The sequence below is a fragment of the Stenotrophomonas nematodicola genome, assembly GCF_009467805.1.
Classification (GTDB): domain Bacteria; phylum Pseudomonadota; class Gammaproteobacteria; order Xanthomonadales; family Xanthomonadaceae; genus Stenotrophomonas; species Stenotrophomonas nematodicola.
Window position 1 is genome coordinate 226,583 of record NZ_WIAY01000003.1, and the last position, 212,947, is coordinate 439,529.

General features: G+C 67.1%; 207 protein-coding genes, 1 rRNA gene and 1 riboswitch (1 of these 209 only partly in view). Of the genes, 91 read left to right on the forward strand and 117 right to left on the reverse strand.

Annotated elements, in window-relative coordinates:
- The 4 genes in view from GDJ08_RS11860 to GDJ08_RS11875 are tightly spaced (at most 29 nt apart) and all read left to right on the forward strand, a layout consistent with a single transcriptional unit that may run on beyond the window.
- Window positions 1-1,063: the 3' portion of an ABC transporter permease gene (locus GDJ08_RS11860; RefSeq protein WP_017354686.1), read on the forward strand. The gene continues 50 nt to the left of window position 1, outside the view; 1,063 of the gene's 1,113 nt are visible here — the last part of the coding sequence; the start codon falls outside the window, past its left edge; it ends in the stop codon at window positions 1,061-1,063.
- Window positions 1,064-1,066: 3 nt separating this feature from the next.
- Window positions 1,067-1,924 carry an ABC transporter ATP-binding protein gene (locus GDJ08_RS11865; RefSeq protein ID WP_017354687.1) on the forward strand — a complete coding sequence of 286 codons (858 nt, stop codon included), beginning with the start codon at window positions 1,067-1,069 and terminating at the stop codon, window positions 1,922-1,924.
- Window positions 1,925-1,953: 29 nt separating this feature from the next.
- On the forward strand, window positions 1,954-2,880 hold the full coding sequence (locus tag GDJ08_RS11870; RefSeq protein ID WP_017354688.1) for an MlaD family protein: 927 nt from the start codon (window positions 1,954-1,956) through the stop codon (window positions 2,878-2,880).
- Window positions 2,877-3,509, forward strand: a complete 633-nt coding sequence (locus tag GDJ08_RS11875) for an ABC-type transport auxiliary lipoprotein family protein (RefSeq protein ID WP_017354689.1) — start codon at window positions 2,877-2,879, stop codon at window positions 3,507-3,509. Before GDJ08_RS11870 ends, GDJ08_RS11875 begins: the two co-directional genes overlap by 4 nt.
- A gap of 36 nt (window positions 3,510-3,545) precedes the next feature.
- Here the strand turns inward: GDJ08_RS11875 and GDJ08_RS11880 are convergent, their stop codons facing one another.
- From GDJ08_RS11880 to rfbB, 7 genes are all read right to left on the reverse strand, one after another.
- The gene (locus GDJ08_RS11880; RefSeq protein WP_026070552.1) at window positions 3,546-4,127 is read right to left on the reverse strand and encodes an alpha-ketoglutarate-dependent dioxygenase AlkB family protein; all 582 of its coding nucleotides are present in this window, start codon (window positions 4,125-4,127) and stop codon (window positions 3,546-3,548) included.
- 61 nt (window positions 4,128-4,188) lie between these two features.
- A complete protein-coding gene (locus GDJ08_RS11885; RefSeq protein WP_017354691.1) occupies window positions 4,189-4,821 on the reverse strand; it encodes a CoA transferase subunit B in 633 nt (210 codons plus the stop codon).
- 1 nt (window position 4,822) lies between these two features.
- Entirely contained in the window at window positions 4,823-5,557 is a 735-nt protein-coding gene (locus GDJ08_RS11890) for a CoA transferase subunit A (protein WP_017354692.1), read from the reverse strand.
- A 76-nt stretch (window positions 5,558-5,633) separates the two neighbouring features.
- On the reverse strand, window positions 5,634-6,533 hold the full coding sequence (rfbD, locus tag GDJ08_RS11895; RefSeq protein ID WP_153164925.1) for a dTDP-4-dehydrorhamnose reductase: 900 nt from the start codon (window positions 6,531-6,533) through the stop codon (window positions 5,634-5,636).
- Window positions 6,530-7,087: a dTDP-4-dehydrorhamnose 3,5-epimerase gene (gene rfbC / locus GDJ08_RS11900; RefSeq protein ID WP_153164926.1), complete on the reverse strand. Its 558-nt coding sequence runs from the start codon at window positions 7,085-7,087 to the stop codon at window positions 6,530-6,532. The genes rfbD and rfbC overlap by 4 nt, the downstream gene beginning before the upstream one ends.
- Window positions 7,084-7,971 carry a glucose-1-phosphate thymidylyltransferase RfbA gene (gene rfbA, locus GDJ08_RS11905; RefSeq protein ID WP_017354695.1) on the reverse strand — a complete coding sequence of 296 codons (888 nt, stop codon included), beginning with the start codon at window positions 7,969-7,971 and terminating at the stop codon, window positions 7,084-7,086. The genes rfbC and rfbA overlap by 4 nt, the downstream gene beginning before the upstream one ends.
- 32 nt (window positions 7,972-8,003) lie before the next feature.
- Window positions 8,004-9,059 (reverse strand): dTDP-glucose 4,6-dehydratase, encoded by a 1,056-nt coding sequence (gene rfbB, locus GDJ08_RS11910; RefSeq protein WP_017354696.1) that lies wholly within the window; start codon window positions 9,057-9,059, stop codon window positions 8,004-8,006.
- A 263-nt stretch (window positions 9,060-9,322) separates the two neighbouring features.
- Here rfbB and GDJ08_RS11915 point away from each other — a divergent pair, with 263 nt between their 5' ends.
- The 10 genes from GDJ08_RS11915 to GDJ08_RS11960 all read left to right on the forward strand — a co-directional run bounded on the left by GDJ08_RS11915 (window position 9,323) and on the right by GDJ08_RS11960 (window position 20,345).
- Window positions 9,323-10,069 (forward strand): electron transfer flavoprotein subunit beta/FixA family protein, encoded by a 747-nt coding sequence (locus tag GDJ08_RS11915; protein ID WP_017354697.1) that lies wholly within the window; start codon window positions 9,323-9,325, stop codon window positions 10,067-10,069.
- On the forward strand, window positions 10,069-11,007 hold the full coding sequence (locus tag GDJ08_RS11920; RefSeq protein WP_017354698.1) for an electron transfer flavoprotein subunit alpha/FixB family protein: 939 nt from the start codon (window positions 10,069-10,071) through the stop codon (window positions 11,005-11,007). The genes GDJ08_RS11915 and GDJ08_RS11920 overlap by 1 nt, the downstream gene beginning before the upstream one ends.
- A 147-nt stretch (window positions 11,008-11,154) precedes the next feature.
- Window positions 11,155-12,513, forward strand: coding sequence for a phosphohexomutase domain-containing protein (locus GDJ08_RS11925; RefSeq protein ID WP_017354699.1), 1,359 nt, complete (start codon window positions 11,155-11,157; stop codon window positions 12,511-12,513).
- Between the two features lie 15 nt (window positions 12,514-12,528).
- On the forward strand, window positions 12,529-13,935 hold the full coding sequence (locus tag GDJ08_RS11930; protein ID WP_017354700.1) for a mannose-1-phosphate guanylyltransferase/mannose-6-phosphate isomerase: 1,407 nt from the start codon (window positions 12,529-12,531) through the stop codon (window positions 13,933-13,935).
- 43 nt (window positions 13,936-13,978) lie between these two features.
- Complete coding sequence (locus tag GDJ08_RS11935; protein WP_153164927.1) at window positions 13,979-15,082, forward strand: DegT/DnrJ/EryC1/StrS family aminotransferase; 1,104 nt, start codon at window positions 13,979-13,981, stop codon at window positions 15,080-15,082.
- The gene (locus GDJ08_RS11940; RefSeq protein ID WP_017354702.1) at window positions 15,067-16,035 is read left to right on the forward strand and encodes a glycosyltransferase family 2 protein; all 969 of its coding nucleotides are present in this window, start codon (window positions 15,067-15,069) and stop codon (window positions 16,033-16,035) included. The genes GDJ08_RS11935 and GDJ08_RS11940 overlap by 16 nt, the downstream gene beginning before the upstream one ends.
- Window positions 16,032-16,964, forward strand: coding sequence for a WxcM-like domain-containing protein (locus GDJ08_RS11945; protein WP_017354703.1), 933 nt, complete (start codon window positions 16,032-16,034; stop codon window positions 16,962-16,964). Before GDJ08_RS11940 ends, GDJ08_RS11945 begins: the two co-directional genes overlap by 4 nt.
- Window positions 16,951-17,379, forward strand: coding sequence for a GtrA family protein (locus tag GDJ08_RS11950; RefSeq protein ID WP_017354704.1), 429 nt, complete (start codon window positions 16,951-16,953; stop codon window positions 17,377-17,379). The genes GDJ08_RS11945 and GDJ08_RS11950 overlap by 14 nt, the downstream gene beginning before the upstream one ends.
- Before the next feature lie 51 nt (window positions 17,380-17,430).
- Complete coding sequence (locus GDJ08_RS11955) at window positions 17,431-19,632, forward strand: hypothetical protein (protein ID WP_165699800.1); 2,202 nt, start codon at window positions 17,431-17,433, stop codon at window positions 19,630-19,632.
- 107 nt (window positions 19,633-19,739) lie between these two features.
- Entirely contained in the window at window positions 19,740-20,345 is a 606-nt protein-coding gene (locus GDJ08_RS11960; protein ID WP_153164928.1) for a hypothetical protein, read from the forward strand.
- A 103-nt stretch (window positions 20,346-20,448) separates the two neighbouring features.
- Here GDJ08_RS11960 and GDJ08_RS11965 read toward each other — a convergent pair whose 3' ends face one another.
- The 16 genes from GDJ08_RS11965 to GDJ08_RS12040 all read right to left on the reverse strand — a co-directional run bounded on the left by GDJ08_RS11965 (window position 20,449) and on the right by GDJ08_RS12040 (window position 37,915).
- Window positions 20,449-21,333: an NAD-dependent epimerase/dehydratase family protein gene (locus GDJ08_RS11965; RefSeq protein ID WP_026070554.1), complete on the reverse strand. Its 885-nt coding sequence runs from the start codon at window positions 21,331-21,333 to the stop codon at window positions 20,449-20,451.
- 105 nt (window positions 21,334-21,438) lie between these two features.
- Entirely contained in the window at window positions 21,439-22,473 is a 1,035-nt protein-coding gene (gene gmd / locus GDJ08_RS11970) for a GDP-mannose 4,6-dehydratase (RefSeq protein ID WP_026070555.1), read from the reverse strand.
- Window positions 22,474-22,520: 47 nt separating this feature from the next.
- Window positions 22,521-23,816: a glycosyltransferase family 4 protein gene (locus tag GDJ08_RS11975; protein ID WP_017354710.1), complete on the reverse strand. Its 1,296-nt coding sequence runs from the start codon at window positions 23,814-23,816 to the stop codon at window positions 22,521-22,523.
- Window positions 23,813-24,850 carry a glycosyltransferase family 4 protein gene (locus GDJ08_RS11980; protein WP_017354711.1) on the reverse strand — a complete coding sequence of 346 codons (1,038 nt, stop codon included), beginning with the start codon at window positions 24,848-24,850 and terminating at the stop codon, window positions 23,813-23,815. The genes GDJ08_RS11975 and GDJ08_RS11980 overlap by 4 nt, the downstream gene beginning before the upstream one ends.
- Complete coding sequence (locus GDJ08_RS11985) at window positions 24,847-25,884, reverse strand: glycosyltransferase family 4 protein (RefSeq protein ID WP_017354712.1); 1,038 nt, start codon at window positions 25,882-25,884, stop codon at window positions 24,847-24,849. The genes GDJ08_RS11980 and GDJ08_RS11985 overlap by 4 nt, the downstream gene beginning before the upstream one ends.
- Before the next feature lie 2 nt (window positions 25,885-25,886).
- Entirely contained in the window at window positions 25,887-27,011 is a 1,125-nt protein-coding gene (locus GDJ08_RS11990; RefSeq protein WP_026070556.1) for a DegT/DnrJ/EryC1/StrS family aminotransferase, read from the reverse strand.
- A gap of 3 nt (window positions 27,012-27,014) precedes the next feature.
- Window positions 27,015-27,647 (reverse strand): acetyltransferase, encoded by a 633-nt coding sequence (locus GDJ08_RS11995; protein WP_017354714.1) that lies wholly within the window; start codon window positions 27,645-27,647, stop codon window positions 27,015-27,017.
- A complete protein-coding gene (locus GDJ08_RS12000) occupies window positions 27,644-30,172 on the reverse strand; it encodes an FkbM family methyltransferase (RefSeq protein WP_165699801.1) in 2,529 nt (842 codons plus the stop codon). The genes GDJ08_RS11995 and GDJ08_RS12000 overlap by 4 nt, the downstream gene beginning before the upstream one ends.
- Window positions 30,153-30,911, reverse strand: a complete 759-nt coding sequence (locus GDJ08_RS12005) for an ABC transporter ATP-binding protein (protein WP_017354716.1) — start codon at window positions 30,909-30,911, stop codon at window positions 30,153-30,155. The genes GDJ08_RS12000 and GDJ08_RS12005 overlap by 20 nt, the downstream gene beginning before the upstream one ends.
- A 1-nt stretch (window position 30,912) precedes the next feature.
- Window positions 30,913-31,701, reverse strand: a complete 789-nt coding sequence (locus GDJ08_RS12010) for an ABC transporter permease (protein WP_017354717.1) — start codon at window positions 31,699-31,701, stop codon at window positions 30,913-30,915.
- Window positions 31,701-33,110, reverse strand: coding sequence for a glycosyltransferase family 4 protein (locus GDJ08_RS12015; protein ID WP_153164930.1), 1,410 nt, complete (start codon window positions 33,108-33,110; stop codon window positions 31,701-31,703). Before GDJ08_RS12015 ends, GDJ08_RS12010 begins: the two co-directional genes overlap by 1 nt.
- A 51-nt stretch (window positions 33,111-33,161) precedes the next feature.
- On the reverse strand, window positions 33,162-34,346 hold the full coding sequence (locus GDJ08_RS12020; RefSeq protein ID WP_017354719.1) for a cystathionine gamma-synthase: 1,185 nt from the start codon (window positions 34,344-34,346) through the stop codon (window positions 33,162-33,164).
- A gap of 127 nt (window positions 34,347-34,473) precedes the next feature.
- Window positions 34,474-35,844, reverse strand: a complete 1,371-nt coding sequence (locus GDJ08_RS12025; protein WP_017354720.1) for a pyridoxal-phosphate dependent enzyme — start codon at window positions 35,842-35,844, stop codon at window positions 34,474-34,476.
- Window positions 35,845-36,084: 240 nt separating this feature from the next.
- A complete protein-coding gene (locus GDJ08_RS12030) occupies window positions 36,085-36,303 on the reverse strand; it encodes an HP1242/YdcH family protein (protein WP_017354721.1) in 219 nt (72 codons plus the stop codon).
- Window positions 36,304-36,647: 344 nt separating this feature from the next.
- Window positions 36,648-37,517, reverse strand: a complete 870-nt coding sequence (locus tag GDJ08_RS12035; RefSeq protein ID WP_037590765.1) for a coiled-coil domain-containing protein — start codon at window positions 37,515-37,517, stop codon at window positions 36,648-36,650.
- Between the two features lie 11 nt (window positions 37,518-37,528).
- Window positions 37,529-37,915 (reverse strand): DUF4398 domain-containing protein, encoded by a 387-nt coding sequence (locus tag GDJ08_RS12040; RefSeq protein ID WP_017354723.1) that lies wholly within the window; start codon window positions 37,913-37,915, stop codon window positions 37,529-37,531.
- A gap of 98 nt (window positions 37,916-38,013) precedes the next feature.
- Here GDJ08_RS12040 and GDJ08_RS12045 point away from each other — a divergent pair, with 98 nt between their 5' ends.
- Window positions 38,014-39,144 (forward strand): PilT/PilU family type 4a pilus ATPase, encoded by a 1,131-nt coding sequence (locus GDJ08_RS12045; RefSeq protein WP_017354724.1) that lies wholly within the window; start codon window positions 38,014-38,016, stop codon window positions 39,142-39,144.
- A 42-nt stretch (window positions 39,145-39,186) separates the two neighbouring features.
- On the opposite strand, the gene maiA is transcribed toward GDJ08_RS12045, so the two are convergent.
- Together maiA and GDJ08_RS12055 are read right to left on the reverse strand one after the other, a co-directional pair.
- The gene (maiA, locus tag GDJ08_RS12050) at window positions 39,187-39,843 is read right to left on the reverse strand and encodes a maleylacetoacetate isomerase (protein WP_017354725.1); all 657 of its coding nucleotides are present in this window, start codon (window positions 39,841-39,843) and stop codon (window positions 39,187-39,189) included.
- A gap of 20 nt (window positions 39,844-39,863) precedes the next feature.
- Entirely contained in the window at window positions 39,864-40,853 is a 990-nt protein-coding gene (locus tag GDJ08_RS12055) for a fumarylacetoacetate hydrolase family protein (RefSeq protein WP_017354726.1), read from the reverse strand.
- 554 nt (window positions 40,854-41,407) lie between these two features.
- On the opposite strand from GDJ08_RS12055, the gene GDJ08_RS12060 reads away from it, so the two are divergent.
- Window positions 41,408-42,793 carry a DEAD/DEAH box helicase gene (locus GDJ08_RS12060; RefSeq protein ID WP_136003557.1) on the forward strand — a complete coding sequence of 462 codons (1,386 nt, stop codon included), beginning with the start codon at window positions 41,408-41,410 and terminating at the stop codon, window positions 42,791-42,793.
- 108 nt (window positions 42,794-42,901) lie between these two features.
- On the opposite strand, the gene GDJ08_RS12065 is transcribed toward GDJ08_RS12060, so the two are convergent.
- Window positions 42,902-45,484, reverse strand: a complete 2,583-nt coding sequence (locus GDJ08_RS12065) for a M14 family zinc carboxypeptidase (protein WP_423669453.1) — start codon at window positions 45,482-45,484, stop codon at window positions 42,902-42,904.
- Between the two features lie 60 nt (window positions 45,485-45,544).
- Window positions 45,545-48,199: a TonB-dependent receptor plug domain-containing protein gene (locus GDJ08_RS12070; protein ID WP_136003765.1), complete on the reverse strand. Its 2,655-nt coding sequence runs from the start codon at window positions 48,197-48,199 to the stop codon at window positions 45,545-45,547.
- Window positions 48,200-48,387: 188 nt separating this feature from the next.
- Here GDJ08_RS12070 and queD point away from each other — a divergent pair, with 188 nt between their 5' ends.
- Window positions 48,388-48,741: a 6-carboxytetrahydropterin synthase QueD gene (gene queD, locus GDJ08_RS12075; protein WP_017356822.1), complete on the forward strand. Its 354-nt coding sequence runs from the start codon at window positions 48,388-48,390 to the stop codon at window positions 48,739-48,741.
- 187 nt (window positions 48,742-48,928) lie between these two features.
- The gene (locus tag GDJ08_RS12080; RefSeq protein ID WP_136003553.1) at window positions 48,929-49,276 is read left to right on the forward strand and encodes a phasin family protein; all 348 of its coding nucleotides are present in this window, start codon (window positions 48,929-48,931) and stop codon (window positions 49,274-49,276) included.
- Between the two features lie 101 nt (window positions 49,277-49,377).
- On the opposite strand, the gene GDJ08_RS12085 is transcribed toward GDJ08_RS12080, so the two are convergent.
- Both GDJ08_RS12085 and GDJ08_RS12090 read right to left on the reverse strand, forming a co-directional pair.
- Complete coding sequence (locus GDJ08_RS12085; RefSeq protein WP_153164932.1) at window positions 49,378-50,850, reverse strand: sensor histidine kinase; 1,473 nt, start codon at window positions 50,848-50,850, stop codon at window positions 49,378-49,380.
- Window positions 50,847-51,569: a response regulator transcription factor gene (locus GDJ08_RS12090; protein ID WP_153165015.1), complete on the reverse strand. Its 723-nt coding sequence runs from the start codon at window positions 51,567-51,569 to the stop codon at window positions 50,847-50,849. Before GDJ08_RS12090 ends, GDJ08_RS12085 begins: the two co-directional genes overlap by 4 nt.
- 147 nt (window positions 51,570-51,716) lie before the next feature.
- Here GDJ08_RS12090 and msrB (GDJ08_RS12095) point away from each other — a divergent pair, with 147 nt between their 5' ends.
- From msrB (GDJ08_RS12095) to GDJ08_RS12110, 4 genes are all read left to right on the forward strand, one after another.
- Window positions 51,717-52,241, forward strand: coding sequence for a peptide-methionine (R)-S-oxide reductase MsrB (gene msrB / locus GDJ08_RS12095; protein ID WP_017356826.1), 525 nt, complete (start codon window positions 51,717-51,719; stop codon window positions 52,239-52,241).
- Between the two features lie 47 nt (window positions 52,242-52,288).
- Complete coding sequence (locus tag GDJ08_RS12100) at window positions 52,289-54,058, forward strand: cytochrome c biogenesis protein DipZ (RefSeq protein WP_153164933.1); 1,770 nt, start codon at window positions 52,289-52,291, stop codon at window positions 54,056-54,058.
- A 15-nt stretch (window positions 54,059-54,073) separates the two neighbouring features.
- Complete coding sequence (gene msrA / locus GDJ08_RS12105; protein ID WP_153164934.1) at window positions 54,074-54,808, forward strand: peptide-methionine (S)-S-oxide reductase MsrA; 735 nt, start codon at window positions 54,074-54,076, stop codon at window positions 54,806-54,808.
- Between the two features lie 178 nt (window positions 54,809-54,986).
- The gene (locus tag GDJ08_RS12110; RefSeq protein WP_136003547.1) at window positions 54,987-56,417 is read left to right on the forward strand and encodes an aminotransferase-like domain-containing protein; all 1,431 of its coding nucleotides are present in this window, start codon (window positions 54,987-54,989) and stop codon (window positions 56,415-56,417) included.
- Here GDJ08_RS12110 and bioD read toward each other — a convergent pair whose 3' ends face one another.
- Entirely contained in the window at window positions 56,418-57,101 is a 684-nt protein-coding gene (bioD, locus tag GDJ08_RS12115; protein ID WP_153164935.1) for a dethiobiotin synthase, read from the reverse strand.
- A gap of 117 nt (window positions 57,102-57,218) precedes the next feature.
- Here bioD and GDJ08_RS12120 point away from each other — a divergent pair, with 117 nt between their 5' ends.
- Both GDJ08_RS12120 and GDJ08_RS12125 read left to right on the forward strand, forming a co-directional pair.
- Window positions 57,219-57,701 carry a GAF domain-containing protein gene (locus tag GDJ08_RS12120; protein ID WP_153164936.1) on the forward strand — a complete coding sequence of 161 codons (483 nt, stop codon included), beginning with the start codon at window positions 57,219-57,221 and terminating at the stop codon, window positions 57,699-57,701.
- Window positions 57,698-58,033, forward strand: coding sequence for a TfoX/Sxy family protein (locus tag GDJ08_RS12125; RefSeq protein WP_017355702.1), 336 nt, complete (start codon window positions 57,698-57,700; stop codon window positions 58,031-58,033). Before GDJ08_RS12120 ends, GDJ08_RS12125 begins: the two co-directional genes overlap by 4 nt.
- Here GDJ08_RS12125 and GDJ08_RS12130 read toward each other — a convergent pair.
- Window positions 58,030-58,608 (reverse strand): histidine phosphatase family protein, encoded by a 579-nt coding sequence (locus GDJ08_RS12130; protein ID WP_026070723.1) that lies wholly within the window; start codon window positions 58,606-58,608, stop codon window positions 58,030-58,032. The genes GDJ08_RS12125 and GDJ08_RS12130 overlap by 4 nt on opposite strands.
- A gap of 153 nt (window positions 58,609-58,761) precedes the next feature.
- Window positions 58,762-58,989: riboswitch (cobalamin riboswitch) on the forward strand.
- 62 nt (window positions 58,990-59,051) lie between these two features.
- On the opposite strand from GDJ08_RS12130, the gene btuB reads away from it, so the two are divergent.
- Entirely contained in the window at window positions 59,052-60,893 is a 1,842-nt protein-coding gene (btuB, locus tag GDJ08_RS12135; RefSeq protein ID WP_153164937.1) for a TonB-dependent vitamin B12 receptor, read from the forward strand.
- A gap of 88 nt (window positions 60,894-60,981) precedes the next feature.
- Here btuB and gph read toward each other — a convergent pair whose 3' ends face one another.
- Both gph and GDJ08_RS12145 read right to left on the reverse strand, forming a co-directional pair.
- Window positions 60,982-61,644, reverse strand: a complete 663-nt coding sequence (gene gph / locus GDJ08_RS12140; protein ID WP_153164938.1) for a phosphoglycolate phosphatase — start codon at window positions 61,642-61,644, stop codon at window positions 60,982-60,984.
- 53 nt (window positions 61,645-61,697) lie between these two features.
- Window positions 61,698-62,600 (reverse strand): LysR family transcriptional regulator, encoded by a 903-nt coding sequence (locus tag GDJ08_RS12145; RefSeq protein ID WP_017355698.1) that lies wholly within the window; start codon window positions 62,598-62,600, stop codon window positions 61,698-61,700.
- A 97-nt stretch (window positions 62,601-62,697) separates the two neighbouring features.
- On the opposite strand from GDJ08_RS12145, the gene GDJ08_RS12150 reads away from it, so the two are divergent.
- Together GDJ08_RS12150 and GDJ08_RS12155 are read left to right on the forward strand one after the other, a co-directional pair.
- The gene (locus GDJ08_RS12150) at window positions 62,698-63,336 is read left to right on the forward strand and encodes an NAD(P)-dependent oxidoreductase (RefSeq protein WP_136003537.1); all 639 of its coding nucleotides are present in this window, start codon (window positions 62,698-62,700) and stop codon (window positions 63,334-63,336) included.
- 75 nt (window positions 63,337-63,411) lie between these two features.
- Window positions 63,412-64,326 carry an MBL fold metallo-hydrolase gene (locus GDJ08_RS12155; protein ID WP_017355696.1) on the forward strand — a complete coding sequence of 305 codons (915 nt, stop codon included), beginning with the start codon at window positions 63,412-63,414 and terminating at the stop codon, window positions 64,324-64,326.
- Between the two features lie 7 nt (window positions 64,327-64,333).
- On the opposite strand, the gene dinB is transcribed toward GDJ08_RS12155, so the two are convergent.
- Complete coding sequence (gene dinB, locus GDJ08_RS12160) at window positions 64,334-65,416, reverse strand: DNA polymerase IV (RefSeq protein WP_017355695.1); 1,083 nt, start codon at window positions 65,414-65,416, stop codon at window positions 64,334-64,336.
- Window positions 65,417-65,643: 227 nt separating this feature from the next.
- Here dinB and fabA point away from each other — a divergent pair, with 227 nt between their 5' ends.
- Window positions 65,644-66,159, forward strand: coding sequence for a 3-hydroxyacyl-[acyl-carrier-protein] dehydratase FabA (fabA, locus tag GDJ08_RS12165; RefSeq protein WP_017355694.1), 516 nt, complete (start codon window positions 65,644-65,646; stop codon window positions 66,157-66,159).
- Window positions 66,159-67,367: a beta-ketoacyl-ACP synthase I gene (gene fabB / locus GDJ08_RS12170; protein ID WP_136003535.1), complete on the forward strand. Its 1,209-nt coding sequence runs from the start codon at window positions 66,159-66,161 to the stop codon at window positions 67,365-67,367. The genes fabA and fabB overlap by 1 nt, the downstream gene beginning before the upstream one ends.
- A 110-nt stretch (window positions 67,368-67,477) precedes the next feature.
- On the opposite strand, the gene GDJ08_RS12175 is transcribed toward fabB, so the two are convergent.
- The 3 genes from GDJ08_RS12175 to GDJ08_RS12185 are packed head-to-tail and all read right to left on the reverse strand — an operon-like array spanning window position 67,478 to window position 69,980.
- Window positions 67,478-68,161: an HAD family hydrolase gene (locus GDJ08_RS12175; protein WP_017355692.1), complete on the reverse strand. Its 684-nt coding sequence runs from the start codon at window positions 68,159-68,161 to the stop codon at window positions 67,478-67,480.
- Complete coding sequence (locus GDJ08_RS12180) at window positions 68,158-68,862, reverse strand: pseudouridine synthase (RefSeq protein ID WP_017355691.1); 705 nt, start codon at window positions 68,860-68,862, stop codon at window positions 68,158-68,160. Before GDJ08_RS12180 ends, GDJ08_RS12175 begins: the two co-directional genes overlap by 4 nt.
- Window positions 68,859-69,980, reverse strand: a complete 1,122-nt coding sequence (locus GDJ08_RS12185; RefSeq protein WP_153164939.1) for a class I SAM-dependent methyltransferase — start codon at window positions 69,978-69,980, stop codon at window positions 68,859-68,861. The genes GDJ08_RS12180 and GDJ08_RS12185 overlap by 4 nt, the downstream gene beginning before the upstream one ends.
- A 144-nt stretch (window positions 69,981-70,124) precedes the next feature.
- Between GDJ08_RS12185 and GDJ08_RS12190 the strand changes: the two genes are divergently transcribed.
- On the forward strand, window positions 70,125-70,388 hold the full coding sequence (locus GDJ08_RS12190; protein ID WP_017356497.1) for a hypothetical protein: 264 nt from the start codon (window positions 70,125-70,127) through the stop codon (window positions 70,386-70,388).
- 38 nt (window positions 70,389-70,426) lie between these two features.
- Here the strand turns inward: GDJ08_RS12190 and GDJ08_RS12195 are convergent, their stop codons facing one another.
- Both GDJ08_RS12195 and GDJ08_RS12200 read right to left on the reverse strand, forming a co-directional pair.
- The gene (locus GDJ08_RS12195) at window positions 70,427-70,717 is read right to left on the reverse strand and encodes a DUF3247 family protein (protein ID WP_017356498.1); all 291 of its coding nucleotides are present in this window, start codon (window positions 70,715-70,717) and stop codon (window positions 70,427-70,429) included.
- Between the two features lie 63 nt (window positions 70,718-70,780).
- Entirely contained in the window at window positions 70,781-72,745 is a 1,965-nt protein-coding gene (locus tag GDJ08_RS12200; RefSeq protein WP_136003530.1) for a hybrid sensor histidine kinase/response regulator, read from the reverse strand.
- Between the two features lie 250 nt (window positions 72,746-72,995).
- On the opposite strand from GDJ08_RS12200, the gene GDJ08_RS12205 reads away from it, so the two are divergent.
- A complete protein-coding gene (locus GDJ08_RS12205; RefSeq protein WP_017356500.1) occupies window positions 72,996-73,565 on the forward strand; it encodes a DUF3016 domain-containing protein in 570 nt (189 codons plus the stop codon).
- A 74-nt stretch (window positions 73,566-73,639) separates the two neighbouring features.
- Here the strand turns inward: GDJ08_RS12205 and alr are convergent, their stop codons facing one another.
- Both alr and GDJ08_RS12215 read right to left on the reverse strand, forming a co-directional pair.
- Entirely contained in the window at window positions 73,640-74,719 is a 1,080-nt protein-coding gene (alr, locus tag GDJ08_RS12210; RefSeq protein WP_017356501.1) for an alanine racemase, read from the reverse strand.
- Complete coding sequence (locus GDJ08_RS12215) at window positions 74,698-76,008, reverse strand: D-amino acid dehydrogenase (RefSeq protein ID WP_153164940.1); 1,311 nt, start codon at window positions 76,006-76,008, stop codon at window positions 74,698-74,700. The genes alr and GDJ08_RS12215 overlap by 22 nt, the downstream gene beginning before the upstream one ends.
- 148 nt (window positions 76,009-76,156) lie before the next feature.
- Between GDJ08_RS12215 and GDJ08_RS12220 the strand changes: the two genes are divergently transcribed.
- The gene (locus tag GDJ08_RS12220; RefSeq protein ID WP_153164941.1) at window positions 76,157-76,636 is read left to right on the forward strand and encodes an Lrp/AsnC ligand binding domain-containing protein; all 480 of its coding nucleotides are present in this window, start codon (window positions 76,157-76,159) and stop codon (window positions 76,634-76,636) included.
- A 57-nt stretch (window positions 76,637-76,693) separates the two neighbouring features.
- On the opposite strand, the gene GDJ08_RS12225 is transcribed toward GDJ08_RS12220, so the two are convergent.
- Together GDJ08_RS12225 and GDJ08_RS12230 are read right to left on the reverse strand one after the other, a co-directional pair.
- Window positions 76,694-76,864, reverse strand: a complete 171-nt coding sequence (locus tag GDJ08_RS12225) for a hypothetical protein (protein ID WP_017356504.1) — start codon at window positions 76,862-76,864, stop codon at window positions 76,694-76,696.
- Window positions 76,865-77,171: 307 nt separating this feature from the next.
- Window positions 77,172-77,594: a classical arabinogalactan protein 4 gene (locus tag GDJ08_RS12230; protein WP_153164942.1), complete on the reverse strand. Its 423-nt coding sequence runs from the start codon at window positions 77,592-77,594 to the stop codon at window positions 77,172-77,174.
- 128 nt (window positions 77,595-77,722) lie between these two features.
- On the opposite strand from GDJ08_RS12230, the gene msrB (GDJ08_RS12235) reads away from it, so the two are divergent.
- From msrB (GDJ08_RS12235) to GDJ08_RS12255, 5 genes are all read left to right on the forward strand, one after another.
- The gene (gene msrB, locus GDJ08_RS12235; protein ID WP_136003524.1) at window positions 77,723-78,190 is read left to right on the forward strand and encodes a peptide-methionine (R)-S-oxide reductase MsrB; all 468 of its coding nucleotides are present in this window, start codon (window positions 77,723-77,725) and stop codon (window positions 78,188-78,190) included.
- 121 nt (window positions 78,191-78,311) lie between these two features.
- Window positions 78,312-79,166 (forward strand): flagellar motor stator protein MotA, encoded by an 855-nt coding sequence (motA, locus tag GDJ08_RS12240; RefSeq protein ID WP_017356507.1) that lies wholly within the window; start codon window positions 78,312-78,314, stop codon window positions 79,164-79,166.
- Between the two features lie 9 nt (window positions 79,167-79,175).
- Window positions 79,176-80,153, forward strand: a complete 978-nt coding sequence (gene motB, locus GDJ08_RS12245) for a flagellar motor protein MotB (RefSeq protein ID WP_017356508.1) — start codon at window positions 79,176-79,178, stop codon at window positions 80,151-80,153.
- 95 nt (window positions 80,154-80,248) lie between these two features.
- Window positions 80,249-80,761 carry a hypothetical protein gene (locus tag GDJ08_RS12250; RefSeq protein WP_136003522.1) on the forward strand — a complete coding sequence of 171 codons (513 nt, stop codon included), beginning with the start codon at window positions 80,249-80,251 and terminating at the stop codon, window positions 80,759-80,761.
- A 12-nt stretch (window positions 80,762-80,773) separates the two neighbouring features.
- Window positions 80,774-81,049 carry a DUF4031 domain-containing protein gene (locus tag GDJ08_RS12255; RefSeq protein WP_017356510.1) on the forward strand — a complete coding sequence of 92 codons (276 nt, stop codon included), beginning with the start codon at window positions 80,774-80,776 and terminating at the stop codon, window positions 81,047-81,049.
- A gap of 60 nt (window positions 81,050-81,109) precedes the next feature.
- Here the strand turns inward: GDJ08_RS12255 and GDJ08_RS12260 are convergent, their stop codons facing one another.
- Entirely contained in the window at window positions 81,110-81,652 is a 543-nt protein-coding gene (locus GDJ08_RS12260; RefSeq protein ID WP_017356511.1) for a DUF6630 family protein, read from the reverse strand.
- Window positions 81,653-81,788: 136 nt separating this feature from the next.
- On the opposite strand from GDJ08_RS12260, the gene GDJ08_RS12265 reads away from it, so the two are divergent.
- Window positions 81,789-82,037 (forward strand): DUF3297 family protein, encoded by a 249-nt coding sequence (locus tag GDJ08_RS12265; protein WP_026070836.1) that lies wholly within the window; start codon window positions 81,789-81,791, stop codon window positions 82,035-82,037.
- Window positions 82,038-82,088: 51 nt separating this feature from the next.
- Here the strand turns inward: GDJ08_RS12265 and GDJ08_RS12270 are convergent, their stop codons facing one another.
- The 3 genes from GDJ08_RS12270 to GDJ08_RS12280 all read right to left on the reverse strand — a co-directional run bounded on the left by GDJ08_RS12270 (window position 82,089) and on the right by GDJ08_RS12280 (window position 85,215).
- Window positions 82,089-83,732, reverse strand: a complete 1,644-nt coding sequence (locus GDJ08_RS12270; protein WP_017356513.1) for a Na+/H+ antiporter — start codon at window positions 83,730-83,732, stop codon at window positions 82,089-82,091.
- Window positions 83,733-83,942: 210 nt separating this feature from the next.
- The gene (locus GDJ08_RS12275; protein WP_136003520.1) at window positions 83,943-84,767 is read right to left on the reverse strand and encodes a dioxygenase family protein; all 825 of its coding nucleotides are present in this window, start codon (window positions 84,765-84,767) and stop codon (window positions 83,943-83,945) included.
- A 37-nt stretch (window positions 84,768-84,804) separates the two neighbouring features.
- Window positions 84,805-85,215, reverse strand: a complete 411-nt coding sequence (locus GDJ08_RS12280) for a DoxX family protein (protein ID WP_136003518.1) — start codon at window positions 85,213-85,215, stop codon at window positions 84,805-84,807.
- A 97-nt stretch (window positions 85,216-85,312) separates the two neighbouring features.
- Between GDJ08_RS12280 and GDJ08_RS12285 the strand changes: the two genes are divergently transcribed.
- Window positions 85,313-86,194, forward strand: a complete 882-nt coding sequence (locus GDJ08_RS12285; RefSeq protein ID WP_017356516.1) for a LysR family transcriptional regulator — start codon at window positions 85,313-85,315, stop codon at window positions 86,192-86,194.
- 25 nt (window positions 86,195-86,219) lie between these two features.
- On the opposite strand, the gene GDJ08_RS12290 is transcribed toward GDJ08_RS12285, so the two are convergent.
- Window positions 86,220-89,153 (reverse strand): bifunctional diguanylate cyclase/phosphodiesterase, encoded by a 2,934-nt coding sequence (locus GDJ08_RS12290; RefSeq protein ID WP_229296515.1) that lies wholly within the window; start codon window positions 89,151-89,153, stop codon window positions 86,220-86,222.
- 303 nt (window positions 89,154-89,456) lie between these two features.
- Here GDJ08_RS12290 and GDJ08_RS12295 point away from each other — a divergent pair, with 303 nt between their 5' ends.
- Window positions 89,457-91,577: a M13 family metallopeptidase gene (locus GDJ08_RS12295; protein ID WP_153164944.1), complete on the forward strand. Its 2,121-nt coding sequence runs from the start codon at window positions 89,457-89,459 to the stop codon at window positions 91,575-91,577.
- A 65-nt stretch (window positions 91,578-91,642) separates the two neighbouring features.
- Here GDJ08_RS12295 and GDJ08_RS12300 read toward each other — a convergent pair whose 3' ends face one another.
- Window positions 91,643-92,557, reverse strand: a complete 915-nt coding sequence (locus GDJ08_RS12300; protein WP_153164945.1) for an oxygenase MpaB family protein — start codon at window positions 92,555-92,557, stop codon at window positions 91,643-91,645.
- A gap of 309 nt (window positions 92,558-92,866) precedes the next feature.
- On the opposite strand from GDJ08_RS12300, the gene GDJ08_RS12305 reads away from it, so the two are divergent.
- Window positions 92,867-93,481, forward strand: a complete 615-nt coding sequence (locus GDJ08_RS12305) for a hypothetical protein (RefSeq protein WP_206147344.1) — start codon at window positions 92,867-92,869, stop codon at window positions 93,479-93,481.
- 40 nt (window positions 93,482-93,521) lie between these two features.
- On the opposite strand, the gene GDJ08_RS12310 is transcribed toward GDJ08_RS12305, so the two are convergent.
- The 8 genes from GDJ08_RS12310 to GDJ08_RS12345 form a co-directional block, all read right to left on the reverse strand.
- Window positions 93,522-93,866, reverse strand: a complete 345-nt coding sequence (locus GDJ08_RS12310; RefSeq protein WP_136003510.1) for a hypothetical protein — start codon at window positions 93,864-93,866, stop codon at window positions 93,522-93,524.
- Window positions 93,867-93,892: 26 nt separating this feature from the next.
- Window positions 93,893-94,666, reverse strand: coding sequence for a LytR/AlgR family response regulator transcription factor (locus tag GDJ08_RS12315; protein WP_017356522.1), 774 nt, complete (start codon window positions 94,664-94,666; stop codon window positions 93,893-93,895).
- Window positions 94,656-95,915: a sensor histidine kinase gene (locus GDJ08_RS12320; RefSeq protein ID WP_136003508.1), complete on the reverse strand. Its 1,260-nt coding sequence runs from the start codon at window positions 95,913-95,915 to the stop codon at window positions 94,656-94,658. The genes GDJ08_RS12315 and GDJ08_RS12320 overlap by 11 nt, the downstream gene beginning before the upstream one ends.
- 196 nt (window positions 95,916-96,111) lie before the next feature.
- A complete protein-coding gene (locus GDJ08_RS12325; RefSeq protein WP_153164946.1) occupies window positions 96,112-97,761 on the reverse strand; it encodes a M28 family metallopeptidase in 1,650 nt (549 codons plus the stop codon).
- Between the two features lie 70 nt (window positions 97,762-97,831).
- A complete protein-coding gene (locus tag GDJ08_RS12330) occupies window positions 97,832-99,085 on the reverse strand; it encodes an RNA polymerase sigma factor (RefSeq protein ID WP_136003505.1) in 1,254 nt (417 codons plus the stop codon).
- 49 nt (window positions 99,086-99,134) lie between these two features.
- On the reverse strand, window positions 99,135-99,542 hold the full coding sequence (locus GDJ08_RS12335) for a VOC family protein (RefSeq protein WP_153164947.1): 408 nt from the start codon (window positions 99,540-99,542) through the stop codon (window positions 99,135-99,137).
- A gap of 22 nt (window positions 99,543-99,564) precedes the next feature.
- Window positions 99,565-99,987 (reverse strand): VOC family protein, encoded by a 423-nt coding sequence (locus GDJ08_RS12340; protein WP_153164948.1) that lies wholly within the window; start codon window positions 99,985-99,987, stop codon window positions 99,565-99,567.
- Between the two features lie 30 nt (window positions 99,988-100,017).
- Window positions 100,018-100,437, reverse strand: coding sequence for a YciI family protein (locus tag GDJ08_RS12345; RefSeq protein ID WP_026070933.1), 420 nt, complete (start codon window positions 100,435-100,437; stop codon window positions 100,018-100,020).
- Between the two features lie 325 nt (window positions 100,438-100,762).
- Here GDJ08_RS12345 and GDJ08_RS12350 point away from each other — a divergent pair, with 325 nt between their 5' ends.
- Window positions 100,763-101,137 carry a YciI family protein gene (locus tag GDJ08_RS12350; protein WP_017357123.1) on the forward strand — a complete coding sequence of 125 codons (375 nt, stop codon included), beginning with the start codon at window positions 100,763-100,765 and terminating at the stop codon, window positions 101,135-101,137.
- A gap of 9 nt (window positions 101,138-101,146) precedes the next feature.
- Here the strand turns inward: GDJ08_RS12350 and GDJ08_RS12355 are convergent, their stop codons facing one another.
- Complete coding sequence (locus GDJ08_RS12355) at window positions 101,147-103,225, reverse strand: NHL repeat-containing protein (protein WP_153164949.1); 2,079 nt, start codon at window positions 103,223-103,225, stop codon at window positions 101,147-101,149.
- A gap of 149 nt (window positions 103,226-103,374) precedes the next feature.
- Here GDJ08_RS12355 and GDJ08_RS12360 point away from each other — a divergent pair, with 149 nt between their 5' ends.
- The gene (locus tag GDJ08_RS12360; RefSeq protein ID WP_136003501.1) at window positions 103,375-104,898 is read left to right on the forward strand and encodes a hypothetical protein; all 1,524 of its coding nucleotides are present in this window, start codon (window positions 103,375-103,377) and stop codon (window positions 104,896-104,898) included.
- A gap of 23 nt (window positions 104,899-104,921) precedes the next feature.
- Here GDJ08_RS12360 and GDJ08_RS12365 read toward each other — a convergent pair whose 3' ends face one another.
- A complete protein-coding gene (locus tag GDJ08_RS12365; protein ID WP_153164950.1) occupies window positions 104,922-105,695 on the reverse strand; it encodes a lytic transglycosylase domain-containing protein in 774 nt (257 codons plus the stop codon).
- A 496-nt stretch (window positions 105,696-106,191) separates the two neighbouring features.
- Here GDJ08_RS12365 and GDJ08_RS12370 point away from each other — a divergent pair, with 496 nt between their 5' ends.
- On the forward strand, window positions 106,192-107,793 hold the full coding sequence (locus tag GDJ08_RS12370) for an EAL domain-containing protein (RefSeq protein WP_017355660.1): 1,602 nt from the start codon (window positions 106,192-106,194) through the stop codon (window positions 107,791-107,793).
- A 13-nt stretch (window positions 107,794-107,806) separates the two neighbouring features.
- Here GDJ08_RS12370 and GDJ08_RS12375 read toward each other — a convergent pair whose 3' ends face one another.
- The 3 genes from GDJ08_RS12375 to GDJ08_RS12385 are packed head-to-tail and all read right to left on the reverse strand — an operon-like array spanning window position 107,807 to window position 111,234.
- On the reverse strand, window positions 107,807-108,787 hold the full coding sequence (locus GDJ08_RS12375; RefSeq protein WP_484600338.1) for a polysaccharide deacetylase family protein: 981 nt from the start codon (window positions 108,785-108,787) through the stop codon (window positions 107,807-107,809).
- Window positions 108,788-108,844: 57 nt separating this feature from the next.
- On the reverse strand, window positions 108,845-110,044 hold the full coding sequence (locus GDJ08_RS12380) for an MFS transporter (protein ID WP_153164951.1): 1,200 nt from the start codon (window positions 110,042-110,044) through the stop codon (window positions 108,845-108,847).
- Entirely contained in the window at window positions 110,041-111,234 is a 1,194-nt protein-coding gene (locus tag GDJ08_RS12385; RefSeq protein WP_153164952.1) for a serine hydrolase domain-containing protein, read from the reverse strand. Before GDJ08_RS12385 ends, GDJ08_RS12380 begins: the two co-directional genes overlap by 4 nt.
- 220 nt (window positions 111,235-111,454) lie before the next feature.
- Between GDJ08_RS12385 and GDJ08_RS12390 the strand changes: the two genes are divergently transcribed.
- Both GDJ08_RS12390 and GDJ08_RS12395 read left to right on the forward strand, forming a co-directional pair.
- A complete protein-coding gene (locus GDJ08_RS12390; protein ID WP_153164953.1) occupies window positions 111,455-112,357 on the forward strand; it encodes a LysR family transcriptional regulator in 903 nt (300 codons plus the stop codon).
- A gap of 175 nt (window positions 112,358-112,532) precedes the next feature.
- Window positions 112,533-114,143: an ATP-binding cassette domain-containing protein gene (locus GDJ08_RS12395; RefSeq protein WP_153164954.1), complete on the forward strand. Its 1,611-nt coding sequence runs from the start codon at window positions 112,533-112,535 to the stop codon at window positions 114,141-114,143.
- Between the two features lie 12 nt (window positions 114,144-114,155).
- Here the strand turns inward: GDJ08_RS12395 and GDJ08_RS12400 are convergent, their stop codons facing one another.
- Window positions 114,156-115,487, reverse strand: a complete 1,332-nt coding sequence (locus tag GDJ08_RS12400; protein ID WP_153164955.1) for a GTP-binding protein — start codon at window positions 115,485-115,487, stop codon at window positions 114,156-114,158.
- A gap of 67 nt (window positions 115,488-115,554) precedes the next feature.
- On the opposite strand from GDJ08_RS12400, the gene GDJ08_RS12405 reads away from it, so the two are divergent.
- Window positions 115,555-115,926 (forward strand): MerC family mercury resistance protein, encoded by a 372-nt coding sequence (locus tag GDJ08_RS12405; protein WP_153164956.1) that lies wholly within the window; start codon window positions 115,555-115,557, stop codon window positions 115,924-115,926.
- Between the two features lie 48 nt (window positions 115,927-115,974).
- On the opposite strand, the gene GDJ08_RS20225 is transcribed toward GDJ08_RS12405, so the two are convergent.
- The gene (locus GDJ08_RS20225) at window positions 115,975-116,298 is read right to left on the reverse strand and encodes a hypothetical protein (RefSeq protein WP_229296516.1); all 324 of its coding nucleotides are present in this window, start codon (window positions 116,296-116,298) and stop codon (window positions 115,975-115,977) included.
- Window positions 116,299-116,437: 139 nt separating this feature from the next.
- Here GDJ08_RS20225 and GDJ08_RS12415 point away from each other — a divergent pair, with 139 nt between their 5' ends.
- Entirely contained in the window at window positions 116,438-116,875 is a 438-nt protein-coding gene (locus GDJ08_RS12415) for a hypothetical protein (protein WP_423669435.1), read from the forward strand.
- 196 nt (window positions 116,876-117,071) lie between these two features.
- On the opposite strand, the gene GDJ08_RS12420 is transcribed toward GDJ08_RS12415, so the two are convergent.
- Entirely contained in the window at window positions 117,072-117,641 is a 570-nt protein-coding gene (locus GDJ08_RS12420; protein WP_136003489.1) for an REP-associated tyrosine transposase, read from the reverse strand.
- 127 nt (window positions 117,642-117,768) lie between these two features.
- Between GDJ08_RS12420 and GDJ08_RS12425 the strand changes: the two genes are divergently transcribed.
- Window positions 117,769-118,221 carry a hypothetical protein gene (locus GDJ08_RS12425; protein ID WP_136003487.1) on the forward strand — a complete coding sequence of 151 codons (453 nt, stop codon included), beginning with the start codon at window positions 117,769-117,771 and terminating at the stop codon, window positions 118,219-118,221.
- Here GDJ08_RS12425 and GDJ08_RS12430 read toward each other — a convergent pair.
- Window positions 118,209-119,069, reverse strand: coding sequence for a hypothetical protein (locus tag GDJ08_RS12430; protein WP_136003485.1), 861 nt, complete (start codon window positions 119,067-119,069; stop codon window positions 118,209-118,211). The genes GDJ08_RS12425 and GDJ08_RS12430 overlap by 13 nt on opposite strands.
- Before the next feature lie 129 nt (window positions 119,070-119,198).
- Between GDJ08_RS12430 and GDJ08_RS12435 the strand changes: the two genes are divergently transcribed.
- Complete coding sequence (locus tag GDJ08_RS12435; protein WP_153164958.1) at window positions 119,199-120,071, forward strand: class I SAM-dependent methyltransferase; 873 nt, start codon at window positions 119,199-119,201, stop codon at window positions 120,069-120,071.
- Window positions 120,072-120,083: 12 nt separating this feature from the next.
- On the opposite strand, the gene GDJ08_RS12440 is transcribed toward GDJ08_RS12435, so the two are convergent.
- Window positions 120,084-120,602 (reverse strand): hypothetical protein, encoded by a 519-nt coding sequence (locus tag GDJ08_RS12440; RefSeq protein WP_165699802.1) that lies wholly within the window; start codon window positions 120,600-120,602, stop codon window positions 120,084-120,086.
- A gap of 212 nt (window positions 120,603-120,814) precedes the next feature.
- Here GDJ08_RS12440 and GDJ08_RS12445 point away from each other — a divergent pair, with 212 nt between their 5' ends.
- The 4 genes from GDJ08_RS12445 to GDJ08_RS12460 all read left to right on the forward strand — a co-directional run bounded on the left by GDJ08_RS12445 (window position 120,815) and on the right by GDJ08_RS12460 (window position 122,547).
- Window positions 120,815-121,006: a hypothetical protein gene (locus tag GDJ08_RS12445; protein ID WP_136003482.1), complete on the forward strand. Its 192-nt coding sequence runs from the start codon at window positions 120,815-120,817 to the stop codon at window positions 121,004-121,006.
- A 170-nt stretch (window positions 121,007-121,176) separates the two neighbouring features.
- A complete protein-coding gene (locus tag GDJ08_RS12450; RefSeq protein ID WP_229296518.1) occupies window positions 121,177-121,578 on the forward strand; it encodes a PAAR domain-containing protein in 402 nt (133 codons plus the stop codon).
- Entirely contained in the window at window positions 121,575-122,006 is a 432-nt protein-coding gene (locus tag GDJ08_RS12455; protein ID WP_153164959.1) for a DUF4123 domain-containing protein, read from the forward strand. The genes GDJ08_RS12450 and GDJ08_RS12455 overlap by 4 nt, the downstream gene beginning before the upstream one ends.
- A gap of 67 nt (window positions 122,007-122,073) precedes the next feature.
- Window positions 122,074-122,547, forward strand: coding sequence for a hypothetical protein (locus tag GDJ08_RS12460; RefSeq protein ID WP_153164960.1), 474 nt, complete (start codon window positions 122,074-122,076; stop codon window positions 122,545-122,547).
- Window positions 122,548-122,593: 46 nt separating this feature from the next.
- On the opposite strand, the gene GDJ08_RS12465 is transcribed toward GDJ08_RS12460, so the two are convergent.
- Entirely contained in the window at window positions 122,594-123,736 is a 1,143-nt protein-coding gene (locus tag GDJ08_RS12465; protein ID WP_153164961.1) for a YncE family protein, read from the reverse strand.
- A 291-nt stretch (window positions 123,737-124,027) separates the two neighbouring features.
- Here GDJ08_RS12465 and GDJ08_RS12470 point away from each other — a divergent pair, with 291 nt between their 5' ends.
- Complete coding sequence (locus GDJ08_RS12470; protein ID WP_153164962.1) at window positions 124,028-125,551, forward strand: KAP family P-loop NTPase fold protein; 1,524 nt, start codon at window positions 124,028-124,030, stop codon at window positions 125,549-125,551.
- A gap of 111 nt (window positions 125,552-125,662) precedes the next feature.
- Here the strand turns inward: GDJ08_RS12470 and GDJ08_RS12475 are convergent, their stop codons facing one another.
- The 9 genes from GDJ08_RS12475 to GDJ08_RS12515 all read right to left on the reverse strand — a co-directional run bounded on the left by GDJ08_RS12475 (window position 125,663) and on the right by GDJ08_RS12515 (window position 131,459).
- Complete coding sequence (locus tag GDJ08_RS12475) at window positions 125,663-126,394, reverse strand: Imm52 family immunity protein (protein ID WP_153164963.1); 732 nt, start codon at window positions 126,392-126,394, stop codon at window positions 125,663-125,665.
- A 13-nt stretch (window positions 126,395-126,407) separates the two neighbouring features.
- Entirely contained in the window at window positions 126,408-127,139 is a 732-nt protein-coding gene (locus tag GDJ08_RS12480; RefSeq protein WP_153164964.1) for an Imm52 family immunity protein, read from the reverse strand.
- Between the two features lie 3 nt (window positions 127,140-127,142).
- On the reverse strand, window positions 127,143-127,655 hold the full coding sequence (locus tag GDJ08_RS12485) for an Imm52 family immunity protein (RefSeq protein ID WP_165699803.1): 513 nt from the start codon (window positions 127,653-127,655) through the stop codon (window positions 127,143-127,145).
- 229 nt (window positions 127,656-127,884) lie between these two features.
- Window positions 127,885-128,586: an Imm52 family immunity protein gene (locus GDJ08_RS12490; RefSeq protein ID WP_165699804.1), complete on the reverse strand. Its 702-nt coding sequence runs from the start codon at window positions 128,584-128,586 to the stop codon at window positions 127,885-127,887.
- Window positions 128,587-128,615: 29 nt separating this feature from the next.
- Window positions 128,616-129,173 carry an Imm52 family immunity protein gene (locus tag GDJ08_RS12495; RefSeq protein ID WP_165699805.1) on the reverse strand — a complete coding sequence of 186 codons (558 nt, stop codon included), beginning with the start codon at window positions 129,171-129,173 and terminating at the stop codon, window positions 128,616-128,618.
- A 173-nt stretch (window positions 129,174-129,346) separates the two neighbouring features.
- Window positions 129,347-130,048, reverse strand: a complete 702-nt coding sequence (locus GDJ08_RS12500; protein ID WP_153164968.1) for a Tox-REase-5 domain-containing protein — start codon at window positions 130,046-130,048, stop codon at window positions 129,347-129,349.
- A complete protein-coding gene (locus GDJ08_RS12505) occupies window positions 130,048-130,413 on the reverse strand; it encodes a hypothetical protein (protein WP_153164969.1) in 366 nt (121 codons plus the stop codon). The genes GDJ08_RS12500 and GDJ08_RS12505 overlap by 1 nt, the downstream gene beginning before the upstream one ends.
- Window positions 130,414-130,618: 205 nt before the next feature.
- On the reverse strand, window positions 130,619-130,945 hold the full coding sequence (locus GDJ08_RS12510; RefSeq protein ID WP_153164970.1) for a hypothetical protein: 327 nt from the start codon (window positions 130,943-130,945) through the stop codon (window positions 130,619-130,621).
- Between the two features lie 199 nt (window positions 130,946-131,144).
- Window positions 131,145-131,459: a SymE family type I addiction module toxin gene (locus GDJ08_RS12515; protein WP_153164971.1), complete on the reverse strand. Its 315-nt coding sequence runs from the start codon at window positions 131,457-131,459 to the stop codon at window positions 131,145-131,147.
- Window positions 131,460-131,792: 333 nt separating this feature from the next.
- On the opposite strand from GDJ08_RS12515, the gene GDJ08_RS12520 reads away from it, so the two are divergent.
- From GDJ08_RS12520 to GDJ08_RS12550, 7 genes are all read left to right on the forward strand, one after another.
- Window positions 131,793-131,999, forward strand: a complete 207-nt coding sequence (locus tag GDJ08_RS12520) for a hypothetical protein (RefSeq protein ID WP_153164972.1) — start codon at window positions 131,793-131,795, stop codon at window positions 131,997-131,999.
- 251 nt (window positions 132,000-132,250) lie between these two features.
- Window positions 132,251-132,868, forward strand: a complete 618-nt coding sequence (locus GDJ08_RS12525; RefSeq protein WP_206147346.1) for an HNH endonuclease — start codon at window positions 132,251-132,253, stop codon at window positions 132,866-132,868.
- Between the two features lie 156 nt (window positions 132,869-133,024).
- Entirely contained in the window at window positions 133,025-133,273 is a 249-nt protein-coding gene (locus GDJ08_RS12530) for an XRE family transcriptional regulator (protein WP_153164974.1), read from the forward strand.
- Window positions 133,274-133,322: 49 nt separating this feature from the next.
- Window positions 133,323-134,537, forward strand: coding sequence for a DNA cytosine methyltransferase (locus GDJ08_RS12535; RefSeq protein ID WP_153164975.1), 1,215 nt, complete (start codon window positions 133,323-133,325; stop codon window positions 134,535-134,537).
- A complete protein-coding gene (locus GDJ08_RS12540; RefSeq protein ID WP_153164976.1) occupies window positions 134,534-135,184 on the forward strand; it encodes an Eco29kI family restriction endonuclease in 651 nt (216 codons plus the stop codon). The genes GDJ08_RS12535 and GDJ08_RS12540 overlap by 4 nt, the downstream gene beginning before the upstream one ends.
- 121 nt (window positions 135,185-135,305) lie before the next feature.
- The gene (locus tag GDJ08_RS12545; protein ID WP_153164977.1) at window positions 135,306-136,160 is read left to right on the forward strand and encodes an FRG domain-containing protein; all 855 of its coding nucleotides are present in this window, start codon (window positions 135,306-135,308) and stop codon (window positions 136,158-136,160) included.
- A complete protein-coding gene (locus tag GDJ08_RS12550; protein ID WP_153164978.1) occupies window positions 136,157-137,251 on the forward strand; it encodes a DUF262 domain-containing protein in 1,095 nt (364 codons plus the stop codon). Before GDJ08_RS12545 ends, GDJ08_RS12550 begins: the two co-directional genes overlap by 4 nt.
- 282 nt (window positions 137,252-137,533) lie before the next feature.
- On the opposite strand, the gene GDJ08_RS20450 is transcribed toward GDJ08_RS12550, so the two are convergent.
- From GDJ08_RS20450 to aceE, 3 genes are all read right to left on the reverse strand, one after another.
- On the reverse strand, window positions 137,534-138,097 hold the full coding sequence (locus GDJ08_RS20450) for a dCTP deaminase (RefSeq protein ID WP_423669423.1): 564 nt from the start codon (window positions 138,095-138,097) through the stop codon (window positions 137,534-137,536).
- 718 nt (window positions 138,098-138,815) lie between these two features.
- Window positions 138,816-140,579 carry an NUDIX hydrolase gene (locus GDJ08_RS12555; RefSeq protein ID WP_153164979.1) on the reverse strand — a complete coding sequence of 588 codons (1,764 nt, stop codon included), beginning with the start codon at window positions 140,577-140,579 and terminating at the stop codon, window positions 138,816-138,818.
- 158 nt (window positions 140,580-140,737) lie between these two features.
- Window positions 140,738-143,425, reverse strand: coding sequence for a pyruvate dehydrogenase (acetyl-transferring), homodimeric type (aceE, locus tag GDJ08_RS12560; protein WP_017357403.1), 2,688 nt, complete (start codon window positions 143,423-143,425; stop codon window positions 140,738-140,740).
- Window positions 143,426-143,906: 481 nt separating this feature from the next.
- On the opposite strand from aceE, the gene GDJ08_RS12565 reads away from it, so the two are divergent.
- The 3 genes from GDJ08_RS12565 (at window position 143,907) to GDJ08_RS12575 (ending at window position 145,790) form a co-directional block, all read left to right on the forward strand.
- Entirely contained in the window at window positions 143,907-144,410 is a 504-nt protein-coding gene (locus GDJ08_RS12565) for a helix-turn-helix transcriptional regulator (RefSeq protein WP_136003451.1), read from the forward strand.
- 93 nt (window positions 144,411-144,503) lie between these two features.
- The gene (locus GDJ08_RS12570) at window positions 144,504-145,301 is read left to right on the forward strand and encodes a siderophore-interacting protein (protein WP_153164980.1); all 798 of its coding nucleotides are present in this window, start codon (window positions 144,504-144,506) and stop codon (window positions 145,299-145,301) included.
- 57 nt (window positions 145,302-145,358) lie between these two features.
- Window positions 145,359-145,790, forward strand: a complete 432-nt coding sequence (locus GDJ08_RS12575; RefSeq protein WP_136003447.1) for a hypothetical protein — start codon at window positions 145,359-145,361, stop codon at window positions 145,788-145,790.
- 828 nt (window positions 145,791-146,618) lie between these two features.
- Here GDJ08_RS12575 and GDJ08_RS12580 read toward each other — a convergent pair.
- The 3 genes from GDJ08_RS12580 to GDJ08_RS12590 all read right to left on the reverse strand — a co-directional run bounded on the left by GDJ08_RS12580 (window position 146,619) and on the right by GDJ08_RS12590 (window position 149,139).
- Window positions 146,619-147,404, reverse strand: a complete 786-nt coding sequence (locus GDJ08_RS12580) for a hypothetical protein (RefSeq protein ID WP_153164981.1) — start codon at window positions 147,402-147,404, stop codon at window positions 146,619-146,621.
- 352 nt (window positions 147,405-147,756) lie between these two features.
- A complete protein-coding gene (locus GDJ08_RS12585; RefSeq protein ID WP_017356632.1) occupies window positions 147,757-148,467 on the reverse strand; it encodes a YceI family protein in 711 nt (236 codons plus the stop codon).
- Window positions 148,468-148,548: 81 nt separating this feature from the next.
- Window positions 148,549-149,139 (reverse strand): malonic semialdehyde reductase, encoded by a 591-nt coding sequence (locus tag GDJ08_RS12590; RefSeq protein ID WP_153164982.1) that lies wholly within the window; start codon window positions 149,137-149,139, stop codon window positions 148,549-148,551.
- Window positions 149,140-149,235: 96 nt separating this feature from the next.
- Here GDJ08_RS12590 and GDJ08_RS12595 point away from each other — a divergent pair, with 96 nt between their 5' ends.
- From GDJ08_RS12595 to GDJ08_RS12615, 5 genes are all read left to right on the forward strand, one after another.
- Complete coding sequence (locus GDJ08_RS12595; RefSeq protein ID WP_136007091.1) at window positions 149,236-150,204, forward strand: mitochondrial fission ELM1 family protein; 969 nt, start codon at window positions 149,236-149,238, stop codon at window positions 150,202-150,204.
- 37 nt (window positions 150,205-150,241) lie between these two features.
- Entirely contained in the window at window positions 150,242-151,105 is an 864-nt protein-coding gene (locus GDJ08_RS12600; RefSeq protein WP_153164983.1) for a DUF2145 domain-containing protein, read from the forward strand.
- A 34-nt stretch (window positions 151,106-151,139) separates the two neighbouring features.
- Window positions 151,140-151,646, forward strand: coding sequence for a hypothetical protein (locus GDJ08_RS12605; RefSeq protein ID WP_017356636.1), 507 nt, complete (start codon window positions 151,140-151,142; stop codon window positions 151,644-151,646).
- Window positions 151,647-151,651: 5 nt separating this feature from the next.
- Window positions 151,652-152,173, forward strand: coding sequence for a hypothetical protein (locus GDJ08_RS12610; RefSeq protein ID WP_017356637.1), 522 nt, complete (start codon window positions 151,652-151,654; stop codon window positions 152,171-152,173).
- Window positions 152,174-152,258: 85 nt separating this feature from the next.
- Entirely contained in the window at window positions 152,259-152,813 is a 555-nt protein-coding gene (locus GDJ08_RS12615) for a queuosine precursor transporter (RefSeq protein WP_017356638.1), read from the forward strand.
- A 316-nt stretch (window positions 152,814-153,129) separates the two neighbouring features.
- Here the strand turns inward: GDJ08_RS12615 and glnE are convergent, their stop codons facing one another.
- A complete protein-coding gene (glnE, locus tag GDJ08_RS12620) occupies window positions 153,130-155,958 on the reverse strand; it encodes a bifunctional [glutamate--ammonia ligase]-adenylyl-L-tyrosine phosphorylase/[glutamate--ammonia-ligase] adenylyltransferase (RefSeq protein ID WP_153164984.1) in 2,829 nt (942 codons plus the stop codon).
- Window positions 155,959-156,272: 314 nt separating this feature from the next.
- Here glnE and scpC point away from each other — a divergent pair, with 314 nt between their 5' ends.
- A complete protein-coding gene (scpC, locus tag GDJ08_RS12625) occupies window positions 156,273-157,787 on the forward strand; it encodes a succinyl-CoA:acetate CoA-transferase ScpC (RefSeq protein ID WP_017355906.1) in 1,515 nt (504 codons plus the stop codon).
- A gap of 24 nt (window positions 157,788-157,811) precedes the next feature.
- Here scpC and hglS read toward each other — a convergent pair whose 3' ends face one another.
- From hglS to GDJ08_RS12670, 9 genes are all read right to left on the reverse strand, one after another.
- A complete protein-coding gene (gene hglS / locus GDJ08_RS12630) occupies window positions 157,812-159,179 on the reverse strand; it encodes a 2-oxoadipate dioxygenase/decarboxylase HglS (protein WP_153164985.1) in 1,368 nt (455 codons plus the stop codon).
- Between the two features lie 119 nt (window positions 159,180-159,298).
- The gene (locus GDJ08_RS12635; RefSeq protein WP_153164986.1) at window positions 159,299-159,844 is read right to left on the reverse strand and encodes a hypothetical protein; all 546 of its coding nucleotides are present in this window, start codon (window positions 159,842-159,844) and stop codon (window positions 159,299-159,301) included.
- 31 nt (window positions 159,845-159,875) lie between these two features.
- On the reverse strand, window positions 159,876-160,625 hold the full coding sequence (locus GDJ08_RS12640; protein WP_017355909.1) for an HAD family hydrolase: 750 nt from the start codon (window positions 160,623-160,625) through the stop codon (window positions 159,876-159,878).
- Between the two features lie 137 nt (window positions 160,626-160,762).
- Complete coding sequence (locus GDJ08_RS12645) at window positions 160,763-161,179, reverse strand: EF-hand domain-containing protein (protein ID WP_153164987.1); 417 nt, start codon at window positions 161,177-161,179, stop codon at window positions 160,763-160,765.
- 220 nt (window positions 161,180-161,399) lie between these two features.
- On the reverse strand, window positions 161,400-161,777 hold the full coding sequence (locus GDJ08_RS12650) for a hypothetical protein (RefSeq protein WP_017355911.1): 378 nt from the start codon (window positions 161,775-161,777) through the stop codon (window positions 161,400-161,402).
- Between the two features lie 64 nt (window positions 161,778-161,841).
- Window positions 161,842-162,579 carry a M15 family metallopeptidase gene (locus GDJ08_RS12655; RefSeq protein WP_082316382.1) on the reverse strand — a complete coding sequence of 246 codons (738 nt, stop codon included), beginning with the start codon at window positions 162,577-162,579 and terminating at the stop codon, window positions 161,842-161,844.
- Window positions 162,533-164,062: a serine hydrolase gene (locus GDJ08_RS12660; RefSeq protein WP_136007078.1), complete on the reverse strand. Its 1,530-nt coding sequence runs from the start codon at window positions 164,060-164,062 to the stop codon at window positions 162,533-162,535. Before GDJ08_RS12660 ends, GDJ08_RS12655 begins: the two co-directional genes overlap by 47 nt.
- A gap of 64 nt (window positions 164,063-164,126) precedes the next feature.
- Window positions 164,127-167,129 carry a TonB-dependent receptor gene (locus GDJ08_RS12665; RefSeq protein WP_017355914.1) on the reverse strand — a complete coding sequence of 1,001 codons (3,003 nt, stop codon included), beginning with the start codon at window positions 167,127-167,129 and terminating at the stop codon, window positions 164,127-164,129.
- A gap of 43 nt (window positions 167,130-167,172) precedes the next feature.
- Window positions 167,173-168,660, reverse strand: a complete 1,488-nt coding sequence (locus GDJ08_RS12670; protein ID WP_165699806.1) for a transglutaminase-like domain-containing protein — start codon at window positions 168,658-168,660, stop codon at window positions 167,173-167,175.
- Window positions 168,661-168,792: 132 nt separating this feature from the next.
- Here GDJ08_RS12670 and GDJ08_RS12675 point away from each other — a divergent pair, with 132 nt between their 5' ends.
- The 6 genes from GDJ08_RS12675 to GDJ08_RS12700 all read left to right on the forward strand — a co-directional run bounded on the left by GDJ08_RS12675 (window position 168,793) and on the right by GDJ08_RS12700 (window position 174,834).
- Window positions 168,793-170,241, forward strand: coding sequence for a C40 family peptidase (locus GDJ08_RS12675; RefSeq protein ID WP_153164988.1), 1,449 nt, complete (start codon window positions 168,793-168,795; stop codon window positions 170,239-170,241).
- A complete protein-coding gene (locus tag GDJ08_RS12680) occupies window positions 170,238-171,344 on the forward strand; it encodes a dipeptide epimerase (RefSeq protein WP_017357505.1) in 1,107 nt (368 codons plus the stop codon). Before GDJ08_RS12675 ends, GDJ08_RS12680 begins: the two co-directional genes overlap by 4 nt.
- 72 nt (window positions 171,345-171,416) lie before the next feature.
- Entirely contained in the window at window positions 171,417-172,265 is an 849-nt protein-coding gene (locus tag GDJ08_RS12685; RefSeq protein WP_017357504.1) for a MurR/RpiR family transcriptional regulator, read from the forward strand.
- A 27-nt stretch (window positions 172,266-172,292) separates the two neighbouring features.
- The gene (locus tag GDJ08_RS12690) at window positions 172,293-173,069 is read left to right on the forward strand and encodes a L,D-transpeptidase family protein (RefSeq protein ID WP_153164989.1); all 777 of its coding nucleotides are present in this window, start codon (window positions 172,293-172,295) and stop codon (window positions 173,067-173,069) included.
- Window positions 173,066-174,358 carry an APC family permease gene (locus GDJ08_RS12695; protein ID WP_017357502.1) on the forward strand — a complete coding sequence of 431 codons (1,293 nt, stop codon included), beginning with the start codon at window positions 173,066-173,068 and terminating at the stop codon, window positions 174,356-174,358. The genes GDJ08_RS12690 and GDJ08_RS12695 overlap by 4 nt, the downstream gene beginning before the upstream one ends.
- A 128-nt stretch (window positions 174,359-174,486) precedes the next feature.
- Window positions 174,487-174,834, forward strand: a complete 348-nt coding sequence (locus GDJ08_RS12700; RefSeq protein ID WP_017357501.1) for a hypothetical protein — start codon at window positions 174,487-174,489, stop codon at window positions 174,832-174,834.
- A 29-nt stretch (window positions 174,835-174,863) separates the two neighbouring features.
- On the opposite strand, the gene yiaA is transcribed toward GDJ08_RS12700, so the two are convergent.
- A complete protein-coding gene (yiaA, locus tag GDJ08_RS12705; RefSeq protein ID WP_017357500.1) occupies window positions 174,864-175,316 on the reverse strand; it encodes an inner membrane protein YiaA in 453 nt (150 codons plus the stop codon).
- A 173-nt stretch (window positions 175,317-175,489) separates the two neighbouring features.
- On the opposite strand from yiaA, the gene GDJ08_RS12710 reads away from it, so the two are divergent.
- A complete protein-coding gene (locus tag GDJ08_RS12710; protein WP_153164990.1) occupies window positions 175,490-176,638 on the forward strand; it encodes a PQQ-dependent sugar dehydrogenase in 1,149 nt (382 codons plus the stop codon).
- 75 nt (window positions 176,639-176,713) lie between these two features.
- On the opposite strand, the gene GDJ08_RS12715 is transcribed toward GDJ08_RS12710, so the two are convergent.
- The 5 genes from GDJ08_RS12715 to tsaD all read right to left on the reverse strand — a co-directional run bounded on the left by GDJ08_RS12715 (window position 176,714) and on the right by tsaD (window position 182,949).
- Window positions 176,714-177,283 (reverse strand): hypothetical protein, encoded by a 570-nt coding sequence (locus GDJ08_RS12715; RefSeq protein WP_153164991.1) that lies wholly within the window; start codon window positions 177,281-177,283, stop codon window positions 176,714-176,716.
- Between the two features lie 97 nt (window positions 177,284-177,380).
- Window positions 177,381-179,555, reverse strand: coding sequence for a glycoside hydrolase family 3 N-terminal domain-containing protein (locus tag GDJ08_RS12720; RefSeq protein ID WP_136007066.1), 2,175 nt, complete (start codon window positions 179,553-179,555; stop codon window positions 177,381-177,383).
- Window positions 179,556-179,691: 136 nt separating this feature from the next.
- Complete coding sequence (locus GDJ08_RS12725) at window positions 179,692-180,966, reverse strand: mechanosensitive ion channel family protein (protein ID WP_017357565.1); 1,275 nt, start codon at window positions 180,964-180,966, stop codon at window positions 179,692-179,694.
- 375 nt (window positions 180,967-181,341) lie between these two features.
- Window positions 181,342-181,704 (reverse strand): dihydroneopterin aldolase, encoded by a 363-nt coding sequence (gene folB, locus GDJ08_RS12730; protein WP_136007126.1) that lies wholly within the window; start codon window positions 181,702-181,704, stop codon window positions 181,342-181,344.
- A gap of 219 nt (window positions 181,705-181,923) precedes the next feature.
- Window positions 181,924-182,949, reverse strand: coding sequence for a tRNA (adenosine(37)-N6)-threonylcarbamoyltransferase complex transferase subunit TsaD (tsaD, locus tag GDJ08_RS12735; RefSeq protein ID WP_153164992.1), 1,026 nt, complete (start codon window positions 182,947-182,949; stop codon window positions 181,924-181,926).
- 166 nt (window positions 182,950-183,115) lie between these two features.
- Between tsaD and rpsU the strand changes: the two genes are divergently transcribed.
- The 6 genes from rpsU (at window position 183,116) to GDJ08_RS12765 (ending at window position 188,368) form a co-directional block, all read left to right on the forward strand.
- The gene (gene rpsU / locus GDJ08_RS12740; protein WP_002808376.1) at window positions 183,116-183,331 is read left to right on the forward strand and encodes a 30S ribosomal protein S21; all 216 of its coding nucleotides are present in this window, start codon (window positions 183,116-183,118) and stop codon (window positions 183,329-183,331) included.
- A gap of 135 nt (window positions 183,332-183,466) precedes the next feature.
- Window positions 183,467-183,913, forward strand: a complete 447-nt coding sequence (locus GDJ08_RS12745) for a GatB/YqeY domain-containing protein (protein ID WP_136007121.1) — start codon at window positions 183,467-183,469, stop codon at window positions 183,911-183,913.
- A 111-nt stretch (window positions 183,914-184,024) separates the two neighbouring features.
- Window positions 184,025-184,975 carry a YihY/virulence factor BrkB family protein gene (locus tag GDJ08_RS12750; protein ID WP_229296519.1) on the forward strand — a complete coding sequence of 317 codons (951 nt, stop codon included), beginning with the start codon at window positions 184,025-184,027 and terminating at the stop codon, window positions 184,973-184,975.
- 66 nt (window positions 184,976-185,041) lie between these two features.
- Window positions 185,042-186,772, forward strand: a complete 1,731-nt coding sequence (gene dnaG, locus GDJ08_RS12755) for a DNA primase (protein WP_153164993.1) — start codon at window positions 185,042-185,044, stop codon at window positions 186,770-186,772.
- Window positions 186,773-186,819: 47 nt separating this feature from the next.
- Entirely contained in the window at window positions 186,820-187,317 is a 498-nt protein-coding gene (locus tag GDJ08_RS12760; protein ID WP_423669464.1) for a protein tyrosine phosphatase family protein, read from the forward strand.
- A gap of 52 nt (window positions 187,318-187,369) precedes the next feature.
- A complete protein-coding gene (locus GDJ08_RS12765; protein ID WP_153164995.1) occupies window positions 187,370-188,368 on the forward strand; it encodes a bile acid:sodium symporter family protein in 999 nt (332 codons plus the stop codon).
- Between the two features lie 36 nt (window positions 188,369-188,404).
- On the opposite strand, the gene GDJ08_RS12770 is transcribed toward GDJ08_RS12765, so the two are convergent.
- The 5 genes from GDJ08_RS12770 to GDJ08_RS12790 all read right to left on the reverse strand — a co-directional run bounded on the left by GDJ08_RS12770 (window position 188,405) and on the right by GDJ08_RS12790 (window position 192,775).
- Window positions 188,405-189,220, reverse strand: a complete 816-nt coding sequence (locus GDJ08_RS12770; RefSeq protein ID WP_423669406.1) for a TraB/GumN family protein — start codon at window positions 189,218-189,220, stop codon at window positions 188,405-188,407.
- Between the two features lie 81 nt (window positions 189,221-189,301).
- The gene (gene cyoE, locus GDJ08_RS12775) at window positions 189,302-190,195 is read right to left on the reverse strand and encodes a heme o synthase (RefSeq protein ID WP_017356566.1); all 894 of its coding nucleotides are present in this window, start codon (window positions 190,193-190,195) and stop codon (window positions 189,302-189,304) included.
- 4 nt (window positions 190,196-190,199) lie between these two features.
- Window positions 190,200-191,405 (reverse strand): COX15/CtaA family protein, encoded by a 1,206-nt coding sequence (locus tag GDJ08_RS12780; RefSeq protein WP_153164996.1) that lies wholly within the window; start codon window positions 191,403-191,405, stop codon window positions 190,200-190,202.
- A 10-nt stretch (window positions 191,406-191,415) separates the two neighbouring features.
- Window positions 191,416-191,991: a hypothetical protein gene (locus GDJ08_RS12785; RefSeq protein WP_017356564.1), complete on the reverse strand. Its 576-nt coding sequence runs from the start codon at window positions 191,989-191,991 to the stop codon at window positions 191,416-191,418.
- 37 nt (window positions 191,992-192,028) lie between these two features.
- Window positions 192,029-192,775, reverse strand: a complete 747-nt coding sequence (locus GDJ08_RS12790) for an SURF1 family protein (RefSeq protein ID WP_153164997.1) — start codon at window positions 192,773-192,775, stop codon at window positions 192,029-192,031.
- A 57-nt stretch (window positions 192,776-192,832) separates the two neighbouring features.
- Between GDJ08_RS12790 and GDJ08_RS12795 the strand changes: the two genes are divergently transcribed.
- Window positions 192,833-193,051 (forward strand): twin transmembrane helix small protein, encoded by a 219-nt coding sequence (locus GDJ08_RS12795; protein ID WP_017356562.1) that lies wholly within the window; start codon window positions 192,833-192,835, stop codon window positions 193,049-193,051.
- Window positions 193,052-193,090: 39 nt separating this feature from the next.
- Here the strand turns inward: GDJ08_RS12795 and GDJ08_RS12800 are convergent, their stop codons facing one another.
- The 6 genes from GDJ08_RS12800 to GDJ08_RS12820 all read right to left on the reverse strand — a co-directional run bounded on the left by GDJ08_RS12800 (window position 193,091) and on the right by GDJ08_RS12820 (window position 197,812).
- Window positions 193,091-193,966, reverse strand: a complete 876-nt coding sequence (locus GDJ08_RS12800) for a cytochrome c oxidase subunit 3 (protein ID WP_017356561.1) — start codon at window positions 193,964-193,966, stop codon at window positions 193,091-193,093.
- Window positions 193,967-193,987: 21 nt separating this feature from the next.
- The gene (locus GDJ08_RS12805; RefSeq protein ID WP_153164998.1) at window positions 193,988-194,575 is read right to left on the reverse strand and encodes a cytochrome c oxidase assembly protein; all 588 of its coding nucleotides are present in this window, start codon (window positions 194,573-194,575) and stop codon (window positions 193,988-193,990) included.
- Window positions 194,572-194,706 carry a hypothetical protein gene (locus GDJ08_RS20330; protein WP_017356559.1) on the reverse strand — a complete coding sequence of 45 codons (135 nt, stop codon included), beginning with the start codon at window positions 194,704-194,706 and terminating at the stop codon, window positions 194,572-194,574. The genes GDJ08_RS12805 and GDJ08_RS20330 overlap by 4 nt, the downstream gene beginning before the upstream one ends.
- 7 nt (window positions 194,707-194,713) lie before the next feature.
- Entirely contained in the window at window positions 194,714-196,324 is a 1,611-nt protein-coding gene (ctaD, locus tag GDJ08_RS12810) for a cytochrome c oxidase subunit I (RefSeq protein WP_153164999.1), read from the reverse strand.
- A 64-nt stretch (window positions 196,325-196,388) separates the two neighbouring features.
- Window positions 196,389-197,324: a cytochrome c oxidase subunit II gene (gene coxB, locus GDJ08_RS12815; protein ID WP_026070842.1), complete on the reverse strand. Its 936-nt coding sequence runs from the start codon at window positions 197,322-197,324 to the stop codon at window positions 196,389-196,391.
- Between the two features lie 11 nt (window positions 197,325-197,335).
- A complete protein-coding gene (locus tag GDJ08_RS12820; RefSeq protein ID WP_017356556.1) occupies window positions 197,336-197,812 on the reverse strand; it encodes a DUF2244 domain-containing protein in 477 nt (158 codons plus the stop codon).
- 276 nt (window positions 197,813-198,088) lie between these two features.
- Here GDJ08_RS12820 and putA point away from each other — a divergent pair, with 276 nt between their 5' ends.
- Window positions 198,089-201,310: a bifunctional proline dehydrogenase/L-glutamate gamma-semialdehyde dehydrogenase PutA gene (gene putA, locus GDJ08_RS12825; protein WP_017356555.1), complete on the forward strand. Its 3,222-nt coding sequence runs from the start codon at window positions 198,089-198,091 to the stop codon at window positions 201,308-201,310.
- A gap of 55 nt (window positions 201,311-201,365) precedes the next feature.
- Here putA and GDJ08_RS12830 read toward each other — a convergent pair whose 3' ends face one another.
- Window positions 201,366-202,010 carry a hypothetical protein gene (locus tag GDJ08_RS12830; RefSeq protein WP_037591433.1) on the reverse strand — a complete coding sequence of 215 codons (645 nt, stop codon included), beginning with the start codon at window positions 202,008-202,010 and terminating at the stop codon, window positions 201,366-201,368.
- A gap of 129 nt (window positions 202,011-202,139) precedes the next feature.
- Here GDJ08_RS12830 and GDJ08_RS12835 point away from each other — a divergent pair, with 129 nt between their 5' ends.
- On the forward strand, window positions 202,140-202,871 hold the full coding sequence (locus GDJ08_RS12835; protein ID WP_153165000.1) for a ThuA domain-containing protein: 732 nt from the start codon (window positions 202,140-202,142) through the stop codon (window positions 202,869-202,871).
- Here GDJ08_RS12835 and GDJ08_RS12840 read toward each other — a convergent pair.
- The gene (locus tag GDJ08_RS12840; protein ID WP_136007108.1) at window positions 202,857-203,261 is read right to left on the reverse strand and encodes a GFA family protein; all 405 of its coding nucleotides are present in this window, start codon (window positions 203,259-203,261) and stop codon (window positions 202,857-202,859) included. The genes GDJ08_RS12835 and GDJ08_RS12840 overlap by 15 nt on opposite strands.
- Window positions 203,258-203,614: a hypothetical protein gene (locus GDJ08_RS20035; RefSeq protein ID WP_165699807.1), complete on the reverse strand. Its 357-nt coding sequence runs from the start codon at window positions 203,612-203,614 to the stop codon at window positions 203,258-203,260. The genes GDJ08_RS12840 and GDJ08_RS20035 overlap by 4 nt, the downstream gene beginning before the upstream one ends.
- Here GDJ08_RS20035 and GDJ08_RS12845 point away from each other — a divergent pair.
- Window positions 203,614-204,573, forward strand: a complete 960-nt coding sequence (locus GDJ08_RS12845) for a GlxA family transcriptional regulator (RefSeq protein WP_153165002.1) — start codon at window positions 203,614-203,616, stop codon at window positions 204,571-204,573. The two genes, GDJ08_RS20035 and GDJ08_RS12845, sit on opposite strands and share 1 nt — an antisense overlap.
- Window positions 204,574-204,655: 82 nt before the next feature.
- Here the strand turns inward: GDJ08_RS12845 and GDJ08_RS12850 are convergent, their stop codons facing one another.
- On the reverse strand, window positions 204,656-205,999 hold the full coding sequence (locus tag GDJ08_RS12850) for an outer membrane protein transport protein (RefSeq protein WP_017354380.1): 1,344 nt from the start codon (window positions 205,997-205,999) through the stop codon (window positions 204,656-204,658).
- A gap of 228 nt (window positions 206,000-206,227) precedes the next feature.
- On the opposite strand from GDJ08_RS12850, the gene GDJ08_RS12855 reads away from it, so the two are divergent.
- Window positions 206,228-206,920, forward strand: coding sequence for a rhomboid family intramembrane serine protease (locus tag GDJ08_RS12855; protein WP_153165003.1), 693 nt, complete (start codon window positions 206,228-206,230; stop codon window positions 206,918-206,920).
- A gap of 109 nt (window positions 206,921-207,029) precedes the next feature.
- Here the strand turns inward: GDJ08_RS12855 and GDJ08_RS12860 are convergent, their stop codons facing one another.
- Both GDJ08_RS12860 and GDJ08_RS12865 read right to left on the reverse strand, forming a co-directional pair.
- The gene (locus tag GDJ08_RS12860) at window positions 207,030-208,448 is read right to left on the reverse strand and encodes a S41 family peptidase (RefSeq protein WP_136007103.1); all 1,419 of its coding nucleotides are present in this window, start codon (window positions 208,446-208,448) and stop codon (window positions 207,030-207,032) included.
- A gap of 148 nt (window positions 208,449-208,596) precedes the next feature.
- Entirely contained in the window at window positions 208,597-209,847 is a 1,251-nt protein-coding gene (locus tag GDJ08_RS12865) for a murein hydrolase activator EnvC family protein (protein WP_262072382.1), read from the reverse strand.
- Window positions 209,848-210,024: 177 nt separating this feature from the next.
- Here GDJ08_RS12865 and GDJ08_RS12870 point away from each other — a divergent pair, with 177 nt between their 5' ends.
- Together GDJ08_RS12870 and GDJ08_RS12875 are read left to right on the forward strand one after the other, a co-directional pair.
- Entirely contained in the window at window positions 210,025-210,684 is a 660-nt protein-coding gene (locus tag GDJ08_RS12870) for a DUF4097 family beta strand repeat-containing protein (protein ID WP_017354384.1), read from the forward strand.
- 57 nt (window positions 210,685-210,741) lie between these two features.
- Complete coding sequence (locus tag GDJ08_RS12875; RefSeq protein WP_153165004.1) at window positions 210,742-212,457, forward strand: M28 family metallopeptidase; 1,716 nt, start codon at window positions 210,742-210,744, stop codon at window positions 212,455-212,457.
- Window positions 212,458-212,830: 373 nt separating this feature from the next.
- Here GDJ08_RS12875 and rrf read toward each other — a convergent pair.
- Window positions 212,831-212,945, reverse strand: a 5S ribosomal RNA gene (rrf, locus tag GDJ08_RS12880).
- Window positions 212,946-212,947 lie beyond the last annotated feature (2 nt).

Consider the following 212,947-nt stretch of genomic DNA (forward strand, 5'->3'; position numbering starts at 1 on the left):
CCTGATCCGGTTGTCCGGCCAATGGACGTTGCGCACCGCGCTGGCGGCCGCCGAGGTGCTGCGCGACGCGCCGGAGAAGGTGACCGGCATCGATGCCAGCGGCATCACCCAGCTCGATTCAGCCGGCGTGCTGCAGGTGCTGCGCGTGGCGCACCGTGCCGACCTGGCCGAGGAGGCGCTGGTCTTCCGCGATGAACACCAGGCACTGGTGTGCACCATCGAGGAAGTTGCCGACGACCGCCCGCGCGCCAAGCGTGACTTCGGCGTGCTGGCCGCGCTGGAGCGCCTGGGCGTCAGCGTGCATGGCATGGGCCACAACATCGTGGCGCTGGCCAGCTTCCTCGGCGAGAACCTGGTCAAGGGCGCCCGCCTGCTCAAGGAGCCGCGCCGCTTCCGGCTCACGGCGACGGTGGCGCAGATGGAACAGGTCGGGCTGGACGCGGTGCCGCTGGTGGCGCTGCTGTCCTACCTCGTCGGCGCGGTGATCGCTTTCCTCGGGTCGACGATCCTGCGCGACTTCGGCGCGGAGATCTACGTAGTGGAGCTGGTCAGCATCGCCTTCCTGCGCGAATTTGCGGTCCTGCTCACCGCGATCGTACTGGCCGGCCGCACTGCCAGCGCATTCACCGCCCAGATCGGCGCCATGAAAGCGCGCGAGGAGATCGACGCGATGAAGACGCTCGGCCTGGACCCGATCGACCTGCTGGTGCTGCCGCGCCTGGTGGCGCTGCTGGTCACCCTGCCGCTGCTGACCTTCATCGCGATGGCCGCCGGCCTGGCCGGCGGCATTACCGTGGGCGCGTTCGACCTGGATATTCCGCCGCAGATGTACATCGCACGCATGCACGAGACGATGGAAGTGCGCAACATGCTGGTGGGCCTGTCCAAGGCGCCGGTGTTCGCGCTGGTGATTGGCCTGATCGGCTGCCTGGAAGGCCTGAAAGTGGAAGGCACCGCGCAGTCGGTCGGCGAGCGCACCACCTCCAGCGTGGTGCAGGCCATCTCGCTGGTGATCATCCTCGACGCGTTTGCCGCGTTGTGGTTCATGAAGATGGGCTGGTAAGCCGTGCACACCGTCCCTGCCCCCGCCCCGGCCCCCGACGACACCGTCTGCGACGACGCGGGCCTGGCCATCCGCGTGCGCGGGCTCACCAACCGGTTCGGCAGCCAGGTGGTGCACGACGGCCTGGATCTGGACGTGCGCCGCGGCGAGATCCTCGGCGTGGTCGGCGGCTCGGGCACCGGCAAATCGGTGCTGATGCGCAGCATTCTGGGCCTGCGTGCGCCCGACGAAGGCCGTATCGAGGTGCTCGGGGTGGATGCGCGTTCGGGCGATCCGGCCGATCGCCTGCACATCGAACGCAACACCGGCGTGCTGTTCCAGGATGGCGCGCTGTTTTCCTCGCTGACCGTGGGCGAGAACGTGCAGGTGCCGCTGAAGGAGCACCATCGCGAACTGCCCGACCGCTGGCACTACGAACTGGCGCTGCTGAAGGTGAAGCTGGCCGGCCTGCCTGCCGATGCGATCAACAAGCTGCCCTCGCAGCTGTCCGGCGGCATGCGCAAACGTGCCGGCCTGGCCCGTGCGCTGGCGCTGGATCCGCCGCTGCTGTTCCTGGACGAGCCCACCGCCGGTCTGGACCCGATCGGCGCGGCCGCCTTCGACCGCCTGATCAAAACACTGCAGGAAGCACTGGGTCTGACCGTGTTCCTGATCACGCACGACCTGGACACGCTGTATGCCATCTGCGACCGGGTGGCGGTGCTGGCCGACCGCAGAGTAGTGGCCAACGCCCCGCTGCACGAGATCGAACAGCTGGACCATCCGTGGATCCAGGAGTACTTCCACGGTCCACGGGCCCGCGCCGCGCGCGCGGCCGTGCCGCCGCCCTCCGACCGCGACGCGACGGCGACCACCTCCTGATGAACCGCATTTTTCCGGGTACCTGACACATGGAAACCAAAGCCAACTACGTACTGATCGGCGCGTTCACTCTGGTGGTGGGACTGGCGCTGCTGGCGTTCGGCCTGTGGGCCGCCAAGTATTCCTCCGACCGCACCTGGACCGAGTACCGGGTGGTGTTCCGTGAGGCCGTGACCGGCCTGTCGGTCGGCAGCCCGGTGCAGTACAACGGCATCGCGGTCGGCTCGATCACCGAACTGAACCTGGTGCCCGACGACCCGCGCCAGGTGGTGGCACGGATCCGGCTCAACTCCAATACGCCGGTCAAGACCGATACCCGCGCCAAGCTGGCGATCACCAGCCTGACCGGGCCGTCGATCATCCAGCTCAGCGGCGGCACGCCCCAGGCGCAGCCGCTCACGGTGGTCAACAAGGACCCGGCGCCGATCATTCCGACCACCCCCTCGGCGCTGCAGAACATCACCGACGTGGCCAACCGCATCGTCGAGCGCATGGACCAGGTGCTGAGCGACCGCAACGTGGCCAGCATCAACGCCACGCTGGCCAACCTGGAAACCATCAGCGGCGGCCTGGCCGACCGCGACCAGGGCACGCAGGCGCTGCTGCTCAGCGCGCGCGACGCCGCGCGCAGCCTGGACACCACGCTCAAGACCACCAACGGCACCATCCAGCGCCTGGACACCAATCTGGTGCAGCAGCTGCCGCCGATCCTGGACAAGCTGGAAACCACGCTGACCAAGCTGGATTCGGCCGCCGGCAACGCCGATTCGATCCTCGGCGAGAACCGCGCCGCGATCAACAGCTTCGCCAACGACGGCCTGGCCCAGCTTGGCCCGACCCTGACCGAGCTGCGTGGGCTGATCCGCGACCTGCGCCGGGTCAGCGACCGCCTGGACAACAATCCGGCACGCTATCTGCTGGGCCACGACGCGCCCAAGGAGTTCGAACCCAAATGAGCCGCCCGACCCTGCTCCGCACCCTGTTGCCGATCGCTCTGACGACCCTGCTGGGCGGCTGCTCGCTGCTGGGCAGCAGCGAGCGCAGCGCCGTGACCATCTATTCGCCGGTGGTACGCATCCAGCCCGATCCGGCGTGGCCGCGCGTGGACTGGCAGCTGATCCTGGTCAAGCCCACCGCCGCGCGCGTGGTCGACAGCCCGCGCATCAACGTACGCCCCTCGCCCTCCGAGCTGGAGGTGTACAAGGGCGTGAGCTGGGCGCAGCCGGCCACCGACATGGTCGACGACGCGCTGGTACGCGGCTTCGAGGATTCCGGCCGGATCGGCGGCGTGGCGCGCGCCACCACCGGCATCCGCGCCGACTACAAGCTGGCCCTGGACGTGCGCCGCTTCGAGGCCGACTACCGCGGCCAGGCCACCCCGACCGCGCTGCTGGAGATCAACGCCAAACTGATCCATGTGGTGGACCAGCGGGTGGTGGCCGACCGCACCTTCCGCCAGGAACGTCCGGTTGGCAGCACGGCGGTGGCCGATGTCGCCCAGGCCATCGAGCAGAGCCTGCAGGCCTTCACCACCGAGGTCGTCGGGTGGACGTTGACCACCGGCCAGGCCGATCACCAGAAGTGACATCGGGCGGTGCGTCACTGCATCGCCACACCGCTGTCAGGAAGGCGCGATCCAGCGGAAAGTCAGGTTGATGCGCTCGGCCAGCGGCCGCGCGGTCTTGGGCAGCGCATGCTGGTAATGACGCTGCGTCTGCCCCCCCATCAACAGCAGATCGCCGTGGCCCAGCGTCACCTCGGCCTTGCGGGCGTGGTCGTCGCGACGGCGCAGCAGGAAACGCCGCTCGGCCCCCAGGCTGAGTGAGGCGATCAGCGGGGCCGGACCCAGCTCGGCTTCGTTGTCGCTGTGCCAGCCCATGCCGTCGTCGCCATCGCGGTAGCGGTTGAGCAGCACACTGTTGAACGCGGTCCCGCACAGCACGGCCAGCCGCTCGCGCAGCGGCAGCAGCGCCGCATGCCAGGGCACCGGCACGAAGTCCGTGCCGGAATAGCGGTAGCGCGCTGCGGGGTCGCCCATCCAGCAGCTCAGCCGCGGCGAATCAACCTGCCGCCCGAACAGGCGGATGCGGTGTACCTCCCACGGCACGTCCTCGCGCAGCTGCCGCTGCAACGCGTCGGCCTCCGGGGCCGCCAGCCAGTGGCGGTGCCAGTGCACCCGGGCATCGGGAAGGTGGAGATCCATGCACTCCTCAGGGCTGCCGCAGCGCCCGCGGACGGGACGCTGCGATGCGCCTCCGGTCCGCTCAGGCCTGGGCGAACGCCACGCCGGTTTTTTCCTTCAGTTCGTCCATGCCCACGCCAGGGGCGGCTTCCACCAGCACCAGGCCGCTGTCGGTGACGTCGAACACGGCCAGATCGGTGATGATGCGGTCGACCACGCCCACGCCGGTCAGCGGCAGGGTGCAGTCGGGCAGGATTTTGTGCTCGCCGTTCCTGGCGGTGTGCTCCATCAGCACCACCACGCGCTGCACGCCGGCCACCAGGTCCATCGCACCGCCCATGCCCTTGACCATCTTGCCGGGCACCATCCAGTTGGCCAGGTCCCCCTTGTCGGTGACCTGCATCGCGCCCAGGATGGCCAGGTTGATGTGGCCGCCGCGGATCATCGCGAAGCTGTCGTGGCTGCCGAAGTAGCTGGCGCCGGCACGGGCGGTGACGGTCTGCTTGCCGGCATTGATCAGGTCGGCATCGACCTCGCCTTCGGTCGGGAACGGGCCGATGCCGAGCAGGCCGTTTTCGGACTGCAACCAGACATCCACGCCGTCGGGAATATGGTTGGCCACCAGGGTCGGCAGGCCGATGCCCAGATTCACATAGGCGCCGTCGGTCAGTTCGCGGGCGGCGCGTGCCGCCATTTCATCGCGGGTCCATGCCATGTCAGTTGCCCTCCGCACGGATGGTGCGCTGTTCGATACGCTTCTCGGGATGCGGGTTGTGCACGATGCGGTGCACGTAGATGCCGGGCAGGTGGACCTGGTCCGGATCGATGCTGCCCACCGGCACCACCTCCTCCACCTCGACGATGCACAGCCTGCCGGCCATCGCGCAGGCCGGGTTGAAGTTGCGCGCGGTCTTGCGGAACACCAGGTTGCCGGCTTCGTCGGCCTTCCACGCCTTGACCAGCGCCACGTCGGCGCGCAGCGCGGTTTCCATCACGTAGTGCTTGCCGTCGAACTCGCGGGTTTCCTTGCCCTCGGCCACCACGGTGCCGTAGCCGGTGGCGGTGAAGAACGCGGGAATGCCCGCGCCGCCGGCGCGCAGGCGCTCGGCCAGGGTGCCCTGCGGGTTGAACTCCAGTTCCAGCTCACCGGCCAGGAACTGACGCTCGAATTCCTTGTTCTCACCCACGTAGGACGAGATCATTTTCTGGATCTGGCGCGTTTCCAGCAGCTGGCCCAGGCCGAAGCCATCCACGCCGGCATTGTTGGAGATCACCGTCAGGCCCTTGGCCCCGGTGTCGCGCAGCGCTGCGATCAGCGCCTCGGGAATGCCGCACAGGCCGAAACCACCCACCGCCAGGGTCTGGCCATCGGCGATCACGCCCTGCAGTGCCTCGGCGGCGCTGGCGTACTGCTTGCCACGCCGCGTGGCGGTGTCCGGGGACTTGCTCATCTACGCCCTCACCTCGTTGATGTAAGCGCGCATTGTAGCGGCTGGACGCTGTTTTCCCTGCCGCGCTGCAGCGCGTTCAGCGCGCGGGGAACTGCGCCATCACCTGCGCAAGGCCGTCCTGCCAGGTCGGCAGAGCAACGCCGAAGTCGGCCTGCAGGCGCGTCACATCAAGGTGGGAGCAGGCAGGCCGGAGCGCAGGCGTGGGGTACTCGGCGGTGGTGATCGCCTCCACGCGCGGTGCACGCGACAACACGCCTCGGGCCACCGCCGCCGCGAAGATCGCTTCGGCAAATCCATGCCAGCTGGTGTCGCCCGTGGCCGTCAGGTGCCACGTGCCGGACAGGCCACCGGGATGTCGCAGCGCGTGCGCGGTGACATCGGCGATCAGGGCTGCCGGCGTGGGTGTGCCGATCTGGTCGGCGACCACGCGCAACACATCACGCTCGGCGCCCACCCGCAGCATCGTGCGCAGAAAATTGGCGCCGTGCGGGGCATATACCCAGGCGGTGCGGAAGATCAGATGGCGGCCGCCGGCGGCACGGATGGCGTCTTCGCCGTCGCGCTTGGTGGTGCCGTATACGTTGAGCGGCGCGGTGGGCGCGTCCTCCCGATACGGCACGCGTGAGCGCCCATCGAAGACGTAGTCGGTCGAGTAGTGCACAAACGGCACGTCGTGCCGTGCGCACCAGCGTGCGATGGCCGCAGGGGCCTCGGTGTTCGCCCGGCGCGCGGCGTCCGGCTCCTGCTCCGCCCGGTCGACAGCCGTGTACGCGGCCGCATTGACCACCACGGAGGGCCGCAGGCGGTCGAGCATCACCGGCAGCGATGCCGGTCGATCCAGATCAGCCACCTCGCACACCGTGCCGTCGGCGAGCCGGCCGCTGCGGGTGGTGGCGGTCAGCGGTCCGGACGGCGCCAGCGCGCGCAGCAGTTCCTGCCCGAGCTGACCATTGCCGCCCAGCACCAGCGCGGTCATGCCGTGTAGACCGGCAGCCGGTCGGGGTCGATGTCCGCCAGGAACGGGGCCTGCTCATCCTTGGCCGACAGCGACGGGGCGCTGATCGGCCAGTCGACGGCGAGGTCGGCATCATTCCAGCGGATGGCCGCATCGGCCTCTTTGACGTACACGTCGGTGCACAGGTAGTTGAACAGGGCCGTCTCGGACAGCACCGCAAAGCCGTGCGCGAACCCCGGCGGGATCCACAGCTGACGGCGGTTCTCGCCGCTGAGAATGAAGGCTTCCCAGCGGCCGAACGTGGGCGAGCCACGGCGGATGTCGACCGCCACGTCATACACCTCGCCCTGCAGCACCGTCACCAGTTTGCCCTGCGGCCGCGGCCACTGGTAATGCAGGCCACGCAGGACGCCCTTCGACGAGGAGGACACATTGCTCTGGACGAAACCGCCCGGAAGGTCGTGCGCGGCAAAGCGCTCGGCATTCCAGGTCTCGAAGAAGAACCCGCGGTCATCGCCGAACACACTCGGCTCGATTACCTTGCAGCCCGGAAGCAAGGTGTCGATGATTTTCACGGCACCGTTCCTCGCTGCACCAGCTTGTGCAGGTACTGGCCGTAACCGTTCTTGATCAACGGCGCGGCCAGCGCTTCCAGCTGCTCGGCATTGATCCAGCCCTGACCGAACGCGATTTCTTCCGGGCAGCACACCTGCAGGCCCTGTCGGGTCTGGATGGTTTCAATGAAGTTGGACGCCTCCAGCAAGGACTGGTGCGTACCGGTATCCAGCCAGGCATACCCGCGGCCGAGCGCTTCCAGGTGCAACTGGCCTTCGCGCAGGTAGCGCTGGTTGAGATCGGTGATCTCCAGCTCGCCGCGCGGCGACGGCTTGAGGTCGGCGGCATAGTCGCTGGCATTGCCGTCGTAGAAGTACAGGCCGGTGACCGCGTAGTTGGAACGCGGCTGGCTCGGCTTCTCCACCAGATCCACGACCTTGCCGGCGCTGTCGAATTCGGCCACGCCATAGCGCTCCGGGTCATTGACCCAGTAGCCGAACACCGTTGCGCCGTTCTGCCGTTCGTCGGCGTTGCGCAGCATCTGCCGCAGGCCGTGACCGTGGAAAATGTTGTCGCCCAGCACCAGGCAGCTCGGCTTGCCGCCGATGAAGTCGCGGCCGATCAGGTACGCCTGCGCCAGCCCGTCCGGGCTCGGCTGCACGGCGTACTCGATGTTCATGCCCCACTGCGAACCATCCCCCAGCAACGCTTGGAACAACGCCTGCTCGTGCGGGGTGTTGATGATCAGCACATCGCGGATGCCCGTCAGCATCAGCACGCTGAGCGGGTAGTAGATCATCGGCTTGTCGTACACCGGGAGCAGCTGCTTGCTGACGCCCTTGGTGATCGGATAGAGGCGGGTGCCTGAGCCACCGGCGAGAATGATGCCCTTGCGTTGCGTCATGCGGTTGTCCTGTGTCTGGTGGTCGCCGCCGGTCAGGCGGCGGTGCCGATGCGCTGCAGGCGGTAGCTGCCGTCGAGCACGCCGTTGACCCATGCCTGGTTGTCCAGATACCAGTCCACGGTCAAGGCGATGCCCTGCTCGAAGGTGTACTTGGGCTCCCAGCCCAACTGATCCTTCAGCTTGGAGGCATCGATCGCATAACGACGGTCATGGCCGGGGCGGTCGGCCACGTAGGTGACCTGGCTGCTGCGCGGCTGGCCGTCCTCGCGCGGACGACGCGCATCGAGCAGCGCGCAGATCGCATGCACCACCTCGATGTTCTCCTTCTCGGAATTGCCGCCCACGTTGTAGGTCTCGCCGACCTGGCCCTTGGCCAGCACGGTGCGGATCGCTTCGCAGTGGTCGGACACGAACAGCCAGTCCCGCACCTGCCTGCCGTCGCCATACACCGGCAGGGGCTCGCCGGCCAGCGCCTTGGCGATCACCAGCGGGATGAGCTTCTCGGGGAAGTGGTACGGGCCGTAGTTGTTGGAGCAGTTGGTGGTCAGCACCGGCAACCCGTAGGTGTGGTGGAACGCACGCACCAGGTGGTCCGACGCCGCCTTGGACGCCGAGTACGGCGAGTTTGGCGCATACGGGGTGGTTTCGCTGAACTTGCCCGTCTCGCCCAGGGTGCCGTACACCTCATCGGTGGACACGTGCAGGAAACGGAATGCCGCGCCCTGCTCTGGCGGCAGCGCCTTCCAGTAGTCCCGCACCGCTTCCAGCAATCCCAGCGTGCCGACCACGTTGGTCTGGATGAACGCACCCGGACCATCGATGGACCGGTCCACATGGCTTTCGGCCGCGAAGTTCAGCACCGCGTCGGGCCGATGCTCCGCCAGCAGACGGGTCACCAGCGCCCGGTCACCGATGTCGCCCTCGACAAACACGTGGTTGGCATTGCCGTCCAGCGAGGACAGGGTCTTGAGGTTGCCCGCGTAGGTCAGCGCATCGAGATTGATGACGCGCACGCCGTTGGCAACCGCCTCCAGTACAAAATTACCGCCAATGAAGCCGGCTCCGCCAGTTACAAGCCAAGTGGGCACTACCCGTTCTCCTGTTCGGTTACGTCCCGGGCGGGTAGGTGGGCCGCCCCGGCACAGCGGCACAGCATACATCGCACCCGCCTTCACGACTGCCTGCCGGAGGTGAACGCCCCCGGCGCTGGCGCCCGTTTCTGCTGCATTGCGGCATCACCATACGCATTCGCATGGTGCCGCGCAGGCAGTTAGAATCCAGGTCCCACCCCCGAACCGGTTGCTGTTCCAAGGACCGGACGTTCCCCCGTTATTGAAGGATCCCGCACCAGATGAAAATCCTCGTCGCGTACAAGCGCGTGGTGGACTACAACGTCCGCATTCAGGTCAAGCCGGACGGTTCCGGCGTGGTCACCGACGGCGTCAAGCTGTCGCCCAACCCCTTTGACGAGATCGCCCTGGAAGAAGCGCTGCGCCTGCGCGACAAGGGCATCGCCACCGAGGTGGTGGTCGCCACCATCGCACCGGCCGATGCCCAGGCCCACCTGCGCAACGGTCTGGCGATGGGCGCCAACCGGGCCGTCCACGTGGTCACCGACCAGGCCATCCAGCCGCTGACCGCCGCGCGCACCCTGCTCAAGCTGGTCGAGAAGGAACAGCCGGACCTGGTGATCCTCGGCAAGCAGGCGATCGACGACGATGCCAACCAGACCGGCCAGATGCTGGCCACGCTGTGGGGCCGCCCGCAGGCGACCTTCGCCAGCAAGCTGGACATCGCCGACGGCAAGGCCACGGTCACCCGTGAAGTCGACGCCGGTCTGGAGACGCTGGAAGTGGACCTGCCGGCCGTGGTCACCACCGATCTGCGCCTGAACGAGCCGCGCTTCATCAAGCTGCCCGACATCATGAAGGCCAAGGCCAAGCCGCTGGAAACCCTGCAGCTGGCCGATCTGGGCGTGGACGCCGCCGACACCTTCAACACCACCCACTACGCCGCGCCGGTCAAGCGCAGCAAGGGCGTGATGGTCAAGGACGCGGCCGAACTGGTCGCCGCACTCAAGCAGAAGGGGTTGCTGTAATGACCAAGATCCTCGTTGTTGCCGAACACCATGACGGCAAGCTCAACGCCGCCACCGCCAAGACGGTCAGCGCTGCGGCCGCCATCAGCGGCGCCAGCATCGACGTGGTCGTGCTGGCGGCCGACCCGGCGGCTGTGGCCGCCCAGGCCGCCGAACTGGCCGGTGTGGCCAAGGTACTGACCGTGGCCAACGCCGCCAATGCCCAGGCCCTGGCCCAGGTGCTGGCACCGCAGATCGCACAGCTGGCCAAGGGCTACACGCATGTGTTCGGGCCGTCGACCACCTTCGGCAAGGACCTGATGCCCTGCGTGGCCGCCCTGCTCGGCGTCAACCAGGTCTCCGACCTGATGACCGTCGAAGGCAGCCACAGCTTCAAGCGCCCGATCTATGCCGGCAATGCGATCATCACGGTGGACGTGCCGGCCGACCAGATCGTGGTTGCCACCGTGCGCGCCGCGTCCTGGCCGGAAGCGGCCAAGGGCGGCAGCGCCGCCGTTGAAGCGGCCAGCGTGGACGCGGCCCTGCCGACCCACACCCGCTTCATCGGGCTGGCCGCGGGCGCCACCGACCGACCGGACCTGCAGAGCGCCAGGCGCGTGGTCTCCGGCGGCCGCGGCGTCGGTTCGGAAGAGAACTTCAAGGTCATCTTCCAGCTGGCCGACAAGCTCGGCGCCGCCGTCGGCGCATCGCGTGCGGCGGTGGATGCCGGCTATGTCCCCAGCGACCTGCAGGTCGGCCAGACCGGCAAGATCATCTCGCCGGAGCTGTACGTGGCCGTGGGCATCAGCGGCGCCATCCAGCACCTGACCGGCATCAAGGATGCCGGCACCATCGTGGCCATCAACAAGGACCCGGATTCGCCGATCTTCGAGATCGCCGACATCGGTCTGGTCGGGGACCTGTTCACGTTGCTGCCTGAGCTCGAAGCGGCGCTGTAAGCGCTGTGTGACGCCTGGGCCGCGCCACCAGAGGGTGTCGCGGCCCTTTCATTCTCTGGCCCTGGAAGGCCCTCCGCTCGAAAAAGCGACCCGTTCCTCAGAACGCTGTCGCTATAATCGGCGGTCACCCCCGTAAGGACTGCATTGATGACGCTCCCCTGTTTCAAGGCATACGACATCCGCGGCCGCGTTCCGGAAGAACTGGACGTGGCCCTCGCCGAGCGCATTGGCGCCGGCACCGCGTCCCTGCTGGGACCGGGGCCTGTCGTCCTGGGACGCGACATCCGCCTGAGCAGCCCGGAGCTGCAGGCTGCCCTGGAAAAAGGATTCACCGGTGCAGGCCGTGATGTGATCGACATCGGGCTGTGCGGTACCGAGGAGGTCTATTTCCAGACCTTCCACCGCCAGGCCGCCGGCGGCGTGATGGTCACCGCCAGCCACAACCCGATGGGCTACAACGGCATGAAGCTGGTGCGTGAACACGCGCGCCCGATCAGCGGCGACACCGGCCTGTTCGACGTGCGCGACTTTGCCGCCGGTGATGCACCGCTGCCCTCGGGGGAGGGTGTGGTGCGCAGCGATACCGACAAAACCGCCTACATCCAGCACCTGCTGGGCTATGTCGATGTGGCCGCGCTGAAGCCGTTGAAGATCGTGGTCAACGCCGGCAACGGCGGCGCCGGTCTGGTGATCGACGAACTGGCACCGCACCTGCCGTTCGAGTTCATCCGCATCCAGCATGAGCCCGACGGCACGTTCCCCAACGGCATCCCCAACCCGCTGCTGCCGGAAAACCGCGCCGCCACGGCCGATGCGGTGCGCGCCCACGGCGCCGATTTCGGCATTGCCTGGGACGGCGATTTCGACCGTTGCTTCTTCTTCGACAGCACCGGCGCATTCATCGAGGGCTACTACCTGGTCGGCCTGCTGGCCGTGGCACTGCTCAAGCGCCGGCCGGGCGGCAAGATCATCCACGACCCGCGCCTGACCTGGAACACGGTTGAAATGGTCGAACAGGCCGGTGGCGTGCCGATCATGAGCAAAACCGGCCACGCGTTCATCAAGGAGCGCATGCGCGCCGAAGATGCCATCTACGGTGGCGAGATGAGCGCGCACCATTACTTCCGCGACTTCGCCTACTGCGACTCCGGCATGATTCCGTGGCTGCTGATCGCCGAACTGGTCTCGCAGACCGGCACGTCGCTTGGCGACCTGGTCGCCGATCGCATGCAGGCCTTCCCCTGCAGCGGCGAGATCAACTTCCGCGTCGACGACGCCAAGGCCGCGACCGCCCGCGTGCTGGCCCACTATGCGGACCAGGCGCCCGAACTGGATCACACCGATGGGGTCAGCGTCGAATTCGCCACCTGGCGTTTCAACCTGCGCAGCTCCAATACCGAACCGCTTCTGCGGCTGAACGTCGAGACCCGTGGCGATGCCGCGCTGCTGCGCGCCCGGACCGAAGAGCTCACCGCTCTGATCGGCGGACAAGCCCCCCAACACTGATTCAGGACGATCTCCATGTTGCCCATTCTCCCCGTCATCCTTTCCGGTGGCTCCGGTACCCGCCTCTGGCCGCTCTCGCGCGAGGCATACCCGAAACAGTTCCTGCCGCTGGTGGGCGATGTCACGATGCTGCAGGCCACCTGGAACCGCGTGGCCGCCATCGCCGGCAGGGCGCCGATCGTGGTGGCCAACCAGGAACACCGTTTCATGGCCGCCGAACAGCTGCGCGAATGCAGCGTGGTGCCGCAGGCGCTGATTCTCGAACCGATCGGGCGCAACACCGCACCGGCGATCGCCATCGCCGCGCTGCAGGCGCTGGCCGGCGGTGAGGACGCGCTGCTGCTGGTGCTGCCGTCCGACCATGTGGTCCGCAACGATGCCGCCTTCCACGCGGCGGTCAAGCAGGCGGCTGTGGCCGCTGATGCCGGCAAGCTGGTCACCTTCGGCATCGTGCCGACGGCCCCGGAAACCGGCTATGGCTACATCAAGGCCCACGCCGGCGAAGGCGTGCGCGGCGTCGACCGCTTCGTCGAGAAGCCGAACCTGGAGACCGCCCAGCAGTACGTCAGCTCCGGCGAGTACTACTGGAACAGCGGCATGTTCCTGTTTAAGGCATCCCGTTACCTGCAGGAACTGGAGGCGCTGCAGCCGGCCATGCTGGCGGCCTGCCGCGCCGCGCTGGACAAGGCCTCGCGTGACAGCGACTTCATCCGCCTGGATGCCGAAGCCTTCGCGGCCAGCCCCAACGATTCGATCGACTATGCGGTGATGGAGAAGACCGCCGATGCCGCCGTGGTTCCGCTGGATGCCGGCTGGAATGACGTGGGCTCCTGGTCGGCGCTGTGGGACGTGTCAGACAAGGACGCCGACGGCAATGCCTGCCACGGCGACGTCATCGCGCTGGACTGCCGCAACAGCTATGCCTACGGCACCCGCCTGATCGCGATGGTCGGGCTGGAAGATGTGGTGGTCGTGGAGACCGACGACGCCGTATTCGTGGGCCACAAGGACCGCGTACAGGACGTCAAGGAAATCGTCGGCCAGATCAAGCGCGACGGCCGCAGCGAAGCCGCTGCGCACCGCAAGGTCTACCGCCCGTGGGGTGCGTACGACTCCATCGACAACGGCGCCCGTTTCCAGGTCAAGCGCATCACGGTCAAGCCCGGTGCCACGCTGAGCCTGCAGATGCACCACCACCGCGCCGAGCACTGGATCGTGGTCAGCGGCACTGCCGAGGTCACCCGCGGCGACGAGGTGATCCTGCTCACCGAGAACCAGAGCACCTACATCCCGCTCGGCGTGACCCATCGCCTCAAGAATCCGGGCAAGTTGCCGCTGGAGCTGATCGAGGTGCAGTCGGGCAGCTATCTCGGCGAGGACGACATCGTGCGGTTCGAAGACCAGTACGGTCGCGCCCAGTAAGGCCATCGCCCGCCCCTTCCCTCTTTTCTTGCAGCCAACATCCATGACCACCCAGATTCCCGTCAACTCCCTGTCACGGCATATCGCCCCCCTGCAGGAGCAGTTGGGCGCCATCGCGGGACAGATCATCGCGAGCGGTTATTACGTGCTCGGCCCGAACGTCAAGGCCTTCGAGCAGGAGTTCGCCGCGTATTGCGGCGCCGCGCACTGCGTCAGCGTGGCCAACGGTACCGATGCGCTGGAACTGTCCCTGCGTGCCCTTGGCGTGACCGAGGGTGACACGGTCGGCGTGGTCGCCAACGCGGCGATGTACGGCACGTCGGCCGTCCTGGCCTGCGGCGCAACGCCGCTGTTCATCGACACCGAGGCAACCACCGGCGTGATGTCGGTGGCGTGCCTGCAGGCAGCGCTGGACGACGGCGCTGCGCCGAAGGCGGTCATCGTCACCCACCTGTACGGTCAGCTGGCCGATATCGAGGCGATCGTGGCACTGTGCCACGCGCGTGGCATCAAGGTAGTGGAAGACTGCGCCCAGGCACATGGCGCCACGCGCAACCAGACGCGCGCCGGCAGCTTCGGCGACATCGCCAGCTTCAGCTTCTACCCGACCAAGAACCTGGGTGCACTGGGCGACGGCGGCGCGATTGTCAGCAATGACGCTGCACTGGCCCAGACTGCCGCACAGCTGCGCCAGTACGGCTGGTCGGCCAAGTACACCAACAGCCTGCGCGGTGGCCGCAACAGCCGACTGGACGAAATCCAGGCGGCGATGCTGCGCGCGATGCTGCCGCACCTGGATGCGTGGAATGCGCGCCGCCGCGACATCGCCAACCGCTATGCCGCCGGCATCCGCAACCCGCGCATCCAGGTGGCAGCGCCGGTGGGCGAGGACAACGTGGCCCACCTGTACGTGGTGCGCACCGATGATCGCGATGCCCTGCGCAGCCACCTGCAGGCGGCCGGCGTGCAGACCGAGATCCACTATCCGCTGTGCGACCACCGCCAGCCGTGCCATGCCGGCGCGTTCGATGCCGTGCGGCTGCCTGCCACCGAAGCCGATGCCGAGCGCGTGCTCACCCTGCCCTGCTTCCCGGAACTGACCGACGAAGAAGCCGACCAGGTCATCGCCGCATGCAACCGGTTCTGAGCCGCGCGGCGCCATCGCTTGGGCTGGTCGTCCCGATCTACCGCAACGAGGGGTCGATCGACGACCTGCTGCAGGCGGTCGATCACATCTCCCGGTCGGTGGACGGCGACTTCGAAGCCATCTTCGTGGTCGACGGCAGTCCGGATCGCAGCCATGCGCTGCTGCGCGAGAAACTGCCGCAGTGCGCGTTCCGCGCCCAGCTGGTCAACCTGACCCGCAACTTCGGCGCGTTCCCGGCCATCCGTACCGGCCTGCAGCAGAGCCGGGCCGACGTGACCGCAGTGATGGCGGCCGATCTGCAGGAGCCGCCGGATCTGGTGATCAACTTCTGGAAGCGCTACGCCGCCGACCACTACGATGTCGCCTTCGGCATCCGCGAGGCACGGCAGGACCCGATGGGCTCCAAGCTGGCGTCCACCGCCTTCTGGGCGCTGTACCGCCGGTTGGTCATCAAGGATATTCCGAAGGGCGGCGTGGACATCTTCGCGGTAAGCGCGGATTTCCGCGAGCGCCTGCTGCTGCTCAACGAATCGCATTCCAGCCTGCTGGCACAGCTGTTCTGGCTCGGGGGCAAGCGCGAGTTCGTCCCGTATCAGCGCCGCGAACGCCAGCACGGCAAGAGCGCGTGGACGCTGAGCAAGAAGCTGCGCTACCTGTCCGACAGCGTATTCGCCTTTACCGATCTGCCGGTGCGGATGCTCACGGCACTGGGCCTGCTGGCGCTGGTGTTCACCGTGCTGCTCGGCGTACTGGTGGTGGCAGCCAAGCTATCCGGCCTGGTCACCGTGCCCGGCTATGCCGGCACCATCCTGACGGTCCTGTTCTTCGGCGCCCTCAATTCTTTGGGCCTCGGCATTGTCGGCACCTACGCCTGGCATGCGTTTGAGAACACCAAGGCGCGTCCCCTGTCGATCACCCAATCGGTCGAGACCTTCGAGAAGGAAGTCACGTGAGTCATTTCGTTCATCCCAACGCCCTGTGCGAGAGCGACCAGATCGGCGACGGCACCCGGATCTGGGCCTTCGCCCATGTACTGCCGGGCGCGCGCCTGGGCAGCGACTGCAACATCTGCGACGGCGTCTTTGTCGAATCGGACGTGGTGGTCGGCGACCGCGTCACCATCAAGTGCGGTGTCCAGCTGTGGAACGGCGTGCGCCTGGGTGACGACGTGTTCGTCGGCCCCAATGCCACCTTCACCAATGACCTGTTCCCGCGCAGCAAGGTCTACCCCGACCAGTTCCTGGGCACCGTGGTGGAAGCCGGCGCGTCGATTGGTGCCAACGCCACGATCCTGGCGGGCACCACCATCGGCAGCGGCGCAATGATCGGTGCCGGGGCGGTGGTGACCCGTTCGGTCCCCCCGAATGCGATCGTGGTCGGCAATCCCGGGCGCATCGTCGGCTACGTCAGCGACAAGGACGGCGCCGCGCACGCGCCGCAGATCAACGCACCGCAGGGCATCGCCGAAACCGCCGTACCGGGCGTCAAGCTGTACACCATGCCGAGCTACGTGGACATCCGCGGCTCGTTGTCGGTCGGTGATTTCGATTCCTTCCTGCCGTTCGCAGCCAAGCGCTACTTCCTGGTGTACGGCGTGCCCACCCAGGAAACCCGCGGCGAGCACGCGCACAAGCGTTGCCACCAGTTCCTGGTCTGCGTGTCGGGGTCGGTGCGTGTGCTGGCCGATGACGGTACCCGCCGCATCGATGTCGAATTGAATTCGCCCAGCCAGGGCATTCACCTGCCGCCGATGATCTGGGGTACGCAGTACAAGTATTCCAAGGACGCCGTACTGCTGGTGTTCGCGTCCGAACCCTACGATTCGGACGAGTACATCCGCGACTACGCCAGCTTCAAGTCGCTGGCACATGCCGCAGGTTGATACCGGCGCTCCCGGCGGTCTGCCGACCGGACCGCAACGCCCGCCGCTGCACGTGCTGGCGCTGCGTTTCCTGGTCGGTGGCGCCCTCAACACGGGCGCCACCCTGGTGCTGTACTGGGTGCTGCTGCGGTTCATGCATTACCAGGCGGCGTACCTGATCAGCTACTGCGCCGGCATCGTACTCAGCTACGCCTTGAACACGCGCTATGTGTTCAAGGCCCGGCACAGCTGGCTGAAGTTCGCGGCGTTCCCGCTGATCTACGCCGTTGTGTATGTGCTGGGTGCGCTCACGCTCAAGGTGACGGTGGGCTACTTCCACGTCCCGGCCGCACTGGGTCCCATCATTTCCATCGTCGTCACGCTTCCTGTTTCCTTCCTGCTGACCCGTGCGCTTCTGCAGCGTCCGGATCGCTAACCGCATCGCAGCGCGGAGTCATCCTCCGTCTGCCCGGCATCGAGTCCGTCCATGAGCCTGAACACCCCGCCTTCCCCATCCACCGCGCTGTTCCGCCGCTGGAGCTTCCTTGTCCTGCCGTGCGCGATCATGGTCGCGCTGCTGTGGTTGCCCTTTGGCTTCAGCATCACCGGCCTTATCGAAGAATGGGACGTGCTTGCGCTGTTCACGCTGCGCGAACCCTTCATCTGGGTGAGCCCCGACGGCCCGCTGGCCCCGCACCGGCTGCGTCCCCTGACCGTGGCTCCGCATGCGATCGGCTACCTGCTCGATCCCAACTCGTTCGCCTATTGGCACGCGCTGTTGATGGGCTCGCTGCTGCTCAAGGGTATCGGCGCCGGCCTGATGGGTTGGTGGCTGACCCATTCGCGTCGCTGGGCGGCGGTGCTCGGGCTGCTGGTGGTGTTCTACCCCGCCGACACGATGCAGCTCTCGTTCCGCTCCTTCCATATCGACTGGTCGATCTCGCTGTCGCTGCTTGCCGTGGCCCTGTGCGCGTTCGGTTACACCCTGCAGAAGCCCTGGCAGCGTGCCATTGCGATGCTGCTGGCGGTTCCCTGCGCCGTCCTCGCCACGTTCGCCTATGAGGCCGCGCTGACCTTCGTCGTCGTTCCGCTGCTGCTGCTGTACGCGCGCTTCGGTGTGCGCGGCGCTCTGGCCAAGGTCAACGGACACCGCATCGTCAGCGCTGCCTGGATCGCCGGCATTCTGGTCAACGTCGCCTACGTGCTGTACGCCAAGGGCAGCGGTGAAACCTACCAGGCCAGCCTGGTGGGAACCGCCATGCAGATCGACGTGGTGGACCGCCTTCAGCGCGTGGTGGGAATCGGCTTCGGTCGCACCCTCGTCGGCGGTTGGCTGGATGCCCTGGCCATCACCTGGTTCGAGTACCGCACCCACCTCTATCTGGCTCTGTGCGCGGTCCTGGTCGGTTACACCGTCTGGCGCAGCAGCCGGGCCCTGCCGGGCGAGAATGCCCTGGCCGACATCGCCACGCCGTCCACCTCGGTGGTACGCCTGGGGATTACCGGTCTGGTGATGATCGGCCTGGGCTACCTGCCCTTCGCCGCGTCCCTGCCGCACCTGGAGATTTCCCAGCGTACCTTCCTGGGGGCAGCACCCGGTGGCGCCCTTCTGTGCGTCGGCGTGCTGATCGCCCTCACCCGCCGCAGCTGGGGGCTGGGTGTGGTCGTGACGGCGGCTGCCCTGGTGGTCGCCTTTGCCGCCCAGATGTTCCAGTTCGACCATTACCGACGCCTGTCGGCCACGCAGCAGACCCTGCTCGGCGACATCGTCGGGAACGTGCCCCCGCCCCGGCTCGACCAGACCCTGGTCATCATCGACAAGCGCGACCAGCTCAACGACGTCTGGATGGTCCGCGAGGGGATGGTGATGGCACTGACCTATCTGTACGACCGCCCGATCGAGCGGCCGATCATCTGCAGCCCGTCTGGCAACGTCTGGCAGTTCCCCAACGTGGAGGGACGGCTGGGTACCTGCGAAGCAACCGAGGACGGCTGGAACCTGACCGAGGCGCCGCTGGTGAGTGCCCCGGGCACCCCGGCAGCGACCCGCCAGATCAAGCGCAGTGCCGCCGTAGTGGTCACCCTGGAGGCGGACGGCACCACCACGTCCAGCGCCTCCCCGGAGGCGCTGGAGAACTACCGGCGCTTGCTCGAAACCGGCCACTCCAGCGTGGCCGAACGCTACCGCAACATCCTGCGCCGTCAGCCCTGGCCGCTGGCCTTCGAGCAGTTCCGTACCGAGCGCGCCAGCGACCGCTTCCGCTGGGACTTCGGTCGGTGGTGGAGCATGGAGCAGCCGACCCGTGGGTCGGGCTGGATCGCCGGCCGCTGGACGATTGCCAACCACACCCTGCCGGTCTGGCGCTCGGCCGCCTGGAAGACCCTCCCGGAAGCGACCCTGCAGTTCGACCTGCTGCCGGACGCCCGCCCGTATACGCTGACGGCCCGTGTCCTGCAGATCGTGCCGCCGACCACGCCGGAGTCGATCAAGCTGCGTGTCAATGACCATCTGATCGCAGTGACGTGGAAGGACGCCAGCACGCTGAGCGCCGAGGTTCCAGCCGACGCGCTGAAGATCGGCACCAATGTGATCGCCTTCGACAGCCCGGTGACCCGCGACCCCACCCCCCTGAGTTTCCTCATCGACTGGGTGTCTCTGGACCCCGTACCCCCCTCTCCCGCGAACTGATCCGGCGCTGTATCATTCGCCCGGTTGCATGTCCACCATTCCACGCCCTGGAAGGATTGCCGTCGATGGATCCGACCACTTCAATCCAACAGCTCATCGAGCATTTCATGAATACACAGTACCGCAGGTTTGCATTCCCCCTGATTCTTGCCTCCACCTTCGCACTGGCGGCCTGTTCCTCCAACGAAAGCGAAGCGCCGGCGGCGGCTGAACAGGCTGCTGCTCCGGCAGAAGCGCCGGCGGCGGCGGCCAGCCAGAACAAGCCGCTGACCCAGGAAGAAGTCTCGATCGCCATCGAACAGGTGGGTCAGGCCACCTACAACGCGGCTGACGACACCCTGACCGTGGCCTTCAAGGTCACCAACAACGGCAAGGTCGCGCTGCCGGCCAACGGCGGCCAGAATGTGTCCGCCGGCGTGCTGCAGCTGGTGCCGGACCCGGCCAACCCGGAAGGCAAGCGTGGCCAGGACATCGGTCGCGCCGTGCTGAATGGCGATCTGCAGGTCGGCCAGTCGCAGGAACTGAAGGCCTCCGTGCCGGCAGCCCTGCTGGTCGGCAACAAGCTGCAGGTTGAACTGCTGCAGGAAGCCGTTGCATGGTTCGGCTTCAACTTCCAGCAGCCGGTGCTGGTGCTGGGCCCGTTCGCGCGCTGCGCCGACGGCAAGGGCCTGTGCGACGACAAGGGTGCGCCGATCACGGCAGCTACCCCGTAATTTTGCGGTAAACGCTTGAAAAAACGCCCCGGCAGCGCGCTGCGCTCCGGGGCGTTTTCATGTCAGGACCGCGCCATCGGCACCGTCCGGGAGGCCGCCAGGATCAGGCGTCGAGCATCCACTGCAGGGTTTCCCGCAGCGGCCGGAAGGTGATGCCGCCGGTCAGCGCCATGAAGCGCGCATTGGAGCCGGCAAGCCGGTCCACGTCATGGCTGCGGATCAGGCCCGAATCGCTTTCAATGGCGAAATCCAGGCCGGACAGCTCGCTGACGATATCGATGACCGTGCGCAGCGAGGTGGATACGCCGCTGCAGATGTTGACGACATCGCCGCGGCAGCGCTGCTCGATCAGCATGCCGTAGCAACGGACCAGATCGCGGACATCGGTGAAATCCCGCTCCACGTCCAGGTTGCCAAGCCGCAGGTCGGTACTGCCGCGCCGGGCGTGGTCGATCACCTTGGCCACAAAGAACGAGGGCGACTGGCCGACCCCGGTGTAATTGAACGGACGCGTCACCATGATCGGCAATCGGTCCATATACAGGCGCGCCACATGTTCGCTGGCGACCTTGCTGATGGCGTAATCGTTGAAGGGTGCCATCGGCGACTGCTCGGTGAGCAGTTCGCTGGAGGAGGCACCGTACACGTGCGCGCTGCTGGGCAGCACCACGCTGTGCAGGGGCGTATCCAACTCGACCAGCGCATCGAGCAGATTGCGCGTGCCCATGATGTTGGCCTGGTAGATCGCCGAGACGTCACGGTGCGCGACGTGCGAGACGCCCGCCAGGTGGACGACGACCTGGGGCTGGATGCGGGACAGCGCCGCCGCCAGTGCATCGCGGTCCAGGATGTCGGCGATGACGTGCTCACGCCCTGCGATCGGGCTGCGGCTGATTCCCTGCACCTGGTAACCAAGCCGTTCCAGCTCGGCGGCCATGTAAGGGCCCGTGAATCCCTCGATTCCGGTTATCGCTGCGATGGGCTTCATGGGAGAGTTCCGTTGAGGTTCGACTGCCTAGGTGGAACCGCGGTGGACGGACCGGAGTACCGGCCCGTCCCACGCGATTGGACGATTAAGCAACGACTTCGCCGGTCAGAACGATGCGCCGGCCTCATTGCGGCGCAGGTCGGCAGCCACCATCATCTCGCACAGCTCTTCCAGCGTGGTGGACGGTTCCCAGCCCAGCTCGCGCTTGGCCTTTTCCGGGTTGCCGATCAGCAGGTCCACTTCGGCCGGACGGTGGAACTTCGGGTTGATCTTGACCAGGGTCTTGCCCGAGGCGCTGCAGGTGCCCACTTCGTCCAGGCCGGTGCCATTCCAGGCCAGGTCCACGCCGATGGCCTTGAACGCCATCGTCACGAAGTCGCGCACGGTCTCGGTACGGTTGGTGGCCAGCACGTAGGTGTCCGGCTTGTCGGCCTGCAGCATCCGCCACATGCCTTCCACGTATTCCTTGGCAAAGCCCCAGTCACGCTTGGCGTCCAGGTTGCCCAGCTCCAGCACATCCAGCTTGCCCAGCTTGATCTTGGCGACCGAGTCGGTGATCTTGCGGGTCACGAACTCGCGGCCGCGCAGCGGGGACTCGTGGTTGAACAGGATGCCGCTGGACGCGAACATGTCGTAGGACTCGCGGTAGTTCACCGTCATCCAGTGCGCGTAGAGCTTGGCCACGCCGTACGGGCTGCGCGGGTAGAACTGGGTCTGCTCGGTCTGCGGCACCTGCTGTACCAGGCCGAACATCTCCGAGGTCGACGCCTGGTAGAAGCGGATCTTCGGGTTGACCGCACGGATGGCTTCGAGCAGGTTCAGTGCGCCCAGCGCGGTGATCTGCGCGGTCAGCACGGGTTGGTCGAAGGACACGCCCACGAAGCTCTGGGCAGCCAGGTTGTAGACCTCGGTGGCCTCGCTTTCCTGCAGCAGGCGGATCGACGACCCCAGGTCCTGCAGGTCGTGCTCGACCAGGTGCAGATTCGGGTGCTTCTCGATGCCGAGCTCTTCAATACGCCAGAAGTTGACCGAGCTGGTACGGCGGTAGGTGCCGTAGACCTTGTAGCCCTTTTCAAGGAGCAACTGCGCCAGGTAAGCGCCGTCCTGGCCGGAAATACCGGTGATAACTGCAGATTTCATGGTTTTCATTCCTGGGTGATGAGGTGAAGTGAAGGTCGGCGCGACGCTCACAGGGCAAACATGCGGTCCAGCGCGTCAGCGACCCTGCCGGCGGCGGGACTGTTGCCCGGGATGCCCATCCGGCCAAGCTCACGGCCCAGCGCCTTGCTGGTCAGCAGGTACGGCTCGCATGCGATGAACTCGGGGATGAGCTGATCCAGGCCGGTGGCATAGTGTTTGGCGGAGAACTCGCCGTGTGCCCATTCGCGGGCACGTGCGCCCATCTGCCGACCTTCGGCGCGATGGCGGTCGATGTGCTGGAGCTGTGCAAGCAGTTCGTCTTCGCAATCGCCCTGCGGAATCTTGAGCACGTACTCATCGGGCAGATCGGCATAGAAGCCTGCGTTGGAGACAATCACCGGGACGCCGGACTGCATGCCTTCCACCGCCGACGCAGACGCGCCTTCCAGCGCCGGATCGCGCAGGCAGCAGATGGCATCGGCCTCGGCCATGCCTTCGATCAGGCGTTCGTCGCTGACGCGGCCTTCCAGGGTCAGTCCGAGGAAACCGACCTCGGCGCAGATCGCCTCCAGGCGCCGGCGTTCCTGGTCGCCCACACCGCCGAGCACGTGGTACTCGGTGCGTGCCGCCAGTTCGGGGTCGCGCGCCAAGGCGCGCACGACCTTGTCCACGCACTTGTTCGGATTGACCACACCCAGCGTGCACAGGCGCAGGCGCGAGCGGTCCTCCACCGGCGCGCGGCGATCCTGCGGCACGTTCGGCGCGGGGTAGGCAAGCGACAGCTTATGCACCGGCCCCGGGCAGCGGGCCTGGACCTTGGCGCGGTAGAACTCGGAATGGATGATGCAGCCGAGCAGGTCGGAGACCGCCCACTGCGTCATCGGGAAATGCTCGGCAGCCACGGTCATGATGGTTTCGCTGGTCGCTGCCGCGCACAGTTCACCCGCCTCCTGGCCGTAAAGGCCCTGGATCACGCGCGGGGCATCCTGCGGCCGGCCTTCGGCCTTCAGGCGATCCCAGAACAGGTTCAGCACGAACCAGTCATGCATGACACCGACGAACGGGCGCTTGCGTGCCAGCTCGAAGATGCCGCCGTGGAACCCGTAGTGGTCGCCGATGTTGGCAAATACCAGATCGGCCGTCCGCAGCCACTCCTCTTCCATCGCACTGCCCGGCACGAGTACCACCGGATCGGGCAGCGGGGCATTGAGTGCGGCGTCGCCGGTTTCGGTGCGGTAGATCGCCACATCGTGGCCCAGCGCGCGCAGTTCGGCGACGACATGGCTGCTGAAACGTGCGATTGCCGAAGGACCGCAGTAGGGGCCCGCCCAGATAAGCTTCATCGGGTCAGTTTCTCCACCGTTGTGGCCCAGTTGATGTCCAGGCGGGTCCAGCTTTCGTAGGCGTTCTGCCCACGCTCCAGCGTCACCGCCCGGGTGGCGAAGGCCTGCGTCAGTGCCGCGGCGATCTGCGTGGTGTCGTCGGCGCAGACCCAGCCGTTGTCGCCGTCCTTGATCAGCTCGGTCAGGTCGCCCGAATCGTCCACCGTGATCACCGCCTTGCGGGCCTGGCAGGCTTCCATCGTGACGTACCCGAAGGAGTCCTCGGCCATCGGCAGGTAGGCGCAGGCCAGTGCACCGTTGACGTAGTCGGCGATGGTCTGGCGCGGATGGAAGCCGATATCCAGCTTCACCCGGCCCTGCAGACCGTGCGTCTCGACCAGCGCGCGCAGGCGGTCGGCATCTTCCGGCGTGTCGGCCGGCCCGGCCACGATCAGCTTGACCGGCGCCTTGGTCAGCGCCATCGCCTCGATCAGGCGGTGCTGGCGCTTGCCGGCATTGATGCGGCCACCGGCGAAGATGTAATCGCCGTGGGCGCCACCGGTAAACAGCTCGGTATCGTTCAACGGCGCACGCAGCAGCTCGGACGGAATGCCGTTGTAGTGCATCAGGCGATCCTGCACCGTACGGCCGACGGCGTAGACGCCACGGCCCAGGGAGAAGGCATCGTTGTCGGCCTCGGTGATCGCCGAGCGGATCTGCCGGCCCTCCGGGGTGTTGGGAATATTGCTGTGGCCCGAATCCCACATGTCATAGGCCTGGCGATACTGGTGCGCCAGCCAGAACACCTTGTCATCGAAGGGCAGCAGATAGGCCGGGAACTTCATCGCGATCACGCGATCGACGTTGATCAGGCGCATGCTGCGGCACATCAGCATTTCGCCGACGATGCGTTCCGGCGGATGCCAGGTGAACGGAATGCGCAGCAGCTCGGACTGGTGACCGGCCTTGCGCAGGTTCAGCACCAGCTGATCGGCCAGCTCCTCGGCGCCACCGCGCAGCCCGGGCACCATGTTGTTGACGACCAGTACCTTCATGACAGCAACCGCTCCAGCACGTGGTCCCAATTGATCTTCAGTTCCTGCACGCGCGCCTTGGCCGCCTCACCCATGCGACGGGTGTGCTCACGATCGCGCCACAGTGCATCGATCACCTCGGCCAGCGCACGTGGATCCGGCTCGGCGATCATGCCGTTGACGCCATGCTCGACGAACTCGAGCACGCCGCCCGAATCGGTGGTGGTGATGACCGGCTTGGACGATTGTGCCGCCTCCAGCGAGGGATACCCATAGGAATCCTCGTCTTCCGGCAGGTACGCCGCCGCCAGCGCGGTGGACAGCCACTGCGCCTTCTCTTCCTCGGTGATCCAGCGGTCCACGCAGGCCACGCGATCCTGCAGCCCTTCGGCCACGATGAAGGCGCGCAGACCATTGGTGTAGCCCGGCCCGCTGCTGGTGCCGCACAGGCGCAGCTTGACCGGCGTGGTCACGTACTTGAAGGCCTCCAGCAGCAGGTGCTGGCGCTTGTGGTGCTCCATCCGGCAGATGTAGACGATCTCGTCGCCCTGCTGGTCGTTGCGGAAGTGCGACACGTCGAACAGCGGCGGATACAGCACCTCCGCGTTCAGGCCGTTGTAGCGCTTGACCCGGTCGGCGACCACCTGCGAGTTGGTGAACAGACGGTGTGATTCAGCCAGTGCCGTGGTATCGGCCCGCACCAGCGCCCCGCGTAATGCGCGATGACGCGCATCGTCGGGGAAGCCGCGGTAGGAGGTGTCCCACATGTCGTAGTACATGCGGAAATGGTGGATGAACCACGCCACCTTCTTGGGGTGCTGGATCAGATGCGCCGGCGGCCGGGTGGTGATCACCCGGTCCACCGAATCGGACAGATCCATCATCCGGTACGCGGCCATCTGCTGCAGCAGGTCGGTGGGGGTCTCCACCATTGGCAGGTAGATGATCTCGACCTCGTGCCCGTGTTCACGCAGTCGGCTTCCGAGCCAGTCAACGATGAAGCGCGCTCCACCATTGACGAAGGGGACGAACGAGGAGCAGATGGCGATACGCAAGGTCAGCTGCCCACGCGTCGCAGTGCCGACACCAGCGAGGCGACCACGCGCTCGATGTCTTCGGCTTCCAGCTGGGCATGCGTCGGCAGGTTGATGCCACGCGCGGCCTGGTCGTTGGCGACCGGGTAGCGGCTGCCATCCTCCAGGTACGGCGGCAGCACGTGCATCGGATAGAACACCGGGCGGGTTTCGATCCCGTCGGCATCCATCAGGCGCATCACTTCGTCGCGCTGCGCGTCGGTCAGACCGGTCAGCAGCACGGTGTACATCCAGTACACGTGGTGCGCGTAATCGGCCACGACCGGACGCTCGATGATATCGGCATGCGCCGCCAGGGCCTGCTCATACCAGCCAGCCACCTTCTGGCGTGCTGCCAGGGCATCGTCGATACGCTCCATCTGCGCCAGGCCGATGGCGGCGGCGATGTTGGTCATGCGGTAGTTGAAGCCCACCACCGGGAACCAGTAGCGACGCTTCGGGTCCATGCCCTGGCCACGGTACAGGCGCAGGCGCGCGGCCAGTTCGTCGTCATCGGTCGTGACCATGCCGCCTTCACCGGTGGTGACGATCTTGTTGCCGAAGAAGCTGAAGGTCGCGCAGTCGCCGATGCCGCCCACGCGCTTGCCGTTGTACTCGGCACCGTGTGCTTCGGCAGCGTCTTCGATCACCTTGAGGTTGTGCTTGCGCGCCAGTTCCATCACCGGCCCCATGTCGGTCGGGTGACCGTACAGGTGCACCACGATGATGGCCTTGGTGCGCGGGGTGATCCTGGCTTCCAGCTGGGCCGGATCCATGTTCATCGTGCCGGGTTCGGAATCCACCAGCACCGGCTTGGCATTGCAGTACGCCACCGCATTGGCGGTAGCGATGTAGGTCAGGGTCGGGATCAGGACTTCATCGCCTTCGCCGATACCCAGTGCGACCAGTGCCAGATGGATGGCAGTGGTGCCGTTGTTGATGGCTACCGCGTGGCGCACGCCACAGAAGTCGGCGAAGCTCTGCTCGAACTTGCCGATGAACTCACCGGCCGACGAGATCCACGTCGAGTCGAGACACTGTTCCACGTACTTCTTTTCGTTGCCGGTCAGGCTTGGAACAGCAACTGGAATCCGCTTTGACGCCAACATTGATCAGTCCTTGTTTTTAATTTGTCTTGCCGGCACGCCAACCCAGGTTCCGGGCGAGGCAATGTCCCTTACCACGACCGTACCGGCGCCAACGACGGCACCGTCCATGATCTTGACCCCGGGAATCGCACGCGTCCCGGCGCCCATGAATACGGCGGCACCGACCTCGACGCCGCCCGCAAGGGCGCTGCCAGGTGCAACGTGGGAATAAGGCCCGACGACACAGTCATGGTCGATGGAGGCGTTTGTATTGATTATAGCAAACTCACCAATCCGGGCGTCCGCATTCACCACGGCACCCTCCATGATGGCGCAGCCGCGGCCGATCCTGGCACTGGGGGATACGACCGCCGATCGCCCGATTGCGGCGACCATGTGCAACCCGAGCGCGGCGACGGAGGCGGCGACTTTCTGACGCAGGCGATTGTCACCGAGCGCCACGAACGCCGCATCCACGCCCTGCTCCATCAACCGCGGCAGTTCAACACGCTCGTCGCCCAGCACCGGCACGCCATTGACCACCTGCCCCACCCGCCCCGCGTCCAGGCATGCCACCACCTCGTGCCCTCCGCAGCGCAGCAGGTCGATGATCACCTTGGCATGGCCGCCGGCACCGATCACGGCGACCCGGCTCATGCGGCGGCTCCCGTATTCATCGTGGACGGAAGCGTGCTGCCCGGGCGGCACAGCAGGATGTTGGAGCTGACTTCGTCGCGCAGCGCGGCGAACGCCTCCACCGGCAGACAGGCCCCGGTGAGATCGTCGATGCGGTACAGGTCGAAGCCGTGCCGCTCCCGGAATGCCTCCCAGTCGGCCTCGCTGGTCCCGGCCCGGCCGAGGTGCGACACCGCATACTCTGCCACCACGCCAATCTCGGGATTGGCCGCCAGCAGTCCTTCCATACCGGCCAGGACGTCCAGTTCAGCGCCTTCGACGTCGATCTTGACCAGATCGATCCGCCGTTCGCCCAGCAGGCCATCCAGGGTTCGCACGTCCACCCGAACGGTCTCGACCTCTTCATCCAGCGGGTACAGCGAGCTGTGGCCGGCAACAGCGCCGACGTGGAAGGCACGGCCATCCTCGTCCTGGGCGCCCAGCGCCACCGGCAGGACCTTAACCTGCGGCTCAACGCCGCTCAGCCGCAACGATGCCCGCAGGTGTTCAAGGGTGCGCGGCATGGCCTCGATGGCAATCACCTTGCCGCCAGGGCCAACGGCGTGCGCCGCCGCCACGGTGTGCAGGCCGATGTTCGCACCGGCGTCAACGAACACGTCACCGGCCTTCAGCGCATGCTCGATGAACAGGCGCAGACCGCGCTCCACATCGCCGCTGTCGAGCAGGCACATGGCCAGCAGATCGTCGCTTTCGCTGCAGGAGAAGGAACCGAACTCGGTGGCGATGATCCAGCCGTCATGGCGGCGCAGGACGCGGCGCGGAGAGGCGGATGCCCCTTGTACCGCCAGGCTGTCCAGCTGCGCCTGCTGCGCGTCCACGCGCTGCTTGATGCTCAGCAGCAGCTCCAGCATCTGACCGACTTCGATCTCGCCGTTGTCCAGCTTCTGGTGCACCAGCCCGACCAGGTGCAGCGCCTGGATGGCTGCGCTCTCGTTGGTCTGCGGTGCGCCACGGGCGACCACGCCCAGGCCATCCACGCGTTCACGCAGCGCGATCAGGTGCTCATGGATCGCGTCCACGTCCACTTCCGGGCGCGCATCCATCGCCTGGACGCCTTCTTCCAGGGTCTCCTGCAACAGCGTGCGCAGGCGCTCGCGTTCGGCCTCATGCCGCTCCTCCATCTGCTGGAGGGTGGTATGCAGGTGCCGGCGCAGCTCATCACCGTCGGCCCATTGGCGTTCGATCACGCTCTGCAGGCTCGACTCGATGCTGCTCTGGGACTGGGTCGCGCGCTCGTGCTGCTGCTGCAGTGACAGGTGCAGCTGCTCGCGGAGTTCACGGATGCCGGTGATCGCATGGCGCGCGTGTTCCTCGCCCTGCTGCTGCACGCGTCGCAAGGCCTGGTCCATGCCGGCCAGCTTGGTATCCACGCTTTCGAACTCACGCAGCATCCGGACCGACTCGCTCAGGGTCTTGTTCAAGGTATCCAGCACGACCGCCACGTCCCGGCCCAGGCCGTCGGTGGTGGCCACGATGGTCTCCAGATTGTCGGCATGCTCGGTGCGGCTGGCTTCCTGCAGCCGCTCGACCTGCTGCGCCGATTCCTCGATGGCCAGCAGGCGCGCGTGGTTCAGTTCAAGGCGATGGATGATGGCATCCACGTCGGAGCCGGCCTTCTGCCGTTCGCGCTCCTGGACCCGTGCATCGATCTCGATATTGTCCACCCGCTCGGCAAGCTCGCGGGTCTGGCGCGCCGAATCGATGCGGATCTGGTCCAGCTGGTAGCGCATCTCGGACAGGTTGCGGCTGACCCGCCGCATCCAGCGCACCACGCGCACGACCGGATTCTTGTCGAGCAGCACCATGCGCCAGATCGGGCCGCGCTTGGCCAGTTCGCGGATGGTTTCGGTTGGACTCTGCGTCAAACGTTCCATTGTCGAACTCCCGTCATGCGCCGGCGCGGTCGCGTCGGCTGGTTCGTCCAGGGGTATCGTCTGGGCAACGGCGGCCGGAGCGACCACGGCGGCGGGACCGATGTCCATGAACTGCAGCGACCGGACCTTGAAGCCCAACAACCGGTTGTCGTCACCCAGGCTCAACGCAGTGGGCGACATCGGGTTGGCGACCTGGAATTCGATCCGGATCATCGGCACCTTGCCGACCATCCGCACGTCGCAGTCGGCGCTGATGCTCGACCAGCCCGACCCGTTGGCCAGGACCTGGTGCGCAGGTCCGCCATTGATCCCGATCGATACCAGCGCACGGTGGCCGGCCGCTTCGAACGCCAGCGCCCCCATGACCACCCGATAACGCCGATCGGCGCTGACGTCGCGCAGGCGGACATCGATCGAGCTGATCGCCCCGCTGGACCAGATGCCGTCGGTCTCCGGCAGCGCGAAGCCGCGCATGGTCACCGCATCCATGCTGGAGTACGGCGAGCTGCTCAGGACAACTTCTTCGCCTGGCGCCAGGTAGCCATCGCTGGCCCGGGACTGCGCCGCCATGTCGGCGGCGTTGCGGACCGCATTACCCAGCGTGAGATTCAATGCCATATCCTTCTGACTTGAGTTGTGAGACCGAAATTTCCCGCAGCGTGCCGTGATTCAGCACGAACACCCGGTTGCAGTACTCGGCGATCGTCTCCGGCGAGTGCGAGGCCAGACAGAAGATCTGCGAGGACTTGATGAACTCGCGCATGCGCTTGGCCGCGCGTTCCTTGAAGGCTTCGTCGCCGACGTCGAACACCTCGTCGACCAGCAGGATGTCGGGCGTGGTGCAGGTGGCCACGGCGAACATCAGGCGCATCGCCATGCCCGCCGAGTAGGTCCGCACCGCCAGCTGCAGGAAGTCGCCAAGATCGGTGAATTCCTCGATCTCGGGGATGCGTGCGTTGATCTCCTTCAGCGGCAGGCCAAGCATCATGCCCATGCGGCGGATGTTCTCGTAGCCGGACAGTTCGGGATCCATGCCGGCACCGACCTCGAACATGGTGGCGACGCGGCCGACCCGCTCGATGCGGCCTTCCAGCGGCGTGTAGATGCCCGCCATCGTGCGCAGCATGGTGCTCTTGCCGGCGCCGTTGTGACCAACGATGCCAACCGCATCGCCGCTGCGCAGGCTGAAGGAGACGTTCTCCAGCGCGGTGACCTGGGTCACCTGGCCGCTGCCGGCCATCAACCGGCCACCGGTTGCGATGCCGACCAGGTTGCGGCGCAGCGACAGGCTGTGCGAGTTGTAGATCGGGTAACGCAGGGTGACGTTTTCGAAGGTGAGCTTGGCGGTCATGTCAGATCCAGAAAGGCAGGCGCAGCTTGGCTTTGTGCAGGAACCAGAAGGCCAGCAACCAGCCCAGCACCGCCATCGCCACCAGCACCAGGTAGGTATGCAGGCTCGGCACGTGGCCCAGCATCGGCGCGCGCAGCACCTCGATCAGATAGGTGAAGGGGTTGTATTCGAGGATGGCCGAGGAGAAGGGCAGGAATTCCAGGCGGTACATGACCGGGCTGATCAGGAACAGCATCGGCATCACCGAGGCCACACCGTACTCCAGGTCGCGATACCGGGCGCCCATCACGCCGAACACGAACGACAGCCAGAGCAGGTTGGCCACGACCAGCAGCATCCCGGGAATGAACAGCAGCGTATTGAGGTTCACGTCGATGCGCATCACCACCGCGACGATCACGAACACCAGCAGGCTGTGCACGAAGTTGACCAGGTAGCGGGTCACCACGCTCATCGGGTGCACCGACAAGGGCATCACCACGTTGCGGATGATCGAGGCCTGGCGCACGAACAGGCCGCAGCTCTCGATCAGTACGCCGGACAGCATCTGCCAGATGATCAGGCCGGCGGTCAGCGTGGGGATGAACTTCTCACGCTCGATGTTGAGCAGCTGGCTCCAGAGCAGGCCCAGACCGACCACACCGATCGCGGTGGCCAGGGATTGCCAGAAGGGCCCCAGGATGCTGCGACGGTAGCGCGCACGGATGTCGCCCATCGCGATGTAGAAGGAGACCTTGGCACCCTTGATGCCCTCCTGCAGGTCTTTGAAGGTGGTGGAATAGCTGTGCATCAGTGCGGACTTCCCTGAGGTGGCGTCATTGTCGCCGTGGCATTGCGTGACATCTGGGGGGTGCCGTTGATCGCACTCAAGCGTGCGATGAGTGCGGCGGCGGCGCGTTCGGGGGACAGCGTCTGGAGAACCGAGGCGCGCGCACGCGCGCCGATCGCATCGGCCAGCCCGGGCTCGTCGGCCAGCCGGCGCATCCAGTCGGCCGCCTGACCCTCGTCGGCGGCGGCCCAGCGCTGGCCCTCGTGGTGGGCATACTCGCCCTCCTCGACCGGCACCAGCGTGTAGCCGACCAGGGCGCTGTTGTCGGCATCCATGAACTCCATGTTGCCCGACCAGGCCGTGCCGATCACCGGCTTGCCCTGGGCCATGCACTCGGCCAGGCCGAGACCGAAGCCCTCGGCATGGTGCAGCGACACGTACACATCCGCGCAGCGCTGCAGCGCCTGCACGTCGGCCCGGTCCAGCACATGGTCGCGCACGACGATGCGGGCATCGTCGCCGATGCTGTCCAGCAGCAGCTTGAGGCGCTCGGGATTGCGGTGTCCGTTGCTGGTCTTGATCAGCAGCTGCACGTTGCGGTCGCGATCGGGGAACGCGCGCTGGAAGGCACGGATCACCGCGAATGGATTCTTGCGGTGCACGAAGGAGTTGAAGTCGAACGACGTCATGAACACGAACGCACGCGCGTCGATGCCGAAATCGGCCCGCTGCAACCCGCTGTCGCCGACGTCGCTCAACGGCAGCGGCACGCACAGGATCGGCTTGTCGGTAACCCTGGCGAACGCATCGCCAACGTACTGCGACGCCACCAGAATCTCGTCCACCAGTTCAAGTGCCGGCAACCAGGAGGTCGGAATGTTCTCCAGCTCCCAGAACCAGCACGCGATGATGTACTTGCCGGCCAGGCGTGCCTCGCCGATCTGGTCCAGCGATGCCTGCAGGTAGTCCGGATTGATGAAGACCAGGTGCACGCCGTGCGGTGCGTCCTCGCGGATATACGCGTCCAGGCTGCGGTCGTTCCAGTCGTGGGGCAGCTTGATGTCCACGTCGATCAGCGCGGTGGGGTAGCCGGCACCCAGCAGGGCGCGCGCGTACATGCGCGCGCACTCGGCCAGGCCGAACTGCCCGCGCAGGTAAGCAAAGACGTTCACCCCCTGCTCCGGCCCGAAGACCGTGGTCTGGTCGAACAGCCGGACCGGCGCGTCGGTGACGGGCTGCTTCTTGGCGGCCCAGCGCTCGCTGTTGGCGAAGCGGACACCGACCAGTTCCACCGGCGCGTTCAGGCGCGAGGTGACCCGGTCGCGCAGCGACGCCGGGACATGCTGGTACACCGCTTTCAGCCACGGTTGGCGGATCACCCACTGGACCAGGCGGCGGCGGAAGGGGACCTGGAGGGTCGTGTTATGCAACCTGCTTTACCTCGATGAAAAAACGAAGGAACAACCGGCGGATCGGCGGCGTCAGCCCGCCAGCGCCCGCTCCAGATCCACCTGCAGATCCCCCAGGTCTTCCACGCCCACGCTCAGGCGCACCAGGGCATCGCTGATGCCGAGCTGTTCGCGGCGTTCGACCGGGATCGAGGCATGGGTCATGACCGCCGGATGGTTGACCAGGCTTTCCACGCCACCCAGCGATTCGGCCAGGGTGAACAGCGTGGTGCGCTCGCAGAAGCGCTTGGCGGCCTCGTATCCGCCCTTGAGCACGATCGAGACGATGCCGCCGTAGCCGTTCATCTGGCGCGTGGCCAGTTCGTGCTGCGGGTGCGAGGTCAGGCCGGGGTAGATGACCTTCTCCACCGCCGGGTGCTTCTCCAGCCACTGGGCCAGGGCCAGCGCATTGGCGCAGTGGGCCTTCATGCGCAGCGGCAGGGTTTTCAGGCCGCGCAGGGCCAGGAAGCTGTCGAACGGGCCCTGCACGCCCCCGATGGAGTTCTGCAGGAAGGCCATCTGCTCGGCCAGCTCGGGGTTGTCGCCGACCACGACCATTCCACCGACCATGTCCGAATGGCCGTTGAGGTACTTGGTGGCCGAGTGCAGGACCAGGTCCGCGCCCAGTTCCAGCGGACGCTGCAGCATCGGCGAGGCGAAGGTGTTGTCCACCACCACGATCAGGCCGTGGCGCCTGGCGATGGCGGCCACCGCGGCGATGTCCACGATCTTCAGCATCGGGTTGGTCGGGGTCTCGATCCAGACCATCTTCGTCTGCGCGGTGATCGCCGCTTCGAAGGCAGCCAGGTCGGTCAGGTCGACGAAGCCGAACTGCAGCCCGGCGGTGCGGCGGCGCACGCGCTCGAACAGGCGGAAGGTGCCGCCGTAGATGTCGTCCATCGCCACCACGTGGCTGCCGGCATCGAGCAGTTCCATCACGGTGGAGCTGGCCGCCATGCCCGAGGCGAAGGCGTAACCGCGGGTGCCGCCTTCCAGCGAGGCCACGCAGCGCTCATAGGCGAAGCGGGTGGGATTGTGCGTGCGCGAGTACTCGAACCCCTGGTGCTCACCCGGGCTGGACTGTGCATAGGTGGACGTCGCGTAGATCGGCGGCATCACCGCACCGGTGCTCGGGTCCGGCGACTGGCCGCCGTGGATGGCCAGGGTGGCCAGGGCGAGCGCGCGGGCGTCGTGCGCGGAGGAAGCGTGATCGGACATGTTGTTTCCCAGCCAGAGGGGCCCCGGAGGGCCCCCGCAAAAGGAGCGGAAGTCTATCAGCGGCAGCTTAATCAGCCATTGACGCGGATAAACGGGAGTTCAGAGCAGCGCGCGCGGCCTGCCGCGGTTACTGGACCCGCCGGCGCAGGTAGTTCAGCAGGTCGATGCGGGTGATCAGGCCCAGGAAGCTGGCACCGTCCATCACAATGGCCACCTGGCCGCGGTCGAATACCGGCAGCAACGCCTCGATCGGGGACTTCACGTCCAGCCGGTCCAGTTTGCTGACCATCGCGGTGGAGACCGGGTCGCGGAAGCGCGCTTCATCGCCGTACACATGCAGCAGCACGTCGCTTTCGTCGACGATGCCGACCAGCTGGTCGCCATCCATCACCGGGAGCTGGGACACGTCATACAGCTTCATGCGCTGGTAGGCGGTGGTGAGCAGGTCGTTGGGACCGATCACCACAGTGTCGCGCTGGCCGTACGGGCGCAGGATCAGGTCGCGGAGGTCGCCGTGCTGCGGGCGCTCCAGGAAGCCGTTGTCCAGCATCCAGTAGTCGTTGTACATCTTGGACAGGTACTTGTTGCCCGTGTCGCAGACCAGGACCAGCACCTTCTTCGGGGTGGTCTGGGCCTTGCAGTACTTGAGTGCGGCGGCCAGCAGGGTACCGGTGGAGGAGCCACCGAGGATGCCTTCCTTGCCCAGCAGCTCGCGCGCGGTGTGGAAGCTCTCGGCGTCGCTGATCGCATAGGCCGTGGTGACGCGGCTGAAATCGGCGATGGAGGGCAGGAAATCTTCGCCGATGCCTTCCACCAGCCAACTGCCCGACTTGTCGTTGAGCACGCCATCATTGATGTACTCGGCCAGGATCGAGCCGACCGGATCGGCCAGCACCAGTTCGGTCTTCGGCGACAGCGTGGCGAAGGCGCGCGACAGGCCGGTCATGGTGCCCGAGCTGCCGCAGCCGAACACGATCGCGTCCAGGTCCCCGCCCATCTGCTCGAGAATCTCCGGACCGGTGCCGAACTCATGCGCCGCCGGGTTGTCCGGATTGCCGAACTGGTTGATGAAGTAGGCGCCGGGGGTTTCCTCGGCCACGCGCTTGGCCATGTCCTGGTAGTACTCGGGGTGGCCCTTGGCCACGTCCGAACGGGTCAGGCGCACTTCGGCGCCCATCGCCTTGAGGTTGAAGATCTTCTCGCGGGACATCTTGTCCGGCACGACCAGGATCAGCTTGTAGCCCTTCTGCTGCGCCACCAGCGCCAGGCCCAGGCCGGTATTGCCGGCAGTGCCTTCCACCAGCGTCGCCCCGGGCTTGAGATCCCCGCGCTGCTCGGCCGCCTCGATCATCGACAGGCCGATGCGGTCCTTGATCGACCCTCCGGGATTGGCGCTTTCGAGCTTCAGGAACAGCTCGCAGACGCCGGTATCCAGGCGCTGGGCCTTGACGATCGGGGTCTGGCCAATGAGGTCGAGTACGGAGGAGTGGATTGCCATCGGGTCACATCGATTCGCGCCGCAGAGCGGCCGGACCGGTGATTATCCGACGGTTGACGCCGAATGTCAGGTTGGCGGGCGCGATAGGCGTCGAACCGCCAGATTCATCGGGGCCGGCCGGGCGAGCGCATCGGCAGCGGCAGGAGCGACGCGGACGGCACCCGTCGACGAGGTGACAGGTACCGCCCGCGGCGGTGGGGTGCCGGGTGCCGACCGCCTTGGGCCGGCACCCGAATAGCGTCAATGCGTGGGGGAGTCGTACATCCGTTCCAGCTTCTGCTTGGTCAGCAGCTTCTCACGCTTCATCTGGCCCAGGGTGAGATGGTCTATCGGAAGCACGCCCAGCTCGGCATCCATGCACTTCTTGTTCAACTTCTGGTGCCGTTCGTAAAGCGCCTTGAATTCCGGATCACGCTTGCGACGTGCATCGATCTCGCTCTGGGGCTGACCTTCAAACATGATGAACCTCCTATCGCTTCTTGCTGAAACAAGAACGCCCCGGCCTTGCGGCACGGGGCGTTGCTTTGGGGGCGGAGCACGCGGCGCGGCGGGCGTCCTCGACACAGCCTGCGTCCAACCCATGCGGGGCGACAAACGGCTGTGATTCGCGACGCTGACGCATTACCGGCCCTCCAATCGTCCGGGCCGCGGAGGCGTCCCGGACAATTGACCCTACGCTTGCTTGGGAGGCGGTTCAAGCGTTTCAGAAGATATTTTCGACCCCACCAAGGTGGGGTTCAGCCTGAACGCGCAGGACAACGAAAATTCAACAAAAACAGCAACCTGCCGATACCCGGCCGGCATCAGGGCGCGATGATCACCTCGGCCGACCGGGCCTTGGTGGCCGGCGCCTTCTTGCCAGTGGCCTGCAACCGGCTGGCGCTGACGCCGGCGGCCACCAGGGCATCGCGCAGGGCGTCCGCGCGCTGCTGGCCGACCCCGGCCGCGGCATCGTAGGCCTCGATCCGCACCCGCCCCTTCCTGCCGATGTTCAGGTACTCGGCCAGGGCCTTGGCCTGCCCCTTGGCCCCGCTGGACAGGGCGCCCTTGCCGGCGGCGAAGGCATCGCCATTGAAGGTGAACACCTCCCCGCGGGTATCGAACTTGGAGCCGGGAAGCTTCTGGCCGGACACCAGTTCAGCCTCTTCCCGGGCCAGCTTGGCCGCGCTCTGCTGGGCCGCGCTGAGACGGGCGGTCTGCTTGCCGGCGACGCTGGTCAGCGCGGTCTCGGCATCCTGGCGGGCCAGCGCCTCGGTTTCGGCCGCGATCCGCAGGCGCTCGCTTTCCTCGGCCTGGATCTGGGCCTGCACGCGCAGGCGCTCGGCCTCCTGGCGGGCACGTACCGCATCGCGGCGGCTGGCCTCGATCAGCAGTTCGCTGCGGGTACGCTCCAGGCGATCCACCTCACGCTGGGCCAGGGCGGCACGCACGCTGGACTCGGCAATCTCGACCCGGCGTTCGGCCAGATAACGGGCCTGGTCGACGTCGCGGCGCTTGGCCTTGGCCAGGTCGGCCACGGCCTGCTGGGCCTGCAGGCGCTGGAACGCGGCCAGTTCGGCCGTGTCGGGATTGGCCTGGATCGTCAGCAGGCGCTGATTGAGCTGGGCCACGGCCGGGTCTTCGGCGGCCAGGCTCGTGAACGGCAGGGACAGGCTCAGGGCCAGCAGCAGCATGCGGGTGTGCTTCACGGGCGGTCTTCTCCGGTGGCGAGCTGGCGCTGCAGCTGGGCCACCTCGTTGCGCCGCAGTTGCAGCTGCGCGGTGGCGGTGGCTTCTTCGCTGCGGGCCCGGGCCAGGTCGGCATCGACCGTGGCCCGCAGCGCCAGCGCCGGGGCGTTCTTGCGCTCGCGGCGATCGCCGGCGGCGCGCTGGGCCTGTTCCAGCCCCTGGCGCGCGACGGCGATCAGATCCGGTGCGTACTGGTCGGCATCGGCCTGGGTGGCCTTGTCCACGGCCTGACGGGCCTGCGCCAGCTCCAGGGCCGCTTCCTGCGCCGTGGCGGTGCCGGCAAGCGCTAATGCGCACACCATCACATACAGAGGGTGTCGTATTTGTGCGAAGCTAGTTTTCATTGGGGTGCCGTCGCCGGGTTGTCTGTGCGCGGCCATTGTCGGAAGCCTGCGGCGTGCTTGCAACGGTACGCCGCTGATTTGTTGGGGAAACATTGCGCATGGATATCGGCTACTTCCTGAAGCTGATGACCGAAAAGAACGCTTCGGACATGTTCTTGACCACCGGAGCCCCGGTGTACATCAAGATCGAGGGCAAGCTGTACCCGCTGGGGAACACCGGCCTGCCGCCCGGCATGGTCAAGAAAATCGCCTACTCGCTGATGGACGAGGGCCAGGCACCGCAGTTCGAGCGCGAGCTGGAGCTCAACATGGCCATCGCCCTGCCGGACGCGGGGCGCTTCCGCGTGAACGTGTTCAAGCAGCGCGGCGAAGTGGGCATGGTGATCCGCGCCATCCGCAGCAAGATCCCCAGCATCGAGGAGCTCAACCTCCCGCAGGTGCTCAAGGACGTCATCATGACCCCGCGCGGGCTGGTGCTGGTGGTCGGCTCGACCGGTTCGGGCAAGTCGACCTCGCTGGCCTCGATGATCGACCACCGCAACAGCACCACGACCGGGCACATCCTCACCATCGAGGACCCGATCGAGTACCTGCACAAGCACAAGATGTCCATCGTCAACCAGCGCGAGGTCGGCCTGGACACCCACGCCTTCCACAATGCGCTGAAGAACGCGATGCGCGAGGCGCCGGACGTGATCCTGATCGGCGAGATCCTGGATGCGGAGACGATGGAGGCGGCGATCGCCTTCGCCGAGACCGGGCACCTGTGCCTGGCCACCCTGCACTCCAACAACGCCGACCAGACCATCGAGCGCATCCTCAACTTCTTCCCGGAGAGCGCACATCGCAACGTGCTGATGAACCTCTCCCTCAACCTGCGCGCAGTGGTCTCCCAGCGGCTGGTCAAGGGCAAGGACGGACGCCGTCTGCCGGCCACCGAAGTGCTGATCAACACCCCGATGATCCGCGACCTGCTGCGCCGCGGCCAGGTGCACGAGATCAAGGCGGCGATGGAAGCCTCGCTGGAGGAAGGCATGGAGAGTTTCGACCAGTGCCTGTTCCGGATGGCCAAGTCGGGGATCATCGAGCAGGAGGAAGCGCTGCGCGCGGCCGACTCGCGCGATGGCCTGGCGCTGAAGTTCCGCCTGTCCGAAGGCGGCAGCGGCGAGCACGACCCCTACGCCGATTATTCGGCCGCCACCCCGGCCGCGATCACGCACGGGTTCTGATCCGGCGCCGGTGGGTACCGACCGTTGGTCGGTACGCCTTCGTCAGGCCGACGCGTCGGCCTGGCTTTCCGGCTTGGCCGCCGCGAACGCCGGCAGGGCCAGGCACGCCGCATCGATGCGGACCAGGGTTGGGTACGGCTCCAGGTCCAGCTTGAAGCGGCGCGCGTTGTACATCTGCGGTACCAGGCAGCAGTCGGCCAGGGTCGGGATGTCGCCGTGGCAGAACCGGCCGGTATCGACCGATTCGACCAGCATCCGCTCCATCGCGTCGAACCCCACCCGGATCCAGTGCCGGGTCCAGTCGTCGCGCTCGGGCTGCGGCACGCTCCAGGTATCGCTGAAGAACTGCATCACCCGCAGATTGTTGAGCGGATGGATGTCGCAGGCCACCAGCTGGGCCAACGCCCGCACACGCGCCCGTCCTTCAGCGTCGTCGGGCAGCAGCGCCGGGTCCGGGAACACCTCGTCGAGGTACTCCAGGATCGCCATCGACTGCTGCAGCACGCGTTCGCCATGCCGCAGGGTCGGTACCAGCTCCTGCGGATTGAGCGCGGCATAGGCGGCGGTGTGCTGCTGTCCGCCGTCGCGCACCAGATGCACCGGCGTGATCTGGTGCGGCAGGCCCTTCAGGTTCAGGCCGATGCGCACGCGGTAGGCCGCGCTGGAGCGCCAGTAGCTGTACAGCTCGATGCGGTCCATGTGCGCTCCGTAACGTGCGTTCAGGGCTTGACTGCCTGTTCGATGCGCTGCTCGATCGCACCGAAGATGCTCTTGCCGGCGGCATCCAGCATTTCGATCCGGACCACGTCGCCGAAGGACATGAACGGCGTGCTCGGCTTGCCGTCGCGCAGGGTTTCAACGGTGCGCTGCTCGGCGAAGCACGAGGCGCCCTTGCTGGTGTCTTCGTTGGCGATGGTGCCCGAGCCGACGATCGCGCCGGCGCCCAGCGGGCGGGTCTTGGCCGCATGGGCAACCAGCTGGGCGAAGTTGAACTGCATGTCCACCCCCGCTTCCGGCGCGCCGAACCAGACACCATTGATATGCGTGACCAGCGGCAGGTGCACCTTGCTGTCCTGCCAGGCCTCGCCCAGCTCGTCAGGGGTGACGAACACCGGCGACAGCGCCGAGCGCGGCTTGGACTGCAGGAAGCCGAAGCCCTTGGCCAGCTCGCCCGGGATCAGGTTGCGCAGGGAGACGTCGTTGACCAGGCCCACCAGCTGGATGTGGCCGGCGGCCTGCTCGGGAGTGACTGCCATCGGCACGTCGTCGGTGATCACCACGATCTCCGCTTCCAGGTCGATCCCATAGTCCTCGCTGACCACCTTGACCGCATCGCGCGGGCCGTAGAAGCCGGCGCTGGTGGCCTGGTACATCAGCGGATCGGTGTAGAAGCTCTCCGGCACCTCGGCACCACGGGCGCGACGGACGCGCTCGACGTGCGGCAGGTAGGCGCTGCCGTCGACAAATTCATAGGCCCGCGGCAACGGTGCGGCCAGCGCCTGCATGTCGATGTCGAACACCCCGTCGGCGCTGCCGTCGTTGAGCGACTCATACAGCGCGTTCAAGCGCGGCGCCACGTGGCTCCAGTCTTCCAGGGCCTGCTGCAGCGTGCCGGCGATGCCGGTGGCGCGCACGCCGTGGGCGAGGTCGCGCGAGACGACGATCAGGGTGCCGTCGCGGCCGCCTTCCTTCAAAGAACCAAGCTTCATGGGTGGGTATCCGGGATCGCTGAAAATAGGTTTCAAGTGTAATCAAATGCGCGGCGCAGCCAAGCTGCGTTGCGACAGAAATCCACCATAAACGATACCCCCCCGCCGTGCTGGCCGGGCCCGTGCGGCAACGGCCCTCCGTCCTGCGCGCCACGGCGCCACCCCGCGCTCAGGATCGGGGGGCCATGTCCTCCAGAGGCAGGCGCGCCCCGCGGCGATGGACGTGGGCCATGCGGCGCTCGTCGGCCTTTCCCTGCCCTTGGCCCATAACTGAACAGGTCGATTTGGTATGGATCTCAAACATCCGTTAGACTAGGCGGGTCTGCAGCGGCCGTCCGTTTCCCTTCGGGATCGCCGGCGATATGGATCAACGATCCGTCGCCCGCCCCCACTCCGACGCCATTCGTCATGCATTCCAGTCTGCGCACCGCGCCGGCTGCACCCAATTCTCGCAGCGCGGTTTACGGGAACGCTCCGAGTCAGCCGATCTCAATGATCTGCCTCACGTCCGGCCATTCGGCCTGGCGTTACTTCGTTTTTGGAGCTTCCACCCGATGTCTTTTGAATCGCTGGGCCTTGCGCCCTTCCTGCTGCGTGCCTTGGCCGAGCAGGGTTACGACACCCCTACCCCGATCCAGGAACAGGCCATCCCGCTGGCCCTGGACGGCCGCGACCTGCTGGCCGGCGCCCAGACCGGCACCGGCAAGACCGCTGCCTTCGGCCTGCCGCTGCTGCAGCATCTGGCCACCAACCCGCAGGCCGTCAACGGCCCGCGCAAGCCGCGTGCGCTGGTGCTGGCACCGACCCGCGAGCTGGCTACCCAGGTGCATGACAGCCTGCGCGGCTACAGCAAGTACCTGCGCATTCCGAGCGCCTGCATCTACGGCGGCGTCGGCATGGGCAACCAGTTCGACGTGCTGCGCCGTGGCGTGGACCTGCTGGTGGCCTGCCCGGGCCGCCTGATCGACCACCTGGAGCGTCGCAGCGTCGACCTGTCCGGGATCGAAGTGCTGGTGCTGGACGAAGCCGACCGCATGCTCGACATGGGCTTCCTGCCGTCGATCAAGAAGATCCTGGCCAAGCTGCCGCGCCAGAACCGCCAGACCCTGCTGTTCTCGGCCACCTTCGAGGAGAGCATCAAGCAGTTGGCGCTGGAGTTCATGCGCAACCCGGAACAGATCCAGGTCACGCCGAAGAACACCGTCGCCGAAACCATCACCCACCGCGTGCACCCGGTCGATGGCGCGCGCAAGCGCGAACTGCTGCTGCACCTGCTGGCCCAGGACAGCCGTGAGCAGACCCTGGTGTTCGGCCGTACCAAGCACGGCTGCGACAAGCTGGCCACGTTCCTGGAGAAGTCCGGCATCAAGACCGCGGCGATCCACGGCAACAAGAGCCAGGGCCAGCGTCTGCGTGCCCTCGGCGACTTCAAGGCCGGCCGCGTGACCGTGCTGGTGGCCACCGACATCGCCGCACGCGGTATCGACATCAACGAGCTGCCGAAGGTCATCAACTACGACCTGCCGATGGTGGCCGAAGATTACGTGCACCGCATCGGTCGTACCGGCCGCAACGGCTCGACCGGCCAGGCGATCTCGCTGGTGGCGCAGGACGAGGCCAAGCTGCTGCGCCAGATCGTGCGCCTGCTGGACAAGGACATGGACATCCGCGACGTGCCGGGCTTCGAGCCGCAGACGCCGATCCGCTGGGGCAACAGCGCGCCGGGCAAGGCCGAGCAGCCCGGTGGCGACCGTTCGCCGCGCAAGCACGCGCGTCGTCCGCACAGCGAGGCCCCGCGCCACGCCCATGCCGGCCCGAAGAAGGCCGGTGGCGGCCAGCGCGATGGTGCCGGCCGCGGTGCGCCGCGTGGCGGCCAGCCGCAGGGCCAGCGCCGTGGCAGTGGTGGCCGCGGTCCGGGTGGCGGCAGCCGCGCGGGCTGATCCGTTCGCGGAGTGCTGAAACAGAAAAAGGGCGACGCATTGCGTCGCCCTTTTTCATTGCGCGGGGGTCCGGGGTTGGCGTGGAGGGCCGCCGGGCAGAGCCCGGCTCTACCCGCGTTGCTTGGCCGGGTTGAGCTGGTTGCCGAAGAAGATCGCGTTCAACAGCAGCCGCTCGGTGCCGTGCCAGTACTTGCGGTGCGCCGGATCGTCAGCGAACAGGACCACGTTGCCCTGCCCCTGCGGCGAGACCAGCAGCCATGCCGAGCCCGCCACGCGGTTGCGGTTGGCCTCGGACAGATAGCCGTTGACGCGCGGCGTGGCGTCGATGCGCACCACCGTGGAAAACGGATTGCGGCTCGGCTTGAAGCTGATGCCGTTCTCCTTGTTGACCGCCAGTTCCGTGCGTGGCAGGCCGAAGCCCAGCGGATGGCTGGTGTCCACATCGGCACTGAGGATGTTGCCACTCACCCGCTCGATCGCGGCGATGTCGCGCTGGTCGCCGAATGCCCGGCGCGAGGCATCCGGTTGCGTTTCTTCTGCGCCCAGCACTTCGTCGGCGAGCTTCTGCTCGATCGCCCAGCGCGCGGCGCTGCCATAGGTGACCAGTGATCCACCGGCGTTGATCCAGCGCTTCAGCGCCGCCACCGCGGCCGCGTCGACACCGGCATAGGTGCCGCCGGCGAGCACGATCGTGGTGTAACGGTCCAGCGTGACCTTGCCCAGCTGGGCCGGGTCCAGCTTGCTGGCCGGCAGCCGCACCTGCTGGTCAAGCAGGAACCACGCCGATCCGATCTCGGTGGCACTGACGCCCTCGCCCATCACCAGCGCCACTGCCGGTGTGCGCAGCGATTTCACGCTGTCGCTGCCCAGGTCGATACCGCTGCGGCTCTGGCCACTGGCCACCGCGTACAGGCGCACACCACTGTCGCGCGCGATCTGCTCGACCGCCGCCAGCAGTTCCCCTCCGGCCAGCGGCTGGCCGGCTACCGGAATCACCACGCTGCCGCGCGCGAACGACTGCTCGCCGTCGGCGGTGGCCGCCGTGAACGGCTGGAAGGCGGCACGGGTCTTCAGCCCCCGTGCCTGCAGCGCGTACAACGCCTGGCTGGCGTTGTAGTCGCGCCAGTCGAGCACGTACGCGAAGCCGGCCTGGCCGCCACTCACGCCCCCCTGTGCCGGTGCCACTGCGGTGATGCGCGGACCGCCGTCGAGGCGGCTGCGGCTGCCGGCAAAGGCCACCCCGTAGGCCGGCGCGATGGCGTAGGACGTGCTGCCATAGAACACGTCGCCCTTGATCGGCGGTGTGTCGGCGAAGATCGAATGCACCAGTCGGAACTGGGGCTGTGCGGTCGGCACCACGTATGCACTCCCGGGGAGGAAGCGCTGGCCGTCCACGGTCACCGCCGCGGTCAGCGGCTGCACGGTGATCCGGTGCTGCAACAGCAGGTCGAGCAGTCGGGCGGTCAGGCCGGGATCATGCGCGTCGCCGAACACGAATGCCTTCACCGGCTGCTGGCCCGCCTGCGTCAGCGCGGACTGGAAGAAATCCTTCTGCAACGCAATCAGCCCGTCGCGTTCGGTGACCGCACCGCGCACGGTGCCCAGGCCGGTGGCCACCTGGTTGCGGATGGTGAAGGGGAACGTGAGCAGGCCGTTGACCGACTCCTGCACGCGCCCGCGCGAGCTGGCCTGCTCGACCGTCACTCCGACGGCACCGTGGAAGTCGGGGTAGGTGGAGCCGTACACCGGCGAGAAGTTGTCGAAGTTCTCGCCGGTGTAGTACAGCGAGCCCAGCGCATCCAGCGCCTGTGCGTGGTACCTGGCCAGGGTCCTGTTGAACGCGTACGACGCGGCCGGGATCAGCGGGCTGTGCATGCTCGCCGGCGACGGCTCGAAGTAGTAGGTGCTGTCCTTGCCCATCTCGTGGAAGTCGATCTGGACGTTGGGATACCAGCGATGGAAGTAGGCGATCTTCGGCCGCGTATCCTGCTGGGTCAGCGCCAGCCAGTCGCGGTTGAGGTCGGTGAAATAGTGGTTGGTACGTCCCTGTGGGAACGGTTCGACGTGTTCCTTGTCGGCCGGATCGGCCGATGCCGGCGACGACGCGTGGGCGTTGTGCCAGCTTGCCGCGCGGTCGCGGCCGTCGGGGTTCTGCGCGGGATCGAACAGCACCACCGCCCGATCCAGCCACTGGGCGGTGTCGGCACTGCGGTTGGCCACCAGGTAGTAGGCAGTCAGCAGTGCCGCCTCCCCGCTGGAGGTTTCATTGCCGTGCACGCTGTAGCCCAGCCAGACCACCACCGGGCTGTTGCCGGCCGCCGACAGCGGCTGTGCCGGATCGGCCAGGGTGACGTGCTGGCGGCGGAGGGTCTCCAACTGCTGATGGTTCTGCGCCGAGGTGACCGTGGCGATCAGCAGGGGGCGGCCTTCGTAGCTGGTGCCGATGCGCTCGACCTTGATTTTGTCCGAATGCCGGGCCAGTTCGTCGAAATAGGCCACCAGCTGGTCGTGGCGGGTGTAGCGGCTGCCGATCTCGTAGCCGAGGAACTGCTGCGGGGTGGGAATGGACGGATCGAAATCACCGCCCTGCGGAAAGAAGTACGCGCTCTGCGCGAAGGCTGGCGCAGCCAGCAACCAGAGCGATCCCACCAGCCAGGCGATGGGACGTGACACGACACGATGCAAGGACACAGCGATTCCCCATGAAACGGGAGCCGGCGTGCATGCCGGCCCCGATGGTGACGGACGTGGTCAGAAGCGGTAGTCGAAACCGACCGTGACATAGCGGCCACGCAGGTCGTACTGACTGAAGTCGTACGGCGCGCGGATGCCCGGGAAGGAGGCGTCGTACGGCGGTTCCTCATCGGCCAGGTTCTGGATCTTGGCGTACAGGGTCAGCTTCTCCAGCCCGGTGTAGGCCAGGTACAGATCGAACTGGCTGTAGGCATCCACACGATCCTGCACCGCGGTGGCGGCGGCGCTGGCCTTCTGGTCATAGCCACTGGTGTAGTACCAGGTCAGCGCGGTGCGGATGTCGCCATAGCTCCAGTCCAGGGTGGTGGTGGCCTTGTTCCTGGGCAGCGTGGCGCCCCGGTTGCTGCCGGCATAGTCCACCAGCGGCCCACCGACCACGGTGGGGCGGCGGTAGCTGCGCACGTGGGTGAAGGCGCTGCTGAGCCCGAAGTCGCCGGCGCGCTCGGTCGGGAAGCGCTGGCGCAGTTCCACGTCGACGCCGGAGGTCTTCAGTTCGCTCAGGTTTTGGTAGCGGTTGTACACCGCCAGCAGCTTGCCGCGCTCATCGCGCAGGACCGCGCCGGGCACGTTGTCGGTCACCAGGGTCTGGGTGTTGTTGGTACCCACCAGGTTCTCCAGCTCGATGCGGTAGTAGTCCACGCTCAGGCTGGTGTTGGACCACGGCGACAGTACGATGCCGGCGTTGAAGCTCCTGGTGCGTTCGGGCTTGAGGTCGTTGTTGCCGACGGTGAAGAAGGTCGGGTTCTGGCGCGAGCCCGGCACGTCCGGATCACGCGGGTCGATCACGCTGCCGTAGGCGATGCTGGTGCTGTTGGAGTTCTCCGACAGCGACGGCGCGCGGAAGCCCCTGGAGGCGGCGGCACGCACCAGCAGGATGTCCCACGGCTGCCAGCGCAGGCTCAGCTTGGGCGAGAACGCATCGCCGAAATCACTGTAATGGTCGGCACGCGCGGCGGCCTGCAGTTCCAGCCGCTCGGCCAGCGGCACATTGACCTCGGCATAGGCTGCGGTGACCTTGCGCTCGCCGTGCACCTCGGCGATGGCCGGGCGGATCTGCAGGCCGGCATCGATCTGCCACGGGTTGTTGGAGTCGAGCTTCTCGCGGCGCCACTCGGCACCGGCGGCGAAGCCGATCTCACCGGCCCAGGTGTGGCCGAGCGCACCGGATATCCTGGCATCCACGCCCTGCAGCACCGATTCGGCCGGCCGCAGCGTGCTGATGTTGATGGCGTTGAGCACGTCCGGTGCGGTTGCGGACGGGTTGAGCAGGTTGTAACTGCCATCGGCCAGCGCCGCAGCCAGCGCATAGCGGTTGGCAAAGCCGCCGGAGACGGTTTCGCGCTCGCTGCTGCGTGCGCCGAACGCGCCCACTTCCCAGTCCCAGTTCTGCAGGCTGCCGCGCACCCCGACCAGGCCGCGGTAGGCCTGCGACCGGTTGGTCTTGATGGTCGGCCCAAGGTTGAAGAAGGTGTACTCGATCGGCACCGCGCGGCCATACGGGTTGTACGGGCTGCTGGCGGGCAGGTTGGACGACACCGGCTCGGCCAGGCCGGTATCGGCATTCAGAGCGAAGCGGCCGCTTTCCAGGGTGAAGAACGGGCTGCTGCCGAACCAGGAGACGCCCTTGATGTCGCTGTACAGCACTTCGCCGAAGGCTTCGACGGAATCGTTCACGCGGAAGGTGCCGTTGACGTAGGCCTGGTAGCGCTTGGTGGAGGGAATCAGCGTGGTGTACGGCGCCTGGTTGAAGCCGCAAGTATTGCCGGCAAGGCCGTCGATCGGCGCGCTGGCCACCAGCGTGGTGCCTTCCGGGCAGTTGCCGCTGGCATCGAGCATCGGCACCGAAGCGCCGTTGATCAGATAGCGCGCGCCCTTGGCCGACCAGCCGTTCCAGCGGCCGCCGGGCGTGTCGGTATAGATGCCGGACCTGGTGAGGTCGCGCTGGTCCTGGTCCAGGCGCTCGCGGTTGTAGCCTTCCAGGCTCACCAGGATGTTGTAGCCATCGGTGTCGAGGTCGCCGATGCCGCCGATGAACTTCAGGTTCTGCTCGTCCAGCCCGCCCTGGTCGGCCGTGCCGAGGCTGCCACCGAGGTCGGCGCCCTGGAAGTTCTGCCGGGTGATGATGTTGACCACACCGGCTACTGCGTCGGAGCCGTACACCGCCGAGGCGCCGTCCTTGAGCACTTCGATGCGTTCCACCGCCACCAGCGGCAGCGCGTTGAGGTTGACGAAGGTGTCTGACAGGCCGCCGGCCGGGAAGCCGTAGTTGGCCAGGCGGCGCCCGTTGAGCAGCACCAGCGTGTTCTTCTGCGACAGGCCGCGCAGGCCGATACCGGCCGAACCGGAGGCCCAGCCGTTGTTGGTGGTTTCGTTGGTGGCATTGCCGGTGTTGGCCGAGATCGAGCGCAGCAGGTCGGCGACGGTGGCCTTGCCGGTCTCCTCCAACTGCTGGCGGTCGATCACCTGCACCGGATTGGCGCTTTCGGTGTCGGTACGTTTGATGTTGGAGCCGGTGACCCGCACCGCGGCGAGCGTCGTGCTCTCGCCGGCGGCATCGGCAGCGGCGGTATCGGCGGAGGAATACGCCAGCGCAGGCAAAGGCGTGGCCAGTGCAGCGGAAAGAGCCGCTACAAGAAGAGTGTGCTTGGGCATGAACTTCAGTGGGGTGGTGGACGACAAGTTCCGCAGTAGTCCATGCCTGGCCGGCGGGCGGCCAATAACATCTCTTCATACGGATATAAGAGAAACTAACATCTCTTCATCCGGATGGAAATGTTTTTGTGAGGGCGACGTGGCATCTCGCGCCCACCCACGGCCAGTGAGCCCAGTACAATGGGCCGATGGAAATCTTCAAAGTCTTCACCCTCGAGGCCGCGCACCGCCTCCCCAACGTGCCGCCGGGCCACAAGTGCGCGCGCCTGCATGGCCACTCCTTCCGTGTGGAGCTGAAGGTGGAAGGCGAGCCAGGCGAACAGACCGGGTGGATCATGGATTTCGGCGACGTCAAAGCCGCCTTCCAGCCGATCTACGACCGCCTGGACCACCACTACCTCAACGACATTCCCGGCCTGGACAACCCGACCAGCGAACGGCTGGCGATCTGGATCTGGGACGAGCTCAAGCCGGCGCTGCCCCAGCTCAGCGAAGTGACCGTGCACGAGACCTGCACCTCGGGCTGCCGCTACCGCGGCTGAGGCCTGGAACGCGGCAGCAGGGCCGGCCACTGGCCGGCGACCGCCCGATGAACACCGCAATCTGCAAGACAACCCATTGATCTGCAAGTGGTTTGACTGAAACCGGACCGTAACGGGCAGGAATTTGTTGCATCGCAATAAATTTGGCGTATGCTGCATTGCATCAACGTTCTCGAGCCGTCCTGCCATGACGTCCGCGTTCACCGATTCCTTCAGCGACTACACCCGCCAGCTGGCCGCCACGGCCACGCGTGCCAACCGGCTCGCACTGGAGAATGCCGAAAGCATGTTCGGCGTGCAGTTGAAGACGCTGGAGAAGAACATCACCGCCACCAGCGGGTTCTTCGGTGAAATCGTGCAGTCACAGGAACCGGGCACGCTGTTGCCCAAGGGCGCCCAGCTGGCCCGCGACAACCTCGCGCGCTGGGCCAGTGCCCACCAGGAAGTGGTTGGCCTGGGGCTGAAGGCCTCCGAGGCGTTCGGCGAACTGGCGCGGCAACCGTTCGCAGGCGCTGCCGGTACCGGCCGCCGCTGAACCCCATCGACATCGCATTTGCGTGGGTCCCTCCCCCCACGCAATCCCAGACCCGACAGAACCCTCCCTCTGTCGGGTCTTTTTTTGTCCTGGCTCGCGGGTCAGCGCGCCGGCGCCGCCGGCAGGGTGAAGGCGAACAAGGCGCCTTCCCGGCTGTCGAGCAGGTGGATGTCGCGCTGATGCAGCTGCAGGATGCGGTGCACGATCAACAGACCCAGCCCGCCACTGTCCGGGCGTGCACTGCCCAGCGCGGGCGGCGTGGTGAACAGCGTCGCGCGCCGCTCGATGGGGATGCCGGGACCACTGTCGGCGATGCTGACCTGCACCTCGCCGTCCTCGGCCCGCAGCACCACCTCGATGCGCCCGCCTTCGGGGGTGTGGCGGATCGCGTTGTCGAGCAGGTTGGTCAGTACCCGCTCGATCAGACCCAGGTCGCCCACCACCGTCGGCAGCCCGGGCGGGATGTCGGCAGTCAGTGTCTGCCGGCGCGCCTGCGCGGACAGTTCGAATTTCTGGAAGACGTCCTGGAGGAGGTCCGGAAGCGAGAACGCCTGCCGATCCAGCGTGACTCCACCGTGCTCCAGCCGCGCCAGTTCGAACAGCGCCTGGGCCAGTGCACCGACCTTGCGGCTCTGCGCCAGTGCGATGCCGAGATAACGCTGGCGCTCGTCGGCACCGAGCGTGGCATCCTTCAGCGCCAGCGTTTCCAGGTAGCCATGCAGCGACGACAGCGGTGTGCGCAGGTCGTGGGAGATGTTGGCGACCAGCTCGCGCCGCTGCAGATCCTGCTGGCGCAGCTGCTGCCATTGCTCGCCCAGCCGCTGGGCCATGTGCCCGAAGCTGTGCTGGAGGATGGCCAGTTCGTCGCGCTCTCCCGGTCGCAGCGGGGTCGGCGGCGGCACCGTGCCGGGGGCCGCACCGTCGACGTCGAACGCCTGGATGCGCCGGGTCAGCTGGCGCAGCGGTCGGGTGACCCAGCGGAACGCCACCACGCCGGCCAGCAGGCCGACCAGGGCCACGATCGCCAGTGACCACAACGTGGTGCGCAGCGTGGCGTTGGCGGCGATGTTGGCCGCCAGGGCTTCACGCTGTTCGCCGACCAGCACCACGTAGATATAGCCGGCCTGGCGCCCCTGCACCCATAGCGGCGCCGCGTTGAACACCTTGCGTCCGGTCGTGCTGCGCGGGTCGTCGCCGAGGATCGGCAGCGGTTCATCGCGCAGCAGCGCACGCACCGGCGCCAGATCCACGCGGCTGCGCTTGAGATGGCCGTCCGGCGCATCGTGGCCGAGGATGCGGCCCTGGTCGTCGAGCAGGTACACCTCCACGCTCGGATTGACCGCCATCAGCTTGCCGAACAGCGCGCGCACTTCGCCGCCACGCATGCCGCGTGCATCCATCAGTTCGCCGCTGCGCGCGATGTGCTCGGCCAGGCCGCGCGACAGCCGCTGCACGGTTTCCTGCTCGTGCACCGCGGTGCTGCGCATCTGGATCATCACCAGCGCCGCGCAGCACACCAGCAGCAGCGCGCAGAACACCACCGACAGGCGCTGGGACAGGGTCAGGCGGATCATGCCGGTGCGCCCTCGCTGCCATCGACCAGTTTGTAGCCGCGCCCCCATACCGTCTGGATGCGCTGCGGCGTGGCCGGATCGCGTTCGATCTTGTTGCGCAGGCGGTTGATGTGCGTGTTGACGGTGTGTTCGTAGCCGTCGTGCTGGTAGCCCCAGACCTGGTTGAGCAGGTCCATGCGGGAGTACACCTGGCCCGGGTGCCGGGCGAAGAAATACAGCAGGTCGAACTCGCGCGGCGTCAGGTCCAGCGCCCGGCCCTCCAGTTGCGCGGTGCGCGCGACCGGATCGATGCGGATGCCGGCCACGTCCAGCTCGCCGGCATCGATGCGGGCATTGAGCGCCATCGCCTCCACCCGGCGCAGCAGGGCCTTGACCCGCGCCACCAGCTCCAGCATCGAAAACGGTTTGGCCAGGTAGTCGTCTGCCCCCAGCTCCAGCCCGAGGATGCGATGCACTTCGCTGGCCCGCGCGCTGGTGATGATGATCGGGGTATAGCGCGCCATCGCACGCGCGCGCTTGCAGATCTCCAGACCATCCACGCCCGGCAGCATCAGGTCCAGCACCAACGCGCTCCACGGCTGTGCTTCGAGCAGGGCCAGACCCTCATCACCGGTGGCGGCATGGGTGACGTCATAGCCTTCGTCACGCAGGTGCATGCGCAGCAGGGTGGCAATGTGGACATCGTCTTCGACGATCAGGACACGCTTGGCGCTGCTCATCGGTACGGGGCGATCGGCAAGGGACATGGCCGCATTGTCGACCGATCCGCACCTGAATGTGTCACGGAAAATTTAACCCTGCGTGAGGATTCGTTGACCGGGCCGGGCGCAGCATGGCCGCATCGTATCCCTCCCTGGAGATCGGCCATGCGTTACACCCGTCGCAATGTGCTCGGCATGGGCGGCATGGCCGCTGCCGCCGGCCTGTTCGGCCTGTCCGCCTGCAGTGGCCCCGCACCTGCCGCGCCTGCCGCACCGGTGCGCCAGTTCGAGGTGATGCGCACCGATGCGCAATGGCGGGCGCAGCTCACCCCGGCGCAGTACGCAGTGCTGCGCAGGCAAAGCACGGAACGTCCGTTCAGCAGCCCGCTGAACAAGGAGCACCGGCGCGGCACCTTCACCTGTGCCGGCTGCGCGCTGCCGTTGTTCTCCTCGTCCACCAAGTTCGACAGCGGCACCGGTTGGCCGAGCTTCTGGGCGCCGCTGCACGACGCCGTCGGCGAGGATCGCGACACCACCTTCGGCATGGTGCGCGTGGAAGCGCATTGCCGGCGCTGCGGCGGCCACCTCGGCCACGTCTTCGATGACGGCCCGCGTCCCACCGGCCTGCGCTACTGCATGAACGGTGTCGCGATGCAGTTCGTGCCGCGCGGCGCCGACGACAGCACCTGACCCCCGGCCCCTGCCCGGCCTTCCCCCCTTCCTGAAAGGACTTTCCGATGCTCCTGCTTGTGCTGGCCTACCTGGGTGGCGTGCTGACCATCCTCAGCCCCTGCATCCTGCCCGTGCTGCCCTTCGTGTTCGCGCGTTCGGACCGGCCGTTCCTGCGCAGTGGTCTGCCGCTGCTGGTTGGCATGGCGCTGATGTTCGCGGTGGTCGCCAGCCTGGCGGCGGTCGGCAGCCAGTGGGTGGCCCAGGCCAACCAGGTGGGCCGCTGGATCGCGCTGGTGGTGATGGCGGTGTTTGCCGTAGCGTTGCTGTGGCCGACCCTGGCCAACCGGCTGCTATCGCCGTTCCAGCACCTGGGTGCGCGACTGAGTGCGTCGGCCGATGCGGCCAGCGATGCCGGGCGCGGCGGGGTGGGTACCTCGCTGCTGATCGGCGTGGCCACCGGCCTGCTGTGGGCACCGTGCGCCGGCCCGATCCTGGGCCTCATCCTGACCGGCGCGGCGTTGCAGGGCGCCAGCGTGGGCACCAGCACGCTTCTGCTGGCCTATGCCCTGGGCGCGGCCACCTCGCTGGCGCTGGCGATCTGGATCGGCGGGCGCGTATTCGCCGCCCTCAAGCAGCGTCTCGGCGTAGGGGAATGGGTGCGGCGCGGACTGGGCATTGCCGCGCTGCTGGCGGTGGTGGCCATCGCGATGGGCTGGGATACCGGCGTGCTGACGCGCCTGTCCACGGTCAGTACCGCGCGGCTGGAGCAGGGCCTGCTGGATGCGCTGCCGACGCAGTCGCCGCCGGCAGGCGGAGCGATGATGATGCGGGCCGCCGATCGCGCGGTCGATGGCGACTTGCCGGTTGAAGGCACACTGCCCTCGCTCGCCGGCGCCACCGGCTGGCTCAACAGTCCACCGCTGGATGGGCCGTCGCTGCGCGGCAAGGTCGTGCTGGTCGATTTCTGGACCTATTCCTGCATCAACTGCCTGCGTGCCCTGCCCTATGTGCGCGAATGGGCCGAGCGCTACCGCAACCACGGGCTGGTGGTCATCGGCGTGCACGCGCCGGAATTCGCCTTCGAGCGCAACCTCGGCAACGTGCAGCGCGCGATCAGGGATCTGCAGGTCACCTATCCGGTGGCGATCGACAACGACTTCGCGATCTGGCGTGGCTTCAACAACCGCTACTGGCCGGCGCACTACTTCATCGATGCCCAGGGCCGCATCCGCGCGCACCACTTCGGCGAAGGCAACTATGCGCAGTCCGAGCAGATCATCCGCCAACTGCTGCGCGAGGCCGGCAACACGCTGCCCGGCGAACCGGCACAGGCCATGACGGCCACGGCACGCGAGGGCGTGGAGCGCCAGGCCGACATGCGCAACCTCAAATCGCCCGAGACCTACCTGGGCCATGCGCGCGCCGAGCATTTCGCCTCACCGGGTGGCCAGCAACCCGACCGCCAGGCCGCCTACGCACTGCCCGCCTCGCTGGCGCTCAACGAGTGGGCGCTGGGCGGGCGCTGGACGGTCGGCGATGAGGACGTGCAGTTGGCGCAGGCCGGCGGCCGCATCGCGTTCCGCTTCCACGCGCGCGACCTGCACCTGGTGCTGGCCCCCGCGCAGGACGGCAAGCCGGTGCGCTACCGCGTGCGCCTGGATGGACAGCCGCCGGGCGCGGCCGCCGGCGGCGACGTATCCGCCGATGGCAGCGGCCAGGTCGGCGAGCACCGCCTGTACCAGTTGATCCGCCAATCCGGCGATGTGCGTGAACGCACCTTCGAGATCGAGTTCCTCGATCCGGGTGTCCATGCCTACGCCTTCACCTTCGGTTGAGCCGGGAGGCCTTCGATGAAGCTCACTATCGACAAACTGGTGGCCGGCGGGATTGCCGGTGTCATTGCGGCATTGACCGTGACCGCCGTGGTCAGCCTGGATCGTCCCGCCCATGCGGCGGCCGCGATGGTCAGCGTCCCGGCGCCCAGCGGGCCGGCCAACGTTGCGCAGCCGGGCAGCCGGCGTGCGCAGGTGGTGTTCGCCGGGGGCTGTTTCTGGGGCGTGCAGGGGGTGTTCCAGCACATCAAGGGCGTCAACAACGCGGTGTCCGGCTACATCGGCGGCAACGCCGGCACAGCCAGCTACACGCGCGTGGGCAGCGGCACCACCGGCCATGCCGAGGCGGTGCAGGTCACCTACGATCCGAGCCAGGTGAGCTACGCACAGCTGATGCAGGTGTTCTTCTCGGTGGTGCACGATCCCACCCAGCTCAACCGGCAGGGCCCCGACCAGGGCACCCAGTACCGCTCGGCGATCTACATCGACGACCCGGCACAGCGCGATGCCACCCGCGCCTACATCGCCCAGCTGGAACGCGCCAAGGTGTGGGCCGCGCCGGTGGTCACCCAGGTCGATGGCGGCAAGCGCTTCTTCGCGGCCGAGGACTACCACCAGAACTACCTCACCCTGCACCCGGAGTCGCTGTACATCCGCATCAACGACCTGCCCAAGGTCGAGGCGCTGAAGCGCCAGTACCCGGCGCTGTACCGCGACACCCCGCGCCTGGTATCGACGCTGTCGGCGCGCTGAGGGAACGGGAAAAAAGCGCACGGCGAAACACGGCACCGCCGTGCGCGAGGGAAGTACGGGATGCGCGGCGGGTGGCGTCCGCCGGGCTGGCCAGGCCATGCTAGGCTGCGCGGACCAGCGGATACAGCGCCAGAGTCGCTGCATCCGGATGGATACAGATTTCCGTGGATGAGCCCGCATGGCAGCCAACCTTTACCAGTCCCTGGCCGATGAAATGGCCGATGCGATCCACAGCGGCCGGTTGCCGGCCGGTGCACGCCTGCCCTCGCTGCGCGGCCTGGCCGCGCAGCGCAGGCTGAGCCTGAACACCGTGATCGCCGCCTACCGTCAACTGGAAGACGCCGGGCTGGTGATGCCGCGGCCCAAGGCCGGCTTCGTGGTCAGCCCGCGCCTGCCCGAGCCCACCCGTTCGCTGCGCCAGGCGCCGTCACTGGCGACCGCCCCGGCGCAGCAGGTGATGATGGCCCGCGTACTGGCCGCCCAGCAGCAGCCGGGCGTCGTCGACCTGGCCTTTGCCGGCCCGCGCGGCAAACGCTTCTATCCCGGTGCGAAGCTGGCGCGCAGCACCGCGCAGGTGCTGCGGCGTTCGGCGGGCATGGTCGAAACCTATGCGCGCCCGAATGCGGCCACGCGGCTGCTGGAGCAGATCGTGCGGCGTGGTCCACGCCTGGGACTGCACACCAGCGTGGAGCGGCTGGTGCTGACCCACGGCGCGATGGAGGCGCTGCAGCTGGCATTGCGCGCGGTGACGCGCCCCGGCGATGCCGTCGGTATCGAAGCCCCCTCGTACTTCAATCTGTACCCGTTGCTGGGCAGCCTGGGACTGAAGGCGATCGAACTGCCCACCGATCCGCGCCACGGCCTGGACGTGGACGCGGTGGAGGCACAGCTGCAGCACCGCGCGCTGGCCGCGATCGTGGCGATGCCGAGCGTGCACAACCCGCTGGGCTGCACCATGCCGGTCGCTGCCAAGCAGCGGCTGGCCGCGCTGGTCAATCAGTTCCGCATCCCGCTGATCGAGGATGCGGTGTACGCCGAGCTGCAGTACCAGGAACCGCTCGCGCCGCTGCTCAAATCCTTCGATGACGAAGGCTGGGTGATGGTGTGCAGCAGTTTCTCCAAGACGCTGGCACCGGATTACCGGATCGGCTGGCTGGACGGCGGTCGCTTCGCCGCGGACATCCAACTGCTCAAGTTCCAGTCCACCGGCGCCGAATCGCGCCTGCTCGGCGAGGCCGTGGCCGCGTTCCTGGAAGCGGGCAGTTACGAACACCACCTGCGGGGACTGCGGCGGCTGTACAGCGAGCAGGTCGGCCGCGTGCGCAGCCTGATCGCGCAGCATTTCCCCCCCGGCACCCGCGCCACCCAGCCAACCGGCGGTTTTCTGCTGTGGGTGGAGCTGCCCGTCGACATCGAGGCCGGGACGCTGTTCGACCTGGCGCTGGCCGAGGGCGTGGTGTTCATGCCGGGCCAGGTGTATTCACGTGGTGCGCGCTACCGCCACTGCCTGCGCCTGTCGTGCTGCCAGGAGCTGGATGAGCGCTACGTCGGTGCGATCGCTACGCTCGGCCGCATCGCCCACACCCTGCAGGCGGCCGCGCGCGGCTAGCTAGATGGCCAACCGCGCGGCCAACGTGGCCGGGTCGGCCCCGGGCGCGTACGGCAGGCGCCCCCAGCACGGCATCGGCAGGCGCGCACGCAGCAGGGCCATGTTCTCGTCGCGACGCGCCATCGACGGGTCCACTTCGTTGGCGATCCAGCCGATGCAGGTGGCCCCGCTGGACTGGATCGCCGCAGCGGTCAGGCGCGCGTGGTTGAGGCAGCCCAGCCGCAGTCCAACGACCATCACCACCGGCAGCTGCAGGGCCTGCACCAGGTCGGCCTGGTCGAGCGTGCCCGACAGCGGTGCCAGCCAGCCCCCCACCCCTTCCACCACCACGGTGTCGGCGCTGGCACGCAGGCGGGCGAACGCCGTCTCGATCGGGCCCAGCGACAGCGTCACGCCGGCCTCGGCGGCGGCGATCTCCGGCGCCAGGGGCTGCTCCAGCGCGAACGGGTTCAGATCGTCATAGGACGGCATCGGGTCGCTGGCCGCCATCAGCGCGGTCGCATCCTCGTTGCGCAGGCCCTCGGCGGTGCGGATGCAGCCGCTGGCCACCGGCTTCATGCCCACGGCCTGCCGGCCACGCTGGCGCAGCGCATGCAGCAGCACGCAGCTGCTGAAGGTCTTGCCGATCCCGGTATCGGTACCGGTCACGTACAGGGCAGCGGGCAACGACACGGGCAGGGACATGGACGTCTCCGGGAGGAAAGCGCCCATTATCGGCCTGCCGCCGTCCGTCGCGACGGCGCATCGCTGCGTTGCACTGCGCCCGGCGCAGGCGACGGCCCTGCTTGCTAGACTGCGGGCATGTTCGATACTTCCACGCTCACCGGCAGCAAGCCGGAACAGTACGGCCAGCTGCTGGCCCAGGCACGCGCCCTGGTGCACGGCGAGCGCGACCGGATCGCCAACGCGGCCAACCTGTCGGCGCTGGTCTACCACGCGCTCCCCCACCTGAACTGGGTCGGGTTCTATTTCTACGACGGCACCGAGCTGGTGGTCGGGCCGTTCCAGGGCCTGCCGGCCTGCGTGCGCATCCCGCTGGACAAGGGCGTGTGCGGCGCGGCCGCCTCGCAGCGACGCACCCAGCGGATCGAGGACGTGGATGCCTTCCCCGGCCACATCGCGTGCGATTCGGCCTCGCGCTCGGAACTGGTGGTGCCGCTGGTCAAGGGCGACACGCTGATCGGCGTGTTCGACCTGGACAGCCCGTCGCTGGCCCGCTTCGACGCCGAGGACCAGGCCGGTCTGGAAGCGATCGCCGCGGTGTTCGTCGAGGCGCTGGGATGAGTGCCAAACTGCGCAACATCGGCCCCAAAAGCGCAGCCTGGCTGCGTCAGGTCGGGCTGCGCACCCCGGAGGATCTGATCGCCGCCGGTGCGGTGGGCGCGTTCGTGAAGGTCAAGCGCGCCGGCTTCAAGCCCAGCCTCAACCTGCTGTACTCGCTGGAAGGCGCGCTGCAGGACTGCCATTGGCAGGAACTGCCGGAGGCGCGGCGGATTGAACTGGTTGCCGCCTACGACGCGATCATCGCCGACAACCCGTTGAAGAAGGCGCCACCAGCGTCCGGGCCGGTCTACGACCGCACGCCCGAGCCGCAGGATGACGAGGACGACCGCTAGGGTTGCTGCAGTTCCAGCAGCTCGCCCCACAGGCGATCCTCGTCGCGCTCCACGCGCAGCTGCAGCCGCGTGCCGTGATCGATGCGCAATGCCCAGCACATCGCCAGTGGCAGGCCGCACACCTGCGACAGCACCATCCGCAACGGCCCGCCGTGGCTGACGACAACGGTGGGAACCGGCTCCGGATCATCCAGCAGGCGGTGCAGGCCACGCGCGATGCGGCGCTCGAAGTGTCCCCAGCTTTCGCCATGCGGCGGTGGATTGGCGTGCGGGTCCAGGTGGAAGGCCGACACGGCCTCCATCGGCAAGGCGTCCAGTGCCGCCCCGTCCCAGTCGCCGAAGTCGAGTTCTTCCCACTCCTCGTGCGCCTCCACGTGCAGCCCGCGCGGCACGGCCAGTGCGTCGGCGGTGCCCATTGCACGCGTGCGTGGTGAGCTCAGCACGCGCTGCCAGGACAGCGACGCATAGCGCTCGCACAGGGCCACGGTGCTGTCCGCGTCCAGCGGCGGATCGGTGCGGCCATCCAGGTGGTTGTCGCGGCCGGTGCTGGCGTGGCGGATCAGGTCGAGGATCACGCCATGCCCCCTGTACCCGGCGCTGCGGTGGGCCGGCGGTACGCACGGGCGTCCGCGCATGGGTGCTGCAACCACAGTGGGGTCATGGGGATCACATCGAAAAGACGAGGCGCATTCTAACCGCTGCGTCCCATCGGCCCGGGCCGATGGCTTAGACTTCGCCCACTTTCAGGTGACCTGCGGCGTATGCCGGCAGGTTGAAACGGGAAGCCGGTGACGCGTCAGGCAATGCCTGTTCGCCACTCCGGCACTGCCCCCGCAACGGTAAGCGTGGAGACACCAGGCAGTACGCCACTGTGCTTCGGCATGGGAAGGCGCCTGGTGGGATGGGGCTGCCATCCACCCGCAAGTCCGGAGACCGGCCTGGGAGACGACGGATCGCGACGTGTCGCGACCTTCCCCACCCTTTGCCGCGCGGGCGTGCGCGGCACCCGGAGTCCACGATGAAGCTGCAAACCCGAATTCTCTCCCTGGCCGTGCTGTCGACATTGCCGCTGATGGCGGCCGCCCAGGATGAGGCAACCGCACTGGACCAGGTCCTGGTCACCGCCACGCGCACGCCGATCGCCCTGCAGGACAGCATCTCGCCTGCGCAGGTGATCGACCGCGCGGAGATCGAGCGCAGCCAGGCGCCGTCGCTGCAGGACCTGCTGCGCGGCCGTGCCGGCATCAACCTCAACAACAGCGGCGGCCTGGGCAAGCAGAGCTCGCTGTTCCTCCGCGGCACCAACTCGGCCCACACCCTGGTGCTGGTGGACGGCGTGCGCATCAACACCGGCGATCTCGGCCTGGCCATGCTCCAGGACCTGCCACTGGCGCAGATCGAACGCGTGGAAATCGTGCGCGGCCCGCAGTCCAGCCTGTACGGCGCTGATGCGATCGGTGGCGTGATCCAGATATTCACCCGCCGCAACGCCGGCCAGTTCGCCCCGCACCTGCAGCTGGGCGCCGGCAGCAACGGCCTGCGCGAGGCCAGTGGCGGCTTCGGTGGCAGCGGCGAGCGCGGCTGGTTCGGCACCGACATCGCCTACCAGCACACCGACGGCATCAATGCCTGCCGCGGCAACCCGATCACGTTCGCCGGCTGCGGCGCCGACGAGCCCGACCGCGACGGCTACCGCAATCTGTCGATGAGCCTGCGTGGCGGCTACGCGCTGGGCGATGCCTGGCACGTGGAAGGCACCGCGCTGCGCGCCGAAGGCGAGAACCACTACGACGGTTACTACAACTATTCGGAAACGCTGCAGCAGGTGCTGGGCGGCAAGGTGCGCTACACCCCGGGCGCGCGCTTCAATCTGACCGTCAGTGCCGGCCGGGCTGACAACGAGTCGCAGAACTACAACGGCAGCACCTGGCTGGGCGCGGCGCAGACCCACCGTGACACCGCGTCGGTACAGGCTGACATCGGCGTGGCCGAAGGCCAGCTGCTCAGCGCAGGCGTGGACTGGAGCCAGGACAACCTGGACGGCAGCAGCGCCGGCTACGGTGTCGACAGCCGCGACAACACCGGCGTGTTCGTGCAGTACCAGGGCCGCTTCGGCGCGCACCACCTGCAGGCCAACGTGCGCAACGACGACAACGAGCAGTTCGGTAACCACACCACCGGCAGCCTCGGCTGGGGCATGGAACTGGATGGCGGCTTCCGCCTCAACGCCAGTTACGGCACCGCGTTCAAGGCACCGACTTTCAGCGACCTGTACGACCCGTGGAGCGGCGTGCCGACGCTGGACCCGGAAACCTCCCGGAGCGCCAACCTCGGCATTGCCCAGCAGGGCGATGGCTGGCGATGGGGCCTGGATGTGTATGAGACCCGCATTGACGACCTGATCACCTACGACGCCACCACCTTCATGATGTCGCAGGTGGAGAAGGCGCGCATCCGCGGCGCCGAGTTGACCGGTGCCATCACTGTGGCCGGCGTCGATATCAGCGCCCAGCTCAGCCACACCGATCCGCGCAACCGCACCGAGGGCAGCGCGCAGTTCGACAACTGGCTGGCGCGTCGCGCGCAGAACACCGCGCGCCTGGACATCGACCGCCGCTTCGGCGACTTCCGCGCCGGCATTACCGCCAATGGGGCGGGCAAGCGCTATGACGATGCCGCCAACACCGTGCGCCTGGGCGGCTATGGCACCGTCGACCTGCGTCTGGAGTACGCGATCAGCCGCGACTGGTCGGTGCTTGGCCGGGTTAGCAATCTGTTCGACCGCGACTACGAAACGGTGGCCTGGTACAACCAGCCCGGCCGCGAGTACCGCCTGAGCGTGCGCTACCAGCCGAACTGAGGCACCGGGATGGCGGCATCGCCGCCGTCCCGCACGCAGGGGTGCAGACAGGCATCCGGTGGGTGCCGACCGTGGGTCGGCGCCTCCCTCACCCGCGCGCGGACACCCCCGGCAGATCGCGCAGATCATCCACCACCGCTACCGCCTCGACCGTCTCCAGGTCCAGCCCGCGCGGATAGCCGTAACGCACCAGCGCCACCGGCATGCCCGCATCCACGGCAGCACGGTAATCGGTGATCGAATCGCCCACCATCAGCGCCGCCTGCGGTGCCAGCCCGAAGTGGGCGGCGATATGCCGCAACGGCACGCCGCTGGGCTTGCGCTCGGCCAGCGAATCACCGCCGAGCACCAGCGCGAACAGATCCTGCAGGCCGAAATGCCGCAGCAGAGGCGCCACCAACGCTGACGGCTTGTTGGTGCAGATCGCCAGCGTCACGTTGCGCTCGCGCAGCGCCTGCAGCGCCGCTTCAACACCCTCGAACAGACGCGGGCTGCGCAGCAGGCAGGCCTCGTAGTGGCGCATGAAGCCGGGCATGACCGCGTCCAGATCGGCATCACTGCCCGCCGCGGTGAACGCCTGCTCCACCAGCCGGCGCACGCCGTCGCCGATCCAGGTGAGCACCGTGGCCTCGGGAACCCGCGGCAACTGCCAGTCTTCGAGCGTGCGGTTCAGCGCTTCGGCGATATCGGCCGCGCTGTCGACCAGCGTGCCATCCAGATCGAACACCACCAACGGATACGGACAGGACAAGGCGCGGCTCACTTCAACGACGTGGGAACGCCATTGTACGCGGCGTCCTGCGCTCAGATCCGCGACAGAAACGCCGGGCTGGAGAAGCGCTCCACGAGGAAATCCAGGAAGCTGCGCATGATCGTGGGCAACTGCCGCCGCGACGCATACACCGCGTGGATGCCCAGGCCCTCCACCTCGTAGTCCGGCAGTACCTCGATCAGTTCGCCGCTGCGCAGCAGCGGGCCGATCTGGTAGGTGGGCAGCATCGCGATGCCGGCGCCGGCGCGCACCGCTTCCAGCAGCAGCGACGCCTCGTTGGCGCTGATGTTGCCACCCACGGCCACGGCAATCGCACGGCCGTCGCGCTTCAGGTGCCACACGCTCTTGCCGACGTAGTGGTGGGTAAGACAGTTGTGCGAGGCCAGCGCGTCGGCAGTCGTCGGCGCGCCGCGTTCGGCCAGGTACGACGGTGCCGCGCACAGCACCGAGCGGCACGGCGCCAGGCGCCGCGCGATCAGCGCCGGATCGATCGCGCGCGAGATGCGCACGGCGATATCCACGCGTTCCTCGACCAGGTTCACCACGCGGTCCACCAGCAGCAGTTCGACCCGCGTCAACGGATGCCGCTTCACGAAGTCCGCCACCGCCGCTGCCAGGTGGATCTGCCCGAACGAGACACTGGCCGTGACCCGGATCAGGCCATGCGGTTCTGGATTGTCGTTGGCCAGTTCGCCGTGCAGTTCCTCGCCGATCGCCAGCATCTGCCGGAAGCGCAGCAACGCGGCTTCGCCCGGCGCGGTGAGGCTGATCCGGCGCGTGGTCCGGTGCAGCAGGCGGGCGCCCAGCCAGCGCTCCACCTCGGCCAGGTAGCGGGTGACCATCGCCCGCGACATCTCCAGCGCCTCGGCGGCGGCGGTCAGGCTGCCGCGCTCGACCACCTCGACGAACACGTTCATGGCGGTCATGCGGTCCATTTGATCGTTCTACGCAACAAATTAGGCCGTTATACGCGGTTTTTCGGACGATTTCAGGCGCATATGCTGGCCTTCCTCCCGCAACGGATCTCGCCCCATGAAAATCGCGCTTGTTGGTGCCACCGGCAACATCGGCCGTGAAATCGCCCGCCAGGCCCTCGCCCGCGGCCACCAGGTCACGGCCATCGTGCGCCGCGACACCGCGCTGCCTGCCGAACTGGACGGCGCCACGCTGGCCGTCGCCGCGCTGGACGACACCGATGCCCTGGCCGCCGTGATCGCCGGCCATGACGTACTCGCCAGCGCCTACGGCCCGCGCCCGGGTGACGCCCCGGCCGACGTGGCCGCCGTGGCTACCCACCTCACCGGGGCCGCGCGCCAGGCCGGCGTGCGCCGGGTGGTGGTGGTCGGCGGTGCCGGCAGTCTGGAGGTCGCGCCAGGCGTGCAGCTGGTGGACACCCCCACGTTCCCCGACGCCTACAAGCCGATCGCGCTGGCGCACCGAGAGGCCTTCAAGGTCTACCAGGGCATCGATGATCTGGATTGGACCTTCTACTCTCCCGCCGCCGAGATCGGCCCGGGCCCGCAGCAGGGCGGCTTCCGTACCCAGGCCAAGGCCTTCCTGGCCAGTGCCGACGGCCATAGCCGGATCAGCTACGCCGACTACGCCGACGCGTTCGTCAACGAAATCGAGACGCCGCGGTACCTGCGCCAGATCGCCACCGTCGCGTACTGACGAACGGCCCGACCCGCCCCGGCTCCACCAGGCCCCGGCATGCCGCCGGGGCCCTGTCGCACAGGACCCCACACCATGCCCCCTCTTTCGCGCGCCCCGCTGCTGCTGGCGCTGGCCGTCGGCGCCGCACTCGGCGTGGCTGCACCTGCGGCCAGCCATGCAGCCCCTGCCACCACGCAACGCGCACCGCTGCAGGTGCAGCCTTACCATCCGGGCGCGAAGGCGCTGTTCCAGGTGTCCTCCAGCCTGGTCACCGGCGAGCACGACGCGATCCTCATCGACGCCCAGTTCGCGGCGTCGGATGCGGCACACCTGGTGCAGCGTGTCCGCGCCAGCGGCAAGCGCCTGACCACCCTCTACATCAGCCACGGCGACCCCGACTACTACTTCGGCCTGGCTACCCTGCAGGACGCCTTCCCCGACGCCCGGATCGTTGCCACCGCGCAGACGGTGGCCCACATCCAGGCGACGCAGGCCGGCAAGCTCGCCTACTGGGGGCCGAAGATGGGTGCCGACGCGCCTGCGCGCATCGTGGTGCCGCAGGTCCTCGACGGCGACACCCTCACACTGGACGGGCAGACGCTGCAGATCATCGGGCTGGACGGCCCCACCCCGGACCGGACCGTGGTGTGGATTCCCGCGCTGCGGACCGTGCTCGGCGGCATTCCCGTGGTCAGTGGCGAACATGTATGGATGGCCGATACGCAGAGTGCGCAGTCGCACGCGGACTGGCTGGCGACCCTGGCGAAGATCAAGGCACTCAAACCGGTGCGCGTCATTCCCGGGCACTACGCCACGGGCGCGGCGCTGGATGTCGGCGCGCTGGACTTCACCGCAGCCTATATCCGTGCCTTCGATGCGGAAGCCGCGCGCAGTGCCGACGCCGATGCCCTGGTCGCGGCGATGAAAACGCGCTACCCGCGCCTGCAGGGAGTGGATTCACTGGCGTTGAGTGCCAAGGTCGCCAAAGGCGAGATGCGCTGGCCGTAAGCGGCGGTCACGCCTCGTCGAGGTGATCGAACAGGCCGGGCTGGCGCACCGGTTCGCGCTCGCGGAACCCCCCCAGCCCGACGCCAACGAGGCGATAGCGCGTGTCATCCGGCAGGTCGACGCGCGCGCGCAGCGCCAGCGCGATATCGCGCAGTTCTTCCAGCGTGTCCGGCGGCGACTCCGGCGTGAAGCTGCGGGTGATGATGCGGAACTGCGCGGTCTTCAGCTTCAGCACCACCGTATGCCCGACCCGCTCGGTTCTGCGCGTTGCCTGCCAGGTCTTCGTGGCCAGCTCGACGATGGCCGCGTCCAGCGCATCCAGCGGCAGGTCCTCGGCGAAGGTGTCCTCCGAGGAGATCGACTGCACCGGCTGGTCCGGTTCCACCGGGCGCTCGTCGATGCCGCGTGCGCGCCGGTACAGGCTGGCGCCGAAGCTGCCGAAACGCGTTTCCAGCACCTCCAGCGGCAACGCGCGCAGATCGCCCACGGTGACGATGCCCAGTTCGGCCAGCTTGCCTTCCATCACCTTGCCCACGCCGGGTACCCGCTTGACCGGCAACGGCGTAAGGAACTGTTCGACTCGATGCGGCGGCACCACGAACTGGCCATCCGGCTTGCGCCAGTCCGAGGCGATCTTGGCCAGGAACTTGTTCGGCGCGATCCCGGCCGACGCGGTCAACTGCGTTTCCTCGCGGATCTGCGCCCGCACGATCGCCGCGATCTCGGTCGCCACCGTCATGCCGCCTTTGTGCACGGTCACGTCCAGGTAGGCCTCGTCCAGCGACAGCGGTTCGACCAGGTCGGTATGCCGCAGGAAAATCTCACGCACCTGGCGCGACACTGCCTTGTAACGGGCGAAGTCGGGCGGCACGAACACCGCGTCCGGACACAGCCGCTCGGCACGCAGCGCCGGCATCGCCGAGCGGATGCCGAACACCCGCGCCTCGTACGACGCCGCGCACACCACCGAGCGCGCGCCTTTCCACGCCACCACCACCGGCCGGCCACGCAGCGCGGGGTCGTCGCGCTGCTCCACCGACGCGTAGAACGCGTCCATGTCGACGTGGATGATCTTGCGGAGGGCGGGCACGGCGTGACGGACTCGGGTCAGATGAACAAGATTACAGCCACACGCTTGAGTATGGTCTTTTCATAACAACAACATGCGTTTTTGAACCTGAAAACACTACGCTGGCGTACGGTTAAAACGTTTGATTGAAACGATTTTCCTCTGCACTCTTGAACACTTGTCTTTTATCAAGAGCAGCCGAGCGGCGCTCGGATGTACCCGATGACAACTTCAGGATTGCGCTTTTCATGACTCGTCTCAACGCGTTCTCGCGCGAACAGCTGCTGGCCAGCGCCCGCGGCGAACTGTTCGGCCCGGGCAGCGGTCGCCTGCCCAACGATCCGATGCTGATGTTCGATCGCATCACCGATATCCGCGAGGACGGCGGCCCACACGGCAAGGGACTGGTACGCGCGGAACTGGATATCCGCCCGGACCTGTGGTTCTTCGGGTGCCACTTCATCGGCGACCCGGTGATGCCCGGTTGCCTGGGCCTGGATGCGATGTGGCAGCTCACCGGCTTCTACCTGACCTGGCTGGGCGCTCCCGGCCGCGGCCGTGCATTGGGCTGCGGCGAGGTGAAGTTCACCGGCCAGGTGCTGCCCGAGGCCAAGCAGGTCAGCTATGAAATCGACATCACCCGCGTCATCAACCGCAAGCTGGTGATGGCGCAGGCCGACGCCCGCATGCTGGTGGACGGCCGCGAAATCTACACCGCCAAGGACCTGCGTGTGGGTCTGTTCACTTCCACTGAGAACTTCTGATGCGTCGCGTCGTCATTACCGGAATGGGCATCACTTCGTGCCTGGGCAACGATCTGGACACCGTGTCCACCGCGCTGCGTGAAGGCCGCGCCGGCATCCGCACTCTGCCCGACCACGCCGACGCCGGCCTGCGCAGCCACGTGGGCGGCAACATCGAACTGGACCTGGACGCGCAGATCGACCGCAAGCTCAAGCGCTTCATGAGCGACGCGTCGGCGTATGCGTACATCGCCATGCGCGATGCGATCGCCGATGCCGGCCTGGAGGCCGACCAGGTCGCCAACCCGCGCACCGGCCTGATCGCCGGCTCCGGCGGCGGCTCCAGCCAGTGGCAGGTCGAATCGGCCGACATCCTGCGCGCGCGCGGCGTGCGCAAGGTCGGCCCGTACATGGTGCCGCGCACGATGTGCTCCACGGTGTCGGCATGCCTGTCCACCGCGTTCCAGATCAAGGGCCTGAGCTATTCGCTGTCGGCCGCCTGCGCGACGTCGGCACATTGCATCGGCGCCGCCGCGGACCTGATCCGGCACGGCGCGCAGGACGTGATGTTCGCCGGTGGCGGCGAAGACCTGCACTGGTCGATGAGCGTGATGTTCGATGCGATGGGCGCACTGTCCACCCGCTTCAACGAAACCCCGGCCAGTGCCTCGCGCCCGTACGACAAGGACCGCGACGGCTTCGTCATCGCCGGTGGTGGCGGCATGCTGGTGCTGGAGGATTACGACCATGCCGTTGCGCGTGGCGCACGCATCTATGCCGAGCTGGTCGGCTATGGCGTCACCTCCGATGGCGCCGACATGGTGGCACCGTCGGGTGAGGGCGCGGTGCGCTGCATGAACATGGCAATGGCCAATCTGTCCGCCCCGATCGACTACCTCAACACGCACGGCACCTCGACCCCGCTGGGCGATGTCACCGAGCTGAAGGCGGTGCGCGAGGTGTTCGGCGAAAACGTGCCGCCGCTGTCGTCCACCAAGGCGCTGTCGGGCCATTCGCTGGGCGCCGCCAGCGTGCACGAAGCGATCTACTGCCTGCTGATGATGCGCGACGGCTTCATCGCCGGCTCGGCCAACATCGGCGAGCTGGACCCGCTGGTGGAAGGTTTCCCGATCGTGCGCGAAAGCCACAATGCACAGTTGAACACGGTGATGTCCAACAGCTTCGGCTTCGGCGGCACCAACGCTGCGCTGGTGTTCGGCCGGGTGTGAATCCAGGCGGACCACGCGCGAAGGAAAGCCCGGCCAAGCGCCGGGCTTTTTTCTGCGCGGCCAGGTGGGGGCCATCCGCGCGCACCGGTCGAGCCGACTGGACGTCGGCTCTACCTGGTGGGCAGCAAAGGCAGCAGGAGCGTGCGGGCGTCGAGCAGCGAGTCGACGATGCGGTGACCCAGGGCGCGGAGCGCGTCGTCAGGGCGCACCAGGTCCGGGACCTGGATGGCCGTCATGCCGGCGCCTACCGCGGCGCGGATGCCGGCCGGCGAATCTTCCAGGGCCAGGCAGCGCGCGGGTGCCTTGCCCAGCTTCTGCGCGGCCAGCAGGTAGATGTCCGGCGCCGGTTTGGGATGGGCCACGTCGCTGCTGGTGACCACCACCTCGAAGAACGGCAGCAGCCCCGCCGCGTGCAGCTTGCGCGACGCACGCGGCTGCCGCGTGGAGGTGGCGACCGCGCGCGGAATGTCATGCGCCTGCAGCAACTGAAGGATGTCCACGATGCCCGGCCGCAGCGGCAGGCCCGCCTGGGTACGCGCCTCGTACAGAGCGTGGCAGCGCGCGAACAGCGCGGCGACCTGCCCGGCAGGGATGTGCTCCAGCAGCAGGCGCTCGCAGTCACGGTCACCCAGGCCGACCATCCCCAGCCAGAAGTCCTCCGCGAACGGAAGCTGCAGCTCCCGCGCCGCCGCCGACCAGCAGGCGATCGACACGCGTTCGCTGTCGATCATCAGGCCATCCATATCGAAGATGACGGCGTCGGGCAGGAACGGCAGCGCGGCAATGGCGGTCATGGGACGTCGAACAGGGTGTCCAGGTCGGTGGCATCGAGCATGCGCCACTGGCCTTCGGCCAGGTCGCCCAGCGACAACCCGCCGATGCGGCTGCGGTGCAGCGCTTCTACATGGTTGCCGACGGCGGCGAACATGCGACGCACCTGATGGTAACGACCTTCATGCAGCACCAGCTGCGCCTGGCGCGGTGACCGCACGTCCAGTTCAGCGGGCAGCAAGGGCTTGTCGTCCGATTCCAGCAGCAGCGTGCCGCTGGCGAACCGGCTCACTTCATCGCCCCGCAGGTCCTCGGCAAGGGTCACCTCGTAGGCCTTGTCCAGGCGCGACTTCGGCGAGACGATCCGGTGCAGCAGCGCGCCATCGTCGGTCATCAGCAGCATCCCGCTGGTATCGCGGTCCAGCCGGCCCACCGAGGACAGCACCGGCGACCGCTCGCGGAAGCGCGGCGGCAGCAGGTCGTAGATCAACCGGCCGGTGTCCTTGGTGGAGCAGGTGTAACCGCGCGGCTTATGCAGCAGTACGGTCAGCCCCTGCGGCGGGTCCAGCGGCTCGCCTTCAACACGGATCGCCTCATGCGCAACCACGTCGTCGGCGTACAGCACCTCGCCGTCAGCGTCGGTGATCAGGCCGGCACGGAACATCCCCTGCACCTGCTTGCGGCTGCCATAGCCGAGGTTCGCCAACAGCTTGACCAGCTTCATGCGCGGCCTCCGCGGCCCCACGTCGGCTCGGTGCTGCGCGGGGTCCTGACGGGGGTGGGGCTCCTGCTGGCCTTGGTGGCCTCGATCAGCTTGAAACCGTCGCGCTCGGCCGCCACGCGCACCTGGCCGAAGCTCTCATTGAGGATCTGCTCGTACGGCAGGTGGCGGTTGGCCACCAGCCACATGCGCCCGCCCGGGCGCAGCGCCTCCGCCGCCACGGCGATGAACCGCTGGCCGATGTCGGGGCGGTCGGCACGGGACGGGGTGTGGAACGGCGGATTGGTGACGATGAAGTCGTACCGGCCTTCGATGCCGGCGGTGACATCGTGCCAGTGGTAGTTCAGCGCGGCCGGCTTGCCCAGCGCGGCCAGGTTGGCGCGCGCCAGTGCCAGCGCGCGGCCTTCGGCTTCGTACAGGTCCAGCGCGGTCACGCCCGGGCAGCGGGCCAGCACTTCGGCCGAGAGGTAACCGAAACCGCTGCCCAGATCGGCGCCGACGCCGGCCAGGTCGGCCGGCAGCTGCTCGACCAGCAGCGCCGAGGCCGGATCGATGCGATCCCACGCGAAGATGCCCGGGCGGCTCTGGAAGCGCCCGCCGAGGATGGCGCGCGGTGCGTCAAGGCTGGCCCAGCGCTGTGCCAGCGCCACGTCGTGCTGGCCGTTCAGCGGTGCGGTCCAGTAGGCACGGCAATGGTTCTTGGTGAGTTTTCCGCCCAGACCGGCCAGCGACTGCAGATCGCTTTCGCCGGAGCGCGCGCCTTCGTTGTTGTGCTGGCAGGCCACGACGGTGCCGCCCGGCGCCGCCAGCGCCAGCGCGCGTGCGAACAGGGCGCGCGCCTCCTCGCGCTGGCGCGGCGGCAGCACCAGCACCAGCGCATAGCGGGTGGTGTCATCGATCAGCTGCTGCTCATCGCGCACCTGCCAGCCACTGGCCTCCAGCGCATCGGCGAAGGGGCGGAAGCTCTGCTCGCAGACCAGCTGCGCCGGCTGGGCGTATTCGCGCAGCGGCCAGCCGTCGCGGGCGCGCAGGAACAGCACCGGGCCGGCGGGCCAGGACAGCGCGCCGTTGGCGAACGGCAGGAACAGGGTTTCCAGGGGGGCGTCGTGCTGGGCAGCCATGCAGGGGGGCACATCGTCAAAAGAGGGGGCCATTCTACCGGTTCGTCCGTACGGCCCGGTTTTGCGTTTATTCAACGTCCCGTTGATGCCACGGCAACACCCGTGCCGTCAGGGTGGAGGCTCCCCTCGAGATGGAGATGACTCATGCGTGCACTGTTTGTCGGCGGCGTGGTGGACAACAGCGAAATGGACCTGGAGGGCAACCACCCGCCGGTGCACTACCCCGAGGACACCGGCGGCGGCCATTCGCGCTACCGGCTGCACCAGGTGGGCAAGACCGCCGATGGCACCGTGGCATATGCGGTGTACGGCGCGCCGGACATGGCCGATGACGAAGTGGGCAGGATCGCCGACGAACGCGCCTATGCGCGCCGTTTCGAGGCCGAAGCCGAGGTCTTCACGCACTGAACGACGCGGTGCCCGGCACTGCAGTGCCGGGCGCAGGCTCACTCGCGCGGCGGCAGCTGGCGTACGGCGGCGATGCTGTCCAGCCATACGAGGTGCTGCTGCACCGGCGCATCCAGGTCATCCAGGCGCAACTGGCCATTGCTGCCTTCGTTCTCTGCGGCGTCGCGGTACTGCTGCACGGTGGGCTGCACCGCCACCGTGCCGAGCAGGCGACGGCCATCGACGAGGGTCAGCTCCACCTGGGTCTGGCCACGCAGCTGCGGCAGCAGCGCCTCCAACGCGGCGATGTCGGCGGGGTCGGTATGCACGGCGGGGGCAAGGCGGGACATGGCGTTCTCCGGACTACGGCAGCCCAGTGTGCCAAGCCGGGCGTATACGGCCCGGCAACACGGCTAGCGCGCGGCCAGCACCGTCCGTACCGCTGAGACCAGCTGCGCCACCGAATAGGGCTTGGCCACGTGCTCCTGGAAGCCGGAGGCCAATGCCCGCTTGCGGTCGTCGGCACGGGCCAGCGCCGTGACCGCCACGGCGGGCAGCACCTGGGCGTCCACGCCGATGTCCTCGCGCAGGGTCCGCACCAGGCCGTAGCCATCCATGCCGGGCATGCCGATATCGGTCAGCAGCACGTCAATTGCGGCGTGTCCACCCGCATCGAGCAGGGCCAGGGCCTCGCCGGCCGAGGCGGCCGCCGTGACCTGGGCCCCCTGCTCTTCGAGCAGTCGCCGCAGGTACTCCAGCACTTCCGGCTGGTCCTCCACGGCCAGCAGGTGCAGGCCCTTGAGCGGGAAGGGCTCGATGATCTGCTCGTTGATCGGGCCACTGAACACCTCGCGCAGCGGGCGCCCGTCGGCCTGCGGCTGGTAACGCGGCAGACGCACGGTGAACGTTGCGCCGTGGCCCTGGCCATCGCTGCTGGCCGCCACCGCACCCCCATGCAGTTCCACCAGCTGCTGCACAATCGCCAGGCCCAGGCCCAGGCCGCCATGCCGGCGGGTGGTGGTGCCGTCGGCCTGACGGAAACGGCCGAACAGGTGGCGCAGGAACTCGGGGGCGATGCCGTCGCCGGAATCGGTCACGGTGATCGACCAGTGCCCGGCATCGGCAGCCAAGGTCACCGCGACGGTGCCCTCGGCGGGGGTGAACTTGATCGCGTTGGAGAGCAGGTTCCACAGTATCTGCTGCAGGCGCGTGGCATCGCCCAGCACCAGACACGGGTCGTCGGGCAGCACCAGGCTGGTGTTCAGCGCCTTGCCCTCGGCTACCAGCTCCTGGGCGCGCATCGCCTCGATCAGCTGCGCGCGCAGGTCCAGCACTTCCACTTCCAGCTGCACCTTGCCCAGCAGCATGCTGCTCAGGTCCAGCATGTCCGAGATCAGGCGCTTCTGTGCCATTGCGCTGTTGGCGATCACGCCCAGCCCTTTGTACATCGGGCTGGTCTCATCGATGCGCTGGAGCAGCAGTTCGCTCCAGCCCAGGATGGTGGTCAGCGGTGTGCGCAGCTCATGCGACAGCGTGGCCAGGAATTCATCTTTGACCCGCGCCATGTTCTCTGCGGCGCTACGCGCGGCGCGTTCGGACTGCAGCAGCTCCTCGCGCGCCATTTCGATTTCACGCCGTTCGGTCACGTCCGGGCTGCTGCCGGCCAGGCCGATGAAACGACCCATGCGCGAGAAGCGCGGGCGCGCGTTCATTTCCAGCCAGCGCCACTGGCCATCGGCGCGCCGCCCGCGTACCAGTGCATGCATCGACCGCTGCGCCTTGAGTGCTTCCTGCAGTTCGTACTCGAACACGGAGGCATCGTCGGGGTGCACCAGGCCGCGCCAGACATCCTCGGGCACACGCTGTTCGTCGCCGCCGAAAAACTCGGTGAAGGCACTGTTGACGAAGCGGGCGTGGCCACGCTCGTCCAGCACCCATACCGGCATCGGCAGGCCATCGGCCAGCGCGCTGAAGCGCGCCTCGCTTTCGGCCAGTTCCACTTCGATCTGCTTGCGTGCGGTCACGTCGAAGAACAGCACCGCCACGTGGTGATCGGCCGGATCGCCCACCCGCACCGCTTCCACCGAATACCAGCGTGACAGCGCGCGGGCCTCCAGCTCGAACTGCAGCGGTGTGCCGGTGCGTGCCACCTGCCCGTACAGCCGGTACCACTCCGGTTCATGCTGCGGCTGCAGCGCCTTCATGCGCTTGCCGACGGCATCAGTGATACCGGTATTGCGCTCGAAGGCGTCGTTGACCTCCAGGAAGCGGTAATCCACCGCATGATCGCCATCAAACAGCACTTGGATGATGCAGAACCCGGCATTCATCCGTTCCAGCACCCCGCGGTGCAGGACGGGGTCAGACGCCGGGATCATGACCGGGGGACGTTCCAGGGTGGTAGGGGGCAGGCTGGACAAAGGCGTCAAGTGGGCAACTGGCGTAACAGAGGGACACAGGATGTTCCAGAGCGCGTATTCGCAGCGTCAAGCGCCAAGGGTGGGATTGACGCCGATGAATTGGCGGCAACGCCGGTGGAGCGGGCGCGGTTGAAGGATTGTCCCTCACCCGGATCAGGATCACACTGCCTTTCGTATTCCCTGTCTCAATGACGCAGGAGGACATGCCATGAAACGTTCGATGATCATCAGCACCGCGCTGGCGTGCGTGCTGGCGATGGGGGCGGCCCAGGCCGCGGGCCCAAGGACCGTGACGGACCCGCAGGCCCCGCGGGCGCTGAGCGGCGATGGCCCGGTGCGCGTGCAGTGGACCGATCCGGCGCAGTTCACCGAGATCCGCAAGAGCACCAATCGGTTTGATGCGGAGCGCGGGAACTGGGTGCAGCAGTTGGGCCAGTACGTGCAGACCGCCGCCGGAAAGCAGTTGCAGCCGGGTCAGACGCTGGATGTGACGCTGACCGACATCAAGCGCGCCGGCGACTATGAGCCGTGGCACGGCCCGCGCGCCAGCGACGTGCGGATCATGCGCGACATCTATCCGCCGCGCATCTCGCTGACATTCACCCTGAAGGATGCGCAGGGTACGGTGGTGTCCCAGGGCGAGCGCACGCTGGTGGATACCGGCTACCTGCACAACATCGGCCTGCAGAGCGATACCGACCCGCTGCGGTACGAGAAGAAGCTGCTGGACGACTGGATCCAGCGTGACGTGCGCGCGCCGGCCACTGCCAGCCGCTGAACGGGCGTGGCACACCGGAAAAAGGCGGCGCCCCTGCGGGTGCCGCCTTTTTTTTACCGGGCCGGCGCTGCGGGTCAGGCGTGCAGAAAACGGCGCGGCACGCGCTTGACCCCACACGGCAGCTGATAGGCGCTCACCCCGCACAGCGGCGCCAGCACATCCAGCCGCGGCGACGCGCCCCACAGGGTCACGGTGCTGCCGATGCCGGCCTGCGGCAGATCGGTGAGGTCCACGGTCAGCATGTCCATCGACACCCGCCCGATCACCCGGCCGGGCTGGCCATCGATCTGCACCGGGGTGCCATTGGGGGCGAACTGCGGGTACCCATCGGCGTAGCCCAGGGCGACCACGCCGACCCGCGTGCGCTCCTCGGCGACGAAACGGGCGCCATAGCCGACCGGCTCGCCCGCTTCGATCCAGCGCTCGGCGAAGATCTTCGATTCCATCGTCATCACCGGGCGCAGGCGTTCGGTCGCCATCGATGCGACCGGCAACGGGTTGGCCCCATACAGCATCAGGCCCGGGCGCACCCAGTCGCTGCGCACATCCGGCCAGCCCAGCAGCGCGGGCGAATTGCACAGACTGGTCTCACCGGCGAGGCCGTCGATGGCGGCCGCGAAGACGGCGGCCTGCTCGCGGGTGCGCGGGCTGTCCAGTTCGTCGGCGCGGGCCATGTGACTCATCAGTACCATCGGCCCGACCTGCGGCAGCGCGCCGAGACGGGCGTGCGCGGCCCGGAAGTCGGCCGGCGACAGGCCCAGCCGGTGCATGCCGCTGTCCAGCTTCAGCCAGATGCTCAGCGTGGCCGTGGTCTGGAACGCGGCGACGGCGTCGACCTGCCAGGGCGCCGCCACGGCGAACCACAGGTCGTGCTGGACGATCAGCGGCAGTTCGTCGGCGTCGAAGAAGCCTTCCAGCAGCACGATCGGGGTGGTGATGCCGGCCTCGCGCAGTTCCAGCGCCTCTTCGATGCAGGCCACGCCGAACGCATCGGCGGCCTCGTCCTGCAGCGCGCGCGCGCAGGCCACGGCACCGTGGCCATAGGCATCGGCCTTGATCGCGGCCAGGGTCTTGCGGCCGCCACCGAGTTCACGGGCCAGACGGTAGTTGGAGCGCAATGCATCCAGGTCGATCAACGCGCGGGCGGGACGCATGCTTCAGGCTCACTATGACGTACGGATGCGGCCGCGTGGCCGTAACGGAAGATATCCAGGCCTTCGGTGCTGATCTGCGGCTGGCGCGCGCTCATCAGGTCGGCGAGGTAACGGCCGGAGCCGCAGGCCATCGTCCACCCGAGGGTGCCGTGGCCGGTGTTGAGGAACAGGTTGCGGTACGGCGTGGCGCCGATCACCGGGGTGCCATCGGGCGTGGCCGGGCGCAGGCCGGTCCAGAACTCGGCGCGGCTCAGATCGCCGCCCTCCGGGTACAGGTCACGCACGACCTTCTCAAGGGTGGCGCGGCGGCGCGGCGACAGGGACAGATCGAAGCCGCCGACCTCGGCCATGCCGCCGACGCGGATGCGGTCGTCGAAGCGGGTCACGGCCACCTTGTAGCTTTCGTCCAGGATGGTGGAGGTAGGCGCCATTGCCGGGTTGGTGATCGGCAGCGTCAGCGAGTAGCCCTTCAGCGGGTACACGGGCAGGCGCAGGCCGAGCGGGTCGACCAGGGCCGGCGAATAGCTGCCCAGCGCGACCACATAGCGGTCGGCGGTTTCCAGCGCGCCGTTGATGTGCACTCCGGTGATACGGTCGCCCTGGGTCTGCAGGCCGGCGATGTCCTGGTCGAAGCGGAACTCGACACCGGCATCGACGCACATCTGCGCCAGGCGACGGGTGAACAGCTGGCAGTCGCCGGTCTGGTCACGGGGCAGGCGCAGCGCGCCGACCAGGGTGTCGGCAACGGCGGCCAGCGCCGGTTCGTGGGCGATGATGCCGGCCCGGTCCAGCACTTCGTAGGGCACGTCGTACCGGGCGAGAATTTCGATGTCCTGGGCCGAGGCATCCAGCTGCTGCTGGGTGCGGAACAGCTGGGTGGTGCCGAGGTCGCGGCCTTCGAACTGGATGCCGGTCTGGGTGCGCAGTTCATTGAGGCAGTCGCGGCTGTACTCGGACATGCGCACCATGCGCGCCTTGTTGATGGCGTAACGCGCGTGGGTGCAGTTGCGCAGCATCTGGGCGAGCCAGCGGTACTGGTGCCAGTCCAGGCCGGGCCGGATGGCCAGCGGGGCATGTTCGGAGAACAGCCATTTGACCGCCTTGAGCGGCACGCCGGGGGCGGCCCACGGTGAGGTGTAGCCGAATGACAGCTGGCCGGCATTGGCGAAACTGGTTTCCAGCGCCGGACCGGGCTGGCGGTCGACGACCGTGACTTCAAACCCGGCCTGCCGAAGGTACCAGGCACTGGTGGTGCCGATTACCCCACTGCCAAGGACTAGAACGCGCATGACACTTCTCCAACCCGATCATTCCCTGCACATAAGCGTGCCGGGACCACAATTGAGGAAGTATAGTCAGCCGAAACCAATCAATTCGCCTGTTTTTGGGAGTTGAGGCAGGATATTGTCCTGCAAACATCCTCGAGAGGCTGACACGATGGCCGTACGCGCGCGCGAGCTGGACAAGATCGACCGGAAGATCCTGCGCATTCTGCAGGCCGAGGGCCGGATTTCCTTCACCGAGCTGGGTGAGCGGGTGGGCCTGTCGACGACGCCCTGCACGGAGCGGGTACGTCGGCTGGAGCGCGACGGGGCCATCGCCGGGTACTACGCCAAGCTGGATCCGCACTACCTCAAGGCGAGCCTGCTGGTGTTCGTGGAAATCAGCCTGGCGTACAAATCCGGCGACATTTTCGAGGAGTTCCGACGGGCGGCGCTGAAGCTGCCGAACGTGCTTGAGTGCCATCTGGTGTCCGGCGATTTCGACTACCTGCTGAAGGCACGGATCAGCGAGATGGCCTCCTACCGCAAGCTGCTGGGCAGCACGCTGCTGACACTGCCGCACGTGCGCGAGTCGAAGAGCTACATCGTGATGGAAGAAGTGAAAGAGACGCTGACGCTGCCGATTCCCGACTGACAGACGCAGAAGGCGGCGCGCAGGGTGCGCACCGCCTTGATCATTGCGTGTAACGCGTCAGCGCTGCTGTTTCGAGTCCGGGTGGCGCTGCTGGTCCTGCTGCTTGCCGCCCTTCTGGTTCTGCTGATCCCACTGCTGCTGGTTCTGCTGGCCCGCCTTCTGGTTCTGCTGCTGACCCTGCTGTTCCTGCGGTGCCTTGCCGGGATTGCGGTTCTGCTGGTTAGCCATGATTGCACTCTTCTCGAAATGCCTTGGGGGATGCGCTGTGTAGTGCGGCGCACGCACAGCGTCCGTGAAAAACGGTTAATCGCAGGCGAAAAAGCGGTGAGCTTGCACGTTGATGCGGATGACTGGGGGACGCGGTTGTGAAGCGTTCATGCGCTGGCCTGCTCACTCACTCGTGCACGCATGCACACCGCATCGGAACCAGAACCCAGAGTCCGGGATTGCCGCAGGGGCCGCGCGCGACCATCAGGATGACGGTGTGCGCACGTGCGGGCGTGCGCTGCTTCGCTCCCACGCAGTCTGCGACGCTCTATGGCCGGATCTGTTGTCCGCCAGCGCTGGGAACCGAGTCGTAATACCTGCCGGTGCGCGTATCCAGCACGCGGTTGGGGCCCACCTGTCTGGCGCCGGGGATGATGCGGCCGTGACGGTCGTAGACCTTGGGCTGCAACGCGGGGCCCCGGAGGGAGGCCGTGCCGGCCGGGCCTTTGCTCTGGATGGGATGGGTGCGCAGCTGCTGTTGCACCTGGCTGTTGGACTTCACCGGGGCCAACTCGCCGGAAAGGCTGTCGGCCGGTGCGGGGCGCACGGGCGTGGGCAGCGGCGCCGGGGCCGGTTGCGGCGCGACCACCGGTCGGGTAGCGGTGGGTGATGGCGGGGGGCCGATCTGCGCCAATGCCGGGAGCGGCAGCAGAAGCAGCAGCACGGCACCGAGGCGGCGTGGGCGGTTCATGGCGGGCTCCTGGTTGGGGGGACAGGACGTCACCTTGCGCCCGCGCGGGTATCAGCACGATGAACGCAGCCGCTTGAACGCCCTGCCCGCCGGCCCAATCTTGCCGGTACGCCCCCGAGGAACCGCCAATGACCGCTTTCGACCTTGCCCCGCCCAGCGCCGACCAGCGCCAGGCACTGATTGCCGGGCTCAGTGCCGACGAGCAGCGCGTGCTGCTGCACCACGGCACGGAGGCCCCGTTCTGCGGGGTCTTCCTGGACAACAAGCAGCACGGCGTCTACGGCTGCCGGCTGTGCGGTCTGCCGCTGTTCCGCTCCAGCACGAAATTCGACTCGGGGACCGGGTGGCCGAGCTTCTTCGCGCCGTTCGACCCGGCCCATGTCCGCGAAATCCGTGACATCAGTCACGGCATGATCCGGACCGAAATCGTTTGCGCGCGGTGTGACAGCCATCTGGGCCATGTGTTCCCGGACGGCCCGCCGCCGACCCATGAGCGGCACTGCCTGAACTCGGTCTCGCTGTCGTTCACGCCCAATGGCACGCCGTATCCGGACCCGCTGCAGCGGGGCGGTGCCGAGGCCGGCCCCGCCAGCTGACGGACCCGGGGTGGCGGCGAGGATCTCCGCGTCCTGAAAACTGTGACGTCCAACCAACGCCCCCCTTCAGAAAAGCGGGGGCCGGGCCGACATGGAGGTATCCCCTCCCCGCGTCCGCCCCATGCTCATCATCGTTGGACTCCTCGTCGTCATCCTCAGCGTGCTTGGCGGCTATGTCGGCGCGCACGGCAAACTGGCTGCCCTGTGGCAGCCCTATGAACTGGTCATCATCGGTGGCGCGGCGCTGGGCGCGTTCCTGATCGGCACGCCGATCAAGACCGTCAAGCAGACCCTGCAGGCCACGGTGGGCGTGTTCAAGGGCCCGCGCTACAAGCAGCAGGACTACATCGATGTGCTGAGCCTGCTCTACGAACTGCTCAACAAGGCCCGTCGCGAAGGCTTCATGGCGCTGGAAGACCATGTCGAGCGGCCGGCCGAGAGCGCGATCTTCGCCAACTACCCCAAGGTGCAGGCCGATCACCATCTGGTCGACTTCATGACCGACTGCCTGCGCCTGATGATCGGCAGCAACATCGAGCCGCACGAACTGGAGCCGCTGCTGGAAATGGAGCTGGAAAAGCACCATGCCGAAGCGATGCAGCCTGCGGCCGTGCTCAACAAGGTCTCCGACGGCCTGCCCGGTTTCGGCATCGTGGCCGCCGTGCTGGGCATCGTGATCACGATGGGCTCGATCGGTGGTGAGATCACCGAAGTGGGCGCACACGTGGCCGGCGCACTGGTCGGTACGTTCCTGGGCATCCTGCTGGCCTACGGCTTCGTCGGCCCGCTGGCGGCGGCCGTGGAGGCCCGCGCCGAGCAGGACAGCCGCATCTATGAGTCGGTCAAGACCGCGCTGCTGGCCTGCCTGCGTGGCTACAACCCGAAGATCGCCCTCGAATTCGCCCGCAAGACCCTGCCGTCCAACGTGCGTCCGGGCTTCAGCGAGTTCGAGCAGCATCTCAAGACGGTCAAGTAAGGCATCCTCATGGCCGAGAACAAACCCACCGTCATCGTCCGCCGGGTCAGGAAGGCCGGCCACGCCGCCCATCACGGGGGTGCCTGGAAGGTGGCGTACGCCGATTTCGTGACCGCGATGATGGCGTTCTTTCTCGTGCTGTGGCTGATGGCGGCCACCACCAAGCCCGAGCGCGCCGCCATTTCCGAGTACTTCCGCAATCCCAGTCCGCTGGCCGGCCAGAGCGCCACGCCAGCGCCGGGCATGGCCGGCCCTGGCGGCGCCAGCACCTCGATGATCAAGCTGGGCGGCGCCACCGACATCTCGCGCGGCAACAGCAACGATCCCTTCCATGACCAGCAGGCTGCCAAGCCGGTTCCGCAGACCGAGCGCGAACGGGAACAGCAGCAGCTGGAAGCGCTGAAGAAGGAGCTGGAGGAGGCGATCAGCAAGAGCCAGGCGTTGGAGCCGTTCAAGGACCAGCTGCTGCTCGATCTCACCCCGGAAGGGTTGCGCATCCAGATCGTGGACAAGCAGAACCGGCCGATGTTCGACATGGGCAGTGCCGCGCTCAAGCCGTACACGCGCGAGATCCTGCGCGAGCTGTCGCAGTTCATCAACCACGTGCCGAACCGGATCAGCATCACCGGCCATACCGACACCACCGCGTACACCGCCGTGCATGGCTACAGCAACTGGGAGCTCAGTGCCGACCGCGCCAATGCGGCCCGGCGCGCGCTGCTGGATGGCGGGATGACCGAGGACAAGGTCACCCGCGTGGTCGGGCTGTCGTCGTCGGTACTGTTCGACAAGACCCAGCCGGACAATCCGATCAATCGCCGGATCAGTATCGTGGTGATGACCAAGGCCGCCGAGGCAGCGGCGCTGGCCGGTGCGGGCCAGGAAGTGGCGTTGTCGCCGACCGCCCAGGACGCCGACATCCAGGCGACCCAGGGCGTGCCGGCGCGGCCGGCAGCACCGGTGGTACCGGCGCCCGTCTCGCCCTGAGACGGGCTGGCCGGCGACGCGGGTGCGGAATCCGTGGAGCCGGCCGACGGCCGGCACTACAATGACGGTCTTTCCCGTACAGATAGACCGTTCCCATGTCCAAGCAGTCCAAGGCCAAGCGCGACAAGCGCAAGAAGCAGCAGCCCAAGCGTCCGATCCAGCGCCTGAACGCCCAGCAGCCGGTGCAGAACCACGCCGTCCTGCAGAACGAGGAAGGCCAGGTGGTTGCCGCGATCGGCCTGCAGGGCACCGAATGGCTGCTGGCCATCGGCGGCCAGACGATGGGCAACGCGGACAACCCGATCCCGATGCTGGCCATGCTCAAGCACCTGTCCAATGTCCAGGAGAAGGAAGGCCGCAAGGTCACTCTGGAATACTCGACCCAGATGCAGCAGATGATCGACGACCTGGCCGCCGAAGAAGGCAAGACCGCCGACGAGTACCTGGCCCAGCTGGTGTCCGAGTTCGAAGGTGTGGACGGTGAAGACGAAGCCGCCGACGGCGACGCCGATGCCGGCACCGAGGTGGCTGCCGATGCCGCCGATGCCGCTGACGCTCCGGCTGCCGACGCCACCCCGGCCGACGCCGACGCGCAGCCCAAGGGCTGATCGCGGCCCCCGGTGACGGTCTATGTGGACGATGCGGTACACCCCTGGCGCGGCGAGCGCTGGGCGCATCTGATGGCCGACACCCTGCCCGAGCTGCACGCCCTGGCGGCGCAGCTCGGGATTCCGCGGCGGGCCTTCCAGAACCGCCGCAGCGGCGCGCACTACGACGTAACCGCCCCGATGCGCCTGCAGGCCATCGCACTGGGCGCGCGGCCGATTTCGCGCCACACCGACCGCGCCCTGGTCAAAGCAGTGATCGCCAACGCCCGCGCGCAGTACGCGCCCTGACCCCCATCGCGTGGTTGCCGGCCACACTCGGCCGCCCCACAGCCGGCGCCTCCGCTGGTGTCAGAACGGATCGCTGCCCGGCCGCACTTCCACGCCCAGCAGCGAGCACAACGCAAGCATCGCGTCATCGTCGCGGCTGAGCGCCATCCAGCCGGCCAGGCCATCGGTACCGGCATCCACGCTCCACAACGAATAGTTGTGCTCGCGCAGGCGGTCGTACGCCGTGGCCATCAGCTGCGGGGCGTCCACGCCGGCAGCGAAGTCTTCGTCGTCCAGGTCGCCGCCCCAGTCCAGCTGCAGGTTCCAGCGCGCGGACAGTTCGTTGACCGCCGACATCAGCGCATCGGCATCGCCGCGTTCGACCTCGAAGCCGGACTGCCAGGCGATGGCCGTCAGCAGCGGGGGCAGCCACTCGGCCTCTTCATCGATCTCCTCGCCGCTTTCCAGCAGCGTTTCGCGCCAGCGGTTGAACTGCTGCAACGCCAGTTCCTCGTCGCCCGGGTTGATCAGGACGAACAGGTTCCAGATGCGCGCCTCGAAGTCGTCTTCGTCGAAATCGCGTTCTTCTTCTTCGAAGTCGAAATAATCGCTGTTGTCGGGCATGACCGGTATTCCTGGAGGCAGGGGCGCATTCTGCCGTGGGATGGCGTTGGCAGGAAGCGAAATTCGGCCTGGGCGCCGCTGCGGTTTATCCTGTACGGCAGAAGATGGCCGTGGTGGCCGTCAGTACCCGATGACCATGAGCGATACCCCTCCCGATCACCTGGCGATCAACCCGGCCAGCCCCTTCCACGACGCCGCCGCGCTGGAGCGCGGGGTTGGCATCCGCTTCAACGACGTCGAGCGCGACAACGTCGAGGAGTATTCGGTCAGCGAAGGCTGGATCCGCGTGCAGGCCGGCAAGGCGCGTGACCGCCGCGGCAACCCGATGACGATCAAGGTCAAGGGCACCGTGGTGGCTTACTACCTGGACCAGAAGGCCGAGTAACCGGTCCACCGGCCCGCGGTCGGTGGCTGCCCGGGATTGGCGGCTGGGCCGTCAATCCCGTTGCCGGGTTTCCAGCAGATCCAGGTTGCGGATCAGCCGGCGCGAGACCTCATCGGAGATCTTGCCGCGCCGGGTCAGGCGGAACAGCTCTTCACGCTCGGCGGTGAGACCGGCGGTGCGCAGCTGCCGGTAGCCCTGCTCCATCCGCTTCACCTTTTCCGGATCGGCATCGGGTCCGTTGTCCTTCTCCAGGTTGCGCTGGTACAGCAGGCTGACCCGCGAGGCGGCATCGTTGTAGAGCTGCACGTTCTCGGTGGTCTGGTTCTGCACCAGTTGCTGGCGCATGCGCTCCACGCCGGCCAGCGCCGCCTTGGAAGCGAGCTTGCGGGCCAGGTCCTCGGCCTTGCGGTCACCCGAATCGGCGGGCAGCTCCAGTCCCTTCAACAGACGCGGCAAGGCCACGCTGGCGCCGATCAGCGACACCAGGATCACCGCCGCCGCCAGGAAGATCACCAGATCGCGCGCCGGGAAGGCGCTGCCATCGGGCAGGAACAGCGGCAGGGTCAGCACGCCGGCCAGGGTGATCGCGCCGCGTACGCCGGCGACCGACGTTGCCACCACCACCCGCCACGGCGTGCCCTGCTGGACTTCGCCACGGTGGCGCGCACGCAGCAGGCTCCAGCGCAGCGACAACCATACCCAGGCCAGGCGCAGCACCACCAGCGCCAGGTTGATCACCACCACGTACACCAGCAGCCACCACGGACTGTGATGGCCACTCTCGCTGACGGTGGTGATCGCGCGCTCGACGATGCCCGGAAGCTGCTCGCCGAGCAGCACGAACATGATGCCGTTGAAGCTGAACTGCAGCATCCCCCACACCGCGGCACGCTGCACGCGCATGCTGCCGGAGACGCGGCCGGTCAGCTCGACATAGCTCATCGTGATGCCTGCGGCGACGGCCGACAGGATGCCCGAGGCATTGGCTTCTTCGGCCAGCAGATAGGCCGCGAAGGGAATCAGCAGGTTGACCAGCAGCGCCGCGCCCGGCTCCTCGCCGAAGCGCCGCCACAGCCAGCGCTGGAAGGTGGACACGCCCAACGTCACCGCCACGCCGATCGCCAGGCCCGCCACGGCCACCCACAGGAAGGTCAGCGAGGCGCTGGCCAGCGAGAACGTTCCGGTCATCACCGCCGCCACCGCGAAGCGGAAGCAGACCAGTCCGGACGCATCGTTGAGCAGCGACTCACCTTCCAGGATGTGCATCAGGCGTTTGGGAATCGGCGCACGCGCGGCGATCGACCCGACCGCCACCGGATCGGTGGGCGAGATGATCGCGGCCAATGCGAAGGCCACCGCCAGCGGCATCACCGGAATCATCCAGTGAATCAGCAAGCCCGCACCGATCACGGTGAACACCACCAGCCCGAAGGCCAGTTCCAGGATCACGCCCTTGTCGCGGAACAGGCCCTGTTTGGGAATGCGCCAACCATCCAGAAACAGCAGTGGCGGCAGGAACAACAGGAAGAACATCTCCGGTTCCAGCGCGTGGCCGCGGTTGAACACGCCGGCGATCACCGCCCCGAGGCCGATCTGCACGAGCGGCAACGGCAGCGACAGCGGCAGGACCCGGACGAGGTAGCCGCTGGCCACCACGGCCACCAGCATCGCCAGGACGACTTCAATGGTATGCATGCATTTTCCAGTGGGCAGCGCGGGGGGGAGGCTGCGGACAGCCGGCGCCGGAAACGGAAAAAACGTACCACACCCCTGCCGTCGCGCGAACGCGCGCGTGCGCGTCGGCTCAGTGGAGGGACAGCCGATGCTGCGTGGTCCATCGGGCAGTCCGTTGCCGCATGCCGCACACCGGGTGGCCCTGCACATCACGCGTGGCGATGCCGGGGCTCATGGTCCCGCACTGGCTGAAGCCGGCCGGGCGGCATCACCGCCATCGAAGCGGTAGATGTCCATCGCCAGGAAACCGGCATCGATACCGGCATCGATGCGCTGCGCGCCCAACGTGTCCGCACCGGCCGCGCCCATCGCGACGTACAGCGGCTGCAGGTGTTCATCGGTAGGATGCGCGCGCTCGGCATACGGTGCCTGGCGGCGGTAGTCGAGCAGCGCGGCGCTGTCGTCGGCCGCCAGCCGCTGCTCCACCCAGTCGATGAAGGGCCGCACATAGGGTGCGTCCTTGCCGTCCTGGTAGTGGCCCCAGTCATGCAGGTTGTGGGTGATGCTGCCCGATCCGATCACCAGCACCCCCTGCTCGCGCAACGGTGCCAGCGCGCGGCCCAGCGCCAGTTGATGGGCCGGCCCGAGCAGCGGCTGGATCGCCAGCGGAACCACCGGAATGTCCGCCTGCGGGTAGAGGAAGCGCAGCGGCACCCACGCGCCGTGGTCCAGGCCACGAGCGGCATCGATCACCGTCGGCAGTCCGGCCGCCCCCAGCCGCTCGGCAACCTCGCGGGCCAGCGTCGGATCGCCCGGCGCCGGGTACTGCAGGTCGAACAGCGCCTGCGGGAAGCCGCCGAAATCGTGGATGGTCGGCGGCCGCGGGTGCCCGCCGACCGCCGGCTGGCGGGTCAGCCAGTGGGCCGAGGCCATGACGATCGCGCGCGGACGCGGCAGCGTGGCGGCCAGGTCGGCCAGGCGCTCACCGACCAGGCCGGGGTTGAGCGCGGTCATCGGCGAACCGTGCGAGATGTACAGCGACGGCAGACGGGTCATCGGAAGCTCCAGTAAGAGGCGGGGGGCGTGGGCAGATTCAGCGCGAGGCCAACGTCCATTTGCCGTCTCCAATGCAGAACAGCACCAGCAGGGCCAGCGCCCAGAACGCCGGGTATTCCCAACCGCCCCCAGCGTTGGCGAAGCTGAAGCCGTTGGCGCCGTGAACGGTAACGATGGTGCCCAGCAGCAGCGGCACGCCGATCAGGCCGACCCAGCGCGCGAAGAGGCCCAGCAGGAGCGCGGCGGCGAGGGTCAGCTCCAGGGCGATGGTGGCGTAGCCCAGGGCACCGGGCAGGCCCAGCGACTGGAAATAGGCGGCGGTGCCGGCCGGGGTGAACACCAGCAGCTTGGTCAGCCCGTGGACGAGGAACAGCGCCCCCAGTGCCCAGCGCAGCGCGGTCGCGCCATAGGGGGCCAGGGAGGCGGTACGGTGGGCGGGGGCGTGCATGGGAAACCTCGGCGGAGTGCGGTGTGGACAGGTTATTGCGCACACCAGCACCAATAAATACGATCACCCGACGCTGTTTATTACCGGAACCGCAACAATGGACACTCTGGATGCAATGCGCGTGTTCGTGGCCGTGGTCGAGCGCAATGGGTTCAGCGCCGCCGCGCAGGCGCTGGACATGTCCACGGCCGGGGTCACCCGGCAGATCGCGGCACTGGAACAGCGCCTGTCCACGCGCCTGCTCAACCGCACCACCCGCCGGGTGAGCCCGACCAGCACCGGCGCGGCCTACTACGCCCAATGCGTGCAGCTGCTGGCGCAGTTCGACGCACTGGAGGCCAGCATCGGCGCGCAGGCGCTGGAGCCCTCCGGCCTGCTGCGGGTCAACGCGCCGGTCAGCTACGGCATCGCCCGGCTTGGCCCGCTGCTGGCCGGCTACCGCGCGCGGTATCCGCAGGTGCAGTTGGATCTGTCGTTGTCCGACCGCCTGGTGGACATGGTCGAAGAAGGCTTCGACGTGGCCATCCGCATCACCCGGCAGCCGGGCCCGACGCTGATCGCGCGCAAACTCGCCGACGCCCGCATCACCCTGTGCGCGTCACCGGCCTACCTGGCCGCCTATGGCCACCCGCAGCAGCCGGAGGACCTGGCCGGTCACCAGTGCCTGAATTACAGCTACTGGGGCGGCGGCGATGCCTGGCAGCTGCGCGGCCCGCGCGGCGAGGTCAGCGTGGCCATCCGCGGCGGCATCCGCGCCAACAACGGCGATGTGCTGCGCGACGCGGCGATCGCCGGCCTGGGCATCATCCTGCAGCCGGATTTCCTGGTTGACGATGCGCTGGCCGATGGCCGACTGCAACGCATCCTTCCCGACTGGGAAGTGCCGCCCGTCGGCATCCATGCGGTCTACACCAGCCGCAACCACCTCGCACCGAAGGTGCGCAGCTTCATCGACTACCTGGTCCAAGCGCTGGCCTGAACCGCGTGAAGCGCAGCGCGCGGCGCTACACCGCGTCGGCGGTCTCCAGCCGCGCGATCACCTCGCACAGCGGCGCCGGCCGGCCCAGCAGGTAGCCCTGCACCTGGTCGCAGCCGTGCGCGGCCAGCCACTGGTGCTGCCCGGGCGTTTCCACGCCTTCGGCGATGATGGTCAGCCCCATGCTGTGGCCCAGCGACAACAGCGCACGGCAGATCGAGGCGTTGCGCGGATTGGTTTCCACATCGGCCACGAAGCTGCGGTCGATCTTCAGAATGTCCAGCGGCAGATGCTGCAGGTAGGACATGTTGGAATAACCCGTGCCGAAATCGTCCAGCGAAATGCAGATGCCCTGCTCGTGCAGGCGCTGCATGGTCTGCTTGGCCTGCGCCGGCTTGCGCATCAGGCTGCTCTCGGTCAGTTCCACCTGCAGCGCGCCCCGCGCCAGGCCGAACTCCTGGCTGGCGCGGGTGAACTCGGCCACCAGGTCGCTGTTGAAGAACTGCACCGCCGAGACGTTCACCGCGATCGGCAGCACGCCCCAGCCGGCATCGACCAGTTGCCGCTGCGCCTGTGCCGCCGCACGGATCACCCAGCGGCCCAGCGCCAGGATCAACCCGGTGTCTTCGCACAGCTGGATGAACTCGCCCGGGGGAATGAAGCTGCCATCCGGCTGCGGCCAGCGCAGCAGTGCCTCCAGCGCGGCCGGGGTGCCGTCGCTGGCATGGCAGATGGGCTGGAAGTACAGCTCGAACTCGGCATCGATCGCGCTGTGGATGCGACCGGCCAGGCGCAGCCGCTCGGCCAGCCGCGAGCTGACCGTGTTGTCGTACCAGGCGATCACGCTGCCTTCGTCGCGCGCCGCGTGCGCGGCCTGCGCGGCCATGCCGATCACCTGTTCGGCCGGCAGCACATCGCCGTCGAACTTCACCGCCACGCCGATGCGCGGCTCGAACTGGTGCAGCCAATCCTGCCCGCGTACCGGTTCGGACACGGTCTGCACCAGCGTGTCCAGCGCCGACTGGCGGTCGTGGCCGTCGTCGATGGCAAAGATGAAGTCCTCGGCCGGCTGGAACGCCAGCGCGCCATAACGCGCACCGAGCCCGCCCAGGCGCTTGGCCATCGCCTGCAGCACCACCTCGCCCACTTCGCGGCCCAGCGTATCGGCCACCAGCTGCAACCCGCGGAACTGCACATAGGCGATGGTGTAGCCGCCGCCGGCGGCGTCCAACTGTTCGGCCAACGCACGCGTATTGAGCAGGCCGGTGGCCGGGTTGTGGGTGGCGTGGTAGGCCAGGTCGCGCTCGTAGGCCAGACGCTCGCTGACGTCCTCGGCCAGGACCAGGCACGCCTGGCGCCCGTCGAAGTCCAGCCGTGCCAGGTGGGCGCGGACCTCGAACACGGTGCCGTCCTTGCGCCGGTGCATGCGCACCGTGGCGTCCTGCACATCGCCGATGCGCGCCTGTGCGATGGCGCCACGGATCTCATCCCAGCCTTCGCGCGGGCGGATGTCGAGAATGCTCATGGACAGGAACTCGTCACGGCTGAACCCGTACTGGCGGACCGCGGCCTCGTTCACTTCCAGGAAGCGCAGCGTATCGGGGTCGAACACCCAGAACGGTGCCGGATTGCGGTCGAACAGCAGGCGGAACTGGCGCTCGGCCTGCTGCACCCGTGCCAGCGCCTGCACGCGCTCGCTGACATCGGTGAGCGCGCCGATCATGCGCCGCTGCCGATCCACCACCGCCACCCGCTGGCCGCGCGCGGACACCCAGCGGACGGCCCCGCCAGGCAGCACCACGCGGAACATTTCATCCAGCACCGCCGTACCGGCGAAGGCGGCGTCGAAGGCGGCCTGCATGCGCGGTGCGTCGTCGCGGTGCACGCGCGCGAAGAAATCGGCAACCGGCAGGCTGTCGATCTCCACGCCGAAGATCTCGCGCGCCAACGGTGACCAGCGCAGCACGCACGCATCCTCGTCCACGTACCAGGTGCAGACCTTGCCGACCTGGTGGGCCAGGCGCAGCTCGGCGTGGCCGGTACGCAGTTCCTCGGTCAGCACATCCTGGTGCACGCTGGCGCGGCGCAGGCTGAAGTACACCCCGAGAAAGACCACCCAGTACGCCAGGTACACGCCCATCGATGCGTACGCGTAAGGCCACCACGGTGCCAGCACATCGCGACGGCCCAGGCCGGCGTAGACCGCCAGCGGATACTGGCCGAGCGTGGTCAGCGTGGAGATGCGTTCGATCTGGTCCACCGCGCTGGTTTCGATGCCCAGTGGCGTCACCGCATCGGTGCGCAGCATCTCGCGCCGGGCCAGGCCGAAGCGCTGTCCGGTGGCCCCGAGCGGGTCGGGGCTGCGTGCCAGCACATAGCCCTGGGCGTCGGTGATCGAGATCACCCCGTACTCGCCGGTGTCCAGGCCGCTGATGATCGAGGTCAGCTCGTCGGTGTGCAGGCGGCTGAGCAGCCAGCGGTCCTCGCCCATGCGCAGCGCCAGCGGCAGCACCCAGCGATAGCCGTCCAATGCCTGCGGCGGGCCGATGTACAGCGCGCTTCCGGTGCCCCGGTTGGACTCCGTCGCCCACAACGGCAGGTGCAGATCACCGCTGCCGCTGGTCAGCGCGCGCCCGTGCTGGTCCACCACCACGATGCTGTCCAGCTCGGCATGCCGCTGCAGCACCCCGGCGATGGCGTCATCGAGCAGCTCCGGCGCCTGCTCCGGCACGCGCTGGAACAGTTTGGCGCCGTCGTCGGCAATGCCCAGCATGGCCCGTTCCAGGTTGCGCAGTTCCAATCGCAACAGGCGCTGCGAGCCCGCCGCCAGCGCGGAGCTCTGGCGTTGCGCGGCTTCCAGGCGCCGCTGGTAGTCGTTGGCCAGCATGACGCCCAACGCAGCGGCCAGCAGCACGGCCAGCGCACTGCCCAACCAGACGATCGTCCGCAGTGGCCGAGCCATCACACGGTTCAACGCGGGCATCGCAAACGGCTCCCTTCATAGCGGGCTGACTTCATGCGCAAACGCTTCCTGGTTTCCCCCAAACCTGAGCGGCCGAAGCCCCCGTTTCTTGACGCCTGCAATCGTGTCCACGCGATGCCTCCCCTGGCACCCTGGCGCGGAACGGTCCTGCCGGCCCCAGCATGCACCAGCGGCAGCCGTGCGGGAAGAGCGGAATCTGGCCAATGGGCGATCGGGCATGCGGCCCGATCCGACCTGCGCCGGAGGACTAAACTAGGTTCTTTCCGTTGCCTGAGAAGGTCCATGTCCAAGCTGCGCCGCCCCACCCTGATGCTCGCCATTGCCGCCAGCCTGTCGCTGAGCCTGGCTGCCTGCGACCGTGAACCGGCCGCACCGCCGGCCTCCCCCGCCACGGACACCGCCGCCGCGCCCGCCCCGGCCAAGCCGCAGCTGGGCAGCTTTGGTTTCGATATCGCCGGCATGGACCGCAGCCTCGCCGCAGGCGATGACTTCTTCGGCTTCGCCAACGGCACCTGGGTGAGGACCACCGAGATCCCCGCCGACCGCTCCAGCTATGGCAGTTTCAACGTCATCGCCGAAAAGACCCTGGCCGACACCCGCGCGATCCTCGAAGGCGCTGCCGCCGATGCCAAGGCCGAAGGCGAAGCCAGGCTGATCGGTGACTACTACGCGGCCTACATGGACGAAGCGGGCATCGAGTCGCGGGGCCTGGCCCCGGTGAAGCCCACCTTGGATGCCATCACCGCCGTTGCCGACAAATCCGCGCTGGCCACCACCCTGGGCGGCACCCTGCGCGCCGACGTCGACCTGCTGAACGCGACCAACTTCTACACCGACCGCCTGTTCGGCGTGTGGGTCTCGGTGGATCTGCTGCAGCCGGACCGCACCGCACCGTACCTGGTGCAGGGCGGCCTGGGCATGCCGGACCGCGACTTCTACCTGCAGGGCGGCCGCATGGCCGAACTGCGCAAGCAATACCAGGCCTACATCGCCCAGGTGCTGCAGCTTGCCGGCGTTGCCGATCCCGCCGGCAAGGCACAGCGCATCCTCGCCCTGGAAACGCGGATCGCCCAGGCGCACGCCACCCAGGAAGAAACCAACGATGTGGCCAAGGGCGCCAACGCCTGGACGCAGGCCGACCTGAGCGCCAAGGCGCCGGGCATGGACTGGAGCGCATTCCTGGCCGGCGCCAGTCTGGGCGGGCAGCAGGACTTCATCGTGTGGCAGCCCAAGGCCGTGGCGGGCATCTCGCGCCTGGTCGCCACCGAGCCTCTGGAAGTGTGGAAGGACTATCTCGCCTTCCATGCCCTGGATCGCGCCGCGCCTTACCTGCCGAAGGCATTCGCCGACGCGCGCTTCGCCTTCCACGGCACCGCGCTGAACGGCACCCCGCAGCAGAGCGAGCGCTGGAAACGCGCGGTGGACGACAGCAACCACGCCGTCGGCGAAGCGATCGGCAAGCTGTACGTCGAGCGTCACTTCGACCCGGCCACCAAGGCACGCGCCGACGAGATGGCCAGGAACATCATCGCCGCCTTCGCCAAGCGGATCGATGCGCTGGCATGGATGTCGCCGCAGACCAAGGCCCGCGCCAAGGCCAAGGTTGCCGGGCTTACCGTGGGCATGGGCTACCCGGACACCTGGCGCGATTACAGCGGGCTGGAGGTCAAGCGCGACGATGCGCTGGGCAATGCCGCGCGTGCGGAGCTGTTCGAGTACCAGCGCAACATCGCCAAGCTGGGCAAGCCGGTGGACCACACCGAGTGGGCGATGCTGCCGCAGACCATCAATGCGATGAACGTGCCGCTGGAGAACCGCCTGGTGTTCCCGGCCGCGATCCTGCAGCCGCCGTTCTTCGACGGGGCCGCCGACGACGCGGTGAACTACGGCGCGATCGGCGCGGTGATCGGCCACGAGATCAGCCACGGCTTCGACAACGCCGGTGCGCTGTTCGACGAAACCGGCAAGCTGGACAACTGGTGGACTGCCGATGACCTCAAGCAGTTCAACGCCGCCGGCGACGCGTTGGCCGCGCAGTTCAGCAGCTACCAGCCCTTCCCGGGTGTGTCGGTCAACGGGCGCCTGACGCTGGGCGAAAACATCGCCGACGTGGCCGGTCTGGCCACCGCCTACGATGCCTACCAGCTCTCGCTGCAGGGCAAGCCGGCACAGACGCTGGAAGGCTTCACGCCGGACCAGCGCTTCTTCCTCGGGTTCGCCCAGGCCTGGCGCAGCAAGGCCCGCGAGCAGGCGCTGCGCAACGCGCTGCTGACCAACGTGCATGCCCCCGGCCAGTTCCGCGCGCTCACTGTGCGCAACCTGGACGCGTGGTACCCGGCGTTCGACGTCAAGGAAGGCCAGAAGCTGTACCTGGCCCCGGACAAGCGGGTCAAAGTGTGGTGATCATCGCGGTGCGATGATCGGAAAACGGGCGCTTCGGCGCCCGTTTTTTTATGCGCGCCACTCTGTCACCACCTCGTGAGCACGCTGGCCGGCACACCGACGCGGGCGCAGGCGCGGGTGGCCACACCATCCGGCAGCGCGCGGCGGAACAGCGGCGCCATGCCACGCAACAGGCGGGCCGAGGTCTGCGCCTGCGCCCGTTGCAGCGCAGTGCGTTCCAGCATCGACACCGCCCACGGCGGCAGCAACGCGGCGCCCGCACCGAGGAACAGATCACGCGACAGCCCCGCCATCGGCACCGGCAGTCGGATGCCGGCGAGCACCGCCAGCACCTCGCGCGAGCGCGCATCGAAGCGCAACCGCGGCAGCTCCCGCACGAAGTACGCCGCCACCTCCGCTTCCGAGGCCGGCACTGCGGTCGCCCCCAATGCCTCCGCCACGCGGCGGTACTCGTCGTAATAGCGGTCGGCAACCGACGCCGGTACCTCACGGCAATAGCGGCGGCAGCCCTGCAGGAAGCCGTACGCCTCGGTGACGTGAACCCAGGTCAGCAGATCCGGATCGTCGGCGGCGTAGGCCTGCCCGTCCGGGGTATGCCCGCGCACCTGCGCATGAATGCGTTTGACCCGGGCAACCAGCGTCTCCACTTCGCCGGCGGGGGCATAGCTCGTGCCCGCCACGAAAGCGGTGGTGCGGCGCAGCCGGCCGACCAGGTCGCCGCGGAAGTTGGAGTGGTCGTACACCCCCGCCAGGGCCAACGGGTGCAGGGTCTGCAGCATCAGTGCGCACAGGCCGCCGGCGAGCATCCCGGGCAGCTCCGCATGCACGCGCCAGGTGGCGCTGTCCGGGCCAAACCAGCCCGGATCGCCCTGCGGATGGTCGTAGTCGATGTTGCTCTGGCCGCGCGGGAACGCGTCCAGGACCCAGCGTCGGATGGGCGCCGCAATGGGGCGGGAGAGACGGTTGAGCAGCGGCGGCATCGCAGGTCCGGTCGGCGGGAGAAACGACCGCTGGCTGCGCGGTCGGCCTCGATTCTGGCCGATCCCGGCCGGGGCGGCGACCCACCCCGGTCACGGCGCGTTTCATGTGCACCCGCAACATGAATCACCCTGCGACATCTTGTCGCAGGCTGCGCGCGCAATGATGCACTGCATCACGCCACCCGCATTCAGAAAAACGGTCGGCCGCCCTTCGCGTTCTCCCCATTGCACCGTCCGCTGGAAGTGCTAGAACTGAATCCGCCTCAAGTTCGTCCAATGCGCTGCCGCACGTTCCAGAAGGAGCACGTCATGATCGCTTTGTTCAAGGGTTTGGGTTTGCTGTTGCAGGACAACGAGCTGTACAACAGCCCGTTCGAAAAACAGGTCGCGCATTGGCGTAACAAGAGCGAGCAGCAGATCCGCGAGGAAGTGGCCGTGCTCGCCAAGGCCAAGGGTCAATGGCTGATGGCTTCGATCGTCGGGTGGCAGGCGTCCTCGCTGCTCATCCTCGGCCTGATCAGCAACTACCTGTGGAAGGACGACTTCCATATCACCTTCACCCGCGTGGTGATCGTGTTCGGTTCCTGGGTCTCGATCCTGTTCGTGATCTGGTTCATGGCCAACATGTTCGACCACAAGGCCGGTTTCGAGCGCTGGATGAAGGCGTTCAACAGCCGCGAGCGGATCACCGCCGATGCCGACAGCGTCGAGTGCGTGGCCGATGCGCTGGAGATGGCCCAGCACTATCCGGAAGTGCTCAACTACAAGCAGGTCGTCAGCGCGCGGCGCGAGCTGCGCCACGAAGACATCCGCATCATGCGCGAGATCGGCCGGATGCATCAGCATTCCGAGCTGGTTGGCCGCCTCAATCATGTCGGCGAGCAGGACCCCGGCAACAATCTGCACCTGCAGCCGGCCTTCTGACCGGCCCGTGAAGTTGGGGGGAGCCACGATGCCACCGTGATCAGTCACGGTGGCATCGTTCTTTGCGGACCTCGCTGACGCACAGCTTGAAACCGGTCGGCAGGTCGGGCATCGCCCGGGTCTGCCCCACCGCCACCGCGAACTGCTGCAGTGGCGGCTGCGCGCACGCCGCCTCCAGCGTACAGCGCGGATCCAGCACCAGGTAGTGGCATTGCCCGCTGCGGCTGGCAATGCACGCGAAGCGCGCAACGCCATCCACGACCGTGGTGCGGCTGTACAGCGTATCCACCCCGTTGGCGCTGACGCGGGTGACGGAGGTGTTGCCGGACTGCTGGCAGGCCGCGAGGAGCAGCAGACAGGCAGCGGCAAGAGCGGGCGTACGCATACGGGACGACTCCGTGCGGGAGCGGCTTACATGCCGCGGAACAGGCTCATGAACGGTTGGCTGACGTTGAGGATCTCCGGCCGGCATTTCAGCCGCAGCTGGCCCCGTCCGGTGTCATCACGGCTCACCGCCGCCACCGCCTGCATGTTGACGATGGTGGAACGGTGGACCTGACGGAAGCGCTGCGGATCCAGCACCTCCAGCAACTCGCGCAGCGGCGTGCGCAGCAGGCTTTCGCCCTGCGCGGTGACCACCGTGGTGTATTTGCTGTCGGCGCGGAAGTACACCACGTCCTCCAGCATGATCAGGTGAGTATCGCGGCCGTTGCTGGCGGTGATCCAGGCCAGCGGCGGGGCCGTGGACCGTGCCGCCGGCTGCTGGCCCAGCCGCTGCAGCAGCTGTTCCAGCATCGCACTGTCCGGGCGCCCGGCCTGCATGCGGGTGAGGATGCGCTCGCGCGTGGCCAGCAGGCGCTCGTCGCTGACCGGCTTGAGCAGGTAGTCCACCGCGCCCTGCTCGAACGCATCGATGGCGTACTGGTCATAGGCGGTCACGAACACCACCTGGGTGCGCGGGCTGATCTCGGGCAGCGCGCGCGCCACCTCGATACCGCTGATGCCGGGCATGCGGATGTCCAGCAGCGCCAGGTCCGGCTTGAGCTCCGCCAACCGCTCCAGCGCGCTGGCGCCGTCTTCGCATTCGGCCACCAGCCGCAGGTCCGGCCACAGGCGTTGCAACTGGCTGACCAATGACTGGCGCAGCAGGTCTTCGTCTTCGGCGATGAGGGCATCAAGCTGCATGGATTGCCTCGCGTGCGTCATACGGCAGGGTGATGGTGGCCGCCACGCCGCTGGGGAAGTTGGCCACGATCGCGACACCGGCGTGTTCACCGCAGGTCAGGCGCAGGCGCTCGCGCAGGTTCTTCAGCCCGATGCCGGTGCCACTGGTGGTGTGGCCGAAGCCCAATCCGTCGTCGGCCACGGTCAGGGTGACATGGTCATCGAAGGCACGCGCGATGATCCATACCGTGCCGCCGCCGGGCTTGGGTTCCAGGCCGTGCTTGATGGCGTTCTCCACCAGGGTCTGCAGCGCCATCGACGGCAGCGGCAGCACGTTCAGTGCCGGCGGCACGTCCACCTGCAGCAGCAGGCGTGCGCCCATGCGGATCTTCAGGATCTCCAGGTACGCCTGGGTACGCTCCAGTTCCACGCCCAGCGTGGACATCGACTCGTCCACGCGGGGCAGCGAGCTGCGCAGGTACTGGATCAGGTGGCCCAGCATCTGGTCCGCGCGCGGCGGATCGGTGCGGGTCAACACCTGGGCGTTGGCCAGCGTGTTGTAGAGGAAATGCGGTTCCACCTGCGCGTGCAGCAGGTTCAACCGCGCCACGCTCAGTTCCTTCTCGGTGGCGGTCTGCGCGGCGGCGGCCTGTTCGTCGCGGCGCTGCTCGGCGACGCGGCGGGTAATCGCACGCCCGACTGCTTCGGCGTTCTCGTAGTTGCTGCCTTCATCGACAGCGAGCAGGTCGGCCCACACACCGGCGTCGGGTTCGAACAGCAGGGTCACGCTGCTGGTGCCCTGCCCCGGCGTGACGGTGGCCAGTACGCTGTTGCGCTTGATCGCCAGGCGCGCGGGCAGATTCCAGCGCGACGGCGGGCGGCCGTTGTAGGGGTCGACACGGCGCACGTAGGCGCGCACCTGAAGGCTGCCGGCAGCGCTCTCCATGTCTTCCACGCGGGGCAGCTCGGCCAGCGCCGCCTCGACCAGCGCAAAGGCCGGGCCGGCATCCATCGGCAGTTCGATCTGCCGGCGCTGTCGGCTGGACAGGGTGGTGCCGTCCAGGCGTCCGGCCACCAGCCACACCCGGCGGATGTGGGTGATGCAGCTGCCCAGAGCGGTCACCATCAGGAACATCGCCAGCAGCCCGAACACCCAGCCAGGGCCGTCGCGCATGCCGCTGAAGATGCCACTCCAGACGAAGCCGGCCACGATGACCGCGGCGGTCCAGGCCAACAGAATGCGGACGATCAGAGCGAGACTGGCAAGCACGGCGGCGTTTCCGGCAAAGGGGTGAAGCGAGCATAGCCCTGCCGCCCGCAAGGACAAGCCGCATGCGACGAAGCCGGGAATCGGGAGGATGAAGCGGGATCAGCCGGGTCTGGCTGTCGGAACGGTTGCCACGACAGCCGACCTGCGGCCGGCCTGCCGGGATGCCCCGCCGGCGGGACCGGCGGGGCGTGCAGCGTTACTTGCGCTCGGCCGCGCTGGCGTCACGCGGGGCGCGGAACTGCGAATCGGCGCTCCAGTTCGGCCAGGCGTTCGAGTTGGCCAACTGGTTGCCCAGCGTGTACAGCACTTCCAGATCGCGTGCCGCGCCGGCAAAGGTCCAGTCCGGCTGCCATTCGTCGCCCTGCTGGTGGTAGCGCTTGGCGGTGTAATCGTCGGAGGCCTTCTTGCCGGCCGCCACACCCCCGTCCACCCAGTCCTGGCCCGCCGAGTACGACACCGCCGGCACACCGCGCTTGGCGAACGGGAAATGATCGGAACGGAAGAACAGGCCGGCTTCCGGCTTGGGATCGGGGGTGTAGCGGATATCCCAGCCCTTGGCCACGTCCTTGAGCTGGTCCAGCAGTTCCAGCTTGGCCGAGCCGTAGATGCCGAAATCGCGCGACGGACTGAACGGCGCCATCCCGTCCATGTTGATCACCGCCACCGTCTTGGCCAGCGGGTACAGCGGATGGCTGGCGTAGTACTCCGAGCCCAGCAGGCCCTTTTCTTCGGCGGTCACCGCCAGGAACAGCACCGAGCGCTCCGGGCGCTTGCCCTTGGCGAAGCCGCGCGCCAGCTCGATCAGCGAGGCGGTGCCGCTGGCGTTGTCCAGCGCGCCGTTGAAGATGGTGTCGCCGTTGGCATCGGGCTTGCCCACACCGATGTGATCCCAGTGCGCGCTGTAGACCACGGTCTCGTCCGGGCGCGTGCTGCCTTCCAGGCGGGCGGCCACGTTGTGCGAGGTGATCACCTCGGTCTTGACCGCGTAATTTGCCGAGAAGGTTTCACCCTTCAGTTCCACCGGCTTGAAGTCGCGGGTCTGCGCCTGCTTCTTGAGCGCCTCGAAATCCAGGCCGGAACGCTTGAACAGTTCGACCGCCAGATCGCGCTGGATCCAGCCTTCCAGCAGCGGATGCGCCTCGGCCGGCCTGTCGCGGACCACATCGAACATGGTGTTGGTGTTGGAGCCGGCCACGGTCGCCCAGCCGTACGACGCCGGTGCGGTCTCGTGCACGATCAGCACGCCGAGCGCGCCCTGGCGTGCGCCTTCCTCGTACTTGTAGGTCCAGCGGCCGTAATAGGTCATGCCCTTGCCGTCGAAATCGCCCTGACCGGTCTCGAAGTCGGGATCGTTGATCAGCACCACGGCGATCTTGCCCTTCAGGTCGACGCCCTTGAAGTCGTCCCAGTTGCGCTCATCGGCCTTGACGCCGTAGCCGAGGAAGACCAGCGGCGCGTTGCGGATATCCACTTCGCTGGCGCCGTTCATGGCCGCGCGCACGGCGATTTCCTTGCCCTGGCTGAGGGCCTGCGGCGTGCCCTTGCTGCTCAGCGACAGGGTCGGGGTACCCACAATATCGCCCTTGAGCAGCGGCACGGCCTGGGTCCACAGGCGCTTGCCGTCCTTGAGGTCGCCGCCCGGCTGCAGGCCGGCCGCAGCGAACTGCCTGCTCAGGAACGCGACGGTTTTTTCTTCACCGGCGGTGGCCGGCGAGCGGCCCTCATAGGCGTCCGATGCCAGTTCCTTGACGTCGGCGGAGATCCGCGCGCCATCGAATTTGGGGGTGGCCGCCATCAGGGCCGACGACACCGACAACGCCAACAGGCTGATTACCACTCGCTTCACGCTGCACCTCAGTACGGGACGACAATCGCCCGAGTGTAGGACAGCCGACGCGGTTTGCGGCAGTGCCGGTCTACAGGGCGGCCGCGCGTGCGAGCAGCAGGTCTTTTTCGCGCGCATTGGCGGTCAACGCGGCGGCTTCCTCGAACGCCGCCCGCGCTTCGGCCGGGCGCCCCAGCTGCTGCAGCACATCGCCACGCACCGCCGCCAGCGGCACGTAGCCACGCAGGCGTGGATCGTCCTGCAGCGGTTGCAGCAGCGCCCAGGCCGCCTCGGCACCGTCCGCGCGCGCCACCGCCACCACCCGGTTGAGCTCCACCACCGGAGAGGGATGATGATGGGCAAGCGTGGCGTACAACGCGGCCAGACGCGGCCAGTCGGTGTCCTGCGCGCGTCGCGCGCCGGCGTGGCACTCGGCGATGGCCGCCTGCAGCACGTACGCGTCAGTGCTGCCACCCAGTGCCTGCGCCTGCCGCAGTGCCGCCTGGCCGCGCGCGATCTGCAGCCAGTCCCAGCGCGTGCGGTCCTGGTCGGGCAGCAGGACCGGACGACCCTCGGCCGTGGTCCGTGCGGCGGTACGCGACGCCTGCAGCTCCATCAGCGCCAGCAGGCCGTGCACCTGCGGCCAGGTGGGCAGGCGATGCGCCAGCACCCGCCCCAGGCGCAGCGCTTCCTCGCACAGCGCCGGCCGCATCCAGTCATCGCCGGCGCTTGCCGTGTAACCCTCGTTGAAGATCAGATAGACCGCTTCCAGCACCGACGCCAGCCGCTCGGGCAAGGCAGCCTGCCGGGGCACTTCGAACGGCACCTGCTTCTGCGCGAGGGTGCGCTTGGCCCGCACGATGCGCTGGGCGATGGTCGGCTCGGGGGTGAGGAAGGCGCGGGCGATTTCATCGGTGGTCAGGCCACCCAGCAGGCGCAGGGTCAGCGCCACCCGTGCATCGGCGGCGAGGACCGGGTGGCAGGCCACGAACATCAGCCGCAGCAGGTCATCGCCGATGTCATCTTCCAGCGCGGCGGTGTCATCCGGTGCGGGCAGCGGCTGAGGTTCCAGCGCGCTGCCCCACTGTGCATGCTGGCCCGCCACCCGCTGGTGCTGGCGCAGGACGTCGATGGCGCGGTTGCGCGCGGTGGTCATCAGCCACGCTCCGGGGTTGTCTGGAACGCCCTGCTGCGGCCAGCGCTCCAGCGCGGCCAGCCAGGTGTCCTGGGCCAGTTCTTCGGCACGCCCCACATCGCCGCCCAGCATCCGGGTCAGGCGTGCGATCAGGGCCGGCGCTTCCATGCGCCAGAGGGTGTCCAGCCGGTGCGTCAGAGCAGTGTCCATGCCGCCGATCAGAGCATCGCCCCGCGCATCGCACAAGCCACCGGGCGGCTCATCCCGGCTGGCCCTCCATGTACGCGACCTCCCACAGGTGACCGTCGAGGTCCTGGAAGCCACGCTGGTACATGAAGCCGTAGTCACGTGCCGGTTGCGGTTCGCTGGCGCCGGCCTTGAGTGCCTTGTCCAACGTGGCGTCCACCGCCGCGCGGCTGGGTGCGGACAGCGCGGTGATCACCTCGGTCTGCGCGCGCGCGTCACTGATCGGCTTGTGGGTGAACTGGGTGAAGAACGACTCCACCAGCAGCATGACGAAGATGCTGTCGCTCACCACCATGCACGCGGCGTTGTCATCGGTGAAGGTGGGGTTGAAGGTGTAGCCCAGCGCGGCGAAGAAGGCCTTGGAGGCCTCCAGGTCGCGCACCGGCAGGTTGACGAAGATCATCTGCGACGAATCGGTCATGGTCGGTATCCTTGGTGGGAGATCAGGGTTGTTTCATGCAGTTGACCATCCACGGCTTGCCGTAGCGGTCGATCAGGAAACCCCAGCGATGCGCCCAGAAGGTCTCGCCGATCGGCATCCTGACCTCGCCGCCCTCGGCCAGGGCCGCGAACACGCGCTCGGCTTCGTCCACCGACGCGACGTCGATGTTGATGGTCGTGCTGCCCTCACCCGCGCCCGACGGACTGTCGGCGGCCATCAGGATGGCCTGGCCTACCTCGAGCTGGCTGTGCGCCACGTGGTCCAGGGTCTCCGGCGGCATCTCGCCGCAGCCGTCGGTGTTCTCCATCGGCGGCATGTCGCGGTACTTCATTTCCGAGGTGACCTTGCCGTTGAGAGCCTTGGCGTAGAAGGCCATCGCCTCATGGGTCTGGCCGTTGAAGCTCAGGAACGGAATCAGTTTCATGGGAATGCTCCAGGGGATGCGGGGGGATGGTCAGCCGGCGTTGCCGATCTGGTCGCGCAGACGCTGTTCCTGCGCCTGTAATTCAGGAGTGAAGGCCGCACCGAAATCCTCGGCACTGAGAACAGGCCGCAGCTCGACGACATCGCCGGCGGCGAACGGGGCGCGGGTGAGCCATTCGGTGGCCTCGTCCAGCGAGCGCACCTGCCACAGCCAGAATCCACAGACCAGTTCGCGGGTTTCAGCGAACGGGCCGTCGATGACCCGTGGCGCATCGGTGCCAAAGGCGACGCGCCGGGCGCGCGAGGTGGGGTGCAGGCCCTCCCCGGCCAGCATGATGCCGGCCTGCACCAACTGTTCGTTGTAAGCGCCCATCGCGCGGATCTCCTCCTCGGTCGGCATCTGACCGGCTTCGGTCGCCGCGCTCGCCTTGACCAGTACCATCACTTTCATCGGTGTCTCCTTCGGTGCGGGTCCGGTTGGCGGGCCCTTCATGGATACAACGTCGCAGCGGGGCGGAAATCGACACGTCGGCGAAAAGAAATTCGTCTTTCCTTTCCCTCCGCCTGTTCAGGCCATTGCCGACAGCGGGAGGGCGTCCTGGTCCAAGGGCCGTTGCGGATAGCGCCTGATGTCTCCGCCCGCGCTGCCGCAGCTTGCGGGGCCTCTTGGCAACCGGCGCTCGAGCGGCCGGGCGCGGCATCCGCTGCGGCGCTGCAACACGGCCGTTGCGGCGTCTGGGGCATCATGGACACCCCCTGCCGACACGGACCCGGCCATGCAGTTCCTGCTGCTGATCTATATCGACGAAAGCCTGCTGCAGGCCCTGCCCGGCGAGGAGTACGATCGCCTGATGCACGACTGCCTGCAGCATGCCGATGCCCTGCAGGCCGAGGGCACGCTGGTGCTGGCACAGAAGCTCGAACCGGTTGCCAGCGCGCAGACGGTTCGCGTGCGCCAGGGCCAGTCGCGGATCACCGACGGCCCCTTCGCTGAAACCCGCGAACTGCTGGCCGGCTTCAACCTGATCAACGCCCCCGACCGCGACGCGGCGATGCGCATCGCCCAGCAGTTCCCGTGGTCACGCTTCGGCAGCATCGAAGTGCGGCCGCTGGCGGACATGGACGCCGAGCGCGAGCGCGTCGGCGCCTGAGATGCCAGCTCAGGGCAGCAGCGTGATCTTCAGGTCGCGCGGGCCGGTCGCCTCGTTGCCGCTGTAGTCGCGCGCACTGCCACGGATCACGTAGTCGCCCGCCGGCAGCGCATCGGCCTGCCAGCGTCCGGTCTCCACCAGCCCGTCGCGGACGGTATTGGTGACCAGGTAGCGGAAGCGGGTCACCGCACTGCCATGCACGGTGATGCCGCTGTCCGGTGCATAGGCCACCACGGTGGCACTGTCCTGCGGCGGCATGCGGTTGAACACGATGTTGAAGCGGGGCTGCTCGTAGCCCGGCAGGGGGTGTCCCTGCGCGTCGAGAATCTGGTAGCCGACCTGGTACAGGCCCAACCGGCGCCGTGGCAGGTTGCGGTCCACCTGGTCCCACGCCTCCACCACGATCTGCACGCCCGGCCCCTGCCGTGGCACTGCCACGCGACCGTCGGCACCGGCGGCGAGCGGCTGCTCCAGATCATCCAGCAGGCTCACCGCCGTCATGCGCGGAGCCACCGTATCGGCATAGTGGACAAATCCCAGCGCCACGGCATTACGTTCGAACCCGCTGGCGCCCACGCTCAGGTGCACATGCGCCATGCGATTGATGCTGCCCAGCGGTTCGCCCGCCTGGAAGCGCGTGCCGCGCCGCACGCGGATGCGTTCCAGGTTGCCGTCCGCATCCCGCAACTGCTGCCAGCGCGCATCCAGCGGGCGGTCGCGCGGATCGCGCCCGACCTTCATGTGGATGTATTTGAGCGTGTCCAGCGCCAGACCTTCGCCCTGCCCACCCACTGCCCAGCTTGCGGCCGGGCTGCTGACCTTGGCGTCGGCAATCGCCAGCACCGGCTGGCCCACATCGCCACGGATATCGAAACCGCCGTGCAGGTGGTGGCGGCTCTCGCCACTGAAGTTGCCGCGTACTTCGCCCAGCGTGCCCACCACTTCGTGCCAGCCATCCTGCGGGGCGAGCGGCCAGCGCCCGCCGGTGGCCGGCAACGGCGCGTCCGGCGCAGGACCGACCAGGGCCGGTGGCGCGACCTTCCCCTCTCCCAGCGCACGCAGCCGGTGTACGCGGTAGGCGGCCGCATCGGCGAGATACAGCCCCCCCTCGGCGTCCAGCGCCAGCGCGGTCGGGCGTGCAAAGCGCGGCTGCGGCGGAACACCGGCCAGCGCAAGCTGATGGCCGTGTGCCGAGATCTGCACCACCCTGCCGTTGATGTCGCTGGCGTAGATCACCCCGTCATGGGTCACCGCCATCGACAACGGGCCACTGAGCAGGCCGCCGCTGGCGACGCGGGTGGTCAGCGTGCCATCCGGGGCAAGCTGGCGGATCGCATTGTTGAAAAGATCGGCGATCAGCAGGTTGCCCTGCCCATCCAATGTCAGCGACACCGGCGTATCCAGCCGTGCACCGATGCCGGCGCCGTCGATGTGACCGGGCACCTCGCCACCGGCCAGCGTGCGCACCTGGCCGTCGGTCTCGATCACACGGATGCGGTCGTTGTAGGTGTCGGCCACGAACACGCGGCCACCGGCATCCACCGCCACGCCCATCGGCGCATCGAAGCGGGCCTGGCCCGCCGGGCCGTCGCGGAAGCCACGCTGGCCATCGCCCGCCAATGTGCTGACCGTGCCATCGCGGCCGATGCGCCGGATCGCATGGTTGCCGGTGTCGGCCACGTACACCGTGCCAGCGGCGTCCAGCGCGATCGCCGACGGCGTGTGGAACTGTGCCTGCAGCGCCGGGCCGTCGCGCCAGCCTTCCCCCTGACCCGCCAATGTGTCCACGCGACCATCCGGATGGATGCGGCGAATGCGGTTGTTGTCACCGGCATCGGCAACGTACACCACGCCCTGCGCATCGACCGCCATCCCGTTCGGATCGGCGAAGCGGGCCTGCATGCCCGCACCTTCGCGCTGGCCGGCGACACCGTCGCCGGCCAGCGCCTCGATCCGCGCCGTCCAGCCCAGCACGGTGGGCGGCGGACCCGGCGGAGGCGCGGGCGGCGCGGGCGCGTCCAGAAAGGTCCACGCCAGCAGCGCGGCCGTGACCACGGCGATTCCTGCTGCCCAGTACGCACGCGCCATGCCGCTTCCTGTCTGATGTCGGGGCCACGACGATAGTCGCTCCACGCGCGCATGCAAACCCGCCGCATCGTCAGTGGCGCACACGCGCGACTTGTGCCGATCGGCCATCCCGGGTTCAATCCCTGTTGTTGCCACGGAAGGACCCCACCATGCCCCTGCGTCGTCATGCTCTTGCACTGCTGCTCGCGTTGGCGGCCAGCAGCGCTGCGTCGGCCGCCATCAGCGTTGCCTCCGACACACCGCTCAATGCGGATGCACAGCGTCTGGTCGATTCGGTAGCCGAGGCGATCATGCAGTCCGATCGCGGCGACACGCTCGGCGCAATGATCGTGTTCGAGCGCGTGCTCGCCGACCCGGCACTGTCCCAGGTGCCGGCAGATGCGCGTCAGGATGCCTGGGTGGCGGCCGGCATGACCGCGCTGAAGAGCGGGCAGCAGGCCGATGCCGAGCGCTACCTGCGCACGGCGCTGGCCGCGCGCGACGACGATCCCCGTGCCGTGTACCTGCTCGGCCGCCTGCAGGTGCAGCAGCAGAAGCCGCGCGATGCCGCCCTCAGCCTGGCCCGTTCGCTGCAGCTTACCGACCGCTTCAACGACGATATCGACGTCGATCTGATCGGCTATCTGCTGCATCAGCTGAAAGACGATCCCGCCACCCGCCGTACCCTGCTGCAGGCGCTGTTCGATCGCAAATGGCAGAACAAGGGGACGGAGCCGGCACGCCTGTGGCGCTCGCTGGCCACGCTGCAGGCCGAGGCCGGCGAGCAGGATCGGCTGGCCGACACCATCGCGCGCATCGATGACCCGGTCCAGCTGATCGCGCTGCGCAGCGACAAGCGGTTCGACCGGGTCGTTGACCGCGCCAGCCCACGCTTCGATCCGGCGCTGGCGGCACGGCGCCATACCGACGCCCTGCGCGTGGCCGCACTGCTGCGGCCCGAGGAAGGTGTCCTGCCGGTGCGCATGGCCGACACCCTGCTGATGACCGGCGACAACGCTGCCGTGATCGCCATGACCGACAGCATCGCCGCATCGGTACAGGCGCAGGACCCGACGGCGCAGCGCACTTACGAAGGCGCCGACAACCTGGCGTGGCTGCTGTCCTACCGTGCAGGCGCGCAGCGGCGTCTGGGCGAGATGGACGCGGCGTTGGCCACTCAGACGCAGGCCCTGCGGTTCCACGATTCAGACGCACCCAACACGGTTCAGCACCTGCTGCTCGCTGGCTGGCAGATGTCGCTGCAGCGACCGCAGCAGGGCCTGGATACCCTGGCAGTGCTGCCGGCGGAGCTGGGCTTCTGGGAGTTCGGACGCCATTGGCTGCGCCTGATTGCGTTCCGCCAGCTGGACGACCGCACCCAGGGCGATGCCGCACGCGACTGGCTGCTGGGCCATCCCGACGACGCCGACCTGATCCTGCTCGACGTCCTGCTTGAAGAGAATCGCATGGACGAGGCGGCGGCCCGCCTGATCGCCAAGCTGCGCGCCCCGGAGGAGCGCGGCGATGCGCTGGTGTCGCTGCAGAACTACCGCACCTTGCCGTCGTTGCCCGGCGATGCCGTGCGCGACCAGCGCTGGCGCCAGCTCAAGCAGCGTGCCGACGTGCGTGCCGCGGTGCAGGCGGTTGGCCGTATCGAACGCGTTGACCTGTTTGGTTCCAACCCGACCCGCTGAGCGGTGCCGCGCGGCTCGCCAGCCTACTTCGCCGGCGTTTCCACGCGGAACCCCATTGCCTCGCGGTACCGCACATACAGCGCGCTGACCTTCTCCACGTAGGCCAGCGTCTCGGCGTAGGGCGGCACGCCCTTGTAACGCGTCACTGCACCGATGCCCGCGTTGTAGGCCGCAGCGGCCAGCACGCGGTCGCCGTTGTAGCGGCGCAGCAGCGTCTTCATGTAGCGCGCGCCGCCGTTGATCGACTGCTCGGCCGACAGTGGATCGGCCACGCCGAACTCGGTGGCCGTATCGGGCATCAGCTGCATCACGCCCTGCGCCCCCTTGGGTGATACCGCGCCGGCATCGAAACCACTCTCGGCGTGCGCGATCGCCCGCAGCCACGCATCGTCCACCCCGGTGGCTTTCGCGGCGGCCTTGAACTGCCTGGCATGCCGGTTCAACTGCGGCGCACCGACCTTGCCCAGCCCTTCATGCGCGGGCTCGCCCGGCGGCGTGGCAACGGTGAACTTCAGGAACACCCGCGAGCCGGGCAGATTGCGGGTCGAGTAGACCCGCGTGCCGTCCTGCTCGCGCTCATACAGGGTGCCGCTGAAGACCCCCATGTTTCCCCACAGGTTGGGGGTCTGCACCGCGTTGTCGTCGATCTGCCGCGGGGTGCATGTCGACCCCGGCTCGGGCGCGGTGGCCAGGCTCACCGTATTGCCCTGCACGCAGCGATACACCGTGCGCGCGCCTGCAACGCCGGGCATCAGCAACAGCAGCGCAACCAGCGCGGCGGGCAGGGACAGGTTCATGGGCTCGGTGCGGGGCACGTCAGTCGTGCGGCGCGATCATCCGGCCACGGCTGCGAACCGAAGGTGAATGCCGGTCCCGGCATCAGGGCAGGCCCGCGCAGCGTCACGCCGGGCGCGAAGACCGCCTCACCAAGGACAGCATCGCCGGTGATCAGGGAGACCGGCACGATGGGCGGGCCGGCCAGGCTGATGGTCCTGCCCGAGCCCCGGAACAGGCCGGTACCGATGGCGGTCGGGTGCCGATGCCGTTGGAGAGGCTGCGCCGGCGGTGTTCTGACCCTCGAAGACGGCCCGCGCGGCCGCCCGCCCGGATCAGGTGCGAGGTGCCCGCGGTGGCCGCAGTGCGCGCGGCTGTCGGGTTTCACCCGCTTCTGCCGTGGCGGAGACCCGCCTGGGCCTTGTCCGACCACGAACGCGGGGTTTTCCTGTTCCTTTCCGTGCGCGCAGGTGGTGAGATAGGGCTTCCAGGCCACGGGCCGGCTGGCACGAGGTCTGCTTGAACCGCACCCGGAACATCGCCGTCACCGTGCTGTTCGCCCTGCTGGGCGCGCTCGTGCCGATGGCCACCCTGCTCTATTTCAACGTCAATCGCGCCAACGATGCCGCGCGGGATCGGCTGCAGTTCACGGCCGAACGGACCCTGCTGCGCGCCCACCGCGCCTACGAAGCCGGGCTGACCGCTCTCCGCCAGGCCAATGCCAGCACGCTCGAACCCTGCTCGGCGGCCCACCTGCAACTCATGCGCGGCCTGGTGATCAATACCGTCTCGGCCGAGCAGATGGGCTATTTCCAGGACGACCGGCTGATCTGCACCTCCTGGGGGCCGATGGAGGCGCCGATCCGCCGCCCCGAGCCGGACCACCTCACCGCCGACGGCGTGGGCATCAAGCTCGACGTGCGCCCGCTGGCCGGCAATGGCGTGCCGCTGCTGGCCCTGTACTACGGCCGCTACGACATCCTGATGAACCCCGAACGGCTGGTTGACGTCATCACCGACCCGGACGTACGCCTGGCCGTGGCCAGCCCGGACGGACGCCTGATCGCCCATCAGCCGATCGCCGATCCGCAGCTGATGCTCGATCTGCTGCGCGCGCCACGCAGCGGCATGGATGCACGCACCCTGTTTGCCACCGCCCAGGACCAGCAGTGGCTGGCCATCGCCACGGCGCCACGCACCCCTCTGGTGGCCAGCATCCGCCCGCTGCTCTGGCAGTTCGCCCCGGCCGGCGCGCTTGGCGCTGCCGCCGCGATCGCCCTGGCGGTGTGGCTGTCGCGCCGACGTCTGTCGCTGCGCGCCGAGCTGGCCACGGCGGTCCGGCGACGCGAGTTCTTCATGCACTACCAGCCCATCATCGAGCTGGACACCGGCATCTGCATCGGTGCCGAATCACTGGTGCGCTGGCAGCGGCCCGACGGCAGCCTGGTGCGCCCGGACCTGTTCATCCCGCTGGCCGAGGACACCGGCCTGATCGAGGCGCTGACCGACCAGGTGATGGACAACGTCATCGCCGACATGCGCGACCTGCTGGTACAGGACCGCAGCGCCCACATCGCGATCAATCTCGCCGCCGAGGACGTCAGCAGCGGCCGCGCACTGAAGGTGCTGACGCAGAAGCTGCAGGGGACGGGCATCCATCCCCAGCAGATCTGGCTGGAGGCCACCGAACGCGGCTTCATCGACATCCAGCGCGCCCGCAACAGCCTGGCCGCCACGCGCCGCGCCGGGCACTGCGTGGCCATCGACGACTTCGGCGTCGGCTATTCCAGCCTGCAGTACCTGCAGCAGTTGCCGCTGGATGCCTTGAAGATCGACAAGTCCTTCATCGATGCCATCGGCACCGACAGCGCCACCAGCCCGGTCACCTCGCACATCATCGACATGGCGAAAACGCTGGGCCTGTTCACCGTGGCCGAGGGGGTGGAAACACCTGCCCAGCTCGCCTACCTGCAATCGCGCCAGGTCGAGTTCGGTCAGGGCTGGCTGTTCTCCAAACCGCTGCCACCGGAGGCCTTCGCCGCCTTCCATTGGCAGCGCAAGGAACAGTACGGCAAGGCCCGCGAGAACATGCAGAACCCAAACCACAGCATCACCGACTAGGCCACTGCCGGGCTCAGTCGGCGTCCACTCCGGCCAACGCCTGCACCCAGCGCGGTACCACCGGTTCACCGGCATGGAACGTGCGCGGCACGTGATCGGCCATCGCCCATCGATGGATCCAACTGATGCCACTGTCGCCGTTGTAGCCATCGGCGTGCTGGTAGGCCGGGTCCTGCAGGGCCTGCTCCAGCGAAATGAAGCGGTAGCCACGGCGCTGCGTGGCCGCCACCAGGTCCTCGAACGTTGCCGCGTTCAGCGCATTGGCGTGCATCAACCACACCTGTGCCGGCAGGCGGCCGAGCAGCTGCTGCGACTGCGCTTCGTAGTAGTCCAGCTTGTTCAGCATGTAGGGGATGTAGCCGCGGCGCAGCTGCGCCAGCCGCGCCTCGCGTTCGGCCGGCGGCAGGTCGCTGACCCGCACCGTGTCGTAGGCGAACGCCCAGACCCATTCGCTGTTGTCCACCGTCACAGGAGCGATGCGGTACCCGTGCTCCTGCAGGAACGCCGCCAGCGCGTCGCGCTGTGCCGGCGAGCGGCCGGCGCGCAGGTACGGATGGCGGAACCAGCGCAGCGACTGCCCGCGCTCGGCCAGCAGCGGCCGCAGCGTGTCTTCGCCGCGCAGGATGTCCTGCGTATACGCTGGCAGGCCCACCGCGTGCAGATCGACGTGACCCCAGGTGTGGTTGCCCAGCTCGGCACCGGCGTCGAGCCAGTCGCGCAGCATCTGCACGCGCGCCGGCACTACCTCGCCCTGCTCGACCAGCTTGCCCGCGTTGACGAAGCCCACCACCGGGATGCCCGTGGCGTTGAGCGCGGCCATCAACTGCGCGTGCCGCTCGGCCAGCTCCGGTTCGGCACGTGTGTCCAGCCGCTGCCACGGCAGGTCGTCGATCGTCATCGCGATGCGACGGTCCGGCGTGGCCGCCTGCGCCAGGCCGGCCATGCACAGCAGCGCCAGCCCCCATCCACTACATAAACCTCGCTGCACCTGCATCTCCTCCCGGTCGATGCCGACCAGCATACCGGTGCGCGATCGCCCGCTCCGCAGGCGTCACGGCAGCACCGGCTGCCAGGCGCGTGGCTGTCGCAGCACCACCGCCAACGCCGCCACCAGCACCGCCAACAGCGCCACCGGCAGCCAGCGTTCGCCCACCGTCTCCAGCATCACGCCACCGGCCACCCCACCCAGCGCGATCGCCAGGTTCCAACCGGTCACCACGAACGACTGCGCGATGTCGGCCGCCTCACCGGCGCGCCGCGCCACTGCCGTCTGGAACTGCGTCGCCACGCCGCCGAAGGCCAGCCCCCACACCACCGTGGCGGCCACCAGCACCGCCGGCGAACCTGGCCAGCAGGCCAGCGCCAGGGCGGCCACGATGAAGCCCAGCGTGCTCGCCACCACCAGCAGGCCAAGGCCGCGATCCACCCACACGCCGGTGATCCAGATCCCCACCAGCGACGCCACGCCGAACACCAGCAGCAGCCGGTCCAGCCAACCGGCCGCGCCGGCCAACGCTGCGAACGGCTCGATGTAGGTGTACAGCACGTTGTGCGCCAGCACGAACAGGAACATCGCCAGCAGCGCCGTGCGCAGCCCCGGCAGCCTCAGCACCGTCAGCAGCGGCTGGCGGGCAGCCGCACCGGGCGCCGACAGCGCGGGCAGCGTCAGCCGTGCCCACACCAGCAGCGCCACGCTGATCAGCGACATCACCCCGAACGCCCAGCGCCAGCCGATGGTCTGCCCCAGCAACGTCCCGGCAGGAATGCCGAGCGACAGCGCCAGCGGCGTGCCCACCATCGCCACCGCGATCGCGCGGCCCTGCAGCGACGGCACCACCATGCGGCTCGCATAGCCGGCCACCAGCGACCACAACAGACCGGCACTGATCCCGGCCACGAAGCGCGCCACCAGCATGACCGTGTAGTCGTGGGTCAGCGCGGTAAGCGTGTTGACCACGGCGAAGCCGGCAATCGCAGCCAGCAGCAGCGGGCGACGCGGGAGCCGCCGGGTCAATGCGGTCATCGGCAGCGCCGCCAGCAGCGAGCCCAATGCGTACACGGTGACGAGCTGTCCGACCAGCGCCCGGCTCACGCCCAGGTCGACACTCATCGGCGACAGCAGACCGGCCGGCAGTGCCTCGGTCAGAATCGTCACAAAGCCCGCGCAGGCCAGGGCCAGCAGGCCCCCCAGCGGCAGCCGCGTGACTGCGGTCGCTGCCACGCCCTGACAGGCCTCGGCCGGCGCGCTCATGGCGCCACCGCCACGGCGCAGTCGGCATACACCGCGTCGCGCAGGCGATCCACGAAGGCGCCGTGCATGCCTTCGTACAGCGTATTGGTCAGTGCGACCACGCTCAGCCCGCAGGCCGGATCGACGAACCAGCTGTGCCCATACGCACCGCCCCAGCGCCAGCTGCCGTCGGCCTGCGGCGTGGCTGCCGCGATCCGGTCGCGCAGCACCGCAACGCCCAGCCCGAAGCCCCAGCCTGGCGGGTCCGGCGGGCCCTGCTCACCCACCTGTGCGCGCGTCATCTCCGCCACGTGCGTGGCCGCAAGCCAATCGCGGTGCGCTTCGCCGCGCAGCGCCTCCAGCAGCCGCATCACATCATCGGCCGTGCCGACCATGCCGCCACCGGCCGAGGCAAATGCCAGCGGATCGCTGGCACGGGCGAGGCTGTAGGCGATGCCGACCGTGCCGTCGAACACCGGCACCACCTCGCCTTCGCGCAGGCGGCGCGGCCGTGGCTGATCGCTGACATAGGGCGTGGCCAGCCGCGTCGGCGTGTCCGTATGAAAGCCGGTGTCGTGCATGTCCAACGGCGCGGTGACCTGCACACGGACAATCTCGGCCAGCGGCAGGCCGGTTGCCGCCTCCAGCATCGCCCCGGCCACATCCACCCCGAGCGAGTAGTGCCAGCCGTGGCCCGGCGCGAACGCAAGGGGTACCTGCGCGATCCGGCGTACGTTCTCCTGCAGGCTATGGGCGCATGCATCCATGCCATCGCTGACCCCGGCCATCGCCAGCGGCCCGTCGGCATCGGTTTCCAGGAAACGGTATCCCAGACCCGCGCTGTGACTGAGCAGATGGCGCAACGTCAGCGCCGGTCGGGTGCCATCGGCCAGCGCCGGGCGGAAGTCGGGCAGCAGCGCATGGGCCGGCGTGTCCAGCGACAGCACGCCCCTCGCCACCAGGCGCAGGGCTGCGGCCGTCACGATCGGCTTGCTGACCGAGGCCAGGCGGAACTGCGTCCCGCGCGACATCGGCCGCTGCTGCTCACGATCCGCCCAGCCCGTGGCATCGGCGTGCAGCAGCTGGCCGTGCCGGCGTACCAGCACCACCGCACCCACCAGGCGCGCGTCGTGGTGCTGCTGGCGCAGCAGGGCATCCACGGCAGGCAGCCGGGGCGTAGCGGAAAGGGCGTCAGGGGAGGAGACGGTCATCGGGGCAGTGCCAGTGGAATCGGAGCGCCACGGTAGGCGCTGCCCGCAGCGGCAAAAAGCCCGGTAACGCTCCGCACATTCCGGACAGTTTGTTCCGCAATTGCATAACACCCAGTCCCCGCAAGGGTTTCCCGCCCCCCGGCCGGCGCGCCACTGCTGTCGGCCGCCCCCCCACCCCCCCGCACTCGCTACAGTGCGGCTTTCCGCCCGTGTCCCGCCCATGTCAGCCTTGGACAATCTGGGCAACCTGCAGACCTTCGTGCAGGTTGCCGACACCCGCAGCTTCGTCGAGACCGGCCGCCTGCAGGGCATCACCGCCTCGGCCGCCGGCAAGAGCGTCACCCGCCTGGAGCAGGCGCTGGGGGTGCGCCTGTTTCACCGCAGCACGCGCAGCATCACCCTGACCGCCGAAGGCGAGCGCTTCCTGGTGCGCTGCCGTCGCATCCTCGACGAGCGCGACGCCGCCCGCACCGAGCTGGCCGATCAGACCGCCGCGCCGGTCGGCGTGCTGCGGCTTGGCCTGCCGCTGGTGGGCGACCTGTCGCTGCCGATCCTCACCGAATTCATGGCCGCCTATCCCGGCATCCGGCTCGAGCTGGACTTCGATGACCGCCTAGTGGATGTCGTCGAAGAAGGGTTCGACGCCGTGCTGCGCGTCGGCGACCCCGGCGACTCGCGCCTCAGCGCGCGCCGACTGGGCGTGTTCCCGCGCTACCTGGTCGCCGCACCGGAGTATCTGGCGTGCCGTGGCACCCCGCGCACCGCGGCCGATCTGCGTCAGCACGACTGCCTGCACTACCGCTTCCCGAGCACCGGCAAACTGGAGCCGTGGCCCGTGCCAGTCGCCCCCGGCCAGCCCCCGCTGGACCTGCCGGTGTCGATGGTGAGCAACACCATCGAAGCACGCCTGGCATTCGCCCTGGCAGGGCGCGGCATCGCCTACCTTCCCGAGCACTCCGCGCGCGACGCACTCGCCGACGGCCGCCTGCAGCGGGTGCTGGCCGACCAGATCCATGCCTGCGGCACCTTCTACCTGCTCTGGCCATCGGGCCGGCACGTGCTACCCAAACTGCGCGTCTTCATCGATTTCGTCAGCGCCCGCCTCACCGGCGTGGACTGCTGAGCAGCGCGCGTTCATCGCTGGCCACCGGTGCCTCCGTATACTGGGTTCGCGACAGCCAGTCGCCTGAGTTGCCGAGGTATGCCCGCATGCGCCATTGATGCCGCCGTCGTCTGACGGCCTGTCTCCTCACCACCCTGCCCGGCAGGGAGGAGTTCACGGCATCTATGGAGGTCGCATGACCGCATTCGCCCTTACGCTCGACCGCGTGGCAGTTACGCTGCCCGACGGCCGTGCGCTGTTTTCCGATCTTTCGCTTTCCTTCAACACCACGCCGACCGGCCTGGTCGGGCGCAACGGTGTCGGTAAAAGTGTGCTCGCGCGTCTGCTCAGCGGCGAGCTGGCCCCCACCGCCGGACGCATCCAGCGCCACGGCCACGTACAGCGGCTGGCGCAGCTCAGCGGCGTTCCGTGTGGTCGCATCGTCGACCTTGCCGGTGTCGGGCCGGTGTTCGACGCACTGGCCCGCATCGAGGCGGGCAGTGTCGATCCCGAGGATTTCGCCTGCGTCGGCGAACGTTGGGACCTGCGCGACCGGTTGCAGGCGCAGTGGCATCGCCTCGGCCTGCCCGCGCTCGATCCGCTGCGCCCGGCCGCCACGCTGAGCGGCGGCCAGGTCATGCAGGTGGCACTGTCCGGTACCTTCCTGTCCAACGCCGACGCGCTGGTGCTCGACGAGCCCAGCAACCACCTCGACGCCTGGCACCGCGATCGGCTGCTGGACGCAATGGCGGACTGGCGCGGCGGTCTCATCGTCATCAGCCACGACCGTACCGTGCTGCAACGCATGCAGCGCATCGTCGAACTCTCGCCTACCGGGCTGCGCAGCTACGGCGGCGATTACGCCCATTACACCGCGCGGAAGCACGACGAACGCAAGGCCGCCGAGGCGCTGCTCGAGCTGCGCAAGCGTGAGCGCCGCCAGCAGCACGAGGTCCTGCGCGAGCAGCGCGAGCGGCAGGCGCACCGGCAATCGCGCGCGCAGCGCGACGCACGCACCGCCAACCAGGCCCCCATCCTGCTTGGCGGCATGAAGAACCGCAGCGAACACAGTGCCGGCCGCCTGCAGATGCAGCAGGCGGAACGGCGCGCCGCACTGGACGCGCGCGTGGACGCGGCTGCCGTCGACGTCGAACGGGAGGCCGCCATCGCAATGCTGCCCCCGGTGCTCGACGATCCCGGCCCGCAACGCGTGGCCAACCTCGTAGCCGCCGGGCTGCCGTGGGTCGCGCCACCGTGGCACACCCTCGACCTCACAGTGCAACGCGGCCAGCGCATCGGCGTGAGCGGCCGCAACGGCAGTGGCAAATCCACGCTGCTGCGTCTGCTGGCCGGCACTGTCGCGCCCTGCAGCGGCCGCGCGGACGTCTCTGCGCGAACGGCCCTGCTCGATCAGTCGCTGTCCGCGCTGCCGGCGCATGACAGTGCCCTGTCATGGCTGCAGCGCGCGCACCCCGGCGAGGATCAGGGCAGCCTGCGCACGCGCCTGGCCCTGCTTGGGCTGGATGCCGGACGCAGCCTGCGGCCGCTGCATGCGCTCAGCGGCGGCGAACGGCTGAAGGCGGCGCTGGCCGCCCTGCTGTACGCCGAGCACCCGCCACAGCTGCTGCTGTTGGACGAGCCCGGCAACCATCTCGACCTGCCCTCACTGGCGGCGCTGGAGCACATGCTCAACCAGTATCCCGGCACGCTGATCGTGGTCTCGCACGATCCCGATCTGCTCGACGCGCTGCACCTGACCCATCGGCTCGACGCCGGCGACCACGGCTGGGTCTTGCATGCCCGCTGACCGCTACCGTGGCTACTGGCGCGCCCAGGCAGGGAACGCGTCGGGCAGCACCTGCCACAGCAGCGGCCCGGCACGCATCTCGTCATCGTTGAGCAGGCACGCATCCAGTTCGGCGCGCACCGCGGCCGCATCCATCGCCACCCCGATCACCGCCAGCTCCTGGCGGCGGTCGCCCCACCACGGGTGCCACAGCCTGCGCATCGCCTGGTACTCGCCCGGGTCACCCACCTCGTCCACTGCGGGCATCGGCGCTGTCCAGCATGCCATCTGCTGGCGCGCCCACCCCACGTCGGTGTAGGGCACCGGCGTGGGCGGCAACACCGGCGCCGTGCCCTCCAGCCCGGCCGCCACGCGCTCCCGCGCGGCGTACCAGAAGCCAGCGGCCTGGGTCTGCATGGCCGGACCGACGCCGGAGAGCTCACCCACCCAGTCCATCCGATTAGCCAGCCAGAAGAAACCCTTGCTGCGGATGACGCTGCCCAGCCCATGCTCCAGCACCCGCGCGAAACGCTGCGGGTGGAACGGTCGCCGCGCGCGGTACACGAAGCTGGTGATGTCGTACTCCTCGGTCTCCGGTGTATGCCCGCCGCGCAGCGCCTGCATCCAGCCCGGTGCCAGCTGCGCACGCACGAAGTCGAAGCGTCGCGTGTCCAGCAGTTCATGCAACGGCACGTCCCCCCGCGACGCGAGCAGCAACCGCGCGTCGCGGTTCATCGCGCGCAGCACTGCCAGTGTCGATTGCAGCGTGTCGTCATCGGTGAGGTCGCATTTGCTCACCACGATCACATTGGCGAACTCCACCTGCTCGGCCAGCAGCGTAACCACGCCACGTGCATCGTCCTCCCCGACCTGCTGGCCGCGGTCTGCCAGGCGGTCGGTCGAGCCGAAGTCGCGCAGGAACTGCTGCCCGTCCACCACCGTCACCAGCGTGTCCAGCCGGGCGATGTCGTTGAGGCAGAACCCGTCTGCATCGCGCACCTGGAAGGTGGCGGCCACCGGCATCGGTTCGGCGATGCCGGTCGACTCGATCAGCAGGTAGTCATAGCACCCCGCAGCAGCCAGCCGCTTCACTTCCTGCAGCAGGTCATCGCGCAACGTGCAGCAGATGCAGCCATTGCTGAACTCCACCAGCGTCTCTTCGGTGCGGCTCAGCGCCGCCCCGCCGTCGCGCACCAGCTGCGCATCGATGTTGATCTCGCTCATGTCGTTGACGATCACCGCCACGCGCCGTCCCTCGCGGTTGCGCAGGATCTGATTGAGCAGCGTGGTCTTGCCGGCGCCAAGGAAGCCGGACAGCACCGTCACCGGCAGGCGTGAATCAGGGGAAGGACGGGAGGCAGTCATGGCAGGGCAGGCAGCAAGGAGAACTGAAATGTTACTATATAACATTAAAAAACCAAGGCCCCCCGCCATGAAGCGATCCTCCGCCCTGCTCGATGCCGGTGCCCTCGCCCTCTCCGGCCTGTGTCTCCTGCACTGCCTGGCCCTGCCGTTGCTGGCCGCCACCCTTCCGTTGATGGGGGTATGGGCCGAGGCCGAGTGGGTGCACGCGCTGTTCGTGGCCATCGCCGTCCCGCTGACCGGTGTGGCCCTGTGGCGCGCGCACCGTCAGCGGCCCCTACCTGCGGCAGCGCTGATCAGCGCCGCCGCAGGCCTGCTGTTGCTGCTCGCCGGCGCACTCGGCTGGCCCACGCACGACAGCGAAACGCCCCTGACCGTCGCCGGCAGCGTCCTGCTGGCCAGTACCCATGTCTGGAACGCGTGGCGGCGGCACCGACACTGACCTCCGGCACGCCGCCTGTGGCAGCGCGGTCTACCGCACGCGCATGGCTCAGCGCATCACCATCATGCCGGCGATGAACACCACCAGCGGCGCGGCACTCACCACCGCGCCCACGATGCCCAGCCACGGCCACCGCTCCTGGCGGACGCGCGCGCCCACCGTGGCCATCAGGCCGATCACCGCCGCGGCCAGCACACCGATGGCCGCCCCCGTGGTGCCTTCCCCCGTGGCGGCGGCACTGCCCAGGTGTGCCGCCACGTAACCGGCTGCACCGCCAAGCGGCAATCCAAGGAAACTGGCCAACCCCAACCACGGCGCGCGTGCGGTCCGCGCTGGACGCGGCGCGGTAGTCAACGATGGTTCGGAGCTCACTCGCGTTCTCCCAGGGCGAGCCTCCACGCTACACCACCTGTCGGCGTCGCAGCCACCCTTGCCGCCCGCACGGCGCACGGCCTGCACGGCGTCTTTGCACGCTCGTCCTAGAATGCTGCAAGGCCTACAGGGAACCGCCATGCGTCACTCTCTCCGCCCGTCCATCTACAGCGTGATGCTCCTCGCCGCGCTGCCGCTCACGGCGTGCCGAAACGGCACCAACAGCGCCAACGTGTTTTCCGCCGATCCCATGCTCGGCTGCTACGCCACCCACCCGCGCAAGCCGGCGGAGTTTCGCATCGAGCAGCAGCAGGGCCGCTACTACGTATCCTTCCAGCGCGACGATCAATGGCACCGTGAGCCGACGCCTCTGCAGGAATCCACACGCGCCGATATCGCGCGGTTCTTCAAGGACGACGCCGACCAGATCGGCAAGGCACTGGTCAGCCCCCGCGGCGGCTTTGGCCTGTTCAAGTTCAATGCCGGCGCCACCCTCAAAGGCAAGGCATTGGACAGCGACTACATGGGCCTGCTGCTGATCGGCGCCGGCCCCATTTATCCGGTCGCATGCCCCTGAGCGTCCCCTGCCGCCCCGGTTAGCGGCCCAGCGCCAGCGGTTCCGCCCCCCGGTTGTGCGGAACCCTGGCGCTCCCCACCTGGCGTCATGGCTTCGCCGGGTGCCCGCCCATGTGGCGTGTCGTCGACTCCCCAGCCGTCACGCCCCTGCATCGCCGCCACCTGCACGGCCCCCACCGGCATTCCCTGCCCATACTTCAGCATCCCCTTGCATCCTCCTGATCCATCCCACTGGCCGCGTCTTCGTCCAGGGCGCTGCCCGTTCCCGGTTCCCGGCACTCCCCAAACCCCGCCACCGGCCGCCCGACGCCCCGATGGATTGAACTGAGCGGCCACTGCCGGGCATCGCGGACATGCCCGTGCTTGACCGGGTTCTCATGCACGTACGCCACATGACGCGCCAGATCCGCATCGTCCAGGATGCGATGCTCGCGGAACCCGCTGTGCCAGAGCGGACGCACCTGCCGGTCACGGCGCAGGACGGCGCGAGGCGGGTTGCCCGGCAGGTGCCGGTCGAACACGGCCTGGATCTGGCTCCAGCGTTGATGCCCTTCGGTGTCCCCTTCCGGCAGCGTCCAAACGCCGTGCAGGTGATCGGGCAGCACGACGATGGCGTTGATGCGGAACGGGCGCACCACCCGCGCAATCCGGAACGCCAGCCGCAGGTAGGTGGCGTGCTCCACCAGCAGTTGGCTGTGACCATCACGCAGGTGCGCACTGAAGAAGTACGTGGCACCGGGCGACCAAGGGCGGGTAGGCGGGGACATGCGGCCAGTGTGCGAATCCCACCACGCCGGTGCGATCAGGGGATGCCGCAGCTCGCACCGGGAATGCGCCGCACCAACGCGTCAGGGACTTGCCTACACTTGACCTCTGCCTCCCTTCGGTCACGCCATGCGCCGCCCCCCACTTCTGCTGGTCTCCCTGATCCTGCTGCTCGGTGCCTGCCGTGATGGCCACAGCACCGGCCAGGGCCGGCTGATCGGCTGCTATGCCGACACCTCCCGTGCCAAGGAATCAGTGAAGGTCGTGCGCGAGAACGGGGCCTATGTCATGTCGTTCCGCGAGGGCCAGCCCTGGCGGCGCGTCGATACCCCGCTGGGCACCGCCCTCGACGCCCAGATCGCCACCCGGTTCAGCCCGGAAGATGCGGCCGGCATCGATGACATTCTGCTGACGCCCGATGGCCTCAACGGAGTTGCGCTGCTCAAGCCGGATGCCACATTCCAGGGCCAGGCCAGCGCAGGAAACCCGGTCGTGATCGAACGCGGCCGTCCGCGGCTGATGGTAAAGAAACGGTGCCAGTGGCTGTTCGCGCGCGGGCACTATCTCCGTCACGGCGGTTGATGGCCGGCGGCGCATTCCGCCTGCGCGGCAAGCAGCAGGCGTGAGGTCATGTGCCGGTAGGAGGTGCTCTCCAGCCGCTCGGCGGCGGCCGAGGCCGGCGGCAGCACCCGGGCGATGGCCTCGGTCAGCGGCACCGACCAGTTCAGGCGCGGCGTGTCCGAAGGCCCCCCCATCTGCCACGGCAACATGCGCACCTTCTGCGACGTGGACTGCACCACCGACGCCGTCCCGTCGTCGTAGCGGATCGTCATGCGCAGTGAGGGGGCATCATCGGTCCAGCCATAGGCATCGCTGTAGTAGGCAAGCAACTGCGCGCGCAACGCATCACCGCCCAGCGCCGCGCCCATGCGTTTGCGGAGGTCCGCCGCGCTGCAGCCCGGAGAGGCCATGTCCCGCGGCACCACGTCCTCGATCAGGGCGTCCGGACGCAGCCGTCGCGCGGCCATGTCCACCGCACGTTGCCGGGACCACACCGGTGCCGCCGCCGCACGCAGCACTTCGGCCACACGCTGCGGCGGTACCGTGCCGGTGGTGACCGTCGCGGGGCCGCCGCGCCACGTCACTTCGGAGGTACGTTCAAAGACACGATGCCCGGCGCCCTGCTGCAGGCGATGCACCTCCTCGACGTCCTCGAAGGGGCCTTGTACGAACGTGATCTCGATGCTCGCCACCTCGTGCAGGCGTACTGGCGGCCCCACATCGTCCGGCTGCCCACAGCCGGTCAGGCTCAGCAGCACGGCCAGCATCACGCCGGCTGCCACCCCCTCGCCCGCCCGGGAATGCCAAGGAAATCGGGACTGCTCGATGGCTGCGTTCATGGTCCGCCCGGAGGTTAGCGCTCGTGCCATGCCTGGGCGTTCCACCCACATGGTGCGCTCCGATTGTAGACCGGCCATCCTGCGGCAGCGCATCCCGGTCACACGGCCCGGCCGCGTTCTCGGGTACGATGCCCACCCCTTGACTGCCCTGTCGCCCGGCTGCCCCGCAGCACCGGCGCCCCCGATCCCGTGCCCCATTACACCGGCCCCCTGCTGACCCGCCCGCTCGCCGATGCCCTGCTCCGCGCCCGCGATGCCGGCACAGGCGAATGGAGCGGCTCGCTGGATCTCGGCCGCAGCACCGGCACCGCCATTCTCGGGGCCGACCGCTGGCGCTGGCACGGCCAGTTCTACGCCTACCCCGGCAAGACCAAGGACCGCACGCTCTACTACTGGGATGGCGAGGACTTCGCGCCGATCTCGCGCTTCGGCTCAGCGCTCATCAAACTGGTGCCCACCGACTGGGACGCGCCCACCTTCGAGATCGACGGCATCAAGATGCTGCCCAGCGCGCAGGTGTCGCCGTTCGAGGATGCCCGGCGCAAGGTCGCGCTGATCGCCCCGGCGGGCAAAACGGTGCTGGACACCTGCGGCGGGCTCGGCTACTTCGCTGCCTGCTGCCTGGAAGGCGGTGTCACCCGCCTTATCTCGTTCGAGAAGAATGCCGATGTGCTGTGGCTTCGCACGCTGAACCCGTGGTCGCCGGATCCGGAGGCCGCCAGCAGCGGCGGCCGCCTGTCGCTGACCCATGCCGATGTATCGCAGGCCATCGAAACGCTGGAAACCGCCTCCGTCGACGCCATCCTGCACGACCCGCCGCGCTTCGGCATCGCCGGTGAACTGTACTCCCAGGTGTTCTACGACCAGCTCGCCCGGGTGATCCGCAAGGGCGGCCGCATGTTCCACTACACCGGCGCACCCAACAGACTCACCAGCGGCCGCGATGTGCCGCGCGAAGTGGCCAAGCGCCTGGAGAAGGCCGGCTTCAAGGCCGAGCTTGCGCTGGATGGCGTGTTGGCGATCAAGCGCTGAACGCGGGCGCATTCACCGCCTGAAGCTGAAACTCCCGAGACCGCGCGACCAGCGCGCCTGGCCCGCCACGCTTGCCGCGCTGGAGCAGAACTGCCCCCGCCATTCGCCGCGGCCAACGCGGCGCTCCAACCGGTGCGTGGTGGCGTGGCTGCGATGCGCACCATGTTCACGGAACAGCAGCTGGAACTGGCGCCGCTCGAAAACCCCGCCCAACAGCCCGCCGCTGATCTCCGCACGCTGCCGATGGCTGCCGGTGTAGTTGCGCACGCTGCCATCGGCATGCACGTCGCGCACGCGCTCGGCGATTCCCTCCACCCGCCCACGGCGCTGGGACAGCATCACCAGATACGTCACATCCATGCCAGGCGTCTCGCTCGCGAGCGAGCTCTGCTGACGGGTGGTCATGGTCCATACGCCGGAGATATCCGGCACGCGCGTGGCAGCCAAGACCCCCAGGCCCACCATGCCACCGGCCGCAACGCAGCCCAGCATCGGCCCCGCCCACGACGACCACCACATCGATGCATCCACACCTGTACTCCCAACCGGTTCTCGGTGGCGATTGTTGGAAATGCCGTACGCGATGACCATAGGATCGGTTGCAACTGCCTGGCCCCACGACGCCGGCACGCTACTGCACCCGTCGCAACGGTGCGCAGCGCGCATGCGGAACTGAGACGCCATTCCGTGCGAACACGCGCCCCGCGCTGGCAGGCTGGCGCTCCGTCCTTCAGGAGCCTCCGATGCCCTCGCCCGATCACGATTGGCTGCTCGCTTTCGACGAGGAGCTGTGGCGCGTCTACGCGCTGGATCACCACATCGCCGGGCTCGACACGGTGCTGCTCGCCCGCTACGCCCATCTGAGCGGTGCGCAGGCGGCGCGTCAGTTTGCGGCCGACCACGCGGTCGTACCCGTCGATGCCTGCGCGAAGTGACGCATGCAGCCTCATCCACAGACATCGACGCTGCCCACACATGTCGCGTTCAACCCGTTTCCGCACGCACTGCGTGACGCACTGTGCAGGACCGTTGCAGAACGGCACGTCGCCAGCGGCCAGCGTGCTAGAAGACTCCCCCGCGTCCAACCCAGGGTATGCATATGCGAATGCTCATCGTCGTGGGCGACCGCACCAGTAGCGGCGGCCGTGTCATCACCGGTTCGCCCTTCACCGACATCGAGGGCAAGCCCCTCGCCCGCATCAACGACTACGCCACCTGCCCCGCGCATGGCGGTGCCTTTCCGATCGTTTCCGGGGACACCACCCTCATCATCGATGGCCAGCCGGTGGCACGCGAGGGTGATCGTCTGGCCTGTGGCTGCAGCCTGACCGCCGGGCAGCAGCACCTGGTCCATGTCGACGATGGCCCTGCCGCGACCACTGCCGTGGCGAAGGCACCGGCGGCATTTAACGCACCCGCGCGCCCGCAGCAGACCACCCCCATCTGCGAGCGCTGCCTGCGGAGTGCCGGCGAGCGGGGCACGGCCTTTCTGTCGCGTGCCGCATGATCGCCTACGTGATCCTCGACGCCGCCGTGCGCCCCGACACGCCCGAGGCGTTGTTGCGCTTTGCCCCCCCGGCCAGCTACCGCTCACTGTTCCTGGGCACTCCCGATGCGACGGCCTCCACCTCCGGGCCGTGGCTGCTCGCACCCGCCGATGCGCCGCAGCTCGCACAGTGGTTGGCCGAGGTAGAGCGCCAGCACCCCAACGGCATCACCCTGTTGACCAGCATGCGCCCCTTCGAGACGGTGTTCGCGCACCTGCAGAGGCTGCTCACGCTGCGCCTCCCCGGCGGCGGTGCGGGCCTGCTGCGCTACTACGACCCGCGCGTGATGGAGCAGCTGCACCGGGTGCTCACCGCCGAGCAACGGCATGCCCTGTTTGCGCCGTTCACCGGCTGGCGCACCTGCCGCGGGCAATACCTGCCGGAGTGAGGGAGCGCGCACGTGCACACCGGGTGCGGCAGAATGGACCCACCATCTGCGCGCCAAGGAAGGAAACGTGCTGCCTGTAACGTCCTGGCACCTTGCATGGCTTGTCGTGTTGCCGGCGATGGCAGCGGCCACTCCGGCGCGCGTGCCGCTGGCCTGCGCCGGCGACTTCGCCCGCGCCTGGGCCGACACCGCCGCGCAACTCACCGATGGTGAACAAGCCACCACACTCGTGGATGCGCTGTTGTGCCGCCCCGACAGCGAAGGCGCGCAGGACTATCTGAGAGCGCATGGAGCGGGTGCCGCACCCGCGGGGCCAGATGCCCCCGCACGCCCTGCCAACGCGGTGCCCCTGCCCACCCTGCAGGCCACGCATGCGGAGGCGATTGCCGCCCATCTCCGCCCTGCGGAGGCGCCGGTGGCACCGGAAACCCGCGATATCCACCTGGCCGTGCGCGCGGCGGGCTGCGCGGACAGCTACCAGCTGGTCTACACCGGCCACAACGACTGGCGGCTGGCAGGCTACGTGAGCGCCTGCCATTGATGCAGGGGCGCGCAGTGACCCACTGCGCGCCCGATACCCGAAGGCGTCAGAGCGCGATGCGCGCCACGCTCTCCCGGCTGCCCTCGGCATCCTTGTCGCCGTTCTTGATGGTTACGTACAGCACGTTCTTCTTGGCATCCAGCGCCAGGCTGTTCGGATGCGTCGGCACCGAGTACGTTTTCAGCAGCTTGTAGTTATCGCTGTTGTAGGCCGTCACCGTGCCCGCTTCGCGGTTGGTCACGTACAGGCGCTTGCGCTTGGCATCCAGCAGAATGCCGAGCGGACCGGCGTCGGTGGGGATGCTGGCCAGCTCCTTGCCGGTGGCGCGATCCAGCACCAGCACACGGTTGCCCGGGTGCTTGGACGCAAAGCCCGAGCTGCTGGCCTGGTACTTGCGGATCATCGCCGAGCCCTGGTCGGTAACGAACAGGCGCTTGCCGGCGGGGTCCAGCGCGATGTTCATCGGCTGCTCGGCACTGATCGGGAAGCGCTGCTCCACCATGCCGCTGTCGGTGCCCACCACCACCAGCTCGGCCAGCAGGTTGGAGGTGTACACGCGCTTGCCCTTGGCATCCAGCGCCAGGCCCGGTGCCTTGGCATTACCCAGGCCCGGAATGGTGTCGATCACCTTCAGCGACTGCGTATCCACCACGAACAGCACGCTGCCCTCGCCCGAGTGGCCGGTCACGTACAGGCGGTTGGCCGGGCCATCCACCACCAGTTCGCGCAGGTCGTGGGTGTAGGCGGCCTTGCCATCCTTGCCCACCTTCTTCTCCATCAACTGCACAATGCCCAGCACCCTGTGCGTAGCCGTATCAAGCACGGTGACCGAGGTATCCACGGTGTTGCCGAGGTAAAGGCGGTTGTTGGCGTCGTCCAGCACCATGCCGAACGGCTTGCGCTCCAGCGGGATCTGGGCCTCAAGCTCGAGGTTGGTGGGGTCCAGCAGCAGCAGCTGCGGCTGGCCGGCGGTATCGCCGAAGCCACCGGACGAGGCCACATACACCACATCCACCTTGGGGCTGTAGGCCAGTTCATACAGGCCCTTGGCAACGGCCTTGCGCTGAGTGGCCGCTTCGGTGCTGGCCGGCGTGGCGGCCTCGCCCAGCGCAAAGGCCGACGGAGCGCACAGCGAAAGGCTGACGGCGAGGGCCAACGTGGCCGAACGGAGCAGGGAACGAGGGTGCATGCAAGCGTCCTTTGTAAAAGGCAGGAAGAGAAGTCCTTGGCTCGCACGGCCGCGTGATGCGGCCAACCCGACAGTGGAAACAGGCGGATAGGCTGGCTGACATCAGGATGGTAACAGGAAGGCGAACCCTGCCGCAGACCCCTCCCCGCTCATGCCCCGATCGACGTGGTCCGACGCCGCCGGCCGGGTGTCAGGATGCTGCAGAATCAGCGCGAGTAGCGTTCAATACCGGGTCGGCATGGCGTCTCCCGCCGACGGCGCGACCTGCACCCATCAAAGGACTGACACCTGATGAACTCACCATCCTTGAGGAAGCTCGATCTCCCTTCAATCGACCCGAACGACCCCTGGAAGGATGATGTACTCGGCCGCCAGCACTTCGGCCAGACCCTTTCGGACATGATCGAAGGGATCTCGCAGCCGTACGTGATCTCCCTGAAGGGTGAGTGGGGAAGCGGCAAGTCGGTGTTCCTCCGACGGTTGGAAGCCGAGCTGCAAGGCCGTGCACCGCGGGTCCCGGTGATCCTTGTGGACGCATGGAAGTACGACTATTACGAAGATCCCCTGTACGCACTGATTTCCGCAGTCGAGCAGCGGCTTCTTGCTGACAAAAGCACCGACGAGGCGGAGTTTTCAGCTGCCAAACAAGCCGGCGAGTGGATGTACGAGTATGCCGGCAAGATCATCGCCCCACTGGCCAAGATCGCAGGCGCCACCGCTGATGTATTTACCGCAGGCACTGCCTCCAAATTTGCAGACGGCGCCGGCGAACTGGGCCAGGCACTGTTCAACGCCAACCGGGAAAAGCGCAACGCCCACCAGAGCCTGTGCAAGGCACTTGAGGATGCCCGGGACAGGTTGCTCAGGCTCGACCGCGATGGCGTCTCCCGGTCGACGCACGGCCAGAAGGTCGTCGTCATCATCGATGAGCTTGACCGATGCCGGCCCGACTATGCCATCCGCCTCCTCGAGCGGGTCAAGCACTTCTTTGATCTACGCGGCTACCTCTTCGTGATCGCCATTGATGGTGACAACCTGCAGGAAGCCGTGAGGAGTCTGTACGGCCCGACGGTTGACGGTGAGCGCTATCTGCGCAAGTTCTTCGACCTGGAGATGTACCTGCCTGCGCCGGACAACATGTCCTTCAACCGGATGCTGCGACAGTCGTTCGGGATGCTCGACTCGGCCGATCTTCCCGATGCGGAGTGGCCAAGCGTGCTTTCAAACATCACCCAAGCGCCCCTTCTGGACGGGGATGATCGCCGTGCCCAGGCGCAACTGGAGGCGAGTGCCTACTTCGAGCACATCGCCAATGCGTTCAACCTCAAACTGAGAGACCAGGCGCAGGCCTTCTCACGCATGCACGCAGCAGTTGCAGCATTGGGAAAACGCCCAAGCTTCATGCCGATAGCAGCCGCCTTCATCGTCTGCCTTCGCTACATCGACTACCCCAGCTACGAAGCCTGGCGAACTACAGGCAAGGTGCCTGGCATCGAAGGCATGAAAGCGGATTGCGCCTGGGCCGCCGTGCTCTCCAGCTACAATCCAGTCGTGTCGCATGCCCTGAGAACATATCTGGCACTCGCTTCACAGGGATCAAAGCAGATGATAGATCAGAGCATGCGAATCGCATTCAAAGAGAATGCGGCCGCTCAGGAGGTGGTGCGCCGACTCCCCAAGGACACGGACATCTGGCCACTCCTGCTGAAAGAGTCTCATCGCGAGATATTTTCTCTGACGCAGACGTTCTTCAACGAGCATCTGCTGCACAAGGCCGTCCCTGCAATCGAGTCACCCAAGTCAATCGATCAGTGAGTGCTTCACCCTCAAATCATGTGAGCTCTCTTCCACCAGCAGGGGCTCTTGAGTGCTGCTCGATGAGACGGAAAGCGGGGTGTGCGCGCAGTGCTCACATACAGAATCCGGCTAGATGCTCGGTGTGAGCGCAGGGAGTAGATCAAGCTCGTCCAGTCGCGCCTCAGTTCCATTTACCTGCTCGACAGCTGCGTGATCGGCAAGATCCAGCACTTCTGTTGAGAGGATCAGCGTGCCGCGACCGTGCCCTTCCAAGCGCGCCGCTTGTGGTAACTGGTCGGCGGATAGCGGCTTGTCCACGTAGCCCATCCATCCCAGGAAGTCGCGGTGTGGATACACCGAGCAATCAACGCTGTAGGTGACGAGCCTGCCAGCGATCAGCGCCTGTACGTTCGTTCTTGCATAGGTCACACGCGGGTCCGAACAGAGGGCCTTTAGAAGAGACCACACCATCTGACCTGGCGACTGATACACCGCCTCTATGCGGTAGATCGCCAACGCTACTTCACCGGATGCAGGCTGCACTACCAGCGCGACCTTCCCCCGCTCCTTCCAGAGCCGCTCTGTTCCCCCGTTGGTGAGAACTAGTCCAGTACTCCCAAGCGCATGAGCACCCGGATACTCCCTGTAGAAGGACTCGTCTGCCTTTTGGATCGACAAGAGCGTCGCCGCTGCGTCCCGAAAGCCAACAGGATGATCATTTGGACCGTCCGGCAGCACCCACCACTCTTCGAAATGAGGGTGCACCGAGGCCAGTCGGTCGATCCATCCAGCTGCCTCCTGGTATGCCTCTGCCGCATCGAGGTGCATCGCGGGAAGACTGCACGTGAGTGTGATGTTCATGGTTGGAACAGCGCTAGAGACTCGAAGTGATAGCAGGGAGAAGGCCAAGCTCGGCAAGTCGGATCTCAACCCGGTTCATCTGCTCCACCGAACGGGCATTGAACAGATCTACATCTTCTGTCGCCATGATCATCGTTCCCCGCCCATGTCGTTCCACGCGGACCGCGTCAGGAACCTGGGATTCATCGACAGGTTGATCCACATAGCCCATCCAGCCCAGGAACTCTCGATGCGGGAAGACGCCGCAGCGGAGGCTGTAGAGCCGTCGCTCTCTGCCCACGGCCTGCATGATGTTGGTTTGTGCCAGCGTGATCTTCGCATCTGCTGTCAACGCTTTGAGCGATGACCAGACCAACTCCGCCGCCCTCTCCTGAGCGACCTGGAGCCTGCCGATATCAAGTCGGATCTCGCCCGGACCCGGATTGATGGCGATGGCAACACTTCCTTTCGCTGCCCATTTTTCCTCGCCCTCAGCGTTTGCAAGCAGAATCCCGTTACTCGCGGACAGTGAAACCCCTGGATACTTCGCTCGGAAGTCCCGCTCGTGCTGCACCATCAACTTGATCATGCCTTCGCGATCCTTAAACGCTATTGGTGAGCCTCTCGCATGGTTCGGCACAGACCACCACTTTCCGAATTCGCCAGTAACAGAAGAAAGACGGCTTAGGACATCTCCGGCATGTTCGTATAGGTACTTGGCCTCAAGAACCTGCGGTCTCATCTTGCATCGAATGGTTGCCTTCATGACCTACTTCAACGATCCACGCACAACAGGCAGAAGACCCAACTCAGCAAGTCCAATCTCAGTTCTGTTTGCCTGCTCAACCGCCGCGCGATCACCCAGGCCCAGGGCTTCGGTTGCAAGAATGAGCGTGCCGCGACCGTGTCGCTCTAGGCGAGCCGCCTGAGGCAGCTGGTCGGCCGCGAGTGGCGCGTCTACATACCCCATCCACCCCAGATACTCCCGGTGACGGAACACACGTCGGTCGCCGCTGTACGTCATGATGCTACCGGCCACCTTCTGCAGAACATTTGTCTGCGCGAAGGTCACACGCGAGTTGGACGTCAGGCCTTGGAGGAGGCTCCAGACCAGCGTCGTCGGCGTTGGATAGAGCTCCTGGAGGCGACCGAGTCCGAGCCTCAGGATGCCGCTGCCGGGGTGAATCGCAAGGGAGACCTTTCCACGCTTCGCCCACTCTGCGTCTGTGGCAGCATTGGTCAGGTGGATAGCGGTGTTCGCCTTCTGAATGTGGGCGACCATCGGCACTCGTTGGGCCAATGGGATGGCGTTATCTCGTGGACCTCGCGGAACCGTCCACCATGCCTCAAAGTCCGGATGTGTTCTGGCGATGCGCGCCACCCACGTGGATGCGTCCTCCCACATTTGCGCGGCGGTCAGGTCGTTGGGTGGGGAGTGGCAGACCAACGTGATGTTCACGGGTGCAGAAGCGATGGGACAGCATCGCGGCCAGCAATGAGCCCTACCGAGCTCATGACAGCCGCGGATCCGTCACAGGAAGGAGCCCAAGTTCGGCAAGCCGTATCTCGACACGGTTTACCTGCTCCACGGCCGCAGAACTGGACAGGTCCAGCAAGTCAGTGGCGAGGATGAGGGTGCCCTCGCCAAGCCGCTCCACCCGCGAGGCTTCTGGCAACTGCGCTGGCAGTAGCGCTTGATCCACGTACCCCATCCAGCCAAGGAACTCTCGATGCGGATAGACACCACGATGCATGCTGTAGACCAGCGACCTCCCATCAACACGCTCGTGAACATCCGTTTTCGCATACGTTACCCGCGAATCTGATGAAAGCGCCTTCAACAGTGACCAGACCACTTCACCCACCGGAGCGAGTACTCGCTCCGCTCCGTAGACAGAGAACGTCACCTCGCCCATTGCCGGCTGAACAGACAGGGTAATCCTCCCCCGCTTCCGCCACTGGATCTCGCTGTTGGCATTGGTGAGCACGAGGCCTGTACTTCCTCTATCTGCAAGCGTCGGAAATTCCGCACGATGCTTTGCAGTCATCGCCTTGATAAAGGAAATGATTGCGTTCAGGTCATGGAATTCGACGAAGGGAACCTTGGGTGCGTACGGAAGCTTCCACCAACGCCTTAGATCCGGATGCACCGAGGAGATCCGCGAGATGCAACGTGCAGCCTGTTCGTACACCTGAACTGGGGTGAAGCTCATGTTCGGCGTCGCACACATGAGCGTTATGTTCATAGAAGCCGTGAATCCGTAACAGGCAACAGCCCAAGTTCAGCCAGACGTATCTCCACGCGATTGGCCTGCTCTACGGCGCTTGCGTCGAACAAGTCGAGGTTCTCTGTTGCCATGATCAGCGTGCCCTCACCAGCATGTTCCATGCGGGCGGCCTCTGGAATCTGGTCGGCGGTGAGCCGCCGACTCACATAGCCCATCCAGCCCAGGAACTCTCTGTGCGGAAAGGCGCTGCAGTGGAGGCTGTAGAGCTTTCTCTCCCTGCCCCAGCCCTGCTGGACATTGGTGTTCACAAAGTTGACCCTCGAATCGTGCGCTAGTGCACGTAGTGAGGCCCATAACAGTTCAGTCGGCGAGGGAATGACCTCTTCAATACGACAGATCTCCAGCCGCACCTTTCCGGGTCCTGGATTGATGGCAAGAGAGACCCTGCCGCGCGCCAACCACTCTGCCTCGCTCGTGACGTTGGTGAGCAGGACACCACTGTTGAGTAGAGGCGACGCGTTGGGATACAGGTGCTGGAACGAGTCCTTGTTTGCCTGGATCAAGGCTGTCATCCCTACCCTATCGTCAAATGCAATTCTTGCATCGGAGGGCTTGCTCAGCATTGACCACCATTTGAGGAACGCAGGATGGGCAGATGCCAAGCGCCTTATTGTTTCGGCCGCCCGATCATACGTCTCAGATGCAGTAAGCAGCTCTGGGGCCGCCCTGCTCGTCAGTGATATGTTCATAGAACTTCACCCTGCATGTATGGGGTCAGCCGTGCGTGTTCAGGCGGAATTCCGAGTTGAAGAGCAACCTCGTAGCAGATTGCCTGCATAAAATGCCACTCGAGACTGCCCTGTGGATGCGCACCTGCTACGGCGGCATTCTGCGCTTCGAACTGAACTGGCCATGCCTCGATTTCGGGTCGCATAAACTCCTTCTTGTACGCCCCATCCGCGTTGAATACGTGTCCGTAGTTCGCCTTGGTCTCGATGACAGTGCACTTTTTGCGCCAGAACCCATCAAACGCGACCCCACCGAACATCCACTCCAACGTCGTGTACTTCCCGCCTGTGCCAAAGAAGTCCTTAAGCATCGACAGCTCGATGTTGACGATGCTGTTCGAGTTGTCTCCAGCCCTCACGTAGCCAAACCGCTCCGGCCCCGCGTGCAGATTCGCGACGTAGAGCTGGTAGTCGTAGTTGATGCGGTTGCTCTTGGCGATGTACCGCGGGGTGGGCGGCGGCCCGATCCGTCCGTTGATCAGCAGGCACTGGTCGCAGTCGGCGTCATCGGACACCTCCGAGCAATCCGCCTCGCGCGCGCGGGTGCCGGGCCGATCCTTCACGGTCTCCTTGATGCCCATCGCTGCCGCCGCTGCGGCAGCCGCTTTGCCGAGCAGCTCAAGCACTTTTCCCACGGCGGGTGCCGGCGTGGCTGCCATTACGCACCGCTCCGGGGCGTGGGCCAGCGGTGGGAGGCGGCCAGAGCCGCCAGCAGATCGGCGGCGGCCAGGTTGGGGTCGTCTGCCTGGCGAATGGCCAGGTCTACCGCCATGTCACGGTGCAGCGCACCCCCACTGCCGACGTCGGTCTTTGTCCACCGCACCAGCACCGGCAGGCGGGTGATGCCCAGCTCGTAGGCGGCGTAGGTGTAGCAGCGCTCGGTTTCGGCTGCCAAGGTGCGGTTGTCCAGGCCGATCACGCGCTCTGGCATGTCGCGGCGGATTTCATCGGCCAATCGGGGCAGGAACGTTGCGGGGTATGGCAGGCGCAACAGCGCTTCCTGTCGTGCATCCAGCGTCAGCATGTGATCTCCTCCGTGAGGCTGAAAGGCTAGCAGTGGCTCTGAGCCCGCCTATTGATGTGGCTCACAGAGAAGGCTTGCGTGGGATCACGGTTCGGGTACGGTGCACAGATTCCTAGGTGCCGAATTGCGGTACACGGGGTGAGCCCGCGGAGTGCGCGGGCTCAGCGCCGCCCCGCTGATCAGGTGAATTGAGCGCGCGGCCTCATCAGCGGGTACCAAACGGACACGCGCTCCAGCCGTGCTGACGGCGTGCCAACGCCTCGAGGTCCTGCTCGCCACTGTCCTCGTGCAGCGGCAGCTCGGGTGTGCCGGCTGTGTACTGATCGATAGCTGCTGCCTTGGCTGCGCGCTCGACCGGTTCAGCGGCTCCGGTTGCGCCGGCGGCGCTCTGGCCCGCCTGCCGCGCCACATAATCGCGCATCAGGCGTTGAAGCACCTGGGCGGCAGGGCGACGTTCGCACGCCGCTGCCTGCTGGAAGCGTGCACGCAGGCCGGCGTCCATCTCCAGTTGCATGAAGACACTCTCGTTCATGGGTTCCTCCCACTGCTGGGTAGTGAAGTTGAAGGCACGCGCGCGCCGCACCCGAGGCGCAGTGACGTATAGGTTTGTGGCGGTGCCAGCGCTGCGCGGCCGGGCCGTGTTACTCCGTGCCGCCCAAAGGCGGCGTGGCGTGCGCGGTATCCCGCTTGATGGCTGTGCTGATGCCCGCCGCGAAGGTGGGCGCTGCCGCTCAGCGGGCTTGCCGCTGCAGCTTCCTGGGGATCTTCGGGGGTACCACGACGGGCCGCTCCACCACCGTGAGGGTGATGCTGCCGTGGGTAGCCTCCACTTTCAGGAGGGCGCCGATATCGAAGCCGAGGCTGCCCAGCCAGCGGCCGCGCAGCCGGATATAGGGCACGATCTCGTTGCGGCCGTAGTCCTCGCGGGTGGCATACATCAACGAACCCACGCGGTTGGAGCGCGCTGGCCGGATGGAGGGCTTGCGCCTGGGGCGCTCGATGACGGGCGACTCGGTGACGGGCAACTCTATGAATGACGTCAGCATGTTGGACCTCCGGTATGGCGTACCCTCGTCGGGATGGCGAGGGTGTCGGGAGGTTAGAAACCGTCTGACTAGAACCGGCGGGCGTATTTCCACAGGGGGTGTTGTATTAGCCACCCTCCCGACGTGGGACGTCCAACATTGTCTAGCCAGAGGAGTTTCTACGCTCCGGTGTGCACCATGCGGGTTGGTGCGGATGTTGGGAAATCGCTTGTTTCTGTTGGCTTTGAGATGTTCGGTTGACGCCGCCTACGGGGTGGCGCAATCAACCCACCTTAGTCGCAGCCTTTGTGACGGGGTACGCGCATCCTCGCTCGCCTAGTGGGAGGACTGTGGATGAACAGAATTGACTCGGAGTGGCTCGAGGCGTTCGACGACGCCATGTTGGGCTTCTTTGCCATTGACCACGCCGATGCCGGGATGGATCAGACCGACCTGGAGCGCTACTCGGACTTGCCGGCTAGTGAGGCCGCGTTGGCGTTTGGGCACGACTACGAGCTTTGCCGAGTGGATACGTTTTGGCCCTTACAAGACTCGCCGTGAGCAGCTAACCGGCTGATTGCGTCAAGGCCACGCGATCTGCGCGATACTTAGAACCTATTGAAGCGGCGCTTCCAATAGGACGAGAGATGGCAGGCTTGAGCGATTGGACCCAAGATCAGCTGGTTGCCGCAGTGGGGGCATACCGGATGATGCAACAGAGGGCTGCGCAAGGGCTTGCGCTGAACAAGGCTCAGGTGTATCGCGAATTGGCCGAGGAACATGGGCGTACTCCGAAAGCATGGGAGTACCGGATGCAGAACATCTCGCACGTCCTCGACCAGCTACAGCAGCCGTGGCTTTCAGGCCTACGCCCAGCTGCGAATGTGGGCCCAGAGGTGACCGGCCAGTTGATCAAGCTGCTCGGGGGCACGTCGCCCGCTGAAACTCTCACGGCAACCACTGGGGACACACGTACCCAGCTTCTAGCAGAGAGGCGCTACGCCGAAGAGCTACTTGCATTTTCTCCTGCAGATGCGGAGGACCAGCGACGCAAAGTGCTCGCGACTATCGTACGCCGCCAGGGTCAGGCATCGTTCCGCGCTGCCCTGCTTGAAGCCTACTCAGGTAGGTGTGCGATGACCGGATGCAACGTCCTGGATGTGCTTGAGGCCGCACACGTGTACCCCTATCAGGGTGCAGCGACGAACTCTTTAACGAACGGGCTTCTGCTCCGGGCCGATGTTCACACCCTCTTCGACCTGTATCTCATCAGTGTGGAGCCGGAGACAAAGATTGTTCAGACGGCCCCTACTCTTCGTGACACAGAGTACGGACGGCTAGGCGGATTGAGGCTGTCACAGCCGGTTGCGGACCATCTGGCTGTGAGCGTAGAGCTTCTGCGGTGGCATCGGTCGCAGTGTGAGTGGTAGGTCGCGCCACCTTCCCTCTGCGTGCGGGAGCCTGACGGCACGGCATCGTTCTCATGCAGCGAGACTGCAGTGCCCAATAATTTGGTTCCCCCGGCTTGCCTGACTTGACGTATAGATCAATAATTGCGCTCTACGAGATCGGGATAGCCTCCTCAAGTGAACCCTCTGCAGCAACTGGGAAGCGAGATCGCCGAGAGGCGCCGTCAGCTTGGTCTGAAACAGATTGAGGTGGCCAAGCAGAGCGGCGTTACCGCTGAGTCACTCTCCCGCTTCGAACGAGGCCGCCTGCCTGAGTTCGGGAGCAGAAAGCTGATCGCGGTGCTGGCGGCGGTGGGTATGGAGATTTCTCTGGTCGAGGCGAGACCTGACCCTCCTCACAAAGACACGCCGGGACACTCGCAGTGATGTTCAGGCCCCCAACTTTGCGTTTCAACTGTATTACTGGAGTAATTTGATGAGATCGGTAGAGCTATTCGCAGGTGCCGGCGGACTGGCAATGGGCTGCGAAATTGCCGGTTTCGAGCACCTGGCCGTGGTCGAGTGGGACAAGTGGGCGTGCGATACCGTCCGCGAGAACCAGAAGCGCGACTACCCGTTGGTGCGCGGCTGGACGTTGCATGAGGGCGACGTGCGCTCGTTTGACTGGTCGTCAATCCCTCAGGACATCGAGCTGTTGGCCGGTGGACCTCCCTGCCAGCCGTTCTCGATCGGCGGCAAGCACAAGGCTCACGAAGACAACCGGGACATGTTCCCTGCTACGGTTGAGATCATTCGGCAGCTGCGCCCCAAGGCGTTCATTGTTGAGAACGTGAAGGGGCTGACACGCGCCAAGTTCGCCAACTACTTCCACTACATCCAGCTTCAACTTGAGTTCCCAGATGTGCCACCCCGCAAGGACGAGGACTGGACAGACCATCTTGCACGGCTTCAGATTGAGCGGACCTCGGGCAAGCGCAAGGGAAAGGGACTGACCTACAACGTCATCCCCACACTCGTTAACGCTGCGAACTACGGCGTTCCGCAGAAGCGTGAGCGGGTGTTTCTCATTGGATTCCGCGATGACCTCGGCGTTGAATGGTCGTTTCCGGCCGCGACACATAGTTACGAAGCCCTGCTTCATGAACAGTGGGTCACTGGTACTTACTGGAAGCGGCACGGTATCCGGCAACCTAAGATGCCTGCAAAGCTGGCAGCGAAGGTCGCTAAGCTCCAGCAATTTCGGACAATGCTCCCAACCTTGGCGTGGCGGACCGTGCGTGATGCACTACAGGGCCTGCCGGACCCCGAGAGCCGCGAGGCGAAGAAGTTTGCAAACCATGTTTTCCAGGCTGGCGCTCGCTCGTATCCCGGACACACCGGAAGCCCGCTCGATCTTCCCGCAAAAACCCTGAAAGCAGGCGGGCATGGCGTTCCGGGGGGCGAGAACATGCTGGTAAACTCTGATGGATCGATTCGCTATTTCACTATTCGTGAGAGCGCGCGCATACAGACATTTCCAGATGGATTTCAGTTCCACGGCAGTTGGTCTGAGACCATGCGCCAGCTAGGCAACGCGGTACCTGTTCTACTGGGACAAAGGGTGGCTTCTAGCGTTGCTGAGCAGCTTGCGATTGCAGGTTTGAATCAGATCGCCAAGAATGATGTACCGACCAGAAGAAAGCGCGCATGACGGCCAAGGTTATTCCTTTCAATCCCCTGGATAAAAAGAACTTGGGGGCTAGCGTCGCCGAGGCACTGCTGACTAAGGAGGTTCATCCGCTCGGAGAGCTAACTCAGTTTGAGGGTGCTGGCATCTACGCCATTTATTACACCGGAGACTTTGAAGCCTATGGGCAGGTAGCTAGGCTGAACGTCAACGGTCAGTTCATGCTGCCAATCTACGTAGGCAAAGCCATCCCCGCCGGGGCGCGTGTCGGCGGCAGCACCGAAGTGCCTGCCGGCAAAGTGCTCTTCAAACGACTCAGGGAGCACGCCGATAGCATTCGCGCAGCCAGCAACCTTCGGATCGAGGATTTCTTCTGCAGATTCCTTGTGGTCGATGACATTTGGATCCCGCTTGGCGAGTCCTTGATCATCTCTCGCTTTATGCCCGTATGGAATTCGTTGGTAGATGGGTTTGGCAACCACAATCCTGGCAAGGGACGTCATGCAGGCATGCGCCCCCGGTGGGACGTGTTGCATCCCGGGAGAGAGTGGGCCCAGCGCCTGGCCGAGCGCCCTGAAACCAGCCAGAGGGTGGCCGAGGATGCCGCTACATACCTTCGTATCCTACCAGCCTGCCTTTCTGACAAGTTTATTGAGGCAGAAGGTGAGTAGGGTGGCTTGCTGCGGCTTCATTGCTTGCCGAGTCGTCAGGCAGTGTCTTATTCACTCCCACACTGCTTACCTCACGTTGTAATATCTCGAGCAGCGACTGGCGTTCTTTCAGGGGGAGTGGATGGCGGTTGTAAATGAAATAGACGTGGTCAGCGTCTGGCAATTTTCTAAAGCCATTGAGGACCTGTTGGCTGCAACCCGAGTGAGGACAGGTCGGGCGTCTGACCACAACTGGTACCGAGGCCACGGACGAGCGCAGACCTTTGTGCTGAAGCCCACTCTGTACCGCCATCCAGATAAAGGCGACCTCGAGGCGCTACTGAACCTAGAGACGAGCCTCGTCAACGCTTTCATGAGCCATCAGCTTCTGCACAGCTTTACGGCAGGAAGTGATCAGTCAGGAAAAATGAATACCCTTTTCTACATGCAACACTACGGGGTCCCTACACGCTTACTCGACTGGACAAACAACCCGCTCATTGCGCTGTACTTTGCCGTTTCAGACGCGCGATTGGATAGGGAGACTGGGAACTACCCAGAACCAGCAGCCGTCTGGGTACTTGATCCCGCCTCTTGGAATGTCAAGGCTCTTGACGGGCTCAGACCACCGCATGGTGCGTTGAACTCAAGCAACCAGAACCTTGAGTCTTACATACCTCGAGCCCCGTGGACTGCATCTGACAGGAAGGGCATGTACGCTGAGCCAGTTGCCATCACGGGTGGCGCGAATACACAGCGTATGCTCGCGCAGAGAGGCGTGTTCACAATGTTTGGTTCGGATATTCGGGCTATGGACGACTTGTACACCGCTAATGATTACCCGGAAGGCTGCCTTACAAAGCTCGTGGTTCCGCCTGACTGCATCGCATCCGTGCTCGGGACCCTGCACGCTATGGGGTATACGGACTCGGTCGCCTATCCGGATTTGCATGGGCTGGCATTGGAGCTAAAGCGACTGAATGGGTTCAACCTATGAGCTACATTCAAGTAGCACAGCATCAGGCGAGGCCGCTTCGTTGGTGGTTCGAGCAGTTCCTTGCCGGAAACCTGGATATGGATCCGCCATACCAACGCCGATCTGACATATGGACAGATCAGAAGAAGGCACATCTCATTGATTCACTGATCAATGATTTCGATGTCCCCAAGTTTTATGTTGCTGACTTCTCACGCGCCCGTTCGCCCCTCAATGTCCAGAAGAAGCCATACGCCATTGTGGACGGCAAACAGCGTTTTGGTGCCATTTTTGACTTTATGCAAGGCAAGATCCAGCTGAATCGCTCTAGCCGGTGGCTTGAGAATCCGCAAGAAGAGATTAAGGGACTGGACTTCTCTGGTCTGCGAGAGAGGTTTCCAGCTCTCGCATCTAAGATTGAGTTTTTTGAGCCAGTCGTCATGAGCATCGCAACTGACGATGACGCTAAGATCTATGAGATGTTTGTTCGGCTGAATAGCGGCGAAGCTGCAAATAGTGCCGAAAGGCGAAACGCTCGCCCTGGCCCAATCCCTGGCATTGTTCGCCAACTAACGGCCCACCCCTTCTTCTCCAATCGCGTCCGATTCAATCGGCGACGCATGCAGGAGTTTAATCTAGCCGCCAAGCTGCTTCTTATCGAAAGCAATGAGGCACTTGTAGACACTAAAGCGAAGAACCTTGACAGGCTCGTTGAGCATGCGGCTGTTGCCGTGCAGGATGCTGACAGCAAGAGTCTCGATGGCGTTCTTCTGAATTACCAAGAGCTTCAAGATCGTGTACTGCAAAACCTCGAACTCCTAGCCGACGCATTTGAAGAGTCAGATGTTCTGCTGTCAAAGGCCGGCAACATCCCAGTCTATTATTGGATAGTTCGGCAGCACCCGGAGGTCGTCGACAACCTCCGCGACTTTATGGCCAGATTTGACGCCAAATTGCAGGCCTCAGTCAAGGCAGGAAGTTCCGGTGGCCGCGCTGATCCCGAGCTGGCACAGTATTACACCTTCGCTCGCTCAACAAACGATCAGGCAAGTCTCCGAGGCCGCTACCATATTCTGGCGAAGTTGCTTCGTGCGGACAAATTGATTAACTAGGCGATGTAGAAGCGGCCCGGAAGGGCTATCTTCCTCTGTCGACGCAAGAGCATTAGATCGCGTAACTAGTTCTCTCGAAGCTTCCACGAGTAGCTTAAGCCGTGTCCGGGATTGCTAGATGCTGCCATAACCTCTGACGGGCGGGGGCTTTGATTATCACACGATAGGACATGCCGATCTTTCTCATAAAGAGACAACTATGGACAGAAATTGCTCTTGCGCTAAGCAATTCTTGGGCCTAGACGGACACTCTAATCCGACCAACGAAACCAGTGCTTTTGACTACCTAGCGGGCTTCCTATCGAAGTTTGAAGGCGTAATTACGTTTCCGGATGCATAGATCCCGCGATAAGAAATGCTAGCCGGCGTCACAAGTCGACCAAGCCTCAGGTGACAGAATTTGACGCCTGGGTACAGCACTATTACGTCTCTCGAAACATTCACTATCTCGAATGTAACTATGGACGGACGATCGGCACCATACGTGGCTGCGACATGATTCGAACCGAGGTTGAGCGAGAGTCCGATACGGGCGTAACACGATAAGACGCTCAACTCGCCGAACAAGGAAGAGCCCAGGCGTATTCTTTCCACCGATTTCGCCAAGATTAGAGTGTTAGGATGCACTGCGTATCCATTCTCCCCAATTACGGCAGATTCATAGAGATCCGACGTATCAGTCTTTCTCGTGTCGACCGTAGCCGGAGCGCCAGTTCGAACAAGAATTGCCGGAGACAGCCTCAGCAAGTAGCTGCATGGCCTCATGCACTCATCATGAAATCCCTCCATTTCGAGCTGGCCTTCTTGCAGCTCCCGACGAATATCCTCGTTGCTTAGTATGGTCATCTCTCCACCACAGTAGAAAAGCAGAAATCCTCATGATCACCAAGTAGCACAGGCGCGCTAGGAGACCTAATTGACACTCGATAGGTGGCTTCCCGAATTATCTCAATCGCCGTGGAGGTAATTATGTAGCTCCCAACACCGCGCCCTTCATGGCGAGCGGCGCGCCTCTTAAGGTCGTCGATACTCCATCGAGTCACCAAAGTATCCTGCTCAAAACCTATCGTGTAACGTGGCGCACGAGTCTTGAAAAGAATCAGTTGACTTGCCGATGTGAGCCTTGCCACATCAGCAGCCAGGTCATCGGTCGTAGGGTGGGCAGCCGATGGCTCCACAAATAGCAGCTTTTTCTGGCAGATCAGAGCCTCTGAGGCAATCTCGTCTATCGGTATCTGTCGCTCATTGACGTCCACGCCATTTGCCGTTGCGAATGCGCAAATGACTGATTGCAATGTAGCGATCTGGCGCCGCGCGCATGCACTAAATTCCGCAACTGAAAGACCGAGATCCTTCGCGAGATTTGTATAGAGGTGTGTTCCAAGTCCACCCGATATTATTACAAATCGCTGTGCTGAATCAGCGCTAGCGATCTCTAGGATTAGACGCTTGTAGAACGAGGCATCGATGCGTAACTCTCGGTAGGCTAGCCATGCAATTTCTGACTTTGGGCCGGACTCTATCATCCCGGCACCTGGCAACCGCAAAACGACAACTGGCCGAATCATCGGATCATTTCCAGCTTGCGGAGCACGCCAACTGCGCCATCCGTTAAGCGTTCCTCCCAATCTTGCAGTTCCACCAAAGGCACCCACTCATGGTGATCAACCTCAGAAGCGTCGGTCCGAATTCGAGACACATCGACCTCACACCTGAAGACGAACCATATATGTGCTGCTGCGCCGTGCCGACATGAATCTGCCAGTTCGAACGGTGCGCATGCGAGTGTGGCAGCCTGCGGAGATACACCCAGCTCCTCTAGGCTTTCCCGAGCGATAGCTTCCGAAGGCCCCTCGCCGTGTTCAACATGGCCAGCCATTATGCTGTACTTGCCGTAATAGAACGCATCAGCTTTCTTGATAAGCAATATCGCACCCGCATCAATGCATATCATTCCGACAGAGATGTGTGCAGTACCTTTGGCAGTCTGGAGCTGGGCCAAGTGCTGATCCGATGCTATGAGATGCTCCAGCTTTCTTAATCGTGAGATTACATCGCGCAAGATCTCGGCGGACAGCGAGGACTTTGCCTTCGCTTCGATCCTTGGCCCGAATTGACAAAGATCATTGGCTGACAGACCAATTGAAACTAGATGTACCGCCAACTCACTGAGGACCCTATTCTTAAGACATTCAAAATCAGCGCGACTTGTTGCTACAGATAGCACTAGCTTGTTCGCCTCGAGACTCTGAAGATCGCGAGCAACTTCTCGAACGAACTCCCCGCGATCCGAATCTAGACCAAACCGATAGAGATTGTTCTGGAAGGAGAGCGATCCGGGCTGGAGCTGAACATACTGATTGACTTCTAAAAGGCGCACTTTGATGCCAGGGTAGCGCTGAGTGAAGAGCTTAATTCTGACCTTGTCCGGACCACCCAGCTTAATAAGCGAATTTAGCGCTGACAAAACACTAATCACTCGCCGCACGTGGTCTGCGGCACGGTGGACCACACCGTCATCTGAAGTAACAACCTGCGAAAAATTCGTACAAAAGTTCGGATTCTCGTACTCAACATCTAGAGATTGCAGCGCGCGGTGAGACAACATCAAAGGCGAGCAAATGTAGAAGGATATCGATTCGACGCTACCCATTACCCCTCTTAGCTGATCCAAGAAGTCCTTTGACAGCTGGGAAGTAGTGGTGAATAGATGAACTCTTTCAGAATTTGATTGGCCAATCTTTCCGATTAGGTCTACATCGGAAACAGTTCGAAGATCATCCCCAATCACATACCCATCAACGTTTGCACATTCTTCTACACGCCTTCGAACGGATGGGAAGTCGGATGAAGCTCTTCCAAGAAGATACAGCCGATAGTCCTTCCAGCTTGTTGCGCGCCTTGCGAGCTCTTTGAGATGAGCAAAGTTCAGTCCAGCTTCCGATTGCAGGCCACCTTTCCGCTGAAGCGCGAGCAGCAGTGCCGCTGAAGCAGCGGGCGAGGCACGCTCGACCACCGCCTTCGTAAACACGTTCGACCTAAAGTAGATGGTCCGGATGACCCAAGAAAAACGACTATAAACGGTAGGAGTCTGGTGGCGGAAATAGCTCAGCACTGCCACGCGCGCAAGTAGGGCACCCGGTTTCAACGGATTACCGAAAGATTCCGATTTAAATATAAGCTTAAACAAAATCTCCGTTAGCAGCGAAAGAAGCACACTTCCCACAAGTGACCTAAACCAGGCGTATCCATCCCAGTAGCTGTAGGCAAGATAAAACGCTAGTGCGCCGATGATCACTGAGATTGTATGTCTGGCACCTCTGGACATCCTTGCCCTCTTCGCAACGCTAACTGAGTTTCAAGATAGTACACGAGAGTTGGGAAAAGCCATTCGACTTGACGAAAAATTCGCTTCTCACTGGAGAGTGCTAGCCAAAAGAAAGGGGTAGTCAAAGACCACCCCTTTTTTGAAATTTATCGCCTATGTCAAACCCCGACAGGATTAGCCTTCTCAGGATCAATCTTGTACTGCTTGATCGCCCGGGCCACATCCTTCCCGGTCATCTTCCCTTCCTTGGCCAGCGCTGCAATCGCGGCGTGCGCGATGTAGTACCGGTCAACCTCGAAGAAGCGGCGCAGGTTGGCGCGGGTGTCCGAGCGGCCGAAGCCGTCGGTGCCCAGGGCGGTGTAGGACATCGGCACGAAGGCGCGGATCTGGTCGGCGTAGGCGCGCACGTAGTCGGTGGCGGCAATGGCCGGGCCCTGGCGGCCTTCCAGCAGCTGCGTCACGAACGGCACGCGCTGGTCGGCTTCCGGGTGCAGGCGGTTCCAACGCTCGGCGTCGAAACCATCGCGGCGCAGTTCGTTGAAGCTCGGGCAGCTCCAGATGTCGGCGGTGACGCCGAAATCCTTCTCCAGCAGCGCGGCCGCTTCAATGGCTTCGCGCAGGATGGTGCCCGACCCCAGCAGCTGCACGCGCAGCTCGCCCTTCTTGGGCTTGCCGGCGTCGGTGAGCAGGTACATGCCCTTGACGATGGACTCCGCTGCACCTTCCGGCATTTCCGGGTGAGTGTAGTTTTCGTTCATCAGGGTGATGTAGTAGTACTCATCGATCTGGTCTTCCATCATGGCCTTGGTGCCGTGCTGGAGGATCACCGTCACTTCGTAACCGAAGGTCGGGTCGTAGCTGCGAACGTTGGGGATGCCGCCGGCGAACAGGTGGCTGTGGCCGTCTTCGTGCTGCAGGCCTTCACCGTTCAGGGTGGTGCGGCCGGCGGTGCCGCCGAGCAGGAAGCCACGGGTACGCATGTCCGCTGCCTGCCAGGCGATGTCGCCCACGCGCTGGAAGCCGAACATCGAGTAGTAGATGTAGAACGGCAGCATCGGCACGTTGGAGACCGAGTAGCTGGTACCGGCCGCCATCCAGGAGCTGATGGCGCCCGGCTCGCTGATGCCCTGCTGCAGCACCTGGCCGCTCTGGTCTTCGCGGTAGAACATGAGCTGGTCGGCATCGACCGGCTTGTACTTCTGGCCGAACGGGGCGTAGATGCCGATCTGGCGGAACAGGCCTTCCATACCGAAGGTACGGGCTTCGTCGGCCACGATCGGCACGATGTGCGGGCCCAGTTCCTTGTCGCGCAGGGTAATGTTCAGGCTCTGCACGAAGGCCATCGTGGTGGAGTAGCTGCGCTCGCCGCTGCTCTTGAGCAGGCGCTCGTAGGTTTCCAGCTTCGGAGCGTTGAAGCTCTTGGTGGCCTTGCGGCGACGCTGCGGCAGGTAGCCGCCCAGCGCGGCGCGACGCTCCTGCAGGTACTGCACTTCCGGCGAATCCGGGCCCGGGTGGTAGAACGGCACCTGGCCGTCGGCCAGCTGCGCGTCGGTGACCGGGATGTTGAAGCGGTCGCGGAAGTGCTTGACGGCTTCGTCGTCCAGCTTCTTGGTCTGGTGGGTGGGGTTGAGCGCCTCGCCGGCGCTGCCCATGCCGTAGCCCTTGACCGTCTTGGCCAGGATCACGGTCGGCATGCCCTTGGTGTTCACGGCCTGATGGTAGGCGGCGTACACCTTGTGCGGGTCGTGGCCACCCCGGTTGAGGCGCCAGATGTCGTCGTCGGACAGGCCGGCCACCATCGCCGCGGTTTCCGGGTACTTGCCGAAGAAATGCTCGCGCGTGTACGCGCCGCCGAAGGCCTTGCAGTTCTGGTATTCGCCGTCGACGGTTTCCATCATCAGCTTGCGCAGGACGCCGTTGGTGTCCTTGGCCAGCAGGGCATCCCAGTAACCGCCCCACAGCAGCTTGATGACATTCCAGCCGCCGCCACGGAACACGCCTTCCAGTTCCTGGATGATCTTCCCGTTGCCGCGCACCGGGCCGTCGAGGCGCTGCAGGTTGCAGTTGACCACGAAGATCAGGTTGTCCAGGCCTTCACGGCCGGCCAGCGCGATGGCGCCGAGGGTTTCCGGCTCGTCGCTCTCGCCGTCACCGATGAAGCACCACACCTTGCGGTCGGACTTCTCGATCAGGCCACGGTTCTCCAGGTAGCGCATGAACTGCGCCTGGTAGATGGCGGCCAGCGGGCCCAGGCCCATCGACACGGTGGGGGTCTGCCAGAAGTCCGGCATCAGCCACGGGTGCGGGTAGCTGGAGAGGCCACCGCCGTCCACTTCCATGCGGAACTTGTCGAGCTGCTGCTCGTCGATGCGGCCTTCCAGGAACGCGCGGGCGTAGATGCCCGGGGCGCTGTGGCCCTGGATGAAGAGCAGGTCGCCCGGGTGGTTGTCGCTCGGGGCGCGCCAGAAGTGGTTGAAGCCCACGTCGTACAGCGTGGCGCCGGAGGCGAAGCTGGCGATGTGGCCGCCCAGGTCGCCCGGCTTGCGGTTGGCACGCACCACGGTGGCCATTGCGTTCCAGCGGATGATGGAACGAATGCGCCATTCCAGTTCGGCGTTGCCCGGGCTCTTGGCCTCCAGGGTCGGCGCGATGGTGTTCACGTATTCGGTGGTGGGAGAGAACGGCAGGTAGGCGCCCGAACGACGGGTCAGTTCCACCATGCCTTCCAACAGTTGATGCGCGCGCTCGGGGCCCTCGACATCAATAACGGCCTTCAGCGACTCGATCCATTCCTGGGTTTCCACAGGATTCGGGTCGTTGTTCAGCACCTCGTTCAACCAGTTCATTTGCGCTCCCATGACCGCACGCACGCGCGCGACTGTTTTAGATTTCTAGCCGCAAAGTGTAGCGCACGATAGGCTTTGCGCACTTCGCTACGCCTGCGTATGGAAGGGCGCGGGGCTGTCCTGGCGGACAGTGCGCGACAGCGCGCGGAGGGCGGCAAGCAGGTTCCACACGCACGCTGAGCATCGGCGAAGGCGATGACACGGCGGCGACGGGAGGACACCGCTGGACAGGCCGCACGCGGGGAATGGCTGTTTTTCAGGCATGCGGCGGGTGTGGGTGGGCCGGGCCCGTGGCCGGTGGGGCGTTGGCGGCCACCGTGGAACCTGGCGCGTGATGGGTTGCCCGCGTCCACTGTTCCATCAGACACACGCACCGTCGCACGGCCGAATGAGCTGAACGCATCCCTGCCGCGCGTGCGCCACTGCTGGCTTGCCGAAGGTTTTCGATATATCGTTCCGCCACTTCATTCGATATATCGAAATGACCTCTGCCCGCGATCTCGACCGCCCTGCCCGCCCACTGACCGCCCGGCCCCTCAGCCGTGGCGACCTGCGGCTGCTGGTGCTGTCACTGCTGGCGGAGCAGCCGCGCCACGGGTACGAGCTGATCCAGCTGATCAGTGACATGTTCGTGCGGGCTTATACGCCGAGCGCAGGCTCGATCTACCCGGTGCTGGCGCAGTTCGAGACGGCTGGCTGGGTGAACGCGGTGGAGGATGGCGGGCGCCGGCGGTATCGCCTGAGCGCGCTGGGCCAGACCCACCTGGCCGCCGAGCGCGAGGAGGTGGACGCGGCGTTGCAGCGCGTGCGCCACAGCGCGCGGGCGATCACCAAGGCCAACCTGCCGCCGGTGGTGCGCGAGGCGCTGCGCGAGCTCAAGCATGCGCTCGGCCTGTGCCACGGGCGCTGGCAGGACGACAGCGCCGCCGAGGTGGCGCAGGCCCTGCGCGAGGCCGCCGCGCGGGTGCGCGAGCAGGCGCGTTGATCCCCCTTCTTCTTTCACGACCCAGCCAGCCTCCGCCCGCCAGGTCCACCCTCCCCTTCGCCGCCGCTGCGGCACCGAAACAGGATTGCTCCGATGGCTCTGCATGAACACCGACTGCTCCGTCATACCGTGAAGTTCCGCCCGCTGCAGGTGCTGCGCACCGAGGAAATCAGCCCGTGCATGCGCCGGGTGATCGTGGGCGGCGAGGCGCTGGCCGGCTTCGATTCGCCCTCGCCGGATGACCACGTGAAGCTGTTCTTCCCCAATGCGGAAGGCCAGTTCGTGGTGCCGACGATGACGCCGGAAGGCCCGCGCTACCCCGAAGGCCAGGTGCCGTCGCCGGCCCGCGACTACACGCCGCGCTGGTGGGACCTGGAGGCCGGGGAGCTGGCGCTGGACTTTGTGATGCACGGGCATGGGGTGGCGTCGAGCTGGGCCGCCAATGCGCAGCCAGGCGATGCGATTGCGGTGGGCGGGCCGCGGGGTTCGCATATGACCGCGCAGGATTTCGACACCTATGTGCTGATCGGCGATGAGACGGCGCTGCCGGCGATTGGTCGCTGGCTGGAGACGCTGCCGGTGACGGCGCAGGCCGATGTGTATATCGAGATTCCCGAATCGGCCGACCGCCAGGCACTGCCTGAGGACGACCGCATCCGGGTGTCGTGGCTGGAGCGCAATGGCTTCGATGCGGTCAGCAGTACGCTGCTGGAGGACGTGCTGACCGATTTCGAGACGCCCGACGGCGACACGTTCTACTGGATCGCGGCCGAATCGCGCCGGGCCCGGATGATGCGCAAGTACATCGAGGGCCATCTGGGGGTGCCGAAGGCGTGGATCCGCTCGACCGGTTACTGGAAGGCCCACGCCGACGAGCACGACGGCGACTGAGCCGCGACGGGCACCGGCCGCGGATGCGACAATCGCATTTTGGGCCGGTGCCTTTCCATGCAAGCAGTTTCTCCTTCGGCACTGGCCGACCTGATCGACCGTGCCGAGCGCGCCGACGCCCCGCTGGATGCCGCGCTGGTGGCGCTGGCACCGTCGGTGGGCGGCAATGTGGCGCCGCTGCGTGCGGCGCTGGTGCCGCTGGCGCAGTCGCAGTTGGCGCTGGTGAAGGCCAATGCCGATATCGCGCTGGTAGCCGATGAGCTGCGCCGCTACCAGAAGTACGCGCTTCCCGGAAAGCCGAGCCTGCAGATCGTGCAGTTGCGCAAGCAGCAGGCAACGGTGAAGCAGGCGGCGCTGATCGCGCGGCAGAATTACGCGCAGGCCACCCATGCATTCCTGCGCGACAGCGGGCTGACGGCCCCGGCACGGCGCACCCCGACCGATTTCACCACGCTGTGGCTGGGCAAGGTCGCTGCCGCGCTCGCGTAAAGCACGGCCGCGCCGGGATGTCGGGCGTAGCGCGATGATGGGCTATCGGTGCCGGAACGGACGGCAGCCGAGCAGAGCTCGGCTCTACGGGGCTGGCGCGCGCAGCGCGACGGTGTCGGTGCCGCACCTGTAGAGCCGGGCTCTGCCCGGCTGTCGCGCGCAGCGCGATGATGGGCTATCGGTGCCGGAACGGACGGCAGCCGAGCAGAGCTCGGCTCTACGGGGCTGTCGCGCGTAGCGCGGTGGTGTCGGTGCCGCACCTGTAGAGCCGGGCTCTGCCCGGCTGTCGCGCGCAGCGCGATGATGGGCTATCGGTGCCGGAACGGACGGCAGCCGAGCAGAGCTCGGCTCTACGGGGCTGTCGCGCGCTGCGCGACGGTGTCGGTGCCGCACCTGTAGAGCCGGGCTCTGCCCGGCTGTCGCGCGCAGCGCGATGGTGGGCTATCGGTGTCGGAACGGACGGCAGCCGAGCAGAGCTCGGCTCTACGGGGCTGGCGCGCGTAGCGCGATGATGGTGTCGGTGCCGCACCTGTAGAGCCGGGCTCTGCCCGGCTGTCGCGCGCAGCGCGATGAAGGGCTATCGGTGCCGGAACGGACGGCAGCCGAGCAGAGCTCGGCTCTACGGAGCTGGGGCGCGTAGCGCGATGATGGTGCCTGCCGCACCTGTAGAGCCGGGCTCTGCCCGGCTGTCGCGCGCAGCGCGATGAAGGGTTAGCGGTGCCGGAACGGACGGCAGCCGAGCAGAGCTCGGCTCTACGGGGCTGGCGGGCGCAGCGCGATGGTGGGTTATCGATGCCGGAACGGACGGCAGCCGAGCAGAGCTCGGCGCTACGGGGCTGGTGGGGTGCGGCGCCAGTTGAAGCGGTGGGCCAGCCATATTTCGAGCAGCACCAGCGCCATGACGATGAGCAGCGGGAGCAGCAGGCCCAGGTACAGGCCGGGCATCATGGAGCTGAGCTGTGCTTTGAGCAGGCGGATCACGCCTTGGGTGTGCAGCAGTTCGTTCATGCGCATGCCGAGGGCTTCGCGGAAGACGGCCTTGTCCACGCCGGTACGGCCGGCCTGCTTGGCCAGGCTGTCTTCGACCCATTCGGACATCAGTGCGCCGCGCAGGCGCTGCAGGCCGCCGCGCGTCCAGCGCATCACCCAGCCTTCGCCCTGCAGGTACTCGGCACCCGGCAACGGGTGGTCGGTGAGGTAGGCATCCACGGCGTCGCGGGCAACCTCATGCACGGTGGCATCGCTGCGCATGAGGGCGGCCAAGGACTGGTCGTCGAGCGAGCGCTCGAACTCCTGCTGCCAGTCGCCGACCAGCGTCTGCAGGTGGGGCTGGAAGTGGTCGATCTGTTTGTAGAGGGCGCGCTGCGCGCCTGCGGCGAAGCCGAGCTGCAGGCCGGTGAAGGCGAAGAACAGGGGCAGTACGACGACGTAACTGGCGATCAACCAGTGATGCCAACGGCGCTGGCGTGCGAGCCAGCGGCGGCGGCGCAGGGCGAACCAGGTGGCGATGCCGAGCAGCAGGCCGATCAGTGTGCCGATGACCGCGCCGCCGATCAGGTCGAGCAGGCTGAGGCCGGTCCAGAATTCCATCATCCAGTACTGTGCGTCTTGCACGTAGGCGTCCTTGATTGCGAAATGCAGCGCTCATTGTAGAGCCGGGCTCTGCCCGGCTGTCGTGCATGGCGCGATGCGAGGTACCGGTTTTGATACGGACAGCAGCCGGGCAAAGCGCGGCTCCAGGCGGCTGTCGCGGGTAGCGCGATGGGGTGCGGAAGGGAGAGCAGCCGGGCAGAGCGCGGCGCTACGGGGCTGTCGCGGGTGGCGCATGGGGTGCGGAACGGAGGGCAGCCAGGCAGAGCCCGGCGCTACGAGGCGGTCGCGGTAGCGCGATGCGATTCGGTGTCGTTTTCAGCAAAAAGCCCGCCGTGCGGCGGGCTTTCTGCATCTCACGACGCGTGGGGAGGGATCACGCGGCCGGCTTTTCGCCGGTGGCTTCGGTGGTGATGCGGATGGTCACTTCATCGCTGACGTTCGGGGCGTATGCGCCCACGCCGAAATCGCTGCGCTTGATGGTGGTGGTGGCATCGAAGCCGGCCGCCGGCACCTTGGCCATCGGGTGTTCGCCGCCGCCGTTGATGGTGACGTCCAGGGTCACCGGCTTGGTGATGTCCTTGATGGTCAGGTCGCCCGTGACGGTCAGCTTGTTGGTGCCGGCAGCTTCCACCTTGGTGCTCTTGAAGGTGGCGGCCGGGAACTTGGCGGCGTCGAAGAAGTCGGCGCTCTTCAGGTGCTCGTCGAACTTGGCGGTGAAGCTGTTGAGGCCGGTCAGCGGCAGCTTCACTTCCACGGTCGACTTGGTGACGTCGGCGGCGTCATACACCAGGGTGCCTTCAGCAGCGCCGAAGTGGGCGCTCGGGTGCGAGAAGCCGAAGTGGCTCCACTGGGCCAGCACGTCGGTGTGGGTCGGGTCGAGCTTGTAGGTGCCCGAGGCGATCTGGATCGCTTCGGCAGCCGGTGCGGCAGCAGCGGCATCGGCAGCCGGGGTGGTGGTTTCGGCAGCAGCAGCGGCCGGCGCCGCGTCGGCGGCCGGGGCGGCGGCGTCGTCGGCCGGCTTGGAGCAGGCGGCGATGGCCAGGGTCAGGGCCAGCGGCAGGAGCAGTTTGCGGGTCACGGTCATGTCAGGTCTCTCTCGGATGCGAAGGGAAGGAAGCATTGCAACCACCCGTCCGCGCGGACGGGCAGGATCCAGCGGAAACGCTTACTCGATGCGGGCCGCTTCGTCGAAGGACAGGCGCGGCAGGCGCGGGAACAGGCCCGACGGGTCACCGTACCCCAGATTGACGAGGAAGTTCGACTTGATGGACGTGCCCTTGAAGAAGGCGTCGTCGACCTTGGCCGGGTCGAAACCGGACATCGGGCCGGCATCCAGACCCAGCGCGCGGGCGGCCAGGATCAGGTAGGCGCCCTGCAGGCTACCGTTGCGGAACGCGGACTCGGTGCGGCCTTCGCGCGGGCCGTCGAACCAGGCCTTGGCGTCGGTGTGCGGGAACAGGTAGGGCAGCTTCTCGTGGAAGTCTTCGTCAAAGGCGATGATGACGGTGACCGGCGCGGCCAGGGTCTTGTCATGGTTGCCTTCGGACAGCGCGGGGGCGAGCTTGGCCTTGGCCTCAGGCGACTTCACGAACACAAAGCGCGCCGGGCTCGAGTTGGCGGCCGTGGGGCCCCACTTCAGCAGCTCGTACAGGGCCTGCAGCTGGCTGTCTTCGACGGGCGTGTCGAGGAAGGCATTCTGGGTGCGGGCGGTACGGAACAACTGGTCGAGCGCAGCATCGTTGAGTACGTGGGACATGAAGCCTCCAGAAAAGGGAATCGGGGCGGATCGGCGAAGGCTGGCAGTGTAGAGTGTCGTGACAGTTGCAACACCCAGCCTGACTGAAACGAATTAATGCCATACGTGAAACGATGGAGTCCTCCCTGGACGATCACTGACGGCCGTGCCGGCAATGTGCGGCAGGCGGTGGCCCTGGCCTCGGCCTTGAAGCTGGGGGCGCATCGTCCGCTGGTACTCAGCCCGCGCGCACCGTGGCGCTGGCTGGCGCCGCGCTGGCTGCCCGGCATGGCACAGGGCTACGGCGAGGCCTTCACGGCGCTGGCCGCCGCGCCGCCGGCACTGGCGATCGGCTGTGGCCGGCAGGCAGCCGGCGCGCTGCGGGAACTGCGGCGGCACGGCAGCAAAGTGGTGCAGATCCTCGATCCGCGTATCGGCGCGCGCCACTGGGATCTGGTGGTGGTGCCCGAGCACGACACCCTGCGCGGCGGCAACGTGCTGACCCTGCTGGGCAGCCTCAATCCGGTCAACGACGACTGGCTGGCCTGTGGCCGTGCCGCGTTCGCCTCTTTCAGTGAACTGCCCGGCCCCCGCACGGCGCTGCTGGTGGGTGGCCCTACCCCGCATGCGCCCTGGCATGAGCCTGACATGGTGCAGGTATTCCAGCAGGTGGCGGCGCAGGTACGTGCCGACGGCGGCAGCCTGCTGGCAACCACGTCGCGGCGCACACCGGCCGCGTTGGTGGGTGCGCTGCGCAGTGCCTTCGCCGATCTGCCGCATGTGATCTGGGGCGACGGCGGCGATGGCGTCAATCCGTATGCCGGGCTGCTGGGCTGGGCCAACCGGGTGGTGGTGTCGCCCGATTCGGTGAACCTGTTGTCCGAAGCGTGCGCCACGCGCATGCCGGTAAGCGTGGCGTTGGCCACGCAGGCGCAGGGCCGCATGGCGCGCTTCCAGCGGGCCTTGCACGAGCGCGGGCGGTTGCAGACGCGCTGGCTGGACTGGCACACCGATGGCCGCATTGAACCGCTGCGCGAGACGGCGCGGATTGCCGCTCAGGTGCGGGAACGGTTGCTGCCGGTATGATGCCGCGGCGGCACGGTGCCGCTGGAGAACACGCCACATGGATGACGCCCGACCCGCGATGACCGCGCGCCTGCACCGTACACTGCTGTGCGCGATGCTGATGGGTGCCGCCGCCATCGCGCAGGCCGAACCAGCGTGCGTGGAACGCTATCCCACCCCGGCCGCGCTGGCGTCGATGTTCGATGTGGCGCTGACGACCACCGAACAGCTCGATGCGCTTGACGGCGTGGACGTCGTGCTTGTCGCGCGCGGCGGGCAGGATCTGAGCCGGTACGGGCTGCGCCACAGCCACGTGGCCTTCCTGGTACGCGAAGACGACGGCCAGTGGCGTGCGGTGCACCTGCTCAATCCGTGCAAGACCGCCCAATCGCATCTGTTCCGCGAGGGGGTGGCCACCTTCATCGGTGAAACCTCCAGCCATACCGACCTGCGTATCGGCGTGCCGACGCCGGCGTTGCGCGATGCGCTCAAGGCGATGCTGACCCAGCCGGCGATCCAGGCACGTGCCCTGCACGAAGCGCGCTACAGCGTGGTGGCCTACCCGTTCCGTACCGAGTACCAGAACTCCAACCAGTGGGTGCTGGAAGTGCTGGGCGCGGCGATGGCGCAGGTGGACGAAGGCACCCTGATCGTCAACCGCACCCAGGCGCAGGCATGGTTGCAGCGGCACAGGTATACGCCCAGCACATTGCACATCGGCGTGGCCAAGCGTCTGGGTGCGCGCTTTTTCGTGCCCAACGCGGCGGTCACCGACCACCCTGCCAGCGAGCGCATCTCCGGCAACTATTCAGTGGTGACGGTGGAGTCGATCTTCGATTTTCTGCAGCAGCGCAGCAGCCTGCAGCAGGAACTGTCGGTGGCGCATGTTCCCGTTGCCGGCATCACGGCACCCAGGCCGTAACCCCCTTCGTTTCATCGTGCCAAGGAGTTCTGTCATGCATCTGTTGAGCAAATCCGCCCTCGCCCTCGCCGTGCTCGGGATGCACGTGTCGGCAGTGCTGCCGGCGCAGGCCGGCAACCTGACGGGCAATCAGCAGTCGGCGGTGAGCGCGGTGGTGAGTGTGTATGCGATTTCGTTCATCGCGGTGTCGCCGGTGCTGCTGGTGGCTGGCGGCTCGAAGGCCGTGGGCGAGAGCACGCGCCGCGAGAAGCCGGCCAAGGCCGCCGCATTGCCGCCAATGGCGGTGCAGGCTGTGGAGCGTCAGCCCGATGGTGGTTATCACGTGGCGCTGCAGCGCCCCGAAGCGCCCGAGCAGAACGCGCTGGTGAATTGGCCGGCGCGCCCGGACAACCCGGCCGCACAATTGAAGGTGGGCGATGTCCTCACCTTTGCGCCGACCGATGCCGGGGCGGGATGGATGGTGCAGGCCGACGACGGTGCTGCCCTCGCCTTCCTGCCGACGCCGGAGGCCGCGGCAACGCAGGCCAGTGAGCGCTGGTGAGCCGCATGCAGCGGATCACCCGCTTGGCCGTTGTGCCGTTGCTCGTGCCGGGGCTGATTGCCGGCGCGCCGATGGCCTCCGCGCAGAACTTCGCCCATGCCTCGCCCGTCACCAGCAGTGTGTTGACCACCTCGGTGGTAAGCCTGGCGGTGATTACCGCGCCGGTGTGGCTGAGCGCGCTGGGGGTGAGCGAGATGCATGACGCCGCTGCACGCCACCACCGCGCCGGACGCGAGGCGAGGCGTGCCGGCCCGTTGCCGCCGCTGACCGTGGAGCGGGTGCAGCAGCAGGCCGACGGCAGCTACGAGGTGGCGCTGCAGAATCCGCAGGCGCCTCAGGACCTGGCCGTGGTGGCCTGGCCGGCGCGCGCCGATAACCCGGCCGCCGGTGTGAAGGTGGGCGACGTGCTGGAGTTCAGGCCGACGCCGCTTGGTGCGGGCTGGACGGTGGCCGCGGCCGACGGCACGGCGCTGGCGTTCCTGCCGACCAGCGATGCGGCCGCCCAGCGCATGAGCGAGCGCTTCTAGCTGAACCGACGGCACCGGCGCGGGGTGGCCCCGCGCTGCGTCAGGCGGGATAATCCGCCGCTTCCCCGCCTGCCCCCGGTGCGCCATGCCTGTGCGTTCTGCCATTGCCTTTGCCCCGTTGACCGTGCGCTCGCTGCTGCTGGCGGTGCTGGCAATGGGCACGGTGGTGCTGGGGTCGAACGTGCTGGTGCAGTACCCGATCAACGATTGGCTGACCTGGGGGGCCTTCAGTTATCCGGTGGCGTTCCTGGTCAGCAATCTGATCAACCGCCGGTTCGGCCCGCAGGCCGCGCGCAAGGTGGCCTGGGCGGGTTTCGCGCTGGCGGTACTGCTGTCGATCTGGATCGCGACGCCGCGCATTGCGGTGGCGTCGTGCCTGGCCTTCATCGCCGCGCAGCTGCTGGACATCACCGTCTTCGACCGTCTGCGTCGCGGCCACTGGTGGCGTGCACCGATGGTGGCCACCACCTGCAGTGCGACGTTGGACACGACGATTTTCTGGAGCATCGCATTTGCGGGGTCCGGCCTGCCGTGGGTGAGCTGGGCGGCGGGCGATCTGGCGGTGAAGCTGGCGATCGGTGTGTTCCTGCTGGCGCCGTTCCGCGCGCTGCTGTGGCGCATGGCGCCGCGTACGGCGTAGCGCCGGGTTCTACCCGGCTGCCTTTGTATTGCGCCGGGATCTGCCGGGCTGGGGGGTGGCCGCGAAAAGCAGCCGGGTAGAACCCGGCTCTACGAGGGCGCGTGTTGCCCGCCCGTCCCGTGCGCGTCCGTGTTGCGCATCCGCGTTGTCCGCCCGTTCCGTGCGCGTCCGTGTTGCGCATCCGTGTTGTCCGCCCGTCCCGTGCGCGTCCGCGTTGCGCATCCGTGTTGTCCGCGTGTCCCGCGCGCATCGGTGTTGCGCATCCGGTTTGCCCGCCCGTCCCGTGCGCGCATTGGGGCCCTCGTCCGTCCGCGCGTCAGCCGGCGGCGTTTACCGCTGCCTGGAAGGGAAGCCCGGCTGCATCGCAGGCGGCGCTGATGATGATCCGTGCGTCTTCCAGCGCCGGGGTGGGCGCGGCCAGCCGTGGGCGGCGATCCAGGGTGCAGGCCAGGCCGACATCCAGCAGGGCGGCGTGGGCGGCGTGCAGGCCCTGACGGGTGCCGCCCGGCAGCCAGGCGATGTCGGCCAGGGCGTCGATGAGGCGGGGGGTGTCGCGCGGCTGCAGCACCTGCGGGTGGCTGGCGGCGCTGTCGAGCACGCCGGTCTGCAGCAGGAACTCCAGATCGACGATGCCGCCGGCGCCCTGCTTCAGGTCCAGCCGCGCGGCGTCGCTGCGGTCCAGTTCGGTGCGCATGCGGCCGCGCATTTTCACCACATCGGCATACAACACGTCGCGGTCGCGCGCGCGGCCCAGCGTCTGCGCACGCACGGTGTCGAAATCGGCCAGCAGGCCCGCATCGCCGGCGATGCCGCGCGCGCGTACCAGGGCCTGGTGTTCCCACGTCCATGCGCGCTCGCGCTGGTACTCGGTGTAGCTGGCCAGCGACGACACCAGCGTGCCCTTGCCACCATCCGGGCGCAGGCGCACGTCGATGTCGTACAGGCGGCCGGCGGCGGTGACGGCGCCGAGCAGCGCCATCACCTTCTGCGCCAGCCGCGCGTACCAGCGACCGGGATCGAGCGGGCGCGCGCCATCGCTGGCGTCCACGCCGGCCGGATGGTCGTGCAGGAACACCAGGTCCAGGTCCGAGCCGAAGCCCAGCTCCAGTCCGCCGAGGCTGCCGTAGCCGATGATCGCAAAGCGGCCGCCGGGAATGGCGCCGTGGACGTGGCGCAGGTCGGCCTCGGCCATCGCCAGCACGGTCACCACCACCGCCTGGGCCAGTTCGGCCAACTGGCGGGTGGTGTCGACCGCACGCTGGCGGCCGTCGAGGGTGGCCATCGCCATGCGGAAGCTGAGCGCCAGGCGGGTTTCATTGAGCAGGCGCAGGGCGGCTTCGGGATCGTCCACGGCCAGCGCGGCGTCGCACTCGGCCTGCATTGCCGCAGCATCGGGCATCGGCCCGGACACGCGCACGTCGAGCAGTTCGTCGAGCAGCAACGGATAGGCCGCCAGCCGCTCGGACAGCAGCGCGCTGCGCGCGAGCACGTCCACCAGCCGCGCCAGGGCGCTGGGCTGCTCGTCGAGCAGTGCCAGGTAGCTGGTGCGCCGCAGGATGGCCTGGAGCAGACCGAGTACGCGCTTGAGCGCGGCATCGGGGTGCGGCGAGCCGGTGGCGGCATGCAGCAGCGCGGGCAGTACGCGGTCCAGGCGCGCACGCGCCCCATCGGACAGCGAACGCACGCCGAGGGACTGGGCAAAGTCGCGCAGCGATTGGTCGGCCCCCCCGGCATCGTGGAAGCCGGCGCTGGCCAGCACCTCGGCGCTGCCGGCGTCGGGCAGGCCACGCCAGTAATTGGCGAGCGCATCGGGCGCGGCCTGCCCGGCACGCGGGGCCAGCAGCGCGCCGAACTCGGTGGCCACGCGCTGGCGCTGCACCTCCAGCGCGGCAACCAGGGCATCCCAGTCCGCATGACCCAGGCCGACGGCGATGCGCAGGCGGTCGGTGGGATCGGCCGGGAGCGCGTGGGTCTGGGCATCGCGCAGCATCTGCAGACGGTTTTCCAGGCGGCGCAGGAAGGCGTACGCCTGCAGCAGGTCGGCGCCGTCCTGGGCGGCCATCTGGCCGCAGGCGACCAGCGCCGGCAGTGCGTGCAGCAGGCGGCGCTCGCGCAGCGAGGCGTCGCGGCCACCGCGGATCAACTGCAGCGCCTGCGCCAGGAATTCGATCTCGCGGATGCCACCGGGGCCACGCTTGATGTCATCGAACATCTCGCGGCGCGCCACTTCGGCGGTGATCGCCGCCTTCATCTCGCGCAGGCCGTCGAGCGCGGTGAAGTCGAGGTAACGGCGGTAGACGAACGGTCGCAGGGTCTGCAGCCAGGCTTCGCCGGCGGCGATGTCGCCGGCCACCGCGCGCGCCTTCAGCCAGGCGTAGCGCTCCCAGTCGCGGCCTTCGCGCTGGAAGTACTGGTCCATGCCGGCGAACGACAGGGCCACCCGGCCGGCGCTGCCGAACGGGCGCAGGCGCAGATCCACGCGGTGGCTGAAGCCGTCCACGGTGGTGTCGTCGAGCAGTTTGGCCAGCCGTTGGCCGAGCCGGGCGAAATACTCTTCGGCGGCCAGCGGACGGGCGCCGTCGGACTCGCCGCCCTGGGGGTAGGCGTAGACCAGGTCGACATCGGAACTGAAATTGAGTTCGCCCCCACCGAGCTTGCCCAGCCCGAACACGACCAGTTGCTGGGCGCTGCCGTCGGCGGCGCGCACCACGCCGTGGCGGCCGGCAAACTCCTGCTCCAGCGCGGCCAGGCCGAGGCCCAGGCAGTCTTCGGCCAGGGTGGTGGCGCCGGCCAGGGTGGCGGGCACGTCGTCGAGGCCGGCCAGGTCACGCCAGATCAGCCGGGTGGAGGCGGCGGTACGGTAGCGGCGCAGGCGCTGCGGCCAGTCGCTGGGATGCTGGGGGTCGAGCGCGGGAAGCGGCAACGGCGGGCAACCGGGCTGGGCCAGGTGCGACAGCAGCGCCGGCTGCCGGCACAGGGTGTCGATGGCGAAGTCGCTGGTGATGGCCAGCAGGCGGACCTGGTCGAGCACGTCGGCCGAAGGAGGCCAGTGGCCGCCGTCGGTGAGCGAGAGCGCCAGGCGCGCGAGGGCGCGGTCGACGAGGGGAACGAGGGTGGCGGGGACGGCGTCGGCGGGCATCGGCATGCGGGGATTATGCCGGGCGCGTGCACACGCAGCGCAGCGGCGGGACCGTCGATCCCGAACGGCGGGCATAAAAAAGCCCGCTTGCAGCGAACTGCCAGCGGGCTCTGCTCCCTCCCCCACGTCGGGATGCAGGTCGATCTTCTAGGGTCGGCGGAGAACTTGCACGCTGCACTGCAAAACAATACTTGCGGGTACAGAAGTGCCGATAAACCTGAACAGGGAGCGCTCTGCCTGGATTGCCATCCCACCTTGGTCGCACACCCGGGGGGGATCGGATCGCCGATAATGTGAATCCCCCCAGAAACGTTGTCGTCATGTCTGTCGATCGCATTGCCAACGCGCGTCTGCGTGACCGCGTTGTATCCGCCGAAGCCGCCGCCGCCCTGATCCAGCCGGGCGAAACTGTCGCCATGAGTGGCTTCACCGGTTCGGGCTATCCCAAGGCTGTGCCGATCGCGCTTGCCCAGCGCATCGAGGCCGTCCATGCCCAGGGCCAACCGTTCCAGATCAGCCTGATGACCGGCGCGTCCACCGCCCCGGAGTTGGATGGTGCGCTGGCCAAGGCCGACGGCATCGCCATGCGCATGCCGTTCCAGAGCGACCCGGACGCGCGCAACCGCATCAACGCTGGCAAGCTGGACTACATCGACATCCATCTCAGCCACGTCGCCCAGCACGTCTGGTTCGGCTTTTACGGCGAGATCGACACGGCGGTGATCGAGGTCTCGGCGATCCGCGAAGACGGGTCGCTGGTGCCCTCCACGTCGGTGGGCAACAACAAGACCTGGCTGGACCTGGCCAAGAAGGTGATCATCGAGGTCAACGAGTGGCAGCCGGCCGGCGTGGACGGCATGCATGACATCTACTACGGCACGGCATTGCCGCCGCACCGCAAGCCTATCCCGCTGGTGCATGCCAACGACCGCATCGGCGAGACGGCGCTGCGCTGCGACCCGGACAAGATCGTGGCGGTGGTGCGTACCAACGGACCGGACCGCAACAGCCCGTTCAGCCCCATCGACAGCACCAGCGAGCAGATCGCCGCGTACCTGATCGAGTTCCTGAAGCACGAAGTGGCGCGTGGCCGCCTGCCGGCCAACCTGCTGCCGCTGCAGTCGGGCGTGGGCAACATTCCCAATGCCGTGCTGGCCGGGCTGGGCAAAAGCGGCTTCCGCGACCTGAGTGCGTTCACCGAAGTGATCCAGGACGGCATGCTCGACCTGCTGCGCGACGGCGTGCTGAGCTATGCCTCGTGCACCGGGTTCGCGCTGAGCCCGCAGGCCAATGAAACGTTCAAGGCGAACATCGACTTCTACCGCGAGCGCATCATCATGCGGACGCAGGAGATCTCCAACCATCCCGAGCTGGTGCGCCGACTGGGCTGCATCGGCATGAACGGGATGATCGAGGTGGATCTGTACGGCAACGTCAATTCCACCCACGTGATGGGCAGCCGGATCATGAACGGCATCGGCGGTTCGGGCGACTTTGCGCGCAACGGGTTCCTGTCGGCCTTCCTGAGCCCGTCCACGGCCAAGAACGGCACGATCTCGGCGATCGTGCCGATGGTGAGCCACGTCGACCATACCGAGCACGATGTGTCGGTGATCGTGACCGAACAGGGCCTGGCCGATCTGCGCGGGCTGACCCCGCGCAAGCGCGCGCGGGTGGTGATCGACAACTGCGCGCACCCGGACTTCCGCGACCAGCTCAACGACTACGTCGAGCGCGCCAGCCGCGACAGCTACGGCAAGCACACGCCGCACCTGCTGCCCGAAGCGTTGTCGTGGCACCAGCGGTGGCTGGATACGGGAACGATGAAGGTGTGAGGGAGTGCCGGCCAGCGGCCGGCACTACCGGGCGTGGAGGGTGGCCAGCGACTCGGCCTGGAGGCGCTCGTAGATGGCGAACTCGTCTTCGACCTTCATGCCCAGCGCGTGCTCGAAGGCGTCGCGGTTGGCGTGGGCGGCGTAGGCGCGCTGTTCTTCGCCGCCGAGATTGGACTGGAAGATGCCCGCAGCGCTGACCGGCAGGAAATCCTCGTAGACGATCGGATCGGCGCTGGCCAGCCCGGCGGCGATCAGTGCCTCGGCCGGAAGATCGCCAACGGCGTCGGGGGCGGCACGGCCGGCGTCGGTAAGCGCGTAGCGGTAATACCCCAGCCCTTCGCGGCGCAGGGTGTCGTGATCGTCCGGGAACGCACGGAAGGCCGCCGCCAGGCGGGTCGGATAGTCCTGGCCGGTGCTGCCGGCGCCGTCACTGTCGCGCGCCTTGGCCAGCAGCTGGTCGTACAGCGCGCGCCCCTTGGGCGTGAGCGCCAGGCCGCGCTGCTCGATTTCGCCGAATCGCGCGGTGTGGGTGCCGGCATCGGCGCTGTCGCCCGACGGGAAGTGCACCGGCTCCTCCAGCGCCTTGAAGCTGGTCTGGCGCAGCAGGATCGGGCAACGCCTCGGCGGCGGGCCTTCGATCACCGCCTTGGCGGCCAGGCCGCGCGCGAGCATGCCGGCCTGGGCGGCATCGATGTCCAGCGTGCGTGGGGTGAGGTGGTTGATGTGCGGGCCACGGAAGCTGACCACGTCGGCAATCAGCCGATGGGCGTCGTGCAGGGCATGGTAGGTGGCCAGCGACACGGTGGCATCGCCATGCCAGCGGAAGGTCTCCAGCGCGGCAATGACGAAACGCCGGCTGTCGGCCTGATCCAGCCCACCATCGCGCTCGGCCTGCGCGATCAGCGCCAGCGCCTCGTCGGTGAAGATGCGGCGGCGTGCCAGGATCTGCGCGGACTGCTCGCGCAGCGCGGCGTCTTCGATGAGCTCCAGCCGCAGCAGCGAGGTGAACACGCGGAACGGGTTGTGCGCGAGCGCCTTGGCCGTGCGCGGGCGGAACGCGGTGGAGTGCACCGGCACGCCGGCCACGGACAGGTCGTAGTAGCCCACCGGGTACATGCCCATCAGTGCGAACAGGCGCCCCAGCGTGGCCAGTTCCTCGGCGGTGCCGACGCGGATGGCGCCGTGGCGCTCCTGCGCCAGGCGCGCGCGCTCATCGGTGCGGTCCATCTGCCCGGCCAGCGCCGGATCGGCGGTGAGCACGGCATCGTTGATCTCGGCCACCAGGTCCACCAGCGTGCCGTACAACGGCACTTCGGTGCGGTACATGCTGGACATGGCCTGGGCGAACAGGCTGCGGATATCGTCGGGTGAAACGAAACGGTCGGCGCTCATTACGTACTCGGCAACGGATCACGGGGGGGAACAGGCAAGCGCGTATTGTCGCCGAGCGGGCCGGCGGCGGCGATCTGCATAGCAGCACGAATCCACCGATGCCGCGAACGGCCGCCGTTTCAGGGCGTGGACGTTGAACTGCGCGCGGCACGCTGGCGCTGGGCGTGGTCGCCGAGCTGGCGCTGCAGGGTGGCGTCGAGGGTGACCGGACGGTCCCAGTGGTCGTGGCTGGCCACGATGGCGTGGCGCAGCGCGCGCCAGTGCAGGTTCTGCGGCGCGACCGGCAGGTCCTGCACCACGTCCTGCCACTGGCGCGGTTGCCCCTCGGCCGGCACGGCACGGCTCCAGGCCTGCACGCTGTCGCGGCACGACCGGCCGATGGCATGGGCCCAGAAGCACGCGAAGTAGATGTCGCCGGCCTGCCAGCCGTGGGTGTACATCAGCGCGGCGATATACCCGCGTGGGACGCCGGCATAGCGCGAGACCTCGTCCAGGAAACTGTCGGGGTAGCGCTCGGCGTAGTGGTTGATGTCGCGCAGCTGCGCATCCACCCAGTCATCGCCGGTGGCCACGGCATAGGCCGCGGACTTCTCCGGTGTCTGCTGTGCCAGTGCGGCCAGAGGCAGCACCAGCAGCAACAGGGCAAGCAGCGTGCGCAGGGTCATGGGACGATTCTGCCGCAGCGCTGCATGCGTGTCAGGCCTGCACAGCCTTGGCTTCGATGGCGCGCAGTGCCTGCGGCCAATCGAAGGCGGTGGGGGCATCGACCATGCGCGGCTCGTCGTCCGCCACCCCGTGCTGGGTTTCATGCGCCCAGGTCACGGCGTACGGGGTATGGATGCCCCAGCCGCCCAGCGTGATCACCGGCTCGATATCCGAGCGCAGCGAGTTGCCCACCATGCAGAAGCGCGCGATCGGCAGGTCGAACTCTTCGAGCACGCGTGCGTAGGTTTCCGGGTCCTTCTCCGACACGATCTCGATGCGCGGGAACAGATCGCGCAGGTTGGCCACCTTGATCTTGGCTTCCTGGTGGAACAGGTCGCCCTTGGTGATCAGCACGACCGGGTACTCGCGGGCAATCTCGGTGACCGACTCGCGCACCCCGTCAATCAGTTCCACCGGGTGACGCAGGGTGTCATGACCGATGTCGAGGATCTGCTGCAGGTCACGCGCGCTGATCATCTGCCGGGTGATCTCGATGGCCGCTTCAACCATCGACAGGGTCATGCCCTTGACGCCGTAACCGAACACGCCGAGGTTGCGCTGCTGCACTTCCAGCAGGTGGCGCGCAGTCCGGGTGTCGTGGACGTCGATGTAGCGCGACAGGATGTCGAGGTAGTCCTGTTCGGCCTTGCGGTAATAGTCTTCGCTCTTCCACAGCGTGTCGTCACCGTCAAAACCGACCAGGCCGATAGCGCCTTGCGGCGTGGGCATGGAGGTCATCATCGGCCAAGGATAGCAACACCGGGCATCGCGCCCAATGACGGAAACAGGCAAAAAGAAGGGCGGCCGAAGCCGCCCTTCCCCCTCACTGCCGTTCACCGGTGTCCAGCGGTGTCGGGCCCTGCCTGTGCGGGATCGCGTTACTTGCCCGGTTGTGCGCCGTTGCCGGCAGCCGCGCCCTGCTGGGCGGCGACATACGCCTTGTATTCATCCGGGCTGAGTTCGCCGTCCTTGTTGGTGTCGGCCTGGTCGAAGACCTGGGCCAGGCCGGCGTTGACCTGGGATTCGGCCTTGCTGATGGTGCCGTTGCCGTCGGTGTCGACGCTGGCCCAGGTCTGGCCGCCGCCACCGTTGGCCTGGGCCGAGGCCTGTGCCGCGGCACCGGACGCTGTATCGGCAGCGTCACCGGCCTGCGCTGCCGCCTGCTGCGCCTGCGCCGCCTGGGTCTGGGCCTGCGCGGCGCTGTGCTGGGCCGACTGGGCCATCGCCGGAATGGCCAACACACTGCCGGCGGCGACGATCAGGGCGATCAGGGGCTTGCGGTTGCGAATAGTCATTGGGGTGGTCTCCTTGGGTGGATGTTGCGCGGCCGTTGTTTCCGCACGGCCTCCACCCTGCCAGCCCTTTTGTGAATCGATATTGCGTCGCGATCAACGCCCGCACACGGTCTTAACCACCCGGCCCAGGGCGTGGATTACCGCCCTGGTTACGCGCAGGTGAGCAGACAGTAAGACACGCATTCAACCGGCCCGGATTTAACCGGATGCGAACGGAAACTCAGTCGTGGGTGGCGTTTTTTTCGCCTGAGCGCGAACTGAATATCATCCAGCCCAGGGCGACACCGCCCAACGCGCCGGCCACTTCCAGCACGACGCGCGAGCCCAGTTCGTTCGGATCGTGGATGCTGGCCAGGAACAACCGCGCATACAACGGCGATTCGAGCCGCATCATGCCCATGTAGAACAGCTTCCAGGCATCGATGCCGGCCGAGACGATCACCGCAATGACGCACGACCAGCCGATGGCGTGGCCCATCGACCACTGCGCCCAACGGCACAGCCGGTGCCACAGGGTGTACACCAGCAGCCCGACCAGCAACGCGATCAGGCCCGCTTCCAGCGTTCCCAGCAGTCCAAAGTGCAGTGGCAGGTTCATCGCGGTCCGGTCGGCAGGTCAGCGCACAGTGTAGCGGTGCGCCGGGGCGACCCGGCCCTGCAGCTCAGCGCACCGGGATGTCGTAGGCGGTGGTGGGGCTGGGCTCGGGCTGCAGGGTGTAGTGCCACCACTCCAGCGGGTAGTTGGCAAAGCCGTGGCGCTGCATCGCGCGCAGCAGCTGCTGGCGGTGGGCGCGCTGTGCGGCACTGATGTCCGGCGCATCGGTGTGGGCGCGCGCGCCGAAAAAGTCGAAACCGGTGCCCATGTCCAGGGCGGTGCAGGGGCCGGCGCGGCAGTCGAGCAGGGTCAGGTCGACGGTGGCGGCGCGGCTGTGGCCGGAGGTCCCGGCGATGTAGCCATCCAGCAGGTCCGGCTTGTCCACCTGCGGATACTGCAGCGCTTTGCGCGACTGCTCGGACGGATCGTGCGCCCAGGCGACGAACGCCTGCACCGCCCGCACCGGCCGGTAGCAGTCGTAAATGCGCAGAGCGAAGCCGTCGCGCCGGAGATCGGCCTGCACCCGGGCCAGCGCCGCAGCGACCGGTGCGAGCAGGTAGCACCTGGGTGCCTCGTAGCCGGGAACCGGCGCGGCGGTGAAGTTGTCCGGGCCGGCATAGCGGATATCCAGGTCCAGGCCGGGAATGGCCCGGCCCACGTCCACCAGCCCGGCCTCGGCCAGATCGCGCGCCGACGAGACGGTCACCGTGGCTGCGCCTGCGGGCTGCACGGGCAGCGCCAGCGCGACGGCCAGCAGGCTATGGGCAATCGCCGATGCGGGTGAAATGCAGGTCCTGGTAGTCATAACTGAAGTCGATCCCCGGGTCGATCGCGGCGAGGGCGATGCCAGGCGGCGTGCCGTCATCGGGCTGCAGCCAGGCCTCGGCATCGGCACCGAGCGTATCCCACTGCACCAGCCAGCGGTTGCCAAGCTGCATCACGCGGCCACGCAGCCGCGGCGACTTGTCCACCTGCAGCCGCAGCACGCCCCGTTCGGGGCACACCGACGCCTCGCCCAGCCAGGGATCGCGGTAGCGCCCCTGCCAGCGCACGGTGGTGGCCAGCGGCGCGGGTCGGCGCGCGCGGGTATCGGGCCGCACGTGGCCGGCGCTGCGGCGCGCGGCACGCTCGTCATCAAGCTGCCGCAGATAGCCCGCCACTGTCTCTCCCGCCGCCGGTGCGGTGTAGTGCTTCAAGGCGGCCTGCATCAGCGCGGTGCGCGCGTCCTCGGCATCGCTGTTGATCAGGATCACCACGCCGACACGGCGGTCGGGCAGCAGCGCCAGCGAGGAGTACATGCCCGACAGGGTCCCGGTATGCGCCACTTTCCACTGCCCATCCATGTCCGACAGTCGCCAGCCGTAGCCATAGGCGAACACATGCGCGTTGTCCCAGTGACGCTGGCGCTCGCCCAGCGGCATCGGCATGTGCGCGGTCCACAGTGCCTGCCGCTGCGCACTGCCCAGCCAGTCCGGCACCAGGGTGGGATCGAGCAGCACCTGCATCCAGCGGGTCATGTCGCGCAGGCTGCAGCGGATGCCGCCGGCCGCCATCGAAGGCAGGTCGGAGCTGGTGTCGCCATCGGCGCCCTCGACCACCGGCCGGCCGTGCGCATGCCGGTGCGGCTGGGCCACATTGCCCACCTGCGCCACCGACCACGCGCCCACCTGGCAGCGCGTCATCCCCAGCGGCACGAACACCTCCTCGCGCAGCAGCTCGTCGTAGGGCTTGCCACCGGCAGCGGCGGCGACCTCGCCAGCCACGACATACAGGAGGTTGTCGTAGGCATAGCCACTGCGGAAACTGGTCACCGGCTTGAGGTGGGCCAGGCCGGCAATGATGTCCTGGCGGGTGAAGTGGTTGGGCTCGGGCCACAGCATCAGGTCGCCCGCGCCCAGCCCCAGCCCGCTGTTGTGAACAAGCAGATCGCGCACCTGCATGTTCCGGGTGACCCACGGATCGTGCATGCGGAACTGCGGCAGATAGCGGATGACCGGGTCATCCCAGCGCAGCCGTCCACGCTCCACCAGCCGTGCCAGCAGCGCAGCGGTCATCGCCTTGCTGTTGGAGGCGATCTTGAACAGGGTATCCGCATCGACCTGTGTATCGGCGGCGTCGCCGCGCGGTCCTTCGGCACGCTCGTAGACGAGCTGGCCCTGATCGACCACGGCCACCGCCATGCCGGCCACGTCCCGCTGACGGGCCTGGTCGTACATCGGGTCGAACACCGCCGCCGCCGGGCCGGTGCCGGCGGCAGGGGCGCTCCCCGCCACCAGCAGGCCCAACATGGCACACCACCTGCTGCGCATCGCATTCTCCGCGGCGGCCCGCGGGACGGGCCGCCCTGGGGACTCAGTAGTTCCAGGTCACCGTCAACTGCGCGTAGCGCGGCGACTGGAACCCGGTGCCGAAACCGTACAGCGGATTGGGCGTGCCGATGCTGTCCTGCGGCTCGTAATCCTGGTCCACCGACACGGTGCGCTGCTGGTTGAGCACGTTGTACACCGCCAGCTTGACGCGCAGATCCAGCGGCACCGGAACCTTGTAGGCCACGCTCAGGTCCAGATCGTAGGTCCACGGGGTACGGCCATCGCCACCGCGCGGCGAATGCACGAATACGCGCTCGGACGGCGGCACCGACGCCTGGCAGTTGGCCACGCACACGTAGTAGCTGTGGAAGTCGGTGTCGTCGAACGGGTTGCCGGCGCCGAAGCGGGTGATCGGGCTGCCCGACTGAACGCCCAGGGTGGCGGCCACGGTCAGGTTCCCGGTCACCGCGTAGCTGCCGCGGAACTTGAACTGGTGGCGGCGGTCGTTGGCCAGGTAGCCGTAGCCGCGGTAGTTCACCCACGGGTTGTCGAAGTTCTCGGTACGCCCCGAATCGGCGAAGTCGGTATCGGAGTTGACCGGACCTTCGGCGTTGCCGCGGCCGTAGGCCAGGGTGTAGGACGCATTGAAGCCCCACACGCCATCCCAGGCGCGGTCGACCTGCAGTTCCAGCGCCTTGTAGTCGCGCTTGGGCTTGACCCAGCCGCGCTGCCCTACATAGTTGCCATCGTCGTCGTACAGCGCCCAGCCTTCGCGCGAGGTGTCGATGTCGATCCATGCATCGTTGCTGCCGTCGCAGTCGCTGTCGCCCCACACGGTGTTGGTGCGGCCGGGATTGCCCATGATCCACACGCTGTCCACCGCACCGCACTGGGCGGTGGCGGTGATGTTCATGTCATCGATGGCGTTGTGCAGGCGGCGGTAGGTGACGCTGGCGGCCACCGACCAGGATTCGCTGAGCATGTGCTGGAAGCCCAGGATCGCCTCGTCCTGGTACACCGGGTCCATGTCGCGGTTCACCTCGGCGCGCAGGTCCGGAACGCTGCCATCGCCCTGCGAGTTGTCGACGGGGCCGATCTGCCCCCCCAGGTAGGGCACGTTGTTGGAGGCACCGCTGTAGCCGAGGAACTCGTACCAGGTGCGCTCGTCGAGGAAGCCGCCGGCCTGTTTGATGTTGATGACATTGGCCACCGGCAGGAAGTAGCGCCCAAGGTTGCCGAACACCTTGGTGGTGCCGTCGCCGCGCATGTCCCAGGAGAAGCCCAGGCGTGGGGCGATCATGTCGTCGATTTTGATGTAGCTGTCGCCGTCGCCGCCCTTGTTGTCGAAGCCTTCCATGCGCGCGCCGATGTTGAGCAGGAAATTCGGCGTGACCTGCCAGTTGTCTTCGAGGTAGTAAGCCGAGTTGATGGTCTCGAACGAGCCGGCCACTTCATAGCGGCGGGTACGCACGACCAGGCCGCTGGCCGGCACCACGCCGCCATTGAGCGAGCTGCCGGGGGTGCGGTAGTACACGTCGTAGCGCAGACCGCCCGGGCCGGGGTAGGCGCGCTCGTAATCGGAGGTGTTCTCCTCGCGGTCCAGGCCGAAGCGCAGCAGGTGATTGCCGATGGACCATTCGAAGTCGGCGCGGCCGGCCTTGCGGGTGTCCAGTGCCGACTCCAGCTGCGAGCTGCTGGTGCAGCTGCGGTCGCCCTGCAGATCGGTGGGCACGCCCTGGCTGGCGGTGCGGTTGTCGAACACGCGGTTGCAGTTCTCGTCCATCAGACTGCTCTGCGAGCGGTTGCGCTTGTTCTCGCCGTACATCAGCTTCATGGTCAGCGTGTCGTTGACCTGCCAGCTGTAGGTGCCCGACCAGTTGGTGCCGCCCACGGTGTTGTAGATCTGGTTGGTGCGGTCGCCCTCGGCCAGGCCGGTGTCGTAGTTGTAGCGGTAGACGTCGGTGACAGTGTCGCTCTTGTCGGAGAAGCCGAACAGCGACAGCATCTGGTTGTCGGTGATCTGCCAGTCGAGCTTGCCGCCCCAGAACGGGTCGTCTGCGGTGCCGCGGTTGAGCACGGTGCCGGCATCGTTGGTGGAGTTGGGCCTGTAGTCGCGCGCTTCGTACATGCCGAAGAAGAACAGCTTGTCCTGCACCAGCGCACCGGACGCGAATACGTTCAGCGCACTGCGCGAATAGTCATCGCGGCTGGCGGTGATGTAGCGGCTGCCGTCGGCGTCGTAGCGGTCGCGCGCCTGCGACTGCCAGGCGCGCGGTTCCAGCACCAGTTCGGCACCGGCCTTGAAGTCGTTGCTGCCCGAACGGGTCACGGCGTTGATCACACCGCCGGTGCTGCGCCCGAACTCCACCGAGTAGCCGCCGGTCTTGACCTGGAATTCCTGGTAAAACGCAAACGGCACCGAGGAGAAGCCGACACGGTTATAGAAGTCGGTGACATTCAGGCCGTTGATGTAGACGGTGTTCTCGGCCACCGAGGAGCCACCGAAGGAGATGCCCTGCCCGCCCAGCGAGCCCTTGCCCTTCACCGCGCCGGGCGCCAGCAGCGCTACGGCGGTGATATCGCGGTCCACCGGCAGGCGCGAGAGTTCTTCGCGGGTGATATTGGTGGCCGATTCGGTGGACTTCACGTCCACCATCGACACCACCTGCGGTGCGCGCACTTCCACCGTGCCCAGCGTGTTCACGCCACTGACCGGTACGTTGACCGTGGTGGTGTTGCCCAGGCCGACATCCACCTGGCCGACGCGTGTGGCAGCGCCACCGCCAACCGACACCTCAAGATCGTAGGTACCCACCGGCAGCAGCGGGATGCGATAGCCGCCATTGGCATCCGCCTTCACCGAGCGCACAAAGCCGGTGGCCGGATTGCGTACGGTCACCGTGGCGTTGTCCAGCGCCTGCCCGCCATCGGTGACGAGCTTGCCTACCACCGCACCGTCCTGCGCCAGCGCCATCGGCGCCACGCTGCCCAGACACGCGCCCAGTGCGACGCACAGCGCCGCCCGCTTCAATCGATTCACCTTCATTGCCTGCTCTCTCCTGCAGATGTTGAATCAGGGATACCGCCGATTACCGCGCGGCCTCCAGCGGCACCACGTGCGACTGGAAGTCGTAGTTCCATTGATCGAAATACAGATTGCCGCCGGACCACTCCGCTTCGCCGCGCTGGGAATCCACGGTCTCCGATCGGGCGTGCTGCTTGGCCGGCACCAGCGGTTGGGCATAGTCGTCGTTGAAGGCGATGCGGTAGGCATCCAGGCCACCGAGGTAGAAGTCGCGCAGCGCGGGCTCGGGACTGTCCAGGCGGCCGGTGGTCACGTCCATCGGCACCCAGCCGTATGGCGCCAGGTACACCGCACCCCAGTCATGCAGGTTGTTGTAGCCCACGGCGTCATCGGAATAGACCATGCCGGACTGCCAGCGCGACGGAATGCCGTTGAGACGCAGCAGGGTCATCAGCAGCAGCGTCTGCTGGCCGCAATCGGCGTGGCCGGCATGCAGGGCGTAGTCGCTGATGTTGGAAATCGTGGAGTATTCCCGTGCGCCCGCCCACGGGATCCGGTCGACCGCGTCGAACAGCCGCTGCACGATGCGGTAGGGGTTGGTTTCGGCGCCCACCACGCGCTGCGAGAACGCGCGCAGCGCAGGTGTGAACACCATGTGCGGCGCGCGTTCGGCCAGGTAGGGCTGCAGCGCCGGATCGTCCGGGGTGGGCAGCACCTTGGCCGGGTCGATCGGGACATGCCGCGCGTACACAGTGACCGCGTAGCGGATCTGGAAGGCGGTGGGCGTGCCGGCCACGGCGGTTTGCTCCAGGTAGGCGGTGCGCTGCAGCGTCGCCTCCGGGGCGATGCGTGCGCCGGCCGGCGTGCTGGCGATCCACTGGATGTCCTGCTGCTGGCCGGGGATCGCACGCGGATACGGAATCCACGCCCGCACGGTCTCGCCGGCAGGTACGGCATCGGCCTTGACCACCAGCGACTGGGTGACCTCGACCCGGCGCGGCACCAGGCTGGTGGCGCCGCTGGCGCGCGCGGCCGCGACAATCTCGTGGTGGTGCGGGCCGAGGTGTTCGTAGGGGCCATCGACCGGGTCCGGCACCGAGGGCGCCCGCCGCGCGCGTGCCTCCGCGCTGACCCGGAACAGATTGGACGGTGCGCGCTTGAAGTAGCGCCGCTGTCCATCGATATCGAGGTGCTCGATCAGCCCGGCCGCGTCCCAGCGCGCGAACTCGTCGTCGCGCAGGTCCGGAATCTGCCGGCGCACCTGCGTCTTGGCGGCCTCGGCATCCAGAGTGAAGTCGAGCCGGATGCGCGCCATGCGTTCGCGCTGGAAGGCGTAGTCCTCACGCGCGGCCGTGCCCAGCGTGGCGTCCTGCAGCGCAGCGGCAATGGCGGTATCGGCTTCGGCGAACGCGCCACGGTCGATCTGCGCGATTACCTGCGGCAACGGCACGGCCGCCGCGGCCCACAGCGGGGGCAGCGCCAGCAGCAGGCAGGCAACGGTGCGCCAGACGGCACGACGGCGTGAAGACGGTTTGCGCGAAGCAGGATCCACAGCGACACTTCCCAAGGTGCGGGTGGTAATCGCTGTGTAACACGAGGTGGGAAGTCGGTCAATAATTTATTCTTGCTTTCCATGAAAAAAGGAATAAATATTCCTGACGCTTCCGAGGAGGGTGACCGCTCCATGATCCTGGCTTCCCCCTGCCGCCCCGTGCGGACCCCGTGGCTGGCCCGCGCGTTGCTGCTGACGCTGTTGGCCGGCGGCACGGCCGGTGCCGCCGATGCCCCGCCGCCTGCCGCCTCGGCCGCCGACACCCTGGGTGTGATCGGCCTGCGCGAGGCGTACCTGGACCCGGCGTTCTGGGCCGCTCGCCTGCCTGACCCGGACCGCGTGATCCTCGACCGTGCCGGCATCGCCGCGCAGAACGCGCGCATGCGCGCCACCGACCCGTCCATTCACGACCTGCGCGCCCTGCCGGCGCAGCTGCCGCGCGCGCGGGTGCTGGCCGACATCCAGGCGCTGTCGCGCTGGCCGACCAAGCCGCTGTATGGCGTGGAGGGGAAGCCCATCAGCGAGGCACAACGCCGCGCCGCACTGGCCAACCTCGGTCTGGAGGCGGTGCCGGCCCAGCGCCCGCTGCAGTACGGCCTGGTGACCCATCGCGCCGCGCTGCGCGCCTTCCCGACCACGTTGCGGGTGTTCACCACGCAGGGCGACACCGATATCGACCGCTTCCAGGAGTCGGCCCTGTTCCCCGGCGATGCGGTGGCGGTACTGCATGAAAGCGCCGACGGGCAGTGGCTGTTCATCACCAGCGAGCGCTACTCGGCCTGGATCGAGCGGCGCTACGTTGGCATCGGCGATGCCGAGACGGTGCTCGGCTACGGCCAGCACGGCCCGTACCGGGTGATTACCGGTGCCACCGCGTTCACCGCCTACACGCCCGAAGAACCGCGCGTGTCGCGTCTGCAGCTGGACATGGGCGTGCGCCTGCCGGTGTTGGCCGACTGGCCGGCCAATACGCCGGTCAACGGCCAGCAGGCACATGCCGCGCACGTGGTGCAGATGCCGGTGCGCGACCCCGATGGCCGCCTGGCGCTGGTACCGGCGCTGCTGCCGCGTTCGCAGGACAGCGCGGCCGATTACCTGCCGCTGACCCCGCGCACGCTGTTGCAGCAGGCCTTCAAGTTCCTCGGCGAGCGCTACGGCTGGGGCCACGACTACGACACCCGCGACTGCAGCGGCTTCGTTTCGGAGATCTACCGCAGCGTCGGCGTGCTCGTGCCGCGCAACACCAGCGCGCAGGCCGTCAGCCCGGCACTGGACCGCCTCGCCTTCGACGCGAAGGACGGCAAGGGTCGTCGCGAGGCGGCGGTACAGCAGCTGCAGGTCGGCGACCTGGTCTATATCCCCGGCCACGTGATGGTCACCATCGGCCACCTCGACGGCCGCACCTGGGTGATCCACGACACCGCCGGCGGCAGCTGGTCCGGCGCCGACGGCACGCGGGTGCAGGCACATCTCAACGGGGTGTCGGTGACACCGCTGGAGCCGATGATGGCCAGCGACACCGCCAGCTACATCGACCGCATCACCAACATCCAGCGCATTCGAGCCAAGACCCCTGAATGAAGATCACCGACATCGAACTCGGCATGCTGCGCGTGCCGCTGAAAACCCCGTTCAAGACCGCGCTGCGCACCGTGGATACCGTGGAAGATGTGGTGGTGCTGGTACGTACCGACAGTGGCCACACCGGCTACGGCGAGGCGCCGGCCACCGCGGTGATCACCGGCGACACCCACGGCTCGATCATCGAGGCCATCACCACCTTCATCAAGCCGCGCCTGATCGGCCAGGACGTGGCCAACCTCAACCATCTGTGTGGCCTGGTCCAGTCCTCGCTGGAGCGCAACACCAGCGCCAAGGCGGCGGTGGAGATCGCGCTCTACGACCTGTGGGCGCAGCTGCACAACGCCCCGCTGTACCGCATGCTCGGCGGTGGCGATCCGGTGATCACCACCGACATCACCATCAGCGTGGACTACATCGACAAGATGGTGGCCGATTCGCTGTCGGCCATCGACCGCGGTTTCGAGTCGCTGAAGATCAAGGTCGGCAAGGACATCGGCCTGGATATCGAACGGGTCAAGGCGATCCACGCCGCCGTGCAGGGCCGCGCCCTGCTGCGCCTGGACGCCAACCAGGGCTGGACCGCCAAGCAGGCCGTGTATGCGATGCGCACGCTGGAAGAGGCCGGGGTAGTGCTGGAGCTGCTGGAACAGCCGGTCAAGGCGGCCGACATCAGCGGGCTGAAGTACGTGACTGACCGCGTCAACACGCCGGTGATGGCCGACGAAAGCGTGTTCAATCCCGGCCAGGTGGTGGACCTGATCCAGCAGCGCGCGGCGGACATCATCAACATCAAGCTGATGAAGACCGGCGGGCTCTCCAACGCGATCCGCATCGCCGACATCGCCGCCATCTACGGCGTGCCGTGCATGATCGGCTGCATGATCGAGTCGAGCATCAGCGTGGCGGCCGCCGTGCACCTGGCGGTGGCCAAGAGCGAGGTGATCACCAAGGTGGACCTGGACGGTCCCTCGCTGGGGCAGTTCAACCCGGTCACCGGCGGGGTCAACTTCAACGAATCGGAGATCACCATCAGCGATGCGCCCGGGCTGGGGATCACCGAAGTGCGCGGACTGGAGATGATCACGCCGCCGCGCTGGTAGGCCGCAGCCGGGCGCTACCACCGTCCGTTGATCCCGCTTACCCTTTCTGCAACCGGACCCACGCTGAGCCCCATGCCGCCCCTGGTGAAAATCCGCTCCGAGCGTGACCACATGTCGGCGATCGAGCGCCGCATCGCCGACTTCATCCTCGACAATGCCCACCTGCTGCGCGACTACTCGTCCCAGCAGCTGGCCAGTGCGCTGGGGATCAGCCAGTCCAGCGTGGTCAAATTCAGCCAGAAGCTGGGCTTCAAGGGCTACCCGGACCTGAAATACTCCATCGGCGAAGCGGTGGCGCGCGCCGGCCACGATCCACAGGCCCGCCCGCCGTCGCCAAGCGCCGACGACGACTACGCCGGCATCGCCGCACGCCTGCGCCTGAGCAAGGCAGCCGCCGAGGAAGAGACCGGCCTGGCCAATCCACAGGCCGATGTCGAGGCCATCGTGCGGCTGCTCGATGGCGCGCCCAAGGTATTCGTCTATGGCCTGGGCGACGACGGCCTGTACGCGCGCGAATTCGCCATGCGGCTGTCGCTGCTGGGCATGCTGACGGTGCACCATGCCGACCCGATCCTGATGATGGCCAACCTGTCGGCGGCACGGGCCGGTGATGCGATGCTGGTGTTCTCCGAGTTCGGCAAGCTGCCGCAGCTGTTCCAGCTGTCGCGGCAGTTCCAGGACATGGGCGGCAAGGTGGTGTCGATCACCCGCCACAGCGCCAATCCGCTGCGCGCGCATGCCGACCGGTCACTGGTGGTCTGCGCGCACGACCCTGCCCCGCACGTCGCCCAGCTGCTGTACCGTGCTTCGCTGCAGTCCCTGCTCGACTTCGTCTTCGTCCTGTTGTGCCACGCCAACCCGGACCGCCACCGCCAGCTCGGGGTGAACCTGGAACGGATCGAACACCTGATCGACACCTGATCGACCCCTGGTTTACCGGAGTCCACGATGCTGCCGCTGCTGCGTACCGCCCTCGCCGTCACCGCTCTCGCCACCGCGCAGCCGGCTGGCGCACTCACCCCGTTGCCGCCGCTGTCGCACAGCCGGCAGGCCATCGTGGTGGTCACCGACAGCTGGGACGCCACCCAGGGCCGGCTGCAGGCCTATGAACGCCGGAGCAGCAGTGGCCCGTGGCGCAGGCACGGCCCCGCCTTCACCGTGGCCGTGGGGCGGAACGGCAGTGCCTGGGGCGTGGGCCGTGCGTCGCTGCACAATCAGGGGCCGCAGAAGCAGGAAGGCGACGGGCGCAGCCCCGCCGGCATCTTCGAGATCGGCCCTGCGTTCGGGTATGCGTCGAAGATCGCCAGTGCGATGCCGTACCAGCCGATGACGGCCAGCCACTACTGCATGGATGTGCCCACCTCGCCCCACTACAACCGCATCGTCGATGCGAAGGACGTCGGTGCCGCCGCAGTGGAAGGATCCACCGAACCGATGCGGCTGGACCTGCACAACAAGGGCGATGTGCGCTATCGCGAGGGCTTTGTGATCGAGCACAACAGCAGCCGTACGCCTGGCAGGGGCAGCTGCATCTTCGCCCACCTCTGGCGCACGCCGGGCGAGGCCACGGCCGGCTGTACGGCAATGGAGCCGCGTCACATGAAGGCCCTGCTGGCCTGGCTGAAGCCGGATACGCGCGCGGCATTCATCCTGCTGCCGAAGACGGAGTACGACAACCTGCAGGTGCCGTGGCAGTTGCCGGTCCTGACCGGAGCGATGCATTGAGCGCCCCGTCCGAACCGCAGCTGGAACGCGCGGTCAGCCGCTGGCAGATCGTCGGGCTGTCGATCAACGATGTGATCGGCAGCGGTATCTACCTCCTGCCGGCCGCCACGGTGGCGCTGCTCGGGCCCTTCAGCCTGTGGGGCGTGGTGGCTGCGGGCATCGTGGTGGCGCTGCTGGTGCTGTGCTACGCCCAGGCGGCCAGTTATTTCGATGAGCCCGGCGGCAGCTATCTGTACGCACGCGAGGCCTTCGGGCGCTTCGCCGGATTCGAGATCGGCTGGATGATCTGGCTGACCCGGATCAGCTCGGCGGCCGCATTGAGCAATGCGCTGGCCGATGCGGTGGCGCGCTTCTGGCCGTGGGCCGGGCATGACATCGGCCGCATTGCGATCATCGTGGTGTCGCTGGGCTTCCTTACCGCGGTGAACGTGGCCGGCGTTCGGTCGGCCGCACGCACCGGGGTAATCCTGGTGATCGGCAAGCTGCTGCCGCTGCTGCTGTTCGTGGCAATCGGCGCGTTCTACGTTGACATGGACCTGGCCTTCTCCGGCGTCCGCCCGGACCCGCACGACCTGCAACGGATGGGCGAGGCGGCGCTGCTGCTGCTGTACGCCTACGCCGGCTTCGAGAATATTCCGGCCGCCGCAGGCGAGTACAGGAACCCGCGCCGTGACATCCCGTTCGCGCTGATCACCATGATCGTCAGCGTCACCATCATCTATGGCGCGGTACAGCTGGTGGCGCAGGGCACGCTGGCCAACCTGGCCACCTCGCCGACGCCGCTGGCCGATGCCGCGTCCAGTTTCGGGGGAGAAGCGCTGGCGCTGATCCTGACGGTGGGTGCCACCATCTCCATTCTGGGCACCAACAGCAACACCATGATGATGGGCCCGCGGTTCCTGTTCGCGCTGGCCCGCGACGGCTACGGGCCGAAGGTGCTGGCCAACGTGCATCCGCGCTTCCGCACACCGGCGGCGGCCATTGTCACCCAGGGCGTGATCGCGCTGGCGCTGGCGTTGTCCGGGTCGTTCGTGCAGCTGGCGCTGCTGTCGATGACCACGCGTCTGTTCGCCTACATCGGCACAGCGGCGGCGGTACTGGTATTGGCACGGCGTTTCGCCGACCGCCCCGGGGCGCTGAAACTGCCGGGCGGCCCGCTGATTCCGGTGCTGGCGCTGGTGCTGTGCCTGGCATTGTTCGCCAGTGCGAGCTGGCAGAACATTGCGGCGGCACTGGTCGCCTTCGCGGTGGGCGCGGTGATTTACAGACTGCCGCGCAAGGCGACGTGACGACGCGTTGACACGCGGGAATGCGGGCTGATGCGCCGCGCGACACTTGATGCGGCATTCACTCCGCTGGCCCATGACGTTAACCGGTGCTCCGCTACGGTGATGCCTCACCCCACCGGAGCTACCAGATGAGCCCTGACTACCAGATTCCCGGCCGGGTGCCGGAAGACGGCGTGCCGCGCCAGGCCGTGTCGGACTACTGGCGCGAGCGGTTCTCCAGCGAACCGTACTATGACCAGAGCCAGTTCTTCGACGATTACGAGCCGGCCTACCAGCTCGGCCACTACTCCCGCGCCGACGACATCATCCGTGCGTACGAAGAGGTTGAAGCCGAGCTGGAAACGCGCTGGGCGCAGGAGCGTGGCAAGAGCAGGCTGACCTGGGCGCAGGCGCGCAATGCGGTGCGCCGTGGCTGGGACGAATCCACTGCCCTGCGCCAGGCGCACCTGGACAAGGGCGTGCCGCGCGGGACCTGACCGGCCCGCGCAGCCACCCGGCGTCGCCCTCAGTCCAGCGAGGGCGGCGTGACCGGCCGGGCCGGCAGCGGCGGCAGCGTTGCGCCGTTGGCGGCCATCAGGTCGCGGGTGTTCTTCTGCACGGCCACGGCGCCGAACAGCGCCAGCGCGAAGGCCATGCCGTAGAAGCCCTTCTCGCTCAGCAGCAGGGTGGCGTTCCACAAGCCCACCAGCAGCAACAGCAGCGAAGCCAGCAGGGCGAACCAGCACAGCGCGTAGTACAGGCCGCTGACGGGAATGGCCTCGGCCTTGTCGCGCACGCTCTTCTGCAGCGACACCGCCGCAAACAGACCGAACAGCAGCAGGGTGAGGTAGTAGCCCTTCTCGTTGAGCGCCATCTCGGCGTTGAACAGGCCCACCAGATAAGCAGCAGCGCCCAGCAGCAGCGCGCTCCACGAGGCGGCGATGAACGCGGCGGACGGTTTGTGTACCTGTTGCTTCATGATTCCAACTCCCTTGGAAGACAGTGCTGCGGGGCCGCCCCACGGGCGGCTGGCGCCAACGGTAGCCGATCCACGCACTGGCGCATACGGGGAATGACGTATGGTGCACGCGGCGAGGACAGGCATGGTGTACAACGCCTATCTGGCCATCGCATCCCCTCCGGAGATACTCCATGACCCGCAAGCTGCTGCTCTCGCTCGCCATCAGCCTTACCCCCGCCCTGTTCACCACCGCCTGCGTGGCCGCCGATACGGCCACCGCGCCTGCGGTCGAAAAGGCGAACTGGCCGTTCACCGCTACCGCCGTCGGCACCTTCAACGAGCCGTGGGCGATGAGCTTCCTGCCTGACGGCAGCCTGCTGGTCAGCGAGAAGCGCGGCGCGCTCAAGCACGTCAACCCCACCACCGGCACCAGCGCCACCATCAGCGGCGTGCCCGCGGTGGCCTACGGCGGCCAGGGCGGCTTCGGCGATGTCCTGCCGCATCCGGATTTCGCCCGCAATCAACTGCTGTACGTCAGCTATGCCGAGGCCGGTCAAGGCGACACCCGTGGCGCGGCCGTGGCGCGTGCGCGACTGGTGCTGCAGCCCGACGGCAGCGGCGCGCTGCAGGATCTGAAGGTGATCTGGCGGCAGACCCCCAAGGTCGAGGGCAAGGGACACTACGGCCACCGCCTGGCGTTCGGGCCGGACGGCAAGCTGTGGATCACCTCCAGCGAGCGCCAGAAGTTCGATCCGGCGCAGGACATGGGCGGCAATCTCGGCAAGATCGTACGGCTGAACGACGACGGCAGCGTGCCGGCCGACAATCCCTTCGCCTCGCAGGGTGGCGTGGCCGCGCAGGTGTGGTCGCTCGGCCATCGCAACGCGCTGGGCATCGCCTTTGACGCGCGCGGCAAGCTATGGGTGCACGAGATGGGCCCGGCCGGCGGCGACGAGCTGAACCTGATCGAGCGCGGCGCGAACTACGGCTACCCGGTGGTCTCCAACGGCAACCACTACGACGGCCGCGAGATTCCCGACCACAGCACCCGGCCCGAGTTCGCCGCGCCGAAGGTGACCTGGACGCCGGTGATTTCGCCGGCCGGTTTCATCATCTACTCCGGGACGCTGTTCCCGCAGTGGAAGGGCAGCGGCTTCATCGGCGGGCTGTCGTCGACCTCGCTGGTGCGGGTGGCCTTCGACGGCGACAACGCACGCGAAGCCGAACGCTTCCTCATGGGTGAGCGCATCCGCGAAGTGGAGCAAGGGCCCGACGGCGCGATCTGGCTGCTGGAAGACGGCAGCAACGGAAAGCTGCTGAAGCTGACCCCGAAAGCTTGATCCTGCAGCGCCGGCACCGCGCCGGCACTGGCCTGGCGCCCTCGCCGTCTGGCGGGGGCGCGGCCGCGCGCTGCCCTACTGGATGGTGACGACCTTGACCTCGGTACGGCTGCAGGCCGTGTCCAGGCAGGCGCCGTTGAGCCAGACCTGGCCGTCGCCGATCATCACCCCCTGCTGGTTGACCATCACCGTGTCGAAGGTCTGCGCGGCAATGGCCTTGCGCACGGCCGGGGTCAGGATGCGCTCGTAATTGCGCTGGAACTCGCCCGGGCCGGCGATCGTGGCGCCGTTGGCGATCTTCAACGGGAAGCGGACTTCCTCGACCACCGCGGCACGGTCGCCGCCATTGACCGCCTTCTGGAAGGCGATGAAGACCGCTTCGTACTGCGCGGCATCACCGAGAACACGGTCGATCCGCTGGCGCACGTCGTCGGCGGCGGCGGCAGGCGCGGGGGCGGCGGGCGGCGGCGCCGCATCGGCGGCCGGTTCCACCGCATCCGGCGACAGGCCGGCCGCTGGCGCCTCGTCGGGTGGCGCGGTGCTGGCCACCGATGGCGACGTGGCGGCCGTCTCTGCCGGTGGCGATGCCGGCTGCGAACAGGCAGCCAGCAACAGCGTGGGGACCAGGAATGGGATCAGGCGCATCGGACGCTCCATCGGTTCAGCCGGGTTGCCAGCCTAGCGCCGGCGCCGTCAGCCAAGGATGACGAGCGCGGTGCCGGCCAGCCGCCGGCACCGCCGATCAACCGGCGAGCAGTTCGAAGATCACCGGCTCGCCGCTGGCCGAAGAGGCGCACACCCACAGGTCGAACTGCCCCGGTTCGGCGCCGAACACGCCGTCGCGGCCGGTGAACCCGAGCGCATGGCGATCCAGGGTGAACTGCACCTGCGTGCTCTGCCCCGGCTGCAGGGCCACCTTGCGGAAGTCTTTCAGCTCGCGCACCGGACGCACGCGGCTGGCGACGCGGTCGTGGATGTACAACTGCACCACTTCCTCGCCGGCCACCGCGCCGGTGTTGGTCAGCGTGGTGGTGATGGTCAGCGTGTCGTCCCAGCCCAGCGTCTTGCTGCTCAACTGCGGCACACCGTAGTCGAAGGTGGTGTAGCCCAGGCCGTGGCCGAACGGGTACAGCGCCGCGTTGGGAATCTCGCGCCAGCGCGCCTTGAACTCCGACATGGTCGGCAGTTCCGGGCGACCGGTGCGCGGATGGTTGTAGAAGAAGGGCTGCTGGCCGGACACCTGCGGGAAGCTCACCGGCAGACGGCCGGACGGGTTGTAGTCGCCGAACAGCACATCGGCCACGGCCGGCCCGGTCTGGGTGCCCAGGTACCAGGTCACCGCCACCGCCTGCGCGTTGCGGACGGCCCCCTGCAGCGCCAGCGCACGGCCATTGCGCAGCAGCACCACCAGCGGCTTGCCGGTCATCGCCACCGCTTCGGCGAGCGCCTGCTGCGCCGGCGGCAGGGTGATCTCCACCCGCGACTGCGCCTCACCGCTGTAGCGCTGCGGTTCGCCCAGCGCCAGCACCACCACATCGGCGCGCAGCGCAGCGGCCACGGCCTGTTCGATGCCGTCCTGCAGGGGCGCTTCCAGCGCGCAGCCCGGGACGATTTCCAGCAGGGCCTCATCGCTGATGGCCGCGCGTACGCCGGCTTCCAGCGTGACATAGCGCGACTTGTCGCCGAACAGCGTCCAGCAGCCTTCGATGTTGTCGCGGTCCTGCACGAACGGACCGATCAGCGCGATCTTCTGCCCGGCCTTCTTCAGCGGCAGCACGTCGCCGTCGTTCTTCAGGAGCACGATCGAGCGGCGCGCGGCATCGCGCGACAGCGCGTCGTGCGCGGCGATGTGCGCGGTATCGGCTTCACGCGCCAGATCCAGCGAGCGGTAGGGATCGTCGAACAGGCCAATCGCTTCCTTCAGCCTGAGGATGCGGCGCACCGATTCATCCAGCGTGGCCATCGGCACCTCGCCACTGGCGACCAGGCCCGGCAGATGTTCGGCGTAGAAGCCGCTCTGCATGCTCAGGTCCAACCCGGCGGTGAACGCCTTGGCGGTGGCATCACGGTCGTCGGCGGCATAACCGTGGGCGACCAGTTCCATGTCGGCGGTGTAATCGGAGATCACCACGCCCGGGAACTGCCATTCGCCGCGCAGGATGTCGGTCAGCAGTTCGGCATTGGCGCTGGCGGGCACGCCGTTGATGTCGTTGAAGGACGACATCACGGTGAGCGCGCCGGCCTCGAAGGCCGCCTTGAACGGCGGCAGGTGGACATCGCGCAGAGTCTGCGGGGAGATGTCGACCATGTTGTATTCCATGCCGGCCATCACCGCGCCATAGGCGGCAAAGTGCTTCGGCGTGGCCAGCAGCGCATCGGCCGCACGCAGGTCCGGGCCCTGGAAGCCGCGCACGCGGGCGGCGGCGAACGCACAGCCCAGCACCACGTCTTCACCGGCACCCTCGGCGCCACGGCCCCAGCGCTGGTCGCGGGCAATGTCCACCGCCGGCGCATACGTCCAGTGCAGGCCCGCGGCAGTGGCTTCCACCGCCGTGGCGCGCGCGGTGCGCTCGGCCAGCTCCGGCTCGAAGCTCGCGGCCTCGCCCAGCGGGATCGGGAACACGGTGCGCATGCCGTGGATGACATCGGCTGCCAGGATCACCGGGATGCCCAGGCGGCTCTCTTCCAGCGCCACCTGCTGGATGCGGCGGCCGGCTTCCACGCCCACGCCGTTGAACAGCGACCCCACCTTGCCTTCGCGGACCTGTTGCAGCACCTGGTCGGCGTTGCTGACGTTCGCTTCCGGATTCACATCCGGCGCGAACGGCCGGACCATGTCCGCGAACACACCCAGCTGGCCGACTTTTTCTTCGACGGTCATCTGGGCAATGAGGGTTTCGATGCGATCGGCGGCCACCGGCTGTCCTTATGAAAACGTTTACAAGGCCGGGATTCTAGCGTTCCCGAGCCCGTTGTGAATGATTTTGGCGTTCATTTTTCTTCCCCGTGGGGAAATTCCGGCGTCGCAGGGGCGCCGCCGGGGGCAGAGGAGCTTACTCCGCGAAGGCGCGCTGCTGCTGCGCAGCCATCAACATGGCATCGCTCGACGCCTGGAATACCCGCAGCCCAAAGGCCGGCAGGATCGCCAGAAGGTGGTCGAACACATCCGACTGCACGCCTTCGTAGTCGGCCCAGGCGGTGGTCCGGGTGAAGCAGTAGATCTCCAGCGGCAGGCCTTCCGTGGTGGGCTGCAGCTGCCGTACCAGCAACGTCATGTCCGTATGGATGCCCGGGTGCTGGCGCAGATAGCGTTCAACATACGCGCGGAAGGTGCCCAGGTTGGTCACCCGGCGCGCGTTGATCGCGTCCATGCCCTTGGCACGCAGGTCGGCGTTCCACTGCTCCAGCTCGGCCTGCTTGTCGCGCAGGTACTCGCGCAGGACCGCGAACTGCTCCAGCCGGGCCAGCGCCGTCGCATCCAGAAAATCCACGCTGTGCTGGTCCAGGTACAGCGCGCGCTTGATCCGGCGTCCGCCGGCCTCCTGCATGCCGCGCCAGTTCTTGAACGACTCGGTGACCAGCTTCTTGGTCGGGATGGTGGTGATGGTCTTGTCGAAGTTCTGCACGGTGATGGTGTGCAGGGCGATGTCGATCACATCGCCATCGGCGTTCTGGCTGGGCATCTCGATCCAGTCGCCGAGCCGCACCCGGCCATCGCCGCTGATCTGCACGCTGGCCACCAGCGACAGGATGGTGTCCTGGAAGATCAGCATCAGCACGGCGGTGGCCGCGCCCAGACCGGTGACCAGCGGGCCGAGTTTCACGCCGAGCAGGGTCGCCACGATCGACAGGCCGGCGATCACGAACACCACGATCTTCACGACCTGCAGGTAGCCCTTGATCGGCTTGTTGCGCGCGTCCGGGCGGCGCTCGTACAGATCGTTGGCCGCATCCAGTGCGTGCGAGACGGCCAGCGCCACGGTCAGCACCGCCCATGCCCGGCAGGCCCCCATCACGAACTCCACCAGCTGGGGCGGCAGGCCCGGCACCACCTGGACGCCGGCGGCGATGACCATGCTGGGCACCACGTTGGCCAGGCGCGAGATCACCCGCAGGTTGTTGCGGCCTTCATTGCCCGCTCCATTGCCGGGCAGCCGGTTGACCAGCTTGCGCAGGCCGCGCAGCAGGATCCGCTTGGTGACAAAGTTGGCCAGCCAGGCGGCCAGCGCCACGGCTGCCACCACCACCAGGGTGTACGCCCAGGGCCAGGGTTCGAGGGTGCGCTGCAGGTCCTGCAGCCATTGGGGTGCCACTACCGCATCAAGCATGGTGGGGGGTCTCCAAATGCGTGCGTTGCCGGGCAGAGCCCGGCATTACGGGTTTGCGTTGCCGGGCAGAGCCTGGCATTACGGGTGTGCGTTGCCGGGCAGAGCCTGGCATTACGGGTGTGCGTTGCCGGGCAGAGCCTGGCATTACGGGTGCGCGTTGCCGGGCAGAGCCCGGCACTACGGGTTTGCGTTGCCGGGCAGAGCCTGGCATTACGGGTGCGCGTTGCCGGGCGGAGCCTGGCATTACGGGTGTGCGTTGCCGGGCGGAGCCTGGCATTACGGGTGTGCGTTGCCGGGCAGAGCCTGGCATTACGGGTGCGCGTTGCCGGGCAGAGCCCGGCACTACGGGTTTGCGTTGCCGGGCGGAGCCCGGCATTACGGGTGCTGGGTGGCGGTGCGTTCGATGATCACGCCGACCGCGCGGGCGCCGCGTACCGCGCCCGGCTTGCTCAGCTTCAGCCGCAGCCACTCCACGTTGAACTCGCGCAGCACGATCTCGGCGATGCGTTCGGCCAGTGTCTCCACCAGGCCGAAGTCGGACTCGCGCACGAACTGCTCGATGCGCTTGCTGACGGCTTTGTAATTGAGGGTATCGGCGATGTCGTCGCTGGCGGCCGGGCGGCGGTTGTCGAAGCCCATTTCCAGGTCGAAACGCAGGGTCTGGCGGATCCGCCGTTCCCAGTCGTAGATCCCGATCAGGGCGTCGATCTCGAGCCCTTCGATGAATACCTTGTCCATAGGAATGCCACGTGGAAGATGGCGAACATGGTAACGGGCCGGTCCGGAACGTGCCGGGAACCCGGAACGAAGCGCCATCGCCGATGCACTCGCGCTGCAGTACGGCCCGCAGTGGCCGTGGTGCCCAAATGCGCAGAGTTCGACCACTGGATGCAACGCGAGAAGACCGTGACCCAGCGCCTGCATCAACGGCCGGTCTGATGCGGCCGCTGAGGCGTCCTACACCGCCGGCAGCGTAGCCATGTCCCAGCGCGGGGTGACCTGCACCTGCGGCGGGGTGTGCTGCCCCGCTTCCAGCCGCAGCGCGCCGGCGAAGGCAATCATCGCGCCGTTGTCGGTGCACAGCGCCGGGCGCGGGAAGCAGACGCGGCCGCCACGGCGGCGGGCCATCTCGTCCAGGCGGGCGCGCAGGCGCCGGTTGGCCCCCACGCCACCGGCCACCACCAGCACGTCGCAGCCGGCGGCATCCAGCGCGCGGTCGCACTTGATCGCCAGGGTTTCCACCACGGCATCTTCAAAGCCACGGGCGATATCGGCGCGGGTCTGCTCGCTCTGGTCGCTGTCGCGCCAAGCCAGCAGCACCTGGGTCTTCAGGCCGGAGAAGCTGAAATCCAGCCCGGGGCGATCGGTCATCGGCCGGGTGAAACGGTACTTGCCCGGTGTTCCACGCTCGGCCAGCGCAGCCAGCTGCGGCCCCCCCGGATACGGCAGGCCCATCAGCTTGGCGGTCTTGTCGAAGGCCTCGCCGGCCGCATCGTCCAGGGTCTCGCCCAGCAGGCGGTACTGGCCGATCCGGTCCACCGCCACCAGCTGGGTATGGCCTCCGGACACCAGCAGGGCCACGAACGGGGCCTCCGGCGGGTCGTCTTCCATCAGCGGGGCCAGCAGATGACCCTCCATATGGTGGACACCCACCGCCGGCACCTCCAGCGCCCAGGCCAGCGAACGGGCTGCGCCGGCGCCGACCAGCAGGGCACCGACCAGCCCCGGACCGGCGGTATAGGCCACCCCGTCGATGTCCGAGACCTGCATGCCGGCCTCGGCCAGGGTCTGCCGGATCAGCGGCAGCAGCTTGCGCACGTGGTCGCGGCTGGCCAGTTCGGGCACCACCCCACCGTATTCAGCGTGGAGGGCGATCTGGCTGTAGACCGCATGGGCGCGCAGGGCGTCGACACCGGACAGCGCGGTGTCGTACACCGCCACGCCGGTCTCATCGCAGGAAGATTCGATACCAAGGACTCGCATAACGCGTATTATGGACCTCTTGAGGCCCGGCAGATGCACCGCCAGCCCATCTGACACCACCTGTGGCCAAGAAGTTTGCCGGGGTGGGTTGCAACTTCTTTTGTCGCCGCTATAATGTGCGGCTCTCACCGGGCGTGACCCGGTTCTACTGTGTCCCGGAGATTCCATGCCCAGCGTCAAAGTCCGCGAGAACGAGCCCTTCGAGTTTGCGCTCCGTCGCTTCAAGCGCACCTGCGAAAAGGCCGGCGTGCTGGCCGAAACCCGCAAGCGCGAGTTCTACGAAAAGCCGACCCAGGAGCGCAAGCGTAAGGCTGCTGCTGCTGTGAAGCGTCAGCTGCGCCGCTCGTCGCGCGACGTTACCAAGCGTCAGCGCCTGTACTGATCGGACGCAACTTCGATGCGGCAGGCCTGTCCTGTCGCGGCGGAGCCGAAGCCGGAACGCGCAAGCGTTACCGGCTTTTTGCGTTCCCGTCCCCAGCTATCGATTGCCCCCTCTTCCACCGATACGAGGTGTTCCATGAGCCTGAAGCAGCAGCTCACCGATGACATGAAGGCCGCCATGAAGAGCGGCGAGAAGCACCGCCTGGGCGTGATCCGCCTGATCAACGCGGCGATCAAGCAGAAGGAAGTGGACGAGCGCATCGAGCTGGACGACGCCGCCGTTGTTGCCGTGCTGGACAAGATGGTCAAGCAGCGCAAGGACTCGGTCACCCAGTACGAAGCGGCCAATCGTGACGACCTGGCGCAGATCGAGCGCGATGAGCTGGTGGTCATCGACCAGTATCTGCCCGCCAAGATGGGCGAAGCCGAGATCGTGGCCGCCATCCAGGCCGCCATCGCCGAAACCGGCGCGACCGGCGCAGCGGACATGGGCAAGCTGATGGGCGCATTGAAGCCCAAGCTGGCGGGCCAGGCCGACATGGGCCTGGTGTCCAAGCTGGTCAAGGCGCAGTTGGCCGGCTGAGCGCCCGCATGCAGCGCCCGTCCCGTGGCGGGCGCCGATCATCGACGCGCGTGGTGCAGCACTGCGCGCGTTTCACCCGGTCTTCGAACCGGGGCTGCTAGAAATCCCGGCATGTCTTCGCTGCCCCCTTCTCCGGCGCCCGACCCGGCGCACGACCCCTCCCGCGTTCCGCACCGCCTGCGCAAGTATGTGGACCGGCTTGAACGCAGCTTTCCGGTTGCCGTGGGCAAGCGCTTTGTCGAGGTGGACGTACTGACCCAGGCCGCTTCGTTGTCCTTCTATGCGCTGCTGTCGATGGCGCCGCTGCTGGTCCTGCTGCTGTGGCTGACCGCCTCGCTGTATCCGCCGGCCCAACAGGCGCTGATCGCACAGATCCACGACGTCGCCGGCAGCAGTGCCGCCACCGTGGCCGACACCGTGCTCAGGAACGCCGACAACCAGCCCGATGTCGGCTCGCTCGCCGGCGTGTGGAGCACGCTGCTGTTGTTCATCGGCGCCACGGCGGTGTTTGCGCAGCTGCAGAACGCCCTCAACCTGATCTTCAACACCAGCGGCGAGCGCCTGGACGGCATCGTGGCGTGGCTGCGCAAGCGGGTGTTCTCGTTCGGCGTGGTGCTCGCCCTGGGTTTCCTGCTGATCCTGTCGATGACCGCCACCACCATGCTGCAGGTGGCCTTCGCGCAGTTGCCCTCGGTGCTGCCGGCCGTGGGCTACCTGACCAGCCTGGCCCTGTACACGGTGGGCTTCGCCTTTCTCTACCACTACCTGCCGGACCGCCGCGTGGCGTGGCGCCAGGCCTTCATCGGCGGCGCGATCACCTCGGCGCTGTTCGCGCTGGGCCGCTATGCCATCGGCCTGTACATCGCTACGGTCGCCCCTGGCAGCGCCTACGGCTCGATGGGCGCGCTGGTGATCTCGCTGGTGTGGATCTACTACGCCACTGTGGTGTTCTTCGTGGGCGCGCTGATGACCGCGGTGGTCGATGAGCGGCTGCGCGCCCGGTTCCACCTGGCGCGGGCCGGGATCGCCGCGCCCAAACCGGGCGAAGTGGCCGGCAGCTAGTAGACTAGTCCGGTCCCCCGCTGCCCTGCGTGGCCGTTCTCCGGCCGCGCCACCTGCCTGCTGCCTATGGCCCGTATCCCCGACGCATTCATCGATGACCTGCTGGCCCGCTCCGACATTGTCGAGGTGGTGGGCAGCCGCGTGCCGTTGAAACGCCAGGGCAAGGAGTATGCGGCGCGTTGCCCGTTCCACGACGAGCGCTCGGCCTCGTTCACCGTTTCCCCGACCAAGCAGTTCTATCACTGCTTCGGCTGCGGCGCGCATGGCACCGCGATCAGCTTCCTGATGAACTACGACCGCCTGGAATTCCTCGACGCAGTCGACGAACTGGCCAAGCGCGTCGGCATGGAAGTACCGCGCGATACGCAGCCGCGCACGGCGCAGCAGCAGGATGACAGCCGCGATCTGTACTCCGCGCTGGATGCGGCCACGCGCTTCTTCCAGAAGTCGCTGGAGGGCAGCGACAAGGCCCGTGCCTACCTGGACCAGCGTGGCGTGGACGAAGAGAACCGCGCGCGCTTTGCGATCGGCTATGCGCCCGATGGCTACAGCGCGCTGAAGGATGCGCTGGGCAAGGACGAGCGGCGCATGAAGCTGCTCGACCGCGCCGGCCTGTTCTCCAAGAACGACCGCGGGCACGTCTACGACAAGTTCCGCGACCGGGTGATGTTCCCGATTTTCGATCGCCGTGGCCGCGTGATCGCCTATGGCGGCCGGGTCATGGAAAAGGACGATGGGCCCAAGTACCTCAATTCGCCCGAGACCGCCCTGTTCCACAAGGGCCGCGAGCTGTACGGCCTGTGGCAGGTGCGCCAGGCCAACCAGAAGATCGAGCGGCTGATCGTGGTCGAGGGCTACATGGACGTGGTCTCGCTGTTCCAGTTCGGCGTTACCCAGGCGGTGGCCACGCTGGGCACGGCGACCACGCCGGACCATGCCGAGCTGCTGTTCCGCAACGCGCCGGACGTGTTCTTCTGCTTCGACGGCGATGCCGCCGGTCGCCGCGCCGGCTGGCGTGCGCTGGAATCGGTGCTGCCGCGAATGAAGGATGGCCGTCAGGCCTTCTTCCTGTTCCTGCCCGATGGCGAGGACCCGGACACCATCGTGCGCAAGGAAGGCCGCGAAGGCTTCGATGCCCGTCTGCAGCAGGCCACGCCGCTGTCGCAGTTCTTCTTCGACGAGCTCACCCGCGAGGTCAACATGGCCACGCTGGACGGCAAGGCGCGGCTGGCCGAGCGCGCCAAACCGATGCTGGCGCAGATTCCCGACGGCGCCTTCGGCGACCTGATGAAGCAGCAGCTGACCGCGCTGACCGGGCTGGGCGCCAAGCCGGGTGCGGCCACGCCGGTCGCGCGCCCGCCATCGCGCGCGGTCGCTCCGGCGCAGCGCCGCAGCCTGGTGCGCGCGGCCATCGCCATCCTGCTGCAGCAGCCGTCGCTGGCGATGACCCTGGAGGGGCATCACTTCAACGGCCTGCGCCTGCCCGGCGTGGACCTGCTGCTGGAACTGCTGACCCTGGTCGAGCAGCGGCCCGATATCAGCACCGGTGCCCTGCTGCAGCACTTCGACGGCCGCGAGGAACAGGAGGCGCTGCACAGACTCGCCGCGCAGACATTGCCCGGCGACGAGGCGATGTGGACCCAGGAACTGCACGATGCGGTCGCCCAGCTGGAAAAGCAGCTGTTGATGCAACGTCTGGACGAGCTTCAGGCAAAGCAGAGCCAGCAGGGTCTGGACGATACTGACAAGTACGAGCTGCGCGAACTGCTCAAAGCGCGCAGCACCATCCGCTTCTGACCGACGGAGCTGCCGTGGCACCCCACATCGCGCGTCCCGCTGCATCGATCGTCCACTGGCGCCGTGCCGGCCTGATCGCCGCGCTGCTCGCGCTGGCCCTGCCCGCCTGGGCCGCGACGCTGCCGTTCGCGCAGCCACGGCCGCAGCTCTACACCGCCGGCCAACCCAGCGCCGCCGAACTGCAGCAGGCCGCCGCCGCGGGGATCACCACCCTGATCGACCTGCGCCAGCCCGACGAGAAGCGCGGGTTCGACGAAACCGCCGCTGCCGAACGCCTGGGCCTGCGCTATGTCCGCATCCCGGTTGCCGGCGCTGCCGGCCTCACCGACGCCAATGTGCAGGCCCTGCGCACCGCGCTGGCACAGAGCCAGGGCCCGGTCCTGCTGCACTGCGCCTCCGGCAACCGCGTCGGCGCCCTGCTGGCGCTGATGAAGGCCCGGCAGGGCGCGTCGGTCGAAGACGCACTGCAGTTCGGCCGCGATGCCGGCATGACCTCGCTGGACGCCAGGACCCGCGTCCTGCTTGAACAGGACACCGCGCGTTGATCCAGTACGCGTGTCCGTCCCCCCTTCCCCCCACGACAGGAGCATGCCGCGCATGACGCCCTGGTGGTCGCGCCTGCGGCCGGACAACTTCACCCTCGCCCTGCTCTGCACCGTGCTGCTGGCCTCGCTGCTGCCCATGCACGGCGCCGCGGCAATGGTGCTCGACGATGTCACCGACGTCGCCATCGCCGCCCTGTTCTTCCTGCACGGCGCGCGCCTGCCGCGCGAGTCGATCGTCGCCGGCATGCTGCATTGGCGGCTGCACCTGACCATCCTCGGCTGCACCTTCGTGCTGTTCCCCCTGCTGGGGCTGCTGTTCAAACCGCTGGACGGCTGGCTGCTGACGCCGGAGCTGTACATCGGCGTGCTGTTCCTGTGCGCGCTGCCCTCGACCGTGCAGTCGTCGATCGCCTTTACCTCGATGGCACGCGGCAACGTGCCGGCCGCCGTCTGCAGTGCCTCGTTGTCGAGCATCCTCGGCGTGTTCCTGACCCCCCTGCTGCTGACGGTGCTGGCCGGTACCGAAGGCGGCATGCAGAACCCCGTGCATGCCATCGTGAGCATCATGCTGCAGCTGCTGGTGCCGTTCGTGGCCGGCCACCTGCTGCGGCCGTGGATCGCCCGCTGGGTGGAGCGGCAGCGCGCGCTGCTGCGCTACACCGACCAGGGCACCATCCTGCTGGTGGTGTACTCGGCCTTCGGTGAAGCGGTCAGCGAAGGGCTGTGGAGCAAGACGCCGCTGCTGTCCCTGCTCACGGTAGCTATCGTGGCGGCGGTACTGCTCGGCATCGCCATGCCGACGATCCGCTTCATCGCACGGCGGCTGGGCTTCAACCGCGAAGACGAGATCACCATCCTGTTCTGCGGCTCCAAGAAGAGCCTGGCCACCGGCGTGCCGATCGCCAAGGTGTTGTTCGCCGGCGGCAGCCTCGGCGCGATCGTGCTGCCGATCATGATCTACCATCAGATCCAGCTGATCGTCTGCGCGATGATCGCGCAGCGGTATGCGCGGGATCCGGTGAAGCCGGTGAAAGGTGGTGGAGGGCAGTGAGCCCGTTCCAACGTGTACGCCCTGTCGCCAGCCCGTTCAATCGACCAGACGGCCAACACTGAGCTGCGGCATCCACACCACCAGATCGTAGCTGCGCCGTGGATGCGTATCGACGCGCGGCGCGTGTGCCGGCTGTTCGACCAGCGATCGCGGGCCGCAGCGGTCCAGGCAGGCCCACGCCTCTCCGCGCAGCGCGTCCAGGCGTACGCTGTACAGCGGCAGATCGCGCAGTTGCGCTGACATCGGCTGCTGCTGCATCTCCGCCGGTGCGCCCTGCGGGCGCGCGCGCAGCGCATGCGCGTTACCGGTGAGCACCAGCATCCGCGCATCGGCAGGCAGCGCGCTGAACTGCTGCCGCAGGTGGGTTGCCATCGCCGTATCGCGCGTCTGGTTGTCCTTTGAGGTGCCGGTTTCCACGTCATAGCCGGCAATGCCCACATCGCGGCCCTGGGCGCGCAGCGCGCGCACCGCGTCGATGAGGTCCAGCATGTTGCTGCTGCGGCGCCCGTCATGCTGATCGTCCTTGACCGCCCAGAACGGCGAAGTGCGCAGCGCGTCGCGCGCGTCGGCACCGCCGTCCGAGCGCAGATAGCGCGCCAGGGCCGCGTTCTCGCTCATCGGCAGTTCCAGCGCCAGCCGCACGGCGGCATTGTCGCGGCTGTAACGCTCCGTCAGGTCGGCCACCAGCAGCGGCGTTTCGGCGGTGCCGTGGTACTCGCCGAGCACGACCAGGCGGTGGTCGCCGGCGTGCGCCATGATCTGCGTGGCCGTGTCATCGGGCGCAGGCGCGGCCATCGCCGCGCTGCACAGCAGCGTCATGGCCAGCACTGCGCTTGGCATCCATCGTTTCATGCCGTCACGTCCTGTTGGGTCATGAAAGCAATGGCGACAGTTGCCGGAGATTCAAGGCGCGCGTCGCAGCGCGCCCGCGTCCTACAACCAGGGCAGCATCCAGTGGTCCACCATCAGGAAGGCGAACAGCGCCATCAGGTAGACGATGGAGTAGCCGAACATCTTCATCGAGAACAGTTCATCCGGCGGGTTGAGCATGCGCCAGGCGTACCAGAGGAAGACCGCGTTGAGCACCACTGCCCCGCCGAGGTAGAACATGCCGCTCATGCCGAACACGACCGGCAGGATGCTCACAACGGCCAGTGCGATCGAATACGCCATGATCGACTTGCGGGTGTACACCACCCCGTGGGTCACCGGCAGCATCGGGATCTCTGCCTTGGCGTAATCCTCGCGACGGAAGATCGCCAGCGCCCAGAAGTGCGGAGGCGTCCAGATGAAGATGATCAGCACCAGCAACGACGCATAGGCCCAGTCCCACGGCCCCTGCATGCCGGTGATCGCGGCCCAGCCCAGCATCGGCGGGGTGGCGCCGGCCAGACCGCCGATCACGATGTTCTGCGAGGTCGCACGCTTGAGGTACACGGTATAGATCACCGCGTAGCCGATCAGCGAGGCGAAGGTCAGCACCGCGGTGATGACGTTGACCCACACGATCAGGATGGTCATCGACAGCGCGATCAGCAGGCCGGCGAAGACCAGCACCTGCCACGGCTTGACCTTGCCCACCACCAGCGGGCGCCACGAGGTGCGCGCCATCTGCGCATCGATGTGCGCATCCAGCAGCTGGTTGATCGCCGCGGCCGCCGAGGCGGCGAGCCAGATGCCCAGGAACCCGAGCGCGCCATCGAGCGCCTGCTGCGCGGTGGGCAGCCCGGGAATGGCCAGGAACATGCCCACCAGCGCGGTGAACACGATCAGGGCGACGACCTTGGGCTTGGTCAGGTCCCAGTATTGGCGGTAGTTGCTCAGCATGTCGTCAGCCCACCGTACCGGAGGCCACAGCCGAGGGCCGGCTGGCCGCATCCGGCGACCGCAGGCGCGCCAGCAGCGTCACCAGCACGAACAGCAGCGCAACCGCGCCGCCGCTGTGTGCGACGGCCACTTCCAGCGGCACGGCCAGCTTCACGTTGAGAATGCCCAGCGTGATCTGCAGGGCGACCAGCAGACCCAGCGCCGTCGCCCAGCCGCGCATGCTCGGCAGGCGGAACAGGCGCACCGACAGCCACAGCAGGTACAGGCCCACCACGATGGCCATCAGGCGGTGCGCCATCTGGATGGCGATGCGCGACGCACCGTCGAGCACCCCCCCTTCGTAATCCACGCCGATGCCGCGCCAGAGCGTGAAGCCTTCACTGAAGTTGTGCGGTGGCCACCACTGGCTCACGCAGCGCGGGAAGTTGTCCAGCGAAGCGCTGCCGCCGCCGCAGGCGAGCGCGGCATAGTTGGCGCTGACCCAGCCACCCAGGGCGATCTGCAGCACCAGCAGGGCCACACCGGCGCGGATCAGCCACCGCAGCTTCGGTGCCTCGGCCAGGGTGATCGGCATGTGCGTGGCGCGCCACGCCATCCACACCAGCAGCCCGAACATCAGCATCCCACCCAGCAGGTGACCCATCACCACGATGGGCTTGAGCATCCAGGTTACCGTCCACATGCCCAGCAGTGCCTGGAAGATCACCACGGCCAGGGTCAGCAGCGCGACGCGGGCCAGATCGCTGTTGGTCCAGCGCCACGCGGCAACCAGCAGGATCACCTCGCCGATCAGCGCGATGATGCTCGCTGGGACATGCATGCCCATCATGTATAGCGGTATGCCGGTGGCCACCAGGACGCAGGCGGTCACCACCGCCGTGCTTCCCCAGCGGCGGCGGCGCGTGGCCAGCAGGGCCAGGGTCAGGATCTCGATGCCCAACGCGCCGGCGAGAAAACGGTGGACCTGCTCGCGCCATGCCTTGTGGGTTTCCAGCGGCCGGATCTTCGCCGCCTCGTGGCCGATGACTTCTTCGGCATGCTGCGGCCAGGTGACACGGCCATAGCAGGTTGGCCAATCCGGGCAGCTCAGGCCGGCATCGGACAGACGCACGAACGATCCGAACATGATCGTGCTGGCCGTCATGATCAGGGCGAACCACGCCAGACGGTGGAAATTGCGATGCAGCGCCGGGCGCGCGGTGGGGTTCATCAAACGGAACTCACTTCAGTTTCAACAGCGTGGCCATGTCCTTGTGCAGACCGGCCAATGCGAATCCCGGCGCATACCGCATGATCACAAACCCGTTGGGATCGATCACATACACAGGCGTGCCGGCGGCGTCATCCACGGCGGGCAAGGCGGCACGCAGGTCCGGCTGGGCGCGCAGCACGCGTAGCGCGGGCAGGCCCTGGACCTCGGCCGGCGGCGTGCCCAGCCACAGGATCTCGACATTATCGGCTTTATGGCCGAACAGCTGCCACACCTTGCCCAATCCCTGCGACAAAGTGACGCACTCGGCCGCACAGCCGTCGCCCGGTGCCACCAGAATGCGCCAGGTGCGTGCCTGCGGATTCCACGGGTAGGGCTGGCCATCGGCGAGCGTGGGCGGCCTGGCCACCAGATCCACCGGCGGCGCGAGCATCTGCCCGGTGTTGCGATGGGCCGTGGGCTGCCAGCCGGAGAAACGCAGCACGCCGGCCAGCGCCATCACCCCGAAGAACAGGCCGAACAGGGCGATCAGGGTCCAGCGACCGCGGTTGCGGGCGTTGAGCTGTTCCTGCGGGGTGGCATTCATGCGTGCGATTTTCTCATGGAAGGAGGAGGTGTGCCGGTCAGGGGGCGCGGCCAGGGCTGGACGATCCGTCCGGACGACGGTGGCGGCGCCATTCGAGCAGAAGGGCAACCATCAGAACGGTCAGGGCCAGGCCGAACCACTGCACGGCGTAACCGAGATGGCGGCTGGGCGGCAGGGTGTTGGGCAGCAGCTCCAGATCGCGCGCGTAGCCCCCGGGCAGCGCCGGGTCCAGCCGCAGCACGCGGGCCGGCAGGCTGCCGGGTGGCAGGGACAGCGCAACCGCCACCTCGTCCGGCGGCATCCGGCTGGCCAGCCAGACGTTGGTCTGCTGCGTAGGCGACATCGCCGGGCCGAGCGCCAGCCCGGCGGCCGGCGGCGGCGCGAGCAGGCCGGCCAGCCGCACGGAGTCATCGCGCAGGGTGACAGTGGGCACCGTGCGATCGGGTGGCATCGGCAACCAGCCCAGGTCCACCAGCGCCAGCGCACCGGCATCGCTGCGGAACGGCTGGTAGACCTTGATGCCGGCGCGGCCATTGCGCATCTGGTTGTCGAGCAGCAGCGCCACGGGAAGAAAGCGTCCGGCATCCACCACCCACCGCAGCTGTGGCGGCGCTGCGAGCGCCTCGGCAAGGGTCAGGGCCTGCGCGCGGGCGGGCGCCTGCTGGTCCAGCAGTGCCTGTTTCTCGTGCATCCGCTGCAGTTGCCAGTGGCCGAGAAAGCAGAACAGGGCGATGGTCGCCAGCGCTGCGATCCAGCCCATCAGGCGTGTGTGCTGGCGCATCATGACAACGCCGGCAAAACGCGGTCAGATAGGCCACCCCGCCCTGCCATCGAGCCGCGCATGAATGATTCGTTGAAGACCCTGCTGGTAATCGCGTTTCTGATCGTCATCGTCTGGAATCTGGGCGCGGGACTGTATTACCTGTTGGTCGATCGCGGCCAGACCAAGCGAACCGTCAACGCCCTCACGCGCCGCATCGCGGTGTCGGTGGCGTTGTTCCTGCTGGTGGTCATCGGCATCTACAGCGGCTGGATCAAGCCCCACGGGATCGGTGGCTGATGCCGCGTCGCACCGGCGCGGCATCCCGTCGCTGCGACGCTACAGCACGTAGACGAACAGGAACAGCATCAGCCAGACCACGTCGACGAAGTGCCAGTACCACGCGGCCGCTTCGAAGCCGAAGTGGTTGTCGCGGGTGAAGTGGCCTTTGGCCGAGCGCAGCCACATCACCACCAGCATGATGGTGCCCAGCAACACATGCGCCCCGTGGAAACCGGTGAGCATGAAGAAGGTCGAGCCGTAGATGCCCGAACCAAGCGTCAGGTTGAGTTCCTTGTAGGCGTGGATGTACTCCTCGGCCTGCAGGGTGAGGAAGAACGCGCCCAGCAGCACGGTGATGCCCAGCCACACCAGCAGCTGGCGGCGATGGCCGGCTTTCAGTGCGTGGTGGGCGATGGTGAGGGTGACGCCGGAGGTGAGCAGGATCAGCGTGTTGATCAGCGGCAGGCCCCACGCGGGGATCGTCTGGAAGTGACCGCCGATGCTGCCCGGGCCGTTGGTCGGCCAGGCGGCCGAGTAGCCGTCCCAGAGCAGTTCGTTGGTCATCACGCCATCGCCCTCGCCGCCCAGCCACGGCAGTCCCAGGTTGCGGGTGTAGAACAGCGCGCCGAAAAAGGCGCCGAAGAACATCACTTCGGAGAAGATGAACCACACCATGCCCATCCGGAACGAGCCGTCGACCTGGCGGTTGTAGTTGCCGGCCTGCGATTCGCGCACCACGTCGCTGAACCACCAGAACAGCGTCAGCACCAGCATCGCCAGGCCCGCGTAGAACGTCCACTTGCCCCAACCGGAATCGTTGAGCCAACTGGCCACGCCGACCATCGTCACCATCATCGCGATGGAGCCGATGAACGGCCACTTGCTGTGCGTGGGCACGAAGTACACGTTGGCATCGGGGCTTTGCTGGGCCATGAGTCTGTGTCCGGGTACGTATCAGGGAGCCGAGCGCGCGGTGGCCGGCGGTGTCGCCGGGGCCAGCTGCGCGGACAGTGCGTCGTTCTTGTAGAAGGTGTAGGACAGCGTGATCGTGGTGACGTTGGCGGGCAGGTCCGGGTCGACGATGAAGCGCACCGGCATGTCACGCTTCTCGCCGGCCTGCAGGGTCTGGGCGGTGAAGCAGAAGCACTCGGTTTTGCTGAAGTAGCCCGATGCCTTGGCCGGCGCGACCGACGGCACCGCGCTGCCGACCAGTGCACGATCGCTGTCGTTGCGCGCGTAGTACAGCGCCTCGTTGAGCTCACCGGGAACGACGTCCATCGTCAACTGTTCGGGATGGAACGACCACGGCAGCTTGGAATTCACGCCGCCGTCGAACTCCACGCGTACCGTGCGCTTGCCGCCGGCGGTGGTGGCCGCCGCCGCGCCCGGGCCACGCTCCAGGCGCACGCCGAACACTTTCTCGCAGGCGATGCGGTACAGCGGCACCAGCGAGAACGTCAGTACGAACACCGCCACCGCCACCCCGATCAGCCGGGGCAGACCCGCGTGTCGCGCAGGCGGCGTGGGGCGTTCGTCGCTCATCGCCCGATCACCCCGCTGAGGATGAAGCCCACATAGACCAGCACGGCCACGCCGCCCACTACCCACGCCGTACGTTGCGCGCGGCGGCGGCGCAGGGCCAGGCTGTCGATGTCGTGCGGAGGCGTGTGCATGGCAACCTCAGTGGGTGATGTCGTCGTGGGCCAGATCGCCCGGGCGGATGACCGGCGGCACGGTGAAGGTGTGCGCCGGTGCCGGTGAGGGAATCGTCCACTCCAGCCCCCGTGCGCCTTCCCAGGAGCGGTCTGCCGCCTTCTCGCCGTTGCGCAGCGAGACGATCAGGATGGCGGCCATCATGAACGGCGTGGCGAACATACCGAACGCACCGATCGTGCTGATCAGGTTCCAGTCGGCGAAGGCCACGCTGTAATCCGGGATGCGGCGTGGCATGCCGGCCAGCCCGAGGAAGTGCTGCGGGAAGAACAGCAGGTTGACGAACACGATCGTCCACCAGAAGTGGATCTTGGCCCACGTTTCGTTGTACATGCGCCCGGTCCACTTCGGCCACCAGTAGTACACCGCGCCGATCAGCGCGAACACCGCGCCGGTGACCAGCACGTAGTGGAAGTGCGCCACCACGAAATAGGTGTCGTGATACTGGAAGTCGGCCACCACGATCGCCAGCATCAGGCCGGAGAAGCCACCGATGGTGAACAGGATCACGAAGGCCACCGCCCACAGCATCGGCGCTTCGAAGGTGAGCGAGCCGCGCCACATGGTGCTGACCCAGTTGAACACCTTCACCCCGGTGGGGATCGAGATCAGCATGGTGGCGAACATGAAGTAGATCTCGCCGCCCAGTGGCATGCCCACGGTGAACATGTGGTGGGCCCAGACGATGAACGACAGGAAGGCGATGGCGGCCACCGCGTACACCATCGCCTGGTAGCCGAACAGCGGCTTGCGACTGAAGGTGGGAATGATCTCGCTGACCACGCCGAAGGCCGGCAGGATCATGATGTACACCTCCGGGTGCCCGAAGAACCAGAAGATGTGCTGGAACATCACCGGGTCGCCGCCGCCGGCCGCGTTGAAGAAGCTGGTGCCGAAGAACTTGTCGGTCAGCAGCATGGTCACCGCGCCGGCCAGCACCGGCATCACCGCGATCAGCAGGAAGGCGGTGATCAGCCAGGACCAGCAGAAGATCGGCATCTTCAGCAGGTCGATGCCCGGGGCACGCATGTTCAGCACGGTGGCGATGATGTTGATCGCGCCCATGATCGAACTGATGCCGGCCACGTGGATGGCGAACACGGTGAAGGCGACGTTGTAGCCGCCCTGCAGCGACAGCGGCGGGTACAGGGTCCAGCCACCGGCCGGGGCACCGCCCGGCAGCAGGAAGGTCAGCAGCAGCAGGCTGAAGGCCACCGGCAGCAGCCAGAATGACCAGTTGTTCATGCGCGGCAGCGCCATGTCCGGCGCGCCGATCTGCAATGGGATCATCCAGTTGGCCAGGCCGACGAACGCCGGCATCACGCCGCCGAAGATCATCACCAGCGCATGCACCGTGGTGAGCTGGTTGAAGGTCTCCGGTCTGACGAACTGCAGGCCGGGCTGCATCAGCTCGGCACGGATGATCACGCTCATCGCCGCGCCGATGATGAACATGATGAAGCTGAAGAGCAGGTAGAGCGTGCCGATGTCCTTGTGGTTGGTCGAGAAGAACCAACGCTCGAAGAAGCTCTGCTGATGCCCGTGGTGCCCGTCGTGGTCAACTGCGGAATGCGCCATCGCAACTACACCTCACTGGATCCGGTGGTACCCCCGCCCGCCGGCTGGCGGACGCGGCTCGATTTCAGGCGTTGCTGTCTGCTGCGGCCGGTGCTGCCGGTGCCGTGGGTTCGGCGGCCGGGGCCGGTGCGGCGTCAGCCGGTGCCGCAGCCGGCGTTTCCGCTGCCGGGGCCGGTGCGGGCCTGCGCGAGGCCAGCCATTTCTGGAAGTCCTCCTTGGACACCGCTTCGACCACGATCGGCATGAAGCCGTGGTCCTTGCCGCACAGCTCGGCGCACTGGCCGCGATAGACGCCGGGGGTTTCGATGTTGGTCCAGGCTTCGTTGATGAAGCCGGGAATGGCGTCCTGCTTCCAGCCCAGTGCCGGCACCCACCACGCGTGGATCACGTCGTCGGAGGTGATGACGAAGCGGACCTTGGTATCCACCGGCAGCACCAGCCGGTTGTCCACATCCAGCAGATAGTGCGGGTGCGACTCGCGGGTGGGCACCTTGCCGCTCTGCCGCATGCGGTCGGACTCGCGGTCCAGGCGGCTGGTGAAGGCCACCTCCTCGCCGAGGTACTCGTACTTCCACATCCACTGGTAGCCGGTGACCTTGACGGTCATCTCCGCATCCCGTGTGTCGTAGAACTTGATCAGATTGGCCGTGGCCGGCCACGCCATCACCACCAGGATGATCACCGGGATCACCGTCCAGATGACCTCGGCCCTGGTGTTGTGGCTGAACTGGGCAGCGACCGCGCCCTTGGACTTACGGAACTTGAAGATGGCGTAGAACATCGCGCCAAAGACCAGCACCCCGATCACGGTACAGACCCACAGCGAGAACAGGTTGGATTCCCACGCCAACCGCGAGCTCTGGGTCACCCCCTTGCCCATGTTCAACTGCCACGGTTTGGGGTCGGCCGCCTGGGCCAACGCCATCGCCGGCGCCAGCAGCGCCGCCCCGCACACGCCTGATGTTCCGAACGTCCTGCCCCACTTTCTGCATTGCTTCATTGCCTAGACCCTTAGCGTCGTCGGTTGCAGCCATCGCTGGCCGCGAGCAAGCCTTCTAGTTTCTGAGCCAGTGCCTGGCGTTCGACCGGTGCGAGGAAACATCCCACCGCCACCTGCCGACCGCTGGACACCAGTCGGACCGCCTCATCGTCGGCGACCAGCGTCACCCAGTACGGGTGGGCACTGAACACCGGCAACTGCCCGGGTACGGGGATGACCTCCACGCACCCTGGCACTACCCGTATCTCTTCCTGCCGCTCTCCACTGCGCCACAACGCACGCAGTGCGACTGCCAGCAACAGGCTGTACAGCAGCGCGAAGAGGGGAGCGAACACGTTGCCGGCGAACCAGCCCAGGCCGGCCACCACCCCCATCGCACCCGCCAACACGGCAAACAACAGGACGAACTGCCGGGCATCGAGCGCCCGTGGGGGACGCAGCCGCAGTTGCGTTCCTGATCCGTCCGGAGCTGACAGCACCTCGATCATGTCGCAACCGCGTTTTTTCCTGCCGCGGGAAACGTCCCGATGGTAGCCCTGCTTTCCAGCGAGCCGCAAGGGTCCATTCACAGTTTCAGGAATGGTGCAATACAGCATTGACCCGGCGGCCGTTTTGACGAAACCGGCACAGTTTTGCAGACCCTCGCCGGATCGGGGGAATCCCGCTGTATGAAAGGCTATGGCGCGCACGGCGCAGCACCCGGAAAGCGGTTGAATCGACCGAAAAACGATTAAAATGGTCAAGTTCTCCACGAGCCGATCGGCATGACCGCACCTTCCGCGCTTCCCCCTGCACCGGCCTCGTCCGGCGCCCGCCCGCCCCTGCTCTCGCCCGAGCTGCCGGCGGTTCCCAACCCGTTCCGCCAGGCCATCACCGATGCCTGGATGAAGGACGAAGCCAGCCACGTGCGCGAACTGCTGGAGCAGGCGCGCCTGCCGGCCAACGAACAGGCGCAGGTGCAGGCCACCGCCGCCGACCTGGTCGCGCGCGTTCGCGTGCGCGCCAGGGACCAGGGCGCGATCGAAGCCTTCATGCGCCAGTACGACCTGGGCAGCGAGGAAGGCGTGCTGCTGATGTGCGTGGCCGAGGCGCTGCTGCGCATTCCGGACCAGACCACCGCCGACAAGCTGATCCGCGACAAGCTCGGCGATGCCGACTGGAAAAAGCACATGGGCGGCAGCGATTCGGTGCTGGTCAATGCCTCCACCTGGGGACTGATGCTGACCGGCCGCCTGGTGCAGATCAACGACGCCACCCGCGCCGACGTGCCGGGCGCGTTCGCGCGCCTGATCGGCCGTGTCGGTGAGCCGGTGATCCGCCTGGCCGTCCGCCAGGCAATGAAGATCATGGGCCACCAGTTCGTCATGGGCCGCACCATCGACGAAGCGCTGTCGCGCTCGCACAAGGGCGACAACGCCAGCTACCGCTATTCGTTCGACATGCTCGGCGAAGGCGCGCTGACCATGAAGGACGCCAAACGCTACCTGGAAGACTACCGTCGCGCGATCCACTCCATCGGCGGCGATCACAAGGCCCGTGGTGGCCGTCCGGACGGCGACGTCAATGCCGCGCCGGGCATCTCGATCAAGCTGTCGGCGCTGTACCCGCGCTACGAGCACGCCAAGCGTGCACGGGTGATGGCTGACCTGGTGCCGGGCGTGCTGGAACTGGCGCAGCTGGCCAGGTCCTATGGCATCGGCTGCACCGTGGATGCCGAGGAAACCGACCGCCTGGAGCTGTCGCTGGACATCATCGAATCGGTGGTGAGCGATGCCTCGCTGACCGGTTGGGAAGGCTTCGGCGTGGTGGTGCAGGCGTACCAGAAGCGTACCCCGTACACGATCGATTACCTGGCCGATCTGGCCCGTCGCATCGGTCGTCGCCTGCAGGTGCGCCTGGTCAAGGGCGCGTACTGGGATGCGGAGATCAAGCGCGCGCAGATCGATGGCCTGCCGGCCTACCCGGTGTTCACCCGCAAGCAGAACACCGACGTGTCCTACCTGGCATGCGCGCAGCGTCTGTTCACGCATGCCGACGCGATCTACCCGATGTTCGCCACGCACAACGCGCACACCATCGCGGCGGTGAAGGCGATCGCCAAGGGCGGCCAGTACGAGCACCAGAAGCTGCATGGCATGGGCGATGACCTGTACGCCGAAGTGGTACCGGCCGACCGCCTGAACGTGCCATGCCGCGTGTATGCACCGGTCGGTTCGCACGAAGACCTGCTGCCCTACCTGGTGCGGCGTCTGCTCGAGAACGGTGCCAACTCCAGCTTCGTCAACCGCATCACCGACGACAGCGTGGCCATCGACGACCTGATCCGCGATCCGGTCGACGCGGTGTCCTCGTTCGCGTCCATCCCGCATCCGAAAATCCCGCTGCCGGTCGATCTGCTGCGCAGCCAGAACCATGACAGGAAGAACTCCATGGGCGTCAATCTCGCCAACGACAACGATCTGCGTGCACTGGCCGCGCAGCTCAACGCGGCCGTGAAGCCGTGGCAGGCCGCACCGCTGGTGCCGGGTGCGCAGCCGACCGGCGCGCTGTTGAATGTGGTCAACCCGGCCGACACCCGCGAGGTTGTCGGAACGTGGCAGCCGGCCGACAGCGCCACCGTGGAGAAGGCGCTGGCCAACGCCGTGGCCGCGCAGCCGCAGTGGAACCGCACCCCGGCTGCCAGCCGCGCGGCGATCCTGGAGCACGCCGCCGACCAGTTGGAAACGCGCCTGCCGGAATTCATGGCGCTATGCGTGAAGGAAGCCGGCAAGAGCCTGCCCGACGGCATCGCCGAAGTGCGCGAGGCGGTGGACTTCCTGCGCTATTACGCCAAGCAGGCACGCGAGCAGTTCGGCCATGCCGAGAAGCTGCCCAGCCCCACCGGTGAATCCAACGAGCTGCAGTTGCATGGCCGCGGCGTGTTCGTCTGCATCAGCCCGTGGAACTTCCCGCTGGCGATCTTCCTGGGCCAGGTCAGCGCCGCGCTGGCGGCCGGCAACAGCGTGATCGCCAAGCCCGCCGAACAGACCAACCTGATCGGCTACTACGCGGTGAAGCTGCTGCTTGACGCCGGGGTTCCCGAGGGCGCGCTGCAGTTCCTGCCGGGCGACGGTGCCACCGTCGGTGCTGCCCTCACCGCCGATCCGCGCGTGGCCGGCGTGGCCTTCACCGGTTCCACCGATACGGCCCGTGCGATCAACCGTGCGATGGCCGCGCGCGACGCCGCCATTGGCGTGCTGATCGCCGAGACCGGTGGCCAGAACGCTTTCATCGCCGACTCCTCGGCACTGCCGGAACAGCTGGTCAAAGATGCCATCGGCTCGGCGTTCACCTCTGCCGGCCAGCGCTGCTCGGCTGCGCGCGTGCTGTTCGTGCAGGACGACATCGCCGACAAGGTGATGACCATGCTGGCCGGTGCGATGGCCGAACTGAAGGTCGGCAACCCGGGCCTGCTGTCCACCGATGTCGGCCCGGTGATCGATGCCGACGCGCTGCAGATCCTGCAGGAGCATGCCGTGCGCATGGAGAAGGACGCCCGCCTGATTGCCGCGGCCACGCTCAGCGATGACGCCGCGCATGGCACCTTCTTTGCGCCGCGTGCGTACGAACTGAAGAACCTCGACCAGCTGCACAAGGAAATCTTCGGGCCGGTGCTGCACGTGATCCGCTGGAAGGGCGACCAGCTCGATGCGGTGATCGACCAGATCAACGCCACCGGCTACGGTCTGACCCTGGGCGTGCATTCGCGCATCGACGAGACCGTCGATCGCATTGCCTCGCGTGTCAACGTGGGCAATGTGTACGTCAACCGCAACCAGATCGGTGCGGTGGTGGGCGTGCAGCCGTTCGGCGGTCAGGGCCTGTCCGGCACCGGCCCCAAGGCCGGCGGTCCGCACTATCTGCTCCGCTTCGCCACCGAGAAGACCGTCACCGTGAACACCACGGCGGCCGGCGGCAATGCCTCGCTGCTGACCTTGGGCGATTGATCTCCCGCGTCACGCAGTAAACGAAAAACCCCGCGAAAGCGGGGTTTTTTGTCTGTCACTCGGCGTCGATCGATTCGATTTCGTCGCGCATCAGCAGCTCGTTGCCGACGTAGCGTTCGAACTTGATGCGGCCGAAGCCGGCGGCGTACCACGCTTCGATGCGATTGTCTTCGAAGGTTGCCGTGACATGGCAGGTGTCCTTGAAGGTGCGCGGCTGGAAGCCCACCTCCGCCTCCACATCCTCGAAGCCGACGAAGGTGTAGTCGGAGAACCCGTCGTAGTCGAGCGGCTCGACCGTTTCCTCGACGTGATGGGTGCGCTGGCCCTTGCCGGCAAGTTCAAAGCGGTCGCCCGGTTTGGCGCTGGCCGGGAAGGTCGGCGCAGGCTTGAAGATATCGGTCATCACCGGCTTGGACGCGTCGCCGCCCCAGGCGGAGATGCCGAAACGCTCCTGGCCAAGGAACTGGCGGCCGCTGGCATCGTAGTAGCTGGCGGTACCGACGCCACCGCCGGCGCTGTTGACCCGGATCGCATCCTGACCGGCGAACACGGCCTTCTCGATGGTCAGCGTTTCATCGCCGTTGGACCACGACAGGCCGGGCGTGAGAGTGAAGCAGCTGGCGAAGTCGCCAGCCAGTGCAGGGGCCGACAGTGCGGCCAGGCCCAGGGCGAGGGCGGAACGAAGCGCGAAAGGCGACATGTACAGATCCTTGTCAGACGTCATTGACCCACGCGGTGCGCGGGTGGGTGCGCGATTGTACGCGCTGCGTCCTGCAGCTCTGCACCGCGTGCGCCGTACACCGGGCCAAAGCCGTGGCAGAATCCGGCCATGCGCCTGCCCGTCCCGTTTCTCTCGCTTCTGCTGGCCCTGATGCCCGCGCCTGCCGCACAGGCGGTGCCGCCACCGGAGCGCGCACTGGTTTTCACCCGTACGGCGGAGTACCGCCACGATTCCATCCCTGCCGCCGTGGCCATGCTGCAACGCATCGCCGCCACCGAAGGCATGCAGGTCGACCACAGCGAAAATGCCGCCGACTTCACACCTGCCAATCTGGCGCGCTACCGCGTGGTGGTGTTTGCCAGCACCACCGGCGATGTGCTCGATGACCCGCAGCAGGCTGCCCTGGAAGGCTTCATCCGTGCGGGAAACGGCTTCGTCGGCCTGCATGCTGCCGCCGACACCGAGTACGACTGGCCGTGGTACGGGCATCTGGTGGGCGCGTACTTCCACTCCCATCCGCCCGGCCTGCAGACCAGCCGCGTACAGCCCGAACGCGATGGTCGCGCGCGCGGTGCGGCGTGGACCGTGCACGACGAGCTGTACAACTATCGCGACACCCCGCGTGGCCGTGTGCAGGTGGTCGCCACGGTCGATGAACGCCTGTACGACGGTGGCCGCATGGGCAACGACCACCCGATCACCTGGTGCCATGCCTTCGACGGCGGTCGCAGCTGGTACACCGGCTTGGGGCACGACGCTGCGGTGTACCGCCTGCCGGCCTTCGAGGCGCAGGTGCGGCAGGGGCTGCGCTACGCGGCCGGTCGATCAGGGCAGTGCTGAGCCCGCCGCCTGCGCCTGCCGCCAGGCGCGCGCGGCGTCCTCCCAGTGCTGCCCGTCGAAACGGTGGACCTCCAGCGTCGCCAGATCCACGCCGTCTACGCAGCGCAGGTTGATCACCCACTCCGTGGGCGCGAGCCGCGGATGACTGAACGGCGCCGCCCCGCAGCAGTGGCAGAAATAATGCGTGGCGGTATGCGTGCCGAACGTATAGGTGGACAGCCGGCTGTCGCCCTCGATCAGTTGGAAGCGCGCATCCGCGCAGCCCATCCAGATCGCCCCCCGCTGATGGCAGAGCGAGCAATTGCACGCGAAGGCGCGCAGCGATGGCGCCTGGAAGGCGAACCGCACCGCACCGCAGTGGCAGGCGCCGGACCACGTGGAGAGGGTCATCGCACACCTCCCACGCACGGCGCGGGCTGCAGAGGCGCGTACCCGGCCGCACGCACGACGTCGTCGCATTGCCAGACCAGCCCGTTCCCCGCCCAATGACCATCGGCGACGTCCTTGATCACCATCGAGGCAATCCTCCGACGCGGCTCGTTGCCCCGTTCGGAGGCGCGTACGGCAGCGGCATTGACGGCCGGCAGCCGCCGCGCACAGCGGGCGGCATCAACGGCGGTGGCGGGCTGGCGCAGGGTGATATCCGGCATGAGGAGCACCACGAAAAGGAGGTCTTCATTGAATCTGCGCGCGGCGGCGGACACCATCGACGGATTCGACATCTTTCGTGCGGAATCGGCCAATGCAGGATTTCACCGTCATCGTGCTCCCCGGCGCCTTCGCGTCCAGTGTGGCGCTGACCGTGGACATGCTCTCCACCGCCGCCACGCTGGCCCCACGACTGGGCGTGCCGGCACCCCGCTGGCAGATCTGCAGCGCCACGCGCGGGCCGGTGCGGCTCGGCGAACACCTGCAGCTGCGTGCGCACCCACTGCCGCGTGCGCCTGATGGAAACGCGTGCTGGATCGTGCCGGGCCTGGGGGTGGACGATCCGCAGGCGATCGCCGCGCGGCTGGCCGGCGCCGACGTGCCGCGGGTGCTGCGTGCCCTGCGTGCGCACGCTGCCGCAGGCGGTCGCCTGGCCGCCTCGTGCGCGTCGGTATTCCTGCTGCAGGCGGCCGGGCTGCTCGCCCAGCGCCGCGTCACCACCACCTGGTGGCTGGCCGCGGCATTGCAGCGGCTGGAGCCGGCCTGCCAGGTCGATGCGGACCACATGGTGATCGACGACGGGCCGGTGACCACCGCCGGTGCGGCGCTCGGCCACAGCGACCTGATGCTGCACCTGCTGCGCCAACGCTTCGGCCCCGCATTGGCCGGGGCAGTGGCACGTGCGCTGCTGCTGGACCGACGCCAGCTGCAGTCGCCGTTCATGGTCCCGGCGATGATGGCGCAGGGCAATGCGTTGATCGCCGCCCTGACCGCGCATGTGGAAGCGCACCTGCCCACTGCGGTGACGGTCGGTGATCTGGCCCACCACATGGGCATGTCCACGCGCACACTGTCGCGACAGGTCACCCGTGCCACCGGGCACGGCCCGCTGCACCTGATCCGCAGCGTGCAGTTGAACCGGGCGCGGGCGCTGCTGGAGAACAGCCGTTGTTCGGTGGAGGCAGTGGCCGAGCAGGTGGGCTATGGCGATCCCACCGCGCTGCGGCGGCTGCTGCGCCAGCGTCTCAACGCAACGCCGCGCCAGCTGCGCTGAGCGCGGCCCGGATGCCGGAAACAGAAAGGCCCCGCGCGAGCGGGGCCTTTCGTCCAGCGTGTGATGTCCGCTTGCGCGTCGATCAGAACTTGTAGTTCACCGACGCCGCCAGCACATCGCCGCGCACCTTGTACTTGCCGGTGAGCGAGTTGCCCTGGTTGTTGGTGGTGCCGGCGATGATCACGTCCGGATCCTTGGTGAACAGGTGCAGGTAGCCGAAGTTGTATTCGACGTTTTCCGACGGCGTCCAGCCCACGCCCAGCGAGAGCCACTTGCGGCTGGTGTCGGGCACGCGCACGTCGCGGTGTGCGTTGGTGGTCGGGGTCTGGTCCAGCGCGATACCGCCGCGCAGGGTGACGGTGTCACTCAGCTTGTAATCGGTACCCAGCGAGACGAAGGTCGTGTCGCGGTAGCCGAATTCCAGCACCGAATCGGGCTGCGCCGACGCGTAGTCGATGGTGACCTGGTCGAAGGCGGTCGACCACGCGGTGCGGGTCACGTCGCCCATCACGGTCCACTTGTCATTGACGTTGTGGGTGACGCTCAGGGTGGCCGAGGCCGGCAGGGTCACGGTGGCCTTGCCCGAGGTGCTCACGAAGCGACCCGGCTGCACGGCGTTCAGTACGGTCGCCACGTTCGGCGGCACCACGAAGGTGGCATCGCCGCCGGTGATCTTGTGCTCGACCTTGGAACGGTAGCTGATGCCGATGTGGGTGTTCTCATCCGGGCTGAACAGGCCGCCCACGGTCCAACCCACCGCATTGTTGTCGCCTTCCACGGTCAGCTTGCCGTCGGCGCTGCCCGGGGTGAAGCCCGGCACGCGCGACTGCGCCAGCGCGGTGCCGAAGTCGATGTTGTTGCTCAGTTCGATGGTCAGGTGTTCAACGAACACCGACGCGCCGAACGACACGTACGGATTGACGTCGTACGAGGCGGCAAAGCCCAGGTCGATCGCCTTCAGGTCGGTCTTGAGGCCGCTGTAACGGCCGACCCAGCCATTGTCGTATTCGGTCTTGAAGCCGAACGGTGCGGTCAGCGACACACCGAAGTGGGCCTTTTCACCGATCGGCATGTGGAAGTAAGCCGCCGGAACCGGAGCGATCATGCCGGCGTCGCCGCCGTCACCGCCGGTCTGGGCCTGGCCGGTCGGCTTGCGGCCGGTGCCGTGGAACTTGGCCGAGAAGCTGATGGCGCTCAGGTCACCCTGGACCTGCATGCCTTCCAGCTGGCGCATGCCGGCCGGGTTGACGGCCATGATGGAGGCGTCGCCCGCGGCGCTGCCGGAGCCGGCGAACGAACGGCCGAGGCCCTTGGCGCTGTTTTCCTTCAGCTGGAAGGCGGCGGCGTTGACGTGGCCAGCGGCCAGGGCACCGGCAATGCCGACGGCCAGGGCGGTGACACGGGCAAGCGTGGAAGCGGTATGCATTGTTGGTTCTCTCCGGAATTGCGGTGATGTTTGGCAACGCGCGCCTGCGTAGCCCCTTCCCTTCCGGGTTGGGACGACGCGCCGGATTCCCCTCCCGACATACGACGCCGTATGCGAGTATACCCAGACCGGTTAATGAAACAATAACGGCCGTCGCCCTCCCGGCCATTCAGGCTGAACGCGACATTCCCCCACCCGGGCCGCCCCCGCGCTAGGCTAGCGCCACCCATGTTCGTGTCGATTCCCTCCCGCAAGAAGTCCGCGTTGCGCTGGGCCACCCCGCTGCTGTTCGCGGCCCTGTGGCTGGCGTTCCTGTGGTCGATCTCCCGGCCGGACGACGCCCGGCGCAGCCTCTGGCTGGATTGGGGCGCCCTGTCCACCGGGCTGACCCACCCGCAGGACTGGTGGGCCACCCTGCAGGACGGCAGTGTGCTGCGGCTGTTCACCGCCCTGTTCCTGCATGCGGACTGGTCGCACCTGCTCGGCAACATGGTGTTCCTGCTGATCTTCGGGCTGCCGGCCGAACGCGTGCTGGGGCCGTGGCGGCTGATCCTGCTGTTCCTGGTCGGCGGGGCGATCTCCAACCTGACCGCGATCTACACGATGGGCAGCCCGGACCAGATCATCATCGGTGCCAGCGGCGCGGTGTCGGCACTCATCGGTGCCTACCTGGCGCTGTTCCCGGGCGCGCGGCTGGGCGTGGTGATCCCGCTCGGCCTGTTCCTGGAGTTCGTGCGCGCGCCGGCCTACCTCCTGATCGGTGTATGGGCGGCGCTGCAGGTGGTGTTCGCCTATATCGGCCCGACCTTCGGCATGGTCGCCTGGTGGGCGCACATTGCCGGCTTCGCCTTCGGGCTGGCCTACGGCGTGTACGTGCGCGCGGCGATCGCGCGGCGCCTGCGCAAGCGGCACGGCTTCTAGACCCGGCGGCTTCCATCTCCGTGCAGCGCAGCGCCGGTTCCGCCCGGCTGCCGCGGTGCCGATCATCGCCGCGCTGCGCTCGGCTCTACGACGGCGGGCGTACGATCGATCAGGGCTTGGTCGGCATTTCTGCGGGCTTGGCTTCAGGCTTGGCTTCGGGCTTGGCCGCAGGCTTCGCCTCCGGCGTCGGTGCCGGCTTCTTCGCCGCCTCGGCCTTCTGCTTGGCCGCCACCGAACCCGGCTGCTTCAATTCGGCCAGTGCATCGTTGATCGGGCCGTCGCCGGGCAGTACGTCGCCGGCCTTGTAGCCGTCGCCGCCTTCCTCATCGCCGCGCAGATGACCCGGCAGGGTCGCTTCGCTGTAGTCGGTCAGGCTCGCCGGCAGCGCGTCGTCGCCGTCGCGCCTGTCGGGCAGCAGCACCACGTCCGGCACAATGCCGGTGGCCTGGATCGACTTGCCGCTGGGCGTGAAGTAGCGCGCGGTGGTGAGCTTGACCGAATCACCGTTGTCCAGCGGCAGCACCGTCTGCACCGAGCCCTTGCCGAAGGTGCGGCTGCCGACCACGCGCGCACGGCCGTTGTCGCGCAGCGCGCCGGCCAGCACTTCCGATGCGCTGGCCGAACCGGCATCGGCCAGCACTACCACCGGCGCGCCCTTGAGCAGATCGCCCGGCGTCGCGTCGAAGCGTGCGTCACTGATCGAGATGCGGCCACGGGTGCTGACAATATTGCCCTTGTCGAGCAGGTCGTCGGCCACCTGGACCGCAGCGGTGAGCAGCCCGCCCGGGTTGCTGCGCAGGTCCAGCACCAGGCCCTTGAGCTTGCCGCCGGCCTGCTGCTGCAACTGCGCGACATGCTTCTGGAAATCGGCACCGGTGTCGGCCTGGAAGGTGCTCAGGCGGATGTAGCCGTAGCCGGGCTCCAGCATCCGGCTGCGCACGCTGGTGACGCGGATGGTTTCGCGGGTGACGGTCACATCGAACGGTTTGGGACGGCCTTCGCGCACCAGGGTCAGCACCACCTTGCTGCCGGCTGCGCCGCGCAGGGGTTCGGTGGCCTCGATCGCGCTGATCGGCTTGCCGTCGATGGCGATGATCAGATCGCCAGCCAGGATGCCTGCACGCGCGGCCGGGGTGTCGTCGATCGGCGAGATCACCTTCAGGCTGCTGTTGTCCGGCTGTTGCTGCAGCTCCACGCCGATGCCCTCGTAGGCACCGTTGGCCTGCTCATCGAAGGCCTCGGCATCTTCCTTGTCGAAGTAGGTGCTGTGCGGGTCCAGGTCCAGCAGCAGGCCTCGGATCGCGGACTGCATCAGCTTCTTGTCGTCCACCGGGTCCACATAGGCGGCGCGCACCGCGTTGTACACCGCCACGTAGCGCCGGATTTCCTCGAGCGGCACGCGGGAAGTGACCGCCTCTTCACTGGTTGCCGCATCGCTGCCGCGGGTCGGCGCACCGCCGGTCTGCTGCGCCCAGGACATGGCCGGCAACAGGGCCAGCAACAAGGTGGCGGAACGGGCTACGCGCATGAAGCACTCCAGGGTAAGCGGGGGACGGGAACACACACACCGGGGTGCGTGTCCCGATTATGCGCGAAGGCCGGATAAATTCCCGTTGAACCGCCCGGTACCGGTGCGCGTTACGAGGGGGGCGCGATTCATCGCCCCCCGCGTGGACTCAGCGGCGCTGCAGCCAGGAACCGGGGTCCACGGGCTGGCCGTTGCGACGCAGCTCGAAGTACAGCGCCGTCACGCCCTGTCCGCCGGAGTTGCCGACCTTGGCCACCGCATCGCCCTTCTTCACCGCCGCGCCGGCATCGCGCAGCAGGGTGTCGTTGTGGGCGTACAGGCTCATGTAGCCGTTGCCGTGGTCCACGATCAGGATCATGCCGTAGCCGGTCATCCAGTCCGAGAACACCACCGTGCCATCAGCCACGGCGGTGATGGTGCTGCCGGCGGGCGCGCCGATCAGGACACCGCTGCTGGTGCGACCGTCGGGCAGCTTGCCACCATAACGGGCCAGCAGATTGCCCGACAGCGGCCAGCCCAACCCGCCCACTTTCGGTGCCGGTGCCGAGGCCACCACGGGCGGAACCTTTACCGCACGTGGAGGGGCACGCGTCCCGCTCGCCGCGGCCGCCTTCTCGGCTTTCTCGGCGGCCGCCTTTTCCGCTGCGGCACGACGGGCAGCCGCGCGCCGCTCGGCTTCGGCGCGTGCCGCCGCCGCACGCAGGTTGGCCAGCAGCGTTTCCAGTGCCTTGGCATCCTGGCCCAGCGCCTTCTCCCGCTCGCTGCGATCCTTGAAACGCTCGTCCAGTGTGGCCACGGTGGCGGCACGCGCGCGACGGTCGCCTTCCAGCGCCGCGGCCTGCTGCTTCTGCTGCTGGCGCGCGCCCTCCAACGCCTGCCGACGCTCGACGATCTGCGTTTCCAGCGTCTGCAGGTCGGCCAGGTCGCGGGTCAGTGCCTGGATGCGCTGCGCGCGCTCGCGCTGCAGGTAGCGATGGTAGGCCAGCGTGCGGTTGGCATCGGCCACGCGGTCCTGCGACAGCAGCAGCTTGAGCGGGGCGTTGTTGCCCACGCGGTACGCGGCACGCAGCAGCGACGCCAGCTCCTCGCGTTGCCGGGCCATGCCGGCCTGCAGCTCGCTGCGCCTGCGTTGCAGTTCCTCCATCGCGCGGGTTTCGCGCTGCAGGGCGGTCTCGGTCTGGGCCAGAACGCGGCCGGTGCGGGCGACTTTCTCATCGGCTTCGCGCAGTTGCCGCGATGCCTGGCCACGCTGGCTCTCCAGGGTGCGCCGCTCCTGCGCCACGCCCTTGAGCTCGCTGCGCAGCTTCTGCAGCTTGCGCTCGGTTTCCTTGGGCGTCTGCGCCACCGCGCCCTGGCCGGCCAGCATCAGCGCGGTGACCAGCAACAGCCCCTGCAGCATCACGCCCAGGCGGCGCGAAACGACGCGCCCCGTCGTGGGTTTGTTATCCCGGCGTGAGGAAAAGGCGTTGTGGCGCAAGGGCTTTCCAGTGACTTCAGGCAGATGCAGATTGTAGCGACGCATGGTGACATTGCAGCAGGCGGCCTGCCAGCCGCGCGCCAGACAACCGAGGCTCCCATGAAATCTGTTTCGTTCCCATTGCTCTTGGCCCTGATGGTGTCGGGTCCCGTGCTTGCCCAGGACGACATCAGCAAGGTCAACGGCAGCATCACCGCCCGGTCCGGCCAGACCTACGGCGACCTGGATACCGTCAATGGCGGCATCCGCGTCGAGGAGGGCGCCGTCACCGGCGACATCGAGACCGTCAACGGCGGCATCCGCATCGCCGAGCGTGCGCGTACCGGCAGCATCTCCACGGTCAACGGCAGCATCCAGATCGGACGCGAGGTGGTGGCCAACGGCGACGTCGAAACCGTCAACGGCAGCATCTTCGCCGACCGCGGCAGCCAGATCGAGGGCGGTGTGGATACCGTCAACGGCAGCATCGGACTGGTCGAGACCCGGCTGGGAGGAGGCATCGAGACGGTCAACGGCGACATCACCGTTGGCGTCGGCTCGCAGGTCGGCGGCGGCATCCGCGTCAAGAAGGCCAGCTTCAACCTGTCATTGACGCCGGGCCGCAAGCCGCGCGTGATCATCGGTCCCAACGCCGTGGTCGGCGGCAACCTGCAGTTCGACCGCGATGTCACGCTGTACATCCATCGCAGCGCACGTACCGGCGCCATCAGTGGTGCGGTGGCGCAGGCCTTCGACACCGACACCGCGCCGCAGGATTGATATGGTGTCCCACCGGCGCGCTGCTGGCGCCGGCCTCTTTTGATCCAGGAACCGACGATGCCCCGCAAACTTCTGTTGTGCCTCGCCGCTGCCGCCGCTCTGTCGGCGTGCAAGGGCGAGCAGACCGCTCCCGCGCCCGCCCCGGCGGCCGCGCCGGCCCCCGCGGCCGGCCATGCCTTCTCGCCCGACATCAACGCCGGTGACTTCGCCGAGCTGGTCAAGACACTCGCCTCGGACGACTTCGAGGGCCGCGCGCCGGGTAGCGTCGGTGAGGACCGCACGGTCGAGTACATCCGCGACCAGATGCAGCGCATCGGCCTGCAGCCCGGCAATGGCGACAGCTGGTTCCAGGACGTGGCGATGACCGAGACCACCGCCGACGAATCCACCGTGCTCACGCTCGAGCAGGACGGCAAGACGCGCACACTGACGTTCGGTACCGACATGGTGATCGGTACCCGCACCGGCCAGCCGGAGGTCAAGGTGTCGTCCAGCGACCTGGTGTTCGTCGGCTACGGCGTGGACGCGCCGGAGCAGAAGTGGAACGACTACGCGGGCCAGGACTGGAAGGGCAAGACGGTGGTCATGTTCGTCAACGACCCCGGCTTCCATGTCGATGACAGCACGTTGTTCGACGGCAAGCGGATGACGTACTACGGCCGCTGGACCTACAAGTTCGAGGAAGCCGCGCGCAAGGGCGCCGCCGCGGCGCTGATCGTGCACGATACTGCCGGCGCCTCGTACGGCTGGGACGTGGTCAAGAACTCCTGGGCGGGTCCGCAGTACGACCTGCCGGCCAAGGACGATCCGGAAGCGCGCCTGCCCGCACAGGGTTGGCTGAGCGCCGATGCGGCGCGCCAGCTGTTCGCCGAGGCCGGGTTGGACCTGGACAAAGCGTACAAGGACGCCAGCAAGCGCGGTTTCAAGCCGGTCCCGCTGAAGGCGAAGGTGTCCTTCGACCTGAAGAGCACCATCGCCGAGAAGAAGTCGCGCAACGTGGTCGGCGTTCTGCCGGGCAGCAAGCGCGCTGACGAAGCGGTGCTGTACATGGCGCACTGGGATCACCTGGGCAAGCACGAGGGCGAGCAGGGCGACAACATCTACAACGGCGCCATTGACAATGCCACCGGGGTAGCCGGCATCCTCGAGATCGCCGATGCGATGGTCCACCAGCAACCTGCGCCGGAACGCTCGGTGGTGTTCCTGGCGGTCACGCTGGAGGAATCGGGCCTGCTGGGTTCGAAGTACTTCGTCAATCACCCGACCTTCCCGCTCGACAAGATCGCGGGCGTGATCAACATCGATGCGATGTCGGTGGCTGGCCGCGCCAAGGACATGACCGTGACCGGTTTCGGCAGCTCCGAGCTGGAGGACATCCTCAAGCCGCTGGCCGCCAACCAGGGCCGTACCCTGCATGGCGAGACGGCGGTGCAGAGCGGCTTCTACTTCCGTTCGGACCACTTCAACTTCGCCAAGGCCGGCGTGCCGGCCCTGTACGCCGACGGCGGCGAAGATCTGCGCGAGGGTGGAATCGACGCGGGCCGCAAGGCCGCTGAAGACTACGGGCGCAACCGCTACCACGGTCCGAAGGACGAGTACGACGCCGCCACCTGGAAGCTGGACGGCACGGTCGAGGACCTGCAGCTGCTGTACGGCGTCGGCAAGGAGCTGGCCGGCGGCGATCGGTGGCCGAACTGGTACGAGGGCAACCCGTTCAAGGCAGCCCGCGACACCATGATGAAGGGCAAGACCCCGCCGCCCGCAGCCAAGTGAGCTGACGCGCAGGGAGTGAACAGAAACGGCGCCGAGAGGCGCCGTTTTTTCATGGCCGGGGTGGAGCGCGGGAACGTGCGCGCGGGAGGTGCCGAGCATTGATCGTCCCCTTCGATGGCCGCCAGGTGCCGACCGCGGGTCGGTACGGCGCACTACCGCGTGCAGCGACCGCCGTTGCGCACCGTCACCCGACCGTCAGTGGGTTGCTACCCGGGGGACAGCGCATGGGCGGCGATCCGGGGACGCCGCGTTCGGATGTGGATCGGCGGTGTCCGGTCGATGTCCACCGTAGGGGAGCGATGCATCACCGCGCGCAGGCAACGCATAAAGAAAAAACCCCGCTGCGTGAGCAGCGGGGTTTTTGGGGTGTAAACCCTGGCGATGACCTACTCTCGCATGGCTTAGGCCACACTACCATCGGCGCAGCTGCGTTTCACTTCCGAGTTCGGGATGGGATCGGGTGGTTCCACAGCGCTAATTTCACCAGGGA

Excerpts from the sequence above, each read along its gene's own strand:
- GDJ08_RS12445 (WP_136003482.1), top strand. The coding sequence starts at position 120,815 with ATGCCCTCGCCCGATCACGATTGGCTGCTCGCTTTCGACGAGGAGCTG.
- GDJ08_RS12805 (WP_153164998.1), bottom strand. The coding sequence starts at position 194,575 with ATGAGCGACGAACGCCCCACGCCGCCTGCGCGACACGCGGGTCTGCCC.
- GDJ08_RS12375 (WP_484600338.1), bottom strand. The coding sequence starts at position 108,787 with ATGCAGGTGCAGCGAGGTTTATGTAGTGGATGGGGGCTGGCGCTGCTG.
- maiA (WP_017354725.1), bottom strand. The coding sequence starts at position 39,843 with ATGGACCGCATCGAGCTGTACAGCTACTGGCGCTCCAGCGCGGCCTAC.
- GDJ08_RS12790 (WP_153164997.1), bottom strand. The coding sequence starts at position 192,775 with ATGATGCGCCAGCACACACGCCTGATGGGCTGGATCGCAGCGCTGGCG.
- GDJ08_RS12750 (WP_229296519.1), top strand. The coding sequence starts at position 184,025 with ATGTCTTCGCTGCCCCCTTCTCCGGCGCCCGACCCGGCGCACGACCCC.
- msrA (WP_153164934.1), top strand. The coding sequence starts at position 54,074 with ATGAAGCTCACTATCGACAAACTGGTGGCCGGCGGGATTGCCGGTGTC.
- GDJ08_RS12380 (WP_153164951.1), bottom strand. The coding sequence starts at position 110,044 with ATGAGCGCGCCGGCCGAGGCCTGTCAGGGCGTGGCAGCGACCGCAGTC.
- GDJ08_RS12155 (WP_017355696.1), top strand. The coding sequence starts at position 63,412 with ATGCCCCCTCTTTCGCGCGCCCCGCTGCTGCTGGCGCTGGCCGTCGGC.
- GDJ08_RS12005 (WP_017354716.1), bottom strand. The coding sequence starts at position 30,911 with ATGACCGCCAAGCTCACCTTCGAAAACGTCACCCTGCGTTACCCGATC.
- GDJ08_RS12840 (WP_136007108.1), bottom strand. The coding sequence starts at position 203,261 with ATGACCCTCTCCACGTGGTCCGGCGCCTGCCACTGCGGTGCGGTGCGG.
- GDJ08_RS12425 (WP_136003487.1), top strand. The coding sequence starts at position 117,769 with ATGCGCCGCCCCCCACTTCTGCTGGTCTCCCTGATCCTGCTGCTCGGT.
- GDJ08_RS12150 (WP_136003537.1), top strand. The coding sequence starts at position 62,698 with ATGAAAATCGCGCTTGTTGGTGCCACCGGCAACATCGGCCGTGAAATC.
- GDJ08_RS12345 (WP_026070933.1), bottom strand. The coding sequence starts at position 100,437 with ATGAAAGTGATGGTACTGGTCAAGGCGAGCGCGGCGACCGAAGCCGGT.
- GDJ08_RS12540 (WP_153164976.1), top strand. The coding sequence starts at position 134,534 with ATGACGGCCAAGGTTATTCCTTTCAATCCCCTGGATAAAAAGAACTTG.
- GDJ08_RS12365 (WP_153164950.1), bottom strand. The coding sequence starts at position 105,695 with ATGAACCTGTCCCTGCCCGCCGCGCTGGTTGCGCTGCTGTTGCTGATG.
- GDJ08_RS12220 (WP_153164941.1), top strand. The coding sequence starts at position 76,157 with ATGGCCGTACGCGCGCGCGAGCTGGACAAGATCGACCGGAAGATCCTG.
- GDJ08_RS12615 (WP_017356638.1), top strand. The coding sequence starts at position 152,259 with ATGCCTGTGCGTTCTGCCATTGCCTTTGCCCCGTTGACCGTGCGCTCG.
- queD (WP_017356822.1), top strand. The coding sequence starts at position 48,388 with ATGGAAATCTTCAAAGTCTTCACCCTCGAGGCCGCGCACCGCCTCCCC.
- glnE (WP_153164984.1), bottom strand. The coding sequence starts at position 155,958 with ATGCCGATGCCCGCCGACGCCGTCCCCGCCACCCTCGTTCCCCTCGTC.
- bioD (WP_153164935.1), bottom strand. The coding sequence starts at position 57,101 with ATGTCCCTGCCCGTGTCGTTGCCCGCTGCCCTGTACGTGACCGGTACC.
- GDJ08_RS12550 (WP_153164978.1), top strand. The coding sequence starts at position 136,157 with ATGAGCTACATTCAAGTAGCACAGCATCAGGCGAGGCCGCTTCGTTGG.
- GDJ08_RS12215 (WP_153164940.1), bottom strand. The coding sequence starts at position 76,008 with ATGCGCGTTCTAGTCCTTGGCAGTGGGGTAATCGGCACCACCAGTGCC.
- GDJ08_RS12835 (WP_153165000.1), top strand. The coding sequence starts at position 202,140 with ATGCGCCTGCCCGTCCCGTTTCTCTCGCTTCTGCTGGCCCTGATGCCC.
- GDJ08_RS12055 (WP_017354726.1), bottom strand. The coding sequence starts at position 40,853 with ATGAAGCTTGGTTCTTTGAAGGAAGGCGGCCGCGACGGCACCCTGATC.
- GDJ08_RS12300 (WP_153164945.1), bottom strand. The coding sequence starts at position 92,557 with ATGCCGCCGCTGCTCAACCGTCTCTCCCGCCCCATTGCGGCGCCCATC.
- GDJ08_RS12675 (WP_153164988.1), top strand. The coding sequence starts at position 168,793 with ATGATCCTGGCTTCCCCCTGCCGCCCCGTGCGGACCCCGTGGCTGGCC.
- GDJ08_RS11890 (WP_017354692.1), bottom strand. The coding sequence starts at position 5,557 with ATGAGCAAGTCCCCGGACACCGCCACGCGGCGTGGCAAGCAGTACGCC.
- GDJ08_RS12145 (WP_017355698.1), bottom strand. The coding sequence starts at position 62,600 with ATGGACCGCATGACCGCCATGAACGTGTTCGTCGAGGTGGTCGAGCGC.
- GDJ08_RS12640 (WP_017355909.1), bottom strand. The coding sequence starts at position 160,625 with ATGATGACCTCCATGCCCACGCCGCAAGGCGCTATCGGCCTGGTCGGT.
- GDJ08_RS12795 (WP_017356562.1), top strand. The coding sequence starts at position 192,833 with ATGAATGATTCGTTGAAGACCCTGCTGGTAATCGCGTTTCTGATCGTC.
- GDJ08_RS12845 (WP_153165002.1), top strand. The coding sequence starts at position 203,614 with ATGCAGGATTTCACCGTCATCGTGCTCCCCGGCGCCTTCGCGTCCAGT.
- GDJ08_RS12690 (WP_153164989.1), top strand. The coding sequence starts at position 172,293 with ATGCTGCCGCTGCTGCGTACCGCCCTCGCCGTCACCGCTCTCGCCACC.
- msrB (WP_017356826.1), top strand. The coding sequence starts at position 51,717 with ATGCGTTACACCCGTCGCAATGTGCTCGGCATGGGCGGCATGGCCGCT.
- GDJ08_RS12535 (WP_153164975.1), top strand. The coding sequence starts at position 133,323 with ATGAGATCGGTAGAGCTATTCGCAGGTGCCGGCGGACTGGCAATGGGC.
- GDJ08_RS12190 (WP_017356497.1), top strand. The coding sequence starts at position 70,125 with ATGCGTGCACTGTTTGTCGGCGGCGTGGTGGACAACAGCGAAATGGAC.
- GDJ08_RS11880 (WP_026070552.1), bottom strand. The coding sequence starts at position 4,127 with ATGGATCTCCACCTTCCCGATGCCCGGGTGCACTGGCACCGCCACTGG.
- rfbD (WP_153164925.1), bottom strand. The coding sequence starts at position 6,533 with ATGACCGCGCTGGTGCTGGGCGGCAATGGTCAGCTCGGGCAGGAACTG.
- GDJ08_RS12315 (WP_017356522.1), bottom strand. The coding sequence starts at position 94,666 with ATGCAGCTTGATGCCCTCATCGCCGAAGACGAAGACCTGCTGCGCCAG.
- GDJ08_RS12295 (WP_153164944.1), top strand. The coding sequence starts at position 89,457 with ATGTCCAAGCTGCGCCGCCCCACCCTGATGCTCGCCATTGCCGCCAGC.
- GDJ08_RS11885 (WP_017354691.1), bottom strand. The coding sequence starts at position 4,821 with ATGGCATGGACCCGCGATGAAATGGCGGCACGCGCCGCCCGCGAACTG.
- GDJ08_RS12290 (WP_229296515.1), bottom strand. The coding sequence starts at position 89,153 with ATGGCTCGGCCACTGCGGACGATCGTCTGGTTGGGCAGTGCGCTGGCC.
- motB (WP_017356508.1), top strand. The coding sequence starts at position 79,176 with ATGGCCGAGAACAAACCCACCGTCATCGTCCGCCGGGTCAGGAAGGCC.
- fabB (WP_136003535.1), top strand. The coding sequence starts at position 66,159 with ATGCGTCGCGTCGTCATTACCGGAATGGGCATCACTTCGTGCCTGGGC.
- GDJ08_RS12570 (WP_153164980.1), top strand. The coding sequence starts at position 144,504 with ATGGCTCTGCATGAACACCGACTGCTCCGTCATACCGTGAAGTTCCGC.
- scpC (WP_017355906.1), top strand. The coding sequence starts at position 156,273 with ATGTCTGTCGATCGCATTGCCAACGCGCGTCTGCGTGACCGCGTTGTA.
- GDJ08_RS12470 (WP_153164962.1), top strand. The coding sequence starts at position 124,028 with ATGAACTCACCATCCTTGAGGAAGCTCGATCTCCCTTCAATCGACCCG.
- GDJ08_RS11930 (WP_017354700.1), top strand. The coding sequence starts at position 12,529 with ATGTTGCCCATTCTCCCCGTCATCCTTTCCGGTGGCTCCGGTACCCGC.
- GDJ08_RS12010 (WP_017354717.1), bottom strand. The coding sequence starts at position 31,701 with ATGCACAGCTATTCCACCACCTTCAAAGACCTGCAGGAGGGCATCAAG.
- GDJ08_RS12660 (WP_136007078.1), bottom strand. The coding sequence starts at position 164,062 with ATGTTGGGCCTGCTGGTGGCGGGGAGCGCCCCTGCCGCCGGCACCGGC.
- GDJ08_RS12525 (WP_206147346.1), top strand. The coding sequence starts at position 132,251 with ATGCAGAACATCTCGCACGTCCTCGACCAGCTACAGCAGCCGTGGCTT.
- gmd (WP_026070555.1), bottom strand. The coding sequence starts at position 22,473 with ATGAAATCTGCAGTTATCACCGGTATTTCCGGCCAGGACGGCGCTTAC.
- GDJ08_RS12780 (WP_153164996.1), bottom strand. The coding sequence starts at position 191,405 with ATGAACCCCACCGCGCGCCCGGCGCTGCATCGCAATTTCCACCGTCTG.
- GDJ08_RS11965 (WP_026070554.1), bottom strand. The coding sequence starts at position 21,333 with ATGAAGCCCATCGCAGCGATAACCGGAATCGAGGGATTCACGGGCCCT.
- GDJ08_RS12185 (WP_153164939.1), bottom strand. The coding sequence starts at position 69,980 with ATGGCTGCCCAGCACGACGCCCCCCTGGAAACCCTGTTCCTGCCGTTC.
- motA (WP_017356507.1), top strand. The coding sequence starts at position 78,312 with ATGCTCATCATCGTTGGACTCCTCGTCGTCATCCTCAGCGTGCTTGGC.
- GDJ08_RS12200 (WP_136003530.1), bottom strand. The coding sequence starts at position 72,745 with ATGATCCCGGCGTCTGACCCCGTCCTGCACCGCGGGGTGCTGGAACGG.
- GDJ08_RS12350 (WP_017357123.1), top strand. The coding sequence starts at position 100,763 with ATGCAGTTCCTGCTGCTGATCTATATCGACGAAAGCCTGCTGCAGGCC.
- GDJ08_RS12080 (WP_136003553.1), top strand. The coding sequence starts at position 48,929 with ATGACGTCCGCGTTCACCGATTCCTTCAGCGACTACACCCGCCAGCTG.
- GDJ08_RS12680 (WP_017357505.1), top strand. The coding sequence starts at position 170,238 with ATGAAGATCACCGACATCGAACTCGGCATGCTGCGCGTGCCGCTGAAA.
- GDJ08_RS12820 (WP_017356556.1), bottom strand. The coding sequence starts at position 197,812 with ATGATCGAGGTGCTGTCAGCTCCGGACGGATCAGGAACGCAACTGCGG.
- GDJ08_RS12610 (WP_017356637.1), top strand. The coding sequence starts at position 151,652 with ATGCAGCGGATCACCCGCTTGGCCGTTGTGCCGTTGCTCGTGCCGGGG.
- GDJ08_RS12515 (WP_153164971.1), bottom strand. The coding sequence starts at position 131,459 with ATGCTGACGTCATTCATAGAGTTGCCCGTCACCGAGTCGCCCGTCATC.
- GDJ08_RS20450 (WP_423669423.1), bottom strand. The coding sequence starts at position 138,097 with ATGACCATACTAAGCAACGAGGATATTCGTCGGGAGCTGCAAGAAGGC.
- GDJ08_RS12800 (WP_017356561.1), bottom strand. The coding sequence starts at position 193,966 with ATGGCCCAGCAAAGCCCCGATGCCAACGTGTACTTCGTGCCCACGCAC.
- GDJ08_RS11960 (WP_153164928.1), top strand. The coding sequence starts at position 19,740 with ATGAATACACAGTACCGCAGGTTTGCATTCCCCCTGATTCTTGCCTCC.
- cyoE (WP_017356566.1), bottom strand. The coding sequence starts at position 190,195 with ATGCTGAGCAACTACCGCCAATACTGGGACCTGACCAAGCCCAAGGTC.
- msrB (WP_136003524.1), top strand. The coding sequence starts at position 77,723 with ATGACCGCTTTCGACCTTGCCCCGCCCAGCGCCGACCAGCGCCAGGCA.
- GDJ08_RS12745 (WP_136007121.1), top strand. The coding sequence starts at position 183,467 with ATGAGCCTGAAGCAGCAGCTCACCGATGACATGAAGGCCGCCATGAAG.
- GDJ08_RS12385 (WP_153164952.1), bottom strand. The coding sequence starts at position 111,234 with ATGACCGTCTCCTCCCCTGACGCCCTTTCCGCTACGCCCCGGCTGCCT.
- GDJ08_RS12415 (WP_423669435.1), top strand. The coding sequence starts at position 116,438 with ATGCGTCACTCTCTCCGCCCGTCCATCTACAGCGTGATGCTCCTCGCC.
- GDJ08_RS11915 (WP_017354697.1), top strand. The coding sequence starts at position 9,323 with ATGAAAATCCTCGTCGCGTACAAGCGCGTGGTGGACTACAACGTCCGC.
- GDJ08_RS12635 (WP_153164986.1), bottom strand. The coding sequence starts at position 159,844 with ATGACCCTGCGCACGCTGCTTGCCCTGTTGCTGCTGGTGCTGCCTCTG.
- ctaD (WP_153164999.1), bottom strand. The coding sequence starts at position 196,324 with ATGGCGCATTCCGCAGTTGACCACGACGGGCACCACGGGCATCAGCAG.
- GDJ08_RS12070 (WP_136003765.1), bottom strand. The coding sequence starts at position 48,199 with ATGCCCAAGCACACTCTTCTTGTAGCGGCTCTTTCCGCTGCACTGGCC.
- rfbA (WP_017354695.1), bottom strand. The coding sequence starts at position 7,971 with ATGACGCAACGCAAGGGCATCATTCTCGCCGGTGGCTCAGGCACCCGC.
- alr (WP_017356501.1), bottom strand. The coding sequence starts at position 74,719 with ATGCGTCCCGCCCGCGCGTTGATCGACCTGGATGCATTGCGCTCCAAC.
- GDJ08_RS12275 (WP_136003520.1), bottom strand. The coding sequence starts at position 84,767 with ATGACCCGTCTGCCGTCGCTGTACATCTCGCACGGTTCGCCGATGACC.
- GDJ08_RS12855 (WP_153165003.1), top strand. The coding sequence starts at position 206,228 with ATGTTCGTGTCGATTCCCTCCCGCAAGAAGTCCGCGTTGCGCTGGGCC.
- GDJ08_RS11870 (WP_017354688.1), top strand. The coding sequence starts at position 1,954 with ATGGAAACCAAAGCCAACTACGTACTGATCGGCGCGTTCACTCTGGTG.
- coxB (WP_026070842.1), bottom strand. The coding sequence starts at position 197,324 with ATGAAGCAATGCAGAAAGTGGGGCAGGACGTTCGGAACATCAGGCGTG.
- folB (WP_136007126.1), bottom strand. The coding sequence starts at position 181,704 with ATGGACAAGGTATTCATCGAAGGGCTCGAGATCGACGCCCTGATCGGG.
- GDJ08_RS12475 (WP_153164963.1), bottom strand. The coding sequence starts at position 126,394 with ATGAACATCACACTCACGTGCAGTCTTCCCGCGATGCACCTCGATGCG.
- GDJ08_RS12685 (WP_017357504.1), top strand. The coding sequence starts at position 171,417 with ATGCCGCCCCTGGTGAAAATCCGCTCCGAGCGTGACCACATGTCGGCG.
- GDJ08_RS12495 (WP_165699805.1), bottom strand. The coding sequence starts at position 129,173 with ATGACAGCCTTGATCCAGGCAAACAAGGACTCGTTCCAGCACCTGTAT.
- GDJ08_RS11875 (WP_017354689.1), top strand. The coding sequence starts at position 2,877 with ATGAGCCGCCCGACCCTGCTCCGCACCCTGTTGCCGATCGCTCTGACG.
- GDJ08_RS12020 (WP_017354719.1), bottom strand. The coding sequence starts at position 34,346 with ATGTCCGATCACGCTTCCTCCGCGCACGACGCCCGCGCGCTCGCCCTG.
- GDJ08_RS12175 (WP_017355692.1), bottom strand. The coding sequence starts at position 68,161 with ATGACCGCCATTGCCGCGCTGCCGTTCCTGCCCGACGCCGTCATCTTC.
- GDJ08_RS12400 (WP_153164955.1), bottom strand. The coding sequence starts at position 115,487 with ATGACTGCCTCCCGTCCTTCCCCTGATTCACGCCTGCCGGTGACGGTG.
- GDJ08_RS12430 (WP_136003485.1), bottom strand. The coding sequence starts at position 119,069 with ATGGCACGAGCGCTAACCTCCGGGCGGACCATGAACGCAGCCATCGAG.
- GDJ08_RS12865 (WP_262072382.1), bottom strand. The coding sequence starts at position 209,847 with ATGCTGCAGGGGCTGTTGCTGGTCACCGCGCTGATGCTGGCCGGCCAG.
- GDJ08_RS12725 (WP_017357565.1), bottom strand. The coding sequence starts at position 180,966 with ATGCTTGATGCGGTAGTGGCACCCCAATGGCTGCAGGACCTGCAGCGC.
- GDJ08_RS12455 (WP_153164959.1), top strand. The coding sequence starts at position 121,575 with ATGATCGCCTACGTGATCCTCGACGCCGCCGTGCGCCCCGACACGCCC.
- tsaD (WP_153164992.1), bottom strand. The coding sequence starts at position 182,949 with ATGCGAGTCCTTGGTATCGAATCTTCCTGCGATGAGACCGGCGTGGCG.
- GDJ08_RS12505 (WP_153164969.1), bottom strand. The coding sequence starts at position 130,413 with ATGCTGACGCTGGATGCACGACAGGAAGCGCTGTTGCGCCTGCCATAC.
- GDJ08_RS12025 (WP_017354720.1), bottom strand. The coding sequence starts at position 35,844 with ATGGCAATCCACTCCTCCGTACTCGACCTCATTGGCCAGACCCCGATC.
- GDJ08_RS12250 (WP_136003522.1), top strand. The coding sequence starts at position 80,249 with ATGTCCAAGCAGTCCAAGGCCAAGCGCGACAAGCGCAAGAAGCAGCAG.
- GDJ08_RS12510 (WP_153164970.1), bottom strand. The coding sequence starts at position 130,945 with ATGAACGAGAGTGTCTTCATGCAACTGGAGATGGACGCCGGCCTGCGT.
- GDJ08_RS12110 (WP_136003547.1), top strand. The coding sequence starts at position 54,987 with ATGGCAGCCAACCTTTACCAGTCCCTGGCCGATGAAATGGCCGATGCG.
- GDJ08_RS12420 (WP_136003489.1), bottom strand. The coding sequence starts at position 117,641 with ATGTCCCCGCCTACCCGCCCTTGGTCGCCCGGTGCCACGTACTTCTTC.
- GDJ08_RS12265 (WP_026070836.1), top strand. The coding sequence starts at position 81,789 with ATGAGCGATACCCCTCCCGATCACCTGGCGATCAACCCGGCCAGCCCC.
- GDJ08_RS12205 (WP_017356500.1), top strand. The coding sequence starts at position 72,996 with ATGAAACGTTCGATGATCATCAGCACCGCGCTGGCGTGCGTGCTGGCG.
- aceE (WP_017357403.1), bottom strand. The coding sequence starts at position 143,425 with ATGAACTGGTTGAACGAGGTGCTGAACAACGACCCGAATCCTGTGGAA.
- GDJ08_RS12850 (WP_017354380.1), bottom strand. The coding sequence starts at position 205,999 with ATGCATACCGCTTCCACGCTTGCCCGTGTCACCGCCCTGGCCGTCGGC.
- GDJ08_RS12545 (WP_153164977.1), top strand. The coding sequence starts at position 135,306 with ATGGCGGTTGTAAATGAAATAGACGTGGTCAGCGTCTGGCAATTTTCT.
- GDJ08_RS12785 (WP_017356564.1), bottom strand. The coding sequence starts at position 191,991 with ATGAATGCCACCCCGCAGGAACAGCTCAACGCCCGCAACCGCGGTCGC.
- GDJ08_RS12270 (WP_017356513.1), bottom strand. The coding sequence starts at position 83,732 with ATGCATACCATTGAAGTCGTCCTGGCGATGCTGGTGGCCGTGGTGGCC.
- GDJ08_RS12395 (WP_153164954.1), top strand. The coding sequence starts at position 112,533 with ATGACCGCATTCGCCCTTACGCTCGACCGCGTGGCAGTTACGCTGCCC.
- GDJ08_RS11980 (WP_017354711.1), bottom strand. The coding sequence starts at position 24,850 with ATGAAGGTACTGGTCGTCAACAACATGGTGCCCGGGCTGCGCGGTGGC.
- GDJ08_RS12260 (WP_017356511.1), bottom strand. The coding sequence starts at position 81,652 with ATGCCCGACAACAGCGATTATTTCGACTTCGAAGAAGAAGAACGCGAT.
- GDJ08_RS12590 (WP_153164982.1), bottom strand. The coding sequence starts at position 149,139 with ATGTCCCACGTACTCAACGATGCTGCGCTCGACCAGTTGTTCCGTACC.
- yiaA (WP_017357500.1), bottom strand. The coding sequence starts at position 175,316 with ATGAAGCAACAGGTACACAAACCGTCCGCCGCGTTCATCGCCGCCTCG.
- GDJ08_RS12605 (WP_017356636.1), top strand. The coding sequence starts at position 151,140 with ATGCATCTGTTGAGCAAATCCGCCCTCGCCCTCGCCGTGCTCGGGATG.
- GDJ08_RS11920 (WP_017354698.1), top strand. The coding sequence starts at position 10,069 with ATGACCAAGATCCTCGTTGTTGCCGAACACCATGACGGCAAGCTCAAC.
- GDJ08_RS12120 (WP_153164936.1), top strand. The coding sequence starts at position 57,219 with ATGTTCGATACTTCCACGCTCACCGGCAGCAAGCCGGAACAGTACGGC.
- GDJ08_RS12305 (WP_206147344.1), top strand. The coding sequence starts at position 92,867 with ATGATCGCTTTGTTCAAGGGTTTGGGTTTGCTGTTGCAGGACAACGAG.
- GDJ08_RS12450 (WP_229296518.1), top strand. The coding sequence starts at position 121,177 with ATGCTCATCGTCGTGGGCGACCGCACCAGTAGCGGCGGCCGTGTCATC.
- GDJ08_RS12225 (WP_017356504.1), bottom strand. The coding sequence starts at position 76,864 with ATGGCTAACCAGCAGAACCGCAATCCCGGCAAGGCACCGCAGGAACAG.
- GDJ08_RS11955 (WP_165699800.1), top strand. The coding sequence starts at position 17,431 with ATGAGCCTGAACACCCCGCCTTCCCCATCCACCGCGCTGTTCCGCCGC.
- GDJ08_RS12700 (WP_017357501.1), top strand. The coding sequence starts at position 174,487 with ATGAGCCCTGACTACCAGATTCCCGGCCGGGTGCCGGAAGACGGCGTG.
- GDJ08_RS12600 (WP_153164983.1), top strand. The coding sequence starts at position 150,242 with ATGGATGACGCCCGACCCGCGATGACCGCGCGCCTGCACCGTACACTG.
- putA (WP_017356555.1), top strand. The coding sequence starts at position 198,089 with ATGACCGCACCTTCCGCGCTTCCCCCTGCACCGGCCTCGTCCGGCGCC.
- GDJ08_RS12360 (WP_136003501.1), top strand. The coding sequence starts at position 103,375 with ATGCCCCTGCGTCGTCATGCTCTTGCACTGCTGCTCGCGTTGGCGGCC.
- GDJ08_RS11975 (WP_017354710.1), bottom strand. The coding sequence starts at position 23,816 with ATGAAGCTTATCTGGGCGGGCCCCTACTGCGGTCCTTCGGCAATCGCA.
- GDJ08_RS12465 (WP_153164961.1), bottom strand. The coding sequence starts at position 123,736 with ATGCACCCTCGTTCCCTGCTCCGTTCGGCCACGTTGGCCCTCGCCGTC.
- dnaG (WP_153164993.1), top strand. The coding sequence starts at position 185,042 with ATGGCCCGTATCCCCGACGCATTCATCGATGACCTGCTGGCCCGCTCC.
- GDJ08_RS12195 (WP_017356498.1), bottom strand. The coding sequence starts at position 70,717 with ATGTCCCGCCTTGCCCCCGCCGTGCATACCGACCCCGCCGACATCGCC.
- GDJ08_RS12490 (WP_165699804.1), bottom strand. The coding sequence starts at position 128,586 with ATGAGCTTCACCCCAGTTCAGGTGTACGAACAGGCTGCACGTTGCATC.
- GDJ08_RS12100 (WP_153164933.1), top strand. The coding sequence starts at position 52,289 with ATGCTCCTGCTTGTGCTGGCCTACCTGGGTGGCGTGCTGACCATCCTC.
- GDJ08_RS12710 (WP_153164990.1), top strand. The coding sequence starts at position 175,490 with ATGACCCGCAAGCTGCTGCTCTCGCTCGCCATCAGCCTTACCCCCGCC.
- GDJ08_RS11940 (WP_017354702.1), top strand. The coding sequence starts at position 15,067 with ATGCAACCGGTTCTGAGCCGCGCGGCGCCATCGCTTGGGCTGGTCGTC.
- btuB (WP_153164937.1), top strand. The coding sequence starts at position 59,052 with ATGAAGCTGCAAACCCGAATTCTCTCCCTGGCCGTGCTGTCGACATTG.
- GDJ08_RS12585 (WP_017356632.1), bottom strand. The coding sequence starts at position 148,467 with ATGACCGTGACCCGCAAACTGCTCCTGCCGCTGGCCCTGACCCTGGCC.
- GDJ08_RS12575 (WP_136003447.1), top strand. The coding sequence starts at position 145,359 with ATGCAAGCAGTTTCTCCTTCGGCACTGGCCGACCTGATCGACCGTGCC.
- GDJ08_RS12555 (WP_153164979.1), bottom strand. The coding sequence starts at position 140,579 with ATGTCCAGAGGTGCCAGACATACAATCTCAGTGATCATCGGCGCACTA.
- GDJ08_RS12355 (WP_153164949.1), bottom strand. The coding sequence starts at position 103,225 with ATGGCGCGTGCGTACTGGGCAGCAGGAATCGCCGTGGTCACGGCCGCG.
- GDJ08_RS12595 (WP_136007091.1), top strand. The coding sequence starts at position 149,236 with ATGCCATACGTGAAACGATGGAGTCCTCCCTGGACGATCACTGACGGC.
- GDJ08_RS12405 (WP_153164956.1), top strand. The coding sequence starts at position 115,555 with ATGAAGCGATCCTCCGCCCTGCTCGATGCCGGTGCCCTCGCCCTCTCC.
- GDJ08_RS12125 (WP_017355702.1), top strand. The coding sequence starts at position 57,698 with ATGAGTGCCAAACTGCGCAACATCGGCCCCAAAAGCGCAGCCTGGCTG.
- GDJ08_RS12655 (WP_082316382.1), bottom strand. The coding sequence starts at position 162,579 with ATGACTACCAGGACCTGCATTTCACCCGCATCGGCGATTGCCCATAGC.
- GDJ08_RS12765 (WP_153164995.1), top strand. The coding sequence starts at position 187,370 with ATGACGCCCTGGTGGTCGCGCCTGCGGCCGGACAACTTCACCCTCGCC.
- GDJ08_RS12870 (WP_017354384.1), top strand. The coding sequence starts at position 210,025 with ATGAAATCTGTTTCGTTCCCATTGCTCTTGGCCCTGATGGTGTCGGGT.
- GDJ08_RS12030 (WP_017354721.1), bottom strand. The coding sequence starts at position 36,303 with ATGTTTGAAGGTCAGCCCCAGAGCGAGATCGATGCACGTCGCAAGCGT.
- GDJ08_RS20330 (WP_017356559.1), bottom strand. The coding sequence starts at position 194,706 with ATGCACACGCCTCCGCACGACATCGACAGCCTGGCCCTGCGCCGCCGC.
- GDJ08_RS12085 (WP_153164932.1), bottom strand. The coding sequence starts at position 50,850 with ATGATCCGCCTGACCCTGTCCCAGCGCCTGTCGGTGGTGTTCTGCGCG.
- fabA (WP_017355694.1), top strand. The coding sequence starts at position 65,644 with ATGACTCGTCTCAACGCGTTCTCGCGCGAACAGCTGCTGGCCAGCGCC.
- GDJ08_RS12770 (WP_423669406.1), bottom strand. The coding sequence starts at position 189,220 with ATGAAACGATGGATGCCAAGCGCAGTGCTGGCCATGACGCTGCTGTGC.
- GDJ08_RS12645 (WP_153164987.1), bottom strand. The coding sequence starts at position 161,179 with ATGACTATTCGCAACCGCAAGCCCCTGATCGCCCTGATCGTCGCCGCC.
- GDJ08_RS12040 (WP_017354723.1), bottom strand. The coding sequence starts at position 37,915 with ATGAAAACTAGCTTCGCACAAATACGACACCCTCTGTATGTGATGGTG.
- GDJ08_RS12060 (WP_136003557.1), top strand. The coding sequence starts at position 41,408 with ATGTCTTTTGAATCGCTGGGCCTTGCGCCCTTCCTGCTGCGTGCCTTG.
- GDJ08_RS12230 (WP_153164942.1), bottom strand. The coding sequence starts at position 77,594 with ATGAACCGCCCACGCCGCCTCGGTGCCGTGCTGCTGCTTCTGCTGCCG.
- GDJ08_RS11950 (WP_017354704.1), top strand. The coding sequence starts at position 16,951 with ATGCCGCAGGTTGATACCGGCGCTCCCGGCGGTCTGCCGACCGGACCG.
- GDJ08_RS12335 (WP_153164947.1), bottom strand. The coding sequence starts at position 99,542 with ATGACCGATTCGTCGCAGATGATCTTCGTCAACCTGCCGGTGCGCGAC.
- GDJ08_RS12330 (WP_136003505.1), bottom strand. The coding sequence starts at position 99,085 with ATGGACACTGCTCTGACGCACCGGCTGGACACCCTCTGGCGCATGGAA.
- GDJ08_RS12390 (WP_153164953.1), top strand. The coding sequence starts at position 111,455 with ATGTCAGCCTTGGACAATCTGGGCAACCTGCAGACCTTCGTGCAGGTT.
- GDJ08_RS11995 (WP_017354714.1), bottom strand. The coding sequence starts at position 27,647 with ATGAGCCGGGTCGCCGTGATCGGTGCCGGCGGCCATGCCAAGGTGATC.
- GDJ08_RS12310 (WP_136003510.1), bottom strand. The coding sequence starts at position 93,866 with ATGCGTACGCCCGCTCTTGCCGCTGCCTGTCTGCTGCTCCTCGCGGCC.
- GDJ08_RS12035 (WP_037590765.1), bottom strand. The coding sequence starts at position 37,517 with ATGCTGCTGCTGGCCCTGAGCCTGTCCCTGCCGTTCACGAGCCTGGCC.
- GDJ08_RS12665 (WP_017355914.1), bottom strand. The coding sequence starts at position 167,129 with ATGAAGGTGAATCGATTGAAGCGGGCGGCGCTGTGCGTCGCACTGGGC.
- GDJ08_RS12180 (WP_017355691.1), bottom strand. The coding sequence starts at position 68,862 with ATGAAGCTGGTCAAGCTGTTGGCGAACCTCGGCTATGGCAGCCGCAAG.
- GDJ08_RS12485 (WP_165699803.1), bottom strand. The coding sequence starts at position 127,655 with ATGGTCGCCCACATTCAGAAGGCGAACACCGCTATCCACCTGACCAAT.
- GDJ08_RS12650 (WP_017355911.1), bottom strand. The coding sequence starts at position 161,777 with ATGAACCTGCCACTGCACTTTGGACTGCTGGGAACGCTGGAAGCGGGC.
- GDJ08_RS11935 (WP_153164927.1), top strand. The coding sequence starts at position 13,979 with ATGACCACCCAGATTCCCGTCAACTCCCTGTCACGGCATATCGCCCCC.
- GDJ08_RS12500 (WP_153164968.1), bottom strand. The coding sequence starts at position 130,048 with ATGGCAGCCACGCCGGCACCCGCCGTGGGAAAAGTGCTTGAGCTGCTC.
- GDJ08_RS12830 (WP_037591433.1), bottom strand. The coding sequence starts at position 202,010 with ATGTCGCCTTTCGCGCTTCGTTCCGCCCTCGCCCTGGGCCTGGCCGCA.
- GDJ08_RS12285 (WP_017356516.1), top strand. The coding sequence starts at position 85,313 with ATGGACACTCTGGATGCAATGCGCGTGTTCGTGGCCGTGGTCGAGCGC.
- GDJ08_RS12875 (WP_153165004.1), top strand. The coding sequence starts at position 210,742 with ATGCCCCGCAAACTTCTGTTGTGCCTCGCCGCTGCCGCCGCTCTGTCG.
- GDJ08_RS11925 (WP_017354699.1), top strand. The coding sequence starts at position 11,155 with ATGACGCTCCCCTGTTTCAAGGCATACGACATCCGCGGCCGCGTTCCG.
- GDJ08_RS12090 (WP_153165015.1), bottom strand. The coding sequence starts at position 51,569 with ATGAGCAGCGCCAAGCGTGTCCTGATCGTCGAAGACGATGTCCACATT.
- rpsU (WP_002808376.1), top strand. The coding sequence starts at position 183,116 with ATGCCCAGCGTCAAAGTCCGCGAGAACGAGCCCTTCGAGTTTGCGCTC.
- GDJ08_RS12340 (WP_153164948.1), bottom strand. The coding sequence starts at position 99,987 with ATGAAACTGATTCCGTTCCTGAGCTTCAACGGCCAGACCCATGAGGCG.
- GDJ08_RS12565 (WP_136003451.1), top strand. The coding sequence starts at position 143,907 with ATGACCTCTGCCCGCGATCTCGACCGCCCTGCCCGCCCACTGACCGCC.
- GDJ08_RS11990 (WP_026070556.1), bottom strand. The coding sequence starts at position 27,011 with ATGTTGGCGTCAAAGCGGATTCCAGTTGCTGTTCCAAGCCTGACCGGC.
- GDJ08_RS12280 (WP_136003518.1), bottom strand. The coding sequence starts at position 85,215 with ATGCACGCCCCCGCCCACCGTACCGCCTCCCTGGCCCCCTATGGCGCG.
- hglS (WP_153164985.1), bottom strand. The coding sequence starts at position 159,179 with ATGAGCGCCGACCGTTTCGTTTCACCCGACGATATCCGCAGCCTGTTC.
- GDJ08_RS12715 (WP_153164991.1), bottom strand. The coding sequence starts at position 177,283 with ATGCGCCTGATCCCATTCCTGGTCCCCACGCTGTTGCTGGCTGCCTGT.
- GDJ08_RS12860 (WP_136007103.1), bottom strand. The coding sequence starts at position 208,448 with ATGCGCGTAGCCCGTTCCGCCACCTTGTTGCTGGCCCTGTTGCCGGCC.
- GDJ08_RS12480 (WP_153164964.1), bottom strand. The coding sequence starts at position 127,139 with ATGAAGGCAACCATTCGATGCAAGATGAGACCGCAGGTTCTTGAGGCC.
- GDJ08_RS12045 (WP_017354724.1), top strand. The coding sequence starts at position 38,014 with ATGGATATCGGCTACTTCCTGAAGCTGATGACCGAAAAGAACGCTTCG.
- GDJ08_RS12520 (WP_153164972.1), top strand. The coding sequence starts at position 131,793 with ATGAACAGAATTGACTCGGAGTGGCTCGAGGCGTTCGACGACGCCATG.